We start from the raw sequence: 230,686 nt of genomic DNA on the forward strand, positions 1-230,686 counted from the left end.
TCTGCCGCAACCAGCCCTCTCTCAGCTTACTTCTTCAAGGCACGTCAAGTATTCGCTTCGCCGGGCTGGCGCCCGTACTTGACCCGCCAACCCACCCACTGAGAATTGAAAAGAGGCCTTTATTTGGGAACGATGCCAGAAAGTCCTCTTCGACCCGAGCTTCAGAATGTGCTACTGCGAGCGACTGGAACAGATTTACAGACGATGGCAGATCACACCGTTTTAGGACCCCTGCTTCACCATTTCAATCTGCCGACGTGGGTGCCGTTCCCCTTCCTACCTGTTCCGCTGTGGCGTGGTGCTGGTGCCGTTCTCGTACTTGCGGCCGTGATGTTTAGCGCGCTATTGCGAAAGGCGCTCTCCACTCGGGCCTGCAAGTTCTTGGGATACATCTCATTTCCCTTGTACCTTACGCATGGGAACGTGATCGACCTGACGGCGAAACCGGCATTCGACTGGACGGCTAGTGCAGGATTTAGTCCGAACGCGGCTCTAGTTGTCGCGCTGATCGTCTATGTGTCCATATCGCTCGGCGTCGCAACGGTCTTTGCGAATCTCGTTGAGGGCCGAGCGCTTAGGTGGTCCGAGCGAGTGGCAAGCTTCGTCGGGAACCAATCTGATCGATTTAGTGCCTGTAAGCTGGTCAAGTTATTCCCTGAGGGTCGTTCAGATAATGAACGTGCAGCCGAAACTCGGATTAGGGATTGATATCGCTAACGTACCAATACCGGGGATCGAGCCTTATATCGCCCGTTCGTACTAAGATCGGAGCGCGACGTCTTATACGTCGAGGATGCCGACACCGAGTCTCCTCAAACAAAGTATAAGAGCCTATCTTTGATGCTTGCGATATTGTTGACATCGGCGCATGAGGCCTCCTGTTGTCGATCGGACTTGTTTTGATCAAAGATCTGAACGTCCATGTTGGTGCACTGCACGCGCCTCTACCGAAATATTGAGTCATCCGCAGCGTTTCTCGTCCGTCTCTGGGCCGACGTTGTGTCAGCCCAAAGATGAAGCGGGGCAGACCGAGCTACGACGATGATGCCTCGATCAGCGGAGAGTAAGCAATTCGAAGCCGCCGTTTACGTACTTCGTTTGCGACGAGATCAGCAACTACCGCCCCCCGATAAGAGTCGGCCAACACCGACTGAAGTAATTCCGTTCTGCAGAAAAAGAAGTGGTTTGGCACGCGAACGGCGGTTTGCGGCTTCAAAGCCAGCGCAAACGGCCCAGGATCATCGCGCCGCATACCCCGACCTGACCAAAGATTCGCTTGAGGTTCGCAGCACGCGATCACGCGGTTCGAGCTTGAAAGCACTCGTCCGCTCACAAGCGCTACATCCGGATGCATCTCGAAGATGCGCATTGCCTCCCAAGCCGCTGCGTCGGACAGTTGGTATCGATCGTCTATCCAGAGGACATACGGTTCCGTCAATGCGTTGATAGCGCTGACTAGTTCTGCGCAGCCTGCGTTTGTGTCGAATCGCACTTGCCAACGGATGACTGAGTCTTTCGATTCAGCGGCCTCAGCGTCCAAATTTGCTTTGCCTACCTTAATGCCAGCAATCGACAGGGGATCATGTGGCAACCGTAGGATGCCGTACTGTTCCGCGCCTCGATCAATTGGAAAGACATCAACTGCATAGAGGTTGGGGTTCGGTTGACTGTCAATCGAACGTTGGAGAACGTGTTTGACGGAGTTAATCGATCCGATGTTCACGCTGCCGCTGTTGCTCGAGGAGGTCGCGTGTGCGCGCCAGTGATAGAGGACGTGGGGGATATGCGCGATGCGATCGCCAGCGTCCGCGAAGCGAGTAACAGAATCCCAGTCGTGACAGAATTCCGCTCCTTTGTCGCAATAGACATCTAGGGCGAGCGCACGATCGCGTCGGAACGCGCATGCGTGCCATACATAAGAGTCAGCCCGATTAAGCACCGGGTCAAAATCAGCACGCCTCAAATGGTCGTCGAGCCGATCGTCATACTGAATATCTTCATCTGAAAATACAAACGATGGCTTGTCTGCAGCATTCAGTGCTTCTGCCATCAACTCCAGCGCGTCGACAGTCAGGAGATCATCGGCATCCATGGGAATGATGAAATCCGCAGTTGCCCGCTCGATGCAATAGCGAAGACCGCCAACGATTCCAAGTGCCTCTGCCTTGTAGGCGCGGATTCTGGAATCGCTTGCAATCAACTCTTCAAGAATCTGTCTGGTATCGTCCGGGATGGGGCCGTTCTCAAGGATGATCCATTCGCTGAACGGCAATGTTTGACTTAGAACAGACTCGGCGGTCTTTCGGAAAAGCTCGGCGGGTGAGCGGCTATATAGCAATGTCAACAATGCGAACTTCGCCTCGACCTTATCGCCTGAAGGCGAAGCTAACCTACGACTGATCAGATCGGAGTGGAAGGTTTCGTTCCAGGACAACTCGATATCAGCCAGACGTTTGCTTTCCTGCTCCTTCCGTATTGCTAGCGAGGTCCCGCTGAATGCCCGATGGCTGTCCAGATCAAGTCGTCGTGAAAGAGTCGAGTTGTCGATGACGAGATCCGGGAACGCTTTACGGAAGGCTAGGGCCTCGTTTTGAGCAATCGCTGTGAATCGATACGTGCTATCAGCGAGGAAGAACGGTGTGTATACGACGCGTTGGTTGCGCCGCCGCGCGGCTGCGCCGAGCCAGATTCCGAGGTGCTCTAGCTCTATGCCGGTCCCCACTAGTGCCGCAAGCACCTCACGCAATAGTTCTGTCCTGACTACGCAATGCTGCACCGAAACTGCGCTCACCGAGTGAGGTTTCCACATCTGGCAGAAATAGCCAGAGTCTGCGACGTTCCGTGTCGTGTTGGGCGAATCGAATCCGTTTCCGAAACCGAAATAGACGTCGGCGGCGACGATCTCGTGCCCGAGCTTGAATCGGCCACCTACAACCGCGGTGTCGGGGAAAAGCTCGAAAAGCATTTGAGCGTCTTGTTTCCACGTTCCATCTGTGACGCTGACATCTGGCGATTGCAAATGAACGAACGGCGCACGTACTTGCTCGATTGAGCGCAGTAACCGAGCAACGGGGTCTTCTCCAAAAGGTCCGCTTGATCCCAACGCCTCTATTGTTGCCGGATTGTCGCCTAGCAAGACCGTCGCGATCGAAGGCTTCGATGCGTTCGAGTTACGTACGATACGCCAGTCCGGCGTGCCGTCGAACATTGGAGAAAGCTCCACGCTATACCAGTCCGGATGCGCACTGTGTTTTACCAGTTTGCCAATTACGTGCGACTGGGACGAATAGATGTAGCTCTTGCTATGGATGTTTCCCGCCGTGGATTGTGCGTGTATCCGCCACGTGTAGAGAACCTCAGGGACGTGATAAGGCGTGTGCCCCGCGAGCCAGAATCGCATAAACGTATCCCAGTCGTGGCTGCCCTCCGGTACATGATCCGTATATGCGCCATGCTGAAGCGCGAGAGTGCGGTCGATCGCGCAAAGATGCGAAATGTAGCAAGAGTGCGCAAACAGTACTGGGTCCCAGTCGGGCTTGTAATATGGATCGCGATACGACGTTTCGTCGCATTTATCCTCGTCGGTATAGGCGAGGGCGGGGTAGCCGGCTGCCTTAAGAGATGACGTCAACACGCGAACACAGTCCGATGCAATCAGATCGTCAGCATCCAGCGGCACCACGTAACGATTTTTTGCCGCTTCAAGGCAAACACGCAGACCCCCGACAATGCCCAGGTTCTTCTCAACTCGGATAAGCCGCACGCAGGGATGAGCGGCAAGCTCGTCGAGCAAATAATTGACGTCCTCGCGTGTGGGGGCGTTATCGAGAAGAATCCATTCAAACCCTGCTTCGCAGTCTTGTGAAAACACCGAGTCTGCAAGCGCCCTAACGAAAACTGGATCGGTATTCCAAACGGGGGTGAGGAAACTGATTAGCCCCGGCTCTGCATCGGTATAGCGTGTGCGTCGATCGGCGATCTGCGCGTAGCGGATAACTTCATACGCGGTAGTGGGCCAACGGTCGGATCCGGCGACACGATCAGGGTACGCAACGCTATTATCGCCGCCCGCCACCGCTGGCGCGCCCAGCAATTCGAGGACGGCATTACGCAATTGCGGCATAACCGACGCTAGGCTCTCGTCCCAAGTTTCTGGAAGTCCAAACGCATCCGTCGATCGAGCGGAACCCATTTCGCATCGTTGGACGGCTTGCGCCAGACCGTCCGCGATAGACTCAACCGTGGCGTCCACTGCAATGATGTTCCCAGAGATCTGGGCAAGCCGGTCGGCTGTCTTGTTCGCGTAGCAAGTCGTGACGACGGGTTTGCCGCAGGCGGCCATTTCGAGCGGCGGGTAACTCGGGTGCGGGGAGAGCATAAGTGATAGAAGCACGTCGCTCTCTCGCATCTGCCGGGCGTATCCTTCGAATCCTAGCCACGGAGCGGGAACCAGAACGCCTCCGTGGCCAAGGGGCACGGGTTCGAATTTCTCTCCCATGCCGACGAATTCCCACTCGGCTGCGCTCAATGCCCCGTCAGCTAGCAGCTTTTGTAACGCTGCAACCCCCATTTCATACAGGTTGCGCAAACCGTTGGTGGGGCGTGCATAAAAAAGGAGGCGGCGTTTTGCAGACCGTCTTTCGCTTTGGCCGTCGAAATAGAATTGCGTTTTGTCGACCGCCGGTTCGAATGCAAGCGTGCGGCGCGCGAAGTCCGGATCGGAAAACCGACCCACTTGATGAGACACAAGGAACTCTGCGAGTAGCGACGTGTTGACCACTGGCACCATGTCCAGACGATATGTCTCCTCGGCCAAGGCGTATTGAGTTGACGCAGGATGCAGAATCGGTTCGTAATCCTGGATGAGATAAACGAACTTCTCATGGCGCGTATGCCTGATGGCGTACTTCGCCATTTGGGCCGTCCACCATGCGGTTGCCATGAAGAGATCGTTCTCGCCGATCTTGAATGGAATTTTTCTGTCCGATGCGTCAACGAGTTCTACATTGTCGAGCGGGTTTGCTGTGCCGGCTAGAGCCTGTGCATGAGCCCAAAACGCTGCCGAGTCTGCATCGATGGGGGCGTTTGTGCTTACAAACCGAACGGGCACCCCGAGAGCGGCCAGGCGGTAAGCGATACTGATCGCGGTGTTTGGGCCGCCGGACATGTGTTTCATGGCGAGCCCCGGCACGAGCACATTGAGCCGAGGCCGCATGGCCAGCGACCGGTCAAGTTCAATGTTTAACGGGTCGAACCAGGGTAGTAAGCCTACCGGCGGTGTATAGGACCCGGACCTGCTTGTCGGCGCGATTTCCTGCGATCCGACGACGAGGTTATGTGGCACCTGAGCTTCTGGCAGCGGGACATCCGGCATCGGCGCGACAACGATAGGGCGGGGCCGAATTTGTCCCGCAATCGTCCTGACGGCTGCGCTCTTTCGCAACAACCTCCAGATAGCGCGACCCGGCAGGCTGTGACGAAATGCCAGCAGCCAGTCCCCATCCTGAACTTTGCCACCCGTCAAACGGAAACACGCGCTGCGGCGAGCTCGCCTCAAAATCCGTGCAACTACGACAAGCGGATTGCGTCGCATCCACTTATGGAGGTCTGCGAGAGCCTGGCTTATATGTGCGAACTCCGCCTCTCTGGTGGCGGCTGATCTGCTTGATGCGTCGAGTTTACCTTCGAGTTGAGCGGTCAGTTCCAAAAGCCGTTTTTTTTCACTGTCTAGCTCGGCGGCCGATCTACTCGCTTCTTCAAGAGCCTTGCGCGTGGATTCGATTTCAACGGCAGCTTTAGCTGCGGTCTCCACTGCGCGCTGTAACTCGGCTCCATACGGAACGCGCAGTTCCTGTGTTAGGGCATCTTGAATTGCAACCTTTTGACGGAGATCGTCGATAAGCGGTTGCAAGATTCGCTCTCGTGTTAGCTGCATATCTTCGCGGAAGGCGGGCAGCGAGGTAGCAAATCCAAGTAATGATTCGTCAGCCGAGCACCGCGGAGCTTCGTCACGCAGTTTTCCTAAAGCGTTCCTGATCTGCTCTGTATCCGCGCTGTCGCGAGTCGCAATGAAGAACTCCCTATAGTGGCGTCCGTCGGACTGGAGCAGCGGCGCCGTGGCATTGATCTTTGCGTTAAAGCCGTCCTTTTGTACCGAATTGCCGAAATCGTACGCGTAGATAAGATCGACGATGCTGTACAGAAGCCAGTGGTCAAGGGGCGCGTTGGGTATCGATGCGACATTCCAGCCTTCGCCGGTCAAGGCCTCGTTAACTTCGGCGAGAGTGGGTAGTCCAAGCTGTGCATGCTCAAGCAGAAATGCTTCGTCTTTGTCCGCGAGCTGGCGCACCGTCTCGTTCAGAACTTTCTCGGCGTCGGCCGCGCCGTAGTCGGCGATCGGACAGCAAAGAATCACGCCGTGGCGAGCCACTCGCCGGCACTCGGCGATCAAAGCGGCGCGACCGTCTGCCGGCACGTGCTCCAGAACCTCAAGGGCCATGACGACATCGAACGACTGATCTGGAAACGGCAATGGAGCGCCGGGATCCAAGACGACAATGTCACTTTCACCAAAGTCACTCACGTCCGCGCGAGTGATCTTGACACTTTCACCGAGAAACGTTGAACTCAGTTTCGACGCCCCGCAACCGACGTCTAAAATTGAAAGCTTATCGGCGTAACTAGAGGGGAAGGCCGCACTGACCAGGCGCTGAAGTAGCGAGTAACGCTGGAAAATGTCGTATTGGAACGCATAGAGGTCGGAGCGAATGTTCGGCATGTCGTCAATTATCCGATTGACCGGATTCCGACTCGATTTGTCGCAGCATGCGCTGCGCCTTGTTTCTTATCGGAACTTACCGGTTTAAGCAAACGCTAGATTGCCGCGCCACGAAGCGGCAGGCAAGCACAATAATGGTTGGAATGGTTCGGCTATCGATACGATGCGGTGGCCACCGCATCGGGGAAGCGTCCGAATCGTCTAATTCGAAAGTGGGGCTTGGTTGAAAAAAAAATTGACATTTGTTCTATCCTTGGATTGGCCTGTTCGGCTATAGCCGGTCAATGTGACTAATGCTTAAAACTCCACTTCTTATGCCCCACATAAGAAGTGAACACAGGCACCGCAACCCCGACCGCATGCGCAACGTCCCTCACATGCCACGTGAAACCCAGCTGCGGAAACACGTAGTACGCGAGCCCAACGCTCACCCCCCACGTCTGCACGACAGCAACCAGATTCACAAGCGTGAAGAAGAACACTGAGCGTCCGGTCGACTGCGTGCTCTTTGTAAATACGAACAGCTTCGCCAGAATGAACGCGGTGACCATGCCGGTGATATAGGCGACGACAATGGCGGCCGAGTACGGAATCCACTTGTTATACACAATCCGGCTGCCCCAGTTGACCGCCGCGGCGAAGCCGCCGGTCAACAGGAACAGCAGGAAGCTCTTTGAGACGAAGGTCCGCTTGGCGAGTGAATGAACCCGGGTCATACCATCTTCGCCATCTTGCGCGATAGGCCGATACTCTCCGAGATGCCACGATCTTCTGGGTAGTAGTAGGACGTATCCGCCACGAGCAGGCCCTCCACCGGTAACTGGATCGGCGGCAGGCGGTCGAGATAACCCGGCTCGCAGATCGGTTGCGCGAAGCGATACCGGCTCGCGCGCACGTCGAGGAAATCGTCCGGCTTTAGCTCCGGATTGATTTTCATCAGATAGCGTTTCACTTTGTCGATGAACTCCGAATCCGGTTCCTGGTACTTCGGATGTTCGCCCGGAATATAGAACGGCACGTAGACGACGTGATGGTCCAGCGGTCGCAGATTCGTGTATTCGACGATGCCCGGAATATCCATCTCCGGATCGTTGGTGTTCAGCCAGAAGTTTTCGGTTACCGGTTTCTTCAGTTTCGCAATAATGCACACCACAGCGACGTTTTTAACGCTGCGGAATGCATCGAGTATCTCGGTGGGCAGATCCGGAATTACGCGCGGCACATACGGAAGGGGAATAGTGCTGATGACCTTGTCGAACGGCAGGAACGCACCGCCGGCCTCGATGCCTTTGACCTTATCGTTCTCGATCACGACCTTCTGCGCGGGCGTGCCAAGACGAAACTCTCCACCGTTGGCCTCGATGTAACTGCGCATGCCCTCAAGCAGCGTATCCGAGCCACCATCGAGATACCCCAGCTTTTCATGAAAGAGGTTGTAGCGCGACCGGCCAATACGGCGGATGCGGCTCCAGATCCAGGCCGCGGAAAGGTTATAGGCGTAGTCGTAAAACTTGTAGTCGAAGAGCCGCCGCCAAAGGACTTCCCACGCCTCTTCACCGATCCACCGGCGGATCCATCCAGTTGCCTCGACATGATCGAGCGGCTTCCAGTTGTTGCGCTTGGTCGACAGAAATGCGTGCAAGCCATAGCGGAATTTGGCCTGCAGGCTGAGGCCTTTGAACTTGAGCAATGCTATGGGATTACCCCACGGTTGCACGCGGTTTTGATAGAAGTAGCCCATCTTCGTTTCGCGCCACTGCATTTTCTCTTCGATACCGAGTTCGCGCAGCACCTCAAAAAATGCGTGATCGGAAATCGCGTGAAAGTGGTAATAACGTTCGATCGAAAGGCCGCCGAAGTCGAAACATGCGGCCATCCCGCCCACGCGATCATCGGCTTCGAAAATGACTGGCTTGCGACCGTCCTTGACAAGCTGATAGGCCGCGCCGAGGCCCATTGGTCCGGCGCCCAGGACTGCAATGCGCTCTGTGCTCATGGTGTTTTTCCTGCTCAGAATTCTAGTGCGATGTGGCTATACGTCGGATCGTTGAAGGTCTCGTCCATCGCCTTCGCGAACGGCGTAGCTCGGATCTTGAAGATGCCTTCCCAGTCGATAACTTCGAATTCGTCCCCGGCAGTCAACGCTTTGAGCTGGTCGGCGGTGAACGGCGGGTTTTTGTCGAAGAGGGCGTAGATCTTCAGCAACACGTAGAAGAGCCCATACGGAATCCGTACGATCGCGCAGCGTGCGCGAGTTGCGCGTTTGATCTGGCGAATGATATCGATGTAGTCGACTTGTTCGAGGCCAGTGATATTGAACGCCTGGCCTTTGATGCGGGACTCGATGCAGCTGATGATCACGTTGCAAAAGTCACCGACGTACAGCGGTTGGCGCATATAGCGGCCGCTGCCCGGAATCGGGAACACCGGCACGCGATGCATGAAGCGGGAGAGCCAGCCCAGATGCTTACGGTCGAACCAGCCGAACATCAGTGTGGGCCGCAACACAACACATTCGATACCCGAGGCCAGCACGATCTCTTCCTGCTCGCGTTTAGTGTCCGTATAGAAGTCTTCGCCCACCGAATTCACAACTGAAGAGCTGATGTGCACGGTGTACGGAATCTGATATTGCTTGATCACGTCGAGCACGTTGCGCGTGGCGGTAATGTTGTTGCGAATGAACGGTTCGATGGTCGGTGCGCCGATCTGCGCTTGCAACATGACAACAAGGTCCGCGCCTTTGAAGTGTTGTTCCCAACCGCCCGGCTCGGCAAGGTCGGCATAAATCGCCGTGACGTCCGGATGGACCTCGCGAAGCACTTCGAGGTTGGCTTTGTGCTTGTCGAGTACAACCAAATTGGAATACCCGCGCGCTTTCAGTCGCGCAACAAGATTCTGGCCGACTAGGCCGGCGCCGCCTGGAAGAAGGATGCGGGTCTGATTCATGCGTTCACTCGGTGAATTTAGATGCTGTTTGCAACGTCGTAGGAGCTAGATGATACAAGCAAGCTCGGGGCGATCCGAAAAGCAGCTGGGGCGTTGGTTACGTGATCGATGCAGCACCGCTGGCTATTGATTCGAAGTGCTGGCCGCAGCGGGCATGGTTTTTTCGTCTTGCAGGGCGCAGTACGTATTTGCAGCAATTTGCCCGCTTATCCGTATGCTCCCCGGCGCCGGCGCCTTGAAAAATGCTGTCCAGCCGCTGTATGCCGCACTTCGGCCGAACCTCTTGCGAATGTCGTCTCGGCCGCCGCCTGTAATGCCGGTGCCGAGAGTTGTGCCCGAGGCATCGGTGACGACGACGGCTCGAGCCGTTCGCCGAATCGCCGTGTCGTAGATCCATCCTGTTGCACGATAGATGCCCGGGGTCCTCGTGGTCGATATGTTCTCGATTGCTCCGTCGCATGCGGCCGCGGCGCTGATGCGATCGGGGGGCACGAGAAAATCGGGTTGATCCGGTGCAAAGATTGAAATCTGGGCTACCTCGGCTTGCTTGGCGACATTGGTCAGAGCATCGGGGAACGGATAGACCGCCTTGGTGATGTCGGGATCATAGACGTGGGCGCGCAATGCGAGACCTGCAACGAGACGCGAGTAAACCACATCATTATCGGAATGGGTTACGAAGCGCTGGCCCGACGCGACAATCAACGTAGCGATCACCGCCGCGATTATTACACGCTTAAATTGCTTCGCCGTACTGCTGTTGAGCGCCATAAAGATGATCAGCGCGAGCCAGCATGTCAGAGAGGCAGTGGTGTAACGCGAAGCCAACGCAGTTCCGATACCGAACCAGAGCCGCCCGCTTGCAGTCAGTACTGCGTTGCCCGCTACAAATATGGCAAATGCCAACATTGCGATGCCTTGCGGGCGCTTTTCACGCGCCCGTGCGGTCTTGACACAACTGGCCACAAGTACCACCAAAGCCCACATCCCACTGATGTATGCAACTACCTGACCGAGTCGGGCGTGGAACGCCGGCGCGCCAAGATACAGCAATACATATCTAAGCGCGCCAATTGGATGCTCGCGCAAGCCGGTGGTCAGGTTGCCGCTGCTGGCAGGCTTCGTCCAGTCGATGAAATACGCAAACCATACGGCTACGGTAAACACAACGAGCACTGCCAGGTCGCGCCGCTTCAGTCGTAGATAGATTGCCTGAACGATCAGTACCGGCAACACCAGCACACCGCTCGACATCGAATAGGCCGCGATCCATGCGCTTGCCAACGCAGTAGCAAACCATCCGCGAGACTTTGCGCGCTGATCGCGATCCTCCGCTTCAGCCGTGCGTTCAATCGCATGAAAGGCGAAGAGGGCGAAGAGATAAACGGCGAACCACTGGCTCTGAAAGCCCCACGTGAAGTTCTCGTTCTGAATCCACGAAAACGTAAATACCAGAACTCCGCCTGCGAGGCCAAACCGCATCGGGCGCGAAAGCGTGGCGCGGTGATGGAGCGTGACGCGGTAGAAGGTGGCAGCGAGCGCGCCTGCGAGCACCAGATTGGCGATCAGCGAGAGGACATTTCTCCCGCCAAAATATCGCACGTCAGCGAAAAATATCAGGCGCGAAAACGTCAGGCGGTGTTCGTTGTGCTGCTCAAAGAACGACTGCCACGGCGCTTGCATGGCGCGCATGTAAAAGCCGATCGTGCCATCCCATGAATCGCCGAACGGCACCGGGGAAAAGTGCCGCCACACTGCGAATACCGTCGTCGCGAATGTAACGACGCCCAGCGCGAAAAGGGCATAGCTGCCCACGGTCTCTCGGCGATTCATCTGCGTTCCCTGCATCACAGCGATACGCGCTTGAACAGGAAACGGGGCACTGACCGGATGATCATCATGATGATCGCCCAGAACCACCGCGTATAAAGCACGTCTTTACGTTTTTCGACGGCGCGTACGATGTCGCTCGCGACTTGCTCGGGCGTTGCCACGAGCGGTGCCGGCAACGGCAAACCGGCAGTCATCGGGGTGGCGACAAAACCCGGCTTGATCGTCACCACGTGTACACCGGCCTTGAAGAGCCGGGCATTGAGACCCTCGCAGAACGCGGAGAGCGCAGCTTTGGCACTACCGTACAAATAGTTCGAAGGCCGGCCGCGGTCGCCCGCCACCGATGAGATCACGGCCAGCGCGCCACGCTTCTGGACTTCGAGGATGTTGGCGATCGGAGTCAGTAATGCAATTACTGACACGGCGTTTGTATTGAATTCGCGTACAGCCAAAGCTGGATCGGCCTGACAAGCTGCTTGATCCGGCAAGGTGCCGGGCGCTACGAGGACGATATCGAGTGCGCCGAGTTCGCCCGCGCAGCGTTCGAGCATGCCGGAATGCTTTTCCAGGCTATCAATGTCCAGTTGGTAGCAGGCGGCGAGTTGCGCGCCACGCGCAGTCAGATCGTTCGCTACCTGTTCGAGACGCTCGCCGTTGCGGGCGACGAGGAAGAAGCGCGCGCCTTCTTTGGCCCATTGGCGGGCGCAGGCGATTGCGATTGCCGACGTGGCGCCGACGATAAGAATGTTTTTCATGTTCGAGTAGTTCGTTCCCAGAAGCGCGACAGCAGAGCAGGGTCGCGTAGCGCTTCGAGCTGCTGCCATTGAGGGTAGGCGGCGCGAAAGTCGGCGCCCGGCATGTGGGCGTCCTTGGCCGGATAGATGCGGCCGCCCGCTTCGCGCACGATCGCATCGAGTTGGGTAAAGAGCCGCATGTTCAGCGCCTCGCGTTGCGGAAAATCGAGCGCCAGCGATGTGCCTTCCCGTGGAAATGACAGAAGACCCGGCGAGCGCACATCGCCGCAACGCTTGAGCACAGCGAGAAACGAACCGGTGCCGCTTGCGGCAATCGCATCAAGGATCGCGCGCGTTGCGTCGCGCGCTGTGTTCGGCGGTACGACGCACTGGTACTGTTGGAAGCCGGCGCGGCCATAAATCCGATTCCATTCCAGCAGGCTATCCAACGGATAGAAGTAAGTGTCGTAACTGACCTGTGTGCTTACTTCGCCACGTTGCTGCTTCTGATAGTAAAGCTCGTTGAACACGCGCAACGTGGCGCGGTTAAACACGGGAATCGGCAGCGTAAACGGCACCGTCCGCTTCTTGCGCCGCGCGACCTCGAGGGGGCCGTCATTTGCATGGTCGCCGACCATGAAAATGCCGCGACCCAGCGCCGAACCACGGCTCTGGCAATCCACCCACGCAACGCTGTATTCGTGCAGCGGGTCGAGTTGCTCCGACAACGAAAAGAATTCGTCGAGATTGGCGAAGCGGATGCTCGTCATGTCGATCATGCTGGAGCGGATCGGCATCAGCTGGATTTCGGCCCAGAGGATTAGCCCAGTCAGGCCGAGTCCGCCGATTGTGGCGGAAAAATATTCAGGTTGTTCGTCTGGCGTGCATTCGAACTGCGTGCCGTCACTACGCGCGAGCGCGAAGCGGCGTACGTGCCGGCCGAAGGTACCGCGTACGTGGTGATTCTTGCCGTGAACATCGTTCGCAATCGCTCCGCCCAAGGTTGCGTACTTGGTGCCGGGGGTCACAGGAAGCATCCAGCCGCGCGGAATCGCGACGTTGAGAATCTGTTCGAGCGTGACGCCAGGCTCCGCCCGCAAGACGCCGGTCTGCCAGTCTGCCGTAATGAGTCGGTCGAGCGGTAGCGTCTGCACGACGTGACCCGAGGCGGCGAGGCAACTGTCGCCGTAGCTGCGGCCGTTGCCGAAGGCGAGCGCGGTGCCGTGTCCGCGGCTCGCATCCGCCCACGCAGCGCGTACGCCATCGCGCCAGGCGGCAGTATGTACTTCCTGCGGCAAATGCGGGTAGCGCCCCCATGACAGCACCGTATTCATCGCTTAGGTCGCAGCCCAGAAGACGAGGCCGCAAAGTACGACGACGGCGAGGCTCACGCGATCTCGCGCGGCGAAAACGATTGGATCGTCGTGCATCAGGCCACGGTGGGCAATGATCCAGGTGCGGCTGACCCAGTAGAGTAGCAGCGGGCAGGCGAGCCAGATTACCTGCGGATGGCGATACATGCCTGCGGTCTTCGCGTCCTGAATGTAGAGAGCAAGAACGAGTACAGCCAGGTAGCCGGATGCCGTCCCAAGGGATGAGATAAGCGAAAGATCGCTCGCTACGTACCCGCGGCCGCGCGTTTTGACGAGCCCGCGCTCCTTCATGGAATGCAGCTCGGCGTACCGTTTGACGAGCGCAAGGCTCAAGAAAATGAACATGGAGAATGCGAGCAGCCAAAACGTCAAAAGGCCGTCGATGGCTGCCGTGCCAGCGATGATACGGATCGTGTAGAGCGTTGCTAGCACAACGACGTCGACCATCACCTGGCGCTTGAGAAACATCGAATACGCAAGGGTCAAGACGTAGTAACCGAGCAGAACCACGCAGAACCGCCAAGGCAGGAACATCCATGCCAAAGCAAATGAGGCTATCAGTAGGACAGGAAAGAGCCCGATGCCCCAAGTAAGTGGCAGTGCGCCGGAGGCAAGCGGGCGTTTGCGTTTGACGGGGTGATGGCGGTCGTCTTCGAGATCGAGGAGATCGTTTAGCAGATAGACGCTCGAAGCGCACAAGCCGAATGTGAAAAATGCCAGCAGCGCTGCAAAGGCTAGATCAGGGGATGATAATTTATGCGCGGCCAGTAATGGCACAAAAATGAGGAGATTCTTTAGCCATTGGTGCAGACGTAACGATTTCGCCCAAGTCCGGACAGAGGGCGGACGTGATTCAATTACACGTTCCACATTGCCGATCTTACGAGCGGCACGTTCCACGCCATTTCCCGGATTGACGACGTACGCGCGATCTGCCGATTGCCAGACTGTCACGTCGTCATGCGAGTTGCCGGCGTAGTCAAAGCCTTTTTCCCCATACTCGGCCACAAGCAAATCGCGCTTGTTATGGGCGGAAAGATTGATGTTGCCGCTGGTGGCAAAAGTCTTGTCGAAGAGGCCGAGGTGAGCTGAGATTGCTTGTGCATAGCGCTCATGGCTCGCTGTGGCCAGCACGAGAGTACGGCCGGCGTCCTGCTCGGCTTTTAGCCATTTCAGCACAACCGGATCATACGGCAACACGGTGACGTCCACGTTCGTCGTGTCAGCGAGGCGTGCTTTCAATCCGGGCTTGCCGTTGCGCGCCAACCATAGCAGAGGCTCATAGAAGCGGTGCGGCGCCGCCTTAAGATAGGCGAAGCCCGACTCGATCAGAACGTCTGAGCGAATTAATGTGCCATCGAGATCGACTACAAGTGGTCTGCTGCGCATTCAATCTGCCCTTTGGGCTGTAGTCATGTTAGTGAACGTCGGATTACCGAGCGGGCGACGCGTCGAAGTCAGGCTTAATCCCGCTGGTTACGGAAGACGCGGAGTTTGGCGGCGNGCGAAGCCCGACTCGATCAGAACGTCTGAGCGAATTAATGTGCCATCGAGATCGACTACAAGTGGTCTGCTGCGCATTCAATCTGCCCTTTGGGCTGTAGTCATGTTAGTGAACGTCGGATTACCGAGCGGGCGACGCGTCGAAGTCAGGCTTAATCCCGCTGGTTACGGAAGACGCGGAGTTTGGCGGCGATACTTTACTATTCCATGATATTGCGCACAACCTTGCTGGCAAGGTACTTAATTCTGAGGCGGAGCGTTCGAGGTCGGGCAAAATAACGGGGCTCGATGTGGCAAAGTCGAGCCCGTAACAAAAGGAAATGCCGGTTGCCGAAGCCGCGAAATTTGAGCAAACTTCGGGTTTGTTGCGGCCACACAACGAAGTGTCGTCCATAAGGCACGCAGTTTTACACACATGAAAGCCAAAAGCGCGCCGCACTCCGAATCCGTCGGAATGTCCGTATCGGTGGTGGTCTACCGGCCTGATATCGAACAGTTAACTTCCACGCTCGCTAGCCTTGGCGCCGCGTGCGACGCGTTGCATGCGGCGCGGCCAGGCCTGCCGGTCACTCTTTATCTGATCGACAACGGCGGCCTGTCTGACGTTTCCGTAGCGCTGGATAGGCTTCGGGCGCGCGGTGTCCTCTGTTCGATCATTGCTGGCCATGGGAATGTGGGTTACGGCCGTGGCCACAATCTGGCGATCGAGCGCAGCAACAGCCTCTATCACCTCGTGCTGAATCCTGATATTGATCTCGCGCCCGACGCGCTTGAATGCGCTGTCGATTTCTTTGAGCAGCATCCAGAAGCTGGGCTGATTACGCCTTGGATCGGCGACGAGCGCGGTGAGCAGCAGTTCCTATGCCGACGTTACCCGACGTTGCTTGATCTGTTCGCTCGGGGCTTTTTGCCTGCGCGGCTGCGGCGGTTTTTCACACGCCGCCTTGCTCGCTACGAGATGCGCGACCAGATCAACGCACGCGATATCTTCTGGGATCCGCCAATCGTGAGCGGTTGTTTCATGCTGTTCCGCACCTCTGTGCTGAAACGGTTGGGAGGCTTTGATGCTCGCTATTTCCTTTACTTCGAGGACTATGACTTGAGTCTTCGTGCGCATGAAGTTACCCGGGTTGTCTACACGCCTTCGGTACGCGTACTGCATCACGGCGGTGGCGCAGCGCGCAAAGGCACCGCGCACATTCGCATGTTCATGGCGTCGGCGTACAAATTCTTCAATCGGTTTGGCTGGAAGTGGCTATGAGTCACGTGCTCGTCACAGGGGCTAATGGATTTGTCGGTCATGCGCTTTGTCGCGCATTGCTTGACGCCGGGCATACGGTCACCGGCCTTGTTAGGCGTGCGGGGCAACTTGAAAAAGACGTGAACGAATGGATCGACGTCAGTGCGGATTTCACGGGCGTCGACGCAGCATGGCCCGTTGCGTTGCAAGTCGACTGTGTCGTACATCTCGCGGCGCGAGTTCATGTGATGCGCGAGGAGTCTGCGGATCCGGACGCGGCGTTTCGCGCAACCAACGTGGATGGCGCGCTGCGCGTCGCGCAGGCAGCGCGACGTCATGGCGTAAGCCGCTTCGTCTTCGTCAGCAGCGTTAAGGCGCTGGCCGAAGGCGATCCTGGCCGTCCGCTAAGCGAAGACGACACACCGATGCCGCAGGACGCATATGGTCGCTCGAAGCTTGCGGCTGAGCAGTTGTTGTCTGGTTACGGAACGCAGAGCGGCCTGGATGTCGTGATCGTACGCCCGCCGCTGGTGTACGGTCCACAGGTGCGTGCCAATTTCTTGCGGTTGATGGACGCGATCTGGAAGGGGGTGCCGTTGCCGCTAGCCTCGGTCGACGCACGGCGCAGCCTGATTTACGTCGACAACCTTGCGGACGCTCTGATGCATTGCGCTATAGATCCGCGCGCCGCGGGCCAATGTTTTCACGTTGCAGACTCGGCGTCTCCGACCGTCGCTGAACTGGCCCGCTCGCTCGCCAAGCACCTGCAAAAGACCGCGCGCCTGTTGCCAGTTCCGCCGGCCTTGCTGCGTCTTGCGGGGCGGCTGACGGGCCGTTCGGCGCAGGTGGACCGGCTTATCGGCGCCCTGCAGCTCGACACCGCACGCATACGTACGACCCTCGGCTGGCAGCCGCCGTATTCCACCGACGAGGGACTGGCGGAAACTGCCCGTTGGTATCGATCCACCCATTGAGGGCGCGCATTCTGATGGACCTTTCGACCTTTCCCATGTGGATTACCGTAACCCTGGTTGCGCTGGGCGCGGCGTGCTTATGCGCAGCCATCCTCTGGACATTGCTGCGAACCGGTATGGCCTGGCGCCTTGCCACAGATGTTCCCAACGACCGCTCGTTGCACGTCGTGCCAACGCCACGCGTGGGCGGCTGGGGCATTGTGCCGGTGGCTGTGGTGGGCACGCTGCTGTTTGCACCGAGCCTTTGGTATGCCGCTCTCGGCACCGCCTTTCTGGCGGCGATTTCACAAGTTGACGACCGTCGCGGATTGCCCGCGAGAGTGAGATTTACCGCGCATCTGATCGCAGTGGTCGCGCTGGTAGTGCTTTTCCCCGCTAATGCGCCGTGGTGGGTTTTAGTAATTCTTGCCTTTTTGATGATTTGGCTGGTTAATCTTTACAACTTCATGGATGGCGCCGACGGCCTGGCGGGCGGTATGGCGCTGTTCGGCTTTGCCGGGTATGCGGCTGGGGCAGTGCTAAGCGACCGTCCTTCGCCAGAGCTGGCGTGGTCGGCCACAGCCATCTCCGGCGCCGCGCTCGGCTTCCTCTTGTTCAATTTTCATCCGGCGCGCATTTTTCTCGGCGACGCGGGATCGATTTCACTGGGATTTCTAGCAGGAGCACTTGGTTATTGGGGATGGCGCGGAGGAGTCTGGCCCATATGGTTCCCGATGGTAGTGTTTGCGCCTTTCATAGCCGACGCTTCAATTACGCTTGCTCGTAGGCTGTTGCGAGGTGAAAAATTTTGGCAAGCGCACCGCGAGCACTACTATCAACGGATGGTGCGCTCCGGAATTGGGCACGCCAGGACAGCTTTGACGTGGTATCTACTAATGGTAGCTGGCATAATGCTTGCTATTTATGCACTTGGCCGCTCAGTGACGTTCCAGTCGTGGGCGCTGGCCGGTTGGGTCGCCGTCCTCTGTGCAGCAGGCGCTTTTGTCGATTTGCGCTGGCGTCGTTTCCAATCAACACTGTCCGATAACTGAGGTATAACGCTGATGTTAAGAAGCAAGGCCACCTGGCTATCTTTCAGCGCTTTCCTTTTTGACTTGTGCGCAGTCGCCGCCGCCTGGCTGGTCGCGTACATCATCCGTTTCAACGGCCTGATCCCGGAAGACTTCCGGGTCGGGGCAATCCACTCGCTCATCTGGGTTCTGCCGACTTACGGCATTATGTTCCGCATCTTCGGCCTGTACCGTGGCATGTGGGTCTTTGCCAGCTTGCCGGATCTTGTACGTATATCGAAAGCAGTCGCCGCTGGCGCGCTCGTCGTTATGGTTGCATCGGTGCTGGTTCAACCTATGCCGATCGTGCCGCGCTCGGTGCTGGTGGTGTCACCGCTATTTCTGTTTCTCGCGATGGGCGGATCACGCGCACTGTACCGTGCGACCAAAGAGTTCTACCTGTACGGTGGCCTCGTTGCCAAGGGTAAACCGGTCGTCGTGCTCGGCGCGGGCAACGCGGGGGCGAGCCTTGCCCGTGAGCTGTCGCGTTCGAGCGAGTGGCGCCTGGTCGGTCTGCTCGACGACGATGTCTCCAAGCATGGGCGCGAGATCTACGGCTACAAGGTACTCGGTTCGATCAGCGAATTGCCGCAATTGGCTGAGACGCTGAAAACCGAATACGCGATCATTGCCATTCCTTCCGCCACCGTGGACGTGCAGCGACGCGTTGCGACGCTATGTGTCCGCGCGGGTGTCCGGGCGCTTGTGCTACCGGCGCTGACCGACGTCACGCAAGGCCAGGCGTTCTTGTCGCGCGTGCGACAGATCGACCTCGAAGACTTGCTGGGTCGTGACCCGATCACTATCGATACACCCCACGTTGAAGCGCTGCTGCATGACAGGATAGTGATGGTCACTGGCGCTGGCGGGTCTATTGGCTCTGAATTGTGCCGCCAGATTCTGCGCTTCCGGCCGGCTCAACTTATTGCGTACGATCTGTCCGAATTCGCAATTTATCGGCTCACCGAAGAAGTCAACGAGCGTTTTCCGGGCGTGTCCGTGATTCCGGTCATTGGCGATGCCAAGGACTCTCTGCTTCTCGATCAGGTGATGTCGCGTCATACACCGCACATCGTATTTCATGCGGCCGCCTACAAGCATGTTCCGTTAATGGAAGAGCAGAACGCTTGGCAGGCAGTACGTAACAATGTGCTTGGCACCTATCGGGTGGGACGCGCGGCAATTCGTCATGATGTGAAACATTTTGTGCTGATTTCGACTGACAAGGCAGTCAATCCGACCAACGTCATGGGCGCGAGCAAACGTCTGGCCGAAATGGCGTGTCAAGCCTTACAGCAGACCAGTTCGCGCACGCAATTCGAGACGGTTCGGTTTGGAAACGTCCTTGGCAGTGCCGGCAGTGTCATTCCAAAGTTTCAGCAGCAGATCGCGAAGGGTGGCCCTGTCACCGTCACGCATCCCGAGATCACGCGCTTCTTTATGACTATCCCGGAAGCGTCGCAACTCGTGCTTCAGGCTTCTAGCATGGGGCATGGCGGCGAGATCTTCATCCTCGACATGGGCGAGCCGGTGAAGATCGTCGACTTGGCGCGCGATTTGATTCGCTTGTACGGCTTTAGCGAGGAGCAGATCCGGATCGTGTTTACCGGTCTGCGGCCTGGCGAAAAGCTCTACGAAGAATTGTTGGCTTGCGACGAAACGACGACGCGCACGCCGCATCCCAAGTTGCGGACGGCACGCGCGCGTGAAGTGTCGGATGATCTGCTGGACAAGTTGTTGCCCTGGCTCATGCAGCATCGCGTGTTAAGCGACGATGAAGTGCGTCGCGACCTGCGCCGCTGGGTGCCGGAATATCAGCCGGCCAATGCACCGCCGCTGCGTAGCGTCGGCAATGTTACGCCAATCACGCGGGCTTCCTAGATCGCACTTGCGACGGGAATTTCTCGCTTTGTCATGCAAAAAAGGCGCTTTCGAGCGCCTTTTTTGTATTACCGCTTCCCCTTCCTCACCACCATCCACCGCGGCGACTTGAACCGTACGATACTCATATAAAGCCACACATAAGTCGCCGCAAACACCACCACAAAACAGAACAGATGCAGCGTATGCCGCCAGAACAACGTCGCCGGAACGACGGCGATCAGGCATAGCAGCCACAAGTAAGGCGACGTCAGCGAGTTCCGCCGCGTCAGTTCACGAGCGGTTTGGGCACCCACCGCCCAGCGCATCAACCGCTTATAAACCAGCATATGCAGATGCACGCCATCGGGAATCCCGGGCGATATCCCGCGAATGAATTTCTTCCGGTAGATCGAGAAGCAGGTCTCGAAGATCGGGTACATGAAAAGCAGCACCGGATACCACGCCGACACATCGCGATTGCGCATCACGAGCATGATCGACAGCTCGGCCAGCATGAAGCCGATGAAATACGCTCCACCATCACCGAGAAAAATCAGCCCGGCCGGAAAATTCCAGATGAAGAAGCCAAGCACCGCGCCCATCATCATGAACGACGCCGACAGCACGATCGGATCGGACACCTGGAACGCGACATAAGCGAGTGACGCGAACATCATGAACGCGACCATCGATGCAAGGCCGTTGAAGCCGTCAATGATATTGATCGCGTTGGCGAGCGCCGCGACGGCCAGCACCGTGACCGCGCAGGAGATCACAGCATACGAGAGCAGAAAGTCGAGCGGCGGCACGCTGATGCGCGTGACCGCGATATCCAGCAGGAAATAGGCGAGGGCGGCGGCGGCCATCGTGCAGACGAGCCGTGCAAGTGGCGATACGCGCTTGGTGAGATCCTCGACCAGACCGGAGCCGAATGCCGGCATGCCGCATGCGATCAGCCCGAGGATGCCGCCGGACACGGCAGGATAGGCATGATGCAATTGCACCGCGGAGACGATCAAGCCGATCAGAATCCCGGCGCCACCAATGCGCGGCACCGGCCGTACATGGAATTTCTGCACCCCGGCCAGATCGGAATCGGTTGAGAATTTCTCATGCAGATGCGCATAGCGCACGATCAACAATGTGATCAGCAGTGAAACGAGAAAGCCGAGCGCAAAACTAAGCATGAAAGTGGGCCTGAGCGGAGACGCCGAATTATACAAACGAAACGCATGCCGTCCTGAAAAGCAGGGTTTGCTCCGATTATGCGGAAAATCCCAGATAGTGAGGTTGCGACTGCCCGCAAACCCATGCCCGTCATGGATTTCACCTATTTAACGAGGCTCGCGGAAGGCCGTTAACCTGGATGCGGCGACGTGTAAGTTGCAGGCGAAAAAGTTGATCGCCAGCGACTCGTGGGGTTCGCCGCCGATCATTAGGACGTTCCGGAGACCCAATGCTTAATAACATCACCATTCGCGGCGGCCTGACGCTCGTGATCAGCGTGTTCGTTGCTTTCCTGCTGATTGTGATCGGCGTCGGCTACGGCGCATTGAAGCTGGCGAATAGCAGCCTCGATGAAACGCAGCACAGCGCAGTGGCTCTGTCACATCTGAAGGCGAGCTCCGAGAAACTGCTGCAAGTGCAGCTCGCGCTCGGCTCCTATCAGACGCTCTTCAGCGTCGGCAAGCAAACGGATGAGTTGTTGCCGGCTGCGCATAAGGTGCTGGTCGAATCGAACAAGGACTTCAGCAGCTACATGGCGGGTCCGTTCGCAAGCGAGGCGGAGAAGAAGCTCGCGCAATCCGTCGAGCAGGCACGCAGTGCGCTTGTCGATAAAGCAATTGAACCCGAGTTCAAGGCGCTGACCGACTTCGACTTCAACACCTTCCGCAACATCCAGGGTGAGACGGCGAATGCCTTTTACGCGGCCTATTCGAAGTCCATCGACACCCTCCAGCGTGTGCAAATGGATAGCCAGCGCCAGCAGGCCGAGACCGCTGCGCAGCGCTTCCAGATGGCGACGCTGCTGTTCGCCGGCATCGGCGCGATTGCCTTGGTGATCGGCGTGATGGCGCGGGTCGGCTTGTCGGCGGCGGTGATCAAGCCGGTCAATGCAACCATCAAACATTTCGAGCGAATCGCAGCCGGCGATCTGACGATCAGCATCAGAAGCAAGTCGCGCAACGAGATGGGCCAGTTGCTCGGTGCGCTGACGAAGATGCGCGACGGCCTGGTCGAGACGGTGGCCAAGGTGCGCGGCAGCACGACGGCAATCACTCAAGGTGCGAACGAGATTGCGTCGGGCAACGCCGATCTGTCGTCGCGCACCGAACAGCAGGCCGCCGCGCTTCAGCAAACCGCGGCAAGCATGGAACAGCTTTCGGCGACGGTGAAGCAGAACGCGGATAACGCGAAGCAGGCAAACCGGTTGGCGCAGGGTGCGTTGGATACGGTGACGCGTGGTGGTGCTGTGGTGTCGCGTGTCACCGAGACAATGGATGGAATCAGCGCATCGTCGAGGAAAGTGGCCGAGATCATCGGCATGATCGAAGGCATCGCGTTTCAGACTAACATCCTGGCCTTGAACGCGGCCGTCGAAGCAGCGCGTGCGGGGGAGCAGGGGCGAGGCTTTGCAGTGGTTGCCTCGGAAGTGCGTAGCCTCGCACAGCGGTCCGGCTCGGCGGCGAAGGAGATCAAGGAGTTGATCGGCGAATCGGCCGCGAAAGTGGAGCAGGGGGCATCGCTCGTGTCCGATGCGCAGAAGACAATTCATGAAGCGATGGACGCGGTTCAACGCGTCACGGGTGTCATGAACGAGATCGAAGCGTCAGCGCTCGAACAGAGCGACGGGATCGAACAGGTCAACAAGGCTGTCGCACAGATCGACGAAGTCACGCAGCACAACGCGGCGCTCGTGGAAGAAGCTGCGGCAGCGGCAAAGTCGCTCGAAGAGCACGCGGTTGCATTGCGTGATGCCGTCGCCGTGTTTCGACTCGACGACCCGTCAACAACAGCTAAAGAAATAGTTTCAATTGAATATAACCCCAATAAAAAATCGTCTCTGTCGCACAACGAAATAGATTTAAAAATTGCTTGATTTATTGACTCGGTGTTGTTCCACGGCAAGTCATTTCGCGCCGTTCAAAGGCGCTCAGAGCTAGGCCTGGTGCGGGTTTCCACGGATCCGCGCCGGACCGGTCAAATTAGACGATTTGATTTTATATTAATAATATAAAAGTGAAACTTACCGCCTATTAGTCAGACGTTACACGTTGTTACGGTTCAAAACTCGAGAAAAACGTTTCATCTGTGTAACATTGCCTCACCTTATCGGACAGAACAGCGGTAGGTTCTGCCTAGGCGGTACGCATGTTGTGAAGTTGTGCCCAGTTTTGCCGGGTGCACAAGCCGTCCTGCCTTCTTTCATCCTGAACCAGTCGTCGATGGCTTCCCCCGAGGACGCCGGGGCGAACTTTTTTCTGGTTTTAGGCCGCTAAAAGCTCAGAGTCACAAAGATGAAACTACGAAATTTAATCAATTATTCCATCTACTTAGTTGTGCCAATTTTTGCGGCATGTGGTGGCGGTGGTGGCGGTAGCGACCCCGCGGGTGTTGCTGCCAACGCCGTCGATCCGACCACCGTAGTGAACGTCGCCAAGCATCCGGCGTCAGTCAGCGGCACCGCAATTCCCCCGTCTACCTCGATCAACGATGCATCGGGCGCTGTCTGGACCGTGAAGAGTGGCGTGGCCTATCGCGCGGGTCAGAAGGCCGGCTTTACGATGAACGTCACGCTGTTGCTGTGGTACGCCGGCAAGATGTATCAGCAGAACGTCGACAACCAATGGTGGGTCTGGCAGAACAGCAACTGGGTAGCATCGGCTGATCCGCGTCCTGCTTCTACTTCGGGCTCCACCTCGGGCAGCACTTCCGGTTCCACGACGACTTCCACCGCGGCATCCAGCACGGCCGGCACCACGAAGTCTGCGGCGATTCCGTTCTTCGGCGTCAATCAGCACTACAACTACGGCGGCATCTACACGTCGGTTCCGCTCGCCACCCAGGCAGCGACACTCACGGATCTTGGCTTGACGGGAACGCGCCAGGACATCCACGGCTACGATCAGATCGATACGGTCGCGAATACGGTTATCCCGGGCATGGGCTCGAAGATCACGGTCATGCCGATGATCGACGCCTATCCGTGGGACGATCCCTCGCTGAACGGCCAAACGCCCACTGAGGCGAGCGCTTACGCCTACGCATACTCGATGGCAGCGTACGCAGCGACCAAGTTCAAGGGCATTCCGGCGGTCGAATTCGGCAATGAATACGATCTCGATAGCCACAACCAACCGGTCGCTAACGACGGTGCGAACGTGTCGGACTACGACAACAACACGTGGCCGATCTGGCGCGGCGCGCTGCGCGGCTATTACGACGGCTGGCGTTCGGTCGACACCACCGGCACGACCAAAATCATCAACACCGCCTCATCGGGCTTCCTGCATCTGGGTTGGTACAAGGGCATGCTGACGGGTACGCAGCCGGATGGCTCGACCGGACACCCGGTGGTGAAGACGGACATTATCCAGTTGCACTGGTACTCCGACGGCGGCGATCCGGAGAATACGTGGGGTGTGACGGGCACGAACTACAACGTTCTGAAGTCCCTGCATGACGCGTACAACCTGCCGATCATGTTCACGGAAATCGGCGTGAACACCGACTTCTCCACGGCACAGGCGCAGACGTATATCAACAAGACGATTCCTGAGCTCGTCGCAGCCAAGGCTACGTACAACGTGATCGGTTTCAACTGGTACGAACTGTACGACGATCCGACCGGGAACTACGGCATCATGACCAGCAGTGCGACTCAGAAGCCGATCTACGCGACGATCAAAGCGGCGGTTGCAGCTTCGCCGGTACCTTAAGCAAGTAAATGAGGCGGTTGCGCGTGGCGCGCGCAACCGGCCTCAGCATGACTTGTCGCAGAGGTCCTAGCGTACGGAAAAGCGCCGGACGAAGCTGTAGAAGATTCTCGGATGTATCTTGAGCAGGCACATCACGAACGACAGCTTCGGACGGCTATCCGCATACATGCGATAAAGATGCTGAGGATGCAAGCGCTCGGCGACAGTCTCGAGAATGGGGCTGGCCAGTCGGTACGTGGGTGCTCTCATTGCCACCTGAAACGCAATGGTTCTGAAGCCATAGATGTACTTCAGCCTGAAGAGACGCCGCTCCCGGTTCTTGATCGGAAGTGAAGCCGTGGTCTTCTCCACCAGATCCATGATGGCAAAAAGATCGAGGATCTTTGGATTGAAGCGCGTCGAGATTCCCGAATCGCGAAGCACATAGAAGTACAAACGGTCAGGTATAAGCCGGACCGTTCTGGATTTGCCCAAGGTCTGGACCGATACGCAGATATCTTCGTAGATGAGTCCGCTCGGGTGGTGCACGTCTGCAAAGATGGAGCGCCGCACCAGTTTGTTCCAGCAGTAGGCCTGCAGCTTCAGGTCCATGATCCCCTCAACGGCCTCGACGCCGCTGATCACCTTGTCTTCACTGTCGATCTGGTAATTCACCGACCCGTCTGCATTGACGTTCGTCGCGGCGAACATCACCACATCGGCGTCATGTTTGACCGCTTCTTCGATTACTCTCTCTATCAGATTCGGTTCGACATAGTCGTCACTGTCAACGCATAGCACATAGTCGCCAACGGCCTGCATGGCCGCAATTCGGCGTGTTTCGGCCAACCCCTGGTTGCGCTCGTTGACCACCAACTTCCACGGCACCTTGTTCTGCGCATTCAGAATGCGGTTCGCAATCTCGCCTGACCTGTCCGGGCTGCAATCGTCGACCGCAATGATCTCGAAGTCCGAAGAGGTTTGCGCTAGAAGCGACATCAAGCAGGCTTCAACGTAAGGTTCGACGTTGTACATGGGCAGCAGAACGCTTACTTTTGGCGCTGGCATAGGTGAAGCCTCCTGATTGAGGTGTCGGACTGCTACTGGTTTGACGCAAGCACGCCAAGTACGTTAGGTACATTAGGTACGTTAAGCACCTAAGTCCCCTTTCTGCCTGCCCACTGACACGCGCATTTCCAACTTGATGACGGTAGCGAACCGGTAATTTTGGGTCGGTGCGATACGTCACATTTCAGCATCGCCGGCAATCGTCTGCGCTTTGCATCCGTGTTCCGGTCGATTCCGCCCGACGGTATGTGCCTGCACTGTGTGCTTCCGAACTTACGATCTCGTCGCCGCACCGCAATATGCAGTCGTACAGGGGGCGTACCGAAATATTCGCGTGGTCCGCATAAAACGAATCGACGACGATTTTTAAGGCTCACCCATCCTATGAAATCAGTGGATAGACGCAGCGGCGAGACGATTTTGTCCGTGGTAATCCCGGCCTTCAACGTCGAGCACTACATTGGCGTAGCGCTCAGATCGGCGATCGCTCAACCACGATCGGAAGAGATCGAGTTCATCGTAGTCGACGATGGCTCGACCGATGGCACGTTGAAGGAAATTCTTCAGGTCAAGGAAGAAGCGAGGGGACACAGCATCACGGTGATTCATCAGGAGAACCGCGGCGTCAGCGCTGCCCGTAACACCGCGATAGCGCGTGCAACCTCCCGCTACATCGGTTTTCTCGATTCTGACGATGAATGGGCGCCGAATTTTTCGGACATCATCATGCCGCTGCTCGATGCGGACACCGCGGACATCATCGAATTCAATGTCGGGATGGTGAATTCCAGCGGGCGCGTAGTGGGCGCACTAACGATGGTGGACGGCGCATCGACCGGGCTGCGTACCAACAGCATGACGACCCTGCTCGAATTTGCGCGCATATGTCAGGTTCATTCCGGCTCGCGCGTGTATCGCCGCGAGCTGTGGGACGGTATCGAATTCCCCGTCGGTCGCGTGTACGAAGACGCTTTTGCTATTCCGTTGGTGTACAAGCGCGCCCAGACGTTGTACGGCATTCGCGATCGCCTCTATTACTATCGCCGGCGCGCGGGCAGCATTACGCAAACCACCACGCTATTTTCAGTGGAATGCGTGGCGCTCTTTGCCGAGGATGCACTTAAGAAAAGCGAGGCGGAAGATGAGCGGGTCTACTGGCTCGCACTGTTCAGAAAGTTCTTCGCCAATCAGTGTTTTCTCGCTTCTCGCGTCGATGCGTCCGTGCTTCCCCAGGCCATGAAGCTGGTGGAGGAGACCGCCGCGAAGTACCGAAGCTTCGCGGTGAAACATAAGGAGCAGTTACCCGAGTTGCGCTTTCGTACGCAGATATCGGTCAACCGTCGCGTGTTTCAGATGAAGGGGTTGATCAAGCGCACGCTGGGCATGGAGTTGCGGCCAGCCGTAGCAGCGCCGAGCCGTGTCGATTCAAGTCGTCTGGACGATCGTCCCTGAGCCAGCGACCGATAAGTGACTTTTCGAGGCGCGCGAGGCATGCAACTCTACCCACTTCAAACTTCGTTTACTGCCACAGACAATCTGGACCTGGCTGTGCAGCCGCGCAGCCGGTTCTCCATTGCGATCTATCAGCAACGGGGCGAGGAGTCGTTGATCAGCGTGTGCGGCGTGACGGCGGTGACGACGCGGGACGTGACGGCGAAACTCATCAACGGCAACTACGTATTCGAATCGTCGCGCGAGCGCAAACCGGTTCGATTCGACAGCGACTGGCAATGGCCGACGATCACAGTCAAGCCGCAGACTCACGCGCTGGAAAGCGGAGCTTATGCGGCGATTGCTTACGAAGTCGACAAGAACGGCGAGCCGCTGACGGATCTGGGGCGTCGTTGTGCCGCGCGTCTGCCGGTCTTCGCCGGGCCGCCGGATAGCGACAGCATGGCGCTGGTCGTGATCCGGCCGCGTTCGCCGGCAGCATCCATCGCGTACATAGTGCCGATCGCCACCTATCACGCTTACAACTCGATGGGAGGCGGCTGTTTTTATGGGGATCCCATTTACCGCACGCGCCCGGCGTTGAAGGTGAGTCTTCTTCGACCAGGCGGCGGACTCGGTATTCAGATCGGTCATGCCGAAGATCCATACGATAGGCGCTCGCCCAGGCAGCACTTCACTCACTGGGATGCCAAGTTCATCCGCTGGTTGTACACACAACAGCTTGCGTGCGATTTTTATACCGACGTGGATCTGCATCGTGGGACGGACCTCGATCTCAGCAAGTATCGCTGCATGCTGAGCGTCGGTCACCATGAATACTGGACCCAGGAGATGCGCGACCACGTCTCGCGCTTCATAGCCGGCGGCGGCAATCTGGCCGTGTTCAGCGGTAACACCTGTTATCGGCCGATTGATTTCGGCACGAGTGGGGACCTGCAGAACATCAAGGAAATGAACCGGCTCGCCGACCAATGGCCGGATTTCAACGAGAGCAATCTGATCGGCTTGAGTTACGGCTATGGTGGCGGATCGTACGGTATCTGGAGCCGGTTCAGGCGGAAATGGGTGAGAACCGGCCGCGAACCGGTGGGCTTTACCGTGCAGCACGCCGATCATTGGGCATTCGATGGGACAGGCCTAAAGAATGGGCAGACGTTCGGTGCCGAAGACCATCTGGTCGGCTACGAAGTCGACGGCGTACCGCCCGCTCCGAACGGATTCGTTACGCTTGCCGATACGTCGCGGCTGGTGGGGTGGGAAATAGGCGGCGTCGGCGCGATGGGCATGTTCAGGCCGGAGCTGGGTGACGGGCTCAATCAGGGATGGGTTTTCAATGGCGGTACGACCGACTGGCCGCGCGTTCTGGGCGACAGCGGCGCGACCAGTCACGCGATCGTTTCGCAGATTACTCACAACGTGATCCGAAGGTTCACGAATGCCGCCGTTCACGACGCGTCGGCACTCGGGCATAGCGAACACCCAATGCCGATAGATGCGGGGAACGCGTGATGGGCGCACTTTGGGTATTCACCTTTTTCATCGGCGTCTTAAGCGATGTCATGTCCGGCGCGATCCGCTACTACACCTCGCTCGCGGGGGCGCCACAGGCCATCTATCTGCCCAAGCTGATGATGGCCGCGTGCGTTGTGCTGTTCCTTTCGTATCGCCCCAAGGTGAGCCACCTGCTCGTTTTCCTGTACCTCGCCATGCAGGCGTGCGTGTCGCTTTTCAACGGCATCAGTGCAAGCGCAGTGGCCTTCTGGGGGTGGACCGTATTGCCCATGTTCTTCGCGATTCTGGCACCGCCTGAAGCGATCGAGATACTCGGCCGTCCGCTAGCCCGGGCGGCCTTCGTGATCGTCGCGGCGATTTGCATGTTAGGCGTGCTGGTGAATTATTTCGGTTACTTCACGCCTTTGCCCTGGGTCGGGGCAAGCACGATGGTGGACGGGACCGCTGTGCACGTTACGAACTCGAACTTCGTCGGAGAAATACCGCGCTTACCGGGCTTCGGGCGCGACAGCGCCGCCACCGGACTCATGATTGGCCTGCTCTCGACGTGGCTGATACCGAGGTTCCGGTCACTCGCATTCGCGACGCTGATGCTTGCAGTGGCGGGGCTCTCCATCTGGGCCACGACCAATAAGACATCGCTCGTTGCGCTGGCGGTCGTGTTGTGCATCGAGCGATTCGGAAAGCTCGACACGATCAGAAAAGCGGCCGCCTGGGCTGCGGCGTCTGTGCTCCTGCTGCCGCTTGCGTCGTTTGCCATCACGGCGGCAATCAATCATTCGATCATTGGGGGCGGCGCGCTCGCTTCGTTTCAGGACCGATTCGAGAACACGTGGCCGCTGCTGCTGCAGGGCATGCTCCGGGAGAATCTCATCTGGTTCGGAATCGGTCCCGGCGGTTTTGGCGCGGCGACGACCTACTATCACCAGAACTTCGGCTTCAATATTGGCTATGCCGACAACGCCGCGCTCTATGCAATCGCGAACTTCGGCGTATTCGGCATGCTTATCTTCATCGTTCTGTTGGCAAGACTACTGTTCTTTAGTGAATCCAAAGATAGGCTTGCATGGACGATGTTGCTGTTTCTGTTGATCAGCGGCATCACCACGGACATTTTTGAATCGCTGGGTTGCCTGCTGTTCTTCGGCGTCGCGGCGAAATCGCTCTGGCTGAACACGCAGGAGCAACGCTTCCGTTTGAATCCCCGCGTGATGATGAGCTTGCGGGACAGAAAGTCGACGCTATGACGGAGCAGTCGTAGCAGGACAAATAACGACGGCACGTGGAATTCCCGCTACGCCGGCTTGGGGGCAGTAGATGAAGGCGCAACGAAGCAGGCGTTTCGGTCGGATTGGCATTGCAGTCGTAGGGTGCGTGGGTCTCGTCCTTGCGCTCGCGGGTGCACTGGCTATTCGCGCCTTTGCCGTACAGGCGCCGCCGCTCGTTGTTCTGGATGACCCGGCGCAAACGAACGAGAGATCGTACGTCGATCTGCCGTCATTCGCGGCATCGCGGGCTAACACCGGTGTGGCGATCCACGACATCGAGGATACGCGCCTGCTGGATGCGGTTAAAGATGTGGGCTTCTCGTTCATCCGCACGGATTTGTTCTGGGAGGCCGTGCAGGCGCCTGACGGCTGGCACTTCGAGAAATTCGACGCGCTCGTCGCCAATCTCGCGCAGCGAAAACTCGGCGCGCTCTTTATCCTCGGCTACAAGCACTATGTGTTCAGTCCGGACCAGCCGCCAACTACGACGAATCAGCTGAAAGCGTTCTACAGCTATGTTTCCGAGTCGGTACGTCGGTACAGCGGTGCCGACGTCAAATTCGAAGTGTGGAACGAAGAGAACGATGCGGTGTACTGGCTCGCCCCGCCGTCGCCGTCGGCATACCGCAATTTGCTGATAACGGCGGTGAAGGCGGCTCGGGCGGCCAACCCCAAGGCAATGATTGCCACGGGCGGCGTGCAGGAAATGGATCTGGGATTCGTGCAGTCGGTCGGTGACATTTCGAGCACAACGCTGCGCGGACCGGATGCAGTCAGTGTGCATGCGTACCGTCAGCAGTATCCGGAGACGGTATTTTCGGATTACCGGACATTGCGTAAGGATCTGGCGGGCTACAAGAACTCACCCGCAATCTGGACGACGGAATGGTCTTACCCGAGTTATGGCTATGTGTATGTCGCCAAAATTGACGACGGCCATTCGCCCAGGGCGCTTGCGCTACAGGCCAAATATACCGTTCGGCGATTTCTGGTTGACTGGATCGCGGGTGTGGGACTCACGGCCTATTACGACATGCGCGATGACGGCAAAGATCCGATGAATCGCGAACACAATTTCGGCTTGCTGGATGCAAACAATAACAAGCTGCCGGCCTATAACGCATCGAAGTATCTGTTTTCATTTACGGCAAACATTGCCAGTGCAAAGTACTTTATCGACGAGAGCGGAAAATATGTCGTCCTGAAGTTAGCGACCACTACGGGCGCAAGCAAATATGTCGTGTGGGCCTATGGCGACCGAAATGTACTTAACTTGGACGCTTCGCATTTGCCTGAGCGTGCGACGATCACCGACATGTATGGACGAGTGTTAAAAGCGCCTGCGAATGGCGTGCTTGCAGTCCCCGAAACGCGTGGTCCGATCTTCGTCACTGTTTAAGCGGCAACGCCACCGTGCGATGTGGCAGAGAGTTTCTCGGCAGTTCCAGACAGGCCTATTCGAACGCTGGAAGCTGGTGTGTTAACGGGTTCACCTTCGTCTTTTATCGCGGGAAATGAAATGAGTTCATTCTACGGACAATCGGCAGTGGGTGTTTTTCCTGCCCAGAACGACGGGCTAACTGGCCTGTGGCGGAATATCGCCCGGCACAAGTTACTGTTCGCCGCCATTCTCGGCGCGTGTTGCCTTGCCGGCGGCATCTATATTTTGCTTGCCACGCCGCAATACCGGGCTGATGCATTGCTGCGCGTTCAAATTAAACCCGGTGCGTCGGTCAGCGCGCTCTCCGATGTGTCCGGAACGACGTCGGCAGACCAGTCCGCCGACGACGAGACCGATGTTCTCACGTCGCGCACCATCGTCGACGAAGCCATCGCGCAAACTGGTGCCGATATAAACGTGCAGACTGATAGTCACTTTCCGCTGATTGGGCGCTTCCTCGCATCCCGTCACGCGGCCGCCACCGAACTGCAGCGTCCGTTCCTCGGATTGAGCGGCTATGCATGGGGCGGCGAGCAATTGAAACCCGCCATCTTCGAGATACCGGGCGCGGCCTTCGGCGACAAGTTTCGGGTGGTGACGGGTGAGGGAGGCAGTTGGACTTTGTATGACAAGGACAGTCATCAGCTGGCGCAAGGCCATGTTGGGGAGACAGTGCCGTTCCAGGTCACGACAGACGAAGGAAGTGGGCCCGGGAAAATAAAAATCGACGTTCTGCGCGCACGACCGGGCGTGGAATTTACCCTTTCCAGGGTGTCCACGCAAACAGCCTACGAGAACATCACCAGTCAGATGAAGACTACCGTATCGAGCCAGAACTCGTCGGTACGGGACTCGTCGATGCTGAGATTGAGCTATCAAACCAGCTCTCCGCTTGCCGCCCAGTCGATGGTCAACGCAATCGTGCAGGCGTTTATCAAACGCAATATCGACGACCGCGCGGCTCAGGCACGCATGAAACTGGAAACACTGCGGGCGCGCCTGCCTCAATTGCAGGCGGATATGCATGAGGCGGAAGACCGCTTTAGCGACTTCCGCACCCAGCATCAGGCGATCGATATGGAGCAGCAGGGCTCGGCGCTTATCACGAGCATGACTTCGCTTGCCGAGAGACAGCGGGCTTTGCGGCTCGAGTATGACGACAAGCGGCAGACATTCGGTCCGGATAGCCCCGTGATTCGAGGGCTGGTCCAGCAATTGGATCAGGTGAACCACGACATCGCGCAGAATACGGAAGCAACGAAGAATATGCCCGCCACGCAGCGTGAATATGTGCGGCTTTCCAGCGACGCCGGCATCAAGAAGCAGCTTTACATTGGTGTGCTCGCCAACGTGAACCAATTGGAAGTGGCGGCCGCGAGTACCGCATCCGGTGTGAGCGTCATGGATTGGGCCATTGCGTCGGAAAAGCCGTCCTGGCCGCGCAAGACGATCATTCTGCTCGGTTCGATCCTGGCCGGATTGTTTGGCGGCACGCTCGCCGTGCATCTCGTGTCGCTCAACCGTAAGGAACTCCGTACGCCGCAGGAAATTAACACGATCTCCGACTTGCCGCGTCTCGCCGTCGTGGCGCGCTCGAGAGCCCAGATTCGTGGCGATATCGATTCGCGAAGCCGTCGCGCCGAGCCGGTCAAGTTGCTGGCGGTGAGCAGTCCCGGAGATCCGAGTGTCGAAGCGTTGCGCGCATTGCCGAGCAGCGTGAGAACCTTGCTGGCTGGGAATGGCGACGGATCGACGAACAAGGTGGTGCTGTTTACCGGACCTACTCAAGGCGTAGGCAAGAGCTTTGTCTCGTCTAACTTCGCGTACCTGCTTTCGCAGACTGCGGCATCCGTTCTGCTGATAGACGGCGATATGCGGCAAGGCAAATTGAGCCATCTCTGGGAGGAAGAAGACAGGCCCGGACTGGCCGAGGTGCTCAAGGGAACTGCGCAGCTCGAGGATGCGATTGTGCGCAATGAAGGCAGCCATCTGTCCATTCTGGGCGCCGGTAATCCGTATCCTGCGAACCCTGCGGAGCTTCTCAGCAGTCCGGCGTTCCGGGATATGCTGACCACGCTTCGTGAGCGCTACGATTACGTGGTCATCGACTCGCCTCCCGTTCTGCCGGTGAGCGACGCCGTGTCGATCGCCGCTCAGGGTTGCGACCTGGTGCTGCTCGTGTCGCGTGCCGACTACACCGGTTCCCGCCAGGTCGAAGAAGCACTCCAGCGGCTAGCCAACGTCGGTGCAAAAGTGGGCGGCCATATTTTCAACGGCTTTCTTCCGTCGCGATACGGCGAACGTGATGACTATGCGCTAAACGGCGCCCGGCGCTATTAAGCGTATCCCGGACAGCAAGGAAAACAATGTCATTACGTGAGAAGGCGATTTCGGGAGCGAAGTGGTCGGCAGCATCAATGATCTCGATCGTCAGCGTCCAGTTTCTGCAGGTGGCAATACTCGCGCACCTGCTGAAACCGGGCGAGCTGGGTTTGGCGAGTATGGTTTCATTGGTGACGACGCTGGCCGATATGTTCCTCGATATGGGGTTGAGTACAGCGATTGTGCAGCGTAAGAATGTGGCGGCGAATGAGCTGACATCGCTGTACTGGCTCAATGTAATGTTCGGTGCGGTGCTTGGCGGACTTCTGCTGGCCGGCAGCGGCGTGGCGGCCTGGTTTTTCTCCGAGCCCGAACTGAAGACGCTGGTTGCCCTTGCCGCGCTGATGTTTTTCGTCTCACCTCATGGTTTGCTGTATCAATCGCTCATGGCGCGCGAGCTCATGTTCGACATGCTCTCGAAGATCGAGGTAGCGTCGAGCATGGTGTTATTCATCACGACGCTGGTGGCCGCGTTGCGCGGCTTTGGCGCTTACTCGCCGGTTATCGGTGCGTTGACTGCCGCGGTCTGCCGCGTGACGCTGCTCAATCTGAACGGGCGCAAACTGCATAAGCCAGGCTTGCGTTTCAGGTTGTCGGAGACGAGGTCGTATCTGAGCTTCGGTGTCTTCCAGGCCATGGACTCGATGGTGAATTACCTCAACGGTAATTTCGGCGGCATCGTGGCGGGCCGCGTACTCGGGGCGGCGACACTTGGCGGCTACAACCTGGCGCTCAACTGCGCGGTCAATTTTCCGGCGCGACTGAATCCGTTCTTTACGCGCGTGCTCTTTCCTGTCTTCTCGATCATTCAGGACGATACGGCAAAGCTTCGTCAAAACTACTACAAGCTGACGGGCTTTATCGCCATGTTCAACTTTCCGCTCGTGTTCGGGCTGATGGTCGTGGCGCCGGATTTTGTCGTGTGCATGTTCGGCGAAAAATGGCTCTGGGCGACGCCGGTATTGCGGGTGTTGTGCCTCGTGGGCGCGTTTCGTTGCCTCGGCAATCCGGTCGCCTCCTTGATGATGGCGACAGCGAACATTCGCGTGAGCTTCTGGTTCAACCTGATAAAAACGACGGTGATGTTGCCCGCCATCATTCTCGGTGCCTCTCTGGGCGGTGCGCTTGGCGTCGCGATTTCGCTGGTCACGGTCGAAGCGATCACGATCATGCCGATGTATCACTTCATGCTGAAGCGCGTGCTCGGTCCGAGCCTCGCAGAGTTTTTCAACGCCTGTTTTGTGCCGCTGAGAATGACGCTGCCCATGGTGGCAAGCGTGCTGGTCGCCTCGGAATTGCTTGACGCGTCGTCGACGGGGCACGTCCTCAGGCTGATCGCGGAAGTCACACTCGGTGCGGCGGTGTTCGGTGTGACGTTCCTGCTCGATCGATCGCTACTTTGTGCCGAGATCCGAGGGATTGTGCTTAAGATGGTCCGTAAAGCAGCGCTGCGGCACGGGCTGCAATAGTACGCGCTGCGCCTGAGCGTCGAACGCTTCGCGGGAAAACCGCAGCCGGAAAGAGGCAGTCAGTTCGGCGAGCGGATAGGTCTGCGCGGCAAAGATTCTTTCGACGAACGCGTCCTGATCGTGAACCGGAAACAGCAATTCCGCCGGCAGGTACGAGCCTAGTGCCGATACCTGTGAGGCCACGATCGGGCGGCCCGCCAGGATGGCCTCGATCATCACAAGCGGCACGCCTTCATAGCCCGAAGGCAACACGATTACATCGCTCGCTACGATGTAAGGCAGCACGTCGGATTGCGGACCGATGATCCTCACGCAACGAGACAGGACCTCGCTGGCTTGCACGGCTTGCAACAATTTCGCCGCGTCCGGGCCGTCACCTACGATCAGCACAAGCGAATTGATAAACCGATCCGGGTTGCGCTCAATGGCTGCGAGCAGGAAGTTCTGCCGCTTGTGCTGAAAGTGAATCCGGCCAATATGGGTGCAAATAAACTTTCCGCTTTGCGGCAAAGAAAGCAGGCTGCGCGCCGCGTCGCGGGTGAGTGCGGTATTGCTGAACTTGTCGTCGACGCAGTTTTCCAGAATCGCGGTAGGTGTTGCCGGCGCCAGTTTTACCAGTTTGCCGCGTAGATGGTCGTTGAGCGTGATGTACTGCTGCGGCAACTGGTAGAGCACGCGTTTGACCAGAAACTTGATACGCTCCGTCGCGGGCGCTCCCGCTCCCGCTTCGTCATCCACCAGCGGGATGTAGCTGACGGCGATTGTTCGGGTCAAGCGCGCGGCGATCAGGCCGGCGAGTGCGGATACGATTGTTCCCTGGGCGATCACGAGTTTCGACAGATGAAGCCCGCGCAGAAGCGCTGCGGTTCGCCATGTGGCCGACAGCAGTGCAAGAGGGTTGCGGTGAATCTGCTCTGAGGTAAACGGCAATGAAATGGCGGTGACCTGACGGTGCCGCCCGGCAATGTTTTTGGCAAACAGGGACATGGCTTCATTCCCGGTCGGCACGAGAATGTGCAGGCTGACAATGCCCGGGCACTTCACAAGGGCATGAATAAGCCGTTTGAGCATTTCCTCGTGGCCGCCGTTGACGCCCGAATCGCAATAGATGCCTAACCTCACTGAAGCTCCCCTTAGGACGAAATGTGGCTTACGGATACGCCGACCACCGTGGCCCCTGATTTGAAAAGCTGATAGAGCGTTGCAAGAGCAACGATCGCGTTACGCCCCGCGCCGGGATCGATCGATGACCTGAGAGAGCATCTCCGCGCTTGCACCCCAGCGATACTCGGCCGCGTGCGCCAGACCCCGTTCTATTAAAGTTTTCCTCAACTCGGGCGAGCGCAGTAGCGTGCGTAGTTGCTCCGCAATATCTTCTGACGAGTAGGGATCGCAATAGAGTGCGGCGTCCCCGCAGGTTTCCGGCAATGCGGCCGATCGGGCCACGATAACCGGGCAGCCGCTGCGCATCGCCTCGAGCGGCGGAATCCCGAATCCCTCATAGATCGACGGATAGACGAAACAGTGCGCGTGCTGATAAAGCGCTTTCAGCTTCTCGTCGCTGATATAGCCGACTGCTTTGACGTTCGGTGCGGCGCCTTGCACGTCCTGAACATTGCCAAATACGCTGGTGTTTTTCATCCCGACAATCACCAGATCGATCGTCGGGTCGTCCAGTTGACGAAAGGCCTCCAGTATCCGTCCGAAGTTCTTGGTCGGGTTCATGCTGCTCACCGCGAGCACGAAACGTTTCGACGTCAGGCCATGCTCGTGCAGCACACTGGTATCGGGTACGGTTGCATCCAGATGATCCGCGCCAAGTGGAACGACACTGATTCGCGTTGCGGGTACTCCACAGTGATGAGCGAGACGCTGCCGCGAGAAGTTCGAATTGGTGACGACGCAACTTGAAGTGCGCGCAAGAATCCAGAACATCAACCGGTACCATGCGCGAAAACGCCACGAGAAGTGGGCCGGTGTATCGAACACCGCCGCGTCGTGCATGTAGATGACCTGATTGAAGCGAAAGATAGAAGCCGAGTTGCTGAGATTGACAATCCGATGCCGGCCGGCGAAGAACGGCAGAACGAGCTGCTCCCAGAACACGCCCTTGCCGAATCCGATCTTGACGGTGTTCGTATTGCCGACGGACTGGAGCCCAGGCTGTGGCGGCACAACGACGGTGACTTCGCCGTTGTCGGGCAAGTGACCGAGCGCGGCGATCAGTTCGCGCGCCACACGTTGTACGCCGGTCGTCTTCTGCGTTGCGAAGCGGCCGTTGTAGATGAACGTCGGGGTGGTCGAGGCCATATTCTTCACACCGTTGTCTCCCCGGAGGACAGGCTTAGCGATTGACTTCATAAGGAAGCGCGATGTCGGCGATCAAGGGCTCTTTGGTGGCGGGGCGCTCATCGGCGAGTCCGTAGAGCTGTTGCCATTCCCGGAAAATCGCGTCCATGGAAAAGCGCTCCACAGCGCGCTTTCTCGCTGCCGCGCCCATTTGCTGCCGCAGCGACCAGTTGTTGCGCAGGAGGTCGAGATAGACGGCCATTTCCTCGGTGTTTGACGCGACAAAGCCGGTCACGCCGTGAATGACGACGTCGCGATTACCCACTACGTTGGTCACTACTGCGGGAATTCCTGCCACCTGCGCTTCGATCAGCGCGAGAGGCATGCCTTCCCAACGGGAGGTCTGCACGTAGACGTCGAGCTGGGACATCAGGTCCAATGCACGCTCGCGGGTGACCCAGCCGCTGCATGTAACGGCATCGCCCTGATAGGGCGCGGGCACGTCTTCCGCATTCCCGCCTATCCAGACAAAGCTGACGGCCGGATCGCGGAGTTCATTCGCCAGTTGAATGAATACCTCGTGGTTCTTCTGGAAGGACGCGCGCCCTGTCATGCCGATCACCACGCGGCCGTCGCTTCGTTTGCATTGAACAGGGATCTCACGAACGTCTACGCCGTTTTCGATCATGATTGCGGCGCGCGCATGAACGCGGCCCTTGATCTCGTGCAACTCGCTGCGCGAGCACGCGACGATCGTTCCGCCGATATAGTTGGCGAGGCGCTCGAAGCTCAAATACGCGAATTGCTTGGTGGCCGACACATCGCGCCGCAGGAAGGCGGGGCCGTGTGGCGAATAAAGTACTTTGGCGTGAGGGGATGCTATTTTGGCCGCCGCGCGCCCGAGCGCGCCTGCTTTCGACGAATGGAGATGGATGACTTCGGGATTGCGATCGCGCAGGTTCTGAACCAATGCGCGCAGGCTCGACCAGTCTTTCTTGACGTTGATCTCCCTGCACATCGAGACGTATGTCATCTTGACCTTTGGATGAAACAGACGCGCAAAATCTTTTGGGGTTTCCCGCCGTAATGAATAAATGACTGACACATTTGCGCCAGCCTCTGCTGCGCGATTGGAAAGCTCGACTAGCATCGACAGAACCCCCCCTCCGAAGGCTTCCGTGATATGAACGATGTCTTTCATGTGTCTGTTCCCGTGGGCGAGATTCTGGTATTCGTGATGAAATGATTCGGCTAGATGGATGCACCCCTGCGGTTTGATCTTGTCTTCACGGCGCCAATGACTCTGTGTGATGGCGCACACTTAAAATGCATAAATAGATAGGCGTACGAAGTGATTAAGAAAGCATTCTCAATATGGTAGGAATGAATTAGGTTCTATCCGCAAAAAGGAAGCGAATCAAAGCGCTCGAGTGGCGGAATTAACCTGAATTGACGATCCTTGACGATTAGAATCCGGCCGGACTCGAAATGAGAGAGATCGACATATAAAGGCGGGAAAGTTCGCTAATTGCGGAGATTTACGTCAAACGACAGCGCTCAATATCGAGCCGATTTTCTTTCTGGAATTGGCGAGCTGTGCCGATGAGCACAGCAGACTTCGTGGAGACTGTTCGACATGGAACACAAGCGGTGCAAGATCTGGCTGATCGACAGCGGTTGAGTCCCTGCGAGGCAACTCGTTGCGCTGTCGACCTTTACTACATTCAGGCGAAGCCGTGCGGATTGGTCGACTGCCACCGCCAGTGATCCGCGCACATCCTCTCGATCCCATATTCTGCACGCCAGCCAATGACTTCCAGCGCGGCGGTGGGGTCCGCAAAACACGAAGCTACGTCGCCAGGGCGGCGAGCCACGATCTCGTAGGGCACGGGCCGGCCCGCGGCTTTCTCGAACGCCTTGACGACGTCGATCACGCTATACCCCTGGCCCGTGCCGAGATTCACGACGAAGCTGGCGTCGCGCCTGACCAGCGCATCCAGTGCGGCCAGATGCCCGCGCGCGAGGTCCACAACGTGAATATAGTCGCGCACGCCGGTGCCGTCCGGCGTCTCGTAGTCGCCACCGAATACACGCAGCTTTTCCAGTTTGCCTACTGCGACCTGTGCCACATATGGCATCAGATTATTGGGGATACCGGCCGGGTCTTCTCCAATCAGGCCGCTCTCATGCGCGCCAACCGGGTTGAAATAGCGCAAAGTCGCAATTCGCCAGGAAGGATCTGCCACTTCCAGATCGCGCAAAACCTGCTCGGCGATCAGCTTCGACTGCCCATAAGGATTGGTGGCCGACAGCGGAAACGATTCGTCGATCGGCGAACTTTTCGGCACGCCGTACACTGTTGCGGAAGAACTGAACACGAACTGCTTCACCTTGCGATCGCGCATCACGCCAAGCAGCGCCAGCAGACTGCCGACGTTATTGCTGTAGTACTCGACAGGCTTGGCGACCGATTCGCCCACCGCCTTGAGCGCGGCAAAGTGGATCGCGCCGGTGATCGGGTGGGCGTCGAAAATGCGATTGAGCGCTGCTTCGTCGCGGGCGTCGGCTTCGTAAAAGGTCACGGGCTTGCCGGTGATCTTTTCTACGCGCCGCAGCGATTCGCGGTTGCTGTTCACGAGATTGTCGATTACCACGACGTCGTAACCGCCGTTCAGCAGTTCGACACATGTGTGCGAGCCGATAAATCCTGCACCGCCCGTTACCAGAATCGTACCCTTCGTGGTCATTCTGCTACTCCGTTAAAGTAAAACGCCCGTCATTTTTTGCACCAGGTCTTTATATGTTTCGACGACGACGCGTTCGTCGAACTCTTGCGCGACTTTCTGTCGACCGCGTTCTGCCATTGCGCGGCGCCCGGCACTGCTCATATCGAGCATTTGCGCCAGTTTCGCCGCGAGACTCTCTGCATTGCGCACTTCACACAGCAAGCCATTGACGCCGTCCGCCACCACTTCGCGGCAGCCGGGCACGTCCGTGGTCACAATCGGCCGGCCCATCGCGGAGGCTTCCATCAGCGTGCGAGGCACGCCTTCGCGATAGGACGGCAGGACGACGCAGTCCGCATTGGCGATAAAGGGCCGTACGTCATGTGCCTCGCCCAGGTACTCGATGATGCCTTCCTGCTCCCACGCGGCCACTTCTTCGCGTGTGATCGCGCTAGGGTTGTCGACGCCGACCGGCCCGAGCAACTGGAAGCGGGCTTGGGGATAGCGCTCGCGTAGGCGCCGGGCGGCTTCGACATATTCGCCGACACCCTTGTCCCACAGAAGCCGCCCGATCAGCACGAACTTGAATTCCGCCCGCTCCGGCAGCGGCGTGAAGGCGAACTGTTCGAGATCGACGCCTTCGCCGTGCAGCAGACGCGCACGCTCAGGATGCACCAACAAATTCTGCTCGACAAACGCAGCCTGGTCGTCGCGGTTCAGAAACCAGATTTCGCGCGGGAAATGGAACGCGAAACGGTACAGTTTCTTGGCGACCTGCGCCGCACGACTTTGCTGGATGAACACGTAGCCGAGCCCGGTGGTCACCGCCACCGACTGCACGCCCGCCAGTTTCGCGGCGATCGAGCCGTAAATGTTCGGTTTGATCGTGTAGTGGAACACGACGTGCGGGCGGATGCTTCGATACAAACGATACAACGCCAAAAGCGTGCGCAGGTCTTCACGCGGACTGGTGCCCTTGGACGCCACCGGCAGCTCGATGCAGCGGCAGCCCATCGCGGTGAGCAGCTTGAACGTGCGGTCATGCGGCGCGAGCACCGTAACGTCGACGCCCCGCCCGACCAGCATGCGGATCAGCCCTTGCCGATACGTATAGATTGCCCAGGCGGTGTTACAGACCAGTGTAATGCGCAGTGCGGGCGTCGATTTCAGGGCAGGCTTCATGCGGGGACGGGCTCGACGGTGGGTGACGGGATGAATGGCGGCAAGGGCATCAATGACATCAATGGCTCGCGTGCGGTGCAAGCAGCCTGCGCTTGACCTGCTGCAAGGCACGGTAGGGCGTTACCAGGTGCAGCAGATTTTTGGCGAGGCCCAGCCAGTCGTACGGGTTGGCGACGTTGAAGTAGCGTAGTTGCAGCCGCAGCGTCGAGCTGACCTGGCGACGCCGTTTGGTGGCGCTAATACCGCCTTCGTTCAATTCGTAATAGAGGCCGAGTTCCGGCAGATTCGCACAGTCGTAGCGTTCCATCAGGCGTACGAACAGGTCGAGGTCCTCGGCGCTAGGATATGCCGCGCGATAGTTGCCGACCGCACGGACCGCGTCGATGCGCAACATCATCGACGGGTGCGCGAGGCACGACCGGAAGAAGCGCAGACGCCGGATCTGCTCCGGCTCGGCGGGCGGCGTCAGCATGAACAGCGGTTTGCCTTCACGCGTGACGACCTGTGTCCACATGCCGAGGCCGGCCACTTGCGGATGCGACTCCATGAACGCGCGTTGCCGGGCGAGCCGCTGCGGCACGCTGCGGTCGCCCGCGTCGATGCGGGCGGCATAGCGAAAACCGCGCTGCGCGAGCGCGTCGATGCCGGTCTGCAGCGCACGTTCGATGCCGCCGTTCTGCGGCATGCGCAACACGTCGATCTTCATGTTGGCGAGTGCCGGGGCGACGATCGGCGGCGTGCTGCCGTCGTCGACGATCAGTACATGGACCAGCGTGCTTTCGCTGAACGAGGCCAGCGTCAGATCGACGTCGGCCTGGCCGTTGTACGCGGGCATCAGGACGGCGACGTCGTCGAGGGAACACTGCGCGGCGGCGGATGAATTCGTCATGGGCGCAATTTGAAACGAATGTAATAAAGATTAACCGACGCGGCAGCGAGATAGCCGGCGGCGAGACCCACCAGCGCGCCGTAAGCGCCCAGCCGCGGAATCGCCAGCAGATTGACGACAAACGCGACGGCCAGCGCCAGTAGCCATTTGGAGAGCAAGACGAACTTGGCCTGATATTTCAGCACGATCAGATTGCCGATCGCTTCGATGCCGGCCGGTACGGAAAGCCACACAGCCCAGCGGAAAATCTCTATCGCGCCTTCAAAATCCGGTCCGAACACGCGGCGGATGATGAAGCCGGCCAGCAGATCCAGCACGAGCGCACCGCTCACCATCAGCGCGGCGGTCATGGCCGTGAGCCGCCACACGTTGCGGCGCAACTGCGCGGCGTCCTGCACGCGGTAGACAAAGGCGGGCGCGATCGTCTGCGCGAGCATCAGCGCGAGCGTGATCCAGTTTTCGTTCAACTGCTGCGCGGCGGAATAGCGCCCGAGGTCGGCGAAGGAAATCGCCCGTTCGAGCATCAGTCTGTCCAGTTTCAGGAACAGATACATACAGATCAGGCCGAGCCAGAATACCGTGCCCGCGGTCGCGAAGTGCCTGAAGAGCGAGCGATCGAGTCGCCAGCCAAGCTGGCCGCCGTGCCGGCGCATGTAATAGATCAGCAGAACCGCGCCGATCACTGCCGATTCGGCCGCCCACAGCCAGCCAAAGCGCGCGGGCGTGGCCGCCGCACGCACCAGCAGATAGACGAAACCGGCCTTCAGCACCGCGGTGCTCATGCTGGTGAGCAACTGCGGCTTGCTGTACGTCATGCTTTGCAGCCACGCGTTGATCACGCCGACGAACGGCTCGCGAAACAGCATGGTGACCGCGAGACCGGCGAGCATGGCGCCCACCAGCGGGTCGAAGAAGTGCAGGGCGATGCCGAGCCACGTGAGCAGCAGCGCCGCAACTGAAACCGAGAAACGCAGCGCGAAGGCGCTGCCGAGCACGGTGCCCAGTTCCGCTGGCGGCCGGTTGACGATGGTGGGAACCAGAATCTCCGCGCCGCACACCCACGTGATCGGCGAAAGCACCAGCAGCAGCGTGTTCGCGTACTGCCATTTGCCGAAGGTGTCCGGCCCGAAGTAGCGCGCCAGCATGCCGCTGATCACGATCGCCACGCCGATCTGCGTGAGCCGTTCCAGCCCGAGCCAGACGATATTGGCAAAGGCGCGCGTAACGTCGGGATTGGCGAAGCGCTTGAGCGTCAACATCCGGCGGACACTCGCCCATGCGGTTGCGCGCATTGCACCGGTTGCCCGTCTCGTGCCGGAGACCCAACGTGCGCCAGGGCACGATATGTAACAGGCAACCTGGCCGGCAGTCGCGGCAACATTGCAAAAGCAGGGCGTCTAAGCATTAGAATGAGTGTCTATTAGGGCATGTCCGAAAGGCGCAATTATAAGTTGGAACCGGATCGCTTCCGGCCAGCGCGCATCGTTCGGTTTCACAGGTAGTTTTACCGATCCCTCGGCGATGTGCCGGTCAAAATTTTCCATTGCACGCAAGTGAGCCAACATGATCTCCAAATCCATTTTCAAGGCGTATGACATTCGCGGCGTAATCGGCAAGACGCTGGACGCTGATGCAGCGCGTTCGATCGGCCGCGCGTTCGGCAGCGAAGTGCGGGCGCAAGGCGGCGACGCCGTGGTGGTCGCGCGTGACGGGCGGCTCTCGGGCCCCGAGCTGGTTCAGGCGCTGTCGGACGGCCTGCGTGCGGCCGGTGTCGACGTGGTCAACGTCGGCATGGTGCCGACGCCGGTCGGCTACTTCGCGGCCAGCGTGCCGTTGCAACTCGACGGTGGCGAACGCCGTGTCGATTCGTGCATCGTCGTGACGGGCAGCCACAATCCGCCCGACTACAATGGCTTCAAGATGGTTCTGCGCGGTGCGGCCATTTACGGCGAGCAGATCCTCGCGCTGCATCAGCGTATCGTCGACGAAAACTTTTCTGACGGTAGCGGCACGTACACCGAGTACGACATCGCCGACGCCTATCTGGATCGCATCACGAGCGACATCAAGCTCGCCCGCCCGATCAAGATCGTGGTCGACACCGGCAACGGCGTGGCCGGCGGCCTCGCGCCGAAGCTCTTCAAGAAGCTCGGCTGCGAACTGGTCGAACTGTTCACCGAGATCGACGGCAACTTCCCGAACCATCACCCGGACCCGGCTCACCCCGAGAACCTGCAGGACGTGATCCGCGCGCTGAAGGAAACGGACGCTGAAATCGGTTTCGCGTTCGACGGCGACGGCGACCGCCTCGGCGTTGTCACCAAAGACGGCCAGATCATTTACCCGGACCGTCAGCTGATGCTGTTCGCTGAAGAAGTGCTGTCGCGCAACAAGGGTGCGCAGATCATTTACGACGTGAAGTGCACGCGCAATCTTGCGAAATGGGTCAAGGACAAGGGCGGTGAACCGTTGATGTGGAAGACCGGGCACTCGCTGGTCAAGGCGAAGCTGCGCGAAACCGGCGCGCCGCTGGCCGGCGAAATGAGCGGCCACGTGTTCTTCAAGGACCGTTGGTACGGATTTGACGACGGCCTGTACACGGGCGCGCGTCTGCTGGAAATCCTCACGCGGGTGGCCGACCCGAGCAAGCTGCTGAACTCGCTGCCGAACTCGAATTCCACGCCGGAATTGCAGTTGAAGCTCGAAGAAGGCGAAAACTTCGAACTGATCGCGCGGTTGCAGCAAAACGCCACGTTCACCGGCGCGGACGACGTCGTGAAGATCGACGGCCTGCGTGTCGAGTACCCGGACGGCTTTGGCCTTGCGCGCTCGTCGAACACCACGCCGGTGGTGGTGATGCGTTTCGAAGCGGATAGCGATGAAGCGCTCAGGCGTATCCAGGAAGACTTCCGCCGCGTGATCATGGCTGAGAAGCCGGACGCGAAGCTGCCGTTTTAAGAGCTTCAGCGGCGGCGCGGTTCTTCGTGAATCGCGGCCGCTGTCGAACGCGGCGCGGGTTTCACTTACCGCGCCGCGTTTTTTCATGCCATTTAGCTCTGTCGCGATAGAATTGCGGTCCTTTCACCGATTTTTCGGGCCGGATAGCCGGTTTTCCCACACTTGAGCGTGCAAAAGATACTAATCGTGAGGGTGTCGTCATTGGGCGACGTCGTTCACAACATGCCGGTGATCGCCGATATTCGACGCCGCCATCCCGAGGCGCAGATCGACTGGCTCGTCGAAGAAAGCTTCGTGGGGCTCGTGGAGCTCGTCAGCGGCGTGCGGCGGGCGATTCCCGTGTCGCTGCGACGCTGGCGCAAACGCATTCTCTCGGTCGACAACTGGCGCGAGATCGGTGCGTTTCGGCGCGCGCTCGCGGCTGAGAATTACGATCTCGTGATCGACTGCCAGGGGCTCATCAAGACCGCGTGGGTCGCGAGCATGGCGCGCGGACCGCTGGTCGGCCTTGCCAACCGCACCGACGGCGCGGGCTTCGAATGGCCGGTGCGCTTCTTCTACGACAAGCGCGTGCCGATCGAGCCGCGTACCCATGTGGTCGAGCGGACGCGTCAACTGGTGGCCGCGGCGCTGGACGACCCGCAGCCGCAGCCCACCGACGACATCGATTTCGGCATCGACACCGGGCGCGCGGCGCTGGCTTTGTCGGAGGCGAATCTGAACCTGCCGGTGCCTTATGTGGTGTTCGTGCATGCCACCTCGCGCGCCGACAAGCAGTGGCCCGACACCGCGTGGATCGAACTGGGCCAGTCTCTGGTGCGGCGCGGTGCGTCGATCGTGCTGCCGTGGGGCAGCGAGGAAGAGCGCGCCACCAGCGAGCGTCTGGCGAAGGAATTCGGCGGCGCGGCCATTGTTCCGCCCAGGCTGTCGCTGCCGGCCGTGGTCGGGCTGATCGAAGGCGCCGCCGCCGCCGTCGGCGTTGACACAGGTCTAGTGCACATCGCGGCGGCGCTGAAGCGGCCGACGGTCGAGTTGTACAATTTCGCCACCGCGTGGCGTACTGGCGGTTACTGGTCGCCGAACGTCGTTAACCTCGGCACGGCCGGCAAGCCGCCCACGCTGCAGGAAGTCAAGTCCGCGCTGGCCGGTTTCGGCCTGCTGTAAGGCTGTAACGCGGCGTGCTTCGCCTTACGCGGCATCCGTTTTCAAGGGCGACCATGAACGAAACCCAGATCATCGAAGTAGCGAACGCAGACTGGCACGGGCGCAATCTGTCCGTGCCGCGCGAGACGCTGCTAGCCGGCGTGGAACGCGGCAAAGTGCTGTATTTCCCGAATTTGCGCTTTGCCATTGAAGGCGGCGAACAGGCCTTGCTCGATCCCGCACTGGCCGATCCGAGCCGCAAGAACATCAGTCTCGAGCCGAATGGCGGCGCCTTGCACGGCGTGGCTGGTGACGCGGTCACGCAATCGGCGGTGCGCGCATTGATCGCGCGTTATCAGTCCAATGCGCGCACGCTCGTCGACGGGCTGTTCCCGGAATACAACGGCAAGTTGCGCGTCGCGCCAACGAGCTTGCGGCTGCATCAGGTGCAAGGGCGCGAGACCTCATGGCGTAAGGACGATAGCCGCTTGCACGTTGACGCATTTCCGTCGCGGCCGAATTACGGTGAGCGCATTCTGCGCGTGTTCACCAACGTCAATCCGCATGGTGAGCCGCGTGTATGGCGCGTCGGCGAGCCGTTCGAGGACATGGCCAAACGCTTCCTGCCGCGCATCAAGCCGCAAATGCCGGGTTCGGCGTGGCTGCTGAATCTGCTGCACGTCACCAAATCGCCGCGCAGCGAATACGACCACTTGATGCTCAATCTGCACGACAGCATGAAGGCCGATCTCGACTATCAGAAGTCGAGTCCGCAGGAGACCATGCCGTTTCCGCCGGGTAGCGTGTGGGTGTGCTTCTCCGACCACACTTCGCATGCCGTGATGTCCGGGCAGTTCATGCTGGAGCAGACCTTCTTCCTGCCGGTCAAGGCAATGGCGCAGCCGGAATGCGCGCCGCTCGGCATTCTCGAGCGCCTGAAGGGCAGGGCGCTGGTTTGAGCGCCGCTGTCGTTGTCGCTCGTACTTTGAGACTCGCACTTGCAGTCGGATTCGCGCTTGCGCGTGCGGAGTGCCGATGCTGAGGGCGATTTATAACGCGCTCTGGTGGATCGTCGCGCCGCTTGCCGTGCTGCGCCTGCTGATTCGTTCGCGTAAGGAGCGTGGCTATCGCGAGCATATCGCCGAGCGTTTCGGCTATGCGCGCGGCCGGTTGCCGGAAGACAATGCGCCGCTGATCTGGGTACATGCGGTGTCGGTGGGCGAGACGCGCGCCGCGCAGCCGCTGATCGACGCGTTGCTCAAGGCGCGTCCCGACGCACGAATTCTTCTGACCCATATGACGCCGAGTGGCCGCGCCACCGGCGAGCAGATTTTCGGCGACCGCGTGTTGCGCAGCTATCTGCCGTATGACATGCCGCATGCGGTGCAGCGATTTTTGCGGACGTGGCGGCCGTCGCTTGGGCTGGTCATGGAAACCGAAGTGTGGCCCACGCTGATCGACCAATGCCGTCGCGCGGATGTGCCGCTCGTGCTGACCAATGCGCGGATGTCGGCGCGCTCGTACAAGCGCGCGGCCAGGTTCGGCCATGCGACCAAAGACGTGTTCGGCGGCTTTGCGCGCGTGCTTGCGCAGAGCCCGGCGGATGCGGAGCGGCTCACCGCACTCGGTGCCCGTAACGTCGCGGTGCTGGGCAATCTGAAGTTCGATATGAGTACGCCGCCGGAACTGGCGGCGCGTGGCCATGCATGGCGTGCGGCGATCGGCACGCGGCCCGTGTGGGTCGCGGCGAGTACGCGTGAAGGCGAAGAGGAACTGGTGCTGCAGGCGTTCGCCGCGTTGGGCATCGACAATGCATTGCTGATCCTGGTGCCGCGTCATCCGCAACGGTTCAACGAAGTGGCGGGGTTGGTCGAAAAGGCCGGTCTGCGATTTGAGCGGCGTTCGACGTGGGCGCCCGCGGCGACCGTGGCATCGGCGGCCGCGACCGCCAGCGGCGGCGCGCCTGCTTTGCCTTCAGACGTGAACGTGCTGCTTGGCGATTCGATGGGCGAGTTGGGCGCCTACTACGCCGCTTCGGACCTGGCGTTTATCGGTGGGAGTTTGTTGCCGCTGGGCGGGCAGAATCTGATTGAGGCCTGTGCGGTCGGGGTGCCGGTGCTGATTGGGCCACACGTGTTCAACTTCACGCAAGCCACCGCGGATGCCGTCGCCGCGGGCGCGGCGGTGCAGGTGCAAGATCCGGCCGATCTGGCGCGGGCGCTGCGCGAACTGTTCAGCGACAAGGCGCGACGGCTGGCAATGGGCGGCGCGGCCTCGGCGTTTGCCGCGCGCCATCGTGGCGCGACCGCGCGCACAGTCGATGTGTTGATGGCGTTGTTGCCCGAATGAGGAGAGGACGTAATGGAGAGACTTCCTTTGATTTGGGAACGCGCCATTCGCTGGGCCCCCGCAGTGGTAACTGTCGGAGCCGCTCTAGGGATTTACCACGGCGTAGTCAGCTACTTTTACGACGGCAGAATCAAGTCGCGCGATGACCAGATTGCCGTTCTCAAGCAGCAGAACGAAAGTCTACAGCAGAACATTGATCAGCTACGTCATACACAGTGTGATGCGCAGTACTCACAAATCGATTCGGTCAAAAAGCTTGCCGACATTCGCATGGCTCAACTCACATCGTCCATTCAATTAATCGGCGGTGGAACAGTTAATCCGGACGACATGGCTATTCGCTACATGTGCTTGCGGCTGAAGCGATAGCCTTAAGCCTTCAACAACCCCTTCTTCTCGATAAACTTCACCACCACATCCAGTCCGTCGAGCGCCTTCAGATTGCACATCACGAAGGGGCGCTCGCCGCGCATTTTCTTCGCGTCCGAGGCCATCACCTCCAGATTCGCGCCGACCATCGGCGCGAGATCGGTCTTGTTGATGATCAGCAGATCCGATTTCGTGATGCCTGGGCCGCCTTTGCGCGGAATCTTCTCGCCACCGGCCACGTCGATCACGTAGATCGTCAGGTCCGACAATTCCGGGCTAAACGTCGCCGCGAGATTGTCGCCGCCCGATTCGATGAACACGATGTCCGCGTCGGGAAAACGCGTCAGCATCCGGTCGACCGCTTCGAGATTGATCGATGCATCTTCACGAATCGCCGTATGCGGGCAGCCGCCCGTTTCCACGCCCATGATCCGTTCTGCCGGCAATGCGCCCGCCACGGTCAATAGACGCTGATCTTCTTTCGTATAGATGTCGTTGGTGATCGCGACGAGGTCGTACTGCTCGCGCATCGCCTTGCAGAGCATTTCGAGCAGAGTGGTCTTGCCCGAGCCGACCGGTCCGCCGACGCCGACGCGCAGCGGCGGCAGTTTCTTCGTGCGAGTGGAAGGGTGAGCGGCGTGATGAGGTGCGTTCATGATGGATCGTTTTATGAGCGAAAAAGCCGCGAATACTGCGACTCGTGACGCGCCGACAGAATGCCCAGTTGCGGCGCGAAGGTGTTGATGTCGTCGGGTGAGGTGGCCAATGCGCGCGTGACAGCGGCGTCTATCGGCTCACGTAACGCGACGATGATGCGTTGCCCCGCGAGTTGGCCGAGCGGCACCGCTTTCAGTGCGGCGGCCGCCTGGTTTTCCACCCAGCTGAAGGCGTAGGCGGCAAGTGCGGCGTCCGGCGCTGCGTCGTGGGCGAAGGCGGCGAAGGCGAAAGCCGTGGGTTGGGCGAGAGGCTTGAGCGACGCCAGCGTTGCGCGCCGGTCGGCGTCGCCCCATTCTAGCGACACGCACAATTGTCGCAGCGACCAACCCATCTGTTCCGTCTCACGCCTGAGCTCGGCGGACTCGCGGCTCGCCAGGAATTCGCTGTTGGCTTCTCTCAGGCCGTCGGCGTCGTGCGCGCGCCAGCGTTCCATCTGATGCGCGAGGAACGGGAGCTCGCCGCGCGCGAGTACGTCGGTCAAGCCGCTCGCGATCCAGTCGCGTGCCGAATCGGCGTCGGTGATGAGTTGCGCTTCGATCGCGGCTTCCAGACCCTGCGAGTAGCTGAACGCGCCGATTGGCAGCGCCGGCGAGGCCAGATGCAACAGCGCCGTGAGTTCAGCGATGCGCATGGTGATGATGATGCCCGTGGCCGCACGATTCGTCGTGGACGTGATCGTCGTGGCTATGGTCATGGCCGTGCTCGTGCTCATGTGAGTGGCCGTGCGCATGATCATGATCGTGCGAGTGCTCATGCCCATGGTGTTCGCCGAACACCTGCTGCGCGAGCGCATAGTCTTCCGCGAAGGTCTCGTCGTGGCCATGCTTGTGACCGCCGCCATACGCGCCGGATTCCGGCTGGAACGGCATCGACACCTGATCCACGCTTGCTCCAATGCGCTTCAGCATATCGGCGAGCACCGGATCGTATTCGAGCTTCAGATAATCCGCGCCGACTTCAACGGGCGTATGGCGATTGCCGAGGTGATACGCGGCGCGCGTCAGCGTCAACACATCTTTCGCGCGCACGACCAGCACCGCTTCGGGCGCGGCGACGATACGCACCAGAGCGCCATCGTCAGCGACCAGCACATCGCCGTCGCGCAGCACGGTGCCGCGTGGCAGCAGCAGCGCGACTTCCTCACCGTTATCGAGTGTGGCCGCAAGCCGGCTCTTACGCCGGTCGTCGAAGGTGAGCGTCAAGGTCGGCGCGCGTTTCACCAGCACTGGTGCCAGTTTCAGATGCGGCGCGATCAGTTTGTCGAGAGTGCGCATGCTTAGAACAGGAAGTAGCGTTGCGCCATCGGCAGCACCGTGGCGGGCTCGCACGTCAGCAACTGACCGTCGGCGATCACCTGATACGTTTCCGGATCGACGCTGATCGACGGGCGCCACGCGTTGTGAATCATGTCGGCCTTCGTGATGTTGCGGCAGTTCTTCACTGCAACGATACGCTTGTTCAGGCCATAACGTTCGCCCACGCCCGCATCCGCTGCCATCTGCGAAACGAAGGTCAGGGAAGTGCGGCCCAGTGCACCGCCACGCGTGGCGAACATCTCGCGATAGTGGACCGGTTGCGGCGTCGGGATCGATGCGTTCGGGTCGCCCATCTGCGCCATTGCGATCATGCCGCCCTTCAGAATCAGCGACGGTTTGATGCCGAAAAACGCGGGTTCCCAGAACACCAGATCGGCCCACTTGCCCGGCTCGATCGAGCCGACTTCGTGCGAGATGCCGTGCGTGATGGCCGGGTTGATCGTGTACTTGGCGACATAACGCTTCGCGCGGAAATTGTCGTGGCGCGCGTTGTCTTCAGGCAGCGCGCCGCGTTGCACTTTCATCTTGTGCGCGGTTTGCCACGTACGGATGATCACTTCGCCCACGCGCCCCATCGCCTGAGAATCCGACGACAGCATCGACAACGCGCCGAGGTCATGCAGGATGTCTTCGGCAGCAATGGTCTCGCGACGAATGCGCGACTCGGCAAACGCGATATCTTCCGCAATCGACGGGTCCAGGTGGTGACACACCATCAACATGTCGAGATGTTCTTCGAGCGTGTTGACGGTATACGGGCGCGTCGGATTGGTGGACGAGGGCAACACGTTCGCTTCGCCACACACCTTGATGATGTCCGGCGCATGGCCGCCGCCCGCGCCTTCCGTGTGATACGTGTGAATCGTGCGGCCCTTGAACGCGGCCACGGTCGCTTCCACGAAACCTGCTTCGTTTAGCGTATCGGTGTGGATCGCGACCTGCGTGTCGGTGTCGTCGGCGACGGACAGACAGTTGTCGATCGCGGCAGGCGTCGTGCCCCAGTCTTCGTGCAGCTTCAAACCGATCGCGCCGGCGGCGATCTGCTCCAGCGCCGGTTGCGGCTGGCTCACATTGCCCTTGCCGAGAAAGCCGAGATTCATCGGATAGCCATCGGCTGCCTGCAACATGCGTTCGAGATGCCACGGACCCGGCGTGCAGGTTGTCGCGTTCGTGCCCGTAGCCGGACCCGTGCCGCCGCCGAGCATCGTCGTCACGCCGCTCGCGAGCGCCTCTTCGATCTGCTGCGGGCTGATGAAGTGAATGTGTGTATCGATGCCGCCCGCCGTCACGATCAAACCTTCGCCGGCGATCACCTCGGTGGACGCGCCGATCGCGATCGTCACGTTCGGCTGGATATCGGGGTTGCCCGCTTTGCCGATTGCGGCGATGCGGCCGTTCTTGATGCCGATGTCGGCCTTGACGATGCCCCAGTGATCGAGAATCACCGCATTCGTCACGACCGTGTCGACCACATCGGCATGCACGCGTTGCGACTGGCCCATGCCGTCGCGAATCACCTTGCCGCCGCCGAATTTCACTTCCTCGCCGTAGGTTGTGAAGTCGCGTTCGACTTCGATCAGCAACTCGGTATCGGCGAGGCGCACGCGGTCGCCGGTCGTGGGGCCGAACATTTCCGCGTATGCGCGGCGGCCAATGCGTAATGTCATGGTGTGGGTCCGGAGATGAGCAAGGTGGCCAGAGCAAGTGCCTGAAGAGGCATCAGAGCTTGCCCATGACCTTGCCGTTGAAGCCGTAGACGATGCGCTCGCCCGCCAGTTCGACCAGTTCGACGGTGCGCTCCTGCCCGGGCTCGAAGCGCACGGCGGTGCCTGCCGCAATGTTCAGGCGGAAGCCGCGAGCCGTTTCGCGATCGAAGGAAAGCGCTTCGTTCACTTCGTAGAAGTGATAGTGCGAGCCGATTTGCACCGGCCGGTCGCCGGTATTCGACACGACCACCGTGACGGTCGCGCGGCCCGCGTTGAGTTCGTGTTCGCCGTCGTCGATGAGGAGTTCGCCGGGAATCATGAGGCTGCCTTTACGGGGTACGGAGGTACGGGTTACGGGATCGGATGGTGAACGGTGACGAGCTTGGTGCCGTCGGGGAAGGTGGCTTCGACCTGGATATCGGGGATCATTTCCGGCACGCCTTCCATCACGTCGGCGCGCGTCAGCAACGTGGTGCCGTAATGCATGACCTCGGCGACCGTTTTGCCGTCGCGGGCCGCTTCCATCAGCGCGGCGGTGATGAACGCGATCGCTTCCGGGTAATTCAGTTTGAGGCCGCGAGCGCGGCGCCGTTCGGCGAGCAGCGCGGCGGTGAAGATCAGCAGCTTGTCCTTCTCGCGAGGTGTCAGCTTCATTGAATGTGTGCGGTGGGTTGCGCCGGTCCCGAGCTGGGCCGGCTGCGACAATGATAGGCGCTGCGCGCCATGGCTGCGATCGCATGCTGCGCACGGGATGAAGCCACGACGAGTGCAATGCCGGATAAGCCAGCTACGGTATCAACTTTGGCTAACGACGCGCTTACAGATCGGCCGGCAGCGGCGCGCCGAACCACTTCTTCGACATGGCGTTGAGCGTGCCGTCCTGCTTCGCTTGCGCGATTGCCGCATTGACCTTCTGTTGCAGGCGCGGCTCGTTCTTATTCATGCCGACAAAGCACGGCGAATTCTTGATGACGAACTTCGGCTCCGGGCGCCGCGGCGGATTTTTCGCGAGAATCGCCGCAGCGACGATATTGCCGGCGGCGATCAATTGCACCTGCCCCGAGAGGAACGCGGCAATGGTCGCGTTGTTATCTTCGAAGCGCTTGATGGTCGCATTCGGCGCCATTTGCGTGAGACCGATTTCCTCGAGCGCGCCGCGCGTGGCGCCGACCGTCTTGCCAGTGAGGTCGGCGGGGCCGGTGACCTTGATGTCGGCGGGACCGAACACGCCCTGGTAGTAAGGCGCATAGGCGGTCGAAAAATCGATGACCTTGTCGCGCTCAGGCGTTTTCCCGAGCGACGAAATCACCAGATCGACCTTGCCCGTCTGCAGATACGGAATACGGTTCGCGCTGTTGACCGGCACGAGTTCGAGCTTCACGTTCATCGACTTCGCCAGCAGCGCGGCGGTATCGATGTCATAACCTTGCGGCTTCATATCCGGGCCGACCGAACCGAACGGCGGATAGTCTTCCGGCACAGCGACTTTCAGCACACCTGCCTTGGCGATACTGTCGAGCGTATCCGCGTGAGCGATGGGCGCATGGATGGCGAGGACGGGCGAGAGCAACAGTGCGGCGAGCCAGGCGCGACGCGCGGGACGAAGAATCGGTCGAGTCATGTCAGGTGAGCGGTGGTGGTGAAAGCGGTCGGCTGCCGTCAGGGTGCGGCAGCATCGTGGGGAATCCCGACGCAAGGTGTGTGCCATGCCGGTGCGATAGGCGCGGGCGCGCAGTTATCGAGTCTGTGCACACCGGTGGGGCATTGTTAATCCCAATCTGGTGCGCGAATGGCTTCGCGGCGATTGAGCGCGAATGCCGCGCCGCTATGAGATCTCGACTTCGCGTGGGCACGCGCGGCGTTGCAATGCCTGCCGCACGGTCTCGACCACGCTGGTCCAATCGCCCGGCGTGCGCTGGCGAAACAATCGCATTGACGGATACCAGGGGCTGTCGGTCCGGTCTATCAACCATCGCCAGTCCGCGCATGTGGGAATCAGCATCCATACAGGCAAGCCTGCCGCTCCGGCGAGATGCGCCACGGATGTGTCCACCGTAATCAGCAAGTCGAGCGTTTCGAGTATCGCGAGCGTGTCGGTGAAGTCGTTGATTTGCGGTCCGAGCGTTCGCAACTCAAATTCGAGGGCCAAGGATTCGCTCTGCCGCTCGAGTTCGCCCTTTTGCAGCGAATGCCAGATCACGTCCGGAACGGAAAAAAGCGGCTTCAGCAAGTCCAGCGAAATGGACCGGTAACGATCGAGGCCATGCGTGGGACTGCCGGCCCACACCACGCCGACACGCAGTTGCGCGGGATGCCGCTTTGGCGAAATCGCATCGATGCGGGTTTGCCACTGCTGTCGCTTGTGTTTCGTGCCTCTGAGATAAGGCATCGCGACGGGAAGCATCGACATGCTCAGATGCATGTACTCCGGCATCCGCAGCATGCGGCACCAGTAGTTGTAATGTGCGGATGGCCTCGTCACGTAGACATCGCGCACACCCGCGGCGCAGGCTGCAATTTCCGCAAGCGGGCCGTGAATCCAGACGTCGACGTTTGCGCCTCGTCGATGAAGCCAATCCGCGCATCGCAGAAACTGCAATTCGTCTCCCAGACCTTGCTCGCCAACCAGCAGGAAGTCGCATCCGGCGACACTTTCCCCTTTCCACAAAGGGACACCCGGGACCGCCGCGTCCTCGGTTTCTGCGAGCTTGTCCAGCCACTTGTATCGTTTCCACCCCTCTTCGAAATCGCCGAAACGCAGCAGCGTGGTGGCCAGGTTGTATTGCATGGTCGCGTTGTCGGGCATGAGCCGCGCCGCTTCGATCGAGTGAGTTCGCATCTGCTGAAAATCACCGAGCATGCTGAGCGCGAAAGTTGCGTTGTGATGCAGCCAGGCATTCGCCGGATCCAGGCGAAGACCTTGGTTTGCCACAGCGAGTGAGTCTTCAGGTCGATCAACGCAATTCAGCGCGAATGAGAGTTCCTTGAGTGCGGTGGCGTTGTCAGCAAAGTACTCGCGCATCTGCGAGACAACGGTGCCGATGAGATCGGCACGCCCCGCCTTGCCTAATGCTTGTATGAGCTCGGCGCCGTCTGCCGCGCGGGTTGGATCGATGGCCCACGCGCGTAACCAGTAAGTTGCGGCATCGTCGTGACTTCCTGACAGTTGGCTGATTGACGCGAGCGAGCGCAAGGCGTGATGCGAGCCGGGTTCGATCTCCAGCGACTTCGCGTAATACGTCATGGCTTCGTCGAGGCGTTTAGACGAACGCAGGCAGTCCGCGAGATTCGCGTAGATGGTGGCGCTTCTGTCCGCGAAAGCCAGCGCGCGATGGAAGAAGGCTTCGGCCGCAATCGGGTCGCCGGTCAACGCGGCAAGCAAGCCACGTTGTTCCCATAAGTCGGCGCGCTGCGGAGCCACATGCAAGGCGCGGTCGAAGAATTTGCTGGCCTCGTCGAGCTGCCCGTTTTCGAAAAAGGCTATGCCGGCATGATGCAGCGCTTGCAAATGGCGTGGTTGCCGCTTGAGGATCTGTTCATATTCGTAGATTGCTTCAGCCAGGCGGCGTGCGCGGAAGTGGGCATCCGCGCGCGCCATGCATGCGTCAATGCTCGCCAGTGCGGCCGGGCGATTGACTGACGGGATGCTGTTGTTCATAAGAGGTACTGTCTGCCAATAGGGAGTGGACGCAGCGCCCTTGCACCTGTGTTCGCGCAAGGGCGCCGGTTTCACGTTCGTGTGATTAGTTGGCGAGGCTGGCCACCATCGAGACATCTTGCACGTTAGTGAAAGCGCTCAAGGCAATGTAGTACGTTCCGGGTTGCGGATTGCTAATCACGCAATTCTGGGCTCGTCCGCTGACAATCGTGCCTTCACAGATAGGGTTGAGCATGGACGGCGTATCGCGCCGCACCCTCATGATCGCCGTGCCGGCTCCGCCGGACATCGCGGTCGTCAGGCTCTTCGCGCCGGCCGGAACCGTAATCGAATAAAACGACACCTCGTAGCTGTTGGCCGAGAACCTGATGGCCTGATCGGGTCGCAACGTCTGGACGGGCGGCGCATAAACCGCCAGTCTGCGTACGACCTTGCTTGTTGCGCCGCTACTATCGGTGACCTTTAACGACATATCGTAGTTGCCGGCGTATTCGATATTCAGATTGTCCCAATGACGAGCGTCCGTCACCGTAACCTCAGGATTGTCGCCGAGCTTCCAGGTTCGCGACACGAGGGTGGGGCCGCCCCGACTGGTGGAAAGATCCTGGCAGTCCAACTGCATGACATTGCTTTTCTTCTGTACGCAACGGAAATCCGCCGCCGCCGGTATCTTGCCGGATCTGGCTGCTTCGACCGTTGCGGCGGCGTCGAGCATTCCCGCGCCCAATGGGAATGCCTGGGACCCCGGAACGAAAGCTCGGGCGTTCTGCATGAGCAGACTGCGGACCTCGGGCGGTGTCAGCGGCTTCGGCGCGGCCGCCTGGGCGAGCGCAATCACGCCGGAAACGAACGGAGCGGCCATCGAAGTTCCGCTCAGGAAGGTGTACGACTCCGAAGTCGGTGTGCGGCCGCCGCCGGCCCAGGTGGACCAGATGTTTTCGCCGGGGGCGGCGAGGTCCACAACGGGCCCGTAGTTCGCGGAGTTGCCGCGCGTGCCGTCCGGCATGAGGCTCGATGCGACGATGACGCCCTGGCAATTGCCGGGTTGATAGAAGCCCGCGTTCAGATTGTCGTTGCCGGCCGCGACCACGACCGAGGCGCCTCTGCCTGTTGCGTCATCGATTGCCTGCTGATAAGTGATACTGCAATTGCCGTTGCCCCCCAGACTGAGATTGAGGACCCTCGCCGGAAACGGATTCGCCGGGACGCCGGAAACGGTCCCTCCAGCCGCCCACGTGATGCCGTCTGCCACATCCGACATCAAACCGCTCCCGCATCCGTTGAGGACCCGAACCGGTACGACCTTCGCACCCCATGCCGTGCCGGCCATGCCCTTGCCGTTGTTGGTCAACGCGGCGAGGATGCCGGCGACGTGGGTGCCATGCCATGTGACGCCGCAAGTTCCCTCCGCGAGACCGGGATTCGAACCGTTGCCGCCGCGATTGCTTGCCGTAAAGTCGTAACCGGGCAGGATGTTGGCATCGAGATCGCTGTGCGGTGTCACGCCGTTATCGAGCATGGCAATCACCACGCCCGAGCCGTTGCTGATGTCCCATGCCTGCTCAGGTCGAATACCCGCGGCCCAATTGCTCATGTTTCCGCGCTGCTGAAGGGCCCATTGCCGGGGGGCATAGTCAGGGTCATTGGGTGTCATGGTCGTGTGCATCGGCACGTCGGCTTCGACATATTCCACGTCGGGATTCGACGCAATGTCGCGCATGAATGCGGTGGCTTCGACAGCGGTTAATTTGCGATCCGACGCGATAAGGTCCGCACCGACGCCGAGGCGCCGCAAATGCCGCGCTTTCATCCCGAAGCGCTTGCCATGAGCGTTGAGTAGCGGCTGGACCGTCTCCGGCGACGTGCGTTCAGACGTGCCGTCACGATACTTGACGATGAAGCGGTCATTCGACGCACCGGCTTCCATGCCGCTCGTGTTGATCATGGCGGTTCGCGAAGGCAAGCGCGAATCATCGGCAGTTGTAGCCGCGTTGTTTGTCGCGGAGGGAACGGACTGATCGGCGGAATCGACATCGTTGCGTCCACCGCATGCCGTTAGCGCGAGTGATAACGACAGGTACGTTGCAGCCAGCAACGCCGCTCTTAAATTTTTTGCCCTTGATGTCGTGGCGTGATCGAGTTGCGCACGCCGAAAATCCGGCCACGCTCTAGCAAATCTTTTTTTCATTATTGGTAATGTCCTTCGCACCGCAGGAAGAAGGATGGCCCCTGTTTTTCTGTTGGCTGCAGTCGCGCACGTGGGTGTGCTGATCGAGCCGGTCTCCACCTTTGGCGATCGGTTACGCCGATGGTATTTTTCTTGATTGAGCTATTAGTTAGCGCATGCGAGCTTAATATGGCTAGTGAACAGCCATGTCTGCTTTTGTTGCGGAAATTTCAGTGAAACTGGGGGGATTGCTGGTGATTCGCTGGAAGGCTTGGGGCGGGGTGATTCACATACCCTGCGTAAGCTGGTGAAGCCGGTCAGGGCAAGCGGCAAGCGTGACCGTCATGACGTGAGCTCACGTGACGGTCAACGAGGAGATGTTGTGTAGATGTGCACTGAAACAGGAATGAATGATGCGGATGACCGTTGCAGTCACGTCGACCAGATTCGCAGTGGTACGGCCTCGACTCCGTGCACAACAGGTCTCAACTGAAGCCAGCACTGTGTCAAAGCCCGCTGCAGCATTTCCATGGACCGCGAGACCGCTCGCACGAGCAACACGCCATCCGTGACACAGGAAGCGGCGACCCGCAATGAATCATCGAACGGCAACTCGGCAGTGAGCGCCTCAGCGAGTGCATCATTGCAGGCTGTCCCCACCGCCCACAGCGTCCCGTAAGCGGGAAATCCGGCTAGCCCCTGGGCCGCGTCCCGCAATGAATCCTCCGCCGCAAGGCTTGCGCGTTCGAGCCACAGCGCCTCGCCATTCGCGCCAACGATTCGTGATACCGCGCGCAGATGCCCGGCCGACCATCGCTCGCCGGCCGCTTGCCGCCCAAGCTGCGTGGCATCCCACCCAATTGCGGTTGCGCCTTCATCCAGCGTCAGCGAAAAATCCAGCATCGCATTGGCGTGATCGAAAACGATATTGTTCTGCGGCAGCCAGTCGAGCTTTGCCTGCGGGCCGACACGCACTGCAATATTTTGCCGTGCGGCACGGCCATTGGACTTGTACCACTTGGTCGCGCCAGGCGTGGTGACGACGGCATGCGCGCCGTCGCCCACGGTCACATCGATGTCGAGATGATCGCCGCCTGCGATTCCGCCCGGCGGATGCACGATAACTGCATGACAAATCGCATGGCCTTCCGGGTAAAGCGGCCTTTGTATGCGCAACGGACCGTCATGCCGCCGATGTTTGAGCGTGGTCCGCTCGCCGTCTTTGACGAAGCCGAGTTCGAGGCGCGCGCGCCATTGCGAGTGCGTGGTGTTTTGCGCGGTGGCGAGTGCGACGTGGTTTTCGTGAAGCGACATACGGATGGAAGTGCGAATGGGCGGGCGGCGCGTAAAGGATGCAGCAAGTGACGCGCTGGCAGCCGGGTCAACGCGAAGCGTGTCAGCGCGCGCGAGGCAACGGCTGGTCGCGTTGCTACAGAATGCGGCGAGGATAGCACGCTGCGCTGCTCGCACGCGTCAGACGGCGATCAGTGCGCGTACGCCATCGGTATCCATGTTGGCTCCTTCGCCGCCGGCGACGATTTCACCGCGGCTCATGACCCAGTACCGATCGGCAATTTCCTTGGCGAAGTCGTAATACTGTTCGACGAGCAGTACGGTCATGCCCATTTCTTCGACCAGTTGGCGCAGTGTGCGGCCGATGTCCTGGATGATCGAGGGTTGGATACCTTCGGTGGGTTCGTCGAGGATCAGCAATTGCGGGTCGCTCATTAGCGCGCGGCCGATTGCGAGTTGTTGTTGCTGACCGCCGGAGAGGTCGCCGCCGCGGCGGCTGCGCATATCCTTGAGGACTGGGAATAATTCGTAGATGCGGTCCGGGATTTTTTTGGGGGCTTTTTTGCTGGCTGCGCCGACTAGCAGATTTTCTTCTACTGTCAGGCGGGGGAAGATGTCGCGGCCTTGCGGGACGTAGGCGAGGCCTTTCTCCACGCGGGAATAGGTGGGGAGTTTGGTGATGGGGGCGCCGCGCCAGGCGATGGAGCCGCTTCTGGTTTGGACGACGCCCATCAGGCATCGGAGCAGCGTTGTTTTGCCTACGCCGTTGCGGCCTAGCAGGACGGTTAGTTTGCCGTCCGGCACGGTGAGTTTTACATCGCGGAGGATGTGGCTGCCGCCGTAGTACTGGTTCAGGTTTTCTACTTCTAGCATTTTTTTAGGGTCCTAAAGGGGAGCCTGTTTGGCGGGTTTCGTTTCTGTTTCCGTTTCTGTTCTGGTTTGGGGTTTGGTCTTTTGGCCTTTCCTTGCTTTCTTATCGGTCTATTAGCGTTCCCCCTGTGCGGGGGGGCACCTACTTTTCTTTGCCTGCCGCAAAGAAAAGTAGGCAAAAGAAAGCGGCTCAAACCGCTAGCTCATAAGCGGGTCCCCCGCACAGCCGCGGTAGTGGTGCATCTGGAATCTGCCTTCTCGCACATTCCGCCTCAGTGACAAAGCAGTCATACCTCCGGCGGCGCTGCGCGCGCCGACGCCCAGTTCAGAACACCACCCGCCGCGCTTCGCGCCGCGTCGTATCTGAAGTGATGCACCTCCAGAATGCCGCGTTGCTTGCGCATTGCTGCCTCGCCGAGACGAAGCCGATGGTTCCCGCTGCGCGAAGCGAAGCCGCTGGTTTCCCTGGCAGACCCGTCCGCGACGCACGTAGTGCGGAGTGGGAGCTGATGAGTCCTTTGTCAACGGCGCGGAGTGTGCGGGGGCACGGATTCCAGATGCACCACTACCGTGGCTGCGCGGGGGACCCGCTTAAGAATTAGCGGTTTGAGCCGCTTTCTTTTGCCTACTTTTCTTTGCGGCAGGCAAAGAAAAGTAGGTGCCGCCCCGCACAGGGGCAACGCTAATAGACCACTAACAAATCAAGGAAAGGCCAAAGAACCAAAGTCATAAACCCACAAACAAACAACCCGCCGTCAAGGCAAACCAACCCACACCATTACCGCCCAAGATAAGACTCAACCACCATCTCATCACGCTTAACCTCATCCAAAGTGCCATGCGCAAGAACCCGTCCTTCGGCCATCACCGTCACCTTCCCGGCGTCCCCCGACAACGCAGCAACAAACTCCATATCATGTTCAACAACCATCATCGAACACGTCCCACGCAGGTGATTAAGCAACTCAGCCAACTGCATGGTCTCGTCATCAGTCATACCAGCCGCAGGCTCATCAAGCAAAAGCAGCGCCGGCTGCTGCATCAGCAACATCCCAATCTCAAGCCGTTGCTTCTGCCCATGCGATAACTCGCCAGCGAGCCGCCGAGCCTCGCTCTCCAACCCAATCAACGCCAACGTCTCTTCAATCCGCGCCTGCGCCTCACGATCCAACCGTGCACGCAAGGAAGCCCACCACCCCTTGTCAGCCTTCATCGCCAACTCAAGGTTCTCCCACACAGGATGTTGCTCAAAAACCGTAGGCTTCTGAAACTTCCGCCCAATCCCGGCACGGGCAATAGACGGCTCGTTCATCCGCGTCAGATCGATCGACTGCCCCAGAAAAACCTTGCCGGAATCCGGCTCCGTCTTCCCCGTGATGACATCCATCATCGTTGTCTTGCCAGCGCCATTCGGCCCGATAATGCAACGCAGCTCGCCCGCATCGATCGCAAGGCTCAACGCATTCAACGCGCGAAACCCGTCGAAACTCACGGTCACGTCTTCAAGGTACAGAATCGTCCCATGCGAAACATCGATCTCGCCTGGCACCACGGCGTGCCCCATACTCGCGACGCCGCTCAACGAGCGTTCGGCAGGCTCTTCAGGTAACGCAAGATCAGGAACCATCGGGTTTTCGTTCATGAGCGATTCCTCTTGCGCGTGACCATCTCAATCAGCCCCATGATGCCGTTCGGCAACAACAACGGGACCAGCACGAAGATCAAACCAAGAAAGAACAGCCAGTATTCAGGGAAGTTCGCCGTAAAAAAACTCTTCGCGCCATTCACCGCGAATGCACCGATGATCGGTCCGATCAACGTGCCGCGTCCGCCCACCGCAACCCAGATCGCCATCTCGATCGAGTTGCCCGGCGACATCTCGCCCGGGTTGATGATGCCGACCTGCGGCACGTACAGCGCACCGGCAATGCCGCACAAAACGGCGGAGACGGTCCACACGAAAAGCTTGTACGCGAGCGGGCTGTAGCCGAGGAACATCAGGCGCGTTTCGCCGTCGCGCACCGCAGTGACCACGCGGCCGAGTTTCGATGTGACGATCGCGCGTGCGCCGATAAACGCCAGGATCAATACCACGAACGTGATCAACAGCAGCGCAGTGCGCGTGCCCGGGTGCGTAATCGGAAAACCGCCGATGCGCTTGAAGTCGGTAAAGCCGTTGTTGCCGCCGAAGCCCGTTTCGTTGCGGTAGAACAGCAGCATGGCGGCGAATGTCATCGCCTGCGTGATGATCGACAGGTACACACCCTTCACCCGAGAACGGAACGTGAAGAAGCCGAACACCCACGCAACAACGGCGGGCACCAGCACCACCAGCAGCAGCGCATAACCGAGATGCTGTGTCCCCTGCCAGTACCATGGCAGCTGGTGCCAGTCGAGAAACACCATGAAGTCAGGCAGATCGCTGCCGTACTTGCCGTCGTGGCCGATCGAACGCATCAGGTACATGCCGATCGCGTAGCCGCCCAATGCAAAGAACAACGCGTGTCCGAGGCTCAGAATGCCGCAGTAGCCCCACACAAGGTCGAGCGCCAGCGCCGCAATCGCGTAGCACATGAACTTGCCGGTGATCGTCATCGCATACGCGGATAGATGGAACGCGCTCGTCTCCGGGACCACCAGGGTGGCGAACGGTACACCGAGACCGAACACGATGATCAACGCGATCAGCGCGAGCCACGCACTTCGCGACAGCAATGCGGGGCGTGGCGGCAAGCCGAGCGCGAAGCCGGACTGTGCGTCGTGCCCGGCAGCAGCGCGACCGCTCGTTGAGCCAGTGTGCGTTGACGGCGTGGCGGATGAGCTTGCCGATGTCATGTCATGCCTCCGCGCTGCGGCCCTTGAGAGCAAACATGCCCTGCGGACGCTTCTGGATGAACAACACGATCAGCACGAGCACGGCGATCTTGGCGAGCACCGCACCCCAGAACGGCTCGATCGCCTTGCTGACCAGCCCGAGCCCGAAGCCGCCGATCACCGTGCCTGCAAGCTGGCCGACGCCGCCAAGCACCACGGCCATGAATGAATCGATGATGTAGCTCTGGCCGAGGTCCGGCCCCACGTTGCCGATCTGCGAGAGCGCGCAGCCACCGAGGCCTGCAATGCCCGCGCCGAATGCGAACGCGTACGAATCGACTCGCGCGGTTTTTACGCCGACGCATGCCGCCATCCGCCGGTTCTGTGTGACGGCTCGCACGAACAGACCCAGGCGGGTTTTGGTGAGCACCGCCCACGCAATCCCGACGACGATCAGCGAAAACGCCAGAATCGCCAGCCGGTTGTACGGCAGGATCAGATTGGGCAGCACGGTCACGCCGCCGCTCATCCACGCGGGGTTGATCACCTGGACGTTCTGCGCGCCGAACAGCATGCGCGTTGCCTGAATCAGAATCAGGCTCACGCCGAATGTGGTCAGCAGGGTTTCGAGCGGGCGTCCATATAAGTGCTTCAACACCAGCCGTTCGAGCACGATGCCGACCAGCCCGGCTGCGGCGAATGAGGCCGGCACAGCAAGCAGCGGATACCAGTCGAACGCGCCGGGCGCAAAACGCTGGAACAGGTTCTGCACGACATAGGTGGCGTACGCGCCGATCATCAGGAATTCGCCGTGCGCCATGTTGATCACGCCGATCAGCCCGTACGTGATCGCGAGGCCTAATGCGGCGAGCAGCAGCACGCTGCCGAGCGACAGGCCGGCGAACAGCGTACCGGCGATCTGGCTGCGCCGCTGGATCGAATCGAGTTCGTCGATACCGCTTTGCGCGGCGGCGCGCACCCGGCTGTCCGTTTCGTTGAAGCTGCCGTCCGGCTTCTTCGCGACGAGCGGACGCAGTAGTTCGTTCATGTCGAGATCGTGCCGCGCGGCGACCAGTTGGACGGCTTCGAGGCGCTTGGCCGGGTCAGCGTCGTGCAACGCGGTCATCGCCCACAGCGTGTCCAGGCGTTTCTTGAGCGCCGGATCAGTTTCCTTCGCGCGTGCCGCATCGACGAGCGGCTTGATCGACGGATCCGGGTTTTGCAGCAACGCCGTAATGGCGGCACCGCGCGTGGCGGCGTCGGGCGAATCGAGTTGCAATCCCGAGAGCGCGCCGGCTACTTTCGAGCGCAGCAGGTTGTTCAGGGTGACAGGTTGCGCGTCGCCCGCGGCGACTGTTTTGCCCGTGATGGCATCGCGCGCCGTGTCGCCGTCTTGCAGCAGCACCTCGCCGGAATCGGTGGCGAGCGCGCTGTCCTCGGAGAGCGCTTTGAGGACAGCGAGCGATTCTTTGTCGTGGTTGGCGATCAGCTTGTCGATGGCCGCGGATTTCGCGTCGAAGTCATCGCCGGCGAGTGGTGCGACGTCGGCCGGAGTCAACGCGAAAGCGGCAAGCGGAGCGCCGGCGAGAAGCACGATCGCCAAGCTGCCGATGATCTCTCGCGCGCTGCGTCGTGCGGCAGTCAGGAATGAAAACGCCATGATGGCCTTTGAATAAAAACGGCAGGGCGGCGCGGCATCGTGCTGAAGAGCCGCTGCCACCGCGCCGTCGTATTACTTGCTGCTACTTACTGCGTCATCCTGTCTGATTCAGAATCAGGCAACGCGCGAGCGCTTCAGGAATGCAGGAATCGAGCTGACTACGTCCGGCTTGCTCGAATTGCCGGCGATGAACGGACTCCACGGTTGTGCGCGAACCGCGGTCTTGGTGCGCCACACCACGTTGAACTGGCCGTCGGCACGCACTTCGCCAATCATCACCGGCTTGTGCAGATGGTGATTGCCGTCCATCGTCAGTACGAAACCGGACGGCGCGTTGAAGGTCTGGCCGATCATCGCTACGCGCACCTTGTCGACGTCCGCGCTCTTCGCTTTCTCGACGGCCTGCTTCCACATATGGATACCGACGAAAGTAGCCTCCATCGGATCGTTGGTCACGCGTTTATCGCCGCCGGGCAGGTTGTTATCCTTGACCCATTTTTCGAACATCGCCTTGAACTTGGTGTTTTCCGGATTGCGCAAGGACATGAAGTAATTCCACGCGGCCAGATTGCCGACCAGCGGTTTCGTATCGATGCCGCGCAGTTCTTCTTCGCCGACCGAGAAGGCGACCACCGGCACATCCGTCGCCTTCAGCCCCTGGTTGCCCAGTTCCTTGTAGAACGGCACGTTCGAGTCGCCGTTGACGGTCGAGATCACCGCGGTCTTGCCGCCTTGCGAGAAGGTCTTGATGTTCGCGACGATGGTCTGATAGTCGCTGTGGCCGAACGGCGTGTAGACCTCCTGGATATCGGCTTCCTGCACGCCTTTCGACTTGAGGAACGCGCGCAGGATCTTGTTGGTCGTGCGGGGGTAGACGTAATCGGTGCCCAGCAGGAAGAAGCGCTTGGCGCCACCACCTTCCGCGCTCATCAGATATTCGGTTGCGGGAATCGCTTGCTGATTCGGCGCGGCGCCCGTGTAGAACACGTTGCGCGACATTTCCTCGCCTTCGTATTGCACCGGGTAGAACAGCAGGCCGTTCAGTTCTTCGAATACCGGCAGTACCGACTTGCGTGACACCGAGGTCCAGCAACCGAATACGACAGCGCACTTTTCCTGCGTGAGCAGTTGACGCGCTTTTTCGGCGAACAGCGGCCAGTTCGACGCCGGGTCCACGACCACCGGTTGCAGTTGGCGGCCCATGACGCCGCCGTTCTTGTTGATGTCCGCTATGGTCATCAGCGCGGTGTCTTTGAGCGAGGTCTCCGAGATTGCCATCGTGCCCGACAAGGAGTGCAGAACGCCTACCTTGATCGGCCCGCTGCCCGATTGCGCGTGAGCAAACGGAACCTGACCAGCAAGCGCCAGTGCGCCCGACATGGAGCCGAACTTCAACAGACTGCGACGTTTCATGTATTTCCCCTTGCCATGGATGGTGAATGTTTATGGGCGTCGATTTCAGACAGCAGGGCCTATCCCGCATGACTTGCCGCTTGTGTACTGCAAGGCACATGCCATGCGGTCATTTCGACTGGCAGTCGGCGGAATGCGCGCTGCGGCGCGGGGGATGCACGACGTCAGTTATGCGTAATCTGGCGCGAAATTGGTGCACAAGCGGGGTGTGCGCTTCGTTCGGGTGCGTCTCGCGCCGCAACGAAGCGTGCCTGTCGGACAGCGGGCGTCGGCGGTGCATGGCCGCCGCGCCTTTGTGCATGTGTTGCGGTCGGTCTGCGTTGGAGAATGAGCGCTTGAGGAGAGGTGACGTGCGTTGAGCAGGCCAGCTTCGAACTATCCAATATGGCTGCGTTCTGGATGCCGTTTACGGCGAACCTTCAGTTCAAGTACGCGCCGCGGGTACTGGCGAGACGGCGCCGATCTTTGAACTTGAGAATGGCATGTCCGTGGTGTGCCCGGAGTGGCAAGAACCAGTGCTGCAAAAGTTGGCTGTTGTGACGTGAAAAAGGCCGGCGCTGCAAGGCACCGGCCCCATGTGTCACGCGCATTTGTTGCCGAAGGTCAGAACGCGATAAACGGTCCGGTTTGCGCGCCGACTTTGGCGTTACTGAGCGCGGTATAAAGGTCTCGTCCATAGAAGAACGGCAAACCCCAGAGGAAGGTCCATTCGGACCAGAATCTGCCGAGGTTGCCATAGGCAGCGTACTGGCTCGCCAGCAGGTTCGACGAGTTGGCGATCGAGAACGGCACCGTCAGAACCGTACCGGTTTTCCTGGTGGCCGAATAGTCAACGGAATACCATGTGGCTGACAGGTCGAGCGTGGTCGGCGGCACGTAAAAGTCGTCCCATCTTAGTGGCGTCGTCGTATCCGGAAACCAGAGTATCGGGGTTCCGCTATCGACATAGCTGGTGAGTGTGCGCCCCTGATAGACAGTGGTGAAGGCACCGCTGTTATCCACCTTCAGAACGTTTGCCGTCGGCGGGAGCGCGTTGTTTTGCCGGGTACCAATGCCGAAAACCAGTTCACCTGTTGCCGTTGCCTGGCCACCTGCTGGCAATGCGGGCAGGCGCACGATTGTGCCGTTGTTGTCCGACGTGAAGTTGGCGACCGGATTCATGACCTGCGTGTCGAGCGGCACCCGCGCGCCGGTACATGAACCCGTGGACGGACAATAGTAGTAGGTGGCCGACAAAGCGGATTGTGCCGCGGCCGGATAGTCGGTCCGCGAAGGGCTGATGCCGACCACGCCGTTGGCGCCGAGTGCGGCTACCGTGCTACCGATATTGCTGATGCCGCGCGAAGCGCAATCTGACGGGACATTGGGATACGCAGCGTCCCCAATCACCTGGATTGGGAGATTGCCTGCCGTCTTGCCACCGATCGTTACGTCGGCACGTTTGATCGACCCCCACGTGTAGCCGGCCCCGAATGTCGTGCATTGGGCGATTGGGGCACCTCCGGTCGGATCGTTGGAGGCTCCCGTCTGCGCCGGCAATCGGCCGGCGAGTGCCGACCCCAGTGCACTGGCCATTACGCGTACACCCGCCGATCCAGTATCGAGCAGCATGTGATCGACGGTTACGCATTGGTTGGCATCTTGCACGCCGGGGCTGCATATGGCGACGCTAACGTAGGGCATGTTGACCGAGGCGCCGGGCATTGTGCGATCGATGACGATCGGCGCGGTGTTTACGTCGGTGACTGGAGTCGGAGTCGGAGTCGGAGTCGGAGTTGGCGTTGGCGTTGGCGTTGGCGTTGGAGTCGGAGTCGGAGTCGGAGTCGGAGTCGGAGTCGGGGTTGGTGTTGGTGTTGGTGTTGGTGTTGGGGTTGGTGTCGGAGTAGGAGTCGGAGTAGGAGTCGGAGTTGGTGTCGGAGTCGGAGTCGGAGTCGGCGCGGGGCTCGGGCTCGGAGTCGGGCTAGGCGCAGGGGCCGGCGACGGCGTTGGGCTCGGCGTCGGTGTTGCCGGCTTGTCGTTGTTTTTCGTCGCGTTCGAGTCGCCGTCGCCACCACCACCGCAGGCCGAAAGAGTCAGGCTGGCCGTTAGCAACGCGAAGCAAAGTTTCTTGTTGAGATTCTTCATGTTTCTTGTGTTCCGTGAGATCGATGCACCGTGTTACTGCAGATCGTCAGCACGGACATTCGCAGGGACGAGGCGCGGCAAAACGGCCTTGCCGAAGAAGTTTCCCGCCCGGCCCGCGGACTCGATCTGAAAGTCGCCGTTGCGTTCGATCAACGGACCGGTGCCGCGCGCGCGTCCCGAACCCGCGGCGACTGCGTTCGGAAAGTAGCTGCCGAGGAGCGCGACCATGTCGGGGCGCACAGGCCCTTGCCAGGTGACAGCAAACACGACATTGGTAGGCAGCACGTATTCGCGAATCCTGACGCCGTCGGTGTCATGCGATTCACGCACGGTATAAGCCGCGGTGGATGCGGAAGAGGGGGCAGGCGCTGCCGATTGGAGCAAGGACTTCGGGGCCGACCCCGCACCCGGTGTTCCGCCCAACGCCGCATATGACGCGAGCGGCAACATGGCCGCTGCGGCCAGCACGATCTTTACAAATTTCATTACATTGCTCCAAAAACAGGTCGGAGCAAGGTGCCTGCGGGCCCGCAATGAGAGTGCCGGACAATTCCTAACATGGAGTAGGAAACGCCGACTTCGCAACTCGTTAGCCTCCCGCCGAGGCAGGGAGACAACGCCTTGCGGTATCGCCTCCCATTTGACGCAGCAGCGGTTAAAACGCGACGAACGGTCCGCTCTGCTTACCTATCGTGCCGTTGCCCACGGTCGTGTAGACACTGCGTCCGTAGAAGAAGGGCAGGCCCCACAGGAACATCTTTGAGCTGGACTGATACCAGCCGACGTTGTCGTAAGCGGCGTTTCCATTTGCCCACACGCGGGCGGCGTTGTCGATCGTAAATGGCGCGTTGACGGGCGTCCCCTTGCCGTTGGTGGCTTCCATCGTGGCTGCCAGGTTCAGTGCGGTTGACGGCGTGTACCAGCTCGACGTAGTGGGAATCGAATCGTCCTGGAATGCGAAGGCGTTGGTGCCACTGTCGAGTGCGCTCCAGCTCAGCACCTGGCCTTGGTATTGAGTCGTAAATTCGCCGTACTCATCCAATGCCAGAACATTCACGTTGGACGGCAACGCATTGTTTGACTGCGTGCCGATACCGAATGTGAGTTCGCCGACGACACTCGTCTGGCCTCCCACAGGCAGCTTGGGCAGGCGGATGATCGTGCCGTTGTTATCGCTCGGGAAAGCGGCGACAGGGTTCATCACCTCTTTGGTCGCCAGCATGCGCGTGTTGAAGCATGCGTTGGCCCCGGTGCAATAGTAGTAATTTCCGGGCAGCGCGGTGGTCAGCGCGTCTTTCGAATCACGTGTTCCGTAGCCGATGCCGAGAATCCCATTGGCGCCAAGTCGTTCGACGGTGCTGAGGTCCGGGCCGCCGTGCGCCACGCAGTCCGACGGGATGGTATAGGCGCCGTCGCCAATCAACTGGATGGGGATATTGCTTGCCGTACGGCTGCCGATCGTGACGTCGGCGCGTTTCACCGAGCCCCAGGTCGTACCCGAACCGAACGGCATGCATTCGGCGATCGGGGCCGTGCCGCTCGCGTCGTCGACAGCGCCGACCTGGGTGAGCAACCGCGAGCCGAGCGTGGGCATTGCGCTGGCCATAACGCGTACGCCCACCGAGCCGGTATCGACCAGCATGCGGTCGATCGTCGTGCACTGGCTGGCGCCTTGCGTGCCTGGCACGCATACGGTGATCGTCGCGGAAAGCATGTTGATGGTGCCCATCGAGTTGTCGACGCGAATCGCTACCGTATTGTTCTTGTCGCCGGATGGCGTGGCCGGATCGGGTTTGCCGCCAGAACTGCCGGACCCTCCTGGTTTGTCTATCCAGTCCGGGGTGGCATTCCAGCCGATGGAATTGCCACCCTGGCTGTTGTTTCCCCCGCCTCCGCCGCTGCATGCGGCGAGCGCCACACTGGAAATCGCTGCGACAACCCAGAGCGCTTTGCTGAATATTTTCATGTTTGTGTTTTCCGTGAAATCGGCTCGTTGGTTCACTGCAGATCTTTCGCGAGCACATGAGCCGGCATCAGGCGCGGCAGATATGCGATGCCGAAGAAATGCCCCAGCCGGCCAGCCGATTCGATGCGGAAATCACCGTTACCTTCGATCAAAGGACCGGTGCCGCGCGCGCGGCTCTCGCCGGCGCTGACGTAGTTGGGGAAATAGCTGCCGAGCAACGCCGTCATGTCCGGGCGTATCGGTCCTTCCCACCTGACGGCGAACACGACATTACTGGGCAGTACGTATTCGCGGATCGTGACGCCGTTGGCGTCGCGCGATTCGCGCGTCGTATAGGGCGCGGTGGAGGGGGTGTTGGCTGAGCCCGTGCTGGCACTCGCGGCAGACTGCGGCGTAGCGCGCAGCATGATCGGAGAGGACGGACTGGCGCTCGGCGCTCCGCCCAGCGTTGCGTGCGATGTGAGCGGCAACAGCATTGCGGCCAGCATTGCGATCTTCAGAAGTCTCATTGCACTGCTCCACAAAATAGTCGGAGCATGGTGCCTGTGCAATGATCAGCAAACCGTACGAAATTTCTGCGGTGGCGCCGAGAAAGCGCACAACGAAAGGAGGTGTGGGCGATGCGGAAACTGTCTTGCGTTACTGGGCCGTCGCCGCGTTCGGCATCGCGCGCCGCCCGAGCTTCCCGGCAGCGCCCTTAGCCGCAACACCTGGATGCGGTACCGTCGGCACCTGCGGCAACGCGGTCAGCGAGCCATCGTCGACCGGCGACAGCAGTGCGCTCAATTGCAACACGTCCTGATCGGTGAGATTCGCGGTGGACGCCTTCAGCTTCAGACCATTGATCAGCGTGTCATAGCGCGCCTTCGCCAGATCACGGCGCGCCGAGAACAATTGATCCTGCGCATTGAGCACGTCGATATTGATCCGCACACCGACCTGATACCCGAGCAGGTTCGATTCGAGCGAGGTATTCGCCGATCGCTCGGCGGTCTGCAGCGCGCGCACTTGCGCAAGCCCGCTCACCACGCCGAGAAAAGCTTGCCGTGCCGAGAGCGCGGCATTGCGCCGGGCCGTATCGAGATCGGCGGAGGCCTGGTCTTCGAGCGCGAGCGTCTGGCGAACGCGGCTTTGCGTCGCGCCACCGGCAAAGATCGGGATCGTGACCTGCACGCCGATCGTGCTGTTTGTGTACGACGACCCCAAGTTGCCCAGTTCCGCGGCGAGCGCCGGCGTGCCAGGCGCGGGCGTATTCGCGCCGCTGCCGAAGCCGCCACCAAAATTGCCGCCAAAGTTACCCGCGCCGGCCGCGCCGAGACTGCTGCGCGAACGGCTCGCTACCAGGTCGACGGTCGGCAGATGTCCGGCCTTGGCCTTCGACGTCTCGCGCTGTGCGCTATCCAGCGCGATCTGCTTCAGCACGACCTGGTAATTCGCGTCGGTGGCCGCATCGACCCACAGGTTGATGTCGGCGGGCATGGGCGGCGGCAGCGGTGCGCCGGAGACGAGTCCATCCACACGCTCGACCGCATGTCCGACAATCTGCTGCAACGCGGCCAGCTTCACCGCAAGATCGTTCTGCGCGGCAATTTCCTGCGAGATCGCCTGATCGTATTTGGCCTGCGCTTCGTTGGTGTCGGTGATCGTCGTGTTACCGACTTCGAATGAACGCCTGGCCGATTCGAGCTGCTGCGCGATCGACGCTTTTTGCGAGCGCACGATCGCGAGGCTGTCCTGGGACGCGAGCGCGTCGAAGTAAGCCTGACCAAGCCGCACGATCAAATCCTGGCGGGCCTGCGCAAACGACGCTTGCGCCGAATCCACCGCGAGCTTGCCCTGTGCATAGCCGTACCAGCTATCGACGTGAATCAGCGGCTGCGTGAGTGAAATCACGTAACCGTTGCTATTGCCATAGGAAGCAGGAAAGCCGCCGCCAAAATCGGTGCTTTGGCGGTTCGCGGTGAGCGAAGCGGAGACTTGCGGCAGCAGTTTGGCGCGGGCGAGGGGCAACTCTTCGCTTTGGGCGGCGAGCGCCGCGCGCGCGCTTTGCAGCTGCGCGTCGTTCGAAAGTGCCTCGTCGTAAAGCTGGGAGAGGCCGACGGCGTGCGCGGTGAGCGGGAAAAACGCGAGTGCTGCGCAATGAAGCGCCAAAGAGACCGCGAGGACCGGCACCCGCGGGCGCGTCATGCCGAGCGTGCGATCAATAGGTGGGAACGGACGGGTCTACCTGGCGCGACCACGCGTCGATTCCGCCCTGCAGATTGAAGACGTTGGTATGGCCGCGCGATTCGAGGAACATCGCGACCTGGGCGCTGCGCGCGCCGTGATGGCACACGCAGACGATTTGCGCGTCGTCGTCGAGCTCTTCGCTGCGTGCGGGAATCTCACGCATCGGGATCGACACGGCGCCGGCGATCGACGCCGTCTGGATTTCCCACGGTTCGCGCACGTCGAGCAGCACGGGCGCGGGGCGCGATTGATCGGCGAGCCATTCGGCGAGCGCGGGAGCGGTCAGATTTTGCATCAGCAGGACATCCAGTTCAAAGGACGGCGACGCGCCGGCCGCACGGATAAACAGGTGAGTTAGAACTTGAAGCGCGGCGGCTGCACGGCGTTGATCAGCGGCTCGACATAAGTCTCGAACACGTCGGCGATGCGGTACTGCTTCTCGTCGATACGCGTGATGACCTGTGCCTTCATGACCGGCGCGGTGCCGACGAATGCCGCCAGACGGCCGCCAATCTTCAGGTGTTCGAGGATTTCCTGCGGCAGCACCGGCAGGCCACCCGATACGCAGATCACGTCGTAGGGCGCCGCGCTCGCCCAGCCGCGCGAGGCGTCGCCGGTGGCGACTTCGGCGTTCAGCACGCCGTTGGCGATCAGGTTGTTCTTTGCCAGTTCCGCCAGTTCCGGTTCGATGTCGACCGTCAGCACGTGCTGCGCGCGGTGCGCGAGCAGGGCGGCCATGTAACCCGAGCCGGCGCCGATTTCGAGCACGCTTTCGTGTTTCTTCACCGCCAGTTCCTGCAACACGCGTGCTTCGACGCGCGGCGCCAGCATATGCTGGCCGGCCGGCAGCGGCACTTCGAAGTCGACGAAGGCCAGATCGCGGTAGACGGTAGGGACGAAGTTTTCACGCTTGACGATCGAGAGCAGATTCAGCACGTCCTGGTCGAGCACTTCCCAGGGGCGGATCTGCTGTTCGATCATGTTGAAACGCGCTTGCTCGATGTTCATGGTGGATTCGGCAGTGTGGTTTGGCGAGTTTGCGATTTTTTGCCACTGACCGGCGGCCTTACAGCACAACTCCGGGGTAAAGCTCCGGGTGTAACTCAGGGCGCAGCGGGCCACGGCAGGGTAACTGCGGGATTGTACCAAATGGCGGCGCAAACCCACGCCCTCGCGGGCAGTGCGCCGCTGGGCCGCACCCTCGGGCGGCGCTTGCCATTGCGTTTGTGCCCCGTTGTCCTTCGTTTCTCCTTAGTTTGTCCTTCTTGGATCCTCCGTGTTAATCCCTAGTGATCCGTCCTTGCGATTCCGGCTTTCATCGTCCAAAAATGTAATCGATTACATTTTGCGGCGAATTCACGTGTCCAGATCGGTGTCGAAATCGGTGTCCAAAGCGGCCCCCGCGAAGTCGTCGACGTCGTCGGCGAGGCGCCCACGGCCCGTGGCTCAGCCACCGGGTCCGGCCGAGGGACTGTCGATTTCGCAGGTGGCAGAGCAGGCGGGCGTCTCGGTGGCGACGGTGTCGCGCGTGCTGAATGGCCACGACAACGTCCGGCCCGCCACGCGCGACAAGGTCCTGGCGGCGGTCGACGCCAGCGGCTATCGCGTCAACGAACTCGCGCGCAACCTGCGCACCGCCGAAAGCCGTCTGCTGCTGACCATGGTGCCGGACGTCGGCAACCCGTTCTACGCGGAGATCGTGCGCGGCATCGACAGCGTCGCGCGCCAGCACGGCTACTTCGTGCTGCTGTGCGACACCGGCGCCGATCCGGGCCGCGAACGCAGCTACTTCGACCTGCTGCGCCGCCGCCGCGCCGACGGTGCGATCTGCCTCGATCCCGCCACCATCCAGCAGGCGCTCGGCGAGGCATCCAGCGCGCTGCCCTGGGTCGCGTGCTGCGAGTTCGATCCGGCGATGGGCGTGCCGTACGTCGGCATCGACAACTACCGGGCGGCGGGCGACGCGGTACGGCATCTGCTTGCGCGCGGCCATCGGCGCATTGGGCTGATCAATTCGGATGTCGACTATCTGTACGCCCGGCAGCGTCAGCAGGGCTATCTGGATGCGTTGACCGAAGCGGGCATCACGCCGGATGACAGTTGGCGCATGAATCTGAACAGTCTCGACTACGAGGCGGGTGCGTCGGCTGCGGCCATGCTGATGGAGCAGCCTCAAGCGCCGAGCGCGATCTTTGCCGTTTCCGACACGCTGGCGATCGGCGTGATTCACGGTTTGCGCAACGTCGGCAAGCGCGTCCCGGACGACGTCGCGGTAGTCGGTTTCGACGATATTTCGCTCGCGGCGCAGATCGATCCACCGCTGACCACCATCGCCCAGCCGATGCGTGAACTGGGCGAAACCGCCGCGCGCCTGCTGCTGCAGCGGCTCGCGAATCCGTTGGCGAGTGTGCCGGGCGTGCTGTTGCCGCATCGGCTCGTGATCCGCAGGAGCGCATAAGTCATGAGTCTCGCCGTTCGCTTCGACGATATCCGCAAAGACTTTGGCCCGGTGCGCGTGCTGCATGGCGTGAGCTTTGAACTGACGCCGGGGCGCATCTATGGGTTGCTCGGCGAGAATGGCGCGGGCAAATCGACGCTGATGAAGATCCTTGCCGGCTACGAAACGGCAAGCTCGGGCAGCGTGCTGGTTGACGGCCACGCGCAGCAGTTCGCCGGTTCCCGCGACGCGGAAGCGCAAGGCATCGTGCTGATTCACCAGGAGTTCAATCTTGCCGAGCATCTGACGATCGCGCAGAACATGTATCTCGGCCATGAAAAAAAGCGCGGCTGGTTCGTCGACGATGCCGCCATGCGCGCCGAGGCAGCACGTTTTCTGGCGCAGGTCGGTCTCGAGAAAGCGCCGGATACGAAAGTGCGCGAGCTGATCGTCGCGGAAAAGCAGATGGTGGAGATCGCCAAGGCGCTGTCGCGGCGCGCGCGTTTGCTGATCATGGATGAACCGACCGCCACGCTCACACCCGCCGAGACCGAGCGTCTCTTCACCTTGATGGCGAAGCTCAAAGCCGACGGCGTAACCCTCATCTACATCTCGCACAAGCTCGATGAAGTCGAGCGTATTACCGACGAAGTGATCGTGATGCGCGACGGCCGCTTTGTCGCGCGCGGTGAAACCGCGGGACTCGCGCGGCAGCAGATGGCGAATTTGATGGTCGGGCGCGACGTGTCCGATATGTTCCCCGACAAGATCACCGTGCCTCTCGACGCGCCGATTGCGCTAAAGGTAGAGGGCCTTGCTGTACCAGACTGGGTTGAAGACCTGAGCTTCGACGTCCGCGCAGGTGAAGTGTTGGGTTTCGCCGGCCTCGTCGGCGCGGGCCGCACCGAAGCGTTCGAAGCGATCCTCGGCCTGCGCAAACGCACGGCGGGGCGCATCGAGATAGCCGGCCGCCGCGCCGATCTGAAAAACCCTCGCGACGCGATGCGCCACGGTCTTACCTATATGAGCGAAGACCGCAAAGGCAAAGGCCTGCATGTGAATCTGAGCTTGCAGGACAACGTCACGCTAATGACGCTCGAACGCTACGCGCACCCATTGCTCGACATGAAAGCGGGGCGCACGGCATTGACGAAGGCGGTGAGCGACTTCGGCATTCGCACCGGCGATCTGTCGAGCCGCGCGCGCATGCTCTCCGGCGGCAATCAGCAAAAGCTCGCGCTCGCCAAATTCCTGCAACCCGATCCGAACGTGATCGTGCTGGACGAACCGACGCGCGGCGTCGATGTCGGCGCGAAACGCGACATCTATTTTCTGATTCATCGTCTGGCCGCGCAGGGCCGCGCGGTAGTCGTCATTTCATCCGAACTGATCGAACTGATCGGCCTGTGCCATCGCGTAGCCGTGATGCGCGCGGGACGCCTGCAAACCACGCTCACGCTCGAGCATCTGACCGAAGAGGAGTTGATCGCCCATGCGACCGGCACCCACTGAAGCCGTCCAATCCGGCCGCGCGCTGCGCTTCGCGCACCGTCTGTACGCGCTCGGGCCGCTGGTCGGGCTGATCGCGCTGTGCATTGTCGGCACGCTGCTCAACCGCGATTTCGCGACGCTCGACAACATGATGAACGTGCTCACGCGCACGTCGTTCATCGGCATCATCGCGGTCGGCATGACCTTTGTGATCATTTCGGGCGGCATCGATCTGTCGGTCGGGTCGATGGCGGCGCTGATCGCGGGCAGCATGATCTGGCTGATGAACGGACTTGCCGCCGGTGTCGGCGGTCATACGCTTGCCCCTTTGCTGATCCTCACCCTCGGCATCGTGTTCGCGCTGGTGCTCGGCGGTTTGTTCGGCTGCGCGCACGGGCTGTTGATCACCAAAGGACGCATTGAGCCGTTCATCGTCACGCTGGGCACGCTGGGCATTTTTCGCGCGGTGCTGACGTGGCTCGCGGATGGCGGCGCGCTGACTTTGGATAACTCGTTATCTGACTTGTACGGCCCGGTTTATTACGCCAGTCTGTTTGGCGTACCGGTACCGATCTGGGTGTTCCTGGTTGTCGCGGCGGGCGGCGCGTTGATCCTCAACCGCACTGCGTTCGGCCGCCACGTGCAGGCAATCGGGTCGAACGAACAGGTCGCGCGCTATGCGGCGATTCGCGTCGATACCGTGAAGATCGTCACGTACGTATTGCTCGGCATCTGCGTCGGCGTGGCGACGGTGCTGTATGTACCGCGGCTCGGTTCCGCCACGCCGACCACCGGCCTGCTTTGGGAACTGGAAGCGATTGCGTCGGTGGTGGTAGGCGGCACGGCGCTCAAGGGCGGCGAAGGGCGTGTGATCGGCACGGTGATCGGCGCGATCCTGCTTTCGGTGATCGCCAACATTCTGAATCTGACCAGCATCATCAGCGTGTATCTGAACGCGGCGGTGCAGGGTGTCGTGATTATCTTCGTCGCGTTCGTGCAGCGCGGACGGCGGTAAGTGCAGGCGTTGGGCTTCAACGGATACAACGGCAAGTTCGAGAATCGGGGCGCATGAACGCCTCACAACGGAGACACAACCATGAAGCAGATCATTCGAGCGGTCGGCGCCGGCATGCTGGCGTTGGGGATACTGGGCACGACAGGCGCCGCGCGTGCCGATGAGAAGGTCACGCTGGGCGTCGCGATTCCAACGGCCGACCATGGCTTCACAGGTGGCATCGTCTGGTGGGCGAACAAGGCGAAAGCCGATCTGGAGAAAGCCCATCCCGATCTGAAAGTGATCGTGAAGACCGCGGCGGGCGCGCCCGAACAGGCGAACCAGTTGCAGGATCTGGTGACGGTGAACAAGATCAACGCACTGGTGATTTTCCCGTTCGAGTCGGCCTCGCTCACGCAACCGGTCGCGCAGGTGAAGAAGAAAGGCGTGTATGTAACGGTGGTGGATCGCGGTCTGACGGATACGAGCGCGCAGGATGCCTACGTTGCCGGCGACAACACCGCGTTCGGCAAGATTCCCGCCGAGTATCTGGCGAAAGCACTCGACGGCAAGGGCGACATCGTCGCGCTGCGCGGCATTCCGACCACGCTCGACAATGAACGCTGGACCGCCTTCACGAACGTGATCAAGAACTATCCGCAGATGAAAATCCTCGACGCCAAGTACGCGAACTGGAATCGCGACGACGCGTTCAAGGTGATGCAAGACTATCTCACGCGCTTCAAGCATATCGACGCGGTCTGGGCCGCTGACGACGACATGGCGGTCGGCGTGCTCAAGGCGATCGAGCAGGCCAAGCGAACCGACATCAAGATCGTATTCGGCGGGGCGGGTTCGAAGGGTATGGTGAAGAACGTGATGGATGGCGCGCCGATGATCAAGGCCGACGTGTCGTACTCGCCGAAATTCATCTACGACGCAATCAAGCTCACCGCCGAGGCGCGCCTGAAGGGCGAAAAACTGCCGCCGACCACGATCATTCCGTCGGTGCTTATCACGAAGGAAAACGCGCAGCAGTTCTACTTTCCTGACTCGCCGTTCTGATTGCGGGCGTCCGCTGCGTGTCTGTCATGCCTCAGTCCCAGCGTGACAGGCGCGCCCTAGTTCGAGGAACCGTACGATGAAAACCATCAAAGGGCCGGCGATTTTCCTCGCTCAGTTCATGGGCGACGAGGTGCCGTTCGATAACCTCGCGCATCTGGCGGGTTGGGCGGCGAGCCTCGGCTTCAAGGGGATTCAGGTGCCATGCGATACGCGTCTGATCGATCTCGAGCAGGCGGCTGCGAGCCAGACCTATTGCGACGAGCTGCGCGAGATCGCGGAAGACGCGGGCGTGACCATCACCGAACTCTCGACGCACTTGCAAGGGCAACTCGTCGCGGTGCATCCGGCCTATGACACGTTGTTCGACGGCTTTGCGGCGCAGCATGTGCGGGGCAATCCTGCTGCACGCACGCAGTGGGCGGTCGATCAGATGAAACTGGCGGCCAAGGCGTCGCAACGTTTGGGGTTGAACACCCACGTGTCGTTTTCCGGCGCGCTGGCGTGGCCGTACCTCTATCCGTGGCCGCAGCGTCCGGCAGGATTGATAGAAGCCGCCTTCGACGAACTCGCGCGCCGCTGGACGCCGATTCTCGATGCGTTCGACGAAGCCGGCGTCGACGTGTGCTATGAACTGCACCCGGGCGAGGATCTGCACGACGGCGTGACCTTCGAGCGTTTTCTGGATGCGGTGAAGCAACACCCGCGCGCTAACATCCTCTACGACCCGAGCCATTTCATGCTGCAGCAACTTGATTACCTCGCCTTCATCGACATCTTTCACGAGCGCATCAAGGCGTTCCATGTGAAGGATGCGGAGTTTCGTCCGAACGGTAAGCAGGGCGTGTATGGCGGCTATAGTGGCTGGGTCGAACGCGCGGGGCGTTTCCGCTCCCTTGGCGACGGGCAGATCGATTTCGGCGCGATCTTCTCGAAGATGGCGCAATACGATTTTCCCGGCTGGGCCGTGCTGGAATGGGAGTGCGCGTTGAAGCATCCTCAGGATGGGGCGCGTGAAGGCGCGGAGTTCATTCGCCGACACATCATTCGCGTGGCCGACCATGCATTCGATGATTTCGCGGGCAGCGGTGTGGATGCGGCGCAGCTAAAGCGTGTGCTTGGCATTTGACTGTGATCTGAAGGCGCGCGGGCCGTGAAGCATGAAGCGGCAGAAGCAGATCGCTAAGGAGTGAGAGAGATGCCACAACGAAGACTCAGGCTCGGCATGGTGGGCGGCGGGCAGGGCGCGTTTATCGGCGCGGTGCATCGAATCGCGGCGCGGCTCGACGACCGGTTCGAACTGGTGGCGGGCGCGTTGTCGTCCGATCCGCAACGCGCGCAAGCGAGCGCTGCCGAAGCTGGTATCGCACGCAGCTATGCAGACTGGGGCGAAATGGCGCACGCCGAGGCCGCGCGCGATGACGGTATCGACGCGGTCGCGATCGTCACGCCGAATCATCTGCATGCACCGGTGGCGACGGCTTTTCTCGAAGCGGGCATCCATGTGATCTGCGACAAACCGCTGGCCATTTCGTTGGCGGAGGGCGAGGCACTGGCAAAGCTCGCTCGCGAGAAGAACAAGCTTTTCGCGTTGACGCATACGTATTCCGGTTACCCGTTGGTACGCCATGCTCGTGAACTCGTCGAAAACGGTGCACTCGGCGAAATACGCGTGGTGCAAGTCGAATACGCGCAGGACTGGCTGGCTGAACCGATAGAAACGAGCGGCACGAACAAACAGGCGGGCTGGCGCACTGATCCGTCTTTAGCGGGCCCTGCCGGCTGTCTCGGCGACATCGGCACGCATGCGTATCAGCTCGCTGCCTTCATCACGGGGATGACGCCGTCATCGCTATCCGCCGAGTTGCACGCGTTCGTGCCGGGACGCCGTATCGACGACCACGTGCAGACGATGCTGCGCTATTCGAACGGCGCGCGCGGCATGCTATGGGCGAGCCAGGTGGCGAGCGGCGCGGAGAATGCGCTGCGTCTGCGGGTGTATGGAACGAAAGCGAGTCTCGCTTTCGATCAGGAGAATCCGAACGAATTGTGGTTCACGCCGCTGGGCGGAACGGCCGGGCGCCTGACGCGCGGACGTGTGAAAAGCGCGGTCGCGGCGCATGCGACGCGTGTGCCACAGGGGCATCCTGAGGGTTATCTGGAAGCGTTCGCGCAGTTGTACAAGGATGCGGCGTTACAGATCGAAGCGTTGAATGCGGGTCAACCGTTGCCCGCTGAAAGCCTGCTGCTCACAACGGTGGATGACGGTGTAGCGGGCCTGCGTTTCATCGACGCGGTGTTGGCGAGCAGCGCAGCCGAGGGTCAGTGGCGCCCCATAGAGCCCGGTTGACTGTGGGCACGTGGCGCGCACGCCCTGCAGGGAAGGGAGCCATTCAATTTCAACGGCGCCTGATTTTCAACCAGGCCTTGAGCGTGCCCAGGTCCTGGAACTCCACTAGATCGTACTCGAGCGAGCGGATCTGTTCCTGCAGCATAAAAACGTCCTCCGTCAACCCGTGCATGACGTTCTTCGGCGTGATGGACGCCATCGGGTCGAGCCCGTAGCGTTCCTTGGACGCCATTTCGACAAACATAATTTCGTCGTCGAGTTCGCCGACCTGCTCCTTTAGTATCTTGTTGTAATGCCTGAGCCGGTCTTCGCTCAGGTTATCGATCGCGTTCTGGTCGATGTGCTCAAGTTCCAGCTGCAATTCGAGCAAATGCAGCAAGTTGTTCTTGCCGTAGGCTTCGTTGACTCGTTGCATCAGGACGGTTTTTCGTTTGCGTTCCTCTGGATCGCTTTCGCGATCGGGATGCAGCGCGCTGGCCAGCTTTCGATACACCTCGCGAATCGAGCGGCTCAATTGCGCTTCTTCTTCCTCGCGGCGTGCTTCGGCCGCTATTTGCTTTGCCGTCTTCTTTTTTGGGGCGCGTTGCGCCTGACGCGCCTGATGTTCCGCCGCTTGCGCAGCGTCGTCCTGTTCGATATGCGCCTGCAGGCGATCCAGAACTTCATCGGGCGAGTTCATGTCGATGTCGTCCAGTTCGACGCCTAATACCGTCTCCAGCATCGATTTCATTTCGTCTAACTCGGACGCTCTTTCGTCGTCGTAGTCGGACCCGCTGTGGCGGTTGTATAGCGCTTTCAGCTCGTCGCTATCTTCTTCCCCGAGACACCTCGCCGCCAGATCGACAATGAATGCAGAAAGAGTGCGCCGTTCGGTCTGGGTGATACGTTTCTGGTTGCTCTGTTCGTCGAGAAGGTGCGCCATCCGCGCACGCAAATGTTGCATTTTCTGCGTCAGCGGCAGCAGTTCATTCACGTACTTTTGCTGGAACGCGGGCGCGAACTCTTCCCACGCGCTCAAACTGGCACGCCGCTTTTCGATCTGTTTGATCAGCGTGTTGAACGCTTTCTGGCCCTTCGACAGGGTGGGTTGATTGTGGTCCGGTGCAATGCTGACAGACTTGGTGCTTGTCTTGGTCATGGAGCGGAGATCTTCGGTCGTCAAATGGGGGGCGCTGCCTAGCTGCCCTTGCTCTTCTTGAGCTGCGCTTCGAACGCAATATCGAGCTTGCTTGCCTTACGCGGCTTGGGCGGTCCAAAACCGTCGACGAATTTGACGAAGTCGTCGAGCGTCAGCGGATCGGAGACTTTCTTGTCCGTGCCGCTCGATTTGTCGACCAGATAAAACAGGCCGCCGGACAGGCTGATCGCGGCGAACTGCGGATTGCCGCTGCGGGTTTTCAGCCGCTCGACGGCGTGGATGGCTCGGGTGGTGCGCATGATGGGGGACGGCTGGTCGGGGAAAGACTTCTACTGTAGCAACTTCGCGCACTGCACGCGAAATTGCTAAATTGCGCGGACTTAGCCGTTACACCCGATCCCTCACGGTGTACGCCTTGCGTTTGAACTTGCGTCGCAGCCAGTCCGCCCAGTCCTCCAGCACCGTGTAGACCACCGGCACGACCACCAGCGTCAGAATCGACGACGTAATCACGCCGCCGATCACCGTCTGCCCGAGCGGCCCGCGTTGCTCCCCACCTTCGCCGAGCGCCGCCGCCAGCGGCAGCATGCCGAAGATCATCGCCAGCGTGGTCATCAGAATCGGCCGCAGGCGCACACGTGCCGCTTCGAGCAGCGCTTCTCGCCGCTCCATCATGCGGCCCTTGCCAGATGCGTCGAGCAGGGTGCCGCGCCGCGCCTGGTTCGCGAAATCGATCAGCAAAATTGCATTCTTCGTCACGAGACCCATCAGCATCACGAAGCCGATGATCGAGAACATGTTCAGCGTGCTACCGAACAGCAGCAGCGCGATCAGCACGCCAATCAGGGTGAGCGGCAGCGACGCCATAATGGCGAGCGGCTGCGCGAAGCTGGCGAACTGCGACGCGAGAATCATGTAGATGAAGATCACCGCGAGCGCTAGTGCCTCCACCGCGTAGACGAACGACTCGTTCATGCTCTTGGTCGAGCCTTCGAATCGATAGTGGTAGCCCGCCGGCAAATGCATCGCGTCGAGTGTCTTCGCGACGTCCGAAGCCACGTCGCCAGCCGAGCGGCCATTCACGTTCGCCGACAGCATCACCTCGCGCCGCAGGTCGCGCCGGTTCAACACATCGGGGCCGGTCGTCTTGACGATATCCGCGATCTGCCGCAGCGGCACCAGCACGGGCGCGCCGTTCGAGTCCGTCCGGTTGGTGGCGATCATCAGCCTCGCCAGATCGGCAACGTCTTCGCGCTGTGCGCGCGGTAAGCGCACGCTGACGTCGTAGTCCTGATCGTCGGGCGCGCGCCATGTGCTGATCGCGTCGCCGGAGAGCAGCGGCCGCAACGCGGTGCCGATATCGGCCACGCCCACGCCGAGGTCGGATGCCAGCTCGCGTTTCACGTTGATCGCGACAATCGGCTTATCCGCCTTGAGACTCGAATCGAGATCGACTAGCCCCGGGATCTTTGCAATCCGCGCCTGAGCCGCATCCGAGAGCCGGCGCAGTTCGTCGATGTTGTCGCCCTGCAAGCTCAACTGGATTGCTTTCGTGCTGCCGGCGCCGTCCGGCATGCCGATTTCGGTGATCGATACGCCCGCCACCGAGGCGAGCCGCGCGCGAAACGCGCCGTTCAATTCGGCCATGCCGCGCGTGCGGTCGCGCCGGTCCTTCAGGCGCACGGTGATCAGCGCGGTGTTCTTGCCTTGCGTATTGCCCGAGTTGACTGTGGCGTAACTGAAGCGCACTTCGGGGTAGGTGGCGAGAATTGCCTGCACCTGCTTCACTTTTTCCGAGGTGGCCTCAAGCGAGGTACCCACCGGTGTGTTCAAGCCGATCTGCGTTTCGGAGAAGTCCGCATTCGGCACGAACTCGGTGCCGACGAACGGCACCAGAAACAGGCTGCCGAAGAACGTGGCCGCCGCTACGGCCAGCGTGATCGCGCGGTGCTTCAGCGACCAGCCGAGCAGACGCTGGTAGAACGCGGTGAGCCGGTCGATCTGCTTGTCGAACAGATGCAGCGAGCGTTCTATGACGCGTCCGTAGCGATAGCCCTTGCGGCCCGTGTCCGCGTCGTGCAGATCCGGGTCCGGCCAGATGGAGGACAGCATCGGATCGAGCGTGAACGATACGAACATCGAGATCAGCACGGCAGCCGCCACCGTGATGCCGAACTGATGGAAGAAGCGGCCGATGATGCCGCCCATGAAGCCCACCGGCAGAAATACGGCGACGATCGAAAAGGTGGTCGCCAGCACGGCGAGCGCGATTTCCCTGGTGCCGTCGAGCGCGGCGGTGCGGTGGTCCGCGCCGAGCTGCACGTGCCGCACGATGTTTTCGCGCACCACGATCGCATCGTCGATCAGCAAGCCGACGCACAAAGACAACGCCATCAGCGTAATCACGTTGATCGTGAAGCCGCACGCGTACATCACCGCGAAGGTGCCGATCAGCGCGATCGGCAGGGTGAGGCCGGTGATCACCGTGCTGCGCCACGAGCCGAGAAACAGGAACACGATCAGCACGGTCAGTAGAGCGCCCTCAAGGAGCGTGCGCTTCACTTCGTTGACGCTTTCTTCGATGTTGATCGACGAATCGTCGGTGATGTCGAGTTTGACGCCTGGCGGCAGTTGCGGTTGCAGCAGGGCGACAGCGTCACGCACGCCGTGCGCGACGTCCACGGTGTTTTCGCCTTGCGCCTTGATGATCGACAGAAATAGCGCGCGCTGCCCGTTGAGCAAGGCCATGCTGTCCGGGTCCTGCTGACCGTCCACGACATCGGCGACCTGATCGAGCGTGACGGGCTGAGTGGCGGAGGTGGCGGTCGGAATCGCCGACTGCGCACCGCGTCGCGCGACGATGATACGTTTGAAGTCGTCCGGTTTCTCGAAGCGGCCTTTGACCTGTACGGTCTGTTCGATGTTGCTCGATGTGAGCGGGCCGGCCGGAATCTCCTGGTTCTCGTTCTGCACGGCACGGATCACCTGATCGACGCCGATCGACAGCGCCTGCAGCTTCTGCGGATTCACGTCGATCTGCACCTGCCGCTTTACGCCGCCCACCAGCGACACCGAGCCGACGCCGCGCACGGTTTCGAGCCGCTTGCGTACGATCTGATCGGCGACCGTGGTGAGATCGCGTGTGGACAGCGACGCGCCCGGCGCGTTCGAAATCGCCACGGTGATGATCGGCATGTCCGACGGGTCGTAGCGCAGCACGCGCGGGTCTTTCACGCCGTCGCGCAGATCGGGGCGAATCAGCGCGATCTTGTCGCGCACGTCCTGAGCGGCTTGCACGGCATCCACGGAAAGATCGAATTGCACGATCACGACCGACTGCGCGTCGTATGAACGCGAGGTGATTTCGTCGATGCCGCTAATCGTGTTGACCGCTTCTTCGATCTTGCGCGTGACGTCCGACTCGACCGATTCCGGCGAGGCTCCCGGATACGCGGTCTGCACGACCACGACCGGGAACGCGATGTCCGGGAACTGGTCGACCTTGAGCCGCTGATAAGAGAACAGCCCGATGACGAGCAACGCCATCATCATCATCGTGGCGAGCACCGGGTTGCCGATGCTGATGCGGGTGAACCACATGGGCAAGGACTCCGGTCAGCGTGCGCTGCTTGCGCCCGGCGTGCTGGCCGCCAGCGGGGAGGTCTGCCCTGGCCGGGCGGGCTGGGCGGGCTGCACCACATGCACGGTGCTGCCGATCCGCAATGAGCCGAGATTGTTCTGCACGATCTGCTGGCCAGGCGTCAATGCGCCGCCGACGATCTCGGTCCAGGTACTCCCGTCAGCATCGCCGGTTACGCCAGTCTCTACCGTTTGCTCGACCAGCTTGCCGTTGACGAGCGCATAGACCGTGTGGCGCGTGCCGTCCGTGCGGATGGCGGTGGCCGGAACAACCAGCGCATTCTGCCGGCTGCCGACCGAGATCGTGCCGGTGCCGAACATGCCGACCCGCAGCGTGCCCGATGGATTGGCGACTTGCACATACACCATGATCGAACGCGAACCGGCCTGGGCTGCCGGATTGATGCGCGTGATCGAACCCTGGATGGGCGTGTCGATGCCGTCAAAAGTGATCTGGATCGGCTGGCCGACCCGCACGCGGCCGATCTCGCCGACCGGCACCGGTGCTTCGAGTTCGAGCGTGCGCAGATCGACCACGTCGAACAGCTTGGTATCGACGGCAACCTTCTCGCCCGGTTCAACCGTGCGCGAGGCGATCTGTCCGTCGAGCGGCGAGCGCACGACGGTGTCGTCCAACGACAGATTCGACGACGCCAGCGCGGCTTTCGCCGCGTCGAGATTCGCGCGGGCGATCTGATACTGGCTTTGCGCGGTGTCGAAGGCATTTTTCGAAATGAAGCCTTTTTCGACCAGCACGCGGTTGTTGTCGAGCGTCTGTCTGGCAATGTCGAGCTGGCCGGCCATCGCCGCCATCTGGCCGCGCGTCTGCTCGGCGCGGGCGACATAGTCGCGGGCATCGATTTTCGCGAGAATCTGGCCGGTCTTGACCGAATCGCCTTCGCGCACCATCACGTTGAGCACCGAGCCGGCCACTTTCGATTTCACCGCGGCTTGCGTGACGGCGCGTAGCGACCCGGTCAACGGCAGCGTTTCGGAGAGCGTGCGGCGGCTCACGGTGGTGAGGTCGTCAGGTGCGAATTCGACGACGGAAGAGGGCGCTTCGACGCTGGCGGCGTCGGCGCCGCTGCGCTTCCTGATGGCATGACCGATCGCGATAGCCAGGATCACGACGGCTATAACGGCGGCGATGATGATGCGTTTTCTGGTTTTTAGCATGCGCGGTCTGACGGACATCACGGGCTGGCGAGCGACGGCGCCCCTGCGGTTACAAGGCGCCGCGCGCTTGCACGGAATCGGCGAAATTAGCCGTTGCCAGCGCTCACTGAAAGCTGGCCGTCAGCATGGTACACGTTGCCTGCAAGGTTCGCGCCGCTCGATCGGTGTGCCCGATCAAACGGCATGCGCATTGACTCAAATGTGACTCGCCCGGACGGGCGGTGGTGTTGGCGCGAGCGTCGCGCGCGGCCCGCCAGTAAGGGCAAAACGCCGCGCGCATGCGCTGCTTACTGACTCAGGTAGACGAACTTGCCATTCTTGATGATGCCCATCACGCTCGCGCGCTGATCCAGACCGACGTGGTCTTTCGGGCTCGTATTGACCACCCCGTTCGGGACGACCAGCTCATGCGCGTGCTCCAGTTCGTCGCGCAAGGCCACGCGGAAAGCCGGCGTGCCCGGTTGCGCCGTCTTCAACGCCCGCGCGACCGCATCCTGTAGCCGCGGATAGACGCCTGCCGCATCGCCTGCGAACTGCGTGACGCTGCCCGGGCCGTACTTCGCTTCGTATTCGTTGGTGAAAGCGAGTGCCGCCTTCTTCGCCGGATGGTCGGCCGGCAGCGTGCGCGCCACCACGACCGGCTGGGTCGGGAACAGCGTGCCTTCCACGTCCTTGCCGCCCAGCTTGATGAACTCAGGCGTGGCGATGCCGTGCGTCTGATAGATCGGGCCTTTGTAGCCGCGCTCGATCAGCGTGCGCTGCGGCAGCACGGTCGGCGTGCCGGCCCCGGCGATCAGGATCGCGTCCGGTTTGGCGGCCATCAGCTTGAGGATCTGGCCGGTGACGCTGGCGTCGGTGCGGTTGTAGCGCTCTGTCGCTACCAGTTGGATATGCCGCAAGGCTGCGAATTTGCTGAACTCGTTGAGCCAGCTTTCGCCGTAGCCGTCGGCGAAACCGATGAAGCCCACCGTCTTCACGTTGTGGTTCGACATGTAACGCGTCATCACGTCGGCCATCGCGCTATCGGTTTGCGCCATCTTGTAGGCCCACACCTTCTTGCCTTCCTGCGGTTCGACCACGCTTGCGGAGCCGACTAGCGTGATCATCGGCGTCTGGCTCTCGGCGGCCGGATCGAGCGCCGCCATTGCCGCGGGTGTGATGTTCGGGCCGACGATCACGTCGACGTGATCCTCGTTGATCAGCTTGTGGATGTTGCGCACCGCCGCGCCCGGGTCGGAGCCGTCGTCGAGGAAAATATAGTCGGCTTTCTGGCCGGCGATCGTGGCCGGCCACATCAGCATCGCGTTCTTGCTGGTAATGCCGATCACGGCGGCAGGGCCGGTGCTCGACAGGTCGATGCCGACCTTGATATCGGCGTGTGCCGCAGTGGCGAGCAAGAGCGCGCCGAGAGCGGCCAGGCCGCGAAGTTTGTTTTTATGCGACGTCATCAAGAGTCTCCGTAGCGGGAAGCGTGGTCAGTTCAAAGTTCGTAGGTCTCGTGTTCGCCGTTGAGCGCCTGTTCGATCAGCTTGCGGTTCATGCTCGGCGAGAGCAGTTCGACGAGCGTATACACATAGCTGCGCAGATACGCGCCCTGTTTCAGCGCGACGCGCGTCACATTGCTGCCGAACAGGTGGCCCACCGGCATCGCGCGCAGATGGCGGTCGCGCTCGGCGTTGAAGGCGATATCCGCCATGATGCCGACACCCAGCCCCAGTTCCACATAGGTCTTGATCACGTCGGCGTCGATTGCCTCCAGCACGATGTCCGGATGCAAGCCGCGCAGGCGGAACGCCTCGTTGATCTTGGTGCGCCCGGCGAACGCATTGTCGTAGGTAATCAGCGGATATTGGGTCAGATCATCCAACGACAAAAGTTTGCGGTCGAGCAGCGGATGGTCCGGCTGCATCACGGCGACGTGATGCCACTGGAAGCACGGCAGCGAGACGAGTTCCTTATAGTTGGCGATTGCTTCGGTGGCGATGGCCAGATCGGCCTGGTCGTGGATCACCATCTCGGCGACCTGTGTCGGGCTGCCTTGCAGGATTGAAAGGTGAACTTTCGGGAAGCGCTTCTTGAATTCGGCGATGGCGGCCGGAAGTGAATAGCGCGCCTGAGTGTGGGTGGCGGCGATCACCAGATTGCCCTGATCCTGCGCCGCGTAATCTTTACCGACCCGCTTCAGACTCTCGACTTCCTGCAAAATCCGCTCTACCGACTGCAGAATGATGCGCCCCGGCTCGGTCAGCGAGCGCACGCGCTTGCCGTGCCGCGTGAAGATTTCGACGCCCAGCTCGTCTTCCAGCTCGATGATCGCCTTGGAGACGCCCGGCTGGCTTGTAAACAGGGCTTTGGCCGCTTCGGTCAGGTTGAAATTCTGCCGCACAGCCTCGCGGACGAAGCGGAATTGATGCAGGTTCATATATAACCTCTCCGCATATCAAAAGAATTTTTTAGTCGTTTGAAATATAAGGCGAGTTTATTACGATCTGTCCATCTTTTTCAATATGGATATCTGTATTTGTCATAAGCAAATGAGCGATGGGTCTAAACCCTCGCTCGGCTGAGCTGACAAATAGAGATATCCAGGCGCGGTGTAACGGGCGGCCGGCCCCCGGAACGCTGTGTGTCACGCAAAAAATTGGGGTCCCCGAATGTACCAATACGATCAGTACGACCAGACCATCGTCGACGAACGGGTCGAGCAATACGCCGATCAGGTTCGCCGCCGTCTGTCGGGCGAATTGAGCGAAGAGGAGTTCCGTCCGCTGCGACTGCAGAACGGTTTGTACATGCAGCGCCACGCGTACATGCACCGTATCGCGATTCCTTACGGCAACCTGCGCAGCGACCAGATGCGCGTGCTGGCCGAGATCGCGCGCGTGCACGACCGCGGCTACGGCCACTTCTCGACGCGCTCGAACATCCAGTACAACTGGATCAAGCTCGAAGAAACGCCGGAAATCCTGCGCAAGCTCGCGGCTGTGCAGATGCACGGTATCCAGACTTCGGGCAACTGTATCCGCAACATCACGGCCGACCAGTTCGCCGGCGTGGCGCCGGACGAAGTGGTCGATCCGCGCCCCTGGGCAGAAATCCTGCGCCAGTGGTCGACGTTCCACCCGGAATTCGCGTGGCTGCCGCGTAAGTTCAAGATCGCCGTGTCGGGTTCGAAGGAAGACCGCGCTGCCGTGCAGATCCACGACATGGGCGTGTATCTGAAGAAGAACGAGCAGGGCGAGCTGGTGGTCGATATTCTGGCCGGCGGCGGCATGGGCCGTACCCCGATCATCGGCGCGATCATCCGCCGCGATTTGCCCTGGCAACATCTGCTGACTTACTGCGAAGCCGTATTGCGTGTGTACAACCGCTATGGCCGCCGCGACAACATGTACAAGGCGCGTATCAAGATTCTCGTGAAGGCGCTGAGCCCGGAGAAATTCTCGGCGCAGGTCGAAGAAGAATGGCAGCACCTGAAAGACGGTCCGTCGACGCTCACGCAAGCGGAAGTCGATCGCGTGTCGCAATACTTCCAGCCGCCGGTGTATGAAAAGCTGGCCGACACGGATGCGTCGTTCGAAAAGCATTTGCTGGAAAACCGCGCTTTCGCGCGTTGGGTCGAGCGCAATGTGCGTCCGCACAAGGTGGCGGGTTATGCGTCTGTCACGTTGTCGCTGAAGCCGACCACGATCGCTCCGGGTGACGCAACGGATGCGCAGATGGAAGCGGTTGCGGATTGGGCCGACGAATACTCGCTCGGCGAAATCCGCGTGTCGCACGAACAGAACCTGATTCTCGCGAACGTGAAAAAGCGCGACCTGTTCGCGCTGTGGGAAAAGGCCAAGGCGCAAGGTTTCGCGACGCCGAACATCGGTTTGCTGACCGATATCATCGCCTGCCCGGGCGGCGATTTCTGCTCGCTCGCGAATGCGAAGTCGATTCCGATCGCGCTGGCGATTCAGGAGCGTTTCAACGACCTCGACTACGTGTACGACCTCGGCGACGTGTCGCTGAACATCTCGGGTTGTATCAATGCGTGCGGTCACCACCACGTCGGCAACATCGGCATCCTGGGCGTCGATAAGGACGGCTCGGAGTGGTATCAGGTGACGCTTGGCGGCGAGCAGGGCACGGGCGCCACGGGCGCGCATCTTGGCCGCGTGATCGGCCCGTCGTTTTCGGCGGAAGAAATGCCGGACGTGATGAGCAAGGTGATCGATACGTTCGTGGAAAATCGCTTTGAGGGCGAGCGCTTCATCGAAACGTACAACCGCATCGGCATGGCTCCGTTCAAGGAACGGGTGTACGCCTCGCGTCAACCGGCTCACGCGTAATCGCGACAAGGATACTGAACAGATGGCTTCTATTATCAAGAACCGCGCGATCGTCAACGATGACTGGACGGTGGTGCGCGCCGCTGAAGATGGCACGCTGCCGGCGGTCGATGCGTTGCCGGCCGGCAAGGTGCTGGTGCCGCTCGCGCTGTGGCAAGCCGAGCGCGCTGCGCTGATTGCTTCACGAAGCACCGCTGAAATTGGCGTCTGGCTCGCGCCGGATAGCGAACCGGCGGATATCGTCGGCGACTTCGACACGATCGCGCTGATCGCCGTGGATTTCCCGGTGTTCCGCGACGGCCGCGGCTATAGCATCGGCCGCCTGCTGCGCGAGCGCTACGGCTACAAGGGCGAACTCCGCGCGATCGGCGACGTGCTGCGCGATCAACTGGCGTTCATGTTCCGCTGCGGCTTCGACGCCTACGCGTTGCGCGCCGACAAAGACTTCAACGACGCGCTGAAGGCGTTCGACGAATTCAGCTTCAACTATCAGGGCGCGGTGAACTCGTCGCCGCTGTTTCGCCGCCGTGAAGCGGGCGAACTGGCAAAGGCTTCGGCATGAGTTCCGCACAACCATTGTTCACGCCGGAACTCGCAGCGAAGGTCGAGCGTCTCGATGCGCTGCTGGATTCGATCGCCGCGCGTCACGCCAACGTGAAGCTTGCCAGCAGCCTTGCGGCGGAAGACATGCTGCTCACGCACGCGATTCTGTCGCGTGGCGTGAAGATCGGCATCTTCTCGTTGAACACGGGACGCCTGCACGCGGAAACGCTTGGCATGATCGATCGCGTGAAAGAGCGCTACGGTTACGATATCGAGCAGTTTCACCCGCAGGCTGCCGCGGTGGAAGAATATGTCGGCTCGCATGGCCTGAATGCGTTCTATGAAAGCGTCGATTTGCGCAAGCGCTGCTGTGAGATCCGCAAGGTCGAACCGCTGAACCGCGCGTTGTCGGACGTCAGCGCGTGGGTGACGGGTCAGCGTCGCGAGCAGTCGGTGACGCGTGCCGAACTGCACGAGGAAGAATTCGATGCGGCGCGCAATATCGCCAAGTTCAATCCGCTGACGGACTGGACCGAAGCCGAAGTATGGGATTATCTGAAAGCATTGGATGTGCCGGTCAATCCGCTGCATGCGCGCGGTTACCCGAGCATCGGCTGCGAGCCTTGTACCCGCGCGATTCGCCCTGGTGAAGACAGCCGGGCAGGCCGCTGGTGGTGGGAGTCGCGCGATACGAAGGAATGTGGTCTGCATATCACGACGATTACGCCGATCCCGGTCCACAGCAGCGAGAACGCCTCGGCATAAAGCATTCAGGCGGCTCAGGCCTTGGTTTTTGGCTTGAGCGCCGCACATACCGATTTGAATACTTCTGCCCGAGCCGGCAATTGCCGGCCCGGACGAATCTACGAAGGACCCAACATGAGCACCACGCTCGATTCCACTGTGAATGCACCGCTGACCAATACGGCAACCCGAATGGATCACCTCGACTGGCTTGAGGCCGAGTCGATTCATATCCTGCGCGAACTGGTCGCCGAATGCCGCAAGCCCGCGTTGTTGTTTTCGGGCGGCAAGGACTCGGTGGTGGTGCTGCACCTCGCACTGAAGGCGTTTGGCATTGGCGCGAATCGCAAGACCGTGTTGCCGTTCCCGCTCGTGCATATCGACACCGGCCACAACTACGAAGAAGTGATCGACTTCCGCGATCGCCGTGCCAAAGAGATCGGTGCTGAACTGGTGGTGGGTCACGTCGAAGATTCGATCAAGCGCGGTACGGTGCGTCTGCGCCGCGAACTGGATTCGCGCAACGCCGCGCAAGCCGTGACGCTGCTCGAAACGATCGCTGAACATGAGTACACCGCGCTGATTGGCGGCGCGCGCCGCGACGAAGAAAAGGCCCGTGCCAAAGAGCGGATCTTCTCGTTCCGCGACGAATTCGGCCAATGGGATCCGAAGGCGCAGCGCCCGGAACTGTGGAGCCTGTATAACGCGCGTCTGCACAACGGCGAACATCTGCGCGTGTTTCCGATTTCGAACTGGACCGAGCTCGACGTGTGGCAATACATCGCTCGCGAACAGCTCGAACTGCCGTCGATCTATTACGCGCATCAGCGCGAGATCGTGCGCCGTAACGGCCTGCTCGTTCCGGTTACGCCGCTCACGCCGATGCGTGAGGGTGAAACCAGCGAAACCGCGCTGGTGCGTTTCCGTACGGTGGGCGATATCAGCTGCACGTGCCCGGTGGAAAGCGATGCCGACGATCTCGAGAAGATCATCGCCGAAACGGCCGTGACGGAAATCACGGAACGCGGCGCGACGCGGATGGACGATCAGGTCTCCGAAGCCGCGATGGAACAGCGTAAGAAGCAAGGTTATTTCTAAGCACACGACGAGGGTAAGACAATCATGAGCGGTATTCACCAACCAGAAGACCTCGGCGTGTTGCGTTTCATTACTGCGGGTAGCGTCGACGACGGCAAGAGCACGTTGATCGGCCGCCTGTTGTACGACAGCAAGGCGGTATTGAGCGACCAGCTCTCGGCACTGTCGCGGGCAAAGAATAAGCGTACCGTTGGCGACGAAATCGATTTGTCGCTGCTGACGGACGGCCTCGAAGCCGAACGCGAGCAGGGCATCACGATCGACGTTGCCTACCGTTACTTTGCGACGGCCAAGCGCAAGTTCATCATTGCCGACACGCCGGGCCACGAGCAGTACACGCGCAACATGGTGACGGGCGCTTCGACCGCGCATGCGGCGATCATCCTGGTCGACGCAACGCGAGTGACGTTCGTCGACGGTGTTGCGCAACTGCTGCCGCAAACCAAGCGTCATAGCGCGATCGTGAAGCTGCTCGGTCTGCAGCACGCGATTGTTGCGATCAACAAGATGGATCTCGTCGACTACAGCGAAACGCGTTTCAACGAGATTCGCGATGCGTATGTCGAGCTCGCGCGTCAACTGGGTCTGAGCGACGTGCGCTTCGTGCCGGTGTCGGCGCTGAAGGGCGACAACATCGTAACGGCTAGCGAAAGCATGCCGTGGTATGCAGGCGAGCCGTTGCTCGATCTGCTCGAAGCGTTGCCGGTCGATGTTCCGACGGGTCAGGCACTGCGCTTTCCGGTGCAATGGGTGGCGCGCCAGGACGGCAATCAGGCCGACGACTTCCGCGGCTACATGGGCCGTGTCGAAGCGGGCGAGGTAAAGGTGGGCGACACGATCGTCGTGTTGCCGGCGAACCGCGAAGCGACGGTTGCGGAGATCATTGCGCCGGTAACGGGCGGCACGGCCGCGGTGGACCGCGCGTTTGCCGGCCAGACCGTGACGATCCGTCTGGCGGAAGACGTCGACGTGTCGCGCGGCGACACCTTCGTGCTGCGCGAAGCGGCGCCGGAGCCTGCGAAGAAGCTGGAAGCCGACCTGTGCTGGTTCGACGACACGCCGCTGTCTACTCAACGCAAGTATTTGCTGAAGCAGACCACCAACACGGTGTTCGCGCGGATTGGGGCGATCAAGGAAGTGCTCGACGTGCATACGCTGTCGCAGGCGACCGATCGTAAGGACCTGACGATGAACGATATTGGCCGTGTGGCGCTGACCTTGCAAAAGCCGCTGGTGTGCGACGTGTACGATTCGCATCAGGGCACGGGCGCATTCGTGCTGATCGACGAGGCGACGCACCACACGGTCGCGGCTGGGATGATTCGGGCGTTTTCCGCCTGAGTTGCCGGCTGGACGATTTGACACGACGTCGCGCGCTGGATTTTGCACGAACCGGACGAAAGGGATTGAGGCAAATGGGTAAGGTGTATCTGATCGGTGCAGGGCCGGGAGCCGCGGATCTCATCACCGTGCGGGGCGCGCGGCTGCTTGGCATGGCGGACGTCGTGCTGCATGACGCGCTGGTCGAGCCGGCCATGCTCGACTATGCACCGGCTCACGCGCGGCGGATTGCGGTGGGCAAGCGCTGCGGGCAGCTTTCGACGGCGCAGCAGTTCATCAACAAGCAGATTGTGGATGCTGCGCTTGAGCACGAAGTGGTGGTGCGCCTGAAGGGGGGCGATCCGATGTTGTTCGGGCGTGCCGATGAGGAGATGCGGGCGCTTGAGGCTGCGGGTATCGAGTATGAGGTGGTACCGGGGATTACCGCTGCGCTGGCTAGTGCGGCTTCCTTGAAGCGGTCTTTGACGCTTCGCGGTGTGTCTCGTAGTGTGGCGTTGGCTACGCATAGCCGGGCGGCCGATACTGAGGCGATCCGTGAGCAGGTGAATGCTGATTCGCTGGTGTTTTACATGGGGCGCGATAGTGGGCCTGAGATCGCTCAGCAGTTGATCGATGCTGGTCGCGATGGGGCGACGCCTGTGGCGATTGTCGAGGCTTGTAGTACGCCTCGTGAGCGGACGCTCACTCTTACGCTTTCAGGGCTCGCTTGTGGCGATGCCCAGCAGTGGCTTGATGCTTCGCAGCCGAGTCTTTTGATGATTGGGGAGGCTTTTGCCGCCCGGCAAGTGGGGGTGGGGCGCTTTGCGGGTGGGGTTTTGGTGGCTGCTTGATGTTTTGGTTTTTGCCTGTTCGGCGGGGTTGTTGTTGAGCTGGCTTTTTGGCCTTTCCTTGAATTGTTAGTGGTGTATTAGCGTTGCCCCTGTGCGGGGCGGCACCTACTTTTCTTTGCCTGCCGCAAAGAAAAGTAGGCAAAAGAAAGCGGCTCAAACCGCTAATTCTTAAGCGGGTCCCCCGCGCAGCCACGGTAGTGGTGCATCTGGAATCTGTGTTCTCGCACATTCGGCCTTAGTGACAAGGCCGTCATACCTCCGGCGGCGCTGCGCGCGCCGACGCCCAGTTCAGAACACCACCCGCTGCGTTTCGCGCCGCGCCGTGGAGTGATGCACCTCGAGAATGCCGTTTTGCTCCCGCATTGCTGCCTCGTCGAGGCGAAGCCGATGGCCCCCGCTGCGCGAAGCGAAGCCGCTGGTTTCCCTGGCAGACCCGTCCGCGACGCACGCAGTGCGGAGTGGGAGCTCATGAGCGCTTTGTCACTAGCGCGGAGTGTGCGGGGGCACGGATTCCAGATGCACCACTACCGCGGCTGCGCGGGGGACCCGCTTATGAGCTGGCGGTGTGAGCCGCTTTCTTTTGCCTACTTTTCTTTGCGGCCGGCAAAGAAAAGTAGGTGCCGCCCCGCACAGGGGCAACGCTAATAGACCACGAACAAAGCAAGGAAAGGCCAACAAGCCAGCTCAACAACAACCCCGCCGAACAGGCAAAAAAAACTCACCCCTGCCGGAGGCAATACTCAGCCACAGCCTCCAACACAGCCTCATCCTCCCCAACCGCGCCAGCGCACTGAATCCTGACAGAAGGATACATCCCGCGACACCGCTCGATCACTTCCGGCAGATCCCTGCGAACATGGCCGCCCTGACCAAAAAACACCGGCACAACGGTCACAACAGAACACCCGTCGGCGACAAGAGACCCCACCGCAGTCGGCAAATCCGGCTCCATCAACTCAAGAAAAGCCAGCAAAACCGGCCCAGCTTCAGCATCAGAACCGCGCGCAGCACGAACCTTCCCGGCAAGCCTCTCAAACGGCTCGCGCCAGCGTACATCCCTCGCGCCATGCGCGAACAACACCATCCCATGCGTAGCCATAACCCAGGCTCCTAATGGCGATCAACCCACTTCAATCCGACCAGACCCAGCACCAGATAAACAAGCCCAGGCGTAGCCGCAGTCAAAGGCGCAGGCCACGTATTCAACGTGCCGATGTGCGAGAACAGCGTGTTGAACAACTGGAAACTCATCCCCAGCATAATCCCGCCGAAAACCTTCACACCGACCACGCCGGCGCGCGTATGCAGATACGCAAACGGCAACGACAGCACCAGCATCACGAACACCGCAAACGGATACAACAGCTTGCGCCACAGCGCAATTTCATATCGCTGCGTGTCCTGATGATTCTCGGTCAAATGCTGGATGTAGCGGAACAGGTTGAACATCGACATCCGGTCCGGCGACACAAGCAACACCGACAGAATCTGCGGTGTCAACTCTGAACGCAGTGAATACTCGGGCAAGGTCGTCTGCTTCGCGCGATACACCGGATTCAACGCATCGGCCGGCGTGCCAGGAGGAGGCGGCACGTCGATCAGTTGCGTGTCCGTCACGTCAGTCAGTTGCCAATGACCCGGCGGCTGGTAGGTGCCGCTCTTCGCCGTCCGCACATTGGACAAACGGAACTGCGAATCGAATTCGTAAATCCGCACGTTGCTGATCGTCGCGTCCGGCTTCAATTCGCCAACATTCACGAAGCGCGTCACCTGCTCGCCATCCGCGCGCGCGGTGAGCGTGTCTTTCACCCACACGCCCGACTCGAAGTTGCTCGATACCGACGACCCCAACGCCTCAAGCCGCACGCGTTCCGACAACTGATCCGTGTACGGACCGACTACTTCGCCGATCAGGTAGGTCAGGAATACCAGCGGAATGCCGATTTTCATGAGCGAGCGCAGCGCCTGATTGGTGGCGAGGCCGGACACGCGGAAAATCGTGTACTCGGAGTTCGCCGCCATCTGCGCGAACACATAGATCGCGCTGATCAGCGCGGCAACCGGAATGATTTCGTAGAAACGCGACGGCGTTTGCAGCGCGACGCGCAGCACCGCGTACTGGAGCTTGTAGTTGCCGTGGCCGACGGAGTTCAACTCGTTGATCAGGTCGAAGAAGAAAAACAGACCGGAGAACGCGAACAGAATAAAGATGAACGTGAGGTAGACCTGACGCGCGAAGTACTTTTCATAAATGCGCATCGGTTATGCCCCCTGCGAACGGCGGAACATCGCCCGCGTGAATAGCGGCCGGTTGCGCACACGCAGCCAGAAGATGAACACGACAATCGCCGCCACGATGATGTGCAGCGCCACCAGCCCCACCGCGAACGACATCCTGCCTTGTTCGATCCACGCCTGGACCACGTTCAGCAGATTCGAATACGTCAAATAGATCAGGACCGCCATCACCAGGTTGATGGTGCGGCTGCGCCGCGGGTTCTGATGCGCGAGCGGAATCGCCAGCAGCATCAGGTTGATTGCGATCAGCGGCAGGCCCGCGCGCCAGGCGAACTCGGCGAGGTTTTCGTTGGTCGGGTTGCGCAGCAGTGTGAGCGTGGGCAAACCGGTCGTGGTCGGCGTATTGATGACCGGCTGGCTCTGGATCTTCACGCCATAGCGCTCGAACTCCATGATGCGGAAATCGGGGTGGCCCGGCTCGCCGTCATAGCGGCGGCCATTTTCCAGTACGACGAAGCGGTCGCCGTTCTTGTGCGTTTCGGTGTGGCCGGTTTTCGACACGACCACGTTGACCTTGCCGTTTTCCGTGCTGGTCACGAATACGTTCTCGACGCGTGCCTGGTCGGGCGACATCTTTTCGATGAAAAACACCCGGTGGCTGGCAGCCGATTCGCGAAACTGGCCCGGCGCCAGCAGCGAGACTTCGTCACGCTGCTGGAAGCGCGCGCGCAGCAGCTTGCTCTGCTGGTTCGACCACGGCCAGCCGACGAACACGAAGAACATGATCAGAATGATGATCGGCGTGGCGAAAATGCCGATCGGCTTGATGAAACGGGTCAGGCTGACACCCGAGGCAAGCCAGACCACCATCTCGGAGTCTTTGTACCAGCGGGTCAGGACGAACAGGATCGACACGAACAGGGTCGCGACGAGCATGATGGCCAGGTAGCCGATCACGGTCAGGCCGATCAGGACCAGCACGTCGCGCGGATCGATCTCGCCCGAGGCCGCGAGGCCGACGATGCGGATCATCATCGTCGTCAGCACGAGCGTGAGGAGAACCATGAACACGGCACCAGCCGTATACGCGAGTTCGCGCTGGAGGGAGCGTTCGAAGATCATTATTGATGATGGGAGGGGGCGCTCTCAGTGACGCACGGGTTAGTTCCCGTCACGCCTCCGGTGCAGCCGCCGCGGGAAAAATAGCGGATAATTGCGGCTTTCATCCTAAGCCCAGATTTTATCCGAGGACAAGCGCGATGGACTTTAGCATAAAAGCCTGTGATTGGACCAAAGGCTCGTCAAACGGTTTCCTGACCGGGAAATCGGATTGCATCGTAATCGGCGTGTTCGAGTCGCAAACGCTCTCGGGCGCTGCGCTGGAGATCGATGCGGCCACCAAGGGCCTCCTGACCCGCATCATCAAAGCCGGCGACATGGACGGCAAAGCCGGCACCACGTTGTTCCTGCACGAAGTCTCGGGCATCGGCGCTTCGCGCGTGCTGCTCGTCGGCCTCGGCAAGCAGGATGCTTTCAGTCAGAAAGCCTACGGCGAAGCCGTGCGGGCCGCCTGGCGCGCACTGCTGGGCACCAAGATCGTCCAGGTCACCTTCACGCTCGCCCAATTGCCGATCCTCGAGCGCTCGGCCGATTGGGGCGTGCGCGCCGCGATCCTCGCACTGCGTGAGCTGACCTACAGGTTCACGCAGATGAAGAGCAAGCCGGACAACGCCCCGCGTGCTTTGAAGCGCATCGTGTTCAGCGTCAATACCGGCGACGAAAAGGCCGCCAAGCTCGCGGCCAAGCAGGGCGCCGCGCTCGCCAACGGCATGGACCTGACGCGCGACCTCGGCAATCTGCCGAGCAACGTCTGCACGCCGACCTACCTCGCCAACACGGCGAAAAAACTCGCCAAAGACTGGAAGCTGAAAGTCGAAGTGCTCGGCGAGAAGCAGTGCGAAGCGCTCAAGATGGGCTCGTTCCTGTCGGTTACGGCCGGCTCGGTCGAACCCGCCCAGTTCATCGTGCTGCAGTATCACGGCGGCGCCGCGAAAGCCGCGCCGGTCGTGCTGGTCGGCAAGGGCGTCACGTTCGACACCGGCGGCATTTCGCTCAAACCGGGCGAAGGCATGGACGAGATGAAGTACGACATGTGCGGCGCCGGTTCGGTGCTGGGCACGTTGCGCGCCGTCGCCGAAATGGGTCTGAAAATCAACGTGGTCGGCATTATCCCGGCGGTCGAGAACATGCCGTCGGCTACTGCCACCAAGCCGGGCGACATCGTCACGAGCATGAAGGGCCTGACGATCGAAGTGCTGAACACGGACGCCGAAGGCCGGCTGATCCTGTGCGACGCGCTGACCTACGCCGAACGCTTCAAGCCGGCTGCGGTGATCGACATCGCCACGCTCACGGGTGCCTGCATCATCGCGCTGGGTCACCACAACAGCGGCCTCTTCTCGAAAGACGACGCGCTGGCGGGCGAACTGCTCGACGCATCGCGTGAAGCGTCCGACCCGGCCTGGCGCATGCCGCTCGACGACGAGTATCAGGATCAGCTCAAGTCGAACTTCGCGGACCTCGCGAACATCGGCGGCCGTCCGGCGGGCAGCGTCACGGCTGCGTGCTTCCTGTCGCGTTTCACTGACGCGTACCCGTGGGCGCACCTGGACATCGCCGGCACTGCATGGAAGAGCGGCGCCGCGAAGGGAGCGACTGGCCGTCCGGTGCCGTTGCTCGCGCAGTTCCTGATCGATCGGGCCTCCGACGGTCGCGGCGCGCAATGACGCATTGCAGTAAAGTTGCGGGCGTCGTGGCAGACGCCAGGCGGAGCCGCCGATGACGAGAATCGATTTTCACTCGAACGTCGGCGATTCGCTGCTGTATGCGTGCCGCCTGATCCGCAAGGCGTATCAGGCGGGCCAGCCGACCATCGTGCTGGCTGAGCCGGAGCGCCTGCGGGCCTTCGACGAGCAGTTGTGGACCTTCTCGCCTCTCGATTTCGTGCCGCACTGCATGGCGGGCACGCCGCTCGCCGCGCAAACACCCATCGTGCTGACATCGAACCTCGACAATGTGCCGCACCATCAGGTGCTGCTCAATCTCGGCGCTACGGTGCCGGCGCAATTCGCGCGCTTTGAAAGATTGCTGGAAGTGGTCGGTAACGCACACAACGAGCTCGCAGCGGGCCGCGAACGCTATCGTTTCTATCGCGATCGCGGCTATGCTTTGAACAACTACAAGCAAGGCAGCTAGGCTTCGTTCCGCACGCGTCGCATGGTGTTCTGTCGTGTGGATTCGACGCGTGCGCGGCATGCTGCAGCTTGGACTCAAACACGGAGAGTGCGCGTGTCCGATCCTAACGACGATAGTTCCATCCCGGTTCTGCACGAGATTCTCGTGCAGGGCAGGCCTGCCGAGGCGCGGCATGCGCCCGGCGGCGCAGCGACCCCGGCGGCGCAGCCTGTGCCCGATCCTGCTGCCACGCGGGAACCGACGCACGCGCCCGAGCCCGCGGTTGCGCGCGAGCATGGGTACTCAGCAGAACACGCTCATCCGAGAAAACGCTTAAGGGCGCATCACGCTCACGCCGCCGATCGCCAGCACGCACACGACGATGAGCATGAGTCCGTCGCTGTGCCGTCAGCGGGCGTATTCGATCGGGCCGAGCCGCATGCACCGATCGAGGCGGGCGCAATCGTGCCGCCGGATATTGCTCACGAGGCGCCCGCACCGTCGCAGCCGAATCTCGATGCGGATGTCATCGCCGAACGTCTGCGCGGACGGTTCACGAGTTTTCTGGCCGGTGAGGGGCGCAGCATTGTCGAAGCACGCTGCCGCGACGCTTTGCAGGATCACACCACGTGGCTGGTCAACCAGATCACGCGCGAAGTGGCATTGGCTTTGGAAACTGAAATGACCGGCTGGGTCAAGGAAGCGGTCGATCAGGAACTGGCGCGGCGCTCGGGCAGCGCCTGAGTATGGCAGAGGGCGGGCCGCTCCTTTTTCGGGGCGCGCTCGCTGCGCTCACCGGGCCGCGATCATTGGCGCTCTCAGGCCGTCAATCAAGCGTCAATCATTTGAGCGTCATCACCCAACTCGCCAGCGTAGCCGCCTGATCGGGCGTGAGCTGCGTGTTCGCGGGCATGGGCACCTGGCCCCACACTCCCGTGCTGCCATCCAGAATCTTGCGCTTCAGATAGGTGGCGGCATCTTCGCGGCCGGCATACTTCGCGGCGACGTCATGCAGCGCCGGCCCCATGACCGGACGCGACACCGCGTGGCAACTCATGCAATTCTGCTGCTGGGCAAGAGCGAGACCGGCGGAGGCCTCAGCATGCGCCGCCGGAATGCCGGCGCTTGACATAGCGCCTAGCACGCCGGCTGCTGCAAGCGCCGCAAACGACATTGATTTCATTCTGGTCTCCGTCGGTGCAGGTGCCCGACTCGTGGTGCAGGCATTATAAAAGGAAAGGGGCGCACGTTTTTCCGTGCGCCCCTTTGCGCTTTGTCGTAACTTGTTTTGAGCTTGGGTCGCTTCGGCGGAGGCGGCAACTCAAGCGCCGCAGGCTGCGGCTAGGGCTCCCGATTCGCCCGGTTATCCGATGCGAATCCACACGTGCCGATGCGCGCTCAGCCCGTCACCGCCCCCTTGTTGGCCGGCAGCGCCAGGGCCGAATATTTCGCCATCACGCCGCGCGTGTAACGCGGCTTCGGCTGCTGCCAGGCAGCACGGCGTCGTTCCAGTTCGGCATCGTCGATGTTCAGTTGCAGCAGCAGCTTGTGCGCGTCGATCGTGATCGAGTCGCCTTCCTGCACGAACGCGATCGTGCCGCCCACGAAAGCTTCCGGCGCAACGTGACCGACCACCATGCCCCACGTGCCGCCCGAGAAGCGGCCGTCGGTAATCAGCCCGACGCTTTCGCCGAGCCCCTTGCCGATGATCGCCGAGGTCGGCGCGAGCATCTCCGGCATGCCGGGGCCGCCCTTCGGCCCGAGGTAGCGCAGCACGACCACATCGCCGGCGACGATCTTGTCGGCCAGAATGGCTTCCAGTGCGCTTTGCTCGTCGTCGAAGACGCGGGCCGGCCCGGTAATGACCGGATTCTTCAGGCCGGTGATTTTGGCGACCGCGCCGTCAACGGCCAGGTTGCCCTTGAGTATGGCGAGGTGGCCTTCCTTGTACAGCGCCTGCTCGATCGGGAAAATCACCTGCTGGTCGGCGCGTGGCTTGCCCGGCACGTCCTTCAGTTCTTCGGCGATTGTCTTGCCGGTGATCGTGATGCAGTCGCCGTGCAGGAGGCCTGCGTCGAGCAGGATCTTCATCACTTGCGGAATGCCGCCCGCCTTATGCAGATCGGTCGCGACGAACTGGCCCGACGGCTTCAGGTTGCAGATCACCGGCACCTTCTTGCGCATCCGCTCGAAGTCTTCAATGGTCCATTCCACTTCCGCCGCATGCGCGATCGCGAGGAAGTGCAGTACCGCGTTGGTCGAGCCGCCCGTGGCCATCAGCACGGCCACGGCGTTTTCGATCGACTTCTTCGTGACGATGTCGCGCGGTTTCAGGTCCTTCCTGACCGCTTCGACCAGCACGCGCGCCGATTCGGCTGCCGAGTCGACCTTTTCCTGATCGGGATTGGCCATCGTCGACGAATACAGCAGCGACATGCCCAGCGCTTCGAACGACGAGCTCATCGTGTTGGCGGTGTACATGCCGCCGCACGAACCCGTGGACGGGCACGCGTTCTTCTCGATCCCCTCGAAGTCTTCCTGCGACATGCGGCCGGCGGTGAATTCGCCTACCGCCTCGAACGACGACACGATGGTCAGGTCGGTGCCCTTCCAGTTGCCTGGACGGATCGTGCCGCCATACACGTAGATGCTCGGCACGTTGGTGCGCAACATGCCGATCATGCCGCCCGGCATGTTCTTGTCGCAGCCGCCGATCACGACCACGCCGTCCATCCACTGGCCCTGCACGCATGTCTCGATGCAGTCGGCAATCACTTCGCGCGATACCAGCGAGTACTTCATGCCTTCGGTGCCCATCGACATGCCGTCCGAGATCGTCGGCGTACCGAAGATCTGCGGATTCGCGTCGGCGCCCTTGACCGCGGCAACCGCCGCGTCGGCGAGGCGCTGCAGACCGGCGTTGCACGGTGTGATGGTCGAGTGGCCGTTGGCGATGCCGATCATCGGCTTGTCGAAATCGTCCTTCTGATAGCCGAGTGCGTAGTACATCGAGCGGTTCGGGGAGCGCGCCACGCCTTGCGTGATGTTCTTGGAACGACGGTTGTATGCCATGGGGAACTCCAGTCTGTTTTGTTTTGATCCGTGCTGCGTGTTCGGGGCTCGGGCGCTGCCGCGAAAGTGCTGAGCTCACGCTGCCAAGGTGCTGCCGCCGGGTTTCCGGCCGGCGCGTCAGTTCAGTTTAGTGCGGGCGCGTCGCGCAAGGATGCTGTTTTGCAAGGCGCGTGTCCAGTATATTATTCGGGCTCCATTAGGTCGTAAAATGTATTAATTATGCTGCCCGCGATACCTGACCTGCGCCAGTTGCGCTATTTCGTGACCGTCGCCGAAGAAAAACACTTCGGGCGAGCGGCCGTACGTCTTTCCATGACGCAGCCGCCGCTGTCGCAGGCGATTCGCGCGCTGGAGGAGACGCTGGGTGTCGAGTTGTTCGCGCGCACCAAGCGTTCGGTCGAACTCACGCCGGTGGGCGCCGACCTGTTGCCTGAAGTTCAGCGCCTGCTGGCCGGCGCCGAGGGGCTGCGGCCGCTGGCGCAAAGCCTTGCGCGAGGCGAGGCGGGGGTGCTGTCGCTGGCCTTCGTCTCCACGGCCGACTATGGCCTGCTGCCGTTGCTGCTGCGCGATTTCGGCGCCCGCCATCCGAGGGTGCGCCTCGAATTGACCGAAGCCACCAGCGACGTGCAGGTCGACGAACTGGTGGCCGGGCGCATCGACGCGGGCCTTGTGATCGCGCCGCTGCCGTCGCGTCATGCTACCCAACTCTCGTGGCTGTCGATCGCCCGCGAACCGCTGGTGATCGCGATGTCGACGGAAACGGCGGCGCGCGTGAGCGCTGCCGCGGAGTCCGACGCCCACCCGCATGCCGACCCGTGCGCCGAATGGCTTGACACGCCGATCAGCCTGCGCGATGTCGCCGACGAGCCGCTTGTGATCTTCCCAAGACGTTTGGCGCCAGGCTTTTATGACATCATTATGGATTGCTACGGCGTGGCGGGGCTTGCACCGCGGGTTGGCCAGGAGGCGATCCAGATGCAGACGATCGTGAGTCTCGTGTCGGCCGGCATGGGCGTCGCACTGGTGCCGCAATCCTTGCGTAACCTGCGCCGCACGGGTGTCGTATACCGTCCGCTCGCGGAATCGGTGCCGGCGATCGAGACGGGTCTGGTCTGGCGCACGGCGGAGGTGAGTCCGGTATTGGCGGGCTTCATCGAGATCGTGCGAGCCCATGCGGCCACCGTCGAGGCGCAGTTCGCGGCGCCCCGCACTTAGGCCCGACGCTGCCGCGAACGCATTGCAAACCGAACCGTCCAACGCATGCGCCGCACGGTGTGCAAACGCTTGCAGGCACTTGAAAACCGATTAGAAATCCGCTTCTGAACCCGAACTGCCCATAACAACACGATGCTTATTCACCCGAATTTCGACCCCGTTGCCATTCATCTGGGGCCGCTCGCTGTGCGCTGGTATGGACTGATGTACCTCGTTGCGTTTGTCGCGGCGATTGTCGTTGGCCGGTTGCGGCTGCGCTTGCCGTACGTCGCCGCGCAAGGCTGGACCGCCAAGGATATCGACGACATGCTGTTTTACGGCGTGCTCGGGACGATTTTCGGCGGCCGGCTCGGCTACGTGCTGTTCTACAAGGCGAGCTTTTACTTCGCGCATCCGCTCGACATCTTCAAGGTGTGGGAAGGCGGCATGTCGTTTCACGGCGGCTTTCTCGGCGTGACGCTGGCCATGGTGCTGTTCGCGTACCAACGCAAGCGGTCGTGGTTGCAGGTCACCGATTTCGTCGCGCCGATGGTGCCCACCGGGCTCGCGGCAGGGCGTCTCGGCAACTTTATCAACGGCGAGCTGTGGGGCCGTGTGACCGATCCGTCGGCGCCGTGGGCAATGCTGTTTCCGGGCGCCGCACCGGACGACGCCACGTGGCTCACCACGCATCCGCAACTGGCCGCGCAATGGCATCTGAACGAAGTGTTCGCGCAATATCACATGCTGCCGCGCCATCCGTCGGAACTGTATGAGATCGCGCTCGAAGGCGTGGTGCTGTTTTTCGTAATGATCTTCTTCTCGCGCAAACCGAAGCCGATGGGCGCGATTTCCGCGGTCTTCCTGATCGGCTACGGTCTCGCGCGCTTCACGGTAGAGTTCGCGCGTGAGCCGGATGACTTCCTTGGCTTGCTTGCCATGGGCCTTTCGATGGGCCAATGGCTCTCGCTGCCGATGATCCTCGTGGGCATTGGCATGCTGGTGTGGTCCTATCGCCGTGCACGGCGTCAATCCGTGCCGGCGGTCGGTGCGAATTGAATTCGATGAACTGATCGCTACGTTTTATCGTAGTGGTGGTCAATGAAAAAAAGCCACGGCATGCCGTGGCTTTTTGCTTTACTGCCTTACGTTGCGGTACGTCAGGCGTCAATCGCGTTACTTCATCTGCACCGAGCCCGACACATTGACCGTCACGGTCGACGTGCCGCCTTCGATCGGTACCGGCGCGGATGCTTTCGCATCGGCGCCCATGGCGCGTGCGCTCATCATCATCATGGGACGCGGCATAACGCCGTTATGCCCGACGTTGACTTCACGAATCGAATAGCCGCTGTAGCCGAATGCCTGTGCCGACGAAGCGGCTTGCTCGCGGAACGACTTGATGGCTTCACCGGTGAGTTTCTGCTCGGCGGCGCGTTGGGCTTCAGGCGACAGCGAGAACTGCACGTTGCCCACTTGCATGATCGATGCCATCTGGCCCGCGAGTTTCGACGCCGAAGCGAAGTCGTGCGATTCGAGCACCACTTCGGTACGGCCGCGCCATGCGGAAATACGGCCGTCGCGATCGGTAGACGGATAGATCGAGAAAGAACCGGTACGCGCGGTGACGCCGCTCACGCCTTTGGCCTTCTGCAGCGCTGCGTCGGCACGCTGATTCAGCGTGGCGGTGAGCGCGGACGGGTCGTTCGCTTCCTGCTCGTAGAACAACGTGATATCGACGACGTCTTGCGGTACTTCCGCGCTTGCCTGTGCATTCAGCGACAGCACACCTGCGGGCTGATACTGCGTCACACTCTGCGCGCGGGCGATGGCCGGCGTCAGCGCAAGCGCGACAGGGGCGGCGCAAACAAGAGCGAGAGCGAGTGCACGTGCGGTGTTTTTCGTCATTTTTGGACTCCTTGCTTGAACAGGTTGTGCACGAATTGAGCGAACGCTGTACGTTGGCACAACGTTTGCGAGTCCGTTAGGCGCCTGTAACCTGAGCTTGGTTCCCTAATTTGACGTTTGCTCACACTTGCTTTCGCGCGCGCGGATGTGCACAGGATTTGCGCAGGGCTCGAGCGACCACGGACGCGAGCCGAATATGCAACGTCAAACAAGATGCTTGGTGATGAAGCGCCATTCGGCCTCGGTCACCGGCGTGATCGACAGGCGGTTACCTTTGGCGAGCACACGCATGTCCTTCAATTCCTCGTGTTCGCGCAGCACGGCAAGCGGAATCAGTGGAATTTTCTTCTTGAACACCACATCGACGAGCAGCCAGCGCGGTGTTTCCTGCGACGACTTCGGGTCGTAGTAGGGGCTCTTCTTGTCGAACTGAGTTGGGTCCGGATACGCGGTGGACGATACCTCCGCGATCCCGGCGATGCCCGGCTCGGGGCAGCTCGAGTGATAGAACAGCACACCGTCGCCGACCTGCATCATGTCGCGCATGAAGTTGCGCGCCTGATAGTTGCGCACGCCGGTCCACGGCAACGTGCGCTGCGGGGCCTCTGCGAGATGGTCGATGCTTGCTTCGTCCGGTTCGGACTTCATTAGCCAGTAGCGCATGAATCGAAGTGAGCGTTAAAGGTTTGAGAATACAGAAGAAAAAGCGAGACCCAAAGAAAAACGGCACCGGACCGAAGTCCGATGCCGTCTTGAATAAGGTCCCCGCCTTAGCCGCTAGGCCGGCATCCTGAACCGGGGGTTCAGAATTGGTCGCAGTTAGCAGCACTTCGGGTACATCAGACAGAGTGACGCGCACACCCGTGCTACAAATTTCCACAACCGTGCACATGGCATTGGTTCAAGGAATATATGACCTTGGCGAACCAGGCAGGGAAGTCAAACCGATTGAACTCAATCACTTGCGTGAGACTTGGCTCATGCATTGTGCTTGAATCCGCAGCCGATCTCAGGACCGGCTACTTGAAATTGTTCGATACTGCTAGGCACTTACTGCATGCTGTACTGCTGAATCACAGTGCCCAGTTGTTCGTTCATTTGATGCATTGTACGCCGGATTTCCTCTGCGGGAAATGCTTCTCCGTGTCGCACGCTCGATTGCAGCTTAAGCAGTTCCGATGCCAGCGACAGCGCAGCCATGACGGCAATGCGATCGGTGCCGCGCACGTTGCTGCTATTGCGGATCTTCGACATCTCGGCGTCGACGCGTGCGACCGCTTCAAGCAGCGCGCCTTCAGTTTCAGGCGAGCAGGCGAGGCGATAGGGCACGCCGAGAATCGATACTTCGATCTGCTTGGTGATCATGCATTTTCTCCGTGGCGGGTGACGTCGCTCTCCGCTTCAAGCTCTTGCGGCGCGGTATCGAGCAGATCGAGCTGATTATCCGGCTCGCTATGCGCGCGGGCGCGCGGCAGCTTTTCGAGGATCGCATTCAGGCGTACCTGTGCGTCGTCGATCTTTGCCGACAGCGCGTCGCGTTCCGCCTGCAGTGCATCGCGCTCCTCGCGCATTAACGCGAGTTCAGTGCGCGTGGCCTCTGCTTCGGCACGCGTTTGGGCGAGCTGATTTTCGAGCGCGAGGCGCGCTTCGTTGTGGCGTTGGCTGATCGCGATCAGCTTGCCGATATTCTGTGAAAGTGTTTCGAGTTCGGTGAGCATCTGCTGCGTCCTCTAAAGACATTGCATTTTAGCGCGGAATGTCGCAGGTTCCGACAATTGTCTCGTTTCGAGACGTAACAACATCGCTTTATGCAGGCATTTATCGACCATATGATGAAAAGCAGCCCTCGCATCGGACAATAACCTGCATATAACGGAACAGATTGCGCATGGATTGACCATTCTTGACGGACCCGGAGGCCGCTCCTAAACTGGCCGCACGTTGGCGCCCGCGCGCTTTTTTCGCAGTGCACGCAGCTAAACGGGAAGCCCGGCGTGCGCCTCGCATGCACGGGCGAACCTGCGCAGACTCCGGCAACGGCAAGCGACCGCGACCGCGTTCGCCATGCCGGTCGATCCTGATCGTGTGTTTGAAGCTGAACACGCGAGTGTGCCACTGCGCGCCACGCGTGGGAAGGCGGGATCGACGTGTTGCCAGTCCGGAGATCGGCCGGAAGGCGAGGGACGTCCCCGCTCAAACGCGGAAAAATGGCCCAGTCACCCAACGCTAAGCCGAACGAAAACGGCCTGGTTTCGCTGGGTCACAAGCTCAACCGTAAAAGAAATACGAGCGAGGAATACGAGCGCCACGGCAACGGCAGCTATGGCAAAGCGTGCCGTGTGCTCTTCCAGGGCGGGCAGAGTCGGCCGGTCAATGACGCGACCTGTATTGCGGTTCTGGCTGCGTGAGCAGTTACTATCTCGGCTACGGCTTCGACGTCACCGGGCGTTGGAAGGCGACTGCAAGCTATTCGAATCCGATCGACTACCCGCCAGTCTTGTCCGGCATTCACCTGCCGGGGAGCGGCAATTGGGTGAACCTGCAGAGGATCGAAGGATCGTGGATCTGTCATGCGCGCAATACGCAGAGATGCAGACGCGCTACACCAACATCATGAAGGCTTGCTGCGTCGCCGCGCGGATCCAGAACCTGTTTAACAAGGACTATGAAACAGCCTACTCGTTTCCCTCGCTGCGGCGCGGTGCGTATCTCACGATTGGGAGGCAGCAGTGCCGGAGGTACTGGCATGAGAACGCGTCGATGAACCGCGGCTCGGGTCCGATACCCACAAACACGATGCGCGTGATGAACGCGAAACGCGCGGCCGCGATCTGGTTCGCGCTCGCGGGAATTGCGCTGGCTGTGCTGATGGCGTCGCTCGCGCTTGGCAGTGTGTCGCTTGCACCCGCGCGCGTGTTGGCGGCGCTGCTGCCTTCGCATGTGCCGCGTGTCGAGTCCGCCGATCTTGCCGGCGAGATCGTGCGCACGCTGCGTTTGCCGCGCGCGTTGGCCGGCTTCGCATGCGGCGCGTTGCTGGCGTTGGCCGGTGCGCTGCTGCAAGTGCTGTTGCGCAACCCCTTGGCCGAGCCCTATGTATTGGGTGCATCGGGTGGGGCGGCCACATTCGCGCTGGTCGCGATGATCGCCGGCTGCGCGTGGTGGATCGTCGATGCCAGCGCGTTCGCCGGCGCCTTCGTGTCGATCCTGCTGGTGCTCGGGCTCGCCCGCCGCGAGTTGTGGCGGGGCGAGCCGCAGGATACGTCGCCGCGTTTGCTGCTGACCGGCGCGGTGATCGCGGCGGGTTGGGGCGCCGTCATTACCCTGCTGCTCAACCTCGCGCCGGACAATCGGCTGCGCGGTATGTTGTTCTGGCTGACCGGCGATCTGAACGGCGGTACGATGCCGTGGGTGGCGCTTGTTGCGCTCGCCGTCGTGCTGGTGGCGATCGTCCCCGCCGCGCCGCGGCTGAATGTACTGCTGCGGGGGGACACCGCTGCGCAGGCACTCGGTGTCGCCGTGATGCCGCTGCGCTTGCGTGTCTATCTGGTGGCGTCGCTCGCGGCTGCCGCCGCGGTAACGACGGCGGGCACCATCGGCTTTGTCGGCCTTGTCGTACCGCATATGTTGCGGCTCGCGTTCGGCAACGATCAGCGCATGCTGTTGCCGGCCGCGGCGCTTGGTGGCGGCGTCGCGGTGATGGGAGCCGATCTGATCGCACGTACCGTGATTGCGCCGGCACAATTGCCGGTCGGCGTGATCACATCGATCGTCGGTGTGCCGGTGTTTCTTTGGATGCTGCTGCGCAGGCGCCGATGATGAATCCGCACGACCTCCCCGACGTGACGCTCAGCGCGCAACGCCTGACCTTGCGCGCGGGCATGCGTACCTTGCTCGACGCGTTCACGCACACGTTCTACGCCGGCGAGATCTGGTGCATTGCCGGGCCCAACGGCGCGGGCAAGACAACTTTGCTCTCCACGCTCGCCGGCCTGGCGCAACCGTCGGCCGGCCATGTCGAACTCGACGGCGTGCGTCTCGCCGACTGGCAGCCGTTGCCGCTCGCGCAGCGTCGCGCGCTGATGCCGCAAAGCGCAGCGGACGCATTCAGCGCGAGCGTGCTCGACATCGTGATGCTGAACCGTTTTCCGCATCTGAGCGGCTGGGGGTGGGAAAGCGAGGCCGATCGTGCTGCCGCGCATGCCGCGCTCGACGGCTTGGGCCTCGCCGCATTTGCTGCGCGCGACGTGCTCTCGCTCTCGGGTGGCGAACGGCAGCGTGTCGCGCTGGCAGCCGTGTTGTGCCAGGAGGCACCGTTGCTGCTGCTCGACGAACCGCTCTCGCATCTGGATCTGCACCACCAGATCGACTGTCTGGAAGCGCTGAGCGCCTGGACGCGCGAGCCACGGCGTACAGTGTTGTTTTCGTGCCATGACTTGAATCTCGCGCGGCGCTTCGCGACACATGCGCTGCTGCTCGACGGCAAGGGGGGCGCGTATGCCGGACCGGTTCACGACGTGCTGACGCCCACGCTGACGAGCCGGGCGTTCGGCTATCCCTTGATTCTGATTCGCGACGGCGAGCATGAGGCGTTGATTCCCGCGCCACGCTCAGGTCACGAATCGCTTGCGGCTGATGACATATCGGCAGGCTAAGCGCTTTAAAAAAACACACTCTTTCTGTCTGAAACGTCTATGACTTTTTTATCAGCTGTGCCGGGATTGACCGATGTCGAACCGCTCGACCAAGCGCTGCGTGCCGAACTGCAACGCATCATCGACACCAAGACCAAGCCGCCCGGCAGCCTCGGGCGGCTCGAGACACTCGCACGCCAGTTGGGGCTGATCCAGCGGACGACGCATCCCACGGTCGAACGCCCGGCGATGATCGTGTTTGCCGGCGACCACGGCATTGCACAGGAGGGCGTGAGTCCTTATCCGCAAGCAGTGACCGCGCAAATGGTCGCCAACTTTCTGGCGGGCGGCGCGGCGATCAATGCCTTGAGCCGCGTGTGCGGCGTCGAACTCGAAGTGGTCAACTCAGGCATTGCTACGCCGCTGCCGTCCACTGAAGGGCTCATCGATATCCCGGTCGCGGCCGGCACGCGCAACTTCGCGCATGAACCCGCGATGACGCGCGAACAGGCGCTGGCCGCGATGCAGTCGGGCGCGGCACGCGTGCGGCATCATCTGGCGCTCGGCACCAATGTGATCGGCTTCGGCGAGATGGGCATTGCGAATACGTCGTCGGCCGCTTGTCTGATGAGCCGCCTGTGTGGCGTGCCGATCGACGAATGCGTTGGACGCGGCACGGGTCTCGACAATGCCGGGCTGGCGAAAAAACGCAACGTAGTGGCTTCGGCACTCGCGCATCATGCCGCTTCCAGCGATCCGCTCGACGTGCTCGCCACCTTCGGCGGCTTCGAAATCGCCATGATGACTGGCGCATATCTCGCCGCCGCGCAGGCGCGTATGACAATCCTCGTCGACGGTTTCATTGCGACGTCGGCATTGCTGGTAGCCGATGCGTTCGCACCGAAGGTGCGCGAGTATTGTGTGTTCGCGCATGCGTCGAACGAGGCGGGGCATCGGCGCATGCTCGATCATTTCGGCGCGTTGCCATTGCTTTCGCTCGATATGCGTCTCGGCGAAGGCACGGGCGCGGTGCTCGCGGTGCCGTTGCTGCGGGCGGCGGTGGCGTTCGTCAATGAAATGGCGAGCTTCGAATCGGCCGGGGTTGCGAATCGCGATGCTTGACACATTGCCTAAAGCGCCACCGTACGAAGCGCCTTCGTGCAGAAGCGCGCGTCCGGTTCGCTCATGAACCCGCTTGCGGAGCTGCGCTATTTCTTCACGGCGCTCGGCTATTTCACGCGCGTGCCGGTGCCGCGTTGGGTTGGCTATGAGCCACATTATCTGAATGCGGCGGCGCGTTATTTTCCACTGGTCGGTTTGTTGATCGGCGGATTGAGCGCGCTGGTTTATCTCGCGGCCTTGCAGGTCTTTCCCGCAGGCGTGGCGGTGCTGCTGTCGATGGCCGCGTCGCTCGTCGTGACCGGCGCGTTTCATGAGGACGGACTCGCCGATTGTGTCGATGCGTTCGGGGGCGCTTACACGCGCGAGGACGTGTTGCGCATCATGCATGACTCGCGCATCGGTGCGTTCGGCGCCATCGCGCTCGTGATCGCGCTGGCACTGAAATGGCAAACGCTCACCGCACTGCCGCCGGTACGCGCCGCGAGTCTGATGATCGCCGCGCATGCGGCGAGCCGTGTGTTTGCCATCAGCTATCTGGCCACGCTCGACTACGTGCGCGCCGAAGGTAAAGCCAAACCGGTCGCACAACGTTTAAGCGGGTCTGCGTTGCTCTGCGCAGCGATATTCGGTTTGCCGTTGTTGCTCTGGCCGAGCGGCCCCGGTCTGCCGGATTGGCGTTTTGCCGGCGCGGCAATCGTCGTGCTCGCGGGGCTGCGCTTTGCGATGGGGCGCTATTTCGTCACGCGGATCGGCGGCTATACCGGCGACTGTCTGGGCTTCGCACAACAGGTTCTTGAGCTGAGCATCTATCTGCTGGGGCTTGCATGGATGTCGTCCTGATCCGTCATCCCGCCGTCGCGCTCGACGCGGGTGTTTGCTACGGCCAAAGCGACATCGCGCTTGCCGAAGATGTGGAAGTTTCGTCAACCGCGCTTGCGTTGAAACTTGCCACGCTGCAAGTGCCGGCGCCACGGGTGTTCATATCGAGTCCGCTGATGCGCTGCTCGGCGCTCGCCGCCGCCATGGCGAACGATTTCGGTTGTGCGCTCAGCCATGATGATCGTCTGCAGGAAATGAACTTCGGCGATTGGGAGCAGCAGCGCTGGGACGCGATCGATCGTGCGTTGCTCGACGACTGGGCTGCCAATTTCGAACACGCGCGTGCGCATGGCGGCGAGAGCGTCGCGCAATTCGTCGCGCGAGTGCGGGCGTGGTTCGACGCGTTCGCGCAGACCCGCGAACTGTCGCCGGCGTACGTGGTCACGCATGCCGGCGTCATGCGGGCGATCGCTTCGCTGGCGCTGGATGTGCCGCTGGAGCGCTGTCTGCGCTGGTCGCTGGAGATGACGGGGATCGTCTGGCTGCGCAAGGACGAAGGCTCGCAGCAATGGTCGCTGGTGCGGTGGAATGCTTGAGAGGCATGCGTCTGCTCTTTCTGTTGAATTGCGACAGCCTCCCCTTTAATCGTGCCACTTTTGCGGAAAATTTGTCGCGAAAGGCTTAAATCGCGCCACTTATCGAAGTAAAAGTGGCGCGATAGACTCGATTTGTGCCATGATTGAAGTAAAAGTGGCGCGATTACGATTTATCGCGCCATATAGGCACAAGGGTGGCGCGCATGAACAGCAATGGCATCAAGCAGGAACTGGATCTGATCGAGCAACTCGTCGCTGCAAGCGCTGAGGGCCAGAGTATTCGTGCGCTTGCCACCGCGCTGGCCGTGCGCCGTCATCCCATGCCGCGCCGCACGCTGCAACGTCGTCTCGACGCGTTGCTCGAAGCTGGCCGGATCTTCTCGGAAGGCGCCGGCCGGGCCGTAGCCTATAAGCAGGTCGCCGCTTCCGGGGCGGCAGTGTTCCCGGCGCCGGTTCTCAGCGGCGCCAGCACTGCCGGCGAGGCTTACATACCCGTGTCGAGCGCGGGTCTCGAGGTGCGCGCAGAAGTGAACAGGCCGCTGCACGAACGACGGCCGGTTGGCTACAACCGCGCGTTTCTTGAACGCTATCGTCCAAACCAGGACGGGTATTTGTCGCAAGCGCAGCGCGCACGCCTGCACGAGTGGGGACGCACCTCTTCGGACGTGCGTCCGGCCGGTACGTACGCGCGCGACATCATGAGCCGGCTTCTGATCGATTTGTCATGGGCTTCGTCGCGGCTGGAGGGCAATACCTACACGAGGCTCGATACCGTACGGCTAATCGAGCAAGGGCACATCGCGGAAGGCAAGGGCGCTCAGGAAACGCAGATGATCCTGAATCACAAGGCCGCGATCGAAATGATCGTCGAGAGCGCGGACGAAGTGGGCTTCAATCGGTTCACCGTACTGAACCTTCATGCGATTCTCTCGGACAACCTGATGTCCGATCCGTTCGCGAGCGGCCGTTTGCGTGCGCGCGAAGTGGAGATCAGCGGCACGGTATTTTTTCCGCTCGCGGTGCCCCAGCAGATCGCGGAGTGTTTCGAGGCAGTGTTAAACAAGGCCGCCCAGATCGAAGACCCCTTCGAGCAGGCTTTCTTCGGCATGGTGCACCTGCCGTATCTGCAGCCGTTCGAAGATGTCAACAAGCGGGTCTCGCGTCTGACCGCGAATATTCCGCTCGTCCGGAAGAATCTGTGTCCGCTGTCGTTCATCGACGTTCCCGAAAAGGCCTACGTGGACGGCACGCTCGGCGTGTACGAAGGCAATCGTGTCGAGCTGTTGCGCGATGTTTTTATCTGGGCGTATGAGCGTTCCTGCCAGCGTTATCTCGCGATTCGGCAATCGATCGGTGAGCCGGACGCGTTCCGTCTCAAGTATCGCAATGCGTTGATCGAGGTCGTGCAGGAGGTGATTCGCGGTGGCCTTGCCGGCACGCGTGGCGAGATCGAAGCGCTCGCACAGGGCCGGATGGACGCAGCGGATATCTCTCTGTTCGTCGATGCGATCCAGTCCGATCTCGATCAACTCTATCTTGGCAATGTCGCGCGTTATCGATTGCGGCTTTCCGAATTCGAACGCTGGCCGTTCAAGCGGACTGACGCGGTCTCGCACTAAGCGGGTATAGCTTGCAACACGGCTTTCTCCGCGACCTCACTGCGCGCCGCTTTTCCTCCGCGAGCGCGCCAGGTCGAGGTCTTCGCACATCTGCTTGGCCCCTTGCGCGATACGCGGCGCCGGCCGATTAATCAGATCGCCGTCGATCGCGAACAGATTGTTGTTTGCCACCGCCTTCAGACCCGGCCACGCACGCCATGTGTCGAGTTGCGGCAACGGGGTATCCGGCCTGGTCGCGCCGGGCGCGGCAGTGACGATCGCTTCCGGATTCGCCGCGAGCACCGCTTCAGTCGAAACGGTCGGCACTAGCGGCTCGAGTTTCGCAAACACATTGTTGCCGCCGCATAACGCAATCACGTCGCTGATCATGTGTTCGCCGTTGAGCGTCATCAACGGTTGATCCCACACCTGGTAGAACACGCTGACGCGCGGGCGGCCGGCATATTGCGTGCGCAAGCGCGCGATGTCCTGACGGTATGCCGCTGCGGCTGCATCAGCGGCCGGCGACGTGCCGAGCAATTGCCCGAGCTTGATCAGCGATAAGGCAACGTCGTCGAGATGATGCGGCTCGCTGAAGAACAGCGGCACATGCATTTCACGCAGGCGATCGAGCTGGCGCTGCGCGTTGCCATGCCGCCAGACGACAATCAGATCGGGCTTCAACGCGATGATCCGTTCAAGGTCGAGCGCCTTGTTGTCGCCGACGCGCGGCAACTGCTTCGCCTCAGGCGGATAGTCGCTATAGGACACGGCGCCGACCAGTTTTGGACCACCGCCGGCCGCATACAATAACTCGGTGACATGCGGCGCGAGACTGATGACGCGCTGCGCGGGCGCGGACAGGGTGACCGTTGCGCCGGTGTCGTCGGTAACGGTGATGGCGGCGTGCGCGTGCAGGGCGATCGCGACAAGCGCCGTGGCGATGGCGAAACGCAGGCGTCGAATCATCGGATCGCCTCGCGCAGACTTTCTTCGAAACGCGTCCATTCGGCTTCGCTCGCGGGCAGCCCGAAGCGCACGCTGCCCGATGCCGTGAAAAGGCGTGTCCACACGCCACGTTGCGCTAATGCTTCATGCAGTGCCGCGGCGCGCGCGTCGTCGGTCCACGCGAAAAGGGGCGTGCTCCGTGTAGCGAAACCCTGCGCATGCAACAGACTCACCAGACGGGCACTTTCGGCATCGAGCCGCGTGCGCATCTGTTGCTGCCACAGCGGGTCTTCAAACGCGGCTTTGACGGCATGCCGAGCCGGGCCGCTAACGGTCCACGCGCCGAGCCTGTGGCGCAATGCGTCGAGCAAAGCAGGTGCGCCGAGGACGAAACCCGCGCGCACACCAGCGAGCCCGAAGAACTTTCCCGGCGAACGTAATACGATCAACCCGTCACGATGGGTGTTCGCTGCGAGCGACGCCGAAGGCATCGTATCGGCGAAGGCCTCGTCGACTAGCAACGTGCCGCCGCGCGCGCGCAGTTGTGCATGCCATTGCAGCAGCTTGCCGGTGCTCAGATGGTCAGCCGTCGGATTGTTTGGGTTCACGACCACCACATGGATGAGCGACTCGGGCAAGGTGTCCCAGGATGCGTCCAGTGGCACAACCTGGTGTCCGGCTCGCTCGAAGGCGGGTGCATATTCGCTGTACGTGAGCGGCGCAACGCCAACCCGCGCACGGGGCAGTAACGAGGGCAGCGCGCGAATCGCCGCCTGGCTTCCTGCCACGGGCAGCACATGCGCGGCATCGGGCGCGCCGTAGTAACGCGCGGCACACGCGGCGAAGCCGTCGCCTTCGTCGGGCAGGCGCCGCCAGGCGTCGGCGGGAACCGGCGGCACCGGATAGCCGTGCGGATTGATACCCGTCGACAGGTCGAGCCATTGCGCGTAAGGAATGCCGTAACGCTGTGCCGCCTCGTGCAGATTGCCGCCGTGGATCACTTTATCGAGCGGGGTGCCGATATCGACTTTATGAGCAGCCATTCGGTCAGGCATGAAAGGGCACACTCAGCAAAGCCAGCACGATCAGCACCGCCAGCCAGAGAATGACCGTGCGTTCAACCAGCATCAACGCGGCGGTGACATGGCTGGCCTTGGCGGGGAGGCCGAAACCCAGCGTCGGCCTGTGTTCAAGTGCGCCGTGATAGACCGCGGGTCCGCCGATCAGCACGTTCAGGCTGCCCGCGCCGGACGCCATGACCGGCCCGGCGTTCGGACTGTCCCAGCGCGGCGCCTGCTCGCGCCAGCAATGCAACGCGGTGCGTGTGTCGCCGAGTAACGCGTAGCTCGCCGCGGTGAGGCGCGCGGGAATCCAGTTCAGCACGTCGTCGATGCGCGCCGCGGCCCAGCCGAAGCGCAAATAGCGCGACGTGCGGTAGCCCCACATGGCGTCGAGCGTATTGGCGAGACGAAACCCCAAAGCGCCCGGGCCGCCTGCGATTGCGAACCAGAACAGCGCGCCGAAGATCGCGTCGTTGCCGTTCTCAAGGGTCGACTCCACGGCGGCGCGTGCGAGCGCCGCTTCGTCGGCATGAGTCGTGTCGCGCGAGACGATGCGCGCGGTCAGCAACCGCGCCTGCGCCAGATCGCGTTGCGTCAGGGCCTGGGCGATCGGCGCGATGTGATCGTGCAGACTGCGTGCGCCGAGCGCGAACCACAACAACACTACATGGACCGCGCAAGCCGCAAAAAACGGCAGCACGGAGACCAGCATCCAGGCGATCAGCACCGGCGGCATGACCGCCAGCGACCACGCGAGCAAGCCCTTGAGCCGCAAGCGCCGGCCGGTGTTGTAGCGCTTTTCGAGGCGCATCGCCCATTTGCCGAAGCCGACCAGCGGATGCGCGGTGCGCGGCTCGCCGAGCCAACGGTCGACGGCGACGCCCGCCGTGGCCAGCGTAACGAGCAAAGGAAGCGACAGCATCACGCGCTGCTCGCGGTTTTCAAGGTGAGCGGCAAGCCCGCGACCATCATCGTGACATGGGTGCTCAACGCGGCGATGCGCTGATTGAGCCGTCCGAGTTCGTCGACATAGAGGCGCGTTGCCGCGCCGAGCGGCACCACGCCCAGCCCGATTTCATTGCTGACCACGATGATCTTCCCTTTGGCGCTGATGAGCGCCGCTTCCAGTGCAGCAAAGTGCGTTTGGTATTGATCGACCGGCAAGCCGTTGCCGTCGGCCGGGCACAGCAGGTTGGCGAGCCACAGCGTCAGGCAGTCGATCAGAATACAGTGGCCGGGTGCGTCGATTTGTGACACGACGCCGGCGAGATCGATGTCCGCTTCGTGCAAAGCCCAATGCGCCGGACGCCGCTCGCGATGATGCGCGATGCGCGCGCTGAATTCGGCGTCGTCAATCAGGCGCGCGGTGGCGATGTACGTGACGGGCAGGGCGCTGTCGGTCGCCAGTTGTTCGGCGTGCATGCTCTTGCCCGAACGGGCGCCGCCGAGAACGAAGGTGAGGTCGCGGGAAATCATCGCGTGATTGTACCGGCGTGCAGTGCGCGCCGGCACGATGGGATAATGCCGCGTTCGTTGCCCGCACTCTTTGCTATTCATCGCTGGACCTCAGCTTCCGTGACCGCCAATTCGACCCGCATGATCCCGCATGACCCCGTACCCGTGCCGCGCGGCACGCTGATGATTCAGGGCACCACGTCCGATGCGGGCAAGAGCACGCTCGTCGCGGGCTTGTGCCGGCTGGCACGCCGCGCCGGCGTGCGGGTCGCGCCCTTCAAGCCGCAGAACATGGCGCTCAACAGCGCGGTGACGGTCGACGGCGGCGAGATCGGCCGTGCGCAGGCCTTGCAGGCGGTGGCCGCGGGCATTGCCGCGCACACCGATCTGAACCCCGTGCTGCTCAAGCCCACGAGCGACCGCGGTGCGCAGGTGATCATCCACGGCAAGGCGCGCATGAATCTCGATGCGCGCGCCTATCACGACTACAAGCCGGTCGCCTTCGAGGCGGTGCTGGAGTCGTATGCGCGTCTGCAAGCGGCGTACGACACGATCTTTGTCGAAGGCGCGGGCAGTCCCGCCGAGATCAATCTGCGCGATCGCGATATCGCCAATATGGGTTTTGCCGAAGCGGTCGACTGCCCGGTCGTACTGGTGGCCGACATCGACCGGGGCGGCGTATTCGCGCATCTGACCGGTACGCTCGCGTGCCTGTCGGAAAGCGAGCAGGCGCGTGTGCGCGGCTTCATCATCAACCGCTTTCGCGGCGACATCGGTTTGCTCAAACCCGGGCTCGACTGGCTCGAGGCGAAAACCGGCAAGCCGGTGCTCGGCGTGGTGCCTTACCTGCACGGTCTGACGCTCGATGCCGAAGACATGCTGCCACCCGAGTTGCGCGCCGCGCAAAACAGCGATGCGGGCCGGACGTTGCGGGTGGTTGTGCCGGTGCTGCCGCACATCAGCAATCACACCGATTTCGATGCACTGCGCGCACATCCGCAGGTCGATTTCCACTATGTGCGAAGCGGCACGCCGCCTCCGCCAGCCGATCTGATCATCTTGCCGGGCTCGAAGAATGTGCCGGGCGATCTGGCGTTTCTGCGCGCGCAAGGCTGGGACGCGGTGCTGCAACGGCATTTGCGCTACGGCGGCCACGTCATTGGAATTTGCGGCGGTATGCAGATGCTGGGCCGCGAGGTGGCCGATCCGCATGGCGTGGAGGGCGCGCCCGGGACGAGCGCGGGGCTCGGCTGGCTCGATTACTCGACTGTGCTGACGCGCGAGAAAACGCTTAAGAACGTGACAGGACGTCTCGCCTTGCCCGGTTCACCCAAGGTCGCCGGTTACGAGATCCACATGGGCGAGACGCAAGGCCCGGCGCTGAGTTCTCCCGCGCTGCAATTGGGTGCCGCGCAACACGCTCATCCCGACGGCGCGATTTCGGCAGATGGTCAAATCCTCGCTACCTATGTGCACGGCCTGTTCGACACGCCGGCCGCATGCGCCGCACTGCTCGCGTGGGCGGGCTTGAGCGACGCCGGGAAAATCGACTACCCGGCGTTGCGCGAGGCTTCTCTGGACCGCCTCGCCGACACGCTGGCCGAGCATCTCGATCTGTCGAAGCTTTTTGCCGCGATTGGGTGACGAAGAGCAGGTGGATGCGATGATTAAATCTCGTTGGGAAATAATCAAAGCCTGAAAGACGGTTTTTCGCTCCATTTGGTTCGAATACAGTCTTGACGTCGACGCCCGCTGCGGGCCGTCTCTCGTAAAGGACTCGTCATGAACTCTAACCGTTCCGCCGATCTGGCCGCTTTGCTCCTTCGTCTGGCCTTGGGCGTCCTGTATCTCGCGCATAGCTTGCAGAAGATTTTTGTCTTTACGTTGCCGGGAACGGCGCAGTTTTTTGTTTCGCTCGGCTTGCCGGGCTGGCTCGGTTATGTGACGGCGTTCGTCGAACTGATTGGCGGTATCGCGCTGCTACTCGGCGTGCAGGTCCGCTGGGTCGCGCTCGTGCTGTTGCCGTTCATGCTCGGCGCGATGTCGCAGCACTTGCATAACGGCTGGGGATTCGCATCGCCGCACGGTGGCTGGGAATATCCGGCTTTCTGGGCGGTGACCCTGGTGGTGCAGTCGCTGCTCGGCGCCGGTGCGCTCGCGTTGAGCGGCGCGAAGGCGCCGCGCGCAGTGGCCGCCTGAATCTTTCGCACGGTGCCGCCGGTGGGCGGCGTAAGGCTGGTATTCCGCCCCACCGGACAACAAAAAGCACGCGCCGTGAGGCTGCGTGCTTTTTTATCGCGCGGACGCCGGGCACTTCGGGCATTTCCGGCCCTGCGCCGTGCGCTCCGCGTTAGTCGGCGTCAGCCGGCGTCAGTCAGTACAACACGATCTGCGTGCAGCGAAACAGCGCGATCGCCTTGCCGTTCGGATCGGTGACGGTGGCGTCCCACACCTGTGTGCTGCGGCCCAGATGCACGGCTTTGGCGACCGCGCGGATCGTGCCTTGTGTTGCCGTGCCAAGAAAATTGCTTTTCAGCTCGACGGTCGTGAAATTACGCGCCGTCTCGGGCAGATGGGCGAGACAGGCATAGCCGCACGCCGTATCGGCGAGGCCGATCACGGTGGCGGCGTGCAAAAAGCCGTTCGGCGCCAGCAACTCGTCGCGCACGGTCAGTTCCGCAGTCAGACTGCCTTGCTCCAGCGCCTGAACCTGCACACCCAGCAAGCCGGGAAGCTTGCCTTTCTGACGTTCGTGCAGGCGCTCGACGGTGTATTCCGGACGGAGTTTGCTCATGAGATCTGGGGTCCTCGATAGAAAAAACAGTGACGTAGGAAGGTCAATAGCCGTTTGGGGGCTTCGGCCCCGCTGCATTTGTCGATATTATCAACGGCTAGATCGGCAGGTGGACCTGAAATCGGCATCGCTCAGAACACACCGGCCCCCAAGTCAGAGCAAACTGCGGCAAACCGGCTGGCGGCGCCCAGCCATCTTTCCGGGAGAATTCATGACGGTGATCGTGGTGGCGAATCCGAAGGGCGGCGTGGGCAAAAGCACGCTGTCCACCAATCTGGCGGGCTATTTCGCGGCGCAAGGGGAATGGGTCGCGCTGGCGGACCTGGATAAACAGCAGTCCGCGCACGCGTGGTTGGCGCTGCGGCCTCCCGCACTGCCGCCCATCGAGACCTGGGAGGTCGACCCTGAAAACCCCGCCAAACCGCCCAGAGGTCTCGAACATGCAGTTATCGACACGCCGGCCGGGCTGCACGGCAATCGCCTGAGTATCGCGCTGGATCTGGCCGACAAGGTGATCGTGCCGCTGCAGCCGTCAATGTTCGACATTCTCGCCACACAAGACTTTCTCGAGCGGCTGGCAAAGGAGAAGGCGGTCAGGAAAGGGGCGATCGAGATCGGCGTGGTGGGCATGCGCGTCGACTCGCGCACGCGCTCAGCGGAGCAGTTGCATCGCTTTGTCGAGGGATTGAAGCTGCCGGTGCTGGGCTATCTGCGCGACACCCAGAATTACGTGCAGCTGGCGGCGCACGGCCTGACCTTGTGGGACGTCGCGAAAAGCCGTGTGGACAAGGATCTGGAGCAGTGGCAGCCGATCATCCAATGGACCAACGGCGCCAATAAACAGGCTTGAGATGAATCGGCAGGCGGCGTGGCCGTCCGCCAGATGAAACCGCGCGGCGCAAAGCCGGCTCGGGTTCAGTTCAGGTTCGGCTCAGGTCCAGTTCTGGGTCGGCACGTGATCCCGGCTGCCTTTGATCTTGTTGTTGTCGTCGACGAATACCAGATCCGGTTTCCAGCCTGCCTTCAGTTCCGCTTCGTCGACCACCGCGAACGCGGCGATGATCACCAGATCGCCTAGCTGCGCGCGCCGCGCGGCCGAACCGTTCAGCGAAATCATGCCGCTGCCCCGTTCGCCCTTGATCGCGTACGTCGAGAACCGCTCGCCGTTGTTGATGTTCCAGATGTCGATCCGCTCGTTTTCGACGATGTTCGCGGCTTCCAGCAAGTCCTCGTCGATCGCGCACGAACCCTCGTAGTGCAGTTCGCAGTGCGTGACCGCGACGCGGTGGATTTTCGACTTCAGCATGTTGCGTTGCATGACCAATCCCTTGTGGCTTCTTAGGCGCGTTTGCGCAGACTAAGACTGCTTCAGATTTCGAGGTTATCGATAAGGCGGGTGGCGCCCAGCTTGGCGGCAGCCAGCACGACCAGCTCCGCGTTCGCGTCTTCTGCGCCCGGCGGCAGCAGATTCGAGCGCTTGCGCACCGCGATGTAGTCGGGTTGCCAGCCGCGCGCAGCCAGTTCCGCCATCGCCGCTTTTTCGAGTTTTGCGAAGTCGCGATCGCCAGCGAGCACCGCGTCGCGCACGCGATTGAGCTCGGTGGCCAGCATGGGGGCCTCGGCGCGCTCGGCGGCCTGCAGATAGCGGTTGCGTGAGCTGAGCGCGAGGCCGTCGGTGTCGCGCACGGTTTCCGCAGCGATGATGTCGGTCGGCAGCGCGAACTGATGGCACATGCGGCGCACGATCATCAACTGCTGGTAATCCTTCTTGCCGAACACCGCGACGCGCGGCTGCACGCACGACATCAGTTTCATGACCACGGTGCACACGCCCTGGAAGAAACCAGGCCGGAATTCGCCTTCAAGAATGTCACCCAGATCGTGCGGCGGATGCACGCGGTACTCCTGCGGCTCCGGGTATAGATCCCGCTCGGTCGGCGCGAACAGCACGTAGACGCCTTCTTTCTGCAGCTTGTCGATGTCGGCTTCGAGCGTGCGCGGGTATTTGTCGAAATCTTCGTTCGGGCCGAATTGCAGGCGGTTGACGAAAATGCTCGCCACCACCGGATCGCCGTGCTGGCGCGCAAGGCGCATCAGCGACAGGTGGCCTTCGTGCAGATTGCCCATGGTCGGCACAAAGGCGGTGCGATTCTGGCCGCGCAACTGGTCGCGCAATTCATGGATCGAGCTGATGACTTTCATGATCGGACTGGGATTTCCTCGCGCGGCGCAAGACTTGGGTGGCGCAAAAACTCAGGTTTTGCGTGACCCGCGGCCTCACTGGTAATGACAGGTTCGGAGCGCCGGATTGTAGTGGATTTGTTCAGGAGACGCACCGAAACGAGGCGTTCGTGGCGGAAACGGCGCACGCAAGCCCCCGCGCAAACCCCATTGCGCGGCTTCAGGCCGGCAGATAGGCGAGGCGCACATAGATCGGTGCGAACGGCTCGGCCTGAGTAATCTCGATGAGCGACTCGCGGCACAATTCGAGCATGGCGATGAAATTCACCACGACCACCGGCACCCCTTTACTCGTGTCGAACAGATCGGAGAATTCCATGAAGCGCGCGTTCTGCAGGCGCCGCAGGATCGTGCTCATATGCTCGCGCACCGACAATTCCTCGCGCGAAATCTTGTGATGCTGAACGAGCTTGGCGCGCTTGATCACGTCGGCCCACGCGGCGCGCAGGTCTTCGCTATCCACGTCCGGGAAGCGCGGCGTGATGCTTTGTTCGATGTACACCTCGGCGCGCAGAAAGTCGCGGCCAAGCTGAGGCAACTGGTCGATGCGCTGGGCGGCGAGCTTCATCTGCTCGTATTCGAGCAGGCGGCGCACCAGTTCTGCACGCGGATCCTCGGCTTCGTCGCCGCTATCGGCCTTTTTCACCGGCAACAGCATGCGTGACTTGATCTCGATCAGCATTGCGGCCATCAGCAGATACTCGGAGGCGAGTTCGAGATTGGTCTGGCGCAACTGATCGACGTAGCCGAGGTATTGGACCGTGACGTCCGCCATCGGGATGTCGAGCACGTTGAAGTTCTGCTTGCGGATCAGGTACAGCAACAGATCCAGCGGGCCTTCGAACGTTTCGAGGAACACCTCGAGCGCATCCGGCGGAATGTACAGATCCGTCGGCAGCTTGAAGAGCGGCTCGCCGTACAGGCGTGCAAAAGCTATGCCGTCGACCGTGTCCGGCGTCGAATCGGTAGCGGGCGCGGCAAGCGCGGCGTCGGGCGCCGGATCGACGCCCTTTGCCTCGTCGGCGTGACTCACGCGCTTAGAAGTTTTGATAGTACGAGTAAGGCGTCTGCTCTACGCGCGAGGCGTTCTGGGCGGCGCGTTCATCGAGGTCGATCGGCTGTTTGTCCCACAGCAGCGACCGGCCACGGCGCTGCTCAGCTTCCAGATTCGGTTTTTGTTGCTTGAGCTGGTTCAGGAACTGGGTGATGTCCGATTGATACATGGCTAGACGTCCGTGATTGGGGAAATGGCGGCTGCCAGGCGGGAACAGGCGGAAATCCGCACGGCATCGCTGCTATTCCATAATTTTACCGCATGCGCCGCGCGCGGTCGAAAAACGGTGGCGAAGGCGGCGGCCGCCCTGCAAAATCGCCCGGAACCCATGCTGCTGCGACGCGTCAAAGGCGGGCGCATGGCGGCCTGGGTGGCGCGGAAATCCGGCCTGCGCGTGCGGGTGCGCATCGGCAACCGATGTCGCGTCGAGCACGGTGTATCGGCGCGAAAGGCGCGCCGCACCACATGGCGCAAACGGCCTTTTAGAGATGGCGTGGCTGCGCCGATGTGGTCAAATAGCGAGCTTCGGCCGCCGCGGCGCGCCCAAGCGACAGAATTCATCAACCACGGCCGGAGGTCCCGTTTGGCGGGGTGTGCGATCGAAGAGCCGCGTCTGCGGCGCGGCAAAACCGGCGGCGAGCCAGGGCATCTGGTGCCCAATCGGCGCGGGCTGCGCGCGTGGCTGGCGTTCGGCATCGTCGTCCTCATGCTGGTCGCGCTCAACGCGCATGCGGCGCGGCGCCCGGCCGCCAGCTACAAGGTCGATATCGAAGCCACGCCGCGCTCGTTGCGCAAGCTGCTCGAAGCGCACCTGGACGTGGCGCGCTTCGCCAAACGTCCCGACATCAGCGACGACCAGTTCGAATTTTTGATTACCGCCACGCCCCAGCAGGTGCGCGATCTGGCCGCCACGCAGGGTTATTTCACGCCGGTCGTCCGCACCGACGTGCGAACCGTCGACAATCAGAAGCGCGTGACCGTGAGTGTCGATCCCGGCCCGCAAACCCTCATTACGTCGATTGCACTGTCGTTTCGCGGGCCGGTGCTGACCGAAGACCCGGCGCAGGCAAACGCCGCGCGCTTCGCGTTTTCGCTGCACGAAGGCGATCCGTTTTCGCAAAGCGACTGGGACGACGCAAAAAACGCCTCCCTCAAGGCCTTACAGGCGCGCCGCTATCTGGGTGCGAAGATTTACCACTCCGAAGCGCGGATCGACCCACGCACGCACGAAGCGAAATTGTCGGTGACGTTCGACAGCGGCCCGACCTTCACAATGGGCAAGCTCGACGTATCCGGCGCGCGGCGCTATCCGGAACAGATCGTCGACAATGTGAACCCGATTTCGGCCGGCGATATCTACGACGTGCAGCGTGTCGCCGAGTTGCAGCGGCAGCTGCAAAACACGCCGTACTACGCGAGCGTTGCGATCGACGTGGATAGCGATCCGGCCAAGCCGGTCGATACGCCTGTGCACGTGAAAGTCTCGGAATATCCGTACAACAGTATCCGCGGCGGGGTCGGTTATTCGACCGATAACGGCCCGCTGGTTCAGGGTTCGTATTCCTATCTCGACACATTCGGCAAAGCGTGGCCGTTCACGGTCGACGGCCGCATCGACCAGATCCAGCAGTACGGGCAAATTCAGCTCGCGATGCCGCCTGGGCCGCGCGCCTGGACCAATAGCGTGCTGGCTTCCTACACCACGACCGACGTGTCCGACACCCGCATCTACAGTATCCGCGGCGGCGTGCAGCGCGCCCGTACGTCGCAATTCATCGACTACAACTACGCGATCCTCTACTACCAGGATCGGCTCGATCAGAACGCCACTGCACCGACGACCAGCCGCGCGCTGGTGCCGTCATGGTCGTGGACCCGCCGCAATACGGACGATCCGTTGTTCCCGCGTTCGGGCAATCTGATTCACGTCGAAGCGGGGTTTGCGGTCAAAGGCGTGCTGACCGACCAGACCTTCGCGCGTGGCTATGCCCGCGGCCAGCAATACCTGCCGATCGGCCGGGACGACCTCGTGCTGTTTCGGGCCGAACTCGGCGGCGTGTTCACGAGCGGCAGTTCGAGCGGGATTCCGGCTTCGCTGCTGTTCCGCGCGGGCGGCTCGAATTCGATCCGTGGCTACAGCTATCAGAGCATCGGTAACAGCGTCGACGGTTCCGTGCTGCCCACCAAGTATCTCGTGACGGCGTCGACCGAGTATCAGCACTGGTTCACTCACGACTGGGGTGCGGCCGTCTTTTTCGACGTCGGCACCGCCACCGATACGTGGGGCGAGAAAGTCTTTTATCCCGGCGTCGGCGTCGGCGCGCGCTGGCGCAGCCCGGTGGGCCCGGTCAATGTCGACGTCGCCTATGGGATCCGCAACCGGAGCGTGCGGCCGTACCTGACCCTCGGCATTGCCTTCTGATGGAAACCTGCTTCTACATGATCCCCGCATGACCACGGACGCCTCCGCCCAACCACCCGCGCAGCCACCGGGCGCTCATCCGCCCGGAGCGCAGCCTTCGCCCGGCGCGCCGCCGCCTGAGCGGCGTCGCGGCCGGTGGCTGCTGAAAACCCTGGCGTGGACGGTTGCCGTGCTGGTGCTGCTGGTCGCGGTGGCAATCGGCCTGCTGTACGGCGCGCTGACAACCGAGCGCGGCACGGCTTACGCGTGGCAGGCGGCCGTCAAACTGCTGGGCGGCAAGCTGACCGGCACGCTCGAGAGCGGCACCATTGCCAGCGGCGTCCAACTCCGGCAAGTGCGCTGGCGCAGTCTCGACGGCAGCGGCACCGATATCCAGATCGATCGTGTGGCCGGGCGCTGGGGTCTCACGCACCAACCGTGGCGCTTCACAATCGACTATCTGCACGTCGGGACGATCGACGCCCGGGTCGGCTCTTCGTCGTCGAGCAGCGGGCCGCTGGAGCTGCCGAAAGACCTGAGCTCGCCGATGCAACTCGAGGTGCGCGACGTGCAGGTCGACAAACTGCTGTTGCGCGAGGGCGGCTCGACGACCGAGTTCTCCCGTTTTATGTTCCATGGCCGCAGCGATGGGCGTCACCACGAGGCGGCCATCGAGCGGCTCGACACGCCGTTCGGCGCGGTGACGGCGGCGGCAAAACTCGACGGGGTACGGCCGTTTCCGCTGACCGGCGATGTCGGCTATTCAGGCAAGGTCAACAACGAAGCGGTTCAGGTGGGCGGACACTTGAGCGGCTCTCTGGAAAATCTCATCGCCGAACTCGATGCCAGCGGCATGAAGCTCGCCGGCCATGCCCGCGTCGAGGCGACGCCGTTCAGCGACGTGCCGTTGCAACGCGCCACGCTGACTTTCGATCACGTCAATCCGCAGGCGTTTGCGCCGGGCGCGCCGCTGGCGGATCTGGCGGTGCGCGCCGAGCTTCAGCCGGTGGGGCAGGTCGCAGCAGATGCGGCGACGTTGGCTGCGGCGAGCGGGGCAAATGGGGCAAGCGGCGCCAGCGCGGCGAGTGTGGTCAAAGCGGCAAGTGCCGCAAGTGCCGCAAGTGCCGCAAGTGCCGCAAGTGCCGCAAGTGCCGCAAGTGCCGCAACGGCGGCGAAACCCGCCGGCGCATCCGGCGCCGCGGGTTTCGCTGTCGCGGGCCATGTCTCGATCGTCAACGCCAAACCGGGTGCGATCGACCAGAACCTGTTGCCTTTGATCGATGCACAGGCTGACGTGCGCCTCGACGCTCAGGCACAGCGCATCTCGAACCTGAACGTGCGGCTGGTCAAGAGCGCCACGCTCACTGGCGGCGGCACTCTGACCGGCAAGCGCGGCCAGTTCGACCTGCAAGTCGCCGGGCTCGACCTGAACGCGCTCGAAGCGACCGTACGGCCTACCCAGCTTTCCGGCCCGATCGGTTTCCGTCTGAACGACGACATACAGAGCCTGACCATCGATCTCGCCGATCCGAAAGCCGGCTTGCGTGCACAAGGCAAGGTGATCTTCGACCCCGCGCGCATCAGCTTCAACGACGTGCGCGTCACGTCCGGCAAGGGCCGCATCGATCTGTCCGGCGCACTCAAGCACGACGCGAATTCGACCTACAACCTGAAAGCGCAGTTGACCGATTTCGATCCGTTGACGCTGACTTCGCAGATGCCTTCGCGCACGCCGGTTGCGGGCCCGGCATCCGCAGCGGCCAACGCCAAAACCAAAGTACCCGCGCAAGGTGCGGCGCCAGCGGGCAGCACAGCCGGGGCGAAAAGCGCGGCCCCCGCCGACAAAGCCGCTGCCGCGGTCAAGAACACCGCGAAGGCCGCGGTGCGGACCGAGGTGATGCAACGGAGCAAAGCGTCGCCGCCGGCGAGGCGCGCCGCGCCGCTGGCCCGCAAGATCGAGGCGCGCGTGAACGGCACGCTCACCGCGGCCGGTATGCTCGGCCCGGTGTTCACCACCAAGGCCGAATTCAAACTCGGCCCGAGCGTCTACGACGGTTTGCCGTTGACGGGCGGCGGTGTGGTCCAGCTAGCCGGCTCGCGGATTCTGCCGAGTCGCGCGAATCTCTCGGTGGCGGGCAATCAGGTGGACTTGCAAGGCAGCTTCGGCGCCAGCGGCGACCGGCTGCGTTTCCGCGTCGACGCGCCGGAACTCGAGCGACTCGGTTTCGGCCTTGCAGGCCTGATTGCCGCGGATGGCGACGTTACCGGTTCGTTCGCGCATCCGAATGTCGTGCTGAACTACAAGGCAGACAGCGTGGTGTTCAGCAGTAACCGCATCGGCCATGCGGAAGGTCATGCCGAACTGCGCGACGGCGCGAACGGCGCGCTGGTTTTCACGACCGACGCGCGCAACCTCAGCGCCGGCGGCGTCGATCTGACCACGCTGACGGCACGGCTGTCCGGCACGCGTGCCAACCATACGCTGGAGGCGACGGCCACCGGCAAGCTGCAAGACCGTCCACTGGATCTGACGCTCGCGGCCAACGGCAAACTGACCGAAGCACGCGACGGCACGCGCTGGGATGGCACCGTGACCCGTCTGCAGAATCGCGGCACACCGGCGTTGAACCTCGAGTCGCCGCTTGCCGTCAGCGCCGGGCCGAGCCGCCTGACGCTCGGCGCGACACGTCTCACGGTCGAAGGCGCGGTGCTGAGCCTCAAATCGTTCGCGTTCGACCACGGCAAGATCCAGTCCACGGGCAGCTTGACCGACATTTCGCTGGCGCGCCTGCAGGATCTGCGGCGCGAGATCACCGGCGCGCCACCGGCGGTCAAAACCGATCTGGTGTTCGACGGCGACTGGGACTTCGCGCTTGGCAGCACTGCGAGCGGTCACATCCAGTTGAAGCGCCGCGGCGGCGACGTCACGGTCGAAATCGGCCGAGGTTTGGCCTCGTTGGGTATCACGGATATGGTCGCCCGGGCCGAGTTCAGTGGCGGCAACCGGCTGAACGCCACGGTCCACGCGCAGGCGAGCCGGATCGGCGTGATCGACGCCGACGCCCACACCACGCTCGTGATGCGCGACGGCTTTTTGAGTGTCAACGAAGAGGGCGCGCTAACCGGCAATGTGAACGCGAACGTGCCGTCGCTGAAAACGACCGGCGGCCTGTTCGGCCCGAGCTATCTGCTCGACGGCCATCTCGCGCTGAAACTCGCGCTCGGCGGCACGGTCGCCAAGCCGAACCTGACGGGGTCGCTGCTCGGCGACGGTTTGTCGGCGACGATGGTCGACCAGGGCGTGCAGTTGAAGGATGGGGTGGTGCGCATCGCGCTCTCGCAAAATCTGGTGGACTTCCAGCAGGTCGAGTTTCATGGCGCGAGCGGCACCTTGCGCGCCACCGGACGCGTGCGTCTGGATGGCGCCGAGCCGGATCTGTCCGCGAGCATCGTGGCGGACAAGCTGGAGTTGTTCGCGGCGCCGGACCGCAATCTGTCTTTGTCGGGCAGCGCGAGCGTTGCGAATGCGGGCGCGCAGGGCGGCATGGCGATCAACGGCAAGTTCGTGGTCGATCACGCGCTGTTCGATATGCCGGAGCAGTCCGCGCCGAAGCTGGGCGACGACGTCGTGATCGTCCGCCCCGACGGCACGGTGGCCGGCGAGAAACCGCCGCCGGTGGAAGGGACCAACAAGCCGATCGGGCCGTTCGCGCCACGCGCCAATATCGACATCAGCCTCGGCAACAACTTCCGGTTCCGCGGCATGGGCGCGGACCTCGGCCTGACCGGCACGATCACCGCGATGAGCGCGCCGAACCTGCCGTTGCGCGCGGTCGGCAATGTCCGCGTGACGCAGGGCTCGACCTATACCGCGTTCGGCCGCAAGCTCAACATCGAGAATGGTTTCTTCACCTTCAACGGTCCGGTGGCCAATCCGGGCATCAACATTCTGGCCATGCGCCGTAATCAGCAGATTGAAGCGGGCGTGCAGGTCACCGGCACGGTTCAGTTCCCGGTCGCGAAGCTGGTGTCGGAGCCGACCGTGCCGGATAACGAAAAGCTCTCGTGGCTGCTGTTTGGACATGGCACCGATCAGGGTAATAACCTCGGTCAGCAAAGCACGATGACAACGGCGCTCGCCTTGCTAGGCAGCGCGAGCGGCAAGCGGATCGCGCAGACGTTCGGACTCGACGAATTTTCGATCGGACGAAGTGAGGTCGGGCTGACCGATCCGCAGGTGGTGATGGTGTCGAAGGCCATCAACGAGTGGCTCGTGGTCGGCTACGAGCAGGGCCTGCAGTCGGCGAGCAATGCGATCAAGGCGACGGTGAACCTGACGCGCTATTGGTCGGTTGCGGCCTATGGCGGCACGTTCGACGGCATCGAACTGCTCTACACACGGCGCTTCGACCGGATCCGCTGGTAACAGGGGGGCAGGGCTGCCTGCGGTCCGCCCGACGTCGCGGCAAAAAAACGGCACGCCTTTTAGAGCGTGCCGTTTTTGTTGATGCCGGTTGATGCCGGTTGATGCCCGTTGCGTTCGAGACGCCGCGCTTTACTTCACGCGCATGCCCGGCTTCGCGCCGCTATCCGGTTCGAGCACATAGAGGCCCGGCTCGGCTTTCTCGTCAGTGGCCGAGGCCGCCAGCACCATCCCTTCGGACAGGCCGAACTTCATCTTGCGCGGGGCGAGATTCGCGACCATGACCGTCAGCTTGCCGATCAACTGCTCGGGCTGATAAGCCGACTTGATGCCCGAGAACACATTGCGCGTCTTTTCTTCGCCGATGTCGAGCGTCAACTGCAACAGTTTGTCCGAGCCTTCCACCGCCTTGCAGTCGACAATCTTCGCGATGCGCAGATCGATTTTGGCGAAGTCGTCGATCGAGATAATGCCGGGTGTTTCGTCCTTCCCGGCAGCGGCTGCTTTCGCGGCCTTCGACTTGGTCTTCGCGTCCGCTGGTGCTGCCGCAGCGTCCGGCGTGGCTTGCAGCGATTCGCGATTGGCGGCGATGAGCGCCTCGATCTGCTTAGGATCGACGCGCGTCATCAGGTGCTTGTACGCATTGATCGGGCGCGTGGAAGAGAGCGGCACGTTCGCGTCGGCCCACACCAGCGGCTCGATGCCGAGGAAGGCTTCGACTGCCTCCGCCAGCTTCGGCAACACCGGCTTGAGCGCCAGCGACAGCAGACGGAATGCCTCGATGCTCACGCTGCAGGTTTCGTGCAGCGCGACGGCATTGGCCGGGTCTTTCGCCTGATCCCACGGCTTGGCGGTGTCGACGTACGCATTGACCGCGTCGGCCAGTTCCATGGTCTGGCGCAGCGCCCGGTTGTACTCGCGCGCTTCGTAGTTCGCGGCGATTTGCGGCACGGCGGCGCGCAGCGTAGCGAGCAGCGGATGGTGCATCGCGCTGTCCTGCACACGGCCCTCGAAACGCTTGATCAGGAAACCGGCGGCGCGGCTCGCGATGTTCACGTACTTGCCGACCAGATCGCTGTTCACCCGTGCCTGGAAGTCGTCGAGGTTCAGGTCGAGGTCTTCCATCGTGCTGTTCAGCTTGGCGGCAAAGTAGTAGCGCAGCCATTCCGGATTCAGGCCCGTGTCGATCACGCTTTGCGCGGTGATGAACGTGCCGCGCGACTTCGACATCTTCGCGCCGTCCACCGTCAGGAAGCCGTGCGCGAACACGTTGGTCGGCGTGCGGTGGCCCGAGAATTCGAGCATGGCCGGCCAGAACAGCGTGTGGAAATACAGAATGTCTTTGCCGATGAAGTGGTACTGCTCGGCGGTCGAGCCTTTGCGGATCCACGCGTCGAAGTCGAGGCCGCGCTTGTCAGCGAGGTTCTTGAAGCTCGCGTAATAGCCGACCGGCGCGTCCAGCCACACGTAGAAATATTTGCCCGGCGCGCCCGGAATTTCGAAGCCGAAATACGGTGCGTCGCGTGAAATATCCCAATCGGCGAGCTTGGCTTCGCCGGCGTCGCCAAGCCATTCGCGCATCTTGTTGGTGGCTTCCGGCTGCGCCAGACCACTGACCCACGCGCGCAGGAAATTCTCGCAGCGCGGATCGGACAGGCGGAAGAAGTAATGCGTCGAGGTCTTACGAATCGGCGTGGCGCCGGAGACGACCGAATACGGATTGATCAGTTCGGTCGGCAGATAGGTTGAACCGCATACTTCGCAGCTGTCGCCGTATTGATCCTTTGCGCCGCACTTCGGGCATTCGCCCTTGATGAAGCGATCCGGCAGGAACATTTCCTTGACCGGGTCGTATGCCTGTTCGATATCGCGGGCGTCGATCAGGCCAGCTTCCTTGAGCGCCAGATAGACCGATTCGCTCAGCACGCGGTTCTCTTCGGAATCGGTCGAGTAGTAATTGTCGAACGAAATCCCGAAGCTGTCGAAATCGCGCTTGTGTTCCTGCCAGACGCGGTCGATCAGCTGCTTGGGCGTCAAACCTTCCTTTTCCGCGCGCAGCATGACCGGCGTGCCATGTGTGTCGTCGGCGCCCACGTAGTAGACCTCGTGCCCGTGCATTCGCAACGTCCGGACCCAGATGTCCGTCTGGATATATTCGACCAGATGGCCAATATGGATTTGCCCGTTCGCATACGGAAGGGCCGACGTGACGAGAATCTGGCGACGGCCTGACGGCGCGCCTGCGGAGAGATCGGTGGCGGGTGCTGACATAAGGATGGTGGGAGCCTGCGGTGGGACGAAACGATGATTCTAGCAGGGCGGCCGTGAGGCGCGGGCGGGGGCGGCTTGCCCGCGCCTCGGCCGGTGCGGGGAAGAGGGGTGTGTCCCTCAAGCGGCGTCCTGCGAAAACCGTGCGCCCAAAAAAAAACCGGGGCTATTAACCCCGGAGCAACAACGACAAGAGGAGAATGGTGACGCGGCGGCTTCGCCAACCACGTACCGTAAAGACAGACCGCGAATTTTCGGCAGAGTTCGAAATTTTTTCGCTCTCTCGCGAGATTTTTTGCGTCCGCCCGCGTTTGCCCACATGCGGCTTTTGCGGCTTGCCGGGTACCGCCGACAACACGCGGCAACGGGGCGGCAAGCGCGGCCTGCCGCCCCGTTGCTTCTTCCTCTTTCAGGCTGTGCGCTTATTGCGTGGCGTGTTGAGCCGTGGCGCGCAGATAGATTTCCACGCGACGGTTGGCAGCCCGGCCGGCTTCGGTGTTGTTGTCAGCAACCGGCTGGTTCTGGCCCATGCCTTGTGCCGACAGGCGTTGCGGCGCGACGCCGCGTTGCCCCAGGTAGCCCGTCACGCTTTCCGCGCGGTTGACCGACAGCGTCTGGTTGTAAGCCGGCTGACCCGTGCTATCCGTGTAGCCGATCACCTGGGCGATCAGTTCCGGGTTCTGCTGCATGGTCTGCGTCAGTTGATCCAGCACCGGCGCGAACGACGGCTTGATCGCGTAGCTGTTGGTGTCGAACGTGACCGAGCTCGGGATGTTCAGCTTGAGCGAGCCGTCCGGCTGCTCGGTGATCTGCGTGCCGGTGCCCTTGGTGGCGCCCGACAGCTTGTTGTGAATGGCTTGCCAGTTGTAGCCGGTGATGCCGCCCACCGCAGCGCCGACGCCCGCGCCGATCGCCGCACCCTTGCCGCCGCCGAAGATCGCGCCGAGCGCCGCGCCGGTGCCGGCGCCCACGCCCGTGCCGACGGCGGTGTTAGTGCCTTGTTGGGTCGCGCAGCCTGCCAGCAGCGAACCGGCAACCGCGAAAACGGCAAGGCGAGTCATGAGTTTTGCATTCATTTTTTGATTCCTCTTGAGTGAAGCAGGTGGAAGCGATAAATCTATCCGCCCGATGCAACGGCCGTAAAGCGCACAGGTCGAAATACGAGAATCCTGCGTCTTCCCTGGTTCCGGTCCGACAGTGAAGAAGGGTCTTCCGGCAAGGCTTGGCGCCAGCCACTACAATGGTGACTGAAGGACGCAGCGATGCGACCCCATGGCGTTCCGCCTGCCGAAGCGTGCACGGCGCGCCTGGTTTTAGCAATGCTGCCTAACAATTTTTTTCAAATTCTGGCGAGTGGCCGAAGCTTGGATTCCGCCACCCCGCAAGTGTTCCCCACGGAGTGTCAATGAGTATCGATCGGGCTTTGGTCGACGCCGCCCTCGCGGCCGTCACTGACCCCAACACAGGCAAGCCCTATTCGGCTGCGAGGAACATCCGGAACGTCACCGTGGAGGGCGACGCGGTCAGCCTCGACGTGGTGCTCGGCTATCCGGCCAAACGGCAGTTTGAAGCGGTTCGCGCGCAATTCGCCGACGCGCTCAAGGCCGTGCCCGGCGTGGCGAACGCACGTGTCGAGGTGTCTCAGGACATCGCTGCGCATACGGTGCAGCGTGGCGTCAAACTGTTGCCGAACGTCAAGAACATCGTCGCGGTGGCGTCGGGCAAGGGCGGGGTCGGCAAGAGCACGACCGCGGTGAACCTGGCGCTGGCGCTCGCGAGCGAAGGCGCTTCGGTCGGCATCCTCGACGCGGATATTTACGGCCCCTCGCTGCCCATGATGCTTGGCATTACCGGCCGCCCTGAATCGCCCGACGAAAAGTCGATGAACCCGATGACCGGCTACGGTTTGCAGGCCAACTCGATCGGCTTTCTGATCGAGCAGGACAACCCGATGGTGTGGCGCGGCCCGATGGCTACTTCGGCGCTCGAACAGCTGCTGCGGCAGACCAACTGGCAAGATCTCGACTACCTGATCGTCGACATGCCGCCGGGCACCGGCGACATTCAGCTGACCTTGTCGCAGCGCGTGCCGGTGACGGGCGCGGTGATCGTCACAACGCCGCAGGACATCGCCCTGCTCGACGCGAAGAAGGGCCTCAAGATGTTCGAGAAGGTCGGCATTCCGATCCTCGGGATCGTCGAGAACATGGGTATGCATATCTGCTCGAATTGCGGCCACGAAGAGCATATTTTCGGCGCGGGCGGCGGCGAGCGGATGGGCAAGGAATACGGTGTGGATGTGCTTGGCAGCCTGCCGCTCGATATCGGCATCCGCGAGCAGGCCGACTCGGGCAAACCCACCGTGGTGGCGGATCCGGAAGGCCGTATCGCTGGGATTTACCGGTCGATCGCGCGCAAGGTTGCGATCCATATTGCCGAGCGGGCTCGCGACATGACCTCGAAGTTTCCCAGCATCGTTGTCCAGAACACCTGAGTAGCCATTCGGACAAGGGGTCAAAGCGGGGTCAAAGCGGGGCCAAGGCGTCAATTTGCGTCTGGTCTCGCGGTATCATGTCGACTTCACAAGTTCGGCTCGGCGGCCGCAGGGGCGGCCGCCAGGCCGGCAAGAGGATCGCATGGGAAAACGAATCGACGGGCAGGCGGTGGTGGCATTCATCGTCCTGGCTGCCAGCAGCGCGCTGTTATGCGGCTGCAGCACATTCCTGAGACCACAGGAAAAGCGCGCCGACGCGCAGTTGCTGCCCACCGTGGGCAATCAGGCGCGCGGCCTCGTAACGTTCATCGAGCGCTCGGACGGCGTGCAGGTCACCTACAACCTTGCGGGCTTGCCGCCCAACAGCGACCACGCCTTGCAAGTGCACGAGCGCGGCGACTGCAATGCCGCCGACGGTTCCAGCGCCGGCCCGGTGTTCTCGCCGGCAGCCGAGCGTCTGAAGGCAGGCGCGCGGGTCGAAGGCGATCTCGGCAACATCCACGCGGACGCAAACGGCGTGGCCACCGGCTTTATCGTGGCGCCGGACGTGTCGCTCGACGGTATCCGCTCCGTGCTGCAACGGGCCGTGCTGTTGCATCACGACGCGACCGATCCTTATGCGTATCCGCAGCATGGTGCGGGCCCCGCGCTGGCATGCGGACTGATTCGCCAGTGAAGGCCGCGCCTGCGGTGCTCGGACCGCATCCGTAGCGGCAACTTCGCGATCGCGTAAAATAAGCGCCTTTCGTTCGGGGCGCGTAGCTGGGGGCGTCTAGTCCGGGGCGCGTAGCCGGGGGCGCCTGGCCCGGAGCGCTAAGCTGGGGGCGTCCAAGCCCACGGCGCCGGCCCGGAACTTACTCCGGGTGCTATCCGTCACACCCCCGTCACACATCTGTCACTCAAGTCGAGCAGCGTTCACCTATGACTATCAAATCCGACAAGTGGATCCGGCGCATGGCCGAGTCGCACAATATGATCGAGCCGTTCGCGCCAGATCAGGTCCGCGTTTCCGAAGACGGTCGGAAGATTGTCAGCTACGGCACCTCGAGCTACGGCTACGACATCCGCTGCGCCGACGAATTCAAGATCTTCACCAATATCAACTCGACCATCGTCGACCCGAAGAATTTTGACGAGAAATCGTTTGTCGACTTTAAGGGCGACGTCTGCATCATCCCGCCGAATTCGTTCGCGCTGGCCCGCACCGTCGAGTATTTCCGTATTCCGCGCAGCGTCCTGACCGTGTGTCTGGGCAAATCCACGTATGCGCGTTGCGGGATCATCGTCAACGTGACGCCGTTCGAGCCGGAATGGGAAGGCCACGTTACGCTCGAATTCTCGAATACGACACCTTTGCCTGCGAAAATCTACGCGAACGAAGGCGTTGCTCAAGTGCTGTTTTTCGAAAGCGACGAAATTTGTGAGACGTCGTACGCGGATCGCGGCGGCAAATATCAAGGTCAGCACGGCGTCACGTTGCCCAAGACGTGACGGCGGCAGCGCACTGACCCACCAGCTATTCGGGTGACCGCTGCTTAGTCGAATGCAGCGGTCGTTCTTTTTGGAGAATCGCCCATGAAGTTTCGTTTTCCCGTCGTCATCATCGACGAAGATTTTCGCTCCGAGAACATCTCGGGTTCCGGCATCCGGGCTTTGGCCGAAGCTATCGAGAAAGAAGGCGCGGAAGTGCTCGGGTTGACGAGCTACGGCGACCTGACTTCGTTCGCCCAGCAATCGAGCCGTGCGTCGTGCTTCATCCTGTCGATCGACGACGACGAACTGCTGCCGTACGTCGACAACGTCGTGGTGGAAGGCGAGACGCCGGAACTGGCGGCCGCGATCGTCGCCTTGCGCGCGTTCGTGACCGAAGTGCGCCGCCGCAACGCCGACATTCCGATCTTCCTGTACGGCGAAACGCGCACCTCGCGCCATCTGCCGAACGACATCCTGCGCGAACTGCATGGTTTCATCCACATGTTCGAGGACACGCCGGAGTTCGTCGCGCGCCACATCATCCGCGAGACCAAGGTGTATCTGGATTCGCTCGCACCGCCATTCTTCAAGGAACTGGTGCAGTACGCGGACGAAGGCTCTTACTCCTGGCATTGCCCGGGGCACTCGGGCGGCGTCGCGTTCCTGAAGAGCCCGCTGGGCCAGATGTTCCATCAGTTCTTCGGCGAGAACATGCTGCGCGCCGACGTCTGCAATGCCGTCGACGAACTCGGCCAGTTGCTTGACCACACGGGTCCGGTGGCCGCTTCCGAGCGCAATGCCGCGCGCATTTTCAGCGCCGACCACGTGTTCTTCGTGACCAACGGCACCTCGACCTCGAACAAGATCGTCTGGCACGGCACCGTGGCGCCGGGCGATATCGTGCTGGTGGATCGCAACTGCCACAAGTCGATCCTTCACGCGATCACCATGACCGGCGCGATTCCGGTGTTCCTCACGCCGACGCGCAACAACTTCGGCATCATCGGCCCGATTCCGCGCAGCGAATTCGAGCCGGAAAACATCAAGAAGAAGATCCTCGCGAATCCGTTCGCGCGCGAAGCGCTGGCGAAGAATCCGGATCTGAAGCCGCGCATCCTGACCATCACGCAGAGCACCTACGACGGTGTGATCTACAACGTCGAGATGATCAAGGAAATGCTCGGCGATTGGCTCGACACGCTGCACTTCGACGAAGCGTGGCTGCCGCATGCGGAATTCCACGAGTTCTATCAGGACATGCACGCGATCGGCGCGGGCCGCCCGCGCATCGGCGCGCTGGTGTTCGCGACGCACTCCACGCACAAATTGCTGGCCGGTATTTCGCAGGCTTCGCAGATCGTCGTGCAGGATTCGAAGAACAGCCGCTTCGACAAGCATCGCTTTAACGAAGCGTATCTGATGCATACCTCCACCAGCCCGCAGTACGCGATCATCGCCTCGTGCGACGTGGCCGCGGCCATGATGGAAGCGCCGGGCGGCACGGCGCTCGTGGAAGAATCGATTGCCGAGGCGCTCGACTTCCGCCGCGCGATGAGCAAGGTCGACGACGAATACGGCGACGACTGGTTCTTCAAGGTGTGGGGTCCGGACCAGTTCGCCGAAGAAGGTATCGGCTCGCGCGAAGACTGGATGCTGCGCCCGGACGACGCGTGGCACGGCTTTGGCCCGCTCGCCGAAGGCTTCAACATGCTCGACCCGATCAAGGCGACTATCGTTACGCCGGGTCTGGATATGGACGGCGGCTTTGGCGAGACGGGTATTCCGGCTGCGATCGTTACGAAGTACCTGGCCGAGCACGGCATCATTGTCGAGAAGACCGGGCTGTATTCGTTCTTCATCATGTTCACCATCGGCATCACCAAGGGCCGCTGGAACTCGATGGTCACCGAACTGCAGCAGTTCAAGGACGACTACGACAACAATCAGCCGCTGTGGCGCGTGCTGCCGGAGTTCGTCTCGCATCATCCGATGTACGAGCGGGTGGGTTTGCGCGATCTGTGCCAGCAGATTCACAGCGTTTACCGCGCGAATGACATTGCGCGCCTGACGACCGAGATGTACCTGTCGAGCATGGAACCGGCCATGAAGCCGTCGGACGCATTTGCGAAGCTCGCGCACCGCGAGGTCGACCGGGTACCGATCGACGAACTCGAGGGCCGCGTCACGTCGATCCTGTTGACGCCGTATCCGCCGGGCATTCCGCTGCTGATTCCGGGCGAGCGCTTCAACAAGACCATCGTCAATTATTTGCGTTTCGCGCGCGAGTTCAACGAGCGCTTCCCGGGTTTCCACACGGATATCCACGGGCTGGTCGGCGAAACCATCAACGGGCGCATCGAATACTTCGTCGATTGCGTGCGCGCCTGACGATGCGGGTAGTGCAGTCCCTGCTGGGCGCTGGCGGCTGGCGGCGCGCGTTTGGCGCGCTGGCCCCGGCAAGGCCGGCGATCTGGGTGGTGGTGCTCGGTGCGGCGTTTGCGGTGACGCTCGGCGTGACGCCTGCGACGGCGCATGCCGAAGTGGCCGCCGCCGACCCGATTGACGCGTCGATGCGCGCGTGTCTGGCGCGCAGCGACATGTCGTCGACGGTGGGGCAGGTGCAGTGCATGGACAACGCGCGAATCGGCTGGAAGGCCGCGTTGGACGGCGCGTGGCAGCAGCTTGAAGCGAAGTTGCCGCGGGCCCGGCGCAAGCAGTGGGAGAAGAGTCAGGCGAGCTGGGAGGCCTCGCGCGAGGTCGAGAAGCAGTTGCTTGCCGCCGTGTTCGCGACGACGCACGGCTCGATGTACGTGCTGGCCGAAGCCGATATGCAGTTGCAACCGGTGCGTGATCGCGCGCTTGCGCTGCGCAGCGCCATGGCCAGGATCAACGCCGGCGGGGACGCGCCGCGTCGTCCGCGCGCCTGTAATGCGGACGCACAATGCGAGCACGCGATGTTCGACCTGAACCGCTATTACCGCCGCTTGCAAACGAAGATGCCGACGCGTTCGCGTCCGACGCTGGTACGCGCACAAAAGGCCTGGACCGCGTATCTCAACGCGACCACGCCGTTGGTCGATGAGCGTGGGCGCATCGATATCATCGGCGCCCGGGTGGCCACGCTCAAACGTTTATCCGAAACCGTTGGCAACGACTGAGCGCTCGCGGCTTAGGTGAGCACGTAGGTTTCGGCTTGCGGCTTCGGCTGCGCAAGTGCCGGTTCCCCTAGCAGGTCGCGCATCGCGTCTTCGATACCGAGCGACATGGTTTCGAGCGCGAGATCGTTGTCGTCGATGCCGAAGGGCTCTTCGATCTGCGAGGCGATCGCTTCGTGCGCCATGAAGGTGTACGCGACGAACACCGAGAAGACCGGCGTGAAGATGCCGATGCTGTCGACGAGTCCGAACGGCAGGGACGCGCAGAAGAAGTACACCGTGCGGTGAATCATCACCGAGTAGGCGAAAGGCAGCGGCGTCGAGGCGATGCGTTCGCAACCGCCGATCACATCCGACAGGCCATTCAGGTTCCGATCGAAGGCGAGCACCGCCATTGGATCGAGCGCGCCTGTTTGGGCGTGGCGTTGCACCCATTCGCCGAGAAACAGCAGGAGTGTCGTTGGTTTGTAGCGCGACTGCATGACGCGGTCGAGAAGCGCTTTGGGCAGACGTGCCGCGAGATCTTCACGCGGGTCGCTTTTGCGGAGTTGATGACGCAGTGCATGGGGGAGGGCGCCTAGAGCGGCGATGAACTCTCTGATGTCCTCTTTGGGCAGCGGTTTGTTTTGCAGCGTGAGCGCCTGGCGGGTGAGCGAGCGGGAATCGTTCAGCAACTGGCCCCAGAGCTTGCGGGCTTCCCACCAGCGGTCGTAGCTGGCGTTATTGCGGAAGCCTAGAAAGACGGCTAACGCTATGCCTATGAGCGAGAACGGGGCGGTGGTGTTGAGATTTAACGTGACCGGCAGCAGGTGGTCGTGGGCGGCCACGGCGACGATCGAAATGCAGAAAATCAGCGATAGCCGCGGGAGGAGTCGCGGGAGGACGGAGCCTCGCCAGGCCAGCAGCATGCGGAACCAATGGAGATGGGGGCGGATGATCATCGGAGTTTTGGGGCAGGGGGTTTTTTTGCCTTCGGCGACAGTGGGCTTATTATCGCTTTTTTGGTTGAGGGGGCTTTGGGGCTTTGGGGCTTTGGCGCTTTGGCCTTTCCTTGAATTGTTAGTGGTCTATTAGCGTTGCCCCTGTGCGGGGCGGCACTTACTTTCTTTGCCGCCGCAAAGAAAGATAAGCAAAGAAAGCGGCTTCACCCCGCCAGCTCATAAGTGGGTGCCCCGCACAGCCACGGTAGTGGTGCATCTGGAATCCGTGCCCCCGCACACTCCACGCTAGTGACAAAGCACTCATCAGCTCCCACTCCGCACTGCGTGCGTCGCGGACGGGTCTGCCAGGGAAACCTGGCTGATGCTTTGCATGACTGATCGTTTTTTTGGAACGGGGTATCGGCGCGCGCAGCGCCGCCGGAGGTATGACTGCCTTGTCACTGAGGCGGAGTGTGCGGGAACACGGATTCCAGATGCACCACTACCGCGGCTGTGCGGGGGACCCGCTTATGAGCTGGCGGTGTGAGCCGCTTTCTTTTGCCTACTTTTCTTTGCGGCAGGCAAAGAAAAGTAGGTGCCGCCCCGCACAGGGGCAACGCTAATAGACCACTAACAAAGCAAGGAAAGGCCAAAAGACCAACACCAAACAAACCACGAACCCTGCAAGGAAGAGCCAAAAAGCCAGATCGACAACAAACCCGCCGAGCAGGCCCTTCCCTTAATCCCGCGCAGAAGACGCAGCCCCATGACTTAACCAGTCAAGCACAGCAGTAGCATCATCATCCGCACCCTGTCGCGCCTTAGCGACCGTCTCAGCCACATCCTCGCTAGGCACAGCACGCCGAATCGCCACCCCCACCGCCAGAATATCGATCATCACAAGATGCAGTATCCGCGAAATCATCGACAACTGCGACTCGCGAATCTCAATGTGATCGGTCTCCAAAGCGACGGTAGCCCGCTTGGCCAGCGGCGTATTGCTCGACGTAATGGCAATCACCTTGGCCCCCGCCTGCATGGCGACATCCAGCACACGCAGCAGCTCCGGCGCACGCCCCGACTTCGACACGGCAACGATCACATCGCCCTTGCCGAGCAACGCAGCAGACGCCGCCTGCATGTACAGATCGCCATAAGCAATCGTCGGAATGCCAAACCGGAAGAACTTGTAATGCGCATCCTGCGCGACAATGTTCGAATTGCCGAGCCCGTAAAACTCGATCCGCCGCGCTCCGTTCAATAGATCGATGGCTCGCTCGACCTGGTCGAAATTCAAATGCTCGCGCAACTGCAGAATCGCGGACACGGTGTTATCGAGCACCTTCGCGCCGAAGTCCGTCGCGGTATCGCCCAGATGCACCTGGCTGTGACTCACCGGAATCGTGCCGGTCAAACCCGTCGCCAGTTTCAGCTTGAAATCGGACAAGCCCTGGCAACCAAGCGAACGGCAGAAGCGGATCACCGTCGGCTGGCTCACGTCGGCCTTGCGCGCAATATCCACGATCGGATCATTGATGATCGAGCGCGGATGATTCAACGCCAGGTCGGCCACACGGCGCTCGGCCGGCGTCAACGCATCGCGCATCTGGCGAATCCGCTCGAACACGGCCGATGAACTGCCGCCCGCGCGGTTCGACAACTGCTCCGCGAGAATCGCCGACACCCCCAGAAACGCCGGATATTCAGCGGTAATCACGTAGGTCGGCACGTTCTGCAAATAAGCCTCGAAGCGACCCTTCGCCTCGAAGCGCTTGCGAAACGACGAACGCGCGAAGAATTCGCCGAGCCGCGGCACCACGCCGCCGCCAATGTAGATGCCGCCCAGTGCGCCGAGCGTCACCGCGATATTGCCCGCGAAGGTGCCGAGAATCCCGCAGAACACATCGACAGATTCGGCCGCGAGCGGCTCGCCGTCCAGCGCGCGTTTGACGATCTCGATCGTGTCGACGTTCGCCGCCACGCGCTTCTTGTCGCGGCCCGCCAGCGCACGATAGATCACTTCGATGCCGGGGCCCGCCGCCACACGCTCGAACGAAACATGCGACCACTTCTTGCGTGCGTACTGCAGCACGATGTCTTCGCGCTCGTCGGCCGGCGCGAAGGTGGCGTGGCCGCCTTCACTGCCAAGCGCGATCCAGCGATCGTCGGCCGGAATCAGACCGGACACGCCCATGCCGGTGCCTGGGCCGAGCAGGCCGATCACGCTGTTCGGGCGGCGCGCGCCGCCGCCTACCTGCACGCGCTGCGTGTCGGTCAGGCCCGGCAGCGCCATGGCCAGCGCGGTGAAGTCGTTCACCACCAGCAGCGTATCGAAGCCGAGCGTGCGGCGCGTGGCTTCGATCGAAAAGCTCCAGTCGTGATTGGTCATCCTGACCTGGTCGCCGTCGACCGGGTTCGCAATCGCAATCGCCGCATGATTCACGCGGCCGATCCTGGTGTCCTTCAGATACTTCTTGATGACTTCGGCAACGCCCGGATAGTCGGCGCACGGATAGACCTGCACCGACGTAATCTCGCCGGGCCCGGTTTCGAGCGCGAAGCGCGCGTTGGTGCCGCCGATGTCGGCGAGCAGCCTCGGTCCGTCGGCGTGCTGGCCCGCGCCCGGAACAGCCTTAGTTTGCACACCAGTAGACATCGAGTCTCACTCCCTTGTCGTTTGCCAACTGCGAGATGGCATTTTTTTGTAGCGAAGCGGCGGCGGCATTCAGCACGTCCATCTTGCGCGGTCCTGCGATCAGCAAAAACAGATGCTTCACTTCTTTCAGCGCGGAGAGCGACCAGCTCACACGCGCATGCGGCGCGCTGCCGGGATGCACGGCCACAAAGCGCTCGGGCGTGGTGATCGCGTGGTCCCATTCGGGCGCATCGGCGAAAATCGACGCGGTGTGGCCGTCTTCGCCCATGCCGAGAATCGCGACGTCCGGCACGGCGCTAAAGCGCGAGTCGGCGTTCAGCGCGGCAACGTGCGCGTTCAGGTCCTGCGCCGTATCCACCAGCGGCCAGAAAGCGGCCTGTTTCGCGGCGTTCTGCAACAGCGTGTCGTGCACGAGTTGCGAATTGCTCGCGCTGTCCGTTTCCGGCACCCAGCGGTCGTCGACCAGCGTCACGGCAATGCGCGCCCAGTCGAAGGGCTGCGTGGACAACGTCTGCAGGAACGGACGCGGACTGGTGCCGCCGGACACTGCAAGCATTGCCGGGCGCGTGCCAGGATGTGGCGCGCCTGCTGCGGCCGTGGCCGCCTGTGCGGCGAGCGACGCATGTAACGCGTCGCCAACCGCCTTCGCCAACGCGTCGGATTGGGCGCGTTGATCGTCGAAAGCGTGAAGCTCGATCACTTCTCCTCCGTGCTGCTTTCTTGTTAGATCTGCGGAACGTGCCGTGCTGCTGTCACGCGATACCTGCAAGCGGGATGACTTGCAGGCGCCTTCGTGATACCGGCGCCATTCCGTTCAGTTCGTCAGTGGGTCCCTCAGACGCTGCGCTGTGCTCCGATCGGGATAGCAATCAGGCAAGGCGCGGCGCCGTGCTTCAGTTGATTCAATTCTCTTCCTCGAGCCAGCAGGTGCCATGCTGCGCCAACATCGCGCTCGCCGCGGCCGGTCCCCACGTGCCTGCTGCATACGGCTTGGGCGGCTTGTTCGACGTGGCCCATTCGTTGAGGATCGGCTCGACCCAACGCCATGCGGCTTCCTGTTCATCGCGCCGTACAAACAGCGCGAGACGGCCGTTGATGACGTCAAGCAACAGACGCTGATACGCCTCCATCTGCCCTTCGCGGAAGAACCGGTCGAACGCGAGGTCGAGGTGAACGCTGGCGAGGTTCATGCCTTCGCCCGGCTGCTTCGCCAGACAGTAAAGGCGAATGGTCTCGTTCGGCTGCAAACGGATCACGAGACGGTTCGCACCGCCGCGCAACGCGGACGCGCCCAGTGCAGAATGCGGCACCGCACGAAAATTCACCACGATCTCAGCGACACGATCCGCAAGACGCTTGCCGGTGCGCAGGAAAAACGGCACGCCGGCCCAGCGCCAGTTCTCGATTTCCACTTTCAGCGCGACGAAGGTCTCAGTCGTGCTGTCCGGTTTCACGCCAGGTTCGGTTGCATACGCCGGCACCGCATGACCGCGGATCACACCCGCATGATACTGGCCGCGCACCGCGACCTTGCCGATATCGCGCGGATCGATCGGCTTCAACGCGCGCAGCACGCGTAGCTTTTCGTCACGGACCGAGTCGGAGTCCATCGAATGCGGCGGTTCCATCGCGACGATGGAAAGCAGTTGCAGCAAGTGGTTCTGCACCATGTCGCGCAATGCGCCGGTGTTGTCGTAGAAGTCGCCGCGTGCTTCCACGCCGAGTTCTTCCGCAATCGTAATCTGAATGCTCTCTACCCATTCGCGACGCCACAAGGGTTCGAACAGCACATTGCCGAAGCGCAGCGCGAGCAGGTTCTGCACCGGCTCCTTACCGAGGTAGTGGTCGATCCGGTAGATCTGTTCTTCGGCGAAGATTTCACCGACTGCATCATTAATTGCGTTGGACGACTTGAGGTCGTAGCCGAGCGGCTTTTCCAGCACGATGCGCGAATTTTCGTTGAGCCCCACCGACGCCAGCGCGTGGCAGATCGGTACGAACAGCGACGGACCCGTTGCCAGATAGAACACGCGAATGCCGGGCAGGCCGCTTATGGCGTCGCGCAGCAGCACGAAGTCTTCGGGCTTGCCCAGGTCGATCTTCACGAACTCGATACGGTCGAGAAAGCTCGCCCATGCGGTTTCATCCAGACCGTTCTTCGACACGTGCGGCTTGACGTGCTCATTGACCCATTCCAGGTAGCCGGCGCGATCCGCCACATGCCGCGCCACCGCGAAGATCTTGCCACTTTCGGCCAGCATGCCACCTGCACGGTGCGCTTCAAACAGTGCCGGCAGGATCTTGCGCATCGACAGATCGCCGGTTCCGCCGAACAGAACGAAGGTGAAGCTTGAATCGGTTTGCATGAGTCTCCGTCGATATCCTGGGGCCGCCGTGGTGATCAGGAAGGGCGACCGTAGTCCGATAAAATATTTTTTGACACTGAATTGTAGTTTAACTACAATCCAAATCAAGAGGTAGCGCTAATTCGATGAAAAAAGCGTGCGCTGTAAGGCTAGATGCGCGTTTTCCCGAATCGGCAGGCGTCACCTGCATGTTAACGGACATTGCGTGCGGACACGTGCCAGCATGCCCCCGGCGGCCCTTACGGAAAGCCGGAAGGCGGGTCTGGCGTCAGGGTTAACGTGTGAGGCACCTCGAGTCTGCCGCGCGCGACGCGGGCAGGCAAAAATCAAAAGAGGAGACAGTCAGTTGCATCCCGAACCACTCATCTCTTGAGCTTCCAGCGGCCGGATATCGGTCCGCCGGCACATGCATGAAGCATGCGCCCGACCGTGCTCGATCGCCCAGTGTTTTGCCTGTTTGAACCAACCACAGCACCCTGGCGACATCAGGGGCCATTTGTTTTTTTGTTCAGGTGTCTGGAGGAGATAAGCAATGAAATTTCGCGCGATCATGGGCGCTTTGTGCGCCGCAGGTCTGATGTGTGGCGTCTCGGCCGTACAGGCTGCCGAGTCGATCGAAGTGTTGCACTGGTGGACGTCGGGCGGCGAATCGAAAGCCGTCGGCGTCCTCAAGGACGACATGACGAAGGAAGGTTACACGTGGAAGGACTTCGCGGTTGCTGGCGGCGCGGGTGCGGCCGCCATGACGGCACTCAAGACGCAGGTGATCTCGGGCAACGCGCCGAGCGCCGCGCAGATCAAGGGTCCGCTGATCCAGGACTGGGCTTCGCAAGGCGTGCTGGTGCCGATCGACTCGGTAGCGGGCGACTGGAAAAAGAATCTGCCGCCGGAAATCGACAAGATCATGCACGCAGACGGCCATTACGTTGCCGCGCCGTTCTCGGTGCACCGCGTGAACTGGCTGTACATCAACAAGGCGGCACTGGACAAGGCAGGCGGCAAGGTGCCGACGACGTGGCCTGAGTTCTTCGCGGTCGCCGACAAGATGAAGGCCGCGGGCATCCAGCCGATCGCGATGGGCGGTCAACCGTGGCAAGACCTGACGCTGTGGGAAGACGTCGTGCTGTCGCAAGGCCCGGCTTTCTACAAGAAGGCGCTGGTCGATCTCGACGAGAAGACGCTGACGTCGGAGCAGATGGTTGGCGTGTTCGACACGGTCCGCAAGATCCAGGGTTACTTCGACGCGGGCCGCACGGGCCGTGACTGGAACCTGGCAACGGCGATGGTCATCAACGGCAAGGCCGGCATGCAGTTCATGGGCGACTGGGCGAAGGGCGAATTCGCCAACGCCGGCAAGAAGGCGGGCTCGGACTATGTCTGCGCCGCCGTGCCGGGTACGGAAAAGTCGTACACGTTCAACGTCGACTCGTTCGTGTTCTTCCAGCAGAAGGGGCAGAAGAGCGCAACGCCGGGTCAACTCGCACTCGCCAAGACGATCATGTCGCCGGAGTTCCAGGAACAGTTCAGCCTGTACAAGGGCTCGATCCCGGTTCGCCTGGGCGTGTCGATGGCCAAGTTCGACGACTGCGCGAAGAAGTCGTACGCGGATGAACAGGTGGCGATCAAGTCGGGCGGCTATGTGCCATCGCTGGCACACGGCATGGCGCAACCGGATGCAGCAGCCGGTGCGATCTCGGACGTGGTCACCAAGTTCATGAACTCGCAGGAAGATTCGAAGACCGCGGTTGCCGCGCTCGCGAAGGCAGCGAAGACCAAGTAAGCCGTGTAGGTGAAGCAGTGCGCCAGGCGGTTCCCCTGGTGGGCGCCGGGCGCACGCTTCAGAGTGCTTGCAGCAGTTGCGTTACTTAGGGCGAGAGACCTCACCCCTGGTTTCATCGAGTCACACCTATGCCGTTGCGGCCCCGCGTTTTCCATGCGGGCGGCCCGGCGGTACAGTTTCAGCAGGAGTCGAGTAGTGACTGCTTCTATCAGCGGAAACGGGAAAACCACGGCTTCCGTGGCCCGCCGCGCGTCGCCGATGGCGGCCCTTGCCGATCGCTGGATTCCGAAGCTGGTGCTCGCACCCAGCGTCGTGATCAGCCTGATCTTCGTGTATGGCTTTATCGCTATTACCGGCTATCTGTCGTTGTCGAATTCGCGACTGATGCCGCGTTACGATTTTGCCGGTCTCGATCGTTATCGCGAACTGTTCGATAACGACGTGTTCTGGACCTCGGCTGCCAACCTCGGCTGGTTCGGCATTCCGTTTATCGCGATCTGTATCGGCCTCGGCCTGTTCCTCGCGATCCTGCTCGATCAGCAGATTCGCAATGAAGGCGCGCTGCGCGCCGTGTTCCTGTATCCGATGGCGCTCTCGTTCATCGTAACGGGTACGGCGTGGCAATGGATCATGACGCCGAGCGTCGGCCTCGAGAAAGTGTTCCACGACTGGGGCTGGACGAGCTTCTCGTTCAGCTGGCTCGGCGACCCCGACAAGGCGATTTTCTGCGTCGTGATCGCGGCCGTGTGGCAATCCACCGGCTTCGTGATGGCGCTGTTCCTCGCGGGCTTGCGCGGCGTGGACGGTGAAATCTTCAAGGCCGCGCAGATGGACGGCGCGGGCTTGCCCACCATTTACCGCAAGATCGTGATTCCGAGCATGCGCCCGGTGTTCTTCTCCGTGCTGCTGATTCTCTGCCACATCACGATCAAGACCTTCGACCTGGTCGTCGCGTTGACCGCGGGCGGCCCGGGTACGTCTTCATCGCTGCCGGCTATTTTCATGTACACGTTTTCGTTCAATCGCGGGCAGCTGGGCGTCGGCGCGGCATCGTCGATGATGATGCTCGCGACCGTTGTGGCCGTGCTCGTGCCGCTGATGTATCTGGAATCGAGGAGCACCCGCAATGCAGCCTAAGATGACGATCAGCCGTGCCGTCATTTATGCGGCCTTGATTCTGTTCGCCCTGTATTTCCTGTTTCCGCTGTACGTGATGCTGTCCACGTCGTTCAAGGACATCGACCAGTTGCGCACCGGCAACCTGCTCACGCCGCCGACTCACTGGACGGTCGCCCCGTGGATCAAGGCATGGAGCGGTGCATGTACCGGCGTGCGTTGCGACGGCATGCAACCGTTCTTCATGAACTCCGTGCGCATGGTGATTCCGGCCGTGCTGATCTCGTCGATCATCGGTGCGTTTAACGGTTATGTGCTCACGCACTGGCGTTTCCGTGGTGCGGATCCGATCTTCACTATGCTGCTGGTCGGCTGTTTCATTCCGTTCCAGGCGATCCTGCTGCCGATGGCGCGTTTCGAAGGCATGCTCGGCCTGTCGAACACGACGACCGGTCTGGTGGTGGTGCACGTGATCTACGGGATTGCCTTCACGACGATGTTCTTCCGCAACTTCTACGTGAGCATTCCGGCTGAGCTCGTGAAGGCCGCGCGGATCGACGGCGCGGGTTTCTTCACGATCTTCACGAAGATTCTGCTGCCGGTGTCGCTGCCGATTTTCATGGTGTGCCTGATCTGGCAATTCACGCAGATCTGGAATGACTTCCTGTTCGGGATTGTGTTCTCCGGTGTCGATTCGATGCCGATCACGGTGGCGCTGAACAACCTCGTGAACACCTCGACCGGCGTGAAGGAATACAACGTGGACATGGCCGGCGCGATCATCGCCGCGTTGCCGACGCTGCTGGTCTACATCGTCGCAGGCCGCTATTTTGTGCGCGGTCTGACGGCGGGCGCAGTCAAGGGCTAAGCCCGAAGCAAACCTATACGCATCGCGGCGGCGCTTCGTTGACAGTGCGCCGCCGTCATCCGACCAGAGTTTTCAAGCGGTACCAGAGACAAGAGGATTCACAGCATGGCAAGCCTTTCCATCCGTGACGTGTACAAGACTTACCCGAACGGGGTGCCGGTTCTGAAGGGTGTCAATATCGACATCGAAGACGGCCAGTTCCTGATTCTCGTCGGCGGCTCGGGCTGCGGGAAATCGACGCTGCTCAACATGATCGCCGGCCTCGAAACCGTCACCAAGGGCGAGATCCAGATCGACGGCAAGACGGTGAACAACCTCTCGCCGAAAGATCGCGACATCGCGATGGTGTTCCAGTCGTACGCACTGTATCCGTCCATGACGGTACGCGAGAACATCTCGTTCGGTCTGAACATCCGCAAGGTGCCGAAGCAGGAGCAGGCGCAGATCGTCGATCGTGTGTCGAACACACTGCAGATCACGCACCTGCTGGACCGCAAGCCGGGTCAACTGTCCGGTGGCCAGCGTCAGCGTGTGGCGATGGGCCGGGCGCTCGCGCGCGATCCGGTGATGTTCCTGTTCGACGAACCGCTGTCGAACCTCGACGCGAAACTGCGGATCGAGATGCGTTCGGAAATCAAGCTGTTGCATCAGCGTCTCGGCACGACGATCGTCTACGTGACGCACGATCAGATCGAAGCCATGACGCTCGGCGACCGCATCGCGGTGATGAAAGACGGCATCGTCCAGCAGTTCGGCGCGCCGCAGGATATCTACGACTCGCCGGCGAATCTGTTCGTGGCGGGTTTTATCGGTGCGCCGCCGATGAATTTCATCCAGGGCAAGCTGGTGGAGCAAGGTTCGGGCGTCGGCATCGAGCTGGATACAGGCTCGGCGCGCAACGTGCTGAATCTGCCGTTCGATTCAGCGAAGGTGAAATCGCACGTCGGGCGCGAAGTGATTCTCGGCCTACGCCCCGAGCGGATCACCGACGCACGCGGTGCGCATGGCGACCACGCGAACCTGCAGGCGATCGACGTGAAGGTCGACGTGATCGAGCCGACCGGTCCGGATACGCTGGTGTTCGCGCAGGTGAACGGCAAGCGCATCGTGAGCCGCGTGCACCCGGCTTCGAATCCGCAGCCCCTGTCGACCACGACATTGCTGTTCGATGCCTCGAAGGCCGTGCTGTTCGATCCGACCAATGAAGAGCGGATTGCCTGAAGCGGGTTCTCAGGCAGACGATTCGAGTTGAAGAAAGCCCCGTGCGTTGTCAGCCGCACGGGGCTTTCTTTTTGCCAGGCGAGGCTGGCATCGGCGCCGCAAGATGAACGCGGCGCCCTCGCATGATGACGTCAAACGTCCTTGATGCGCAGATCCGGATTGTTGTGCGCAAGTTCGGTGACCCACTCGGTGAAGGCGCGAAGCCGTGAACTCAGATTGCGGCGATGTGCGTACAAGATCGACAGCGGCGTGCTGGGGCTCGTATAGTCCGTGAGAATTTCCCTGAGCGCGCCTTGCGCAATCAGATCGGCGACCATGAAGCGTGACGGCTGGATGATGCCGTGACCGAGCGCGGCCGCGCCGATGTAGACGCTGCCGTCGTTGACCGCGAGCACGCTCTTCAGCGTGACCTTGACGATCTCGCCGTCCACCTCGTATTCGAACGGAAAGGTCTTGCCGCTGCGCGCGGAAATGTAGTTGACCGCGCGATGCTCGCTGAGCTCGTCGAGCGTGGCGGGCGTGCCGAATTTCTCCAGATAGGCGGGCGACGCGCAGGTGACGATCCGCGCCTGACCGATGTGCCGCGCCACGAGACTCGACTCTTCCGGCGTGCCCATGCGGATCACGCAATCCACCCCGTCCTGAATCAGATCGATATTGCGATCCGCCAGTCCGAGGCGTACGTCGATCTCGGGGTATTGCCGGTAGAAATCGTCGAGCGCGGGCAGCAGCAGCGCGCGGGCGAGCGTGCCGGAGGTATCCACGCGAATCGTGCCGCTCGGATTCTCGCGCTTGTTCGACAGAGACGATTCCGCGTCGGTGACCTCCGCGAGGATGCGCACGCAACGCTCGTAGAACAGCGCGCCGTCTTCGGTGACGCTGACCTGCCGCGTCGAACGGTTCAGAAGCCGCACGCCGACGTGCTCTTCCAACGCCTGAATGGTACGGCTGACTTTGGCGCGGGGGAGGTCGAGCGACTCGGATACTTTGGTGAAACTGTTCGCTTCAACCACCCGCGTAAATATCTCCATCGCTTCGAAACGGTCCATGTTTTGCCTTGTGAGTGATGGGCTGAAGTGGGTTTCGAAGTGAAGTGTATCGCCTGGAAATAGCCTTGGCTTGTTTGTGCGTTTATGTCCGCTGCGTGGCGGGTGCGTTCAGTCCCGGTCGGGCGCGCCGAGCGGGAATAGTGGGCGGTACGGGCGTGCCTCGTCGACCGCGCGGGCGAACGATGGCCGGGCCAGCAGCCGTTTGCGGTAGGCGAGCACGTGCTCAAAAGCCGGGCTGATGCGATGCGTCCAGTCGGCATAGAACAGAAACGGCGCCGCGCCGCAGTCGGCGAGGCTAAACGTATCGCCCGCCGCCCATTCGCGCCCGGCCATCACCTTGTCGAGCCAGCCGTAGGCGGTGTCGAGCATGTCGCGGGCCTCGGCCACGGCGCGCGGATCACGCTCCGCTTCGGCGCGCAGGCTGTCGTAGACGATCTTTTGCTGCGGCGTGGAGATGTAATTGTCGAAGAAGCGATCCATGCTGCGCACTTCCAGCGCGGCGCGGGCGTCAGCCGGCAGGAGCGGCACCGGTCCGGGGTGATACAGACCGAGATACTCGATGATGATGCTTGCCTCCATCACGGTCCGGTCGCCGTCGACCAGAACGGGAAAGCGCTTGATCGGCCAGAGGGCTGCGAATTCCGCCATGACCTGCGGGTCGTCGTGCGCAAGGAGGCGCAGCTCGAACGGCGTGCCGTTTTCGTAAAGCGCGGTCAGCGCCTTCTGACAGTACGAGGAGAAAGGGTGGGCGTAGAGCTTCAGGGTCATCGTGGTCACCTGTGGCGGTTGCGAGGTGCGCAGTAGCGCGCTGACGGTCGGAGTGGCCGTTTACAGCACGACGAACGGTAACGCCGGAAATCGACAATCACCGGCAACTCTCCGCCATCCGCCGGGTCTGCGCGCCAGCGCATTCCTACGACAAAACTCCACGTTACTGTCGTGAAATATCGCGTAACATTTGAAACAATTGTAATAGTGCGGGTACGATGACCCAGGGTTGGTCGCTCCCAGGCTCAACCGTGCGGCCGACGACGCAGCAGGGCTGGCGATCTCAACGCGTATGCAAACGCAGATCGACGGCCTGAACCGGAGTGTGTCGACATGGCGCTGCGTCGGCGTATAGCGTGTTTCGCCAGGGCTTCAGGCATGCAGCGGAGCGTCCCGCGACTTTGGTGCGGATCCCGTTGCGGAACCGGGTTCATTCCCGGAAGTGTCACAACCTTTCAAGAAAGTTAGTGTAATATTTGAAAAAATTGTAATAAAACGATGTGGCCACGACGTAGCCGGTTTGCCGCCGTAATAAGCCTGACCACCGGGGCGTCACGCAATAAACAACGAATAATTCGACGCACGGAGCCTTTGCATGTCAACGATCACTACGTCTGTGAATAGCGCGACTGCTAACGCGCAGAATCTGGTGCAGCAAGCGGCGCAATCGATTATCAGCGGTTCCACCGGCAATTCGGCGATGGACGTGGCGTCGCTGGTGTCGGTCCTCGTGAATGCCAAGACGGCCGGCCAGACGGCGGCGCTCAAGGCCAAACAGACGAGCGACAGCACGACCCTGTCCGCCTTCGGCGCGCTGAGTTCGGCGCTGACCGCCTTGCAGGCGGCCATCAAGAATCTCTCGGACGGCACCACCCTGTCGACCTTTGGCGCCACCGCGAGCGGCAAGGGCCTGGACCCGGTGGCCGGCGCCGGCGCAGTGGCCGGCAGCTACACGATCGACGTCAAGCAGATCGCCGCGTCGCAGAGCCTGTCCTCGGCGGCATTCGACGCCACCGCCAGGCTGGGCACCGGCAAGCTGACGCTTCAGGTCGGCGGCAAGTCGATGGATGTCACGATCGACAGCAGCAACAACACGTTGAGCGGCATCGCCAACGCGATCAACAAGGCAAGCAACAATCCCGGCGTCACGGCCACGATCGTGACCGGCACGGGCGGCGCCCACCTGGTGCTGCGCTCGGCTGCCACCGGCGCGGCCAACACGATCAACGTGTCCACCAGCGGTGTGGCGGACGACAACGGACTGTCGAGCCTCGGCGTAAGCTCGACGCCCGGCGCGAATGGCGCGGGGTCTACGATCGTGTCGTCGGATACCAATAAGGCATGGCGGCAAAGCGAGGCCGCTCAGGACGCGCTCTTTACCGTCGGCGGAATCGAGGCGAGCAGCGCCACGAACGCAGTCGCGACGGCGATCGCGGGCGTTACGATGAATCTGTCGAGCGCCGCGGTCGGCACCACGCAGACATTGACGATTGCGACGGATACGGCCGCGCGGAATACTGCGATCACGAACTTCGCCAATCTCTACAACACGGTTGTCACGACGATCAACTCGCTGTCCTCGTACGACAAGACGTCGAAGACCGGCGGCGCGCTGCTGGGCGACTCGACGCTGACGACGATCAAGAACTCGCTGGCGTCGATTATCGGCAGCGGCGTCGGTCCGAAAGGGTCAATGGCGACGCTGGGGGCGATTGGCATCTCGCTGAAGGGCGATCCGGCAGACGGTACGTTGGTGATCGACAGCAAGAAGCTGACTGCGTCGCTGAACAGCAATCCGGCGCAGGTTGCCACGCTGTTCAACTCGACTGACGGTATCGGCGTCAAGCTGAACAGGAGCATTACCGATTTCGTGAAGACGGGCGGCCTCATCGACACGCGCAACACCGCGTTGAACGCCGATCTGAAGAGCATCACGGCTCAGCAGACCACGCTCGCCAACTACAGCGCGCAATTGACGAAGCAGTACCAGAATCAGTTCACCGCGCTCAACACGCTGATGGCGACGATGAACAACAATTCCCAGTACCTGACGGCGCTGTTCGGCGGCTCGAAGAGTGCGGGGGCGTTGGCGACCAACAAGTAAGGCTGCTGCCAGATCAAAACGCGCGCCACCTGGTTTCAGACGGCGCGCGTTTTTTTGAGGCGGGTTTATTCGACACAGGTGCGATGAAGCAAGCGCAGTGAAGCAAACCTAGTGAGGCAGACGGACGTCGAACCTGAATGTCACCAGTCTCGCGAGCAGGATGAAGGCGGTGGCGCCCAATACGCTATAGACCGTATCGACGTTCAGGTAGTCCAGCAGCACGTACAGCCAGCAGCCGACAAACGCGCATGTCGCATACGGCCGCGAATCGCGCAGGATCAGCGGCATCTCGTTGCACAGTACGTCGCGGATCACGCCGCCGAATACGCCCGTCAACACACCCATCATGACCGACGTGAACCACGGCATCTGCGCGTCGTGTGCGATCGACGTGCCGGCCACGCTGAACAAACCCAGCCCCACCGCATCGGCCACCAGTAAAACCCGCTCGGAAAGCAGGCGCGACGTCATTTTCAGCAGCGTCGGCGCGAACAGCGACATCACGAAGATTGCGATCAGATAGCCCTGATGCTCGACCCAGTAGAAGGGCCGCCGCTCCAACAGCACGTCGCGCAGGGTGCCGCCGCCGAAGGCGGTCGCGATCCCGACGAGGAAGGTTCCCACCGCGTCGAGCCGCCGGGTTCGGGCTTCGATAAACCCGGAAATCGCGTACGCGAAAATAGCCAGCGCTTCCATGATGGCCAGCGCCAGCGTCAGCCTCGGATGAATCACCGGGACTCCGTCAGGACCTGGGCTGAGCCGGCGTTGCGCCCGGCTGCAACAGCACCACCACGGCACCGGCGCCGCCGTCATGCGGACGGGCCTGGCAAAAAGAGATGACCTCGGACTTCTGCACAAGCCACGCGCGTACTTTGCCTTTCAGCACCGGCTCTTTACCGATCGACCCAAGGCCCTTGCCGTGAATCACGCGCAAACACCGCAGGCCACGTTTCACCGATTCGCGAATGAACTCGGCCAGCGCCTCGCGCGCTTCCTCGCGGCGCATGCCATGCAGATCGATTTGCGCCTGCACGATCCAGTCGCCACGCCGCAGTTTTCGCACGACTTCCTGACTGATGCCGGGGCGGCAATAGGAGAGTGTTTCGTCGGTGTCGAGCAGGATCTCGGGATCGAACTCGTCGGAGATTGCTTCGTGCAGCACGGCTTCTTCGTCAAGCCGGGTTTGCACCGGCAGCGGCGGCGGCGGATTGCGCGGCAAGCTGGCGCGTGGCGGGATTGCCAGCGGCGCAACCGCGCCGATCTCGCGGCGAAACAGATCGGCGTCCGCCGCGGCTTCGCGCTGCGCCGCTACGGCGGCCGTGCGCTCGCGTTCACGCCGTTGCGCATCGCCCTTTAACGCGTCGCGCAACGCGCCGAGGCCGGCGAGACCCGCGGCCGGCTCGATCTTCGGTTTGGCGGCGGGTGCGGCCGCCTCGGGCGCGGGCCGGACAACTGCACGGGCGCGCTTCGGTTCGCTGGGGTGGGGCTGATTCTTCGGCATAGGGGTAATACACAGAGAAGTAGATCGATCACGCGACGCAGATGACACGCGTCAGGACGCAAAAAAGGCCGCCGGCTTACCCGCCGCGGCCTTCTGTCAAGCAGGTGGCCGGGTCATACCCAGCCACCATTTTACCGTCGCGCTTATCCTCGCAGATTCGCGGGAGGCTGATTCACCTGACGATCAACGCTCGGCTTCCGCGCTCATCACGTGCTCGCCAATTTCTTCGACGCTTTCCAGATAGCGCTGGGCGTCGAGCGCGGCCATACAGCCCGTGCCCGCGCTGGTGATCGCCTGACGATACACGTGATCCTGCACGTCGCCCGCCGCGAACACGCCAGGCACACTGGTTGCCGTGGCAAAACCGTTCAGGCCGCCCTTGGTGATGATGTAGCCGTTCTTCATCTCAAGCTGGCCTTCGAAAATATCCGTGTTCGGCTTGTGGCCGATCGCGACGAAGATGCCCTGCACCGCGATATCAGTGGTGTCGCCGGTTTTCGTGTTCTTGATACGCAGGCCGGTCACGCCGGACTGGTCGCCGGTCACTTCGTCGAGCGTGCTGTTCCACTTGATCTCGACCACGCCTTCCTTTTCTTTTGCCAGCAGACGGTCGATCAGGATCGGTTCGGCGCGGAACTTGTCGCGGCGATGGATCACCGTGACCTTCTTTGCGATACCGGCGAGGTAGAGGGCTTCCTCGACCGCGGTATTGCCGCCGCCGATCACGGCCACATGTTGTTGCTTGTAGAAGAAGCCGTCGCAGGTGGCGCAAGCCGACACGCCCTTGCCCATGAATGCTTCTTCGGACGGCAGGCCGAGATACTGCGCCGATGCGCCGGTCGAGATGATCAGCGAGTCGCAGGTGTATTCGCCCGCATCGCCGATCAGGCGAATCGGCTTTTCGTCCAGCTTGGCCGTGTGGATGTGGTCGAAAATGATTTCAGTGTTGAAGCGCTCGGCATGCTCCAGGAAGCGCCCCATCAGTTCCGGGCCTTGCACGCCGTGGGCGTCGGCAGGCCAGTTTTCGACGTCGGTCGTGGTCATCAGCTGGCCGCCCTGGGCGAGGCCCGTGACGAGCACCGGCGACAGGTTGGCGCGCGCCGCATAGACCGCTGCCGTATAGCCGGCGGGACCGGAACCGAGAATCAGAACTTTGGCGTGTTTCGTGGAAGTTGCGGGCATGATCGAAATCCTTTTACGGCGCCCGGCTCGCCCATGCGAGGCCGCGCGACTTGAACTGAAACTATAGATGGGTATCAGAGCGGCATTATAAAGGGCGGCACGCCGGCCTGCTCCATGAAGCTTTCCGATCGTCGCGATAGCCTTGCGGCGGGTCCTCGCCGCCTTCCGTGACGCCAATCGGCTAAGTTACCGTCATTTACAGCCTTGCGTGAGGCACTGCGTTTACAATAGGTCGCATCGATGGACCCGGCAGCCAGGATCGGGTCTGGAGCCGCCCACGGGCCGCTTCGGGCCGCGCCTGCGGCGGCAGATCGGCCACACAAGCAACAGGATCAATGGCAAAAGCTCCCTATTCCGCGAGCGCGCAGGCATTGCCGCACCGCATGTCGCGCCTTTTCACCGAAATCCGCTGGATCTTGCAGGTCGCGCTCGGCGTGTTCCTGCTCATGGCGCTCGTCAGCTACAGCCGGCACGATCCGAGCTGGACGCACGCCGCGCAGGTCGACCATATCGCCAACTGGGCGGGCCGCGTCGGCGCATGGACGTCCGACATCCTGCTGCTGCTGTTCGGGCTGTCCGCCTACTGGTGGATCGTGCTGCTCGGCCGTCATATCTCCGCCAATTACCGCCGTATTACCCGCCACGAGGAACTGCAGGAAGACACGCCGCGCGATGCCGGCTGGCTTGCGGACGCCTTCGCATTCATGCTGGTGTTGCTTGCGTGCGACGGTATCGAAGCGTTGCGCATGTGGTCGCTGAAAGTGCAACTGCCGCGTGCGCCGGGCGGCGTGGTCGGCGAAGCGGTCGCGCGCGGTATCTCGCATGCGCTGGGCTTCACGGGCGGCACCTTGGCGCTGCTGGTCGTGCTCGGCATCGGCTTGTCGCTGTATTTCCGGTTCTCGTGGCTGTCGGTGTCGGAAAAGGTCGGCGAATCGATCATCTCGGCTGTCACGTTCGCCAAGCTGCGCCGCGAGGCCGGCCGCGACCGGAAACTGGGCGAAGCCGCCGCGGTGAAGCGCGAAGGCAAGGTCGAAAAGGGTCGTGTGCGGATCGAGGAGCACGAGCCGGTCATGATCGTGCCACCGGTCGTGACACCCGCCAAATCGGAGCGCGTCGAGAAAGAGCGGCAAGTGCCGCTGTTTACCGACCTGCCGGGCGATTCCACCTTGCCGCCCATCTCGCTGCTCGACGCGGCGCCGGCCGCGCAGGAAACCATCTCCGCCGACACGCTGGAATTCACCTCGCGTCTGATCGAGAAAAAGCTCAAGGACTTCGGCGTCGAAGTGAGCGTGGTTGCCGCGTATCCGGGGCCGGTCGTCACGCGTTACGAAATCGAGCCGGCCACCGGCGTGAAGGGCAGTCAGATCGTCGGTCTGGCGAAGGACCTGGCGCGCTCGCTGTCGCTGGTGTCGATTCGCGTGGTCGAGACGATTCCGGGCAAGAATTTCATGGCGCTGGAGTTGCCGAACCAGCGCCGTCAGACCGTCAGTCTCTCGGAGATTCTCGGCTCGGCGGTTTATGCGGACGCGGCTTCGCCGCTCACCATGGGCCTCGGCAAGGACATCGGCGGCAAGCCGGTGTGCGCCGACCTCGCGAAAATGCCGCACTTGCTGGTGGCCGGTACGACCGGCTCGGGCAAGTCGGTGGGCATCAACGCGATGATCCTGTCGCTGCTCTACAAGGCGAGCGCCGAGCAGGTCCGTATGATCCTGATCGATCCGAAGATGCTCGAAATGAGCGTCTACGAGGGCATTCCGCATCTGCTGTGTCCGGTGGTCACGGACATGCGCCAGGCGGGTCACGCGCTGAATTGGGCGGTGGCTGAAATGGAGCGCCGCTACAAGCTGATGAGCAAGCTCGGTGTGCGCAACCTCGCCGGCTACAACAACAAGATCGACGAAGCCACGAAGCGCGAAGAGAAGCTGCCGAATCCGTTCAGCCTGACGCCGGACGATCCGGAACCGCTCACGCGTTTGCCGAACATCGTGGTCGTGATCGACGAATTGGCCGACCTGATGATGGTGGTCGGCAAGAAGGTCGAGGAACTGATCGCGCGGATTGCGCAGAAGGCGCGCGCGGCGGGCATCCATCTGATTCTGGCAACGCAGCGCCCGTCGGTCGACGTGATTACCGGCCTGATCAAGGCCAACGTGCCGACGCGCATGGCGTTCCAGGTGTCGTCGAAGATCGACTCGCGCACGATTCTCGACCAGCAGGGCGCGGAATCGTTGCTCGGCATGGGCGACATGTTGTACCTGCCGCCGGGCAGCGGTTTGCCGGTGCGTGTGCACGGTGCGTTCGTGTCGGACGAAGAAGTGCACCGCGTGGTCGACAAGCTCAAGGAGCAGGGTGAGCCGAACTATATCGAGGGCATTCTCGAAGGCGGCGTGACGGGCGAGGGCGACGAAGGCTCGGCTGGCGCCGGCGGCGGCTCGGGCGATGGCGAGGCCGACCCGTTATACGACCAGGCGGTCGACGTGGTGCTCAAGAACCGCCGCGCGTCGATCTCGCTGGTGCAGCGGCATCTACGCATCGGCTATAACCGCGCGGCGCGCCTGCTCGAGCAGATGGAGAACTCAGGTGTGGTGTCGGCAATGTCGTCTAACGGCAACCGCGAGATTCTGGCGCCGGCACGGGAAGCGGAATAGCCGGTTCATATGGCGATGGCGGCGAATCATCCGTGAGGGCCGTACGCCGGTCCTCCACATAAGCCCAGCACACGAGTCCCGCACATAAGCTCTGTTTAAGGCTTCTTGCTTAAGCTACGACCTCGAGGCTGAGGGTTCGTCCCTCGGCGGCGCGGCGCAAGCCAGCCGCCAAGATCAGGCGGACGCGGCGCTCAACGCCCGCCGCCATGACCGCTCGACAAATTCAATCAAGGGAGAAAAACACCATGCAACTATTCGCGCAGCAGCACGCTCGACAGAGTGCTCAACCGGGCCGTTTCGGCCAACTCGCGCGCACGATCGCACGTGGCGTCGGCAGCGTGGCGATTGGCGTGTCGCTGCTCGTTGCGTCGCAGGCATTCGCGAGCGGCACCGAGCAACTGAAGGCGTTCGTCGCGCAGGTGCATTCCGCGCGCGGCACTTTTGTGCAGCAGGAAGTGCGCGCGCCGAGCAAGGCGCAGACCGCGAGCGGTGTGCTGCCCACAGCGGGCAAGACCGGCACGTCTAGCGGCACGTTCACCTTCGCGCGTCCCGGCAAGTTCATCTGGCAATACGAGAAACCCTATGCGCAATTGCTGCAAGCCGATGGCGACAAGCTCTACGTGTACGACAAGGACCTGAATCAGGTGACGGTGCGCAGCCTCGGCGGCGCACTCGGCGCGAGCCCGGCGGCGATTCTGTTTGGCAGCAACGACCTGGACAAGAATTTCACGCTGCGCGACGCGGGCGTGAAGGCCGGCATCGACTGGCTCGAGCTGACGCCTAAGGCGAAAGACACGCAGTTTCAGCGCGTCGGCATCGGCTTCAAGGACGGCAATCTTGAGGCGATGGAACTGCACGATGTGTTCGGCAATGTGACACTGCTGACCTTCTCGAACATTCAGAAGAATCCGCCGCTGCCGGCTGATGCATTCAAGTTCACGGTGCCAAAGGACGCGGACGTGATCAACGGTTAAACCGGCGATTGGCGTTTCCTGAATGGCAGAAAGCCGCGCATCTGGCGCGGCTTTTTTATTGCAGATCGATCGCGGACCGTCTGCTCGCGTCAGACGCGCTATTTGTCCGTTTCAGGACGCGCCGCCGGGGTCGCGCGGAAGCGCCGCTTACTCATCCACTTCCAACACTTGCGCCGGATGCGCCGCCTTCATATCGTCGATAAACGCTTCAACGATATCCGTTCGATGCTGCCGGGCGCGCGTGACCATATGGAACGCCACCCGATATCGCATCTGGGCCGGATTCAACGCGGCCAGCAAGCCCTGTTTGACGAACGGCGCCGCGAAATGTCCCGGCAAATAGCCGAGATGATGCCCTGAGAGCACCAGCATCGCGACCGCTTCCATGTTGTCGGCGACGGCGGTGACGTTTTGCGGCGTGGTCGAACTTTCAGCTTCGGGCAGCGGATAGCTGCGCCATGCCCATTCGTGAGCCGCGGCTTCGGCGGGCGGCACCTCGCCGGCTGAAGCGAACAGCGGATGCCCCTTGGCGCAATAGGCGAACTGATCTTCGGCGAACACCTCGGTGTACTCGAGCGACGGCACACGGTGCCAGAAATAGCCGATGCCGACCTGAATCCGGCCATTCAGCAGCAATTCCTCGAGCTCGCCCGGCGAGCGCACCAGAATCGAAAACCGCACCGACTGATCACGCGCCCGAAACCGGCCGATCGCGTCGCTGATACGCGCGCTTGCCGACACCGGTGTGTGGCCGATCATGCCGATATCGAGCGTGCCGACCAGCTTGCGGCCGACGTTGCGCGCCTGCATGCCGAAGGTATCGACGGCTGATAGCAGCGCGCGGGCTGCGTCGATGAATTGCTCGCCGCGCGCGGTCAGGCTGAAGCCGCCGCGGCCGCGCTCGCACAGACGGTAGCCGAGGCGTGTTTCCAGCGTGGCGAGTTGCGTGCTGATGGTCGACTGGCCGACATTCAGCGTGGCTTGGGCCGGCGAGACGCCGCCGGCGTCGACGATGGCGAGGAAAACGCGGATCAGCCGCAGGTCGAGATCGGTGAGTTGAGAGAACATACGTCAGGATACATCGCTACGAATCAATGTGAAGTTTATTCTGTTCGTATTTTAACTTGCGTGAAACTGCTCAAGAATCGAGATTCGCCCGGCGAGGTGCGCTTTTCGTATTGATCCCTCGGCCGGTTGCACAAATTTGCTCCTTGCTTCCTTTTCATTGCCGAGACACGATGAATACTTCCTCCTTCATTTCTCCCGAGGCCGGTGAACGGCCGCAGCCGCTGTCCGGCAACGCCATGCCCCGTTGCGGCGGCATTGCCACGATGATGCGGCTGCCGAACGTCGGTTCGTCCGAAGGGTTCGACGCCTGCTTCGTCGGCGTGCCGTTCGATCTCGGCACCTCGAACCGTACCGGCGCGCGCTTCGGGCCGCGCCAGATTCGCAGCGAATCGGTGCTGCTGCGCCCGTACAACATGGCGACCCGCGCCGCGCCGTTCGATTCGCTGCGCGTGGCCGATCTCGGCGATGTCGCGATCAATCCGTACAACCTGCACGATTCGATCAAGCGCATCGAAACCGCGTACGACGAAATCCTCCAGCACAACTGCAAGCCGATCACGCTGGGCGGCGACCATACGATCGCGCTGCCGATCCTGCGCGCGATTCATCGCAAGCACGGCAAGGTCGGTCTGATTCACGTCGACGCGCATGCGGACGTCAACGACACGATGATGGGCGAGAAGATCGCGCACGGCACGCCGTTCCGCCGCGCGGTGGAAGAAGGCCTGCTCGACTGCGACCGCGTTGTGCAGATCGGTCTGCGCGGCACGGGCTATGCGGCGGAAGACTTCGACTGGTGCCGCGACCAGGGCTTTGAAGTGGTCCAGGCCGAGGCGTGCTGGAACCAGTCGCTGGTCCCGCTGATGGCGCGTGTGCGTGAACGCATGGGCGATGGTCCGGTATACATCACCTTCGATATCGACGGGATCGATCCGGCGTTCGCGCCGGGTACGGGCACGCCGGAAATCGCCGGTTTGACGGTGCCGCAGGCGTTGGAGATCATCCGCGGCTCGCACGGGTTGAATATCGTCGGCTGCGATCTGGTTGAGGTGGCGCCGCCGTACGATCCGTTTGGCACGACCGCGCTGCTCGGCGCGAATCTCGCCTTCGAATTGCTGTGCGTGCTGCCAGGCGTCGAGTATCGGGCGTCGAAGCGATGAATCGCGGGCCGCACTGATCGGGTGCTGACCGCGCCCAAGTAGAAAAGGCCTGCATTTGCAGGCCTTTTCCGTATTGCGAGGATACTTGCGAGACTCAGGCGTACGCGGTTTTCCGAGCCGATACCAGCGCCAGATAACACACCGCGCCGATCGCCAGCGAGGGCAAGGTCGCACCCAGGTTCGGCAGCCACTGGTTGATTACCTGATACGCCACGATCCCGATCGCCCACGCCGCGAACGCGCTCAGATGCCAGCCACCGGAGAAGCCATAACGGCCGCGCAGGTCGCCGAGCACGGCGGCTTCGATGCGACGCTTGCGTACGATGAAGTGATCCACCAGCATCACGCCGAACAGCGGTGCGAACACGGAGCCGATCAGCAACAGGAAGTTCTGATACTTCGCCATCGGCACGAGCAGGGCGATCGCCGTGCACAACGCGCCAAATGCCGCCGACAACAGCGGCACGCTGCCGCGCGTCCAGAACGTGCCGGTCGACACCGCTGCCGAGTGGATGTCGGCGAATGCGTTGTCCACTTCGTCGATCAGGATCAGCAGCAGGGCGAGACCGCCGCCCGCTTGAGCCAGCGCGCCGGTCAGCAGCGCATCGCCACCGCCTGCCGCGAGGCCGTAGATCGCGCCGAGCGCGTAGAACCAGATATTCGCAATGCCGTAACCGAGCAGCGTGCCGCGGAACGTCTCACCGGGGCGTCGGCCGAAGCGGCTGTAGTCGGCGATCAGCGGCAGCCACGAGAGCGGCATCGCGACCACCAGATCGATCGCGCCGCCGAACGACATCTCGCCGGTGCCGGGACGGCGCATCAGCGCGGCCAGATCGTGCCTCGCCAGCAGATTCCACGACAGCCACGCGGCGCCCGCCAGCAGCAGCCAGATGCCCCACGTGCGCAGAAACCGGCGCACGAACGACAGCGGGCCGCTAATGGCCAGCAGCGTGGCGAGCAAACCGAAGATCACGGTCCAGATCAGCGGCATCGAGAAACCGAAGGCCTGCTTGGCGAGTGCATCGGCGGAATCGCGCATCACGATCACTTCGAACGAGCCCCAGCCGACCAGTTGCACCGCGTTCAGCACGGCAGGCACCGAGGCGCCGCGCACGCCGAGCGTCGGCCGCAGCGACGACATGGCCGCAAGGCCCGTGTCCGTGCCGACCACGCCGGCCAGCGCCAGCAGAACGACACCGATCGCGCTGCCGATCAGGATGGCCAGCAACGCATGCGGCAGCGATAAACCCGGCACCAGCAGCGCGCCCGCCTGCGCAACCAGCAGGCCGATGCCGAGCGAGAACCAGAGTGCGAAAGCATCGCCGGTGCGGAACGCGCGGCGCGCGTCGGGCACCGGCGTGAGCGGTGCGTAGGTGGAACCGGCGTCGCCGGCGAGTGGATCTTGTGCCATCTGATCTTGTCCCTGTATCGACCGGAGTTGGCGCTTTAGCTGCCGACCAGAGTTCGCGTTCTAGCGCGTGACTCCGGTCCCTTTTAAAGCACTTACTCCGGTCTCATGCAACGTAGTTGATGTGAGTGGTGTGTCTGAATTCAGGTGCGATGCCGGTATTGCCGTTTAGGCCGCGCGCGATGATAGCCTGTCAGGCTGTCGGCGAGATTACCGCCTGGCCGGCGCGCCCATCGTCCGGGCGCCATGGCTGTCATAATGCAGGACGTTGCCCGCACGCCTCGCGTGCGGGCGTGGCTCACCGGCAGCACGCCGCCTTCACACGGACCGCGTCCGGAAAAGCCGAGATTATCCCTAAAACGCCATGTTTGAAGAAACCCGTGCCAATGTTCCGCTCGCTGAACGCCTGCGGCCCCGCAATATCGACGAAGTCATCGGCCAGAAGCATCTGCTCGGCCCGAACAAGCCGCTGCGGGTCGCCTTCGAATCCGGCGAAGCTCATTCGATGATCCTGTGGGGCCCGCCCGGCGTCGGCAAGACCACGCTCGCGCGGCTCATGGCCGACGCGTTTCACGCTGAGTTCATCGCGTTGTCCGCGGTGCTCTCAGGCGTGAAGGATATCCGCGAAGCCGTCGAAACCGCGCAGATTCATCGCGCGAACGGGCATCAGACGCTGGTGTTCGTCGACGAAGTGCATCGTTTTAATAAGAGCCAGCAGGACGCGTTTTTGCCGCACGTCGAGTCGGGGCTGTTCGTGTTCGTCGGCGCGACGACCGAGAATCCGTCGTTCGAGGTCAATAGCGCGTTGCTCTCGCGAGCCGCCGTCTATGTGCTGAAAAGCCTCACCGACGAAGAGCAGCGCGAACTGCTCGAGCGTGCGCAGCAAGAACTCGGCGGCCTTACGTTCACCGACGAAGCCCGTGACGCCCTGATCGGTTCCGCCGATGGCGACGGCCGCAAGCTCCTGAACAACCTGGAAATCGTCGCGCGCGCGGCGGCGCAGCAGAAGAGCACCGAAATCGACGGCGCCTTGCTCGGCAGCGCGCTCGCCGAGAACCTGCGTCGCTTCGACAAAGGCGGCGATGCGTTCTATGACCAGATCAGCGCGCTGCATAAATCGGTGCGCGGCAGCAGTCCGGACGGCGCGCTGTACTGGTTCTGCCGCATGCTCGACGGCGGCGCGGACCCGCGCTACCTCGCGCGCCGGATCGTGCGCATGGCGTGGGAAGACATCGGCCTCGCCGACCCGCGCGCGGCCCGTATCGCGCTCGACGCGTCCGAAACCTATGAACGTCTCGGTACGCCCGAAGGAGAGCTGGCGCTGGCGCAGGCGATCATTTATCTGGCGGTCGCGCCGAAGTCGAACGCCGGATACAACGCGTACAACGAGGCACGGCGGTTCGTGAGCAAGGACCAGTCGCGCGGCGTGCCGGTGCATCTGCGCAACGCGCCGACCAAGCTGATGAAAGAACTCGGTTATGGTCACGAATACCGCTATGCGCACGACGAACCCGATGCCTACGCGGCCGGCGAGACCTATCTGCCGGACAACATGCGCGACCCGCATTGGTACGAGCCGACGCCGCGCGGTCTTGAAGGCAAGATCGGCGACAAGATGGCGCGTCTGGCCGAGCTCGACGCGCAGTGGCGCAGTGAGAACAAGCCCAAAAAGGGCTGAGCGGTTTTGCTTGCGCTTTCATGCTGCGGTTTCATGCACTTTGCGCGGCTGTTCCGGCTGCCTTGTGGCCATTCCGCATGCCTTGACCATCTAACGCACCGGCCGCCGGCGCCGGTGCGCTAAAATCCCAGCTTCATATAACGAACACCAGCCCCATCCCATGCTCGACATCCAGTTGCTGCGCAAAGACCTCGACGGCGTCGCCAAACGCCTCGCCGACCGCGGCTATACCCTCGACGTGGCGGCCTTTACCGCGCTCGAAGCGGAACGCCGCGACACCCAGACCCGTACCGAAGAGATGCAGGCGCGCCGCAATACCTTGTCGAAGCAGATCGGCGGGATGAAAGGGCGGGGCGAGGACACCTCGGCGCTGATGGCCGAAGTGGGCGGTATCGGCGACGAAATGAAGGCGTCGGCGGCCAGGCTCGACGACATCCAGAAGCGTTTGTCCGACCTGCTGCTCGGCGTGCCGAACCTGGCGCACGAAAGCGTGCCGGTCGGTACGGACGAAGCCGGCAACGTTGAAGTGCGCCGCTGGGGCACGCCGCGCCAGTTCGATTTCGAGGTGAAGGATCACGTCGACATCGGCACGCCGCTTGGCCTCGACTTCGAAACCGGCGCGAAGCTGTCGGGTGCGCGCTTCACCTTGCTGCGCGGCCAGATTGCGCGTCTGCATCGCGCGCTGGCGCAGTTCATGATCGACACGCACACGCTGCACCATGGCTACACCGAGGTGTACACGCCGTACATCGTGAATCCGGAGATTCTGTACGGCACCGGCCAACTGCCGAAATTCGCCGACGACATGTTCCGCGTCGAGAAGGGCGGTGAAGAGAATACGGTCACCCAGTATCTGATCTCGACGTCGGAGATTTCGCTGACGAACACGGTGCGCGACAGCATCGTCGAAGCGGAAACGCTGCCGATCAAACTGACCGCGCATTCGCCGTGCTTCCGTTCGGAAGCGGGCTCGTATGGCCGCGACACGCGCGGCCTGATCCGCCAGCATCAGTTCGACAAGGTCGAGATGGTGCAGATCGTTGCGCCGGAAACGTCGTATGACGCGCTCGAGCAGATGGTCGGCCACGCGGAGACGATTCTGCAGAAGCTTGAATTGCCGTACCGCGTGATCACGCTGTGCACCGGCGATATGGGCTTCTCGGCTGCCAAGACGTACGACCTGGAAGTGTGGGTGCCCGCGCAGAACACCTATCGCGAGATTTCGAGCTGCTCGAATACGGAGTCGTTCCAGGCTCGCCGGATGCAGGCGCGTTTCCGCAATGCGCAGGGCAAGCCGGAGCTGGTGCATACGCTGAACGGCTCGGGTCTGGCGGTTGGCCGTACGCTGGTGGCCGTGCTCGAGAACTTCCAGAACGCGGATGGTTCGGTGACGGTGCCGGCGGCGCTGCGTCCTTACCTCGGTGGTGTGGAACGGCTGGAAGTGCCAGCGGCTTGATACGGTTGCCGAGTGCCAGGCTTCCTTGAAATTTTTTTGACGAGGGGCTTGGAAAGCGGATTCGGTTGTTCTATAATCTTTCTCTCCCAAGCAACGACCCGCTTGGATCTGACGAATTGGCCTCGTTGCCGGTGAGTTGGAAGACCCGGAAAGGTGGCAGAGTGGTCGAATGCGCTGGACTCGAAATCCAGTGTACCTTTAGGGGTACCGTGAGTTCGAATCTCACCCTTTCCGCCAAATTTAAAAACCCCGCAGAACGAAAGTTCTCGCGGGGTTTTTGCTTTGGGGGCGGCCAGGTTGGGCTATCCGAAAGACGTTGTATCGCCGCGTCGAGATGCGGCGACTGCAGCAAGCAATTCCATTGGTTTGTGCTCGTGCCGTACCTCCTGCCGGCTCCCGCCAGGCTCACGTACGCGCGTGCCCCCCCAAAATCTGCCCGACGTGCATCCATTTCGGCTCCCGCTGCGTAAATCCCGGCAAGGACGCGCACTCCCCGCCACACCCAACTAACCCACCGCGCGCGTCCAGGACCCGGAGACGCGCTCATGATCCATTCCGCACCGACCTCACCACTGCCGCGCGGCTCGCGGGTCGCGGTTGTCGGCGCCGGTATTTCGGGTTTGGCCAGTGCCTGGCTGCTGGCGCGCAACCATCGCGTCACGCTGTTCGAATCGGCCGGCTACGCGGGCGGCCACACCAATACCGTGGACGTCACGCTCGACGGTCACACCCATCCGGTCGATACGGGTTTCCTCGTTTTTAACGACCGCACCTATCCGAACCTGATCGCGTTGTTTGCCGAATTAGGCGTCGAGTCGCATCCGAGCGACATGACCTTCTCGGTCTCGCTCGACGAAGGCCAACTCGAATGGGCCGGCACCAGTCTGAACACCGTGTTCGCACAACGCCGCAACCTGTTCTCGCCGACCTTCATCGGCATGCTGCGCGACATCATGCGTTTCAACGGCAGCGCGCAGAGCAATCTGGAACTCGCGATAGAAACGCGCGCATCGATGGGCGAACTGCTGACGGCGGGTGGCTATGGCTCCGCATTCCAGCGCCACTACCTGCTGCCGATGGCCGCGGCAATCTGGTCGAGCGCGACCGCGGATATCCTCGCTTTTCCGGCCACCACCTTCCTGCGTTTTTGCCTGAACCACGCGCTGCTGCAGGTGAATCGGCGGCCGCAGTGGAAGACGGTGGTCGGCGGAGGGCGCGAGTACGTGCGGCGCATCGTCGGTGCGCTCGACGACGTTCGCGTCGATAGCGCGGTGCGAGGCGTACGGCGCGATGCCGATGGGGTCGACGTGTTCACCGACAAGGGCACGGAGCGCTTCGACGCGCTGGTGCTCGCCACCCATGCGCCGACCTCGCTGCGACTGCTTGGCAACGACGCGGATCAGGACGAACGCAGCGTGCTGGGCGCCGTACGCTATCAGCCGAATATCGCAGTGCTGCATACGGATACGAATCTGCTGCCGCGGCGTCAGCGCATATGGTCGGCGTGGAATTATCTGGGAAGCCGCGCACATGACGGCATGCATCCGGTGTGCGTCAGCTATCTGGTCAATCAGCTCCAGCCGCTGCCGTTCAAGACGCCGCTCGTCGTCACGCTCAATCCGGTGGCGCAGTTGGCGCCGGGCACCGAGCTGCGCCGCTTCGTCTACGACCATCCGCTGTTCGATCTGGCCGCCATCGATGCGCAGCACCGGCTGCCGTCGCTGCAAGGCAAGCACCGCACCTGGTTCGCCGGCGCGTGGACGGGCTACGGTTTTCACGAGGACGGTCTGAAATCGGCACTGCGCGTTGCCGCCGATTTCAATGTGTCGCCGGCATGGGCCAGGTTATGAATTCCACTGTTGTCGAAGCCGGGCTCGATCCGGCCGCCTGGCTGTTGACGGGCAAGGTGATCCACGAGCGCTTGCGGCCGAAGCGTCATCGCTTCTCGTATCCGGTGTTTTATGTGCGCTGCGATCTGGATCGTCTGGCGTCGCTCAATAGCGGCTGGTTCGGCGTCGACCGCTGGCGTCTGCTGAGCTTGTATCAGCGCGATCACGGCCCGCGCGATGGCAGCGATCTCGCCACATGGATGCGCGCGCAACTATCCGCGGCAGGCATCGACGAGGCGGACGGCAAGATCTGGCTGCAAGCGTTTCCGCGTGTGTTCGGCTATGCGTTCAACCCGGTTAGTTTCTGGTTTTGCCACGACCGCGATGAACATTTGCGCGCGCTGCTGGCGGAGGTGCGTAATACTTTCGGCGCCCGCCACTGCTATCTATTGAGCGCCGCGGGGAACGCGCCGATTACGCCCGAAACGGAACTCGAGTGCCGCAAAGTGCTGCACGTGTCGCCGTTTTGCCGCGTGGAGGGGCGCTACGCATTTCGCGTCCGGCAGACGCCTGACAGTGTGTCGGTCTCGATCGATTACAAGGACGCTGACGGACTTCTGATTCGCACCGCAGTAGGTGGCCGCTTAAAGCCTTTGACGCGCCCGGCGGCACTTGCCGCGTTGCTGCGTCAGCCCATGCTGACAGTCGGTGTCATCGCGCGAATTCATTGGCAAGCACTGCGTCTCGCCATCAAGAGAACGCCGTTCTACGGCAAGCAGCCCGCGCCGGGCCGCACGGCCGAGGCATCCACCGATCCCACCGCTGCCGGCCAGGCTCGACCGTCCGCCGCTGCGCGTCCCATTTCGTCCGATTGAGGAAATCCAGCCATGGCGCTTTCACGAACCCTAAGCGGACACCGAACCGTACCCGCGTCCGGCCGTCTGTTTCTATCGCTACTCGAGCGGATTCAGGTTGGGCACCTGGTGCTGATCACGCCCGACGGACAGCAGCGCGTATTCGGCGATTCGCATGCGGCGCCGGGTGCGCGTCTGGAATTGCGCGACTGGCGTGCGTGCGGCGCGATTCTGCGCAAAGGCGATATTGGCTTTGCCGACGCATGGCGCGCCTTCTGGGTGGATACGCCCGATCTGGCGGCTTTGCTGCGCGTGGCAATCCGCAACGAACGCGCGCTGCAACGCACGGTTTATGGCGGCTGGCTCGCACAACTCTGGTACGGGTTGCGTCATAAGCTGAGACCTAATACGCGCTCGGGCAGCCGGCGCAATATTCACGCGCACTACGACATCGGCAACGCGTTTTACGCGCAATGGCTGGACCCGACGTTCACGTACTCGAGCGCGGTGTTCGACGGCAATTTCCATCAATCGCTTGAAGACGCTCAGCACGCCAAGTATCAACGCATCATCGATACGCTCGGGTTACGCGAAGGCATGCGTGTTCTGGAAATCGGCTGCGGATGGGGCGCTTTTGCGATGCATGCGGCTCGTCAGGGCATTCATGTGCATGGCGTGACGATTTCCGCGGCGCAGCTCGAATTCGCCCAGAAACGTGCGCACGAGGAAGGCCTGAGCGAGCGCGTGCACCTCGAACTGCGGGACTACCGTACGCTGACCGGACAGTACGACGGCATTGTCTCGATCGAAATGTTCGAGGCCGTCGGCGAAAAATTCTGGCCGGCGTACTTCCGCATCCTGCGCGAACGTCTGCGGCCGGGCGCACGCGCGCTCGTGCAAACCATCACCATCGACGATTCGTACTTCGCCGCCTATCGGACGACGAGCGACTTTATTCGCGAGTTCATTTTCCCGGGCGGCATGCTGCCGAGTCCGCAGCATTTCATTGAAGCGGCCCGGCGCGGCAAACTCACGGCGCGCAAGTCGCTGGCCTTTGGGCGCGATTATGCGGAGACGCTGCGCCGCTGGCGCAGTGCGTTCGAGGCACGGCTCGATACGATCCAGAAGCAGGGTTTCGACGAGATTTTCGTGCGCACGTGGCGGCTCTATCTGGCCTACTGCGAAGCCGGTTTCGACGAAGGACGCACGGACGTGATGCAGTTCGTGCTCGCGTCGGCCGACTGACGTGCGCGCATTCGCGGCACTGATGCTGGTGCTGTGGGCGACTGCCGCCAACGCCGACTGGCTCGCTGACGTGCAGCCCGCGAAACTCGTGGGCGAGGGCGATTTCAGCGTGTTCGGCTTCAGGCTATACCGCGCACAAATGTGGAGCGAACGCCTACCCGTCGACTACGACGAACGCTTCGCGCTGCATATCATTTACGCTCGCGGCATCGGGCGCGAGCGATTCGTCGATACCGGGATGAGCGAAATCAGGCGTCTCGCGAATGCACCGATTCCGGCGGACACATTGGCGCGCTGGCGTGCGGACATGATGCAGACGCTGGTGGATGTCGGCCCAGGCGATCAGCTAAGCGCGATCTATTTGCCGGGCAAAGGCGTGCGCTTTTACGCAGGCGACCGGATGACCGGCGAGTTCGACGACCTCGCTTTCGCCCGCGCATTTTTCGGCATCTGGCTCGATCCGTCGACGCGCGCGCCGACGTTACGCAAACAGTTGCTCGGCGCGTCGCCATAGGACACAACGGCTACAGCAAAATGCCGGCGATTTGCAGCAGCAGAACAAGATTGAGCACCAGCACGGCGATTGCGCCGGCCACTGCGGCGATCGTGGTCGAGCGCCCGGTGGTCATGCTCGCGGGTAGCCCTCAAACCGGTTGTGGTGTACGTGTAGAACTGCGATTCGAGATACTCCTGATTCAGCGCGAAGTTCAGTATTTCCGGGTCGCTCGGCGCGCTCCGGGCAGAGGCGATTGAACCGGAGCCACTACCGCACGCACTGATCAGCGTCCCACCGACCAGACCCAGACCCAGTGCGCCGGCGTTGCGGAAAAACTGTCTGCGTTGCAGACGCCGTTCTATCCGGTGGTCAAATGCATCGATAAGTTATGCTGATTTATTGCTGGACTCCGAGCTGGCTATGCTCCTCAGATGGTTCGCTGCCAATCCCATGGATTCGCGACGCGCACGCGCGGAAAGCGGTTACGCAGGCGATGCACCAACGCAAATCGCGGACGCAAAAAGAGACCTCGTTCTTCCGGGAAGAACTAAACGATGCAGGGGGAAGAAAGCGAGTCATCAACGCCCTTACGGAGCGAATGGGCTACCCGGTGCAAAGCCCACAAAAGATTTCCGTGTGCGCTTGCAGAATGAGGCGGTCTCGCTCGGGGTAGCCGGTCCGTGAGCGGTTCCGGAGCAGGCACCTGAATGGCCACACCGAGCGGCTCGTGAACAGCCCCTGAAAATCGCTCGAAATCGTGCGGGAAGCCGCCCGCGATGCAGATTCAGCCCGGCTCGCGGAGGCCGTCCGGCGATCCTCTGTACAATTGGGCGTTCGTCATCATCGACCCACCTCGACCGAATTCATGGCCATTACCTACAAGACTCCCGACGACATCGCCAAGCTGCGCATCTCCGGCCGCCTCGCGGCCGACGTGTTGGCGATGATCGGCGAGCACGTCAAGGCCGGCGTCTCCACCGACGAGCTCGACGCGCTGTGCAACGACTACATTGTCAATACGCAAAAGTCTATTCCGGCAAATGTTGGTTATTTGGGATTTCCGAAGACGGTCTGCACGTCCGTCAACCAGGTGGTGTGCCACGGTATTCCCAATCGCAGCGAAATCCTGAAAGATGGCGACATCATCAATATCGACGTTGCGATTATCAAAGACGGCTATTTCGGCGACACCAGCCGCATGTATTGCGTCGGCCAGCCGAGCACGGTGGCGCGCCAGCTGATCGACACGACCTATGAAGCTATGCTGGCCGGTATCCGCGAGGTAAAGCCGGGCGCCACGCTGGGCGACGTCGGCTACGCGATCCAGAAAATCGCGCAGCGCGACGGCTTCTCGATCGTGCGCGACTACTGCGGCCACGGCATCGGCAAGGTCTACCACGAAGACCCGCAGGTGTTGCACTACGGTCAGCCGGGGCAGGGCGTGCGTCTGAAACCGGGCATGGTCTTTACGATCGAACCGATGATTAACGCGGGCCGTGCCGGCACCGCGGTGCAGCGCGACGGCTGGACGGTGGTCACCAAAGACCGCTCCCTGTCCGCGCAATGGGAACACATGATCGCCGTGACTGAAGACGGCTATGAGTTGCTGACGCCGTGGCCGGACGGCACCGGCACTTACGAAGCGCCCTGAACGCAGTGGCCGGCGAGCTTCGCGAGCCGGTTATCAAGGCGGTGGGCGGGTGAATGGCCGCGCAATCGGTGCGCGGCGCCAACGCCAGGGAGCGGCGCCACGGTCCGATCCAGTAAATAAGCATTTGACTCGCGCGCCGGTTCGGTTAAAGCTATGCGTTAGGGTTTCAAGGGGTTTTCGTCTGCATGAGTCCGTCATTGACCGTTCGCCGTATCGCCGCTGATCAGGGCGCCGTTTTCCGCGAACTCCGCACTGCGTCGTTGCGGGAGGCGCCCTATGCCTTCGGCGAAACGCTCGAGGACGCGTTGTCGGCGGATGCCGCCACGTTCGACGCCACCGCTGCCGAACACGCCGTTTCGTTTATCGCCACCAGTTTCATTCTCTATACCGAAGGCCATCCGGCCGGACTGATCGAAGCACATTTCGACGATACGGCGGCGCGCCGCGCGTTCGTCTGCGAGTTGTGGGTCGCGCCGGCCGTGCGTCATCTGCGCGGCGGCGAGTTGCTCGTCGACACCGCCAGCGCCTGGCTCGCCGGCGAAGGCGCGATGGAAATCTACGCGTGGGTCGCCGACGCCAACCGCAATGCAATGCGTTTTTACGAGGCGCTCGGCTTCGGTCCGACCGGCGAGCATCGGCGTGTCGCACGAGCGCCCGAGCAGGCCGAAAGCCTGCTGGTGCGCCACGTGCCGACCACGTCGCAGGTGTTTCAGCAGTGATCTCACGAGCGGCGCGTCAGCCTGCCGCTCACATCCCTTCCGCGTCGCCGCAGCGTTCATGGCCGGGTTCATGGCCAAATGAGCGCCCCAAGCGCGGCCTGAACGGCCGAGGCGTGGCTATGTCACGGGTATTCAGGCCGCGGGGGCGCGTTCTCCCGGCAAAAAAACTCGCTCCCCGCCTGTACGCCTGTAAAATACGCAAAATTTTTTGCCGAACGCTATGTCGCCCAAGAAATCGCCCTTTTTCGAACTCCGCAGCGGCTCTGTCGACACGCTCCTGTTTGTGGTCAAGACAACCGACCTCGATGCAATGCGCGCCGAACTGACCCGGCGCTTCGAGGCGACCCCCGAATTTTTCGCTAACGACGTCGTCGCGATCGACGTGCGTCGGCTCGCCGACAACGAACGCGTGCCGCTCGCCGACATCGCGCAACTGCTCGACAGCGTGCGCATGCGTCCGGTCGGCGTGGTCGCCAACGCTCAGCAGACGTGGGCGGCCGAATCCGCGCTGCCGCTGCTCGAAGCGCGCGACCGCCGCGGCGCCGCCGCAAAATCCGCTGACGAAGAAAGCGCCAATCCCGCTGTTGCGGCGCCGGTGGCCACCGCCGCGACCGCCACGCCGCCGGCCGATCTGTTTGCCGACGCCGGCGGGGCGCCGGAAAACGGCACCCCGGCCACGGCCGCCGCAGTCGAGCCGGCGCCCGCTGCCGAGCCCGTCCGTCTCGCCACCTCGTCGCAAACCATGGTGGTCGACAAGCCGCTGCGCTCAGGCCAGCGCATCTACGCAAAGGGCGATCTGGTCGTGCTCGGTCTGGTGAGCTACGGCGCGGAAGTCATCGCGGAAGGCAACATCCACATTTACGCGCCGCTGCGCGGCCGGGCACTGGCCGGCGTGCAGGGCAATCACGACGCGCGCATTTTCTGCACGTGTCTCGAACCGGAACTGATCTCGATCGCGGGCATCTATCGTACGACCGAGAACCCGCTGCCGGCCGATGTGCTCGGCAAGCCGGTGCAGATCTGGCTCGAAGAAGAAAAACTGATGATCGAACCACTGCGACTCACCTGATCGGCGTGGTGCGCACGCTGCCCTGAACCATCACGGCAGGCGGCGTTCCACGGCAAAGCGGGCCGCACATAATTGACGAATTTGACGAACACAAGGTAAGGGTAATGGCAAAAATCATTGTGGTGACTTCGGGCAAGGGTGGCGTGGGCAAGACGACCACGAGCGCGAGTTTTGCATCGGCCCTCGCTCTGCGGGGCAGCAAAACCGCCGTGATCGACTTCGACGTCGGCCTGCGTAACCTCGACCTCATCATGGGCTGCGAGCGCCGGGTGGTGTACGACCTGATCAACGTGATTCAGGGCGAAGCGAACCTCAACCAGGCGCTGATCAAGGACAAGAAGTGCGAGAACCTCTTTATTCTCCCGGCTTCGCAGACGCGCGACAAAGACGCGCTGACCATGGAAGGCGTCGAGAAGGTCATCAACGACCTGATCGCAATGGACTTCGAATTCATCGTCTGCGACTCGCCGGCCGGTATCGAATCGGGCGCACTGCTTGCCATGCATTTCGCCGACGAAGCGCTGATCGTGACGAATCCGGAAGTCTCCTCGGTGCGTGACTCGGACCGCATCCTCGGCATTCTGTCGTCGAAGACCAAGCGCGCGATCGAAGGCAAGGAGCCGATCAAGGAGCACCTGCTGATCACCCGCTACAACCCGAAGCGCGTCAGCGAGGGCGAAATGCTGTCGTTGACCGACATCCAGGAAATTCTGCGCATCGACCTGATCGGCGTGATTCCGGAATCGGAAGCGGTGCTGCACGCGTCGAACCAGGGGCTGCCGGCGGTCCACCTCGACGGTACCGACGTCGCCGAAGCCTATAAAGATGTCGTGTCGCGTTTCCTCGGCGAGCAGAAGTCGCTTCGCTTTACCGATTACCAGAAGCCAGGGCTGCTGCAGCGCCTCTTCGGCACCAAGTAAGGGGAGCGCACGTAATGTCGATTCTTTCGTTTTTGCTGGGCGAGAAGAAGAAATCCGCGTCGGTAGCGAAGGAACGCCTGCAGTTGATCATCGCGCACGAGCGCGCCGGCGGCCATGCGCCTGCCGATTACCTGCCTGCGTTGCAACGCGAACTGGTGGCCGTGATTTCAAAGTACGTGAAGATCTCCAACGACGATATTCGCGTGAGCCTGGAGCGCCAGGACGATCTTGAAGTGCTCGAGGTCAAGATTGAAATACCGCAGGCGGGTTCCGCGTAACGCGCTGCGCGCTCTGCTTCGTTGTGTCGATCTGACGTGACGGGATGGGGCGCGTAGACGCTGTCCTCCCGGTGGTGTCCTTCTGCTGTTCAATTAGACGCGCGGATGTGGGTTCTACGCGCCGTCTGCCTCTTTATCCTCTGTTTGCTGCCCGAACGCGCCGCGCCGTTGTGCATGGCCGCGTATGTCCGCACGTGGCTATGCCGTGCGGCGAAATAATCCGTTGCACTTCAGCGTGTGCCGTTACACGGCGGCAGTCAGCGCTTTTGATCCCTCGCGCATTAAACGGATAACGCCGGATTCGGTGTCCAACTACAGAGGGAAAACATGAACAAGACCTTTCGCTTGCTGATCGCCAACGCTGTGCTGATCGCCGCTGGTGCATCCGCCATCGCGTCCGCTTCGGCCGCAGAAGTCGTTGTGATCGCACCGTCCGCACCGCCGGCCGTGCGCTACGAAGCCGTGCCGGCGCCGCGCGTCGGCTACGTGTGGGATCACGGTCACTGGCGCTGGGATCACGGCCGCTATGTGTGGGTGGCGGGCCACTGGCAAGCCGAGCGTGTCGGCTTCCACTGGGTGCCGGGCCACTGGGTCCAGCACGGTCCGAACTATCGCTGGGTCGAAGGCCACTGGGCGGCTTAAGTCCCCAGACGCCAGCACTGTCCGGCACGGCGCGGTTGACCGCGTTCGTGCCGTTCTCTCCAGTTTGACGACTCAGGCGCCGCGCTCGCCTGCGTTTCTCAGGAACACGTGATGAAAAAGAATCTGCTTCTGATCGCCGCATTGGCGGTCGTGCTGGCCGGCTGCGTAGTGGTGCCGGCGCGGCCAGTTTATGTGCACGCGCCGGGGGTGGTTGTTTACTGACGCGGGGCGCCGTCTTCAGCACGAGTACCGTCGTCGGTCTCATCGGCGACTGCGGCCTCGGGCGCCTCGACTTCGGGAACTTCCGGCACCGGTGCTGGGGCGGGCTGTGGCAGCGGCGCCATATAGCGTTCCGCCAGCGACTCGTACAACGGCGGTGCGAGCAAACGCGATACGCGGCTCGCGATCAACGCGGTGGCCATCAGCGAGATCACCAGCGCATGACCATCGATCATCTCCATCACGATCACGAATGAGGTGATCGGCGACTGCGTGACGGCCGCCAGATAGCCCACCATCGCGAGGGCGATCAGCATGGGCAATTGCATCGAGCCGAACACCATGTGCAGCAGATTGCCGAAGCCCGCGCCGATCGACAGCGACGGCGCGAAGATCCCGCCTGGAATACCCGGCAGATAAGAGCCGACCATCGAGATCATCTTCAGGAACGGATAGAACACCGACAGGTGCTCGTGTCCGTCGAGCAATCCGCGCGCTTCCGCGTAGCCGCTGCCGAAGGTCGTGCCGCCGGAGACGAGGCCGACCACTGCGATCAGGAAGCCGCACAACGCGGCGAATGCGACCGGCCGCTCGCCGTGCAACTGACGCAGCGGCGCGGGAATCCAGCGTGCGGTGTTCAGCAGCAGCCAGCCGAACACGCCGCCCGCAATCCCGGTGACGATTGCCGTGAGCACGACGGCTACCGCCAGCAGATCGGGGAAATGCGCGCCGATCTGAATGGTGCCGAAATAGGTGTAATTGCCGTTCAGGCCGAGCGCGATCACACCGGCAATGATGATCGCCGTGATTAGCACGCCGCTCGCGCGGGCTTCGAAGCTGCGGGTGAGCTCTTCGATTGCGAACACGATGCCTGCCAGCGGCGTATTAAATGCCGCGGACAAGCCCGCTGCCGCGCCCGCGAGCACCAGTTGCCGTTCGATCAGCGCATTCGAGCGCGGGTAGAGCCGCCGCAGGTTGAACATCAGTGCCGCGCCGACCTGCACGGTGGGTCCTTCGCGGCCGATCGTGAAGCCGCCGAGAATGGCCAGAAACGATACGGCGATCTTGCCGAACAGAATCCGGAACGACAGCAGCCGTGCGCCGTATTCGCCGGGCCTGGCATGCAGGGTGGCGATGACTTGAGGAATACCGCTGCCTTCGGCGCCGCGAAAGAACTTGCGCGTGAGCCAGACAGCGAGCGCGGCGACCGCGGGCGTGACGATCAACGGCGCCCACACGTGCTGATGCTGCATGGCGCGAAATGCGCCGTAGCCCCAGTCGATTAGCCTCGCATACAGAACCGCCACCAGACCGACCGCGATCGCGCCGAGCCAGAAGACGCCGTATTGTCGCCACAGGCGTCTGGCGCGACGCACGATGCTGGAAGAGCGCGGAGGGAAAGCCCGGGACATGACGGATGTGCTGGCGCAAAGGGTGGATTATAAAGCGTGCCGCATCGACGAACGCTATGAAGGCGATCTGAAAATATGTAAAGAACATATTTGTAAGTTTTCCAGCGTAACGGTCTGTATTGATGACCGGATTGCGCCCTGTAGCGTTTAGCAAAGATTATTCCCATCGTCGGCTAAAATAGTTTGACGTTCGAACAACTAACAGGTCCTCAATGAAACGAGTTCTTATCGTCAAGGTCACTTCACTCGGCGATATCGTGCAGGCGTTGCCGGTCGTTGCCGACATTAAACGCGCTTTTCCCGGCGTTGCAGTAGATTGGGCGGCTGACGAAGCATTCGCCGAAGTGGTGCATTGGAGCGAAAGCGTGGACCGCGTGCTTTGCGCCCCGCTGCGCCGCTTCAAGAAGGCGCGCCGCTGGAGCGATTTCAAGGCGATCGCGACGTCGATCGCCGAATTGCGTGCCTACCGCTACGATTTCATCATCGACATTCACGGGGTGTACAAGAGCGCGATCATCGCCTTTCTGGCTCGCTCGTCTAAACGTATTGGCTATCAGTCCCGGGATCTGGGAGAGCGCGGCGCTGCATTTGCCTACACCGGGCGTTTCGGTCCCAGGCCGTCCTGCGATGCATGGCATGGCATGCGCATCAGCGCGGGTGAGGCGCTCGGCTATGAGGTCGAGGGACCGCCGGCCTACAATCTGCGCCTGCCCACACCGGCCGGGCTGCCGTTCGCGGCTAGCGGCGCCCCGGTCGCGGCGCTCTTTCATGCCACCTCCAAAGACGACAAGAAGTGGCCGCTGTCCCATTGGGGGGCGGTCGGGCGTGAGTTGGTGCAGCGTGGCTTTCAGGTGGTGTTGCCGTGGGGCTCGGAACGCGAGCGTGCCGAGGCGGAGCAGATCGCGTCACAGGTGCCGGGCTCGACCGTCCTGCCGAAACTGAGCGTGACCGAAATCGCGCAGATGATCGACGGCTGCGCGCTGGTGGTCGGGGCCGATACGGGGCTCGTTCATCTGGCGCATGCATTGCAGAAGCGCACAGTCATGATTTTTGTGGCGACTTCGCCGGCGCATTGCGGCATCGGCGCGCCTTTCCGCTCGATTTCGATCGGTGACGGCCGGTCAGTCCCAGCGGTCGCCGAGGTGCTGAAGGCGATCGATTACGTGCAGGGCGAATCGCACCCCGTTGCCATGCAGCACGGATCAGCCGCGGCCTGAGCGTAATTTCGCCGCGCTTTTGCGCAATCGTTTGGCAAATCGTTCGGTCAAAAGAAAAGAGGCGCGACGCACAGTCGCCCAATCAAACGAGCGCTGCCACGGAACGCCTCCGAAAAACGCCCGCGTCGGGGAACTACGGGCGAAGAGGAATCACTTCAATGAACAAACTGACTCAGACACCGGGCGACCACCTCGGGTGATCGACCCAGTCCTAAACAGACCGCCGGCCGGCGGTCGAGTTCAATCACGCATTCATTGAGGCATGCCGCGCGCGTGCGGTGAGATTCGTCGGCCGCTTACCAGTGTCCCGATGCCGGTCTTTGACGACCGCGCTCTGCACCTGGACCAACCATTGCGCATTACATACCTGTTAAATCTGTCGCTTTTCGTAGGGCGCCTAATTGGCTGTCCGCGCGGTTTCGCGCGCGGTTGCCGGCCTGGTTACGGCACGTGAAGCGCCGATTCAATACTCGCCGTCCGAGTTCCGGTCCGCGCGTCCGCCACGGACAAGGCTTGCACGTGGCTCGCATATCCAACCCAGTATAGGTGCTGTTTTCCTCTGATGTGAATCTGTTCACGCGATGGCTTGGCGCAGCCGGATTTAGGGGCGCAAACGTGTAACACCCACGTGATCTTCCCTTACAAATGGCAACGGTCGCGGGAGGCAGGGTCGTGTTCAATCGAGTCATTCGGGGTTTCGGCTCGAATGAATCTGACTCGAAGGAGAACAATATGAAACGCTTAATCCTGACCCTGATCGCAGGCACGCTGCTGGCAACGGCGCTTGGGGGCTGCATCGTTGCACCGGCGCCGGGCTATTACTACGGCGGCGGCTACTACCATCACGGCTACTACTACCGGTAATGGCTTGCGGCCCGGATTGGGCCAGACGCAGCACATGATCGTGACGGCTGCCGCTCACCGGCATCGGCGAGGGCAGCCGTTCAACGGCTTCTTTGGATGAGTTCAGACGCAGGCCGCGTTCGACCGGCCATGGCGCGCGGGCACTGGCACTGGCGCCGGTATGGTCGACTGCTCAGGCAAGCAGCATTTCAAAAGCAATCACTGCGGTAATCGCGGCTGCGTTCGCGGCGAGCGCTTCCACAACGATGCCCTTCCACGTCGCGGGACGAAAGCGCAAAGCCAGCAGCAGCGAACATAGCAGCGCCAGCGCGATGATCATCACGATATCCGCGTTGTGAAGGTGAATATTCATCAGAGCCTCCCTGCTTGCCTTAGGGTTATTTATTTCGAGTATAGGCAAGTCAAAAAGACGCGCAAGGCAGGGAATTTACCCAGCGCGTCTTCGCTCCCGTTACATCAAGTGCGCATCGCGCGTCTCGCGCATGCTTAGCACGCCGAGCATGCTGACGGCCGCCGCAATCGACACATACGCGCCCACCCAGGGCAGCCCGCCGTGCGCGGCCAGCACCTGTGCGATATACGGCGCGACGGACGCACCGAGAATCCCGCCGAGGTTGTACGACACGCCTGCACCGGTATAGCGCACGTTGGTCGGAAACAGTTCCGGCAGCAGCGCGCCCATCGGGGCGAAAGTCACCCCCATCAGGAACAGCTCGATCACGAGGAACAGCAGCACCAGCGGCGTCTGCCCGCTGCCGAGCAACGGCGCCATCGTGAAGCCCGACAGGATCGCCGCGACGATGCCGACGATCAGCACCGGTTTGCGGCCATAACGGTCGCTCGCCCAGGCCGACAGCGGCGTGGCGAGCGCCATGAACACGACCGCGATGCACAGCATGCCGAGGAAAGTCGGCCGCGGAATATGCAGCACCGACACGCCGTACGACAGCGAAAACGTGGTGGCGTTGTAGAACAGCGTGTAGCAGACCACCATGGCGAGCGCGCCGAGCAGAGTCGGCATCCAGTGCTGCGAGAGCAGGGTGGCGATCGGCACCTTCACGCGCTCCTCGCGCTCGATGGCTGCCTGGAAGGCCGGCGTCTCGGCGATCTTCAGGCGCACGTACAAGCCGAGCGCAACCAGCACCGCGCTGACGAGGAACGGCACGCGCCAGCCCCAGCTGCGGAATTGCTCGTCGCTCAATGACAGGGCCAACGCGAAGAACAGGCCGTTGGACGCCAGAAAACCGATCGACGGCCCGAGTTGCGGAAACATCCCGAACCAGCCGCGTTTGCCGGCCGGCGCGTTCTCCGTGGCGAGCAGCGCCGCGCCGCCCCATTCGCCCCCAAGGCCGATACCCTGGCCGAAGCGCAAGATGCACAGCAGGATCGGCGCAAGGCTGCCGATCGAGTCGTAGCCGGGCACGAATCCGATAAGCGTGGTCGATACCCCCATCACCAGAAGCGAAGCCACCAGGGTCGATTTACGGCCGATCCGGTCGCCGAAGTGACCGAACAGGAACGAGCCGATCGGGCGCGCGACGAACGCAATGCCGAACGTGACGAAAGCCGATAAAGCCTGGGCCGTCGCCGAGCCGTGCGGGAAAAATACCGGCCCGATGACGAGCGCCGCGGCGGTTGCGTAGACGTAGAAATCGTAGAACTCGATCGCGGTGCCGATGAAGCTCGCGAAGATGATCCGCGCGCTGCTGTTCTGCCCGCTCGAATGGGGCTGGGCCGCGGAAATCGGCGAAGTGGACATGCAGGGTCTCCGAGTGTCGTGATGCCGTTGGACGCCGTACTTTTATGTGCGGGCGGCGCGTGATCAGCCGGCATGTTTGTTTAGGTTCGTGCGCTTCGGCGCGTCTTGCTGGCGGTTGAAGCCATGCCCGGCGCGGGCGACGATGCGACAGCTTACAACGGCAGCAGTGAGCCGTCAGCGTCGTTCGTATGTCAGGCAGGCGGCCTGCGCGGGTCGCGCGGCGGTGCTGCAATCGGGCGCGCGCCGCACCAACGGGTAAGCGGGCGGCGCGCGCCATGCCGGAGGGATCCGGCTTGGGGAATCGGAAAATTATAGCGAGCGGGCGCACAACGGAGCAAGGCAGGGTGAGGCCGGTCTCGCGTCCTGCCGCTTTCGCTGCGTCGGCGCTGCGTTTACTCGATGGTTTGCGCTTGCGGCGAGGCGAACTCGCGCAACTGGAATTTGCCGTTGTCGTTGAAGAGCCAGTCCTCGAACAGTTCGAGCTGCCCGCGGCCATTCAGCAATGCGCCAGGTGGTTGCGGCAGCGGCGAGGCGCGCCGCAAGGTGGCGAGCGCGGTGCTCTCGGCTTCGTCGTCGCCATTGGTGCGATACACCGACGACTGCAGCACCTGGCCATTGCGATCCACCGTGAACGACACCACCACCAGCGAGCGCAGCATGGCTTGCGGTGTGCCGTGCAGCACATAGGACGGACTGCGCTCGATGATGCGTCTGGCGACCGCGCTGCGGTATTGATCGAGCGTCGCGCTATTGACGGCGGCGGCCGGCGTGATGACGAGCGGCCGATCGGGCGGTGTGATGGTGCAGCCCGCCATGACCGCAAGCACCAGCGTCGACGCCACGGTCAAAACGGATACCGACATCGCCCGATGCGCCTGCAATAGCGATCCGCCGACGCGGCAAGCGCAGGGCCCGGTCAAGCGGCGAAGGTGACGCATACCGATGAGCATCGTTGTGGAAAGCATTGGGACAGGGTCTAACTTGATGGTAGTCAAAAAGCGCCAGGATGCAATTGTCGTTCGCCCTGTATGCCGGTCCGGTGCCCCGCAGTCCGGTTCGCCTACGCGGTACGCGTGGTGTTCTTTCCATTGCCTTTCTGTCGTCTGCATGAGCGCATTCAGTCTGATGCGATCCGCCTGACATAAGCCGTGTTTGATCAACGAGTGTTAATACCGATCCACACACAGCAGGAGTTCTAAGAGTTTTCCTATGGTGACGACAACCTCACGTCAATAGCGTGGGCCCGACCATCTGGCGAAGCGCCGCGGCGCGGTCACGAGTCGCGCGCGGCCGGCGCTTGTGCGAGCCGATCGGCCCCGTCCACCCCGACAACGAGGTATCGTTTGGAACACACTTCCTTTGCGCTGACGCGCACGCAATCCCGCACCCTGGCGCATGCCGCCGCAGGCCCCAATCTCTGTGCCGTCTACCGGATCGACGGCTGTCCCGACATCGAGCGGCTTTCCGCTGCCGTGACACAGCTGGTGGCGCACTGCCGGCCGCTTGCGTACCGGCTCGTCGACACCGAACAGGGCACGCACTGGGTCATCCGCCGCGATGTGCGAGCACAACTGAACGTGATCGATCTCGACCGGCGTGACGAGTGTGACGAAGCCGCTGCGCTGTCGTTGATCGACGGCCTGTGCGCGCGTCGCTTCCGGCTGGACGCCGGGCTGCCGTGGGCGTTCACGCTGCTGCGCGCCGGCACCCAGAGTTACCTCGTGTTCGCCTGCCATCCTGCTCTGCTCGACCGTTTTTCGCTGAGGCCGTTGTTCGATGTGCTTTCGCGGATCTATCGCGGCACAGCGCCGCTCGCACCGCTCGGCATCGATCAGCAAGGCCTGCTCGACGCCGAGCGTGAGCTCCTCGCGAATGACCGTTTGCAGACCGGCCTCGATTTCTGGATTGGCCAACTGGGCGACGTTTCGTTCGAATGGCACGCGCCGCGCACGCAAAATGCGCTCGCCGACAGCAGCTTTACGCTGCGCCTCGATGCGCGGACAGGCGCCGCTTTGCGCAGTGAGGCTCATACGCTCGGCGTCGCCCCCGATCTGCTGATCAAACTGTGCGTTCACGTGCTGCTGCGCCGCATGACCGGCAGCCGCGCGGTGCTTACCGCGCATCACCAGCGCGGCCGCTGTCAACGCGACGAGACGATCGGTTTCGACGAACGGCGGCGCTTCCTGAAGACCGACTTCGACGACACGATGACGCTGCGGCAGTTTCTACGGCACGCGGCGGCGCGCGCCGAGATGGCGGATTTTCACGCCGAACTTCCGGCGTTTGAGGTGCTGCACGACATCGAGCGGCGCGAACCGGGTTTCGTGCGCGCGACCAACGTGGTGTGCGAAACCGACAGCTTGCCCTACGACGCACTCGTGCTCGGCACCTTGTCCGCGACCTTGCTGGCGCCGTACTCGCGCCGTTTCTCGCACGAGGACATCGGCGTCTACCTCGACCTGCGCGAAGATCGCGTTGCACGTGCACAGCCGCTATCCCCAGGAACTCGACGGCCTGCGTCTCGCGTTCGGGCATCTGACGGCGCTGCTCGGGCGCGTCGGCGAGAGTCTCGGGCAGAGGGTCGATGCGATCGATCTGTATACGCCGGTGTTGCGGCGCCATTGCGCGGCGTGGTCCGATGGCGGTTCGCTTGCCGCACCCGCGCGGGACGTGGTCGATCTGTTCGCGCAGGCGGCTCGCGAGCACGCCGCGCGTCCCGCGGTCAGCGGCTCGGACGCTGCGTTCACCTACGCGCAACTGGCGCTCGCCGCCGAACGCGTGAGCGCAGCCCTGGCCGCGCTTGAACCGCACGCGCCGAATGCGCCAAATGCCGTGAATGCCCCGAATGCGCCGGACACGGCTGATGGACGGGACGCGTTGATCGGCATCTGCATTTCGCGTGGCGCGAGCATCGTTCCGGCCATGCTCGGCGTGCTCACCCATGGCGCGGGCTACCTGCCGCTCGACCCGCAGATGCCGGATGAGCGCTTGCGCTACATCGTCAAGGATGCGCAACTGCGCGCCGTGATTGTCGATGCGGCAACCCATGAGCGTTTGAGCGCGCTGGTCGATTGCGCGCTATACCGGATCGACGATCTGCTAAAAGGCCCGGCGGCCGGGTTGGCCGGATCGGCTTTCGCGCGAGGCGCGCCGCTCGATCCGCAACGCACCGCCTACGTGATCTACACCTCGGGCACGACGGGCAAACCCAAGGGCGTGGTCATCGAGCGCGGCATGCTGGCGCATCTGATCGCCTCGCTGACGGGCCGCTACCGGCGTGACGCGAGCACGCGCTGGCTGCAGTTCGCATCCGTCAATTTCGACGCCAGCGTGCTGGAGATTTTCAATCCGCTGACGCACGGCGGCCATCTGATCGTCGCGCCCGAGGCGGTGCGCACCGATGCCGACGCACTGTCCGCCTTCCTCGACGCCGAACGCATCACGCATGCGTTCCTGCCGCCGGCGATTCTGAAGCTGCTGCCGCGGCGCGCGCTGCCGCATCTGGACACGATTCTCTGCGGCGGTGAAGCGAGCGACGACGAGACGATCCGCTTCTGGTCCGGCATGCTGCGCCTGTCGAACATCTACGGCCCGACCGAGACCACCGTGATGGCGACCGAAAACACCTTCGACGGCGACAAGCCCGCCAATCAACTGGGCCATCCGCTGCCCGGCTATCAGATTCATCTGCTCGATGAGGAAGGCGAAGCGGTGCCGCTCGGCGGCATCGGCGAGATCTGCATTGGCGGCGCGGCGGTTGCGCGTGGCTATCTGCTGCGGCCCGAACTAACCGGGCAGAAATTTCGGGCGAATCCGTTCGGCCCGGGACGTCTCTACCGCTCCGGCGACCTCGGCCGTTTTCAGCCGGATGGCGCGATCGAATTTCTCGGGCGCAGCGATTTTCAGGTGAAGATTCGCGGCTACCGGATCGAACTGGGCGAAATCGAGGCCAGCATCGTCGAACAACCGGAGGTGCGTAGCGCCTACGTCGGCACCTGCGAACGGCAGGGTGGGACGGCCCTCGTGGCCTGGTATGCAGGGGCCGCGCTGGAGCCGGCGGTGCTGCGAAGTCGTCTTGCGCAACGACTCGCGCATTACATGGTGCCGGCCTTTCTGCTGCCGGTCGAGGCGCTGCCCTTGACGCTCAACGGCAAGATCGACCGCAGCAGATTGCCGGCGCCGCAAGCCGGTCCGGCCGACTCCGCGAAGCGCGCTTTCGACGCTTTCGAACTGGCCGTGCAAGCGATCTGGTCGGAGGTGCTGGGCGTGCCGCTCGACAGCGTCGGGGAGGACAGCCACTTCTTCCACCTGGGCGGCCACTCGCTGCTTGCCACGCTCGTGTGCAATCGTGTCAGCGCGAGCCTGTCCGCACCCGTCAAGCTGAAGACGCTGTTCGAGCATCCGCAGTTCGACGCCTTTTGCACAAGCGCGCGGCAGGGCGTCGAAGCGGGCACCGCGCTGCCGCCGCTCGCCGCGCAAGCAGGTCCGCCCACGTCCGCGCCCGTGGCTAGCCGGCTCGTGCGGATGATGCACACCCGCGCGCTCGGCAAGCCTGCAGATAACGCGTACAACATCGTGATGCGGGTGGACTTCGACGGCGCAGCGAATCCGCTGCGCTTGCACCAGGCACTCGTCGGCGTATTCGCGCATAACCCGATCTTCACCGCGAGCTTCGCGGAACGCGGTGGACAGTTGTGGCTGCTCCCGGGCACTTCCGCCAAACTGACGAATTCGCCCGCGCCTATTTCCGTTGCTTTGGAGACCTGCGATGCCGGCGCGATCGAAGCGTATGCCGACGCCATGCGCGCAGTGAATTTGCCGCTCGACCGTGCGCCGTTGTGGCGTGCGCAATTGCTCATGTCCCCGCAAGAAAGCCGCACTACGTTGCTGCTCTGCATTCATCACGCGATTTTCGACGGCTGGTCGTTCAAACTGTTGCTCGACGAACTGACGTTGCGCTACGAAGGCCGGCCGGTTTCAGAAGAGCGGCTCTCGTGGTTCGACCACGGTCGCTGGGCGCAGCAATTAGTGCAATCGCCGCGTTTTGCCGCCGCGCGTGAGTACTGGACACGCAAGCTCGATGCGCTTGCCTTGCGCACCGAATTGCCGTTCGACGCATTGCAGCGCGAACCGAACGCCAACCGCTCGTTGGCGCTACATATACGGCCGGCCCAGATGCGGCGCCTGAAGCAGATTGCCGATGCGCACGACATGACGTTGCCGCCTCTGCTATTCGCGTTGTATCTTGTCTGGCTGTGGCGCGTGAGCGGCCAGCAGCAACTGGCCTGTGCCTATCCGTATGCGGGCCGCGATGTTCCGGGCAGCGAGCAGATCTACGGCATGTTCGTGTCGATGACCGTGCTGGTGCAGCGCATCGACACGCGGCAAGGGTTCGGCGAACTGGCGCGCGCGGTGCAACGGCAGATGCTCGACGACCGCGATCATCTGCTCGCCACGCCTTACGACACGGACAACGACCAGCTCGGCGCGCTCAACACGATCTTCAGTCTGCAAAACGGCATTGAGCTGAACGGCCACATCGGCGGAGCGGCTTATTACGCTGAGGAACGCCCTCCGCTGACGTCGAAAGCGGACCTGTCGGCGATTTTCTATGTGCGGCCCGACGGCGGGCTGGACGGGCGCCTGGAATATGACAGTTCGGTGCTGCATGAGGGTTCGGTTGAGCGGATGGCGGAAGTGTTCATGACGCTTTGCGATGCCGCTGCTCGTCAGCCTGACACGCCGGTCGGCCAACTTGCCTATCTGAGTGATGCGCAACATGCGCGGTGTTTGAGCTTCACGTGCGGCGAGCCGCTGCCCGATGCAGCGCAGTCGATCCCGGCGCGTTTCGCCGAGGTGGTCGCGGCACACGCATCGCGCGTTGCCGTGCGCTGTGGCGAGCAGCAGCTCAGCTATCGTGAACTCGACGCGCTCAGCGATGCTATCGCTCACGGCTTGGCAGCCCGCATGCCGGCCGGTGCGCGGATCGGTTTGAGCATGCAGAAGAGCGTCCTGCTGGTGGCTGCCGTGCTGGGCACGCTCAAGGCCGGTTGCGCGTATGTGCCGCTCGACCCGGCCTATCCCGCCGAACGCCTGCGCTACTTCGTCGAAAACTGTTCGGTCGATACAGTGCTCGCCGACGAACCGAGCCGCCTCGCGCTGGAGGCCGCCGGCCTCGGCGAATTGCACCAGATCGCCCCGGCGCTGCTGGCGAAGCAGGTGGGGCAGCCGCACCGGCCGCAGGCTGTGGTTCCCGAGACGCTCGCTTATGTGATCCACACGTCGGGCTCGACCGGCAAGCCGAAGGGTGTGCTGGTCGAACATCACAGCGTGGTTCGAATGGTGGCCGCCGCGAGTCGCGCGCTCGGCTATATGCCGGGTAGCATCAGCACCCTGGCGGCGTCCACCAATTTCGACGCAAGCGTGCTCGATCTGTTTCTCGCGCTGCTGCACGGCGGCACGCTCATCGTGCTGCCGGAGCAGGCGCGCCGCGATCCGCGCCTGTTGCACAGCCTGCTGAAAGCGGAGCGTGTCACGCATGCGTCGCTTGCACCGGTCGTGGTGCAAAGCCTGCCGCGCGAGCCGCTGCCCGATCTGCAACTGCTTGGATTCGGCGGCGATACGCTGGACGAACCGAGCGCTGCCTGGTGGAGTGAACACACGCGGCTATTCAGCCTGTACGGCCCCACCGAAATCACCGTGATGGCCTCGTGCGGACAAGTCTTGCCGGGCGGCCCGAGCCGCATCATCGGCAAGCCGCTGCCGGGTTACCGGCTCTATCTGCTGAATGCGCAACGGCAACTGGCGCCGCCCGGCACGGTCGGCGAAATCTATATCGGCGGCGAAAATCTGGCGCGCGGCTACATCAACCAGTCGGCCATGACGATGGAGCGGTTCGTGGTCGATCCGTTTCGCGATGCACCGTACGCGCTGATGTACCGGACGGGCGACCTCGGCCGTTTTCTCTCCGACGGCACGATCGAATACCTTGGCCGCAACGACGAGCAGGTCAAGCTGCGCGGTTTTCGCATCGAACTCGGCGAGATCGAGAATTGCATCGCGGCCGCGCCCGGTGTCGCGCATGCCGCGTGTCGCGTGTGGGGCGAAGGTGACGCGCGCTATCTGGCCGCGTACTACGTCGGCGTTGCCGGATCGGACGAAGACGGTGCGGTGCCCGATGAAGACACGCTGCGCCGCCATGTGTCGCAGGCGCTGCCCGACTACATGGTGCCGGCGTGTTTCATCCGGCTGGACGCGCTGCCGGCGTCGCCGAACGGCAAACACGATCGCAAGGCGTTGCCCGCGCCCCCACGTGCAGGCGGTACGCCGCCACGCGAAGGCGTCGAGCGTTGCATCGCCGAGATCTGGCAGACGCTGCTGCGTGTTTCCGGCATCGGCCGCGACGACAGCTTCTTCCGACTCGGCGGCAATTCGATTCTGGCCGTGCGGATGCAGGCGCAATTGCGCGATACGCTCGGCATCGACTTCACGATGGCTGCGTTCTACCGTTCGCCGACCATCGCGACGCTCGCGCACGGCGGTCACGAGGACATGATCGAGCGCGCGATTGCCGATGCGTCGGCACCGTTCGTTGTCGAACACGCCGCGCCCGCTTGCTCTGACGCAGCCAGGCCGGCGCCGATTCGCACGATGCTGCTGACCGGCGCGAGCGGTTTCCTCGGCATTTACCTGCTGCACGCGTTGTGCGTCCGGATCGACAAGGTGATTTGCCTGCAACGCTGCGCGAGCGCTGATGCCGGACGAGCTGTGTTGGAGGAGAAGGCGCGCGAGGCGGGGCTGGCGATCGACTTCAGCCGCGTCGAGGTGATTCCTGCCGATCTTGCCGCGCCGCAGCTCGGGCTCGACACATCGCGCTGGCGGCAACTCGCGGTGGAGGTCGACACGATCCTGCACTGCGGCGCATTCGTCCATCACCTGCATAGCTACGAGGCGATGAAGGCTGCGAATGTCGGCGGCACCGAGGCTTTGCTGCGGCTCGCGCTGACTCAGCGGCAAAAGCCGTTCTGTTTTGTCTCGACGCTGTCGGTTGGCGAGATGCTGGAGGGAGCCGTGCGCATCGACGAGCAGGTGAGCAACGCGCGCCCGTTGCTGGATAACGGCTATCTGCTGACGAAATGGGTGGGCGAACAACGGGTCGCGGAATGCGCACGCCGCTTCGGCTTGCCGGCGCTCATTGCACGACCCGGCAATATCACCGGCGACAGCCGCACCGGTTTTAGCAATTTCGCGCGCAACCATTTCTGGCTGTTCACCCAGGGCTGCTTGCAACTCGGTGCCTATCCGGAAACGGCGCGGGAAGTCGAAATGATGCCGGTCGATCAGCTCGCGAACGCGCTGACGGCAATGGTGTTGCACCCGCGTGCCGGCATCCGCGTGGCGAACCTGAACAATCCGTTCGCCCTGTCCCTGCGTCAGTGGTTTGCTGTGCTCGCTGCTTGTGGCTTGCATGCCGCAGCACAGGCGCCGGCAGACTGGCAGCGGCGTCTGGCGGGTCTCGATGCGTCGAACGGTTTGGCGCTGATTCGCGACTTCTATACCGGTGACCTTTCCGGCGCACCGTTGCCGGTCGAGCAGATCGACACGTTGACCGAACTGGCGCGGCACGGCGTGGCGTTGACAACCGACTACGGCGCGATGATCCGGCTTTACATCGGCTATCTGCGCGACGCGGGCTTTCTTACCCCGTTACCGGAGACGGTGGCGTTGTAACAGGCTGAAATATGACCGGATTTCTCTTCGGCTAAAACGAGCCTACACTTCGATGGCCTCTTTCGAGAGGCATCGGTGGAAGTCTTTCATTTGGCCCGCTTCGCGCGGGCTTTCTTTTTTGCGCGGTGCTTTGCGCAGTCGATCAGTCCGGTCACGAAAACAAAAAAGGCGAACTCGTTGATGAGTTCGCCTTTGTTTTGGTGCCGCGCCTTACCGTTACATTACTTCAACGCTGCGCGTGCGGCCTTGACCGCGGCCAGCACCTGCTCCGGCGCCGTGCCGCCCGGATGGTTGCGGCTGGCCACCGAACCTTCGAGCGTCAGATACGAAAACACGTCTTGGCCGATCAGGTGCGCGACGTTCGGCAGTTCCTGGCGCATTTCTTCCAGCGTCAGGTCGGCCAGATCGCAGCCGCGATCGGCGCACACGCGAACCGCCAGCGCCACGGCTTCGTGCGCGTCGCGGAACGGCAGGCCGCGCTTGACGAGGTAATCGGCGAGATCGGTGGCCGTGGAGAAGCCTTGCAACGCGGCGTCGCGCATGGCTTGCGGCTTCACCGAGATGCCCGCGACCATTTCAGCGAAGATGCGCAGCGTGTCCGCAACCGTATCGACGGTGTCGAACAGCGGTTCCTTATCTTCCTGGTTGTCCTTGTTGTAGGCGAGCGGCTGGCCTTTCATCAACGTGAGCAGCGCGATCAGATGACCGTTCACGCGGCCCGTCTTGCCACGCGCGAGTTCGGGCACGTCCGGGTTCTTCTTCTGCGGCATGATCGACGAGCCGGTGCAGAAACGGTCGGCCAGATCGATGAAGCCGACGCGCGGACTCATCCACAAAACCAGTTCTTCCGAGAAGCGCGACACGTGCGTCATCACCAGCGCCGACGCTGCCGTGAATTCGATCGCGAAGTCACGATCGGACACCGCATCCAGCGAGTTTGCGCAGATGCCGTCGAAGCCCAAGGTCTTCGCCACCGCATGACGGTCGATCGGATAGCTGGTGCCGGCGAGCGCCGCCGCACCCAACGGCAGGCGATTCACACGCTTGCGGCAATCGATCATGCGTTCGGCGTCGCGCGAAAACATTTCGACGTAGGCCAGCAGGTGATGGCCGAAGGTGACCGGCTGCGCCACCTGCAAGTGCGTGAAGCCGGGCATGATGGTCGAGGCGTTCTTCTCCGCCATGTCGAGCAGGGCCGTGCGCAGTTCCGTCAGCAGCCCGCCGATGCGGTCGATCTCGCCACGCAGCCACAGGCGGATGTCGGTCGCGACCTGATCGTTGCGCGAGCGGCCCGTGTGCAGGCGCTTGCCGGCATCGCCGATCAGCGCGGTCAGGCGTGCTTCGATGTTCAGGTGGACGTCTTCCAGATCGAGTTGCCACTCGAACTCGCCTCGCTCGATTTCACCCTTGATCTGCGCCATGCCGCGTTGGATCGCGGCGAGGTCGTCGGCGGCGATGATCTTCTGCGCGGCCAGCATCGAGGCGTGCGCGAGCGACCCTTCGATATCGACGAGCGCCAGACGCTTGTCGAAGAAAACCGACGACGTGTAGCGTTTGACGAGCTCCGACATCGGCTCCGAGAAGCGAGCCGACCAGGCTTCGCCTTTTTTGTGCAGTTGGGACGTCATGGTGTTGGGCTTTGAACGAGGTGAGGACGCTGACGGCGTTCGCGTACAGGGCGGGCGCCATCGGGATGAGCGAAAGACCGGGATTTTAACACCGGCGGACCGCGCCAAAGACGCCGCCCGCCCAGGCGCTGCTCAGGCAATAGCGCCGCTATTCCCGCACCAGCACCACCAGCTTCAGATCCTCGCGATGCGCGGGCTTGAAGGTGATCTGGTCGTAGACGATACGGCCGTCGCGCGGATGGTTGAATTCGCGCCGGCCGCCTTCCCGGCCGCCGACGTCTTGCGACGCCCAGAAACGCGCAAACGCGTCGCTGGCGGCGGTGAGCGAGTCGATCAGCCCACGGGTGGGCGCGTCGTTCAGATGGCGAATCGAGTCGGCGCGGAATTCGGCGGCGAGGCGTCGCGCGCGCGTTTCCCAGTCGGCGATCAGTTCGCGGGCGGCCGGTTCGGTGAAGGTGTAGCGCAGCAGATTGCGGTCGTGGGTGCCGTCCAGCCAGCCGACGAACAGGTCGGCGGCGCGCGCGTTCCACGCCAGCGCGTTCCACTGGCGGTCGAGCACGTAAGCCGGGGCGTTCACGAGCTGCACGGTTTCGAGCAGGGTGGCGGGGGCATCGGCGGCGGCCGGATCGGGCTCGGCTGGGTCGCGCTGCGCGGCCAGTTCGAACAGATACGCCCGCTCGGCGCGCGACAGTTGCAATGCCACGGCGATTCGCGCCAGCGCCTCGGCGGAAGCGGAGACCGGGCGGCCCTGTTCGATCCACGTGTACCAGGTCGGACTGACGCCGCATAGTTGCGCGACTTCCTCGCGCCGCAGGCCGGGGGTGCGGCGGCGCGGGCCGGGCGGCAGGCCGAGCGCTTGCGGCGTGAGCCGTTCACGGTGGGCGCGGATGAAATCGCCGAGTGCGCGGGCAGGCGTGGCGTCGAGTGGCGGCGGCTGGTCGGCGGAGGGCGGCGTGGTCATTCTTGTCGGGCTGCGCTTGGAGGAAGCGGGGTGGTGTCGGGGTTGTGCTGGGATTGTGCCGGGGTAGTGTTATTGATACCAGAATAATTGCTTAACTTGTACTGGTACACGACCGGTTCTATTGTAACGGTAACGGTTGGAACGACCCAGCGCCGTTCAGACCCATCCGGCCCACGCCCAACCAACCCCCACATAGACAACGGGAGTCTTCCATGAAGCATCACGATCAGGTCGCCGACGCCTTCGGCTCGACCGCCGCCGCGTATTTGACGAGTCAGACGCATGCCACCGGCGCCGACCTGCAGACGCTGGCCGAATCGATCGCGGCGACGCCGGGCGCCCGGGTGCTCGACATGGGCTGCGGCGCGGGTCACGCGAGTTTCGCGGTGGCGCCGCATGCAAAGGAAGTGGTCGCGTACGACATCGCGCCGCAAATGCTGGCGACGGTCGACGGCGCGGCGAAGGAGCGCGGCCTTGCCAACATTCGCACGCAGCAGGGCGCCGCGGAAACGCTGCCGTTCGACGACCATTCGTTCGACTGGATCATCAGCCGGATGAGCGCGCACCACTGGCACGACGTGCCGCTCGCGCTGGCCGAAGTGCGCCGCGTGTTGAAGCCAGGCGGCAAGGTGCTGTTCATCGACATCGCCGGCGCCGATCATCCGCTGCTCGACACGCATATTCAGGCGGTCGAAGTATTGCGCGATGGCTCGCACATCCGCGACTACCGCGCCGACGAATGGATTGCGTTTTTCGAAGCGGCCGGTTTCAAGGCATCGATTCGTGAGCGTTGGCGCATCGCGATCGAGTTCAGTTCGTGGGTGGCGCGCATGCGCACGCCGGAGCCGCGCGTGGTGGCGATTCGCTCGTTGTGGAGCAATTCGCCCGACGAGGTGCGCCAGTATTTCGAGGTGCAGGAAGATGGTTCGTTCAAGCTCGACGCGCTGATGGTCGAGGCGCAGTAGGCGGCAGGCAACGAGGTGCAGCGAGCCACGCTAAAAGAAAACGGCGGAATGCCGAAACCGACATTCCGCCGTAGTGCAGCGAGTCAATTCAAGCCAACGCAGCGAGGTGCAACACGCCGCACCTTCGCCACGCGGCAACCGGCAACCGTTAGCCGGTATTGCGCAAGCCCGCCGCGATCCCGTTGATGGTCAGGTGAATCCCGCGCCGCACGCGCGCGTTGGTGTCCCCCGCACGGTGACGTTTGAGCAACTCGACCTGCAAGTGATTGAGCGGGTCGAGATACGGGAAGCGGTTCTTGATCGAACGCGCGAGCAGCGGATTCTCCGCGAGCCGTTCGCTCTTGCCGGTGATCTCCGACAGCACCTTCGAGGTCCGCTCCCATTCCGCGACGATCCGCTCGAACACGTGCTTGCGCAGCTTCTTGTCCGTCACGAGCTGCGCGTAGCGCGAGGCCACCGCGAGGTCGGTCTTTGCCAGCACCATGTCCATATTGGAGAGCAGGTTCGAGAAGAACGGCCAGGTCTTGTGCATCTTCTTGAGCAGCGCAAGGCGGCGGGCGCGCTCGGCGTCGCTCGGCGCACTGTCCAGATGCGCGGCCACCGCGCTGCCGAAACCGTACCAGCCGGTCAGCAACAAACGGCATTGGCCCCATGAGAAGCCCCACGGAATCGCGCGCAGGTCTTCGATCTTGCGTTGCTTCGGGTCCTGCAGTTTGCGCGAAGCCGGACGGCTGCCGATGTTCAACTCGGCGATCTCCGAGATCGGCGTCGACTCGAAGAAATACTCCTTGAAGCCCGGCGTTTCGTAGACCAGCGCGCGATACGACGCCATCGCCGCGTCGGACAACTGCTGCATGGTCTCTTCGAAGGCCGGCAGTTGTGCGGGCGCAATCCCGTGCGGCAACAACGAAGCTTCAAGCGTCGCGGCCACGACCGTTTCCAGATTGCGCCGGCCGATTTCCGGATTGCCGAACTTGCTGGCGATCACTTCGCCCTGTTCGGTCAAACGGATCTGGCCGTCGACGGTGCCCGGCGGCTGCGACAGAATCGCCTGATACGTCGGGCCACCGCCACGGCCAACCGTGCCGCCCCGGCCGTGGAACAGGCGCAGCGTCACGCCGCGTTGATTGAACAGCGACACCAGCGCCAGCTCGGCGCGATACAGCTCCCAGTTCGACGTCAGGAAGCCGCCGTCCTTGTTGCTGTCCGAATAGCCGAGCATCACTTCCTGTTCGTTGCCCTGGTGTTCGATCAAGGCATCCATGCCCGGCAGCGCGATCAGATCGCGCATGATGTGCGGCGCGTTGCGCAAGTCGGGGATCGTCTCGAACAGCGGAATCACCATCAAGCCTGCTCTCGCCGGATCGTTCGCGTCGCCCAAACGTCCTTGCAGCAGGCCGGTTTCCTTTTGCAGCAACATGACTTCGACCAGATCGCTGACGGTCTCCGTGTGCGAAATGATGTAGTTGCGCACTGCGCGCAGGCCGAACTTTTCACGCGTGACGCGCGCTTCCTCGAGCACGCCGAGTTCGCTCTTCACGAGATCGGAGTACTCGGTGTAGGGCAGACGCAGCGGGCGCGGCTGCGAAAGCTCGGCGAGCAGCACCTTGAGCTTGTCTTCTTCGGCGAGCGACGCGTAGTCGTTTTCGACGCCCGCGCGCTTCAGCAACTCGGCGACCACGGCTTCATGGATGTCCGAGCTTTGGCGCAAGTCGATGCTCGCCAGATGGAAGCCGAATACTTCGGCGGCACGCGCGAGCGGCGACAGGCGCGGTGCGGCGAGCGGCGCGCCATGATGCGCGGCCAGCGAATCGATCAGCACGTGCAGGTCGCGCACGAAATCGGCGGAATCGTCATACGGTATTGCACGTATCGGCGCCGCGCCGCGGCCGGCGCTGCGCACCGGCACGCTGCCTTCGCCCAGGCGCACTCGGGCGCTAGCCGCGAGCCGTGTGTACATGCCGATCAATGCGCGGCGGTACGGTTCGTCGGTGCGGTGCGGCGACTGATCGGGCGAAGCGGCGGCGAGTGCTTTGAGCTCATCGCTCGCGCCGGCCAGCAGGTTCGACACCGACAACTCGGCGCCGAGCTTGTGCACCTGCTCCATGTAGTGCTCGAAGATCACCGCGGCCTGGCGGGTAATCGCGTTCTCGAGCGTTTCGGCCGTGACGTTCGGATTGCCGTCGCGGTCGCCGCCGATCCAGCTGCCCATCTGGAAGAACGGCGGCAGGCGGGCGTCGATACCGTGTTCGGTGAGCGCTTCTTCGATATCGGCGTAGAGCGCCGGGATTTCTTCGAGGAAGGTGGCGCGATAGTACGACAGCGCGTTCTCGATTTCGTCGGCCACGGAGAGGCGCGAATCACGCAGCATGCGCGTTTGCCACAGCGACGTGACGCGGGCGCGCAGCATCGCTTCGTTATGCGCGCGCTCGCGGTCGGTCAACGGCTGATCGCGTTCGGCCAAGAGCCGCGCGACGTCGTGCTGTGCGTCGAGAATGCTCTTGCGCTGCACTTCGGTGGGGTGCGCGGTCAGGACCGGCACGATCAGCGCTTCGTTGAAGAACTGCTGCAGAACCGGCGTCGCGGCGGCGCCCGCGGCGACCAGCCGTTCGAGCGTATGCGCCATGGTGCCCGGTTGCGAGGTCGAGCCGGCCAGCGCGTGAATCCGGTGACGGCGATTGCGGTGGCGGTCTTCGGCGATATTCGCAAGGTGCGAAAAGTAGCTGAACGCGCGCACCACGCTGACCGTTTGCTCCGGGCTCAGCGAGCGCAGTTTCTTGTCGAGCGTCTGGGCGGCGGCGTTGTCGTCTTCACGGCGAAAACGCACGGCGGTCTGACGGATCGTTTCCACGACGTCGAACACCGCGTCGCCTTCCTGTTCACGCAGCACGTCGCCGAGCAGGCGTCCCAGATAGCGGATGTCCTGAAACAGCGGATGATCCTTGTCTTCGCGCGTGCGGGCGCTGCTTTTCGGCGCGGGCGCGGGCACGGCCGCGTCCTGCGAAACGGCTTGCAGCTTGGGCGCTTTCGCGGCTTGCGCTACCTTTTCTGTCTTGACGTCCTTCACCGCTTTATTGGCCTTCGCGGAGGTTTTGGCGGACCTGGCGGTTTTGGCGACGTTGGCAGGCTGGCTTGTCTTGCCGGCTTTGCCGGCGCGTTTGGCCGGGGTGGACTGGGCAGCCGTGGCGGCGGAGACGGAAGCGGAAGCAGAAGCGGCGGCGTCGGCCGCTTGAGCGTTGGGCGATGCAGTGTTGCGGCGGGCAGGGCGCGCCGATCCGGAAGACGTCACGATGGGTTTCCTCAGGGAAGCCAGGGTCTGTTGAGTGATGAACTGCTACTGCGGAACTGCGTATGAGTTGCAACGTGAACTGCGCGAAACCAGTACGAAGCGGTATGCGGCCGATGGCCGCCGATGACAACACGCCGGAGAGGGAGCCGCGAGCATTTGCACAAAGCGCACGAGATGCCTGGCCTGTCTGCCGGGCACGTTGCGCCGCATTGCATCATCCCGCATGCCGCGCTCCGGTGCGCGAACGACCGTGCTTGAACAGGCAGGGATGGGGCAGGCGCGCTGCGCCGAGGCCCGTCTCCTCCATCGATACCGCGCCGGCACGGCGCTCCGCTGTGCCTTGAGACACAAGGGCGCGTGCTAACATTGATTGTTATTACACCCCGTCATTCAATCAGCAAGCTAATGAACACCGAGACGTTTTCTACGCCACCCCACACGCTTGTGATTGCGTCGCGAGAAAGCCGCCTTGCCATGTGGCAGGCGGAGCATGTGCGATGTGCGCTGCACAAATTATATCCATCTTGTGACGTAAAAATCCTCGGAATGACGACACGTGGCGATCAAATTCTGGATCGCACTTTGTCGAAGGTTGGTGGTAAGGGCCTTTTCGTCAAGGAACTGGAAGCGGCGCTGGCCGACGGCCGCGCCGATCTGGCCGTGCATTCGCTCAAAGACGTGCCGATGGAGCTGCCTGAGGGCTTTGCACTGTCCACCATCATGGAGCGCGAAGATCCGCGCGACGCGCTGGTTTCCAACCAATACGACTCGCTTGCCGCATTGCCGGCAGGGGCGGTGGTCGGCACGTCCAGCTTGCGCCGCGAGGCCATGCTGCGCATGCGTTATCCGCATCTCGTAGTGCGCCCGTTGCGCGGCAATCTCGACACCCGCCTCGCGAAACTCGATCGCGGCGACTATGCGGCGATCATTCTGGCGGCGGCCGGTTTGAAGCGTCTGGGTCTCGGCGAGCGCATCCGCGCAAATCTGGATCCGGAAGACAGCTTGCCCGCAGCCGGCCAGGGCGCGCTCGGCATCGAGATTCGCGCCGATCGCGCGGACCTCGCGGCATGGCTCGCGCCGCTGCATCACGAACATACGGCAGCGGCCGTCGAAGCGGAGCGGATGGTCTCGCGCGCCCTCGGCGGCAGCTGCGAAGTGCCGCTCGCGGCCTACGCGCAATGGCATGACGGCGCGTTGCATCTGCGCGGCATCGTCGCCACGCCCGACGGCCAGCGTGTATTGAGCGCGCAGGCATCGGCGCCGGCGCCCACCGTCGAGCGCGCGATTGCGCTTGGTGAGGAAGTGGCGAGCGCGCTTGAACAGCAAGGTGCGATGGACATCGTCCGTGCGTTGAGCACGGCTAGCGGTCCTGCGGCAGCGTCGTCAGACGGCGCGCCGGATAGCGCGGCGACCGGCGAGTGATGGCGGCCGATATCCCGGGCAACGCATCCGCACACGTCGACAAGGCGGCGTTCACGGTCGTGATAACGCGACCGGCCGGTCAGTCGAACGAGTTAGCCGCGCAACTCGCGGCGGCGGGCGTTGCCGTGCTCGACTTTCCGCTGATCGACATTGCGCCCGTTACCGACGAAGCGCCGTTGCGCGCGGCGCTGGATGCGCTCGAGCGCTATGCGTTAGTCGTCTTCGTGTCGCCCAATGCGATCGATCACGCGTTTGCCCGCCGCGATACGATCTGGCCGCACGCGTTGCCGATTGGCGTAGTCGGGCCGGGCAGTGTGCAAGCGCTGGCGCGTCACGGCGTCGCCGCGCCGGCGTACCGCGTCATCAGTCCCAACTCCTCCGCGGTGGAAGACGACACCGCGCGTTTCGATTCAGAAGGCCTGTTCGCGGCTATCGACAGCGCGCTTGGCGCAACGAGTCTCGAAGGCAAGCGCGTGCTGATCGTGCGCGGCGACGGCGGCCGCGAATGGCTGGCCGACCGTTTGCGCGAAGCGGGCGCGGAAGTCGAAACGGTGGCGGCTTATCGCCGCCTCGTGCCGGAACCGTCGATCGGCGGCTGGGCACGCGTGCACGCGCTGCTGGCCGGCGCGCCGCACGCATGGCTGCTCACCAGTTCGGAAGGGGTGCGCAATCTGCACGAACTCGCGCAGGAGCATCTGACCGCGGATGAAATCGTGCAACTGAAGCGCGCCAACCTGGTCACGCCTCACCCCCGCATCGCGCAGACCGCGCGGGCATTGGGTTTTGATAGCATTACGGTGTCCGGCGCGGGCGACGATCGCATTGCCCGCGCCTTGCTTGCTGCCGTGCCGACCGTAGTCCAACCGGTACCGACCAACCCGGCTTATTCACCGGCTAAATCACGCATGACTGAAACGAACGCATCCACGAACGCTTCACCCCAGCCGGCCGCAACCACTGCGTTGCCGCCGAATCCACCCTTCACGCCCTACGAAGCGCAAAAGCGCCGCAGCGCGAGCGGACCGCTGCTGTGGTTTGTCGTCGTGATCATCGCTTGTGCGGCGGGCGTGGGCGGCTATGCGCTCAATCGCAAGGTGGAGCGCACCGAGCAGCAACTCGCGCAACGCCAGCAGGCGAACGACGCGCAGACCAACGAGTTGCGCATCAAGACCGATCAGGCGCTGGCCACGGTTAAACAATCGGACGCGCAGGTCGCGCAACTCGAAGGCAAGCTCGCCGATGCGCAAACCGCGCAGCAGGCCTTGCAACAGCAATACACCGATCTCGCCCGCAATCGCGACGACTGGACCATGGCCGAAGTCGGCCAGATGCTGTCGGCCGCGAGCCAGCAATTGCAGCTCACCGGCAATACGCAACTCGCGCTGTTCGCGCTACAAAGCGCGGATACGCGGCTTGCCGCATCGGATAGCCCGCAGGCCGTCACGGTGCGCAAGGCCATCGCGCAAGATATCGACAAACTGAAGGCCGCGCCGTCCACGGATCTGACGGGTATGGCGATCAAGCTCGACAACGCGATCGACCAGGTCGACAGCCTGCCGCTCTCCGGCGAGGCGCCGATCGCGCACGCCACACCGAAGGCCGCCACCTGGGCCGACACGGCGAAGGTGGCCGCGGCCACCGGCGAGCCGCGCTGGAAAGTCTGGTGGCGCGAAGTCACGACCGGCATCGGCCAGCAGTTGACGAGTCTCGTCCAGGTGCGCCGTATCGACAACGCCGACGCCATGCTCGTCACGCCCGATCAAGGCTACTTCCTGCGCGAGAATCTGAAACTGCGTTTGCTGTCGGCACGGCTTGCCCTGCTCTCGCGCAACCAGACCACGCTGAAGTCCGATCTGCAGGCGGCGCAGGCCGCACTCACGCGCTACTTCGACAATACCTCGAAGAAGACCCAGACTGTGATCGACCTGGTCAAGCAGGTGGATGCGGGTTCGGCCGCGGTTGAGCTGCCGAATCTGAACACCAGCCTGCAGGCCGTCAATCAATACCGGAGCCGGGGTTAATCATGGCAATCCGGGGACTTCTATGGCTCGCGTTACTGTTCGCGATCGCGGTGGTGCTGGCGGTGGTCGGACGCTTCGATATGGGGCAGGTGCTGCTGATCTACCCGCCGTATCGCGTCGACATCTCGCTGAATCTGTTCGTGGTCGGGCTGGTGGTGCTGTTCATCCTGATCTACGCGTTGCTGCGCATCGTGCGCAATATCTGGCGCATGCCGCAGCGCGTGGCGGCCTATCGCGCACGCTCGCGTGTTGCGAAGGCGCACGCCGCATTGCGTGACGCGATCGGCAATCTGTACGCGGGGCGTTTCTCGCGCGCTGAGAAAGCCGCGAAAGATTCGCTCGCGAATGGCGACAACAAGGGCGCGGCCGGTTTGATCGCGGCCACCGCGGCGCATCGCATGCACGAGTACGCGCGGCGCGACGAATGGCTTGCGCAGATCGACGAGGCCGACTGGCAGGACGCACGCCTGATGGCGACTGCCGACATGCGTGCCGATGGCCGCGATGCGGACGGCGCGCTGAGCGCGCTCACCGAAATGCAATCGCAGGGCGCGCGGCGGATTCACGCGCAGCAGATCATGTTGCGTGCGCAACAGCAATTGAAGAACTGGGGTGAAGTGCTCAAGCTCGTCAAAACGCTGGAAAAGCGCGAAGCGATCCATCCGGCGGTAGCGGTGCGCTTGCGTCAGCTCGCGGCGGAAAACCTGCTGCGCGACCGGCGTCATAACGCCGATGCGCTGCTGGAGTTGTGGAATTCGCTGTCGGCCACGGAGCGGCACTCGCCGCGTCTTGCCGATCTCGCCGCGGAGTTGCTGGTGTCGCTGAATCGTCCGCAGGAAGCGCGCAAGATCGTCGAAGAGGCGCTGGCGCAGAACTGGGACGCGCGTCTGCTGCGTCGTTATCCGGACACGGCCGGTGGCGACGCGTTGCCGCTGATCCAGAAGGCTGAGGCGTGGCAGAAGGATCGTCCGGAAGACGCGGATCTGATGTTCGCGCTGGGCCGCTTGTGTTTGCATCAGCAGTTGTGGGGCAAGGCGCAATCGTTCCTCGAACGCGCGCTGAAACTGGCCGACAACGAGACGCTGAAGATTCGTTCGCATCGCGCGCTGGCGCGTTTGCATGAGCAGCTTGGCGATTCCGCTAAGGCAAGCGAGCATTATCGTGAGAGCGCGTTGGCGATGAATATCGTTTGATGCTTTGATTGCCGCGGCACGTGTTTGATCGTGCGGCGAGTCAGTCAGAAAAAACCCCCGGCGTCGCAAGACGGCGGGGGTTTTTCGTTGAAGCGTCAAGCGTGATTCATGAGTTAATGCTTTTGGTTCGACGGAGGTTCCTGTGTTACTTCATTCGGCGAGCCGCTTTATTTGTTGACCATCTTCGCCGGCACACTGACCGCCAGCAAACCGCCAAGAATCATGAATGCCGCCAGCATGTACATGCCGGAGTCATTCGCGGCGGTTGCCTGCTTCAGCCAGCCGACCGCGTACGGGCTCAGAAAGCCCGCCAGATTGCCGATCGAATTGATCATCGCGATACCGGCCGCCGCGCCCGTGCCGGCGAGAATCGCCGTCGGCAAACTCCAGAACAGCGGCAGGGTGGTCAGAATGCCCATGGTCGCGAGCGTGAGCGAGGCCATTGCCAGCACCGTGTTGTGCGCCCACACCACGGAGAGCACGAGGCCGATTGCCCCGGCGAAGGCAGGCAAGGCGATATGCCAGCGGCGCTCGCGCGTGCGATCCGCGCTGCGCGACACGAATACCATTGCGATCACCGCCGCCGCGAACGGAATCGCCGACAGCAGGCCGATCATGAACGCATCCGTCACGCCGGTCGCCTTGATGATAGTCGGCAGCCAGAAGCTCACACCATAGAGGCCCATCACGAACGAGAAATACGTGAGGCTCAGCATCAGCACGCGGCCGCTTGTGAGCACCTGACGGATCGGCATGTCGTGCTTGGTGGCTTCCTCGGCCGACACCTGACGCTCGAGCAAGTCCCTCTCTTCCGCGGTGAGCCACTTCGCCTTCGCGACGCGGTCGTCGAGTATCACGAACACGAGGATCCCGACGATCACGGACGGGATGCCTTCGAGCAGAAACAGCCACTGCCAGCCATGCCAGCCGTTCATGCCGTTGAAGCTCTTCAGGATGTAGCCCGACACCGGACCGCCGATCACGCCGGACAACGCGATTGCCGTCATGAACCAGGTGGTCATGCGGCCACGGCGATGCGCCGGATACCAGTATGTGAGATACAGGATGATGCCGGGGAAGAAACCCGCCTCGGCGAGACCGAGCAGGAAGCGCATCACGTAGAACATGGCCGGCGTGGTGACGAACATGGTCAGCATGGAGATCACGCCCCACGACACCATGATCCGTGCAATCCACACGCGTGCTCCGACCTTGTGCAGGATCACGTTGCTCGGAATTTCAAAGATGAAATAACCGAGGAAGAAAATCCCCGCGCCGAAGCCGTAGACTGCGTCGCTCAGACCCAGATCGGTGGTCATTTGCAGCTTGGCGAAGCCGACGTTGACGCGGTCGAGGTACGCGACCACATAGCAGAGCATCAGGAGCGGCGCGAGCCGCCAGGTGACCTTGCGGTAGGTCGCTTCTTCGAACGTGGAAGGTGGCGCACCCGCGCCGGGATGGTGGAGCGGATCTGCGGGACTAGCCATGGTGTCTCCTCTTTTCTTGTGGAAATGAAGTACCGCCGTCGATCGCGATTCTAGCCTTGCTGAATGGTTTGGTTTGCTTGGCGTTTACACGCAGCGCCCGCCATCTACTTCGAGGCACACGCCGGTGATGAACTCGGCTTCGTCCGAGGCGAGATACAGCGCCGCGTTGGCGATATCCTGCGGCGTCGAAAAGCGCCCGAGCGGAATGCCGGCGAGAAAGCGCTTGCGGTTCTCCGGCGTGTCTTCGACGCCCATGAATTCCGACAGCAGCCCCGTCTCGCCTATGACCGGGTTCACACAGTTCACCCGGATGCGGTCCGGACCCAGTTCGACGGCGAGCGATTTGCTGGCGATGATCACCGCGCCTTTGCTGCCGTTGTACCAGACGAGTCCCGGACGCGGCCTCACGCCGGCCGTCGACGCGATATTGATGAAGCTCCCGCCGCCTTGCTCGCGAAAATACGGCACGAATTCCTGCACGCTCCAGTAGAGGCTTTTGACGTTCACCGCATAGACGCGGTCGAACTCGGCCTCCGTCACGTCGAGCACGGGTTTGTTGCGGTGCGTGGTGCCAGCGTTGTTGACGACGATCTGCACGCTGCCGAAGTCTTCGAGCGCGGCCTTGCGAAGTGTCTGCCAATCCTCGCGCAGCGTGACGTTACCGGCCACCGCGATCGCCTTGCCGCCGGCCAGCGCGATTTCGCTCGCCACCCGTTCGGCCGCCGGGCCGTTCAGATCGTTGACCACCACATTTGCGCCTTCGCGCGCGTACGTTTTCGCGATGCCTTCGCCGAAACCCGAGCCGCCACCCGTGACGATGGCTGTTTTACCTGTCAAGCGCATGATGTCTCCGTTGTTTGTTGTGGATGGTGCTGCGTGCTGCCGCGCTGCAGTGCCTAGCCGTGACGAATGGCGATGGTTTTGAGCACCGTGAAGCCATACAGCGCTTCGAAACCCTTTTCGCGTCCGTGGCCTGAATGCTTCACGCCGCCGAACGGCAACTCGACGCCGCCGCCCGCACCGTAGTTGTTGATGAATACCTGACCGGAACGCAGGCGTCGCGCAAGGCGCATCTGGCGGGCGCCGTCACGCGTCCAGATCCCCGCGACGAGGCCGTACTGCGTGCCGTTGGCGAGCGAGAGCGCTTCGTCTTCGTCGCTGAACGACATGGCGGCGAGCACCGGTCCGAACACTTCATCGCGTGCCAGACGGTGGCTCGCGGGCACATCGCGCAGCAGCGTGGGCGCCTGATAGAAGCCGCTTTCGGGCGCTTCCGGAATCACTTCGCCGTGTGCGGCCATCGGGATGCCGTCGTGTTGCGCGTCGGAGAGAAAGTCCCACACGCGCTGTTGCTGCTTCGCATTGATCAACGGACCACAGTCGAGATCGGCATGCGAGGGCCCGACCCGCAGCGCGTGAAACGCGCCGCTCAGCCGATCGAGCAGCGGCTCGTAGATGGCCCGGTCGATCAGCACGCGGCTGCCCGCCGAGCAGGTTTGCCCGGCGTTCTGCACGATCGCCGAGACCAGCACGGGCAGAGCCGCATCGAGATCCGCGTCGGCGAAAACGATTTGTGGCGACTTACCGCCTAGTTCGAGCGTGACCGGCACGTGGTTCTCGGCGGCCATCTGCGTCACGAGCTTGCCGGTTTCGGGTGAGCCGGTGAAGGAGATGTGATCGATGCCGGGATGACGGGCAAGTGCCGCGCCCGCTTCATGTCCGAAGCCGGTGACGACATTCAGCGCGCCCGCCGGCAACCCTGCTTCGGCCGCCAGCTCGGCAACCCGCAGGACCGACAGGCATGCATCTTCCGCCGGTTTGACGACGCACGCGTTGCCGGTGGCGAGCGCCGCGCCGACGCTGCGGCCGAAGATCTGCATCGGGTAGTTCCACGGCACGATATGGCCGGTCACGCCGTGCGGCTCGCGGATGGTGAGCACCGTGTAGCCGGCCTGATAGGGGAGCGTTTCGCCGTGCAGCTTGTCTGCCGCGCCGGCGTAAAACTCGAAGTAGCGCGCAAGTGCCGCCGAATCGGCGCGGGCCTGTTTGAGCGGCTTGCCGGTGTCGCGGGCTTCGAGTAGAGCGAGTTCTTCCTGATGGATGGTGACCAGCATCGACAGCCGGTGCAGCACGCGGCCGCGTTCGACGGCGCTGGCCGCGCCCCATGCACCTTCGAAGGCGCGGCGGGCCGCGTGGACGGCGGCGTCGATATCCGCCGCGGTGCCGCGCGCAAGCGTGGTGAACGGCTGGCCGTCCGACGGATCGAGCACGGCGATTGTTTCGCCGCCTGATGCAGCGGACCATTCGCCGCCGATGAAATGCCGGGCTTCTTCCATGCATGCTCCTTGAGATGTCGCGCAGCCTATGCGGGGCCGTTGCCGGGAGCGGAATTCAAGCCTCGGCCCGGACGCGCGGTGTTCACAAACGAGAGGCACAATCGAGAGACGCCAGATGATTATCGCGCCGATCCCAGCCGAATGGCATCGGCCGATTGGCTATAATGGCGTATTCCGCACTGTCCGGCTGTAGCGCCGCTCGTGCCGGCGAGTTTCGCGAGAGACTCACGATTCACGCCGCCCGAGCCCGCGCGCCGCACGCCGTGTTCCGAATTCCATCTGATCAGAGAGCGCTCATGAGCTTCAATAACGTCCCCGCAGGCAAAGATCTCCCGCAAGATTTCAACGTCATCATCGAAATCCCGGCGCAAAGCGATCCGGTGAAGTACGAAGCCGACAAGGAAACGGGCCTCCTGCACGTCGACCGTTTCATCAGCACGGGCATGCGCTATCCGGCGAATTACGGCTACATCCCCCAAACGCTGTCGGGCGACGGCGATCCGGTCGATGTCCTGGTGATCACGCCGTTCCCGCTGCTGGCAGGCTCGGTGGTTCGCGCACGCGCACTCGGCATGCTGCAAATGACCGACGAATCGGGCGTCGACGCCAAGCTGGTCGCCGTTCCGCACGACAAGGTCTGCCCGATGACCGCCACGCTGAAGTCGCTCGACGACGTGCCGGCGTACCTGAAAGACCAGATCAAGCACTTCTTCGAGCAATACAAGGCGCTGGAGAAGGGCAAGTGGGTGAAGGTCGAAGGCTGGGCGGATATCGACGCCGCTCACAAGGAAATCAGCGAAGGCGTGGCTAACTACAAGAAGTAAGCTGCGTCGCACTGCTAGTTGACGAAAAAACCGCGCGAGCCTGCAAGGGCCGCGCGGTTTTTTCATGGGCGGCGTTTTCAGCGATCCCGAACCCGGCACGCTGCGTCATGCAGGCAACGCGCCCGTCTGGCCGGCGTTGCTCCAGCACATAGACACAACGCATCGACTGGATGAACCGAAGGCATTTTTATATATCAGTGTTAACCCTTATCATTCGGCGGCTACAGCAGATTTTCTGCCGCTGGCGTATTAATGCGCTGAGCTAGCGCGAACGTGCGTTTTGAGAGCCCACCGTCCGGATGCTGAATCGCAAGTCCCACCCGTCGTCACGTTGGTCGAGCCGTTTGTACGCGAGCCTGTACGCGCTCGTCACCGCGATCTACCGCAAACGGCCGATATGGATGGTGTCGTTTTCGACCAGCGAGGCCAATCTGTCGGAGGGGCTGAGAGCCGCCTGTGCGTCCACCGCGATGCTGGTGCTGGGCAATCTGCTGCACGAGCCGGCCTTCGCCTGGGCCGCGATCGGCGCTTTCTGGACCTGTCTTGCCGACGCCGCCGGCTCGAATCGCGCGCGCTTCGCTTCGATGATGGGCTTTGCGCTTCTGTCGACAGTGTGCGGCGGCGTGACCGCTTTCGCGTCCGGCGAGGGCACGGCGCTTGCCGCGCTCGCCATGCTGGTATTCACCTCGCTCGGTGCGCTAGGCAGGATCTGGGGCGCCGCGGCATCGCAGGTGACCATTCTCGCGGCAACCGCCTGCGTCGTGATGGTCGACAAGCCCATGCGCGACCTTCGGGAAGGGATGGCGTTTCTCGGCATCTATCTGGTTGGATGCCTGTTTGCCGTCGTGCTGAGCTTGACGGTCTGGCGTATTCATCCATTCGGCGCGAGCCGTGCTTCGCTGCGGGCGGTCTATGTGCGCCTCGCTGACATTGCATTCGACAGTGTGCGCCTGCTGGAGCAGCGCGCAGCGCCTCGCGAGTGGGCGACGCATGCCGCGAAATTTCGCGCGGATGCGCGGGCCGCGCTGGAGCGCTCTCGCAAGGCGCTCGCGAACGTGCCGGGTTCGCGAACGGCCGGCCGGGAAACCTACGACAATCTGCTCGGCCTGTTGACGGAGAGCGAGGCGCTCTTCGCCTATCTGATTGCAGTCACGGGCGCCTGCGAAAAAATCCCGGGGGACCCATGTCGGGCCAGGCGCGCGGCACGGCTTCTGACCGGCGTGGGCGAGGTTCTGCGCAGAGTGGGCGCCGCCGCCGGCGAAGCGCAATGGGACCGTCTCGCCGACCTGCAACGCCGATTGCGGCGCCTCGCTAGGCGGCTCGAATCCGCACTGACGGAACCTGTCGCGCTCAAATTCGATTTCGAACTGGTTGATTTCGCGCCGGCGTACGACCAGTCGCTGGCGTGGCGGGACCGTGCCGCCAGACTACTGACGCGGACCTGGTCGACCTTCAAGGCGAATCTCTCGGTTCAGTCGGTCGGCTTGCGGCATGCGGCCCGAGTGGGCGTGACGACCACGGCGGGCTTTCTGGTCATCCGGGCGCTCGGGCTTCCGTTCGGCTACTGGGCAACCATGGCGACGCTGCTGATCCTGCAGCCGTCCATTGCCGCGACCTGGCCAAGAAGTATCGAGCGTGCTGCCGGGAGCATTGTCGGGGGCGTACTGGCGGCTGCAATCGGCTATGCGATTCATTCGCCGCTCGGCATTTCACTGGCGGTGTTTCCGCTGGTGCTGGCCACCATGACGCTGCGCCCCGTCAGCTACAGCCTCTTCGTTCTGTTCCTGACGCCGACCTTCGTGCTGGTGGCCGACTTCGCGACGCCGGGCGCCAGCGAATTTGCCTACGCGCTCACGCGGCTGGGCAACAATGTGCTCGGCTGTGTGTTGGCGCTGCTGGCAACCTTCTACCTGTGGCCGACGCGCGAAAAGGTCGACTATCGCGCCTATCTGGGCGACGCGGTGCGGGCCAATCTCGCGTATCTGAGGGCGGCGCTGGAATCGCCGCAGCGAAGCGAGAAGGACATGGAGCGCTTGCGCCGCGCCGCCGGCCTCGGCAGCAATAATGCCGAGGAGGCAATTGGCCGGATTCGACTCGAAAAACTCGAGGATTCGATGGTCGATACGGTCACGCTGACGGTACTGAGCGTGTTGCGGAAAATGGCGGGCACCGCGACCCAACTGCGCTTGAGTACGAACCTGCGCAGCAGGCACGGCGAACTCGCCGTCTGGATCGACTCTACGAGTGCCGACATCGAGGCGGCCTTGAATCGAACCCTGCGGCCGATACGGCGCGAGCTTCCCGCACGCGACCGGTTGACGTCGCTCGAAGCGGATGCGGTGGGGGAAATCGCGCTGATGCACCGGCTGCTGACGGAGCGGATGCGGGAGGCGAGGGGTTAGGTCGGCTCCGCCGATTCAGATTGGGATTCAGCTTCAGCTTCGGCCGGAGGCTCGGGTTCAGGCTCGGGCAGCACCGATTCAAGCGTACGCAGCCCGCCTGCCAGCGCGCGCTTCTCGGCAGGCTGCAGCCGCTTGACCCAATACTCCGCGCGCGACGCACTCGAACGATTCGCCAACTCGAACGATGCCAGCACCCGCACCGGCTTGCGCGAACGCGTATAGCGCGCGCCTTCGCCGCTCACATGCTTGTCGAAGCGGGCCTGCACGTCGGTGGCAATGCCGGTATAGACGCTGCCGTCCGAACATTCGAGCAGATACAGAAACCACGCCATGAGTACGCTTCAGCCTTTGAACGGATTGTGTTCGCGCAGCTCGTCCACATAGGCGTGGATGCTGTTCTTTTCGTTGTCGAGGAAATGGCCGACCGCATCGGCGAAGGCCGGATGCGCGAGCCAATGTGTGGAGCGCGTCACAGTCGGCAGAAAACCGCGCGCCATTTTGTGTTCGCCCTGGGCGCCGCCTTCGAACGCACCGAGCTTTTCTTCGATGCAGAATTCAAGCGGCTGATAGTACGCCGTTTCGAAGTGCAGGCAGGGCACATGTTCGAGCGCGCCCCAGTAGCGGCCGTACAAGGTGCCGCCGGTTTTCGCGTCGCGCTGATACACCACCAGCGAGCTCGCGATCGGCTTGCCCTCGTATTCAGCGATCACCAGCAGCAGATTTTCCGGCATCGAGGCGCCGATCATCCGGAAGAAATCGAGGTTCAGATACGGACTCGAAAAGTGCTCGCGGTAGGTTTGCCGATAGCACTTGCTGAAAAATCGCCAATCCGCGTCCTGGATATCCTCGCCGCGAATCCGGCGCATGGTCACGCCGGCTTCCTGGACCTTGCGACGCTCCGCGCGAATGTTCTTGCGCTTCTTCTGTTCGAGCGTGGAGAGAAAATCGTCGAAGTCGCGATAGCCGTCGTTGAGCCAGTGGAACTGCACGCCTTCGCGTTGCATCATGCCCATCTCCGTGAGCGCGCTCGCCTCCGTTTCAGTTGGAAACAGCACGTGCAGCGAGGACACGTCGGCCTGCTCGGCGAACGCCATCAGCGTCGCGGCCAGATGCTTGAGCGCATGCGTATCCGCCGACAGCAGCCGGTTGCCTTGCACCGGTGTGAACGGCACGGCGCAGAGCAGCTTCGGGTAATACGGCAGACCGTTGCGTTTGTACGCATCGGCCCAGGCCCAATCGAAGACGTATTCGCCGTACGAGTGCCCCTTCAGATACACGGGCGCGGCGGCCACGAGCCGGTCGGTGCGCGGATCGGTGAGCGTGACGAATTGCGGCGCCCAGCCGGTATCGGCGACCGCGCAGCGGGTCGCGGAGAGCGCGCTCAAAAACTCGTGCCGCAGAAACGGCGTGGGCTGCGTCTGCTGCGCGAGAAGGGCGTTCCATTGCGCGGCATCTACCTCGGAGGGCGACGCCAGAATGCCCGTGCGATAATCAAAGCGTTCCTGGTTCAATCTGTCTGACTGTTCCCAATGAGCGACGCAGGCCTGTAGCGATGCGTCGTTCGTTTATCCGATTTGTCCGTTGCCGTCGAGCTGACCAGCCGCGGTACTCGCAAGCCCTGTGGCTTGCCTGTCGATCCTGCCATGAAGACCCGAATCGCTCTTGCTCAAATCAATGTCACTGTCGGCGACTTCGCCGGCAACGTCGCGAAGATTGTCGCTGCCGCGCGCGCCGCGCACAACGATGGTGCGAAGCTGCTGATCGCGCCTGAACTCGCGCTATCCGGCTACCCGCCCGAAGATCTGTTGCTGCGTCCCGCGTTCTACGCCGCAAGTGCCGCCGCGTTGGCCGATCTGGCCACGCAGCTCAAGCCCTTCGCCGGCTTGCATGTGATCGTCGGCCATCCGTTACGTGACTTGACGCACAATCCGTTGCAGCACAGCGTGGCGCACGGCCATGGTAATGCAAACGCGCCGATCGAGCGCGGCGTGCCGCCGGTCGATACCTTCAACGCGGCTTCGCTGATCGTGGACGGCGAGGTGGCCGGCACCTATCGCAAGCAGGATTTGCCCAATACCGAGGTGTTCGACGAGAAGCGCTACTTCGCTTCCGACCCGAAGCCGTTCGTGTTCGAGCTGGACGGCGTCAAATACGGCGTGGTGATCTGCGAGGACGCGTGGCATGCGTCGGCCGCGCAAATGGCCAAGGCAGCGGGCGCACAGGTGCTGCTGATTCCGAACGGCTCGCCGTATCACCTGAACAAGGAAGCGGTGCGTTTCGACATTCTGCGCGCGCGGATTCGCGAGACCGGTTTGCCCATGGTCTACGTGAACATGGTGGGCGCACAGGACGAACTGGTGTTCGACGGCGGCTCGTTTGTGCTCGACGAGAAGGGCGAACTGGTCGCGAAGATGGCGCAGTTCGAGGAGGGCAATGCGATTGTCGAGTTCGACGGCGGCAAACCGCTGCCTGCCGCTATCGCGCCGGAGCTTTCGCTCGAAGCGCAGGTGTACGCGGCACTCGTGATGGGCGTGCGCGACTACATCAACAAGAACGGTTTCCCCGGCGCGCTGATCGGCCTGTCGGGCGGCGTGGATTCGGCGCTGGTGCTGGCCGTCGCGTGCGACGCGCTGGGCGCCGACCGGGTGCGCGCGGTGATGATGCCGTCGCGCTACACCGCGGACATTTCGACCACCGACGCCGCCGAGATGGCGCGCCGCGTTGGTGTGCGTTACGACGAAATCGCGATCGCTCCGATGTTCGACGCGTTCCGCAACTCGCTCGCCGATGAGTTCGCGGGCCGTGCCGAAGACGCGACCGAAGAAAACATTCAGGCGCGCATTCGCGGCACCTTGCTGATGGCGTTGTCGAATAAATTCGGCTCGATCGTGCTGACCACCGGCAACAAGAGCGAGATGGCGGTGGGTTACTGCACGTTGTACGGCGACATGGCCGGTGGCTTCGCGGTGATCAAGGACATCGCCAAGACGCTGGTCTACAAGCTGTGCCATTACCGCAACCAGGCTACTGCGTTCGGCAAGCAGGACGTGATTCCCGAGCGGATTCTGACCCGTGCGCCGTCGGCGGAGCTGCGCGAAAACCAGACCGACCAGGACAGCTTGCCGCCGTACGAAGTACTCGACGCAATCATGCGCATGTACATGGAAGAGGATCGCTCGCTGGCCGAAATCATCGCGGCGGGCTACGCGGTCGACGATGTGAAACGCGTCACGCGCCTCATCAAGATCAACGAATACAAACGACGTCAGGCGCCGATCGGCATTCGCGTCACGCATCGCGCGTTTGGCCGCGACTGGCGTTATCCGATTACGTCGCGCTACACGGAACCGGTGGAGTGAGTCTCAGGCGAAAGGCTGCGGACTTACTGACTTACCCCATAGCAGACCTGAAGCGCCCGCCGGATCGCCGCAACGCATCCGGCGCGGCGTAGAATAAAAATCATCCATTTCCCTTTCACCTTTCCAATCACGAGACGAGGTCCGCCATGAAGCGCATCACTGCAGTCATTAAACCGTTCAAACTCGACGAAGTGCGCGAGGCGCTCGCTGAAGTCGGCCTGACAGGGCTGACGGTGACCGAAGTCAAGGGTTTCGGCCGGCAGAAAGGCCATACCGAGCTCTATCGTGGTGCAGAGTACGTGGTCGACTTTCTGCCGAAAGTGAAGATCGAAGTCGTGGTCGCGGACAATCAGTGCGATCAGGTGATCGACGCGATCATCGGAGCGGCGCGCACCGGCAAGATCGGCGACGGCAAGATTTTCGTCGCGGACGTGGAGCGTGTGATCCGGATTCGTACCGGTGAAGAAAACGAAGCGGCAGTGTGAGCCGTTTGTTCCGCACGGTCGAAACGGTGCTTTAAAACGGCGGTATTGGCACTCGCTTAGTGCGCACCGATCAGGTGCGGCGAAGCAGTGGTAAAACCGCGCGCGCAAATAAAAAACGGTGCGATACCCTTTCGGACATCGCACCGATACGCGCCTCTCGCAGCAGCGTGAAAAAGATTCTCTTGAAGAATTCGTTGCTACACCCCGAAGGAAATCCCTTCGGGGCACACCGTTCGATTAGAACGAGTGTTGAATACCTGCGTACACGCCGGTCTGGCTGTGACCCGGCAGCGGGTTGTCCGTGCTGGTCGCCGTACCTGCGTTGTTAGCATTCAGGCCGTAGTTAGCCGTCTTGCTGTTTTGCGTCGTAGCGATCTGGATGTCCAGCAGCGTGCGCTTCGACAGGTTGTACGAGCCGCCGATCGTGTAGATCGTCGCGTTGCCTGCGCCATTGTTGCCGTTCACGTGATAAACCGCTGCGATCAGTGCCGCAGCCGGCGTTGCTTGCCACGTCACGCCACCCCATTCGTGATCGAGCGTGGTCGGTTGACCCGGCAGCACGCCTTGAGCGCCGGCCGAACGGATCGCCTGGTAAGCAGCCTGAATCTTGAACTGGCCGAGGAACACGTTCAACAGAGCCGAGTATTCGCGCGATGCTGCGAACACGCCGCTGCCGATATTGTTCGGATTGACCGTGCTTGCGCTCGGGCCGTACAGAACGCCGTTAGCAGGATTGCGGATTTCGTCGTACAGACCGCGAACCTGGAACAGCGAGTTCGTGTAAGTGATCTGTGCGCCAGCTTCGCGACCCTGACCGGCCGGGTTGTTACCGTTCCAGTTCGTTGCGTTCGACAGCGCGTATTGACCGTAGAAGTCAAAGCCCGCGATCTTCGGCGACTGGTAAGCGAAGTTGTTGCTCGATTGCGGCCAGTTGCGGCCACGCACCAGCGAAGCCGACGACCAGTTGGACTGACCGAACGGGTCGAAGTCCCACACGCCGTTCGAGATGAAGAGCATCCGGCCCATCGTGAACGTACCGTACTGGTCGTTCGACAAACCGACAGTTGCCCAACGATTGAAGAGACCGCCGCCGCCAGGGCCTGCACCCGTCATGGTGTTGAAGGAGCCTTCCAACTGGAACAGCACCTTGTTGCCACCACCGATGTCCTCAACGCCCTTCAAGCCCCACAGGCTCGTACCCCAGTCGCCGCTTTCTGCGCGCCAACGGTTCGTGCTGCCCGTTGCCTGGCCATTTGCACCGACGCCTTGCGGAACGCCCGTCATGTATTCGAGACCAGCGTCAAGGCGGCCGTACAGCGTCACGCTGCTTTGGGCGTGCGCAACTACACCGGCTGTCATCAGCGCAGCGGCGAGCAAAGCTTTCTTCATCTTCTCCTCCATACCCTGTCAAAAAGTGAAACCCAGTACTGCGAATGGTGTTCGGACACAAGCGCGCCGAACAGAAATCGGTACCAGGGAGATTAGCGGGTGGATTGGGTCTCCTGCCGTGACGGATAGCCTCAGCGGGCTATTCTTCGCGCCATGCCGATCCCTCGCCGACCGGTTCTCCTCTGTTGCTTTGAAGTGAAACTACTTTTAATGAACTTTGTTTTGCTACTTTGGTTACTAATTTATCAAAAATACCCTGGAGTGGGAGAAGAAATTAGTACCGCCCCGGGTGGATGTCTCCAAATTGCAATACGAATGTGCACAAGGAATCGTTGCGATGTCTCCAAAAAGACGGGAAACCCTTATGCGACAAGGGAATCACGGATTGGGACGGGCAACGTTAAGGATTGCCACTATTGACGCGTCAAATGCGTCAGAGTAGAGCGAAAAGAGGGCGTTGCGGGCCAGGTTTGGCCCGTTTTGGCGGCCGGAATGGGCGGAATAGGCAGGTGAGCGAAGTAAAAAAGGCGCTCGTAAGCGCCTTGTAATGCTACTTTGACTACAGCCCGGATAGTGGGCTGTATGACCGCTTTAGTTGAGCTTTATTTGAGGCTGCCGGAGAGGAACTGCTTGAGTCGTTCGCTCTTCGTGTTCCTGAAGACTTCGTCCGGGTGGCCTTCTTCCTCGACGCGGCCTTGGTGCAGGAACATCACGTGATTCGACACGTTGCGCGCGAACGCCATTTCATGCGTGACGACGATCATCGTTCGGCCTTCTTCGGCGAGCGTCTGCATGACTTTGAGCACTTCGCCGACCAGTTCGGGGTCGAGTGCCGAGGTCGGCTCGTCGAACAGCATCACGTCCGGATGCATGGCCAGCGCGCGCGCGATTGCCACGCGTTGTTGCTGGCCGCCTGACAGATGCGACGGGTACTGCTTCTCGAGACGCGGCGCGAGGCCCACTTTCTCCAGATACTCGCGTGCCCGCTCTTCGGCCTCCTTACGCTTCAGACCCAGCACGTTGACCGGCGCCTCGATGATGTTCTCGAGCACGTTCATATGGGTCCACAGATTGAAGTGCTGGAACACCATCGACAGCTTGGTGCGTACGCGCTGCAACTGCTTCGGATCGGACACGCGCAGCGCGCCGGCTTTGCCGATCTGCGTGCGGACTTCTTCACCGTCGACAAAGATGCGCCCCGAGTTCGGCTGCTCGAGAAAGTTGATGCAGCGAAGCATCGTGCTCTTGCCCGAACCGGACGAGCCGATCACGCTGATCACGTCGCCCGCATTGGCCTTCAGCGACACGCCCTTGAGGACTTCGTTGTCGCCGTACTGTTTGTGAAGCTCATCGACGAAGAGCTTTTGCTTCCTGGTGTTCATCGGGTTCCTTGGCGGGCTTGCTTGCCTGGGGCGCAGTGCCCTTCTTCTTGATTACTTGCCTTGCGGCCGCAGGTAAGCGAGCCAGCGGTGCTCGGCGCGGCGGAACAGCCACACGAGCGCAAACGAAATGCATAGATAGAGCAGGGCGGCGATGCCGAACGCGTTGAACGACTGATAGGTCGCCGAGTTCACATCGCGCGCGATCTTGAGGATGTCCGGTACGGTCGCGGTGAACGCAACCGTGGTGGCGTGCAACATCAGGATCACTTCGTTGCTGTAGTACGGCAACGCGCGGCGCAGCGCCGACGGCAGAATCACCCGCCGGTACAGCGTGAACGACGACATGCCGTAGGCGCGCGCCGCCTCGATCTCGCCATACGGCGTTGCCTTGATCGCGCCCGCGAAAATCTCGGTGGTGTACGCGCAGGTGTTCAGCGTGAACGCGAGCAGCGTGCAATGCATGCCGTCACGGAAGAACGCGTTGGTCAGTTCGTGGTTGCGGATGATGTCGAGGCTGTACAGGCCGGTGTAGCAGAGCAGTAGCTGCACGTAGAGCGGCGTGCCGCGGAACACGTACGTATATAGCCACACCAGCGCGGCGAGCCATTTCTTCTTCGACACGCGCGCAACCGCGAGGGGAATCGACAGGCAGAAGCCGAGTCCGATCGACACCACCAGCAGCCACAGCGTGATCGCCACGCCCGTCAGGCGGTAGCCGTCGGTATAGAGGTAATTGCGCCAGTATTCCTGAATGATCTCGATCATAGATCCGCCTTTCGTACGCCAGTCGAGTAACGCTTTTCCAGGTACATCAGCACGAAGTTGGACACTGTGGTGATGACGAGATAGATCGCCCCGGCGAGCAGGGTGAAGAAGAAGAACCGCAACGTGCCTTTGCCCGCATCCTGCGAGGCTTTGACCACGTCCGCGAGACCGATGATCGACACCAGCGCCGTGGCTTTCACCATCACCTGCCAGTTGTTGCCGATGCCGGGCAGCGCGAAGCGCATCATCTGCGGGAACATGACCCGCGAGAACACCTGCCAGTTGGTCATGCCGTAGGCCGCGCCCGCTTCGAGCTGGCCGCGCGGCACCGCGAGAAAGGCGCCGCGGAAGGTTTCGGTGAAGTACGCGCCGTAGATGAAGCCCAGCACCGCGACGCCGGCCACGAACGGATCGATGTCGATCTGATCCCAGCCCAGCAGGTCGGTCAGGTTATTCAGCCAGATCTGGATGCTGTAGAACAGCAGCAACATCAGCACGAGGTCGGGCACGCCGCGCACGAGCGTGGTGTAGACGGTGCCGATGCCATAGGACACGCGGTTCTTCGACAGCTTGGCTGCCGCGCCGAGCAGGCCCAGCACGAAAGCGAACGCCAGCGACAACACCGCCAGTTTGACGGTTTGCCAGGTGCCGTTGAGAAGCAGCGGGCCGTAGCCTTGAAGGAACATAGGGGGTCCTTGACGATACGCTTGCCGACTCTGGTTCTGAATCGGGGTTGAAGCTGCCTTTGAAACTGTTGCCGACTGTATTACGAAGCCTCGGGAAAGCCCATGCGGGCGAGCCCCGAGTGAGCGGTCAACTCAGTGACCCGCTCAGTGTCAAGTTCAACGCCCAGGATAAATATCGACGTCGAAATACTGCTTTTCGAGCTTTTTGAACGTGCCGTCCTGATGCACCTGCGCCAACGCCTGGTTGAACATCGCTTTCAGCTCGACGTCGTCCTTGCGCAGGCCGATGGCCGTGCCGTCTCCGAGTGTCTTCGGGTCTTTCACTTCCGGGCCGGCCCAGCCGAAGCCCTTACCGCGCGGCGTCTTCAGGAACCCGGCGTCGGCTTGCAATTCATCCTGCAGCGCGGCGTCGAGACGACCCGAGGCGATGTCGGCGTACACCTGATCCTGATTCTGGTAGGACACCACGGTCACGCCTTTCGGCTCCCAGTACGCCTTGGCGTAGGTCTCCTGAGTCGAGCCCTGCTCGACCCCGACGTGCTTGCCCTTCAGCGATTCAGCCGTGGGCAGGAGCGGCGAGCCGGCTTTGGCGATCATGCGGGCCGGCGCTTCGAACAGTTTGTCGGAGAAATCGATCTGCTCGCGGCGCTTGTCCGTGACGGTCAGCGACGACACGATCGCGTCGAACTTCTTGCCCTTCAAGGCCGGGATGATCCCGTCCAGGTCCTGTTCGACCCACACGCATTTGACGTTCATCTTCGCGCACAGCGCTTTCGTCAAATCGACGTCGAAGCCGACAACCTGGCCGCTGGCCGCCTTCGATTCGAACGGCGGGTAGCTGGCGTCCACCCCGATGCGCACGGTTTTCCATTCTTTCGCCATCGCGCCGGTGGCCACGACGGCAAGCGCCACGCACAGTGCGGCCTTCTTCATGTTTCTCCTGGATCAAACTGATCGTCGTGGTGTGCCGATCTCGACGACCGCCGGCTCGTGGCCGGCCGTCGCTATTCTAGGCGGTCAAAATTGTCGCGCCGCGTCTGGATTTCGCCCGCTTTCGCGCCCGTCTTCTCGACGTATCGAGCGAAATCGGTGAGCGGGCGAACCCCGTGGCTGTGCCATTGCGGCCCGGCTGCCGGGCCCGTCGGCGTGCCTTCGGCACCCACGCGTCTTGAAAAGGGCGGTATTTTACCCGAACAGGGACGGGGCGCCAGTTTGGGACGCCGTCGATGGCCGATGGCTGGGCGCATGCGTTGTGGATTTGCGACGGTGCCGGAACGCGGTCCGGCTGTGTTTGTCCATACTCGTTCGCTCGACGGCCGACAAAGCGGCCAACAAAGCGGCCAACAACGCGGCCGCAATGCCGTGGCTGGGGCGCCGGTAGCCGGGCTGGCCGCGCCCAGCGCCCCGCCGGCGCGTGATTGCGTGGATTTATGGAACGATCCGGTGCGCCGTTGCCGATTGTTTAGCGGGCCGCGCGCCCATACATTCTGCGCATCGTTAATTAGTTACTGGAGACTTTCATGATCGAGATCCGCCGTTCCGACGAACGCGGCCATGCCAATCACGGCTGGCTCGACTCGTATCACAGCTTCTCGTTTGCCGATTACCGCGACCCGCAACACGTGCATTTCGGACCGCTGCGGGTGATCAACGAAGACCGTATCGCCGGTGGGCAGGGCTTCGGCACGCACGGCCATCGCGACATGGAAATCGTCACCTATGTACTCGAAGGCGCGCTTGCACACCGCGACAGCATGGGCAACGGCTCGACCATCCGTCCCGGCGACGTGCAGCGGATGAGCGCCGGTACGGGGGTGATGCACAGCGAATTCAATGCATCGCAGGACGACGAGGCGCACCTGTTGCAGATCTGGGTGATCCCGCAACGCGCGGGCGACCAGCCAGGTTACGAGGAAAAACGCTTCGACGATGCCGACAAGCGCGGGCGTCTGCGGGTGATCGCTTCGCCCGACGGCCGGGACGGTTCCGTCACGATTCACGCGGACGCGTCGATCTACGCGGCGTTGCTCGACGGCGCCGAGCAGGCTTCGTTCACGTTGCCGGAAGGGCGCCTCGCCTATGTGCACGTGGCGCGCGGCGCGCTGACCGTGAATGGCGAAGCGCTCAAAGCCGGCGATGCCGCCAAGCTCAGCGGGACCGATACGGTGATGCTCGAGAAGGGCGAGAATGCCGAGGTCCTGCTGTTCGATCTGGGTCCGCTCAACGGATAAGCAGCCGTCGCCTGCTGTTGATTCGCTGGCCGATGGTTGACCAATGGTTGGCAGAGGGTTAGCGATTGCCGGTTGCGGGCGCAACGAATGTCTTCGGGCTGAAGCGCTGTCTGGACGCAAACAGAAACGCCACGGAAGCTTTTCCGTGGCGTTTTTGCACCTGGAAGGCGGCCGCGCAAGCTGCCTTCCGCCTGGGTCATACCGCTTACTGATACCGCTTACTGATTGGCAGCCGGCGCCGACGCCGCGCCCTTATGATGCTGCCAGCGCTCGCGCATCTTCTCGTGACGGGCTTCCATCTTCGCAAAACGCTGCTTTAGCGCCGTGCTGACCGTAGTTTTCTGCTGGTCGTTCAAGCCGTTGTAGAAAGTGAGCCACGCATTCGTGGTTTGTTGACGCAGTTGTGCGTCTTTTTGCTCGACTTGCTGGTGCGCGGCCGCCATGGCGTTCAGATCCAGGATCGGCTGCTGCTGAGCGGCCTTCATCTGGTTCCTGATCTGTTCATGGTTGGCGCGCATGGCCTCATGGTTCTGCTTCATGGTGTCCAGCGCGGCCTGCCATTGCTTTTCCTGATCCGCATTCAGCTTCAGCTGGTCGTGCAGTTGCGTCAGTTCCTTCATGAAGTGGCCATGCCAGCCGCCGGGGCCGCCTTGACCGGCGGGCTGAGCGGCATAGGCCGCGCCCGCGCCGATGGCAAGGGCGGTGGCGGCAACGGCGAGAACGCGCGAGATTTTTTTGGTGGACATGTAAGGCTCCTTGTAATGGAATAGCCGACGATGCAACCGGTGATAGAGGACGGCCTGCATTCGGTAAGACACAGCGTAGAGAAACGGGTCCAACGCTGTGTTACGCCGACGCATGTGGCTATTACGGGTCATTACGTGTGCCTTTCACCGTAACACCCGGTAACCCTTGCGGGCCGTCTGAAATCGAAAACCCCTCCTGCCGCGCGTTAAACTTCATCCCATGGCTACTCAAATACTTGTTGTTGACGACGACGTCGAATTGCGCGATCTGCTGCGCGACTATCTGGCCCGTCAGGGCATCGAAGTCTCGGTGCTGCACGACGCGGGCACGCTCGAGCGCAGGCTCGAACGCGAGCGTCCCGATCTGATCGTGCTCGATCTGATGATGCCGGGCGTCGACGGGCTGACCGCGCTGCGCAAGCTGCGCGCGTCGGGCGACGACATTCCTGTGATCATGCTCACCGCGCGTGCTGATGACGTCGACCGCATCGTTGGGCTGGAGCTCGGCGCCGACGACTATCTCGGCAAGCCGTTCAATCCGCGCGAGCTGTTGGCGCGCGTGCAGGCGGTGCTGCGGCGGCGCCGCACGCTGCCGTCTGCGGCGGCGCCGGAGCAGCGCGAGCCGTTCAACTTCGGCCGCTTCACGCTCGATTTCCAGTCGCGTACGCTGCATCACGAAGACAAGCCGCTCACGCTGTCGGGCAGCGAATTCGCGCTTCTGAAGATTTTTGTCAATCACCCCATGCGCACGCTCACCCGTGAGCGCCTGCTCGAACTGCTGCATGGCCCGGAATACGACGGCACCGATCGCGGCATCGACGTACAGGTGTGGCGTTTGCGTCGCATTCTCGAAACCGACCCGTCCACGCCGCGTTTCATTCAAACGGTGCGCGGGCGCGGCTACGTGTTCGTGCCGGACGGCGAACAACATGCGTCGGCCCATTGATTCACTGTTTGGCCGCCTCGCGCTGCTAGTCATTGCGGTGCTGCTCCTGTCGCATTTCGCGTGGTACGCGCTGATGCGGCTCGAGCGCAGCCAATTGCAAACCCGCTACGCCGTCGAGGAAGCCACCTTCCTCGTGGACGCGGTGCGCCAGCACGTTGCCCGCACACCGGACCAGCCCTTGCCGTCGCGCGTACGGCTGGTCGATCCGGCGAGCCCCGACGTGCCGCCGGATATCGGCACGTTGCCGGAGCCGCTCGAACGTTTCGTCGAAGACGTACGCGATCGCATGCCGGCCGGCACCCTCGTGCGGATCGGCCAGCCAGGCCGGCCGCCCACGCTGTGGGTGCGCGCCACCACGGATCACAGCTGGATCGTCGTGCCGGTGCAGCCATTGCGGCCGCCGCGCTCGCTCGATCGCACGGTGCTGTGGCTCGCGATCATTTTCTCGTTTGCGGTGATGGCAGCGCTTTTTGCCGCATGGGCGCTGCAGCAGCCATTGCGCTCGCTTGCCCAAGCGGTCGCGCGCTTCGGGCGGGGTTTGCCGGTGCCGCCGGTGCCCGAGCGCGGGCCGCGCGAATTGCGGCAGTTGACGCACGGCTTCAACCAGATGGTTCAGGAAGTGGCGCGTACTGAAAACGACCGCGCCGTAATGCTGGCCGGCGTCGCGCACGATCTGAAAACGCCGCTGGCGCGCTTGCGGCTGCGTGCCGAAATGATGGAAGAAGTGAAAATGCGTGACGGCGTCGTGCGCGACGTCGATTCAATGACGCACATCGTCGAACAGTTTCTGGTGTTTGCCCACGACGGCGCCGACCGCAGCGAAGCGGTCGAAGTGGACGCGCAGTGCGAACGCGTGGTCCGCAGTTACCGTGCGGTCGCGGCCGGCGCGCCCACGGTGCGAACCGAACTCAACGCGGGCCCCGGTTTCCTGCTGCCGGCGGCGACGCTCGACCGGATCCTCTCGAACCTGCTGGACAACGCCCACGCCTACGGCGCGCCGCCGATCGTTGTCGCCACGGCGCGCACGGCGCAAGGTTTCACGCTGTCGGTGAGCGACAACGGCAGCGGTATCGCCGCGCAGGACCTGATCAATGCCAGCCGGCCGTTCGTCCGGCTCGACCCGGCACGCGGCGGCAATGGTCATAGCGGATTGGGGCTCGCGATCGTCGAGCGTCTGGTGCGGCGTGCGGGCGGGGAGTGGGAAATCGGCAACCACGAAGGCCGTGGCTTGCGGGTCTTGATGAGCTTTCCGTTCGAGGTAGTGCCGCGTGTTATGGCGGCCTCGGAAAGCGTCTGGTAGGGTGAGGCGGGGCAAGGGCGGCAGGCGTCTGCCCCGCTGCGTTCATGCCGGAACGCGCGTCCGGCAGCCGTTGCGCTAGTCTGAAAACAGCGTGTTCAACGCATTCGCCGCGTCGCTATCCACCGTATTCCACGTGACCGTTTCGGCTTCGAAAATATAGTGTGTGGTGTACTTGCCGAGACGCGCGAGTATTTCTTCCTGAATCAATTCCGGCGCGACATCCAGTTTCAGATACCACGCGGTCGACGACAGGCGTGTCTGGAACGCGCCATATTCGGCCAGCAAATGGTCGAATGCGTCGGCATCCTGATCGCGACAGACGATGACCAAATTTCCCTTCATGCGAATCTCCCGTTAGAGCGGTAGCGGCAACCTCAATGTCAGGGTTGATGATACCTGCATCCTCACGGAACTTCCGGAGAAGGGATTTGCTTTGCGTCAGTTGCCGCGTTCCTCGGGGTGCCAGTGGCATGACAGGCGCGGCGGCGCGAACTGCAATCCGGCACGACCCGGCGCATTACCCGTGAGAGCAAACGTTATCGAGCGCTACCAGGTGTTACCAGGCGCTACCAGGCGTTCGCCACGGTGCGTGCGGGCGGTGCGGTGTCGTCGGGCGGAAGCGCTTCGGTGCGGTCGCGCCCACCCGTCTTCGCTGCGTAAAGCGCCATGTCGGCGCGGCTCATGATGCGCTCGGGCAGATCGTCGGCGGAGAGTTCGGTGATGCCGATGCTCACGCTCAAACCCACCGAAGGCGGCAGCTTCGGCGAAGGAACCGCCTTGAGACGCAGACGCAAGCGTTCGACCACTTCGCGGCCCCCCTCCAGATTCGTGGCGGGCAGCAGCAAGCCAAACTCTTCGCCGCCTAACCGGCCGATCGCATCGGTGCCGCGCAACTCAGCGCGGCAGGTATCGACGAAATGCTCGAGCGCGCGGTCGCCCGCGGCGTGGCCGAAGCGGTCGTTGATCTGCTTGAAGTGATCGAGATCGGCGATCGCCACGCACAGCGGCTGATTGTCCGCATGCGCGCGCTCTATCTCATGACGCAGCAGGTCGAGGAAGTAGCGCCGCGACAGCGCGCCGGTCAGCGCGTCGTGGCGCGCTTCGGCCGAGAGCAGGGTGTTGGCCGATTGCAGTTGCTCGGCAAGATCGCGGGTGGCGCGATGATGGCGCCGCTCCCGCACGTATGACACGGTGATCACCCACGCGAGCGCGACCGTGCCGGCCAGCGTCAGAAACACCAGCAGATGATCGCGCGTGTGATTGCGCAGCAATTCGGGCCACGCCGCAAGCGGGTCGACCAGATGCGCCGATAGACCCGAGTTCAGGCCGCCGCGTGTCTGATACAACGCAGGCGTTTGCTGCGCGCTCATGCCGAACAACTGGCTGGCGATGGCTGCGGGTACCCAGGGCGCCTGCTCGCGCACTTGTGCGTCGACCTGAATCCGGATGTCGGGGAGGATGTCGCGGCGGTAGATGACCCTGCGCTCGGCGGCGCTCATCTGCGTGACGCGAGAATCTGGCAGGGCATGGCCTTCAAGGTCGCTGTTGTGCGCCATGATGATGACGCCGTGCTCGTCGGCCACGAAGGTGCCGGTATGGGCGACCCAGTGGCGCAGCCGCGCGATCCCCACTTTGGCCACGACGGCGCCGACCAGCAGGCCGTCGGTATAAACCGGCGCTGCGATGAAGATGCCCGGTTCGCCGCTCGAGCGGCCCACGCCATAAGCTTCCGAAAACGCGCCGAGCAGGGCATTGGTCAGATAGCTGCGGGTGCGCATGTCGACGCCGACGAAGGAGCGTTCCGCGGCGAGCGGGTTATTGATGGAGTTGCTCGACGCGACGCAGGTGCCGTTGGTGTTGACGAGCCAGATCTGATCGAGCCCGGAGAAGCCTTGCGCATCATGCAGGAAGCTGCTCACGGCGAGCAACTGCGGGTCCTTTAACAACGCGGCGCGCAGGGCGGGTTCCGTCGCTTCGCCGTTCGCGGCATAATTCTGGGATTGCGCCAGCGCGCGCTGGACCACGTTCATTTCGGCCATGGTGGCGGGGATAGCCCGGGACATCGAGAGGTCGCTGGCAATCACTTCGGCCATGTTGTCGACGATCGACGTGGACATCTGGCGCTGTGTACGCATGGCCGCGTCCAGCTCTTGCTGTACCATCCGGTCCGCGACCATGCCGGCCACGAACCAGCAAACGAGCACGATCAGCGCGAAGCTGATCGGTCCGGCTGCCTGGCGCAAGGTTGTCCTGTTCATCGACCCTCTGTTCCGTCTGGCTGTGACATGCAACTAGCTCATTCGTGGCAGCGCGGTGGCGCCGTTTTGCCCGGTTGTTTTCGCCCAGTTGTGACGCCCTTATGGAAGCGGCTGGCGATCCGGCCTCGGTGTGGACCGTGCCGTGTGCCGGTATCACCGTACACAGCGTGTCGTTTTTTGATTTTAACCGTCATGGGGCCTGACGCCACTGTTATTGCGGGAATGCGAAGTGTGTCCGCGTCGCTCATCAGGGCCTTAACGGCAGCGTGTCGGCTTTCTGAATGGCCGCGCGGGCTTTTTCCGGATGTTTGAAATGCATTTCGGGCCGCGCTCGCGATTGCCGGGAAAATGGCTGGCGCACGTCGGTAAATACCGTGCTGTATCACGCCGGATCGACGCCGGATGAAGGCCGTTTGAAGGCCGTCGTTGCGGCGTACGCTGTGGTTTGCCGGTATTTGGCGCGAAAGGTTGTGCCTGAAACATAGGATGGTGTAGTGTCGTGCCGTCCAAAACAAGGAAAGCCCGCCAGCCTTAGGGCGGCGCCCGCGGCGACAGAGGAATCCGGCTTCGTGGCACCGGTCCTTGGGCAGCTCGCCCAAGGACACGTCCGCACCGGTCTATGTGTCTCCAACGCTAACGATTTACCGCGCCTACGCGTTTTGCCATGCCTGATTTCCGCTTTCCGGACCGATCTTCAGACTGCCGCGCCGAATCTGCGGCCTCCTTTGTCCATTCGAACATCTGTAATAACGAGGAGGGCGCCTGATGGACTTCAGTTTCGACCTGAAACGCACCGCCAATGCTTCAGCGTGGCGATTACTGCCTAACGGCTGGGATTTCGTCGCCTTCCCGTTGATCATCTGCGTCATCGCGATGGCCGCGATCGGTTTTCATCAGACGCTGGCGCCGATGTCGACGCTGAAAACCCAGGTCATCTCACTCGACCCGTCGAGCCTGCCCGAGTACGCCATGCGCACGACGCTGCGCATGCTGGCGGCGATGGTGGCATCGCTTACCTTCACGCTGGTCTACGGCACGCTCGCCGCGAAGAGCCGCCGCGCGGGCCTCGTGCTGGTGCCGATTCTCGACATCCTGCAGTCGGTGCCGGTGCTCGGCTACATTTCATTCACGGTCACGTTCTTCCTCGCGCTGTTCCCGGGGCGCGTGCTGGGCGCCGAACTCGCCGCGATCTTCGCCATTTTCACGAGCCAGGCATGGAATATGACCTTCAGCTTCTATCAGTCGCTGCGCTCGGTGCCGCGCGATCTGGATGAAGTGTCGCGGGGGTTTCATCTGACGGGCTGGCAGCGCTTCTGGAAGCTGGAAGTGCCGTTCTCGATGCCCGGCCTCATCTGGAACATGATGATGTCGATGTCGGGCGGCTGGTTCTTCGTGGTGGCCTCCGAGGCCATCACCGTAGGCAACAACACGATCACGTTGCCTGGGATCGGCGCGTATCTGGCGCAGGCGATCTCGGACAAGAACCTGCACGCGGTCGGCTGGGTGATTCTGGCGATGACGGTCGTGATTCTGGCCTACGACCAGTTCCTGTTCCGCCCGCTCGTCGCCTGGGCCGACAAGTTCCGCATGGAAACGACCAGTTCCGGGAATGCCCCGGAATCCTGGCTGCTCGACCTGATCCGCCGTACCCGTCTGATTCACCGCCTGCTCGTGCCGATGGGGTGGGTGTTCGCGAACGCCGCGCGGGTGCCGATGCGCCTGCCGGCATTCGACCGTGTCCGCTTCGCGATTCCGCAGCGCCAGAAATCGTCGCGCGCGGGCG

Annotated in this window: 183 protein-coding genes, 1 tRNA gene, 1 other RNA gene and 2 pseudogenes (1 of these 187 cut by a window edge); 89 read left to right on the plus strand and 98 right to left on the minus strand. The window is 61.9% G+C overall.

Annotated features, from left to right (window positions below; genetic code table 11):
- Nucleotides 1–1,033: 1,033 nt before the first annotated feature.
- The 8 genes from AC57B6_RS03650 to AC57B6_RS03685 all read right to left on the minus strand — a co-directional run bounded on the left by AC57B6_RS03650 (nucleotide 1,034) and on the right by AC57B6_RS03685 (nucleotide 15,056).
- A complete protein-coding gene (locus tag AC57B6_RS03650) occupies nucleotides 1,034–6,778 on the minus strand; it encodes a rhamnosyltransferase WsaF family glycosyltransferase (protein WP_496420711.1) in 5,745 nt (1,914 codons plus the stop codon).
- Between the two features lie 290 nt (nucleotides 6,779–7,068).
- The gene (locus AC57B6_RS03655; RefSeq protein ID WP_454805121.1) at nucleotides 7,069–7,494 is read right to left on the minus strand and encodes a GtrA family protein; all 426 of its coding nucleotides are present in this window, start codon (nucleotides 7,492–7,494) and stop codon (nucleotides 7,069–7,071) included.
- Nucleotides 7,491–8,774, minus strand: coding sequence for an NAD(P)/FAD-dependent oxidoreductase (locus AC57B6_RS03660; protein ID WP_496420712.1), 1,284 nt, complete (start codon nucleotides 8,772–8,774; stop codon nucleotides 7,491–7,493). The genes AC57B6_RS03655 and AC57B6_RS03660 overlap by 4 nt, the downstream gene beginning before the upstream one ends.
- Before the next feature lie 14 nt (nucleotides 8,775–8,788).
- Complete coding sequence (locus AC57B6_RS03665; RefSeq protein ID WP_028199842.1) at nucleotides 8,789–9,727, minus strand: NAD-dependent epimerase/dehydratase family protein; 939 nt, start codon at nucleotides 9,725–9,727, stop codon at nucleotides 8,789–8,791.
- 123 nt (nucleotides 9,728–9,850) lie between these two features.
- Nucleotides 9,851–11,560 (minus strand): hypothetical protein, encoded by a 1,710-nt coding sequence (locus tag AC57B6_RS03670; RefSeq protein WP_496420713.1) that lies wholly within the window; start codon nucleotides 11,558–11,560, stop codon nucleotides 9,851–9,853.
- A gap of 14 nt (nucleotides 11,561–11,574) precedes the next feature.
- Entirely contained in the window at nucleotides 11,575–12,315 is a 741-nt protein-coding gene (locus tag AC57B6_RS03675) for an SDR family oxidoreductase (protein ID WP_496420714.1), read from the minus strand.
- Entirely contained in the window at nucleotides 12,312–13,628 is a 1,317-nt protein-coding gene (locus AC57B6_RS03680; RefSeq protein ID WP_496420715.1) for an FAD-binding oxidoreductase, read from the minus strand. The genes AC57B6_RS03675 and AC57B6_RS03680 overlap by 4 nt, the downstream gene beginning before the upstream one ends.
- A 3-nt stretch (nucleotides 13,629–13,631) precedes the next feature.
- A complete protein-coding gene (locus AC57B6_RS03685; RefSeq protein WP_496420716.1) occupies nucleotides 13,632–15,056 on the minus strand; it encodes a UbiA family prenyltransferase in 1,425 nt (474 codons plus the stop codon).
- A gap of 529 nt (nucleotides 15,057–15,585) precedes the next feature.
- On the opposite strand from AC57B6_RS03685, the gene AC57B6_RS03690 reads away from it, so the two are divergent.
- The 4 genes from AC57B6_RS03690 to AC57B6_RS03705 are packed head-to-tail and all read left to right on the plus strand — an operon-like array spanning nucleotide 15,586 to nucleotide 20,314.
- Entirely contained in the window at nucleotides 15,586–16,431 is an 846-nt protein-coding gene (locus tag AC57B6_RS03690; RefSeq protein ID WP_030101937.1) for a glycosyltransferase family 2 protein, read from the plus strand.
- Complete coding sequence (locus AC57B6_RS03695) at nucleotides 16,428–17,384, plus strand: UDP-glucose 4-epimerase family protein (RefSeq protein WP_028199836.1); 957 nt, start codon at nucleotides 16,428–16,430, stop codon at nucleotides 17,382–17,384. The genes AC57B6_RS03690 and AC57B6_RS03695 overlap by 4 nt, the downstream gene beginning before the upstream one ends.
- Nucleotides 17,385–17,398: 14 nt before the next feature.
- The gene (locus AC57B6_RS03700; RefSeq protein ID WP_425596416.1) at nucleotides 17,399–18,415 is read left to right on the plus strand and encodes an MraY family glycosyltransferase; all 1,017 of its coding nucleotides are present in this window, start codon (nucleotides 17,399–17,401) and stop codon (nucleotides 18,413–18,415) included.
- Between the two features lie 12 nt (nucleotides 18,416–18,427).
- Nucleotides 18,428–20,314, plus strand: a complete 1,887-nt coding sequence (locus AC57B6_RS03705; protein WP_028199834.1) for a polysaccharide biosynthesis protein — start codon at nucleotides 18,428–18,430, stop codon at nucleotides 20,312–20,314.
- A 68-nt stretch (nucleotides 20,315–20,382) separates the two neighbouring features.
- Here the strand turns inward: AC57B6_RS03705 and AC57B6_RS03710 are convergent, their stop codons facing one another.
- Nucleotides 20,383–21,483 carry an MraY family glycosyltransferase gene (locus AC57B6_RS03710; RefSeq protein ID WP_496420717.1) on the minus strand — a complete coding sequence of 367 codons (1,101 nt, stop codon included), beginning with the start codon at nucleotides 21,481–21,483 and terminating at the stop codon, nucleotides 20,383–20,385.
- 269 nt (nucleotides 21,484–21,752) lie between these two features.
- Here AC57B6_RS03710 and AC57B6_RS03715 point away from each other — a divergent pair, with 269 nt between their 5' ends.
- The gene (locus tag AC57B6_RS03715; RefSeq protein ID WP_444515219.1) at nucleotides 21,753–23,396 is read left to right on the plus strand and encodes a methyl-accepting chemotaxis protein; all 1,644 of its coding nucleotides are present in this window, start codon (nucleotides 21,753–21,755) and stop codon (nucleotides 23,394–23,396) included.
- Between the two features lie 721 nt (nucleotides 23,397–24,117).
- On the plus strand, nucleotides 24,118–25,236 hold the full coding sequence (locus tag AC57B6_RS03720; protein WP_042276882.1) for a glycosyl hydrolase: 1,119 nt from the start codon (nucleotides 24,118–24,120) through the stop codon (nucleotides 25,234–25,236).
- A 66-nt stretch (nucleotides 25,237–25,302) separates the two neighbouring features.
- Here the strand turns inward: AC57B6_RS03720 and AC57B6_RS03725 are convergent.
- A pseudogene (locus AC57B6_RS03725) lies at nucleotides 25,303–26,295 on the minus strand (glycosyltransferase family 2 protein); the annotation flags it as partial.
- A gap of 372 nt (nucleotides 26,296–26,667) precedes the next feature.
- Here AC57B6_RS03725 and AC57B6_RS03730 point away from each other — a divergent pair.
- From AC57B6_RS03730 to AC57B6_RS03755, 6 genes are all read left to right on the plus strand, one after another.
- Complete coding sequence (locus AC57B6_RS03730) at nucleotides 26,668–27,735, plus strand: glycosyltransferase family 2 protein (protein ID WP_496420718.1); 1,068 nt, start codon at nucleotides 26,668–26,670, stop codon at nucleotides 27,733–27,735.
- Between the two features lie 39 nt (nucleotides 27,736–27,774).
- A complete protein-coding gene (locus AC57B6_RS03735) occupies nucleotides 27,775–29,244 on the plus strand; it encodes a N,N-dimethylformamidase beta subunit family domain-containing protein (RefSeq protein ID WP_496420719.1) in 1,470 nt (489 codons plus the stop codon).
- A complete protein-coding gene (locus AC57B6_RS03740; protein ID WP_042276841.1) occupies nucleotides 29,244–30,494 on the plus strand; it encodes an O-antigen ligase family protein in 1,251 nt (416 codons plus the stop codon). Before AC57B6_RS03735 ends, AC57B6_RS03740 begins: the two co-directional genes overlap by 1 nt.
- Before the next feature lie 70 nt (nucleotides 30,495–30,564).
- A complete protein-coding gene (locus AC57B6_RS03745) occupies nucleotides 30,565–31,914 on the plus strand; it encodes a cellulase family glycosylhydrolase (RefSeq protein WP_178368902.1) in 1,350 nt (449 codons plus the stop codon).
- A gap of 21 nt (nucleotides 31,915–31,935) precedes the next feature.
- Nucleotides 31,936–34,296 (plus strand): polysaccharide biosynthesis tyrosine autokinase, encoded by a 2,361-nt coding sequence (locus tag AC57B6_RS03750; RefSeq protein WP_496420720.1) that lies wholly within the window; start codon nucleotides 31,936–31,938, stop codon nucleotides 34,294–34,296.
- A 26-nt stretch (nucleotides 34,297–34,322) separates the two neighbouring features.
- Nucleotides 34,323–35,807, plus strand: a complete 1,485-nt coding sequence (locus tag AC57B6_RS03755; protein WP_028199828.1) for an MOP flippase family protein — start codon at nucleotides 34,323–34,325, stop codon at nucleotides 35,805–35,807.
- Here the strand turns inward: AC57B6_RS03755 and AC57B6_RS03760 are convergent.
- The 7 genes from AC57B6_RS03760 to AC57B6_RS03790 form a co-directional block, all read right to left on the minus strand.
- Nucleotides 35,733–36,929, minus strand: coding sequence for a glycosyltransferase (locus AC57B6_RS03760; RefSeq protein WP_106356689.1), 1,197 nt, complete (start codon nucleotides 36,927–36,929; stop codon nucleotides 35,733–35,735). The two genes, AC57B6_RS03755 and AC57B6_RS03760, sit on opposite strands and share 75 nt — an antisense overlap.
- Before the next feature lie 99 nt (nucleotides 36,930–37,028).
- Nucleotides 37,029–38,117: a glycosyltransferase family 4 protein gene (locus AC57B6_RS03765; RefSeq protein ID WP_496420721.1), complete on the minus strand. Its 1,089-nt coding sequence runs from the start codon at nucleotides 38,115–38,117 to the stop codon at nucleotides 37,029–37,031.
- 34 nt (nucleotides 38,118–38,151) lie between these two features.
- Nucleotides 38,152–39,297, minus strand: a complete 1,146-nt coding sequence (locus tag AC57B6_RS03770; protein ID WP_028199826.1) for a glycosyltransferase — start codon at nucleotides 39,295–39,297, stop codon at nucleotides 38,152–38,154.
- Nucleotides 39,298–39,820: 523 nt separating this feature from the next.
- Complete coding sequence (gene galE / locus AC57B6_RS03775) at nucleotides 39,821–40,843, minus strand: UDP-glucose 4-epimerase GalE (RefSeq protein WP_144192901.1); 1,023 nt, start codon at nucleotides 40,841–40,843, stop codon at nucleotides 39,821–39,823.
- 12 nt (nucleotides 40,844–40,855) lie between these two features.
- On the minus strand, nucleotides 40,856–42,004 hold the full coding sequence (locus tag AC57B6_RS03780) for a glycosyltransferase family 4 protein (protein WP_496420722.1): 1,149 nt from the start codon (nucleotides 42,002–42,004) through the stop codon (nucleotides 40,856–40,858).
- A 58-nt stretch (nucleotides 42,005–42,062) separates the two neighbouring features.
- Nucleotides 42,063–42,893, minus strand: a complete 831-nt coding sequence (locus AC57B6_RS03785) for a glycosyltransferase (protein WP_046566545.1) — start codon at nucleotides 42,891–42,893, stop codon at nucleotides 42,063–42,065.
- Nucleotides 42,890–44,152 carry an oligosaccharide flippase family protein gene (locus AC57B6_RS03790; RefSeq protein ID WP_216750288.1) on the minus strand — a complete coding sequence of 421 codons (1,263 nt, stop codon included), beginning with the start codon at nucleotides 44,150–44,152 and terminating at the stop codon, nucleotides 42,890–42,892. The genes AC57B6_RS03785 and AC57B6_RS03790 overlap by 4 nt, the downstream gene beginning before the upstream one ends.
- A gap of 304 nt (nucleotides 44,153–44,456) precedes the next feature.
- Here AC57B6_RS03790 and AC57B6_RS03795 point away from each other — a divergent pair, with 304 nt between their 5' ends.
- From AC57B6_RS03795 to AC57B6_RS03815, 5 genes are all read left to right on the plus strand, one after another.
- Nucleotides 44,457–45,851 (plus strand): phosphomannomutase/phosphoglucomutase, encoded by a 1,395-nt coding sequence (locus tag AC57B6_RS03795; protein WP_028199821.1) that lies wholly within the window; start codon nucleotides 44,457–44,459, stop codon nucleotides 45,849–45,851.
- Nucleotides 45,852–46,013: 162 nt separating this feature from the next.
- Nucleotides 46,014–47,015: a lipopolysaccharide heptosyltransferase I gene (waaC, locus tag AC57B6_RS03800; protein WP_496420723.1), complete on the plus strand. Its 1,002-nt coding sequence runs from the start codon at nucleotides 46,014–46,016 to the stop codon at nucleotides 47,013–47,015.
- A gap of 53 nt (nucleotides 47,016–47,068) precedes the next feature.
- A complete protein-coding gene (kdoO, locus tag AC57B6_RS03805) occupies nucleotides 47,069–47,953 on the plus strand; it encodes a Kdo hydroxylase KdoO (RefSeq protein ID WP_028199819.1) in 885 nt (294 codons plus the stop codon).
- Nucleotides 47,954–48,029: 76 nt separating this feature from the next.
- On the plus strand, nucleotides 48,030–49,343 hold the full coding sequence (waaA, locus tag AC57B6_RS03810; protein WP_496420724.1) for a lipid IV(A) 3-deoxy-D-manno-octulosonic acid transferase: 1,314 nt from the start codon (nucleotides 48,030–48,032) through the stop codon (nucleotides 49,341–49,343).
- A gap of 12 nt (nucleotides 49,344–49,355) precedes the next feature.
- The gene (locus tag AC57B6_RS03815) at nucleotides 49,356–49,712 is read left to right on the plus strand and encodes a hypothetical protein (RefSeq protein WP_278499493.1); all 357 of its coding nucleotides are present in this window, start codon (nucleotides 49,356–49,358) and stop codon (nucleotides 49,710–49,712) included.
- A gap of 2 nt (nucleotides 49,713–49,714) precedes the next feature.
- Here AC57B6_RS03815 and ureG read toward each other — a convergent pair whose 3' ends face one another.
- The 22 genes from ureG to AC57B6_RS03925 all read right to left on the minus strand — a co-directional run bounded on the left by ureG (nucleotide 49,715) and on the right by AC57B6_RS03925 (nucleotide 74,653).
- Complete coding sequence (ureG, locus tag AC57B6_RS03820) at nucleotides 49,715–50,368, minus strand: urease accessory protein UreG (protein WP_491563273.1); 654 nt, start codon at nucleotides 50,366–50,368, stop codon at nucleotides 49,715–49,717.
- A gap of 11 nt (nucleotides 50,369–50,379) precedes the next feature.
- A complete protein-coding gene (locus AC57B6_RS03825) occupies nucleotides 50,380–51,060 on the minus strand; it encodes an urease accessory protein UreF (RefSeq protein WP_444515227.1) in 681 nt (226 codons plus the stop codon).
- A complete protein-coding gene (gene ureE / locus AC57B6_RS03830) occupies nucleotides 51,047–51,703 on the minus strand; it encodes an urease accessory protein UreE (RefSeq protein ID WP_496420725.1) in 657 nt (218 codons plus the stop codon). The genes AC57B6_RS03825 and ureE overlap by 14 nt, the downstream gene beginning before the upstream one ends.
- A gap of 2 nt (nucleotides 51,704–51,705) precedes the next feature.
- The gene (gene ureC, locus AC57B6_RS03835) at nucleotides 51,706–53,412 is read right to left on the minus strand and encodes an urease subunit alpha (RefSeq protein WP_216750231.1); all 1,707 of its coding nucleotides are present in this window, start codon (nucleotides 53,410–53,412) and stop codon (nucleotides 51,706–51,708) included.
- A 52-nt stretch (nucleotides 53,413–53,464) separates the two neighbouring features.
- The gene (locus AC57B6_RS03840; protein ID WP_046566532.1) at nucleotides 53,465–53,770 is read right to left on the minus strand and encodes an urease subunit beta; all 306 of its coding nucleotides are present in this window, start codon (nucleotides 53,768–53,770) and stop codon (nucleotides 53,465–53,467) included.
- Nucleotides 53,771–53,802: 32 nt separating this feature from the next.
- A complete protein-coding gene (ureA, locus tag AC57B6_RS03845) occupies nucleotides 53,803–54,105 on the minus strand; it encodes an urease subunit gamma (protein WP_054041799.1) in 303 nt (100 codons plus the stop codon).
- Between the two features lie 163 nt (nucleotides 54,106–54,268).
- The gene (locus AC57B6_RS03850) at nucleotides 54,269–55,072 is read right to left on the minus strand and encodes a transporter substrate-binding domain-containing protein (RefSeq protein WP_279226895.1); all 804 of its coding nucleotides are present in this window, start codon (nucleotides 55,070–55,072) and stop codon (nucleotides 54,269–54,271) included.
- Between the two features lie 204 nt (nucleotides 55,073–55,276).
- The gene (locus tag AC57B6_RS03855) at nucleotides 55,277–57,109 is read right to left on the minus strand and encodes a tetratricopeptide repeat protein (RefSeq protein WP_496420726.1); all 1,833 of its coding nucleotides are present in this window, start codon (nucleotides 57,107–57,109) and stop codon (nucleotides 55,277–55,279) included.
- A gap of 85 nt (nucleotides 57,110–57,194) precedes the next feature.
- Nucleotides 57,195–59,054, minus strand: a complete 1,860-nt coding sequence (locus AC57B6_RS03860) for a S8 family serine peptidase (protein ID WP_496420727.1) — start codon at nucleotides 59,052–59,054, stop codon at nucleotides 57,195–57,197.
- 654 nt (nucleotides 59,055–59,708) lie between these two features.
- Nucleotides 59,709–60,590, minus strand: a complete 882-nt coding sequence (locus tag AC57B6_RS03865) for an urease accessory protein UreD (protein ID WP_496420728.1) — start codon at nucleotides 60,588–60,590, stop codon at nucleotides 59,709–59,711.
- 159 nt (nucleotides 60,591–60,749) lie between these two features.
- Nucleotides 60,750–61,442, minus strand: coding sequence for an urea ABC transporter ATP-binding subunit UrtE (gene urtE, locus AC57B6_RS03870; RefSeq protein WP_028199808.1), 693 nt, complete (start codon nucleotides 61,440–61,442; stop codon nucleotides 60,750–60,752).
- A gap of 775 nt (nucleotides 61,443–62,217) precedes the next feature.
- Nucleotides 62,218–63,081, minus strand: coding sequence for an urea ABC transporter ATP-binding protein UrtD (gene urtD, locus AC57B6_RS03875; protein ID WP_028200539.1), 864 nt, complete (start codon nucleotides 63,079–63,081; stop codon nucleotides 62,218–62,220).
- Nucleotides 63,078–64,274, minus strand: a complete 1,197-nt coding sequence (urtC, locus tag AC57B6_RS03880; protein ID WP_496420729.1) for an urea ABC transporter permease subunit UrtC — start codon at nucleotides 64,272–64,274, stop codon at nucleotides 63,078–63,080. The genes urtD and urtC overlap by 4 nt, the downstream gene beginning before the upstream one ends.
- Nucleotide 64,275: 1 nt before the next feature.
- Entirely contained in the window at nucleotides 64,276–65,913 is a 1,638-nt protein-coding gene (gene urtB, locus AC57B6_RS03885) for an urea ABC transporter permease subunit UrtB (RefSeq protein ID WP_081833269.1), read from the minus strand.
- Between the two features lie 114 nt (nucleotides 65,914–66,027).
- The gene (gene urtA / locus AC57B6_RS03890) at nucleotides 66,028–67,326 is read right to left on the minus strand and encodes an urea ABC transporter substrate-binding protein (RefSeq protein ID WP_106356702.1); all 1,299 of its coding nucleotides are present in this window, start codon (nucleotides 67,324–67,326) and stop codon (nucleotides 66,028–66,030) included.
- Nucleotides 67,327–67,929: 603 nt separating this feature from the next.
- Nucleotides 67,930–69,450: a DUF3443 domain-containing protein gene (locus tag AC57B6_RS03895; RefSeq protein ID WP_496420730.1), complete on the minus strand. Its 1,521-nt coding sequence runs from the start codon at nucleotides 69,448–69,450 to the stop codon at nucleotides 67,930–67,932.
- Nucleotides 69,451–69,483: 33 nt separating this feature from the next.
- Nucleotides 69,484–69,936: a DUF2844 domain-containing protein gene (locus AC57B6_RS03900; RefSeq protein WP_496420731.1), complete on the minus strand. Its 453-nt coding sequence runs from the start codon at nucleotides 69,934–69,936 to the stop codon at nucleotides 69,484–69,486.
- Nucleotides 69,937–70,105: 169 nt separating this feature from the next.
- Nucleotides 70,106–71,416, minus strand: a complete 1,311-nt coding sequence (locus AC57B6_RS03905; protein ID WP_496420732.1) for a DUF3443 domain-containing protein — start codon at nucleotides 71,414–71,416, stop codon at nucleotides 70,106–70,108.
- Between the two features lie 32 nt (nucleotides 71,417–71,448).
- On the minus strand, nucleotides 71,449–71,925 hold the full coding sequence (locus AC57B6_RS03910; RefSeq protein WP_252888794.1) for a DUF2844 domain-containing protein: 477 nt from the start codon (nucleotides 71,923–71,925) through the stop codon (nucleotides 71,449–71,451).
- 130 nt (nucleotides 71,926–72,055) lie between these two features.
- Complete coding sequence (locus AC57B6_RS03915) at nucleotides 72,056–73,603, minus strand: TolC family outer membrane protein (RefSeq protein WP_496420733.1); 1,548 nt, start codon at nucleotides 73,601–73,603, stop codon at nucleotides 72,056–72,058.
- Nucleotides 73,604–73,616: 13 nt separating this feature from the next.
- Nucleotides 73,617–73,940 (minus strand): rhodanese-like domain-containing protein, encoded by a 324-nt coding sequence (locus AC57B6_RS03920; RefSeq protein WP_028200548.1) that lies wholly within the window; start codon nucleotides 73,938–73,940, stop codon nucleotides 73,617–73,619.
- 59 nt (nucleotides 73,941–73,999) lie between these two features.
- Complete coding sequence (locus AC57B6_RS03925) at nucleotides 74,000–74,653, minus strand: protein-L-isoaspartate O-methyltransferase family protein (protein ID WP_028200549.1); 654 nt, start codon at nucleotides 74,651–74,653, stop codon at nucleotides 74,000–74,002.
- A gap of 433 nt (nucleotides 74,654–75,086) precedes the next feature.
- Between AC57B6_RS03925 and AC57B6_RS03930 the strand changes: the two genes are divergently transcribed.
- The 6 genes from AC57B6_RS03930 (at nucleotide 75,087) to AC57B6_RS03955 (ending at nucleotide 81,979) form a co-directional block, all read left to right on the plus strand.
- Nucleotides 75,087–76,103: a LacI family DNA-binding transcriptional regulator gene (locus AC57B6_RS03930; protein WP_420910218.1), complete on the plus strand. Its 1,017-nt coding sequence runs from the start codon at nucleotides 75,087–75,089 to the stop codon at nucleotides 76,101–76,103.
- A 3-nt stretch (nucleotides 76,104–76,106) separates the two neighbouring features.
- Nucleotides 76,107–77,594, plus strand: coding sequence for a sugar ABC transporter ATP-binding protein (locus AC57B6_RS03935; RefSeq protein ID WP_496420734.1), 1,488 nt, complete (start codon nucleotides 76,107–76,109; stop codon nucleotides 77,592–77,594).
- Nucleotides 77,575–78,588, plus strand: coding sequence for an ABC transporter permease (locus tag AC57B6_RS03940; protein WP_028200552.1), 1,014 nt, complete (start codon nucleotides 77,575–77,577; stop codon nucleotides 78,586–78,588). Before AC57B6_RS03935 ends, AC57B6_RS03940 begins: the two co-directional genes overlap by 20 nt.
- A gap of 81 nt (nucleotides 78,589–78,669) precedes the next feature.
- The gene (locus AC57B6_RS03945) at nucleotides 78,670–79,632 is read left to right on the plus strand and encodes a substrate-binding domain-containing protein (RefSeq protein WP_183801931.1); all 963 of its coding nucleotides are present in this window, start codon (nucleotides 78,670–78,672) and stop codon (nucleotides 79,630–79,632) included.
- Between the two features lie 76 nt (nucleotides 79,633–79,708).
- Nucleotides 79,709–80,758, plus strand: coding sequence for a sugar phosphate isomerase/epimerase family protein (locus AC57B6_RS03950; RefSeq protein ID WP_030101904.1), 1,050 nt, complete (start codon nucleotides 79,709–79,711; stop codon nucleotides 80,756–80,758).
- A 69-nt stretch (nucleotides 80,759–80,827) separates the two neighbouring features.
- On the plus strand, nucleotides 80,828–81,979 hold the full coding sequence (locus tag AC57B6_RS03955) for a Gfo/Idh/MocA family protein (RefSeq protein ID WP_030101903.1): 1,152 nt from the start codon (nucleotides 80,828–80,830) through the stop codon (nucleotides 81,977–81,979).
- A gap of 49 nt (nucleotides 81,980–82,028) precedes the next feature.
- Here AC57B6_RS03955 and AC57B6_RS03960 read toward each other — a convergent pair whose 3' ends face one another.
- The 6 genes from AC57B6_RS03960 to AC57B6_RS03985 form a co-directional block, all read right to left on the minus strand.
- Complete coding sequence (locus AC57B6_RS03960; protein ID WP_496420735.1) at nucleotides 82,029–83,117, minus strand: J domain-containing protein; 1,089 nt, start codon at nucleotides 83,115–83,117, stop codon at nucleotides 82,029–82,031.
- Nucleotides 83,118–83,155: 38 nt separating this feature from the next.
- Complete coding sequence (locus AC57B6_RS03965; RefSeq protein ID WP_028200557.1) at nucleotides 83,156–83,416, minus strand: hypothetical protein; 261 nt, start codon at nucleotides 83,414–83,416, stop codon at nucleotides 83,156–83,158.
- 88 nt (nucleotides 83,417–83,504) lie between these two features.
- On the minus strand, nucleotides 83,505–86,717 hold the full coding sequence (locus tag AC57B6_RS03970) for an efflux RND transporter permease subunit (RefSeq protein WP_496420736.1): 3,213 nt from the start codon (nucleotides 86,715–86,717) through the stop codon (nucleotides 83,505–83,507).
- Nucleotides 86,718–86,732: 15 nt separating this feature from the next.
- On the minus strand, nucleotides 86,733–87,932 hold the full coding sequence (locus AC57B6_RS03975) for an efflux RND transporter periplasmic adaptor subunit (protein WP_496420737.1): 1,200 nt from the start codon (nucleotides 87,930–87,932) through the stop codon (nucleotides 86,733–86,735).
- Between the two features lie 287 nt (nucleotides 87,933–88,219).
- The gene (locus tag AC57B6_RS03980) at nucleotides 88,220–89,380 is read right to left on the minus strand and encodes an ABC transporter substrate-binding protein (RefSeq protein WP_030101899.1); all 1,161 of its coding nucleotides are present in this window, start codon (nucleotides 89,378–89,380) and stop codon (nucleotides 88,220–88,222) included.
- A 32-nt stretch (nucleotides 89,381–89,412) separates the two neighbouring features.
- Nucleotides 89,413–90,354, minus strand: coding sequence for a CysB family HTH-type transcriptional regulator (locus AC57B6_RS03985; protein ID WP_496420738.1), 942 nt, complete (start codon nucleotides 90,352–90,354; stop codon nucleotides 89,413–89,415).
- Nucleotides 90,355–90,586: 232 nt separating this feature from the next.
- Between AC57B6_RS03985 and AC57B6_RS03990 the strand changes: the two genes are divergently transcribed.
- From AC57B6_RS03990 to cobA, 6 genes are all read left to right on the plus strand, one after another.
- The gene (locus AC57B6_RS03990) at nucleotides 90,587–92,266 is read left to right on the plus strand and encodes a nitrite/sulfite reductase (RefSeq protein WP_144194006.1); all 1,680 of its coding nucleotides are present in this window, start codon (nucleotides 90,587–90,589) and stop codon (nucleotides 92,264–92,266) included.
- Between the two features lie 22 nt (nucleotides 92,267–92,288).
- On the plus strand, nucleotides 92,289–92,828 hold the full coding sequence (locus tag AC57B6_RS03995; RefSeq protein ID WP_028200564.1) for a DUF934 domain-containing protein: 540 nt from the start codon (nucleotides 92,289–92,291) through the stop codon (nucleotides 92,826–92,828).
- Entirely contained in the window at nucleotides 92,825–93,574 is a 750-nt protein-coding gene (locus AC57B6_RS04000) for a phosphoadenylyl-sulfate reductase (protein WP_030101896.1), read from the plus strand. The genes AC57B6_RS03995 and AC57B6_RS04000 overlap by 4 nt, the downstream gene beginning before the upstream one ends.
- Before the next feature lie 114 nt (nucleotides 93,575–93,688).
- The gene (gene cysD, locus AC57B6_RS04005; RefSeq protein ID WP_028200566.1) at nucleotides 93,689–94,651 is read left to right on the plus strand and encodes a sulfate adenylyltransferase subunit CysD; all 963 of its coding nucleotides are present in this window, start codon (nucleotides 93,689–93,691) and stop codon (nucleotides 94,649–94,651) included.
- A gap of 24 nt (nucleotides 94,652–94,675) precedes the next feature.
- A complete protein-coding gene (locus tag AC57B6_RS04010; protein WP_028200567.1) occupies nucleotides 94,676–95,992 on the plus strand; it encodes a sulfate adenylyltransferase subunit 1 in 1,317 nt (438 codons plus the stop codon).
- A gap of 74 nt (nucleotides 95,993–96,066) precedes the next feature.
- Nucleotides 96,067–96,822, plus strand: a complete 756-nt coding sequence (gene cobA / locus AC57B6_RS04015; RefSeq protein WP_281663844.1) for a uroporphyrinogen-III C-methyltransferase — start codon at nucleotides 96,067–96,069, stop codon at nucleotides 96,820–96,822.
- A gap of 718 nt (nucleotides 96,823–97,540) precedes the next feature.
- Here cobA and AC57B6_RS04020 read toward each other — a convergent pair.
- From AC57B6_RS04020 to lptF, 3 genes are read right to left on the minus strand one after another with little or no spacing between them, the layout of a single operon-like run.
- Complete coding sequence (locus tag AC57B6_RS04020; protein ID WP_028200461.1) at nucleotides 97,541–97,921, minus strand: sirohydrochlorin chelatase; 381 nt, start codon at nucleotides 97,919–97,921, stop codon at nucleotides 97,541–97,543.
- Between the two features lie 11 nt (nucleotides 97,922–97,932).
- A complete protein-coding gene (gene lptG, locus AC57B6_RS04025) occupies nucleotides 97,933–99,081 on the minus strand; it encodes an LPS export ABC transporter permease LptG (RefSeq protein ID WP_030103753.1) in 1,149 nt (382 codons plus the stop codon).
- Between the two features lie 3 nt (nucleotides 99,082–99,084).
- Nucleotides 99,085–100,182, minus strand: a complete 1,098-nt coding sequence (gene lptF, locus AC57B6_RS04030) for an LPS export ABC transporter permease LptF (protein WP_216750247.1) — start codon at nucleotides 100,180–100,182, stop codon at nucleotides 99,085–99,087.
- Between the two features lie 137 nt (nucleotides 100,183–100,319).
- Here lptF and AC57B6_RS04035 point away from each other — a divergent pair, with 137 nt between their 5' ends.
- From AC57B6_RS04035 to AC57B6_RS04045, 3 genes are all read left to right on the plus strand, one after another.
- Complete coding sequence (locus AC57B6_RS04035; RefSeq protein ID WP_496420739.1) at nucleotides 100,320–101,846, plus strand: leucyl aminopeptidase; 1,527 nt, start codon at nucleotides 100,320–100,322, stop codon at nucleotides 101,844–101,846.
- A gap of 52 nt (nucleotides 101,847–101,898) precedes the next feature.
- Nucleotides 101,899–102,315, plus strand: a complete 417-nt coding sequence (locus AC57B6_RS04040; RefSeq protein ID WP_028200465.1) for a DNA polymerase III subunit chi — start codon at nucleotides 101,899–101,901, stop codon at nucleotides 102,313–102,315.
- 93 nt (nucleotides 102,316–102,408) lie between these two features.
- Nucleotides 102,409–103,038 (plus strand): DUF2486 family protein, encoded by a 630-nt coding sequence (locus tag AC57B6_RS04045; protein WP_496420740.1) that lies wholly within the window; start codon nucleotides 102,409–102,411, stop codon nucleotides 103,036–103,038.
- 97 nt (nucleotides 103,039–103,135) lie between these two features.
- Here AC57B6_RS04045 and AC57B6_RS04050 read toward each other — a convergent pair whose 3' ends face one another.
- Together AC57B6_RS04050 and ilvD are read right to left on the minus strand one after the other, a co-directional pair.
- Nucleotides 103,136–103,477, minus strand: coding sequence for a c-type cytochrome (locus AC57B6_RS04050; RefSeq protein WP_030103757.1), 342 nt, complete (start codon nucleotides 103,475–103,477; stop codon nucleotides 103,136–103,138).
- 215 nt (nucleotides 103,478–103,692) lie between these two features.
- Entirely contained in the window at nucleotides 103,693–105,366 is a 1,674-nt protein-coding gene (gene ilvD / locus AC57B6_RS04055; RefSeq protein WP_028200468.1) for a dihydroxy-acid dehydratase, read from the minus strand.
- A gap of 219 nt (nucleotides 105,367–105,585) precedes the next feature.
- Here ilvD and AC57B6_RS04060 point away from each other — a divergent pair, with 219 nt between their 5' ends.
- Together AC57B6_RS04060 and lgt are read left to right on the plus strand one after the other, a co-directional pair.
- The gene (locus AC57B6_RS04060) at nucleotides 105,586–106,581 is read left to right on the plus strand and encodes a LysR family transcriptional regulator (RefSeq protein WP_444515249.1); all 996 of its coding nucleotides are present in this window, start codon (nucleotides 105,586–105,588) and stop codon (nucleotides 106,579–106,581) included.
- Nucleotides 106,582–106,713: 132 nt separating this feature from the next.
- Nucleotides 106,714–107,619, plus strand: coding sequence for a prolipoprotein diacylglyceryl transferase (gene lgt / locus AC57B6_RS04065; protein WP_030103760.1), 906 nt, complete (start codon nucleotides 106,714–106,716; stop codon nucleotides 107,617–107,619).
- 117 nt (nucleotides 107,620–107,736) lie between these two features.
- On the opposite strand, the gene AC57B6_RS04070 is transcribed toward lgt, so the two are convergent.
- The 5 genes from AC57B6_RS04070 to AC57B6_RS04090 all read right to left on the minus strand — a co-directional run bounded on the left by AC57B6_RS04070 (nucleotide 107,737) and on the right by AC57B6_RS04090 (nucleotide 110,186).
- A complete protein-coding gene (locus AC57B6_RS04070; RefSeq protein WP_028200471.1) occupies nucleotides 107,737–108,468 on the minus strand; it encodes an SIMPL domain-containing protein in 732 nt (243 codons plus the stop codon).
- A gap of 204 nt (nucleotides 108,469–108,672) precedes the next feature.
- Nucleotides 108,673–109,131 carry an EVE domain-containing protein gene (locus tag AC57B6_RS04075; RefSeq protein WP_028200472.1) on the minus strand — a complete coding sequence of 153 codons (459 nt, stop codon included), beginning with the start codon at nucleotides 109,129–109,131 and terminating at the stop codon, nucleotides 108,673–108,675.
- A gap of 95 nt (nucleotides 109,132–109,226) precedes the next feature.
- A non-coding RNA gene (ssrS, locus tag AC57B6_RS04080) (6S RNA) lies at nucleotides 109,227–109,408 on the minus strand.
- A gap of 110 nt (nucleotides 109,409–109,518) precedes the next feature.
- Nucleotides 109,519–109,833 carry a cell division protein ZapA gene (locus AC57B6_RS04085; protein ID WP_496420741.1) on the minus strand — a complete coding sequence of 105 codons (315 nt, stop codon included), beginning with the start codon at nucleotides 109,831–109,833 and terminating at the stop codon, nucleotides 109,519–109,521.
- Nucleotides 109,830–110,186 (minus strand): ATPase, encoded by a 357-nt coding sequence (locus AC57B6_RS04090; RefSeq protein WP_028200474.1) that lies wholly within the window; start codon nucleotides 110,184–110,186, stop codon nucleotides 109,830–109,832. Before AC57B6_RS04090 ends, AC57B6_RS04085 begins: the two co-directional genes overlap by 4 nt.
- A gap of 489 nt (nucleotides 110,187–110,675) precedes the next feature.
- Here AC57B6_RS04090 and AC57B6_RS04095 point away from each other — a divergent pair, with 489 nt between their 5' ends.
- From AC57B6_RS04095 to AC57B6_RS04125, 7 genes are all read left to right on the plus strand, one after another.
- Nucleotides 110,676–110,876: a hypothetical protein gene (locus AC57B6_RS04095; RefSeq protein WP_496420742.1), complete on the plus strand. Its 201-nt coding sequence runs from the start codon at nucleotides 110,676–110,678 to the stop codon at nucleotides 110,874–110,876.
- A gap of 352 nt (nucleotides 110,877–111,228) precedes the next feature.
- Nucleotides 111,229–112,284, plus strand: coding sequence for a FecCD family ABC transporter permease (locus AC57B6_RS04100; protein ID WP_496420805.1), 1,056 nt, complete (start codon nucleotides 111,229–111,231; stop codon nucleotides 112,282–112,284).
- Complete coding sequence (locus AC57B6_RS04105) at nucleotides 112,281–113,120, plus strand: ABC transporter ATP-binding protein (RefSeq protein ID WP_030103765.1); 840 nt, start codon at nucleotides 112,281–112,283, stop codon at nucleotides 113,118–113,120. Before AC57B6_RS04100 ends, AC57B6_RS04105 begins: the two co-directional genes overlap by 4 nt.
- Before the next feature lie 39 nt (nucleotides 113,121–113,159).
- Nucleotides 113,160–114,221, plus strand: a complete 1,062-nt coding sequence (gene cobT / locus AC57B6_RS04110) for a nicotinate-nucleotide--dimethylbenzimidazole phosphoribosyltransferase (protein ID WP_496420743.1) — start codon at nucleotides 113,160–113,162, stop codon at nucleotides 114,219–114,221.
- Between the two features lie 63 nt (nucleotides 114,222–114,284).
- Entirely contained in the window at nucleotides 114,285–115,061 is a 777-nt protein-coding gene (locus AC57B6_RS04115) for an adenosylcobinamide-GDP ribazoletransferase (protein ID WP_496420744.1), read from the plus strand.
- Nucleotides 115,046–115,636, plus strand: coding sequence for an alpha-ribazole phosphatase (gene cobC, locus AC57B6_RS04120; RefSeq protein WP_496420745.1), 591 nt, complete (start codon nucleotides 115,046–115,048; stop codon nucleotides 115,634–115,636). Before AC57B6_RS04115 ends, cobC begins: the two co-directional genes overlap by 16 nt.
- Nucleotides 115,637–115,839: 203 nt before the next feature.
- Entirely contained in the window at nucleotides 115,840–117,255 is a 1,416-nt protein-coding gene (locus tag AC57B6_RS04125; RefSeq protein WP_496420746.1) for a Fic family protein, read from the plus strand.
- 36 nt (nucleotides 117,256–117,291) lie between these two features.
- Here the strand turns inward: AC57B6_RS04125 and AC57B6_RS04130 are convergent, their stop codons facing one another.
- The 4 genes from AC57B6_RS04130 to cobU are packed head-to-tail and all read right to left on the minus strand — an operon-like array spanning nucleotide 117,292 to nucleotide 120,719.
- Nucleotides 117,292–118,203 (minus strand): cobalamin-binding protein, encoded by a 912-nt coding sequence (locus tag AC57B6_RS04130; protein ID WP_028200482.1) that lies wholly within the window; start codon nucleotides 118,201–118,203, stop codon nucleotides 117,292–117,294.
- The gene (gene cobD / locus AC57B6_RS04135) at nucleotides 118,200–119,225 is read right to left on the minus strand and encodes a threonine-phosphate decarboxylase CobD (protein ID WP_496420747.1); all 1,026 of its coding nucleotides are present in this window, start codon (nucleotides 119,223–119,225) and stop codon (nucleotides 118,200–118,202) included. The genes AC57B6_RS04130 and cobD overlap by 4 nt, the downstream gene beginning before the upstream one ends.
- 4 nt (nucleotides 119,226–119,229) lie before the next feature.
- Complete coding sequence (gene cbiB / locus AC57B6_RS04140; protein ID WP_496420748.1) at nucleotides 119,230–120,165, minus strand: adenosylcobinamide-phosphate synthase CbiB; 936 nt, start codon at nucleotides 120,163–120,165, stop codon at nucleotides 119,230–119,232.
- The gene (gene cobU / locus AC57B6_RS04145; protein ID WP_496420749.1) at nucleotides 120,165–120,719 is read right to left on the minus strand and encodes a bifunctional adenosylcobinamide kinase/adenosylcobinamide-phosphate guanylyltransferase; all 555 of its coding nucleotides are present in this window, start codon (nucleotides 120,717–120,719) and stop codon (nucleotides 120,165–120,167) included. Before cobU ends, cbiB begins: the two co-directional genes overlap by 1 nt.
- A gap of 3 nt (nucleotides 120,720–120,722) precedes the next feature.
- Between cobU and AC57B6_RS04150 the strand changes: the two genes are divergently transcribed.
- Both AC57B6_RS04150 and AC57B6_RS04155 read left to right on the plus strand, forming a co-directional pair.
- Nucleotides 120,723–122,342, plus strand: coding sequence for a cobyric acid synthase (locus tag AC57B6_RS04150; protein WP_454813476.1), 1,620 nt, complete (start codon nucleotides 120,723–120,725; stop codon nucleotides 122,340–122,342).
- Nucleotides 122,343–122,480: 138 nt separating this feature from the next.
- Entirely contained in the window at nucleotides 122,481–122,897 is a 417-nt protein-coding gene (locus AC57B6_RS04155) for a DoxX family protein (RefSeq protein ID WP_028200487.1), read from the plus strand.
- 175 nt (nucleotides 122,898–123,072) lie between these two features.
- Here the strand turns inward: AC57B6_RS04155 and AC57B6_RS04160 are convergent, their stop codons facing one another.
- The gene (locus tag AC57B6_RS04160) at nucleotides 123,073–123,492 is read right to left on the minus strand and encodes a PaaI family thioesterase (RefSeq protein WP_028200488.1); all 420 of its coding nucleotides are present in this window, start codon (nucleotides 123,490–123,492) and stop codon (nucleotides 123,073–123,075) included.
- A 211-nt stretch (nucleotides 123,493–123,703) separates the two neighbouring features.
- Here AC57B6_RS04160 and AC57B6_RS04165 point away from each other — a divergent pair, with 211 nt between their 5' ends.
- Nucleotides 123,704–124,342: a ParA family protein gene (locus tag AC57B6_RS04165; RefSeq protein WP_028200489.1), complete on the plus strand. Its 639-nt coding sequence runs from the start codon at nucleotides 123,704–123,706 to the stop codon at nucleotides 124,340–124,342.
- 81 nt (nucleotides 124,343–124,423) lie between these two features.
- Here the strand turns inward: AC57B6_RS04165 and panD are convergent, their stop codons facing one another.
- The 4 genes from panD to AC57B6_RS04185 all read right to left on the minus strand — a co-directional run bounded on the left by panD (nucleotide 124,424) and on the right by AC57B6_RS04185 (nucleotide 126,956).
- Nucleotides 124,424–124,810, minus strand: coding sequence for an aspartate 1-decarboxylase (gene panD / locus AC57B6_RS04170; protein ID WP_012432059.1), 387 nt, complete (start codon nucleotides 124,808–124,810; stop codon nucleotides 124,424–124,426).
- A 50-nt stretch (nucleotides 124,811–124,860) separates the two neighbouring features.
- The gene (panC, locus tag AC57B6_RS04175) at nucleotides 124,861–125,694 is read right to left on the minus strand and encodes a pantoate--beta-alanine ligase (protein ID WP_028200490.1); all 834 of its coding nucleotides are present in this window, start codon (nucleotides 125,692–125,694) and stop codon (nucleotides 124,861–124,863) included.
- A 199-nt stretch (nucleotides 125,695–125,893) separates the two neighbouring features.
- Nucleotides 125,894–126,766: a segregation and condensation protein A gene (locus AC57B6_RS04180; RefSeq protein WP_028200491.1), complete on the minus strand. Its 873-nt coding sequence runs from the start codon at nucleotides 126,764–126,766 to the stop codon at nucleotides 125,894–125,896.
- Nucleotides 126,767–126,770: 4 nt separating this feature from the next.
- Nucleotides 126,771–126,956, minus strand: coding sequence for a DUF3460 family protein (locus tag AC57B6_RS04185; protein WP_028200492.1), 186 nt, complete (start codon nucleotides 126,954–126,956; stop codon nucleotides 126,771–126,773).
- A gap of 414 nt (nucleotides 126,957–127,370) precedes the next feature.
- On the opposite strand from AC57B6_RS04185, the gene AC57B6_RS04190 reads away from it, so the two are divergent.
- Together AC57B6_RS04190 and AC57B6_RS04195 are read left to right on the plus strand one after the other, a co-directional pair.
- Nucleotides 127,371–129,209, plus strand: a complete 1,839-nt coding sequence (locus tag AC57B6_RS04190; protein ID WP_030103776.1) for an autotransporter assembly complex protein TamA — start codon at nucleotides 127,371–127,373, stop codon at nucleotides 129,207–129,209.
- A 28-nt stretch (nucleotides 129,210–129,237) separates the two neighbouring features.
- Nucleotides 129,238–133,614, plus strand: a complete 4,377-nt coding sequence (locus tag AC57B6_RS04195; protein WP_496420750.1) for a translocation/assembly module TamB domain-containing protein — start codon at nucleotides 129,238–129,240, stop codon at nucleotides 133,612–133,614.
- Between the two features lie 129 nt (nucleotides 133,615–133,743).
- Here the strand turns inward: AC57B6_RS04195 and metG are convergent, their stop codons facing one another.
- Nucleotides 133,744–135,882, minus strand: coding sequence for a methionine--tRNA ligase (gene metG / locus AC57B6_RS04200; protein WP_046566448.1), 2,139 nt, complete (start codon nucleotides 135,880–135,882; stop codon nucleotides 133,744–133,746).
- A 419-nt stretch (nucleotides 135,883–136,301) separates the two neighbouring features.
- Nucleotides 136,302–136,955 (minus strand): YiaD family glycine zipper/OmpA-like lipoprotein, encoded by a 654-nt coding sequence (locus AC57B6_RS04205; protein WP_028200496.1) that lies wholly within the window; start codon nucleotides 136,953–136,955, stop codon nucleotides 136,302–136,304.
- 329 nt (nucleotides 136,956–137,284) lie between these two features.
- Between AC57B6_RS04205 and apbC the strand changes: the two genes are divergently transcribed.
- From apbC to AC57B6_RS04230, 5 genes are all read left to right on the plus strand, one after another.
- On the plus strand, nucleotides 137,285–138,373 hold the full coding sequence (gene apbC, locus AC57B6_RS04210) for an iron-sulfur cluster carrier protein ApbC (protein ID WP_028200497.1): 1,089 nt from the start codon (nucleotides 137,285–137,287) through the stop codon (nucleotides 138,371–138,373).
- A 142-nt stretch (nucleotides 138,374–138,515) separates the two neighbouring features.
- A complete protein-coding gene (locus AC57B6_RS04215) occupies nucleotides 138,516–139,049 on the plus strand; it encodes a superoxide dismutase family protein (RefSeq protein ID WP_028200498.1) in 534 nt (177 codons plus the stop codon).
- Between the two features lie 245 nt (nucleotides 139,050–139,294).
- Nucleotides 139,295–139,864, plus strand: coding sequence for a dCTP deaminase (gene dcd / locus AC57B6_RS04220; RefSeq protein ID WP_028200499.1), 570 nt, complete (start codon nucleotides 139,295–139,297; stop codon nucleotides 139,862–139,864).
- A gap of 84 nt (nucleotides 139,865–139,948) precedes the next feature.
- Complete coding sequence (locus tag AC57B6_RS04225; RefSeq protein ID WP_028200500.1) at nucleotides 139,949–142,234, plus strand: arginine/lysine/ornithine decarboxylase; 2,286 nt, start codon at nucleotides 139,949–139,951, stop codon at nucleotides 142,232–142,234.
- A gap of 2 nt (nucleotides 142,235–142,236) precedes the next feature.
- Nucleotides 142,237–143,004, plus strand: a complete 768-nt coding sequence (locus tag AC57B6_RS04230) for a lysozyme inhibitor LprI family protein (protein WP_106352860.1) — start codon at nucleotides 142,237–142,239, stop codon at nucleotides 143,002–143,004.
- 11 nt (nucleotides 143,005–143,015) lie between these two features.
- Here AC57B6_RS04230 and AC57B6_RS04235 read toward each other — a convergent pair whose 3' ends face one another.
- From AC57B6_RS04235 to zwf, 4 genes are all read right to left on the minus strand, one after another.
- The gene (locus tag AC57B6_RS04235; protein ID WP_028200502.1) at nucleotides 143,016–143,942 is read right to left on the minus strand and encodes a bestrophin family protein; all 927 of its coding nucleotides are present in this window, start codon (nucleotides 143,940–143,942) and stop codon (nucleotides 143,016–143,018) included.
- Between the two features lie 718 nt (nucleotides 143,943–144,660).
- Complete coding sequence (locus AC57B6_RS04240; protein ID WP_491562745.1) at nucleotides 144,661–146,577, minus strand: bifunctional transcriptional regulator/glucokinase; 1,917 nt, start codon at nucleotides 146,575–146,577, stop codon at nucleotides 144,661–144,663.
- On the minus strand, nucleotides 146,555–147,277 hold the full coding sequence (gene pgl / locus AC57B6_RS04245) for a 6-phosphogluconolactonase (RefSeq protein WP_216750262.1): 723 nt from the start codon (nucleotides 147,275–147,277) through the stop codon (nucleotides 146,555–146,557). Before pgl ends, AC57B6_RS04240 begins: the two co-directional genes overlap by 23 nt.
- A gap of 202 nt (nucleotides 147,278–147,479) precedes the next feature.
- Nucleotides 147,480–148,943 (minus strand): glucose-6-phosphate dehydrogenase, encoded by a 1,464-nt coding sequence (gene zwf, locus AC57B6_RS04250; RefSeq protein WP_028196746.1) that lies wholly within the window; start codon nucleotides 148,941–148,943, stop codon nucleotides 147,480–147,482.
- 532 nt (nucleotides 148,944–149,475) lie between these two features.
- On the opposite strand from zwf, the gene AC57B6_RS04255 reads away from it, so the two are divergent.
- The 4 genes from AC57B6_RS04255 to AC57B6_RS04270 all read left to right on the plus strand — a co-directional run bounded on the left by AC57B6_RS04255 (nucleotide 149,476) and on the right by AC57B6_RS04270 (nucleotide 153,928).
- The gene (locus tag AC57B6_RS04255) at nucleotides 149,476–150,723 is read left to right on the plus strand and encodes an ABC transporter substrate-binding protein (RefSeq protein ID WP_496420751.1); all 1,248 of its coding nucleotides are present in this window, start codon (nucleotides 149,476–149,478) and stop codon (nucleotides 150,721–150,723) included.
- A gap of 195 nt (nucleotides 150,724–150,918) precedes the next feature.
- The gene (locus tag AC57B6_RS04260; RefSeq protein WP_028196748.1) at nucleotides 150,919–151,860 is read left to right on the plus strand and encodes a carbohydrate ABC transporter permease; all 942 of its coding nucleotides are present in this window, start codon (nucleotides 150,919–150,921) and stop codon (nucleotides 151,858–151,860) included.
- Nucleotides 151,850–152,707 (plus strand): carbohydrate ABC transporter permease, encoded by an 858-nt coding sequence (locus tag AC57B6_RS04265; protein WP_028196749.1) that lies wholly within the window; start codon nucleotides 151,850–151,852, stop codon nucleotides 152,705–152,707. The genes AC57B6_RS04260 and AC57B6_RS04265 overlap by 11 nt, the downstream gene beginning before the upstream one ends.
- 105 nt (nucleotides 152,708–152,812) lie before the next feature.
- Nucleotides 152,813–153,928 (plus strand): ABC transporter ATP-binding protein, encoded by a 1,116-nt coding sequence (locus AC57B6_RS04270; protein WP_028196750.1) that lies wholly within the window; start codon nucleotides 152,813–152,815, stop codon nucleotides 153,926–153,928.
- Nucleotides 153,929–154,059: 131 nt separating this feature from the next.
- Here AC57B6_RS04270 and AC57B6_RS04275 read toward each other — a convergent pair whose 3' ends face one another.
- On the minus strand, nucleotides 154,060–154,977 hold the full coding sequence (locus tag AC57B6_RS04275; protein ID WP_028196751.1) for a LysR family transcriptional regulator: 918 nt from the start codon (nucleotides 154,975–154,977) through the stop codon (nucleotides 154,060–154,062).
- A 108-nt stretch (nucleotides 154,978–155,085) separates the two neighbouring features.
- A complete protein-coding gene (locus AC57B6_RS04280; protein ID WP_028196752.1) occupies nucleotides 155,086–155,745 on the minus strand; it encodes a glutathione S-transferase family protein in 660 nt (219 codons plus the stop codon).
- Between the two features lie 595 nt (nucleotides 155,746–156,340).
- Between AC57B6_RS04280 and fliD the strand changes: the two genes are divergently transcribed.
- Entirely contained in the window at nucleotides 156,341–157,849 is a 1,509-nt protein-coding gene (fliD, locus tag AC57B6_RS04285) for a flagellar filament capping protein FliD (protein ID WP_496420752.1), read from the plus strand.
- A gap of 108 nt (nucleotides 157,850–157,957) precedes the next feature.
- Here fliD and AC57B6_RS04290 read toward each other — a convergent pair whose 3' ends face one another.
- The 3 genes from AC57B6_RS04290 to trxB form a co-directional block, all read right to left on the minus strand.
- Nucleotides 157,958–158,578 (minus strand): trimeric intracellular cation channel family protein, encoded by a 621-nt coding sequence (locus AC57B6_RS04290; protein ID WP_106352861.1) that lies wholly within the window; start codon nucleotides 158,576–158,578, stop codon nucleotides 157,958–157,960.
- 13 nt (nucleotides 158,579–158,591) lie between these two features.
- Nucleotides 158,592–159,350, minus strand: a complete 759-nt coding sequence (locus tag AC57B6_RS04295) for a Smr/MutS family protein (RefSeq protein ID WP_496420753.1) — start codon at nucleotides 159,348–159,350, stop codon at nucleotides 158,592–158,594.
- Nucleotides 159,351–159,533: 183 nt separating this feature from the next.
- Nucleotides 159,534–160,532 carry a thioredoxin-disulfide reductase gene (gene trxB, locus AC57B6_RS04300; protein ID WP_028196756.1) on the minus strand — a complete coding sequence of 333 codons (999 nt, stop codon included), beginning with the start codon at nucleotides 160,530–160,532 and terminating at the stop codon, nucleotides 159,534–159,536.
- 335 nt (nucleotides 160,533–160,867) lie between these two features.
- Between trxB and AC57B6_RS04305 the strand changes: the two genes are divergently transcribed.
- Together AC57B6_RS04305 and lolA are read left to right on the plus strand one after the other, a co-directional pair.
- A complete protein-coding gene (locus AC57B6_RS04305; protein WP_028196757.1) occupies nucleotides 160,868–163,180 on the plus strand; it encodes a DNA translocase FtsK in 2,313 nt (770 codons plus the stop codon).
- Between the two features lie 245 nt (nucleotides 163,181–163,425).
- Nucleotides 163,426–164,154 carry an outer membrane lipoprotein chaperone LolA gene (lolA, locus tag AC57B6_RS04310; protein ID WP_496420754.1) on the plus strand — a complete coding sequence of 243 codons (729 nt, stop codon included), beginning with the start codon at nucleotides 163,426–163,428 and terminating at the stop codon, nucleotides 164,152–164,154.
- A gap of 147 nt (nucleotides 164,155–164,301) precedes the next feature.
- Here lolA and AC57B6_RS04315 read toward each other — a convergent pair whose 3' ends face one another.
- Complete coding sequence (locus tag AC57B6_RS04315) at nucleotides 164,302–165,222, minus strand: LysR family transcriptional regulator (protein WP_030103215.1); 921 nt, start codon at nucleotides 165,220–165,222, stop codon at nucleotides 164,302–164,304.
- A 170-nt stretch (nucleotides 165,223–165,392) separates the two neighbouring features.
- Here AC57B6_RS04315 and speB point away from each other — a divergent pair, with 170 nt between their 5' ends.
- Nucleotides 165,393–166,382 carry an agmatinase gene (speB, locus tag AC57B6_RS04320; RefSeq protein ID WP_178368868.1) on the plus strand — a complete coding sequence of 330 codons (990 nt, stop codon included), beginning with the start codon at nucleotides 165,393–165,395 and terminating at the stop codon, nucleotides 166,380–166,382.
- Between the two features lie 94 nt (nucleotides 166,383–166,476).
- Here the strand turns inward: speB and cytX are convergent, their stop codons facing one another.
- The gene (gene cytX, locus AC57B6_RS04325; RefSeq protein WP_106352773.1) at nucleotides 166,477–167,793 is read right to left on the minus strand and encodes a putative hydroxymethylpyrimidine transporter CytX; all 1,317 of its coding nucleotides are present in this window, start codon (nucleotides 167,791–167,793) and stop codon (nucleotides 166,477–166,479) included.
- A gap of 361 nt (nucleotides 167,794–168,154) precedes the next feature.
- On the opposite strand from cytX, the gene AC57B6_RS04330 reads away from it, so the two are divergent.
- The 7 genes from AC57B6_RS04330 (at nucleotide 168,155) to AC57B6_RS04360 (ending at nucleotide 175,366) form a co-directional block, all read left to right on the plus strand.
- Nucleotides 168,155–169,468 carry a replication-associated recombination protein A gene (locus AC57B6_RS04330; RefSeq protein ID WP_030103213.1) on the plus strand — a complete coding sequence of 438 codons (1,314 nt, stop codon included), beginning with the start codon at nucleotides 168,155–168,157 and terminating at the stop codon, nucleotides 169,466–169,468.
- A gap of 160 nt (nucleotides 169,469–169,628) precedes the next feature.
- The gene (serS, locus tag AC57B6_RS04335; protein WP_028196763.1) at nucleotides 169,629–170,924 is read left to right on the plus strand and encodes a serine--tRNA ligase; all 1,296 of its coding nucleotides are present in this window, start codon (nucleotides 169,629–169,631) and stop codon (nucleotides 170,922–170,924) included.
- Between the two features lie 147 nt (nucleotides 170,925–171,071).
- Nucleotides 171,072–171,161: transfer RNA gene (locus AC57B6_RS04340), tRNA-Ser, on the plus strand.
- A gap of 308 nt (nucleotides 171,162–171,469) precedes the next feature.
- Nucleotides 171,470–172,774: an NAD(P)/FAD-dependent oxidoreductase gene (locus AC57B6_RS04345; protein ID WP_252888822.1), complete on the plus strand. Its 1,305-nt coding sequence runs from the start codon at nucleotides 171,470–171,472 to the stop codon at nucleotides 172,772–172,774.
- Entirely contained in the window at nucleotides 172,771–173,628 is an 858-nt protein-coding gene (locus tag AC57B6_RS04350) for a DUF1365 domain-containing protein (RefSeq protein ID WP_496420755.1), read from the plus strand. The genes AC57B6_RS04345 and AC57B6_RS04350 overlap by 4 nt, the downstream gene beginning before the upstream one ends.
- A 12-nt stretch (nucleotides 173,629–173,640) precedes the next feature.
- A complete protein-coding gene (locus AC57B6_RS04355) occupies nucleotides 173,641–174,852 on the plus strand; it encodes an SAM-dependent methyltransferase (protein ID WP_278497001.1) in 1,212 nt (403 codons plus the stop codon).
- 1 nt (nucleotide 174,853) lies between these two features.
- Nucleotides 174,854–175,366 carry a chalcone isomerase family protein gene (locus tag AC57B6_RS04360; RefSeq protein ID WP_496420756.1) on the plus strand — a complete coding sequence of 171 codons (513 nt, stop codon included), beginning with the start codon at nucleotides 174,854–174,856 and terminating at the stop codon, nucleotides 175,364–175,366.
- A gap of 164 nt (nucleotides 175,367–175,530) precedes the next feature.
- Here the strand turns inward: AC57B6_RS04360 and AC57B6_RS04365 are convergent.
- Nucleotides 175,531–175,731, minus strand: a pseudogene (locus AC57B6_RS04365) (ferritin-like domain-containing protein); the annotation flags it as partial.
- A 482-nt stretch (nucleotides 175,732–176,213) separates the two neighbouring features.
- On the opposite strand from AC57B6_RS04365, the gene map reads away from it, so the two are divergent.
- The 6 genes from map (at nucleotide 176,214) to AC57B6_RS04395 (ending at nucleotide 180,627) form a co-directional block, all read left to right on the plus strand.
- Nucleotides 176,214–176,999, plus strand: coding sequence for a type I methionyl aminopeptidase (gene map, locus AC57B6_RS04370; protein WP_028196768.1), 786 nt, complete (start codon nucleotides 176,214–176,216; stop codon nucleotides 176,997–176,999).
- Nucleotides 177,000–177,184: 185 nt separating this feature from the next.
- Nucleotides 177,185–177,718 carry a GNAT family N-acetyltransferase gene (locus AC57B6_RS04375; RefSeq protein WP_028196769.1) on the plus strand — a complete coding sequence of 178 codons (534 nt, stop codon included), beginning with the start codon at nucleotides 177,185–177,187 and terminating at the stop codon, nucleotides 177,716–177,718.
- Nucleotides 177,719–177,938: 220 nt separating this feature from the next.
- Entirely contained in the window at nucleotides 177,939–178,787 is an 849-nt protein-coding gene (gene minC / locus AC57B6_RS04380; protein ID WP_028196770.1) for a septum site-determining protein MinC, read from the plus strand.
- Nucleotides 178,788–178,891: 104 nt separating this feature from the next.
- Entirely contained in the window at nucleotides 178,892–179,707 is an 816-nt protein-coding gene (gene minD / locus AC57B6_RS04385; protein ID WP_006048490.1) for a septum site-determining protein MinD, read from the plus strand.
- A gap of 14 nt (nucleotides 179,708–179,721) precedes the next feature.
- A complete protein-coding gene (gene minE, locus AC57B6_RS04390) occupies nucleotides 179,722–179,985 on the plus strand; it encodes a cell division topological specificity factor MinE (RefSeq protein ID WP_028196771.1) in 264 nt (87 codons plus the stop codon).
- 327 nt (nucleotides 179,986–180,312) lie between these two features.
- Nucleotides 180,313–180,627 (plus strand): YXWGXW repeat-containing protein, encoded by a 315-nt coding sequence (locus tag AC57B6_RS04395; protein WP_028196772.1) that lies wholly within the window; start codon nucleotides 180,313–180,315, stop codon nucleotides 180,625–180,627.
- Nucleotides 180,628–180,842: 215 nt separating this feature from the next.
- On the opposite strand, the gene AC57B6_RS04400 is transcribed toward AC57B6_RS04395, so the two are convergent.
- Nucleotides 180,843–182,258, minus strand: coding sequence for a chloride channel protein (locus tag AC57B6_RS04400; RefSeq protein ID WP_042275016.1), 1,416 nt, complete (start codon nucleotides 182,256–182,258; stop codon nucleotides 180,843–180,845).
- Nucleotides 182,259–182,470: 212 nt separating this feature from the next.
- On the opposite strand from AC57B6_RS04400, the gene waaC (AC57B6_RS04405) reads away from it, so the two are divergent.
- Nucleotides 182,471–183,475: a lipopolysaccharide heptosyltransferase I gene (waaC, locus tag AC57B6_RS04405; RefSeq protein ID WP_496420757.1), complete on the plus strand. Its 1,005-nt coding sequence runs from the start codon at nucleotides 182,471–182,473 to the stop codon at nucleotides 183,473–183,475.
- 732 nt (nucleotides 183,476–184,207) lie between these two features.
- Complete coding sequence (locus tag AC57B6_RS04410; RefSeq protein ID WP_255246783.1) at nucleotides 184,208–184,339, plus strand: hypothetical protein; 132 nt, start codon at nucleotides 184,208–184,210, stop codon at nucleotides 184,337–184,339.
- Between the two features lie 172 nt (nucleotides 184,340–184,511).
- On the opposite strand, the gene AC57B6_RS04415 is transcribed toward AC57B6_RS04410, so the two are convergent.
- From AC57B6_RS04415 to AC57B6_RS04425, 3 genes are all read right to left on the minus strand, one after another.
- The gene (locus AC57B6_RS04415) at nucleotides 184,512–184,691 is read right to left on the minus strand and encodes a hypothetical protein (protein WP_028196775.1); all 180 of its coding nucleotides are present in this window, start codon (nucleotides 184,689–184,691) and stop codon (nucleotides 184,512–184,514) included.
- A 99-nt stretch (nucleotides 184,692–184,790) separates the two neighbouring features.
- Complete coding sequence (locus tag AC57B6_RS04420) at nucleotides 184,791–186,098, minus strand: MFS transporter (protein ID WP_496420758.1); 1,308 nt, start codon at nucleotides 186,096–186,098, stop codon at nucleotides 184,791–184,793.
- 392 nt (nucleotides 186,099–186,490) lie between these two features.
- Entirely contained in the window at nucleotides 186,491–186,961 is a 471-nt protein-coding gene (locus AC57B6_RS04425) for an energy transducer TonB family protein (RefSeq protein ID WP_046569922.1), read from the minus strand.
- A 480-nt stretch (nucleotides 186,962–187,441) separates the two neighbouring features.
- On the opposite strand from AC57B6_RS04425, the gene AC57B6_RS04430 reads away from it, so the two are divergent.
- Both AC57B6_RS04430 and AC57B6_RS04435 read left to right on the plus strand, forming a co-directional pair.
- Entirely contained in the window at nucleotides 187,442–188,902 is a 1,461-nt protein-coding gene (locus AC57B6_RS04430) for a condensation domain-containing protein (protein ID WP_496420759.1), read from the plus strand.
- Nucleotides 188,903–188,930: 28 nt separating this feature from the next.
- Entirely contained in the window at nucleotides 188,931–194,828 is a 5,898-nt protein-coding gene (locus AC57B6_RS04435) for a non-ribosomal peptide synthetase (protein WP_496420806.1), read from the plus strand.
- Nucleotides 194,829–195,049: 221 nt separating this feature from the next.
- Here the strand turns inward: AC57B6_RS04435 and argH are convergent, their stop codons facing one another.
- Both argH and AC57B6_RS04445 read right to left on the minus strand, forming a co-directional pair.
- Entirely contained in the window at nucleotides 195,050–196,456 is a 1,407-nt protein-coding gene (gene argH, locus AC57B6_RS04440) for an argininosuccinate lyase (RefSeq protein ID WP_496420760.1), read from the minus strand.
- A gap of 148 nt (nucleotides 196,457–196,604) precedes the next feature.
- Entirely contained in the window at nucleotides 196,605–197,417 is an 813-nt protein-coding gene (locus AC57B6_RS04445) for a helix-turn-helix transcriptional regulator (RefSeq protein WP_178368860.1), read from the minus strand.
- A 212-nt stretch (nucleotides 197,418–197,629) separates the two neighbouring features.
- Between AC57B6_RS04445 and AC57B6_RS04450 the strand changes: the two genes are divergently transcribed.
- Nucleotides 197,630–198,382 carry a class I SAM-dependent methyltransferase gene (locus AC57B6_RS04450; protein ID WP_454805175.1) on the plus strand — a complete coding sequence of 251 codons (753 nt, stop codon included), beginning with the start codon at nucleotides 197,630–197,632 and terminating at the stop codon, nucleotides 198,380–198,382.
- 148 nt (nucleotides 198,383–198,530) lie between these two features.
- On the opposite strand, the gene ppc is transcribed toward AC57B6_RS04450, so the two are convergent.
- The gene (gene ppc / locus AC57B6_RS04455; RefSeq protein WP_106352782.1) at nucleotides 198,531–201,671 is read right to left on the minus strand and encodes a phosphoenolpyruvate carboxylase; all 3,141 of its coding nucleotides are present in this window, start codon (nucleotides 201,669–201,671) and stop codon (nucleotides 198,531–198,533) included.
- A 405-nt stretch (nucleotides 201,672–202,076) separates the two neighbouring features.
- Between ppc and hemC the strand changes: the two genes are divergently transcribed.
- From hemC to AC57B6_RS04470, 3 genes are read left to right on the plus strand one after another with little or no spacing between them, the layout of a single operon-like run.
- On the plus strand, nucleotides 202,077–203,093 hold the full coding sequence (hemC, locus tag AC57B6_RS04460; protein ID WP_028196783.1) for a hydroxymethylbilane synthase: 1,017 nt from the start codon (nucleotides 202,077–202,079) through the stop codon (nucleotides 203,091–203,093).
- Nucleotides 203,093–205,114 carry a fused uroporphyrinogen-III synthase HemD/membrane protein HemX gene (gene hemDX / locus AC57B6_RS04465; protein WP_496420761.1) on the plus strand — a complete coding sequence of 674 codons (2,022 nt, stop codon included), beginning with the start codon at nucleotides 203,093–203,095 and terminating at the stop codon, nucleotides 205,112–205,114. The genes hemC and hemDX overlap by 1 nt, the downstream gene beginning before the upstream one ends.
- A 2-nt stretch (nucleotides 205,115–205,116) precedes the next feature.
- A complete protein-coding gene (locus tag AC57B6_RS04470) occupies nucleotides 205,117–206,307 on the plus strand; it encodes a heme biosynthesis protein HemY (protein WP_030103198.1) in 1,191 nt (396 codons plus the stop codon).
- Between the two features lie 167 nt (nucleotides 206,308–206,474).
- Here AC57B6_RS04470 and AC57B6_RS04475 read toward each other — a convergent pair whose 3' ends face one another.
- The 3 genes from AC57B6_RS04475 to AC57B6_RS04485 form a co-directional block, all read right to left on the minus strand.
- Nucleotides 206,475–207,794, minus strand: coding sequence for an MFS transporter (locus AC57B6_RS04475; protein WP_046566397.1), 1,320 nt, complete (start codon nucleotides 207,792–207,794; stop codon nucleotides 206,475–206,477).
- An 84-nt stretch (nucleotides 207,795–207,878) separates the two neighbouring features.
- The gene (locus AC57B6_RS04480; RefSeq protein ID WP_028196787.1) at nucleotides 207,879–208,637 is read right to left on the minus strand and encodes an SDR family oxidoreductase; all 759 of its coding nucleotides are present in this window, start codon (nucleotides 208,635–208,637) and stop codon (nucleotides 207,879–207,881) included.
- A gap of 53 nt (nucleotides 208,638–208,690) precedes the next feature.
- Nucleotides 208,691–210,130: an aldehyde dehydrogenase family protein gene (locus AC57B6_RS04485; RefSeq protein WP_106352787.1), complete on the minus strand. Its 1,440-nt coding sequence runs from the start codon at nucleotides 210,128–210,130 to the stop codon at nucleotides 208,691–208,693.
- Nucleotides 210,131–210,426: 296 nt separating this feature from the next.
- On the opposite strand from AC57B6_RS04485, the gene ppa reads away from it, so the two are divergent.
- The 3 genes from ppa to AC57B6_RS04500 all read left to right on the plus strand — a co-directional run bounded on the left by ppa (nucleotide 210,427) and on the right by AC57B6_RS04500 (nucleotide 213,356).
- Nucleotides 210,427–210,954 carry an inorganic diphosphatase gene (gene ppa, locus AC57B6_RS04490; RefSeq protein WP_028196789.1) on the plus strand — a complete coding sequence of 176 codons (528 nt, stop codon included), beginning with the start codon at nucleotides 210,427–210,429 and terminating at the stop codon, nucleotides 210,952–210,954.
- 64 nt (nucleotides 210,955–211,018) lie between these two features.
- Nucleotides 211,019–211,207 carry a hypothetical protein gene (locus tag AC57B6_RS04495; RefSeq protein ID WP_183799943.1) on the plus strand — a complete coding sequence of 63 codons (189 nt, stop codon included), beginning with the start codon at nucleotides 211,019–211,021 and terminating at the stop codon, nucleotides 211,205–211,207.
- 46 nt (nucleotides 211,208–211,253) lie between these two features.
- Nucleotides 211,254–213,356 (plus strand): FUSC family protein, encoded by a 2,103-nt coding sequence (locus AC57B6_RS04500; protein ID WP_496420762.1) that lies wholly within the window; start codon nucleotides 211,254–211,256, stop codon nucleotides 213,354–213,356.
- On the opposite strand, the gene AC57B6_RS04505 is transcribed toward AC57B6_RS04500, so the two are convergent.
- Together AC57B6_RS04505 and AC57B6_RS04510 are read right to left on the minus strand one after the other, a co-directional pair.
- A complete protein-coding gene (locus AC57B6_RS04505; RefSeq protein WP_030103193.1) occupies nucleotides 213,353–213,688 on the minus strand; it encodes a GIY-YIG nuclease family protein in 336 nt (111 codons plus the stop codon). The two genes, AC57B6_RS04500 and AC57B6_RS04505, sit on opposite strands and share 4 nt — an antisense overlap.
- A 9-nt stretch (nucleotides 213,689–213,697) precedes the next feature.
- Nucleotides 213,698–214,867 carry a GNAT family N-acetyltransferase gene (locus AC57B6_RS04510; RefSeq protein ID WP_028196793.1) on the minus strand — a complete coding sequence of 390 codons (1,170 nt, stop codon included), beginning with the start codon at nucleotides 214,865–214,867 and terminating at the stop codon, nucleotides 213,698–213,700.
- A 132-nt stretch (nucleotides 214,868–214,999) separates the two neighbouring features.
- Here AC57B6_RS04510 and AC57B6_RS04515 point away from each other — a divergent pair, with 132 nt between their 5' ends.
- Together AC57B6_RS04515 and glnK are read left to right on the plus strand one after the other, a co-directional pair.
- Complete coding sequence (locus tag AC57B6_RS04515; RefSeq protein ID WP_496420763.1) at nucleotides 215,000–216,715, plus strand: NAD+ synthase; 1,716 nt, start codon at nucleotides 215,000–215,002, stop codon at nucleotides 216,713–216,715.
- A 146-nt stretch (nucleotides 216,716–216,861) separates the two neighbouring features.
- On the plus strand, nucleotides 216,862–217,200 hold the full coding sequence (gene glnK / locus AC57B6_RS04520; protein ID WP_006048444.1) for a P-II family nitrogen regulator: 339 nt from the start codon (nucleotides 216,862–216,864) through the stop codon (nucleotides 217,198–217,200).
- A gap of 237 nt (nucleotides 217,201–217,437) precedes the next feature.
- Here the strand turns inward: glnK and AC57B6_RS04525 are convergent, their stop codons facing one another.
- The 5 genes from AC57B6_RS04525 to AC57B6_RS04545 form a co-directional block, all read right to left on the minus strand.
- On the minus strand, nucleotides 217,438–218,589 hold the full coding sequence (locus AC57B6_RS04525) for a porin (RefSeq protein WP_028196795.1): 1,152 nt from the start codon (nucleotides 218,587–218,589) through the stop codon (nucleotides 217,438–217,440).
- Nucleotides 218,590–219,191: 602 nt separating this feature from the next.
- Nucleotides 219,192–219,971: an ABC transporter ATP-binding protein gene (locus AC57B6_RS04530; RefSeq protein WP_028196796.1), complete on the minus strand. Its 780-nt coding sequence runs from the start codon at nucleotides 219,969–219,971 to the stop codon at nucleotides 219,192–219,194.
- Nucleotides 219,972–220,022: 51 nt separating this feature from the next.
- Nucleotides 220,023–220,736, minus strand: a complete 714-nt coding sequence (locus tag AC57B6_RS04535) for an ABC transporter permease (RefSeq protein ID WP_028196797.1) — start codon at nucleotides 220,734–220,736, stop codon at nucleotides 220,023–220,025.
- Nucleotides 220,733–221,422 (minus strand): ABC transporter permease, encoded by a 690-nt coding sequence (locus tag AC57B6_RS04540; protein WP_028196798.1) that lies wholly within the window; start codon nucleotides 221,420–221,422, stop codon nucleotides 220,733–220,735. Before AC57B6_RS04540 ends, AC57B6_RS04535 begins: the two co-directional genes overlap by 4 nt.
- A gap of 156 nt (nucleotides 221,423–221,578) precedes the next feature.
- On the minus strand, nucleotides 221,579–222,355 hold the full coding sequence (locus AC57B6_RS04545) for an ABC transporter substrate-binding protein (protein ID WP_106352791.1): 777 nt from the start codon (nucleotides 222,353–222,355) through the stop codon (nucleotides 221,579–221,581).
- A 587-nt stretch (nucleotides 222,356–222,942) separates the two neighbouring features.
- On the opposite strand from AC57B6_RS04545, the gene AC57B6_RS04550 reads away from it, so the two are divergent.
- Complete coding sequence (locus AC57B6_RS04550) at nucleotides 222,943–223,653, plus strand: pirin family protein (protein ID WP_030103188.1); 711 nt, start codon at nucleotides 222,943–222,945, stop codon at nucleotides 223,651–223,653.
- 218 nt (nucleotides 223,654–223,871) lie between these two features.
- On the opposite strand, the gene AC57B6_RS04555 is transcribed toward AC57B6_RS04550, so the two are convergent.
- The gene (locus tag AC57B6_RS04555; RefSeq protein WP_028196801.1) at nucleotides 223,872–224,399 is read right to left on the minus strand and encodes a periplasmic heavy metal sensor; all 528 of its coding nucleotides are present in this window, start codon (nucleotides 224,397–224,399) and stop codon (nucleotides 223,872–223,874) included.
- A 220-nt stretch (nucleotides 224,400–224,619) separates the two neighbouring features.
- On the opposite strand from AC57B6_RS04555, the gene AC57B6_RS04560 reads away from it, so the two are divergent.
- Both AC57B6_RS04560 and AC57B6_RS04565 read left to right on the plus strand, forming a co-directional pair.
- A complete protein-coding gene (locus AC57B6_RS04560; protein WP_028196802.1) occupies nucleotides 224,620–225,345 on the plus strand; it encodes a response regulator in 726 nt (241 codons plus the stop codon).
- A complete protein-coding gene (locus AC57B6_RS04565) occupies nucleotides 225,329–226,645 on the plus strand; it encodes an ATP-binding protein (RefSeq protein WP_028196803.1) in 1,317 nt (438 codons plus the stop codon). The genes AC57B6_RS04560 and AC57B6_RS04565 overlap by 17 nt, the downstream gene beginning before the upstream one ends.
- Nucleotides 226,646–226,720: 75 nt before the next feature.
- On the opposite strand, the gene AC57B6_RS04570 is transcribed toward AC57B6_RS04565, so the two are convergent.
- Both AC57B6_RS04570 and AC57B6_RS04575 read right to left on the minus strand, forming a co-directional pair.
- Nucleotides 226,721–226,987 (minus strand): double-stranded DNA-specific endonuclease, encoded by a 267-nt coding sequence (locus tag AC57B6_RS04570; RefSeq protein WP_007175813.1) that lies wholly within the window; start codon nucleotides 226,985–226,987, stop codon nucleotides 226,721–226,723.
- A 224-nt stretch (nucleotides 226,988–227,211) separates the two neighbouring features.
- Nucleotides 227,212–228,903, minus strand: coding sequence for a sensor domain-containing diguanylate cyclase (locus tag AC57B6_RS04575; RefSeq protein ID WP_281663398.1), 1,692 nt, complete (start codon nucleotides 228,901–228,903; stop codon nucleotides 227,212–227,214).
- Between the two features lie 765 nt (nucleotides 228,904–229,668).
- Between AC57B6_RS04575 and AC57B6_RS04580 the strand changes: the two genes are divergently transcribed.
- On the plus strand, nucleotides 229,669–230,686 hold the 5' portion of the coding sequence (locus AC57B6_RS04580; RefSeq protein WP_216750273.1) for an ABC transporter permease. Its footprint extends 734 nt past the window's final position; the window shows 1,018 of its 1,752 coding nt (coding positions 1–1,018); it begins with the start codon at nucleotides 229,669–229,671; its stop codon lies off the right edge, out of view.

The organism is Paraburkholderia sp. BGA-UO-ETr-F12 (genome assembly GCF_059567945.1).

Bases quoted from the DNA above. Each gene is read 5' to 3' on its own strand.
- AC57B6_RS03650 (WP_496420711.1), bottom strand. From the start codon at position 6,778: ATGCCGAACATTCGCTCCGACCTCTATGCGTTCCAATACGACATTTTC.
- AC57B6_RS03655 (WP_454805121.1), bottom strand. From the start codon at position 7,494: ATGACCCGGGTTCATTCACTCGCCAAGCGGACCTTCGTCTCAAAGAGC.
- AC57B6_RS03660 (WP_496420712.1), bottom strand. From the start codon at position 8,774: ATGAGCACAGAGCGCATTGCAGTCCTGGGCGCCGGACCAATGGGCCTC.
- AC57B6_RS03665 (WP_028199842.1), bottom strand. From the start codon at position 9,727: ATGAATCAGACCCGCATCCTTCTTCCAGGCGGCGCCGGCCTAGTCGGC.
- AC57B6_RS03670 (WP_496420713.1), bottom strand. From the start codon at position 11,560: ATGAATCGCCGAGAGACCGTGGGCAGCTATGCCCTTTTCGCGCTGGGC.
- AC57B6_RS03675 (WP_496420714.1), bottom strand. From the start codon at position 12,315: ATGAAAAACATTCTTATCGTCGGCGCCACGTCGGCAATCGCAATCGCC.
- AC57B6_RS03680 (WP_496420715.1), bottom strand. From the start codon at position 13,628: ATGAATACGGTGCTGTCATGGGGGCGCTACCCGCATTTGCCGCAGGAA.
- AC57B6_RS03685 (WP_496420716.1), bottom strand. From the start codon at position 15,056: ATGCGCAGCAGACCACTTGTAGTCGATCTCGATGGCACATTAATTCGC.
- AC57B6_RS03690 (WP_030101937.1), top strand. From the start codon at position 15,586: ATGAAAGCCAAAAGCGCGCCGCACTCCGAATCCGTCGGAATGTCCGTA.
- AC57B6_RS03695 (WP_028199836.1), top strand. From the start codon at position 16,428: ATGAGTCACGTGCTCGTCACAGGGGCTAATGGATTTGTCGGTCATGCG.
- AC57B6_RS03700 (WP_425596416.1), top strand. From the start codon at position 17,399: ATGGACCTTTCGACCTTTCCCATGTGGATTACCGTAACCCTGGTTGCG.
- AC57B6_RS03705 (WP_028199834.1), top strand. From the start codon at position 18,428: ATGTTAAGAAGCAAGGCCACCTGGCTATCTTTCAGCGCTTTCCTTTTT.
- AC57B6_RS03710 (WP_496420717.1), bottom strand. From the start codon at position 21,483: ATGCTTAGTTTTGCGCTCGGCTTTCTCGTTTCACTGCTGATCACATTG.
- AC57B6_RS03715 (WP_444515219.1), top strand. From the start codon at position 21,753: ATGCTTAATAACATCACCATTCGCGGCGGCCTGACGCTCGTGATCAGC.
- AC57B6_RS03720 (WP_042276882.1), top strand. From the start codon at position 24,118: ATGTATCAGCAGAACGTCGACAACCAATGGTGGGTCTGGCAGAACAGC.
- AC57B6_RS03730 (WP_496420718.1), top strand. From the start codon at position 26,668: ATGAAATCAGTGGATAGACGCAGCGGCGAGACGATTTTGTCCGTGGTA.
- AC57B6_RS03735 (WP_496420719.1), top strand. From the start codon at position 27,775: ATGCAACTCTACCCACTTCAAACTTCGTTTACTGCCACAGACAATCTG.
- AC57B6_RS03740 (WP_042276841.1), top strand. From the start codon at position 29,244: ATGGGCGCACTTTGGGTATTCACCTTTTTCATCGGCGTCTTAAGCGAT.
- AC57B6_RS03745 (WP_178368902.1), top strand. From the start codon at position 30,565: ATGAAGGCGCAACGAAGCAGGCGTTTCGGTCGGATTGGCATTGCAGTC.
- AC57B6_RS03755 (WP_028199828.1), top strand. From the start codon at position 34,323: ATGTCATTACGTGAGAAGGCGATTTCGGGAGCGAAGTGGTCGGCAGCA.
- AC57B6_RS03765 (WP_496420721.1), bottom strand. From the start codon at position 38,117: ATGGCCTCGACCACCCCGACGTTCATCTACAACGGCCGCTTCGCAACG.
- AC57B6_RS03770 (WP_028199826.1), bottom strand. From the start codon at position 39,297: ATGAAAGACATCGTTCATATCACGGAAGCCTTCGGAGGGGGGGTTCTG.
- galE (WP_144192901.1), bottom strand. From the start codon at position 40,843: ATGACCACGAAGGGTACGATTCTGGTAACGGGCGGTGCAGGATTTATC.
- AC57B6_RS03780 (WP_496420722.1), bottom strand. From the start codon at position 42,004: ATGAAGCCTGCCCTGAAATCGACGCCCGCACTGCGCATTACACTGGTC.
- AC57B6_RS03785 (WP_046566545.1), bottom strand. From the start codon at position 42,893: ATGACGAATTCATCCGCCGCCGCGCAGTGTTCCCTCGACGACGTCGCC.
- AC57B6_RS03790 (WP_216750288.1), bottom strand. From the start codon at position 44,152: ATGTTGACGCTCAAGCGCTTCGCCAATCCCGACGTTACGCGCGCCTTT.
- AC57B6_RS03795 (WP_028199821.1), top strand. From the start codon at position 44,457: ATGATCTCCAAATCCATTTTCAAGGCGTATGACATTCGCGGCGTAATC.
- kdoO (WP_028199819.1), top strand. From the start codon at position 47,069: ATGAACGAAACCCAGATCATCGAAGTAGCGAACGCAGACTGGCACGGG.
- waaA (WP_496420724.1), top strand. From the start codon at position 48,030: ATGCTGAGGGCGATTTATAACGCGCTCTGGTGGATCGTCGCGCCGCTT.
- AC57B6_RS03815 (WP_278499493.1), top strand. From the start codon at position 49,356: ATGGAGAGACTTCCTTTGATTTGGGAACGCGCCATTCGCTGGGCCCCC.
- ureG (WP_491563273.1), bottom strand. From the start codon at position 50,368: ATGAACGCACCTCATCACGCCGCTCACCCTTCCACTCGCACGAAGAAA.
- AC57B6_RS03825 (WP_444515227.1), bottom strand. From the start codon at position 51,060: ATGCGCATCGCTGAACTCACGGCGCTGTTGCATCTGGCCTCGCCGGCG.
- ureE (WP_496420725.1), bottom strand. From the start codon at position 51,703: ATGCGCACTCTCGACAAACTGATCGCGCCGCATCTGAAACTGGCACCA.
- ureC (WP_216750231.1), bottom strand. From the start codon at position 53,412: ATGACATTACGCATTGGCCGCCGCGCATACGCGGAAATGTTCGGCCCC.
- AC57B6_RS03840 (WP_046566532.1), bottom strand. From the start codon at position 53,770: ATGATTCCCGGCGAACTCCTCATCGACGACGGCGAACACGAACTCAAC.
- ureA (WP_054041799.1), bottom strand. From the start codon at position 54,105: ATGAAGCTGACACCTCGCGAGAAGGACAAGCTGCTGATCTTCACCGCC.
- AC57B6_RS03850 (WP_279226895.1), bottom strand. From the start codon at position 55,072: ATGACTCGACCGATTCTTCGTCCCGCGCGTCGCGCCTGGCTCGCCGCA.
- AC57B6_RS03855 (WP_496420726.1), bottom strand. From the start codon at position 57,109: ATGAACAACAGCATCCCGTCAGTCAATCGCCCGGCCGCACTGGCGAGC.
- AC57B6_RS03860 (WP_496420727.1), bottom strand. From the start codon at position 59,054: ATGATCAACACGAGCGGCATGGAAGCCGGTGCGTCGAATGACCGCTTC.
- AC57B6_RS03865 (WP_496420728.1), bottom strand. From the start codon at position 60,590: ATGTCGCTTCACGAAAACCACGTCGCACTCGCCACCGCGCAAAACACC.
- urtE (WP_028199808.1), bottom strand. From the start codon at position 61,442: ATGCTAGAAGTAGAAAACCTGAACCAGTACTACGGCGGCAGCCACATC.
- urtD (WP_028200539.1), bottom strand. From the start codon at position 63,081: ATGAACGAAAACCCGATGGTTCCTGATCTTGCGTTACCTGAAGAGCCT.
- urtC (WP_496420729.1), bottom strand. From the start codon at position 64,274: ATGACATCGGCAAGCTCATCCGCCACGCCGTCAACGCACACTGGCTCA.
- urtB (WP_081833269.1), bottom strand. From the start codon at position 65,913: ATGGCGTTTTCATTCCTGACTGCCGCACGACGCAGCGCGCGAGAGATC.
- urtA (WP_106356702.1), bottom strand. From the start codon at position 67,326: ATGAAACGTCGCAGTCTGTTGAAGTTCGGCTCCATGTCGGGCGCACTG.
- AC57B6_RS03895 (WP_496420730.1), bottom strand. From the start codon at position 69,450: ATGAAGAATCTCAACAAGAAACTTTGCTTCGCGTTGCTAACGGCCAGC.
- AC57B6_RS03900 (WP_496420731.1), bottom strand. From the start codon at position 69,936: ATGAAATTTGTAAAGATCGTGCTGGCCGCAGCGGCCATGTTGCCGCTC.
- AC57B6_RS03905 (WP_496420732.1), bottom strand. From the start codon at position 71,416: ATGAAAATATTCAGCAAAGCGCTCTGGGTTGTCGCAGCGATTTCCAGT.
- AC57B6_RS03910 (WP_252888794.1), bottom strand. From the start codon at position 71,925: ATGAGACTTCTGAAGATCGCAATGCTGGCCGCAATGCTGTTGCCGCTC.
- AC57B6_RS03915 (WP_496420733.1), bottom strand. From the start codon at position 73,603: ATGACGCGCCCGCGGGTGCCGGTCCTCGCGGTCTCTTTGGCGCTTCAT.
- AC57B6_RS03920 (WP_028200548.1), bottom strand. From the start codon at position 73,940: ATGCAAAATCTGACCGCTCCCGCGCTCGCCGAATGGCTCGCCGATCAA.
- AC57B6_RS03925 (WP_028200549.1), bottom strand. From the start codon at position 74,653: ATGAACATCGAGCAAGCGCGTTTCAACATGATCGAACAGCAGATCCGC.
- AC57B6_RS03935 (WP_496420734.1), top strand. From the start codon at position 76,107: ATGAGTCTCGCCGTTCGCTTCGACGATATCCGCAAAGACTTTGGCCCG.
- AC57B6_RS03940 (WP_028200552.1), top strand. From the start codon at position 77,575: ATGCGACCGGCACCCACTGAAGCCGTCCAATCCGGCCGCGCGCTGCGC.
- AC57B6_RS03945 (WP_183801931.1), top strand. From the start codon at position 78,670: ATGAAGCAGATCATTCGAGCGGTCGGCGCCGGCATGCTGGCGTTGGGG.
- AC57B6_RS03950 (WP_030101904.1), top strand. From the start codon at position 79,709: ATGAAAACCATCAAAGGGCCGGCGATTTTCCTCGCTCAGTTCATGGGC.
- AC57B6_RS03955 (WP_030101903.1), top strand. From the start codon at position 80,828: ATGCCACAACGAAGACTCAGGCTCGGCATGGTGGGCGGCGGGCAGGGC.
- AC57B6_RS03960 (WP_496420735.1), bottom strand. From the start codon at position 83,117: ATGACCAAGACAAGCACCAAGTCTGTCAGCATTGCACCGGACCACAAT.
- AC57B6_RS03965 (WP_028200557.1), bottom strand. From the start codon at position 83,416: ATGCGCACCACCCGAGCCATCCACGCCGTCGAGCGGCTGAAAACCCGC.
- AC57B6_RS03970 (WP_496420736.1), bottom strand. From the start codon at position 86,717: ATGTGGTTCACCCGCATCAGCATCGGCAACCCGGTGCTCGCCACGATG.
- AC57B6_RS03975 (WP_496420737.1), bottom strand. From the start codon at position 87,932: ATGCTAAAAACCAGAAAACGCATCATCATCGCCGCCGTTATAGCCGTC.
- AC57B6_RS03980 (WP_030101899.1), bottom strand. From the start codon at position 89,380: ATGACGTCGCATAAAAACAAACTTCGCGGCCTGGCCGCTCTCGGCGCG.
- AC57B6_RS03985 (WP_496420738.1), bottom strand. From the start codon at position 90,354: ATGAACCTGCATCAATTCCGCTTCGTCCGCGAGGCTGTGCGGCAGAAT.
- AC57B6_RS03990 (WP_144194006.1), top strand. From the start codon at position 90,587: ATGTACCAATACGATCAGTACGACCAGACCATCGTCGACGAACGGGTC.
- AC57B6_RS03995 (WP_028200564.1), top strand. From the start codon at position 92,289: ATGGCTTCTATTATCAAGAACCGCGCGATCGTCAACGATGACTGGACG.
- AC57B6_RS04000 (WP_030101896.1), top strand. From the start codon at position 92,825: ATGAGTTCCGCACAACCATTGTTCACGCCGGAACTCGCAGCGAAGGTC.
- cysD (WP_028200566.1), top strand. From the start codon at position 93,689: ATGAGCACCACGCTCGATTCCACTGTGAATGCACCGCTGACCAATACG.
- AC57B6_RS04010 (WP_028200567.1), top strand. From the start codon at position 94,676: ATGAGCGGTATTCACCAACCAGAAGACCTCGGCGTGTTGCGTTTCATT.
- cobA (WP_281663844.1), top strand. From the start codon at position 96,067: ATGGGTAAGGTGTATCTGATCGGTGCAGGGCCGGGAGCCGCGGATCTC.
- AC57B6_RS04020 (WP_028200461.1), bottom strand. From the start codon at position 97,921: ATGGCTACGCATGGGATGGTGTTGTTCGCGCATGGCGCGAGGGATGTA.
- lptG (WP_030103753.1), bottom strand. From the start codon at position 99,081: ATGCGCATTTATGAAAAGTACTTCGCGCGTCAGGTCTACCTCACGTTC.
- lptF (WP_216750247.1), bottom strand. From the start codon at position 100,182: ATGATCTTCGAACGCTCCCTCCAGCGCGAACTCGCGTATACGGCTGGT.
- AC57B6_RS04035 (WP_496420739.1), top strand. From the start codon at position 100,320: ATGGACTTTAGCATAAAAGCCTGTGATTGGACCAAAGGCTCGTCAAAC.
- AC57B6_RS04040 (WP_028200465.1), top strand. From the start codon at position 101,899: ATGACGAGAATCGATTTTCACTCGAACGTCGGCGATTCGCTGCTGTAT.
- AC57B6_RS04050 (WP_030103757.1), bottom strand. From the start codon at position 103,477: ATGAAATCAATGTCGTTTGCGGCGCTTGCAGCAGCCGGCGTGCTAGGC.
- ilvD (WP_028200468.1), bottom strand. From the start codon at position 105,366: ATGGCATACAACCGTCGTTCCAAGAACATCACGCAAGGCGTGGCGCGC.
- AC57B6_RS04060 (WP_444515249.1), top strand. From the start codon at position 105,586: ATGCTGCCCGCGATACCTGACCTGCGCCAGTTGCGCTATTTCGTGACC.
- lgt (WP_030103760.1), top strand. From the start codon at position 106,714: ATGCTTATTCACCCGAATTTCGACCCCGTTGCCATTCATCTGGGGCCG.
- AC57B6_RS04070 (WP_028200471.1), bottom strand. From the start codon at position 108,468: ATGACGAAAAACACCGCACGTGCACTCGCTCTCGCTCTTGTTTGCGCC.
- AC57B6_RS04075 (WP_028200472.1), bottom strand. From the start codon at position 109,131: ATGCGCTACTGGCTAATGAAGTCCGAACCGGACGAAGCAAGCATCGAC.
- AC57B6_RS04085 (WP_496420741.1), bottom strand. From the start codon at position 109,833: ATGATCACCAAGCAGATCGAAGTATCGATTCTCGGCGTGCCCTATCGC.
- AC57B6_RS04090 (WP_028200474.1), bottom strand. From the start codon at position 110,186: ATGCTCACCGAACTCGAAACACTTTCACAGAATATCGGCAAGCTGATC.
- AC57B6_RS04095 (WP_496420742.1), top strand. From the start codon at position 110,676: ATGGCCCAGTCACCCAACGCTAAGCCGAACGAAAACGGCCTGGTTTCG.
- AC57B6_RS04100 (WP_496420805.1), top strand. From the start codon at position 111,229: ATGAACCGCGGCTCGGGTCCGATACCCACAAACACGATGCGCGTGATG.
- AC57B6_RS04105 (WP_030103765.1), top strand. From the start codon at position 112,281: ATGATGAATCCGCACGACCTCCCCGACGTGACGCTCAGCGCGCAACGC.
- cobT (WP_496420743.1), top strand. From the start codon at position 113,160: ATGACTTTTTTATCAGCTGTGCCGGGATTGACCGATGTCGAACCGCTC.
- AC57B6_RS04115 (WP_496420744.1), top strand. From the start codon at position 114,285: ATGAACCCGCTTGCGGAGCTGCGCTATTTCTTCACGGCGCTCGGCTAT.
- cobC (WP_496420745.1), top strand. From the start codon at position 115,046: ATGGATGTCGTCCTGATCCGTCATCCCGCCGTCGCGCTCGACGCGGGT.
- AC57B6_RS04125 (WP_496420746.1), top strand. From the start codon at position 115,840: ATGAACAGCAATGGCATCAAGCAGGAACTGGATCTGATCGAGCAACTC.
- AC57B6_RS04130 (WP_028200482.1), bottom strand. From the start codon at position 118,203: ATGATTCGACGCCTGCGTTTCGCCATCGCCACGGCGCTTGTCGCGATC.
- cobD (WP_496420747.1), bottom strand. From the start codon at position 119,225: ATGGCTGCTCATAAAGTCGATATCGGCACCCCGCTCGATAAAGTGATC.
- cbiB (WP_496420748.1), bottom strand. From the start codon at position 120,165: ATGCTGTCGCTTCCTTTGCTCGTTACGCTGGCCACGGCGGGCGTCGCC.
- cobU (WP_496420749.1), bottom strand. From the start codon at position 120,719: ATGATTTCCCGCGACCTCACCTTCGTTCTCGGCGGCGCCCGTTCGGGC.
- AC57B6_RS04155 (WP_028200487.1), top strand. From the start codon at position 122,481: ATGAACTCTAACCGTTCCGCCGATCTGGCCGCTTTGCTCCTTCGTCTG.
- AC57B6_RS04160 (WP_028200488.1), bottom strand. From the start codon at position 123,492: ATGAGCAAACTCCGTCCGGAATACACCGTCGAGCGCCTGCACGAACGT.
- AC57B6_RS04165 (WP_028200489.1), top strand. From the start codon at position 123,704: ATGACGGTGATCGTGGTGGCGAATCCGAAGGGCGGCGTGGGCAAAAGC.
- panD (WP_012432059.1), bottom strand. From the start codon at position 124,810: ATGCAACGCAACATGCTGAAGTCGAAAATCCACCGCGTCGCGGTCACG.
- panC (WP_028200490.1), bottom strand. From the start codon at position 125,694: ATGAAAGTCATCAGCTCGATCCATGAATTGCGCGACCAGTTGCGCGGC.
- AC57B6_RS04185 (WP_028200492.1), bottom strand. From the start codon at position 126,956: ATGTATCAATCGGACATCACCCAGTTCCTGAACCAGCTCAAGCAACAA.
- AC57B6_RS04195 (WP_496420750.1), top strand. From the start codon at position 129,238: ATGACCACGGACGCCTCCGCCCAACCACCCGCGCAGCCACCGGGCGCT.
- metG (WP_046566448.1), bottom strand. From the start codon at position 135,882: ATGTCAGCACCCGCCACCGATCTCTCCGCAGGCGCGCCGTCAGGCCGT.
- AC57B6_RS04205 (WP_028200496.1), bottom strand. From the start codon at position 136,955: ATGAATGCAAAACTCATGACTCGCCTTGCCGTTTTCGCGGTTGCCGGT.
- apbC (WP_028200497.1), top strand. From the start codon at position 137,285: ATGAGTATCGATCGGGCTTTGGTCGACGCCGCCCTCGCGGCCGTCACT.
- AC57B6_RS04215 (WP_028200498.1), top strand. From the start codon at position 138,516: ATGGGAAAACGAATCGACGGGCAGGCGGTGGTGGCATTCATCGTCCTG.
- dcd (WP_028200499.1), top strand. From the start codon at position 139,295: ATGACTATCAAATCCGACAAGTGGATCCGGCGCATGGCCGAGTCGCAC.
- AC57B6_RS04225 (WP_028200500.1), top strand. From the start codon at position 139,949: ATGAAGTTTCGTTTTCCCGTCGTCATCATCGACGAAGATTTTCGCTCC.
- AC57B6_RS04230 (WP_106352860.1), top strand. From the start codon at position 142,237: ATGCGGGTAGTGCAGTCCCTGCTGGGCGCTGGCGGCTGGCGGCGCGCG.
- AC57B6_RS04235 (WP_028200502.1), bottom strand. From the start codon at position 143,942: ATGATCATCCGCCCCCATCTCCATTGGTTCCGCATGCTGCTGGCCTGG.
- AC57B6_RS04240 (WP_491562745.1), bottom strand. From the start codon at position 146,577: ATGTCTACTGGTGTGCAAACTAAGGCTGTTCCGGGCGCGGGCCAGCAC.
- zwf (WP_028196746.1), bottom strand. From the start codon at position 148,943: ATGCAAACCGATTCAAGCTTCACCTTCGTTCTGTTCGGCGGAACCGGC.
- AC57B6_RS04255 (WP_496420751.1), top strand. From the start codon at position 149,476: ATGAAATTTCGCGCGATCATGGGCGCTTTGTGCGCCGCAGGTCTGATG.
- AC57B6_RS04265 (WP_028196749.1), top strand. From the start codon at position 151,850: ATGCAGCCTAAGATGACGATCAGCCGTGCCGTCATTTATGCGGCCTTG.
- AC57B6_RS04270 (WP_028196750.1), top strand. From the start codon at position 152,813: ATGGCAAGCCTTTCCATCCGTGACGTGTACAAGACTTACCCGAACGGG.
- AC57B6_RS04275 (WP_028196751.1), bottom strand. From the start codon at position 154,977: ATGGACCGTTTCGAAGCGATGGAGATATTTACGCGGGTGGTTGAAGCG.
- AC57B6_RS04280 (WP_028196752.1), bottom strand. From the start codon at position 155,745: ATGACCCTGAAGCTCTACGCCCACCCTTTCTCCTCGTACTGTCAGAAG.
- fliD (WP_496420752.1), top strand. From the start codon at position 156,341: ATGTCAACGATCACTACGTCTGTGAATAGCGCGACTGCTAACGCGCAG.
- AC57B6_RS04295 (WP_496420753.1), bottom strand. From the start codon at position 159,350: ATGCCGAAGAATCAGCCCCACCCCAGCGAACCGAAGCGCGCCCGTGCA.
- trxB (WP_028196756.1), bottom strand. From the start codon at position 160,532: ATGCCCGCAACTTCCACGAAACACGCCAAAGTTCTGATTCTCGGTTCC.
- AC57B6_RS04305 (WP_028196757.1), top strand. From the start codon at position 160,868: ATGGCAAAAGCTCCCTATTCCGCGAGCGCGCAGGCATTGCCGCACCGC.
- lolA (WP_496420754.1), top strand. From the start codon at position 163,426: ATGCAACTATTCGCGCAGCAGCACGCTCGACAGAGTGCTCAACCGGGC.
- AC57B6_RS04315 (WP_030103215.1), bottom strand. From the start codon at position 165,222: ATGTTCTCTCAACTCACCGATCTCGACCTGCGGCTGATCCGCGTTTTC.
- speB (WP_178368868.1), top strand. From the start codon at position 165,393: ATGAATACTTCCTCCTTCATTTCTCCCGAGGCCGGTGAACGGCCGCAG.
- cytX (WP_106352773.1), bottom strand. From the start codon at position 167,793: ATGGCACAAGATCCACTCGCCGGCGACGCCGGTTCCACCTACGCACCG.
- AC57B6_RS04330 (WP_030103213.1), top strand. From the start codon at position 168,155: ATGTTTGAAGAAACCCGTGCCAATGTTCCGCTCGCTGAACGCCTGCGG.
- serS (WP_028196763.1), top strand. From the start codon at position 169,629: ATGCTCGACATCCAGTTGCTGCGCAAAGACCTCGACGGCGTCGCCAAA.
- AC57B6_RS04345 (WP_252888822.1), top strand. From the start codon at position 171,470: ATGATCCATTCCGCACCGACCTCACCACTGCCGCGCGGCTCGCGGGTC.
- AC57B6_RS04350 (WP_496420755.1), top strand. From the start codon at position 172,771: ATGAATTCCACTGTTGTCGAAGCCGGGCTCGATCCGGCCGCCTGGCTG.
- AC57B6_RS04355 (WP_278497001.1), top strand. From the start codon at position 173,641: ATGGCGCTTTCACGAACCCTAAGCGGACACCGAACCGTACCCGCGTCC.
- map (WP_028196768.1), top strand. From the start codon at position 176,214: ATGGCCATTACCTACAAGACTCCCGACGACATCGCCAAGCTGCGCATC.
- AC57B6_RS04375 (WP_028196769.1), top strand. From the start codon at position 177,185: ATGAGTCCGTCATTGACCGTTCGCCGTATCGCCGCTGATCAGGGCGCC.
- minC (WP_028196770.1), top strand. From the start codon at position 177,939: ATGTCGCCCAAGAAATCGCCCTTTTTCGAACTCCGCAGCGGCTCTGTC.
- minD (WP_006048490.1), top strand. From the start codon at position 178,892: ATGGCAAAAATCATTGTGGTGACTTCGGGCAAGGGTGGCGTGGGCAAG.
- minE (WP_028196771.1), top strand. From the start codon at position 179,722: ATGTCGATTCTTTCGTTTTTGCTGGGCGAGAAGAAGAAATCCGCGTCG.
- AC57B6_RS04395 (WP_028196772.1), top strand. From the start codon at position 180,313: ATGAACAAGACCTTTCGCTTGCTGATCGCCAACGCTGTGCTGATCGCC.
- AC57B6_RS04400 (WP_042275016.1), bottom strand. From the start codon at position 182,258: ATGTCCCGGGCTTTCCCTCCGCGCTCTTCCAGCATCGTGCGTCGCGCC.
- waaC (WP_496420757.1), top strand. From the start codon at position 182,471: ATGAAACGAGTTCTTATCGTCAAGGTCACTTCACTCGGCGATATCGTG.
- AC57B6_RS04410 (WP_255246783.1), top strand. From the start codon at position 184,208: ATGAAACGCTTAATCCTGACCCTGATCGCAGGCACGCTGCTGGCAACG.
- AC57B6_RS04415 (WP_028196775.1), bottom strand. From the start codon at position 184,691: ATGAATATTCACCTTCACAACGCGGATATCGTGATGATCATCGCGCTG.
- AC57B6_RS04420 (WP_496420758.1), bottom strand. From the start codon at position 186,098: ATGTCCACTTCGCCGATTTCCGCGGCCCAGCCCCATTCGAGCGGGCAG.
- AC57B6_RS04425 (WP_046569922.1), bottom strand. From the start codon at position 186,961: ATGTCGGTATCCGTTTTGACCGTGGCGTCGACGCTGGTGCTTGCGGTC.
- argH (WP_496420760.1), bottom strand. From the start codon at position 196,456: ATGACGTCCCAACTGCACAAAAAAGGCGAAGCCTGGTCGGCTCGCTTC.
- AC57B6_RS04445 (WP_178368860.1), bottom strand. From the start codon at position 197,417: ATGACCACGCCGCCCTCCGCCGACCAGCCGCCGCCACTCGACGCCACG.
- AC57B6_RS04450 (WP_454805175.1), top strand. From the start codon at position 197,630: ATGAAGCATCACGATCAGGTCGCCGACGCCTTCGGCTCGACCGCCGCC.
- hemC (WP_028196783.1), top strand. From the start codon at position 202,077: ATGAACACCGAGACGTTTTCTACGCCACCCCACACGCTTGTGATTGCG.
- hemDX (WP_496420761.1), top strand. From the start codon at position 203,093: ATGGCGGCCGATATCCCGGGCAACGCATCCGCACACGTCGACAAGGCG.
- AC57B6_RS04470 (WP_030103198.1), top strand. From the start codon at position 205,117: ATGGCAATCCGGGGACTTCTATGGCTCGCGTTACTGTTCGCGATCGCG.
- AC57B6_RS04475 (WP_046566397.1), bottom strand. From the start codon at position 207,794: ATGGCTAGTCCCGCAGATCCGCTCCACCATCCCGGCGCGGGTGCGCCA.
- AC57B6_RS04480 (WP_028196787.1), bottom strand. From the start codon at position 208,637: ATGCGCTTGACAGGTAAAACAGCCATCGTCACGGGTGGCGGCTCGGGT.
- AC57B6_RS04485 (WP_106352787.1), bottom strand. From the start codon at position 210,130: ATGGAAGAAGCCCGGCATTTCATCGGCGGCGAATGGTCCGCTGCATCA.
- ppa (WP_028196789.1), top strand. From the start codon at position 210,427: ATGAGCTTCAATAACGTCCCCGCAGGCAAAGATCTCCCGCAAGATTTC.
- AC57B6_RS04495 (WP_183799943.1), top strand. From the start codon at position 211,019: ATGGGCGGCGTTTTCAGCGATCCCGAACCCGGCACGCTGCGTCATGCA.
- AC57B6_RS04500 (WP_496420762.1), top strand. From the start codon at position 211,254: ATGCTGAATCGCAAGTCCCACCCGTCGTCACGTTGGTCGAGCCGTTTG.
- AC57B6_RS04505 (WP_030103193.1), bottom strand. From the start codon at position 213,688: ATGGCGTGGTTTCTGTATCTGCTCGAATGTTCGGACGGCAGCGTCTAT.
- AC57B6_RS04515 (WP_496420763.1), top strand. From the start codon at position 215,000: ATGAAGACCCGAATCGCTCTTGCTCAAATCAATGTCACTGTCGGCGAC.
- glnK (WP_006048444.1), top strand. From the start codon at position 216,862: ATGAAGCGCATCACTGCAGTCATTAAACCGTTCAAACTCGACGAAGTG.
- AC57B6_RS04525 (WP_028196795.1), bottom strand. From the start codon at position 218,589: ATGAAGAAAGCTTTGCTCGCCGCTGCGCTGATGACAGCCGGTGTAGTT.
- AC57B6_RS04530 (WP_028196796.1), bottom strand. From the start codon at position 219,971: ATGAACACCAGGAAGCAAAAGCTCTTCGTCGATGAGCTTCACAAACAG.
- AC57B6_RS04535 (WP_028196797.1), bottom strand. From the start codon at position 220,736: ATGATCGAGATCATTCAGGAATACTGGCGCAATTACCTCTATACCGAC.
- AC57B6_RS04540 (WP_028196798.1), bottom strand. From the start codon at position 221,422: ATGTTCCTTCAAGGCTACGGCCCGCTGCTTCTCAACGGCACCTGGCAA.
- AC57B6_RS04545 (WP_106352791.1), bottom strand. From the start codon at position 222,355: ATGAAGAAGGCCGCACTGTGCGTGGCGCTTGCCGTCGTGGCCACCGGC.
- AC57B6_RS04550 (WP_030103188.1), top strand. From the start codon at position 222,943: ATGATCGAGATCCGCCGTTCCGACGAACGCGGCCATGCCAATCACGGC.
- AC57B6_RS04555 (WP_028196801.1), bottom strand. From the start codon at position 224,399: ATGTCCACCAAAAAAATCTCGCGCGTTCTCGCCGTTGCCGCCACCGCC.
- AC57B6_RS04560 (WP_028196802.1), top strand. From the start codon at position 224,620: ATGGCTACTCAAATACTTGTTGTTGACGACGACGTCGAATTGCGCGAT.
- AC57B6_RS04565 (WP_028196803.1), top strand. From the start codon at position 225,329: ATGCGTCGGCCCATTGATTCACTGTTTGGCCGCCTCGCGCTGCTAGTC.
- AC57B6_RS04570 (WP_007175813.1), bottom strand. From the start codon at position 226,987: ATGAAGGGAAATTTGGTCATCGTCTGTCGCGATCAGGATGCCGACGCA.
- AC57B6_RS04575 (WP_281663398.1), bottom strand. From the start codon at position 228,903: ATGAACAGGACAACCTTGCGCCAGGCAGCCGGACCGATCAGCTTCGCG.